Below are 230,686 nucleotides of genomic sequence, written 5' to 3'. Positions count from 1 at the left end.
TAGTTTACTAATCAATGTCATTGCCATGACAGCAACCACAGAGACGGAAGCCCAAATACCACTTAATCTCATCAATAATTTGCCAGGATCTGGAAAATACTGCCCCATCAACAATGAGACAAACATCCAGATAAATGGCAAACAAAACAGGAAGAGGACGTACGGCTTTTCTTTTCTATCCCAAAATGTCGTCACGCTAGTAGTTCCTTTTCAAATCCATCCCACTGTATAGACTCGCAACTTCTTCTTCATAGCCATTAAACATTTTAGTTTGAATGACATTTGGAAAGAGCACACCACCCGGCAATCGACGCTCTTGACCTTGAGACCAACGAGGATGATCTACATTAGGGTTCACATTAGCGTAAAAACCATATTCATTAGGAGCCAACATATTCCATGTGGTTTCAGGCATAGTTTCAACAAAGCGAATTTTCACAATAGATTTAATACTTTTAAAACCGTATTTCCAAGGCAGAACTAGCCTCACAGGCGCACCATTTTGATTGGGCAATATACTCCCGTACATACCTACAGCAAGAAATGCCAAAGGATTCATCGCTTCATCAATACGCAAGCCTTCTCGATATGGCCAATCCAGCCCGCCACCACGTTGACCTGACATTTGCTTAGGGTCATACAATGTTTCGAAGTAAACATATTTTGCTTTTGATGTTGGTTCGAACCGTTTTAAAACTGTCGCAAGAGAAATTCCAACCCAAGGGATAACCATAGACCAAGCTTCTACACAACGAAGACGATAGATACGCTCCTCTAATATTGACTCTTTAATGATATCATCAAGGTCAAAAATTCCCGTTTTCCCGGCCTCCCCCTCTATTGTTATAGTCCATGGCGTTGTTTTAAACTGAGAGGATCGATCTTTAGGGTCACTTTTACCATAACCAAACTCATAAAAATTATTGTAAGAAGTAGCTACGTCGTAAGGAGAAATTTTATCGTCTTTGCCAAACGAAGTTTCAGCTATATTCCCAAAGGATGGTTTCAGAGCAGAAGATGGCGATAGAGGATTTCCCTGTTGAAGAGCAGCAGTAACATTGCCAATACCACCGACACCAAGAGCAATGCCTCCTGTCGCCTTCATGAATTGCCGACGATTCAAGTAAACGGATTTTTCAGTCACTTCTGATTCAGAGCAATCAGACGCTTTTTTATTCAAAATGAGCATAGCATGTCCCCTTCTATTATTAGAATTATTGACAAGGGGTCACACCACTAGTTCCAAAAAACACTCACATTAAAAAAGAATGCTTTTTTATGCCACATTTTCTAGCGAAATCGCTTAAACACAATCCCGAGTGGACCCCATAAACCATAAAGGCAAAAAACACTCATCAACACCAAAGCAGGCTCTAGAGCGACTAATACCAAAACCAACACTGCAATAAGAAGCACAACAAATGGAACACGACCTTTCAAATTAAGATCTTTAAAACTGCGATATTTTACGTTGCTAACCATCAATAAACCGGCGATAGGAACCAGTAATGCCATCAGCGTTGCCATACTTTCACCAGAAACACCTTTGTCATTGGCAGCCCATATAACACCCGCCACAAGAGCTGCGGCAGCAGGACTTGGTAATCCCGTAAAATAGCGCTTCTCTTCCACACCAAGCATAGTATTAAATCGGGCTAAACGAAGTGCCGCTCCAACAGCATAGATAAATGCTGCAATCCAACCGATTTTACCAAGTGGTGCTAAAGACCAAGTAAATACAACAAGCGCAGGCGCAATACCAAAAGAGACCATATCAGCAAGGGAATCATACTCAGCGCCAAATGCACTTTGAGTATGAGTCAAACGAGCAACACGTCCATCTAGACCATCAAATATCATCGAAATAAATATCGCGACGGCAGCATGAGTGAAATTTTCATTCATCGCAGCAATAATGGAATAAAAACCCGAAAAAAGTGCCGCTGTTGTAAACAAGTTGGGCAACAAATACACCCCCTTGTGAGGCTGCTTTTTTTCATCACCGACATCGACATCTTCAATTTCATCAACCGGTGATTTTTTAATATCATCAATAGACATGTTACAAGCCTTCCTTTCTTACAAGTTTTTATACTAGCTTAGCAAAAGAACGCTTAGCTGCTTCTATTGTATAATCAATATCTTCTTTAGTATGAGCTTGAGAGATAAATCCAGCCTCAAACGCAGCCGGAGCGAAATACACTCCCTCTTCCAACATGTAGTGAAAGAACGCTTTAAATTTACCTAAGTCACACTTCTGTACATCCGCAAATGTCTTAACTGCTTCAGCTTCAGTGAAAAAGAACCCAAACATCCCACCAACACTAACCACACAAAATGGTACTCCAGCATCATCTGCCGCTTTTTTCAATCCAGTCACAAGACGATCAGCTTTAGAGCCTAAAGTCTGATGAAAACCTACTTCACTAATTTTGTTCAGAACAGCCAGACCAGCCACCATTGCAACTGGATTACCAGACAAAGTGCCCGCTTGATAAACTGGGCCTAACGGTGAAATACATTCCATGATGGCGCGTTTACCTCCAAAAGCGCCAACAGGCATACCAGCTCCAATAACCTTACCTAGTGTTGTCAGATCAGGAACGATACCAAAGTGATCCTGCGCACCACCAAGGGCAACGCGAAACCCAGTCATAACTTCATCAAAAATCAACACAGCGCCAGATTCATCACAAACTTTGCGTAAGGTTTCAAGGAACCCTTCAACTGGCAAAATGCAGTTCATGTTGCCAGCAACAGGTTCGACAATGATACAAGCGATTTGATCCCCTATTTCAGCAAAATAGCGAGTAACTTCTTCAATATCGTTATATTGCAACGTAATGGTATGTTTTGCCAAATCTGCTGGGACACCGGGAGAATTAGGAACACCAAGCGTTAACGCACCAGAGCCCGCTTTAACAAGTAAAGAGTCTGAATGACCATGGTAACAGCCTTCAAACTTGACGATTTTATCGCGTCCGGTATAACCACGAGCCAAACGAATCGCACTCATAGTGGCTTCAGTACCCGAGTTCACCATGCGTACCATATCCATAGAAGGGACAAGTTCACAGACTTTTTCAGCCATGGTGATTTCAACTTCTGTTGGCGCACCAAAGCTCAAACCAAAATCAAGCTGCTTTCTAACTGCGTCTAACACATCAGGGTGCGAATGACCTAAAATCATCGGCCCCCAAGAACCCACATAATCTATATAACGCTTTTTATCTTCATCATAAACATAAGCCCCTTCCCCACGTTGGAAAAAAATAGGCGTACCACCCACACCATTGAAAGCTCGTACTGGAGAATTAACACCTCCAGGAATACGGTGTTGGGCACGTGCGTATAGATCTTCTGAACGACTCATATTTATTCAAATCCCATAACTGATAATTTACAAAAGCAAGCAAACTTCCATACAAGAAGCATTACTACCCATAAAACTTTAATCAAGGACTAGCAGCAAAAGACATTCCTAAGGAATGTTAGCAACTAATCACTTTTTAACAAAAACTGATCGAGACGATGGCGAGAAACCAGACTAAAAGAAGAATCAGACACCGCCACTAGCACTTCTGGCATGCCTGTTTTCTGAAACCAACCCAACATAGCTTCTAATGAAGAAGGCTCATCAATCACAGGAACAAGAGTTGACTCTAAGGCCAAAGATAAATCCATTTTCACTCGATCGCCCTCTGAAACAAGCCATAATTGAGGACCTTGCTCCAAGGTTTTCAACGCATCTAATACAGCAATTCGGCGAGCCAAGCGCCACTCATTTTCAATCTCGAAAACAACATAGTCTACCATACTTGACGCTAAATCCTTCACCTGCTCAATTGGAATAACTCTAGGAAGAAGCAAAACCTCCTCGGCTACAGGTTTAACCGTATGGTGTCGCAAATAACGCTGAAAAGGGCTAATAGTCGAAGACATCCCCATAAAACTTAATCTTTCGACAAATACAGATTCCTGATGAAAAAACACTCGCATCAACAAACAAGCAAACACAATAACAAACAATGCAGGAACAATAGCCTCAGAGGAATGGGTCATTTCTATAATAGCCACCAAAGCAGTTAATGGCGCCTGAAAACAGGCCGCCATCATAGCCGCCATTCCTAACAAAGCGAATAAAGCCACATCCGCCACACTATTATCAAATACCAAAGCAACCTGAACACCCGCCAAACCGCCAATGATAAAAGTCGGCCCGATCATACCACCTGGAATTCCTAAGCCTATAGTGAAAGCAGTCAAGACTGTTTTAACTAAAATCAATAACAGCAGAGAATATAAAATCAAATCACCAGACAACAAGCGAGAGAGAGAGAGGTAACCGCTGCCTAATGATTCCGGCAAATAAATAGCCGCCAAAGACGTGGCTACTGCCACCAAGGAAAAACGCCACCAAATAGACATACCACTAAATCGCCAAAGACTCTTTTGCGTATGAAGAAACAAAGCAGACAGCAATACGATGAAAACGACTAAGACAAAACAAGCGATAAATAAGTCAGTTGAAAGCAGTACAGAAGAGATACTTTCGATACTAAATATATCTAAAGGCCCAATAACGTAATGACTTACTAAGGTGGCAATGACAGAGGAGAGCAAAACAGGCAAAACATAACGCTGTCGATATTCCAGAAAAATCACTTCAAAGGCGAATAAAACACCAGCTAAAGGTGTTTGAAATACCGCCGAAATCGCCCCGGCAACACCACAAGCCAACAAGGTCTCGACGCCATACTGAGGCAACTTGGCTTTTTCAGCCAAGTAGCCGCCAAGTGTCGCACCAAGATGCACAGCAGGACCTTCCTTACCAATTGAAAGACCACCAGCTAAACCTATTGCCGCCGAAAAAAACTGCACCACCGCGTTCCACACAGGCAAATTACCATGATGATAATTTAGACGTTCAACTACATAAGGAACACCTACTTTATGTAATCGATTAGGCAACAAGATAAAAATCAGTGCCAAAACAATACAGGCTGTAAAAGAAAGTCCAACACGCCATTCAACAGCTAAGGATTCAAAAGAATCAAAATCAGCATCAATAAGGTATCGAGTAGGTAAGTAAATGACGGCATAAAAAAACGCCATCAAAAGCCCGCTCAGTAACCCACACAAGGCGCCAAGTACAGCTAAGATCAATAAGTCATCATAAGACTTTGCCTTACTAGACCACCTTTCTCTTAAATTTAACCTTTTCAGAGCAGGACCTCACTTTTAACGCGGGCAGATTTTGTACATCATTCAATCAGTTATCAGATAAATTCGCAATTGCGCTGAAAGAGTCACGAATATGCAACTCACCAACGATCACTTACCAGCGATCCAAGCGATTTGATAAGCACATGTGTGTCACTATTTTATGAAGGTTCGGCCAGCGGTCCATCTCACTACGAATCGTATTTAAACGCGCCATGGAGCTTGCTTGAACTAATAGCAACAAGTCCAAATCGCCACTAATAGAATGGGCAAGCTTTACCTCTGGGATGGCCTCAATGAGAGGTTGCACAAGATCGCAAGACAAAGGCCTAAAAGTTAAGGCTAAATAAGCAGTAACGCCGTCTTCTTTTGAAACCGAAGTATGCGCGTGATAGCCCGTAATGGTTCGATTATCTTCCATGCGACGAATGCGCTCGGTCACCGCAGAGCGAGATAAATTAACTTGCCGACTAATGTCTGAAACAGAAAGCCGAGCATCGTCTACCAGTAAAGCTAATATTTTTTGATCGTAATGATCGGCCACCCAAACCCCCTTTTATTATTAGTCATTCAACTTGACGGTCATTCCGGCAAAATGCGCCTTAATGGGGTCAACTTGTATAGCGTATTGCTAATATAAGTATTTTATCCTTAGCGACAACAAATAACAGCTACAGAATTTAACAAGTAAAGGCAAACAAATGACCCAATATCAAAAAACTCTTGGCCCTCTACAAGGCATAGCAATGACGGTGACTACCTTTATTGGTACTGGCCTGATGATATTACCAGCCATGTCTGTTGCTCAGGCAGGGTCCTTTGCTTTTTATGCTTGGTTAATTACCGCCACAATGATTATCCCAATTGCATTTATTTTTGCGTTACTTGGCTCCAAGTACCCTTCCGCTGGCGGAGCATCACACTATATTGGACGAGCGTTCGGGTCGCGTTATGAAAAAGCGGTTGGCTGGTTGTTTTTAAGTATTTTATTGGTTGGCCCTGCTGTTGCTATAAAAGTCGCAGCGGCGTATTTGACCATTATTTTTAAAACATCTGATGAATGGATTCTTGCCTTTAGTCTATTAACCCTTGCTGGCATGCTTTTCTTTGCCATTGTAGGTATGCAAACCTCAGCTAGGTTTCAAACCGGTATTGTCATCGTGATGATTGGCGCTATTTTGTGGCTTTGCTACATTGGTGATATTTTAGACAGTCGCCAAGTCATTGAAGCACCATTAACCACAGTTGAGTGGCAACAAACACTGTACGCCACAGGCGTTATATTTTGGTGTTTCTTAGGCATTGAAGTCATGGCCCATATGGGCGCTGAGTTCAAAAATCCCACTAGGGATTTCCCAATCGCATTACTGGGTGGCATCACTATAGTTATTCTTGCTTATCTAAGTTTAGTACTACTCATTGCTTGGCATCACACTTACGGCGACGAAGTTACCAACAGCCAATCACTAGCATTGTTAGTCAGCAAATTAATGGGCGAAACCAGCAGTCGATTGTTTGCCATTGGTGCTTATATTATCGCATTTGCTAACGTGGCTATTTATATCTTAGGTTTTTCTCGCATGGTGCAATCTATGGCACAGCAAGGCGCATTACCTAAAACCTTTATCGGGCTTAATAAAAACGGCGCGCCTGAAAAAGCAGTATTACTGGTTGGTTTAATCACTCTATTTTCGATTGTATTTTCAGAGGTCTCAGGCTGGAAAATGTCATGGTTTATTGAAATGACCAACGGCAGTTTTTTGCTTATTTACACATTAACCTGTGTTGCTGCTTTCAAACTGGTCAATCGTGCTGCCCAACTATTGGCTATCGTTGCCTTAATAAGCTGTAGCTTCATGGTGTTTTTCATTGGTCAAAGCATGCTGTTTGCTATTATCGCTTTCTGCTTAGCTCTCAGTTATGAATATTTACGATCACCAAAAAGTCCGATCAAAGGTTCAAAACTTCATGTACAATAACGGCAATTGATATCACCATTTATAAAGCAACGATGATTCCGTTGAGTTCAGTAGGAGAGTTTTTATGCCATTATTAGACAGTTTTCGTGTCGACCACACTCGTATGGATGCACCAGCAGTACGTGTAGCTAAATCCATGTCCACACCTAAAGGTGATGACATCACAGTTTTTGATCTACGTTTCTGCGTGCCAAATGAAGAGATCCTTTCTGAGAAAGGAATTCACACACTAGAACATTTGTTTGCTGGTTTCATGCGTGACCATCTAAACAGTAACAACGTCGAAATCATCGACATTTCGCCAATGGGTTGCCGTACTGGTTTTTACATGAGTTTGATCGGCACACCTTCAGAAGACACTGTTGCCGCTTCTTGGAAAGCTGCAATGGAAGACGTATTGAAAGTAAAAGCCAAATCCGATATTCCAGAGCTTAACGAATACCAGTGCGGTACTTACGAAATGCATTCTCTAGAAGAAGCGCAAGAAATTGCTAAAATGATTCTAGACCGTGATGTAAAAGTGAACAGCAACGAAGAGCTTTACCTAAGCGAAGAGTTCTTAAAAGAACACAGCTAAGAAAAAGTTATTCAAGCTAGAACGCAAAAAGGTGACCTAGAGTCACCTTTTTTATTTGAGCTTAAAACTACGAACCTTTTAAGAACGTGTTGCCGTTGCTAAAAAAGCACTCGCTAAAACAAACACACTTCCCATGCCGCGATTGAGGTTTTTCATACCCTTAGGGCTTCGAATCAAACGGCGAATTTGCTTGCCACTCATTGCATAAACATAAGCCGCAATAAACTCCGTACAGCAAAAGGTTAATCCCATCCAGAAAAACTGCATAGGAACAGGCTGACTAAGATCCAATAACTGCGGAAAAATAGCAGTAAAAAGTAATACAGCTTTAGGGTTGCCGATCGCTACTAAAAACTCTTGGCGCATTCTCGCAAGGTGTCCACGTTTCGCCTTGGTTCCCACTTCGCTTTCATGCTCCTCAAGCACCATAGCCGCACTGCGCCAGGTTTTGATGCCAACATAAAACAAATAAGCGACACCGAACCATTTGATAACACTAAACCAAAAGCTAGAAGAAACAATAATAGCCCCTAAACCTAGCGCGGAAATTAACATCAAGATGCTAAAAGCTAGATTTCGACCAACCACAGCAATAACAGCTTTAGTCGCGCCAACCTGAATGCCGTTGTGCATAGAGGTAAAATTATTTGGGCCAGGCCCTAAAGACAGCAACATCAACAACGGCGCAGTTGCTAACCAAACACTAAATGTCATAGCAATGAATTCCCTTAAGATTGAGCTAAAAACGGTCTAAATTAACAGCGAAAGTTAACCCTGAAATTTGGCGCAACTCTACAGCCAAATAATCCACCTGTCAGCCTATTTTCCAACCATTTCCGCAATACGAAAGTGAATATATTAAGATGTTTGGAAATCAATTAGTTACCCGCTGCAATAATAAAGAAAAACCTTAAATTTACTTTTTTATCCAAAGCCAAGCGCTCGAATAACCTTTTATTTCATCTGTGGAAACTCATCCTAACTCAGTAAAATAGCCACTCCGTTACCAATAATTAGGGATTAGCTATGTCTATTGCACATATTTTTTTATGGGCCACCGCCGCCATTTGGGGCTTTGCCTTTGTCGCCCAAAGTGTTGGCATGGAAAGCCTTGGGCCACACAGTTTTAACGCTATGCGTTTTCTATTAGCGACATTGTCGCTGTTACCTTTATTGTTTATTTTCAAACCAAAGCAATCTCAAAATAATCGAAAGCTTTGGTTAGGCGGTATCGCGGCTGGAAGCTGTTTATTTTTGGGCTTTACATGTCAACAAATTGGTTTGCAATACACAACAGCAGGTAACGCAGGTTTTATCACTAGCATGTACATTGTGTTCGTGCCGATACTGGGACTTATGCTCGGCCATAAAACCGAAAGACATACCTGGATTGGAGTTGGTCTAGCGCTAATTGGTCTTTACAGCCTGACCGTTGGGCCAAACCTGTCCATCAACAAAGGCGATGCGATAGAACTACTAGGCACTCTTTTTTGGACAGGACATGTATTGCTAATAGGATATTTGTCTCGATATGTATCCGCCTTGCCACTTTCTATTGTTCAGTTTTTCGTAGCAACGCTATTAGCCTCTATCACCGCTTTCACATTAGAAACACCAACGCTTGAAGGCATTAAAATAGCTTGGTGGCCGCTGGTCTATGCTGGCGTCGCCTCATCTGGTATTGCGTTTACATTACAAACTTTAGGACAAAAAAATGTTTCACCTAGTATCAGTGCTCTTATTCTCTCATCTGAAGCGGTATTTGCCGTATTAGGCGGTTGGATATTTATGGAGGAAATCCTTTCAACTCGTGCTCTGGTTGGTTGTGGCTTCATTATGACAGGGATGATTATTAGCCAGTGGCCACGTAAACCTATCACGGCAAAAGTAGTGGTAAACTAATCTTCTTGAGCGATATTTAATGGCATGATGCGTTTGACTGGCGTTGTCATTATCATCATGGTGTTGGTATCGCTCAAATCAATTAATCGTTCTAATAGCACATCAAGCTTAGACATAGATTTCACTCCTACTTTGAGTACAAAAGCATAAGGCCCTGTTACGTTGTAGCATTCAATCACTTCATCTAAGCCCATAACGAGTACTTTAAATTCTCGCTCTTTGGTACGATAAACCTGACATTCTACCAAGGCAGTAATCGGTATCCCTGCTTTTTCTAAGTTGACTTGGACACTGTAGCCAGTAATCACGCCAGACTCTTCTAATTTGCGTACTCGCTCCGCGACCGCAGGTGCAGTCAGATGAACCATTTTACCCAATTCTGCGTAGGTCAAACGGCCATTCTGTTCTAGCAACTTGAGCAGTTTCCAATTCGTTTTATCCATTTAACCCTCACTTAGCACCCATCATTTACGCATAAAAAAGCCGCGGGCAAGCGCGGCTTTTTCAGTCTATCTACAAGACCACTACAAAAATAGCAGACGATTACAAAGACAGTGTCTTTTCACCACGAGCGATACCAGATACACCAGTTCGAACTACTTCAAGCAAGTGAGCACCGCCCAACGCTTGTAGGAATCCATCTAGTTTATCTGACTCGCCAACGATTTGAATCGTATAAATAGACGGCGTCATATCAACAATGTTGCCGCGGAAGATATCAACAGTACGTTTCACTTCAGCACGCTGAGCACCAGTAGCACGAACCTTAACCAGCATCAATTCACGTTCAATGTGCTGACCTTCAGTCAAGTCCACCAGCTTCACCACATCAATCAACTTATTTAGTTGTTTAGTGATTTGCTCTACCACCTGATCTGAACCAAATGTCGTCAGTGTAAGACGAGACAAGGTTGGATCATCTGTTGCCGCTACGTTCAATGATTCGATGTTAAAGTTACGCTGAGAGAACAAACCAACTACTCGCGACAAAGCACCCGGCTCGTTTTCCATCAATACAGAAATAATATGTCGCATATTAGGTACGCTCCGTCTTGCTCAAGAACATATCGCGCATAGAGCCGCGAGGCACTTGCATCGGATATACATGCTCTTCTGGATCCACGTAACAGTTAATGAAGACCAATTGATCTGTCATTGCAAACGCTTCTTCCATCTTGGCATCGAGTTCATCTTTAGTTCGAATTTCAACATACTTGTGACGGTAAGCGTCCATCAGTATTTTGAAATCAGGCAATGAATCCATGTAGGAATTTGAGTAACGACCTTCATAGTTCATGTCTTGCCACTGGCGAACCATGCCCAAATAACCGTTGTTCAAACACAAAATCTTAACCGGCAAACCGTATTGCAAGCAGGTAGAAAGCTCTTGAATATTCATCTGAATACTGCCTTCACCCGTCACACAAACTACGGTTTCTTTAGGAAAATTCATCTTCACGCCCATTGCAGCAGGAAGACCAAATCCCATCGTGCCTAAACCGCCGGAGTTAACCCAACGATTTGGCTTATCAAATTTATAATACTGAGCAGCAAACATTTGGTGCTGACCTACGTCAGACGCCACATAAGCATCGCCTTTAGTGGCGCGCCAGCAAGCTTCAATCGCGGCTTGAGGCTTAATTTTTTCGCTGCTAGTGTCATAACGACCACCATGTACCAAACGCCATTCATTGATTTGCTTCCACCAACCAACAAGCGCTTCAGTGTTTGAACTTTGACCTTCAACCAAAGACAGCATTTCTTCCAGAACCTGACTAACAGGACCAACAATAGGCACATCTGAACGAATAGTTTTAGAAATAGCAGCAGGATCAATATCAATATGGATAATTTTTGCGCCAGGGCAAAACTTATCAGGATCATTCGTCACACGATCATCGAAGCGAGCGCCAACTGCTAAAATCACATCACTGTGATGCATTGTCATATTCGCTTCGTATGCGCCATGCATACCCAACATACCAACAAATTGCTTGTCTGTTCCTGGGTATCCGCCCAAGCCCATCAAAGTATTGGTAACAGGCACGTTCAAAGACTTAGCCAATTTGACTAGCAAATCAGATGCACCGCCCATAATAACACCGCCACCTGCATAGATAACTGGACGTTTAGCAGCTAACAACAAATCAACTGCTTTTTTAATCTGACCACTGTGGCCTTTGGTTGGCGGAGTATAAGAACGAATAGAAACAGATTCAGGGTATTTGTATTCGTACTTATCACCTGGCATGGTCATATCTTTTGGCACATCAATCACAACAGGGCCTGGACGACCTGTGCTGGCAATGTGATATGCTTTTTTCATGATCATAGGAATTTCAGAAGGATGCTTAACCGTAAAGCTATGCTTCACAATTGGACGTGACACACCAATCATATCGGTTTCTTGGAACGCATCTTCGCCGATCAGGTAGCTCATAACCTGACCACAAATAATGACCATGGGAATAGAGTCCATATAAGCCGTCGCAATACCTGTAACAGTATTGGTTGCACCTGGACCCGACGTTACGAGAACCGTACCAGCTTTGCCCGTGGCGCGTGCATAGCCATCAGCCATATGCGTTGCAGCTTGTTCATGCCTAACCAGAATATGCTTTACGTCAGACTGACGATGCAAAGCATCGTAAATATGAAGTGCGGCTCCACCTGGATAACCATAGATATATTCAACTCCCTCATCTTTGAGGAAGCGGGCGATCATTTCACCACCGGATAATAACTCCACCTTGTTACCCTCTATAGTATTTATCTGTCTTTTAATTTTAGTGCAGCTATTGTAACCGCATAAGACAAGCAGATTAAAGTTGATAGAACGAAGTTTGCTAAACTAACTGAGGCAACTTTTAAAAATAAGGAACATTTATATAAAAGTAAGAAACACTCAAACGCAATAAATCGCAGTTTTTACACTGCCCGCGTCTTTTCGCGAGGAGAAGTATAGGACAACAATATTGCGTCATTCTACACTTGTGCTTATCAGAACGAATCTGACTGAGATGAGCTAGTGGCCCATAAAAAGGAGTCATCGACAGGGTGTCGTCGAATTATATAGCGTTTCATTTTGTCTTTGCGCCTAAGATTTGTCAACACAAAGCGTATAAAAACTTGCTCTAACCTACGCTTCATGGTGTCATAGCGGCATAAATTGATTAGGAGTTTTACCATGGCTAATGAGCTTAACCAACAACGAGTTATTGATGAATTTTTGCGCTGTTTTCGTAAGATGCTTATGGATCCAGAACTCGCTGGAGAATTAGTCCGTATTGCTAAAGAAAATATCAACCAGCCAAATGCTTATCAACGTATTGCAGAAGAAGTGTCAAACCAAACAACGATTAAAATCCAAGAGGAACACACGGAAGCCGATCGTAAGTTCATCAAGCTATTGATGGATGTTGTTAAAGGCGACTCTCAGCTTTATTAATTTCTTGTTCTTCACGCTAGGCTGTTTTTTAGCCTAGCGTCTAATGTTTTGGTACTCACTTGCTTCCTTCGTCTTTATCCAGTCCAGAAGAATTAAACCAACTTGCTGATGAGGTTAAATCGTGGGCAGTTGAATTGGGGTTTGCCGAAGCTCGTATCGTCAAACCTGATCTTGCGCAATACAAAGACGAATTTAACGAATGGCTTAATAACCAATACCATGCCGGTATGGATTATCTTGCCAATCATGGCGACATGCGTTTTTATCCCGAGCAGCTGCATCCAGGGACTCGCCGAGTCATCTCACTTCGTATGCATTACCTTCCCCAATCGGTCGAAACAGTCGAAAGACTAAAAACCAAAGACAAAGCCTATATTGCACGTTATGCCTTGGGGCGAGATTATCATAAATTAATTCGTAAACGCCTTACTCAATTAGCCAAGAAAATAGAGCAAAAAGTCGGTGATCATGGCTATAGAGCTTTTGTCGATAGCGCGCCAATTCTGGAAAGACAAATTGCCGAACAAGCTGGCATGGGCTGGATTGGCAAAAATACTCTTTTGCTAACACCAAAGGCAGGCAGCTGGTTTTTGCTCGGTGAAATATTTACTAACTTGCCACTTCCTGTCGACAAACCTACTGAAACAAGACATTGTGGAAGCTGTACCGCCTGCCTAACTCAGTGTCCAACCGATGCTTTTGTGGAGCCTTGGGTTCTTGATGCAGGAAAGTGCATTTCTTATCTAACGATTGAGCATAAAGGCCCCATTCCAGAAGAACTGCGCAATAAAATGGGTAACCGGATTTTCGGTTGTGACGATTGTCAGCTAGTTTGCCCTTGGACCAAGTTCGCAAAATACACCGAAGAAGATGATTTCCAGCCAAGACACAATCTGGATTCAGCGGATCTAGTTGAATTATTTGAGTGGAACGAAGAAGCCTTCTTAAAAAATACCGAAGGCTCTCCTATTCGTCGTACAGGCTTTGAAAACTGGCGTAGAAACATTGCTGTCGCGCTTGGCAATGCACCAACAAACCACGCAACAATCCAGGCATTAGAAAATGCGCTCTCTCATTCTTCTGAGCTAGTGAAAGAGCACATCGTCTGGGCATTAAAACAGCACGATCTTTGACAAAACGGTTATACACCAAAGATTAACGCGAATAGCGCAACAAACCTTCCTGAGCGGTTGAAGCTACTAACTCCCCTTTCTGATTAAAAATCTGTCCGCGAACAAATCCTCTACCCGAATCAGCCGATGGAGAATCAGCCACATAAAGTAACCATTCATCCAATCTAAATGGACGGTGAAACCAGATAGCATGATCTAAGCTGGCAGCAGTAAGATAAGGGCTACCGATTGAAATGCCATGAGGCATCAAGGCTGTTTCAATAAAACCATAATCTGTCGTGTAGGCAAGCATGGATTGATGAATTAACGCGTCATCAGGCAGAGCTGACACACTACGAATCCACATATGGCGTTTCGCAATACCTGGACGAGGGCGAAATGGATTCTGATTTTCTACAATTCGATATTCAATAGGACGATCTGCGGTAAATAAATCCCGTACTTTAGACGGAATCTCATCAGCATGTTCTCGATAGAGTGATAATTCCGACTTAAATGACTCAGGTCCTGGGACATTAGGCATAGCATCTTGATGAGCTAAACCCTCTTCCTCGATATGAAAAGATACCGTCATCGCTAAAATACTTTTACCAAATTGCGAGGCAATTACCCGTCGAACACTAAAACTTCTCCCATCACGAACGTTTTCAACCTCATACTCAATAGGGTGAGATGAATCCCCAGGGCGTAAGAAGTAACAATGTAAAGAATGAGGGAACCGCCCTTCAACCGTCTGAGTTGCTGCACTCAAACCTTGACCAATAACTTGGCCACCAAATAGCTTAGGAAAACCAATATCCTGACTACGACCAATGAATTTAGTTGCTGACACACGCTCTAACTTTAATAAACCGATGAGATGATTAACGACTTGGTTCACCGTTATCCTCCTAATTGAATATAATTATTCATATTATGCCGCTTTTTCGGCTCCAGCCTGAACAAAAAAAACTCATAAAATACAAAAACACCAAGAATATTGTCGAAATCTTTTTTAGCACTTTGCTAAATAGGCATTTTTTTGCTTTGATGGACACCTAACTGATGGGGTAATTTTTTCTTGGTAACATCTGCTTTAATCGATCCATTTGGTCGAAAAATAGACTACTTACGCATTTCCGTCACCGACCGATGTGATTTTCGCTGTACCTATTGTATGGATGAAGATGTAACTTTTATGCCTAGAGACCATATATTGTCTTTAGAAGAAATTGTTCATGTGGCAAAAACCTTTATATCTATGGGCACCAAACGCATTAGAATTACAGGTGGCGAGCCTTTGGTGCGCAAAAATATTCTTTGGGCCATTGAGCAAATAGCCAACACTAAGGGATTAGAAGAACTCACCATTACCACCAATGGTTCACAACTTTATAAAATGGCACAAAGCTTACTCAACGCTGGCGTATCACGTATTAACATCAGCCTCGATACGCTAAAAGCAGATCGATTTTACGCCTTAACTCGCAGAGATAAATTTCAGCAAGTTGTCGACGGTATAGAAGCCGCCAGTAAGCTGCCATTTAAACGCTTAAAAATTAACAGCGTTATGCTCAAGAATCATAACGATGATGAGCTATTTGATCTTGCTCAATTTGCCTTAGATCGCAAAATGGATATCAGTTTTATTGAAGAGATGCCGCTTGGCATTATTACTGACCATAATCGTGCAGCAACGTATTTATCTAGCGACAATGTCATCGATACGCTTAGCAAACAATATGAACTCACGCCGAGCTCATTAACCACCAGCGGCCCAACACGCTATTATCAGGTAGCAGGCTATGACCATAAAATCGGCGTTATTTCACCTCATAGCCACAATTTTTGCGATACCTGCAATCGTGTCAGGCTAACAGCCGAAGGTCGCTTATTACTCTGCCTAGGCAATGAACATTCAAAAGATTTAAAAACTGTGCTTCGCAATAACTCATATTGTTCCACTGAATTAGGCTCAAAAAACCATAATTCAACAGAACTAGAAAACGCGATTATTGAAGCACTAGCACTCAAACCTGAAAAACATCACTTTAATCTTGATGAAGCCCCTCAAATTCTACGCTTCATGAGCGCGACAGGAGGCTAAAAAAGGAATTCCCATGGCTAAAACACCAACACCTTTTCGTCCACTAAATATCAACGTCCTAACCGTTTCCGATACTCGATCTATTGCTGAAGACACATCAGGTGATGCACTCATTGAATTGCTGAGCAAAGCGGGTCACACGCTCAATGAAAGAAAATTAGTGAAAGACGACGTTTACCAAATGCGTGCCGTCGTATCCAACTGGATTGCTGACAAAGAAACCCACGTCGTTTTAATTACTGGCGGAACCGGCTTTTATTCACGCGACAGCACACCAGAAGCTATGACGCCCTTATTTGATAAAACCATTGAAGGCTTTGGTGAACTATTTAGACAAATCTCTTATACAGAAATTGGTACATCGACTATTCAATCACGCGCCATTGCTGGATTGGCCAACCAAACACTGGTGTTCTGTTTACCTGGTTCCACCGGCGCTTGTAAAACCGCATGGAATGGCATTTTAGAAGAACAGCTTAACGCTTCTCACAGGCCATGTAATTTTGTCAGCATGCTGATTGGCCCGAATGCAACAAACCAGCACGAGGCATAACTTACATGTCTACTTTATTTGCCTTTGAAGACGCTCTAGAAGAAATTAAGCACAATGCTAACGTTCGTGTAGAACAACAAACACTTACTCTTACAAACGCGGTAGGACGAATCCTTGCTATAGACGTTGTCGCGGGAATATCCGTTCCCGCCCATGACAACAGTGCAATGGATGGCTACGCCCTAGCCTGCGCAGATTGGTACGCTGGAAAACATTTTAATGTGAGCCAACGAATTGCGGCCGGTCGATATCCAGAGCCTTTGATTCCTGGAACCTGTGCTCGTATTTTCACCGGCGCAAATATCCCAGCTGGTGCAGATACCGTGGTCATGCAGGAAAATGCTCAACCTGTGGGTGATAAGGTCGTTTTTGATGAACAACCAAGTCTCGCCGACAATGTTCGTCCTCAAGGACAGGATATGCAGGCAGGCCAAACAGTCATCAAAGCAGGCGTAAAAATCACGCCAATACATATTGGCCTTTTGTCTAGCCTTGGTATCACTGACGTTATTGTCTACAAGCCATTAAATGTTGGCATATTAACAACAGGCGATGAACTTATTCCTGCGGGTACAAGTCTAAAAGCAGGGCAAATCTATAATTCAAACGGCCCAATGTTGAGCGCTCTTGTTACTCAAGCTGGCCATAATGTGAGTCTTTGCATTCACGCAGCAGATACCTTAGAAGACACGAAAGCCGCGCTAAAAACCTTGATGCAATCCTGCGATGTTATTCTGTCGTCAGGCGGTGTTTCTGTCGGCGAAGAAGACCATGTGAAAGAAGCATTAGAAAAATTAGGGAAAGTGCATTTATGGAAGATAGCCATAAAGCCAGGTAAACCCCTTGTTCATGCAACACTTCAGGGCATCCCTTTTCTTGGCTTGCCAGGAAATCCAAGCTCAACCTTGGTAACCTATCATTGGTTCGCACGTCTTTTGCTGTCTATTTGTTCCGGTCAAATTGCCGAGTTACCCCAATCTTATCTTGTAGACGCAGGCTTCAACCGTAACAAAACAATCCAACGAGATGAGTTTTTAAGGGTCTCGGTTGGAAAGGATGGTCTAGCCTATGCGCATCCACAACAAAGCTCTGGCGCATTGTTAGCTGCTTCTGAAAGCCAAGGCTATTTGCATGTCAAAGCAAACACTCAAGTAGAATATGGCCACTCTTATCCTTTTTATCCTTTCTCTGCCTTCTAACTTTCCTCTTTCTTCATAACTCACCTAGACTAAGAGAGTAGCGTTCTGAAAAATCGGAATGCTGTTCTCTTAATTTGAAAAAAACTAAAACCATTAGCACTAACAAAAGGCGAAGAAAATGAGAGACGTAGAATGGGAAACATCCCTATATGAACATCAGCACGCGATGATCAAGCGACTCGATGCTTTTAGAAAAGGTGCGAAAGCCATCGAATATTCGAAAGATGAAACAATGGTGATCGAACATTCCTTTCAACTACTTGTCGCCTCCATGCTGGACCTTGCTCGCTATGTTTTAAAACATCACTACAAAACCGAGATATCCTCACGCAAAGAAGTGTTAAACGCGCTTATTGTGAATAAAGATGTCACTTATGAACAAGCAGAACAAATTAGGTCGCTAATCATTTTAAGAGACAAAATTCTCCACAACTACCTTGACGAAAATTTTGCAGACTTGGAAGAAGCCATGACTCTTAGGCGCTACAGCTTAGTGGAAGTATTAACAAAAGAATGGATAACTCGCTTATCAAGCCCTTCTTGATAAGCATAAAATATTTAGATTAAACCGAGGCGTCGAGAAAAGCCTGTCGTAATAACCCACGAAACCAGACATGAGCAGCGTCATGTTGGAAACGTTCATGCCAAATCATCGAATAATCAAATTCGCGTGAAGCAAAAGGCAGCTCGTGTACGACTATTTCAGATACGGTTGCCGCCATATCTTCAGCAAAGAGTTTTGGAACCGTCAGTAATAAATCACTGTCCATCACCACTCTTGCTGCTGGTACGAAATTAGGCAAATGCACCGCAACATGACGCTTATGACCCATTTTTTCCAGCTCTCGATCAACCGCGAAATACTCTCGACGGCCTAACACAACTTGTACATGGCTTGCCTGTAAATAACTTTCTAAGGTTAATTTGTCTTGAATACCTGGATGATCTTTACGAGCCAAGCAGACCATACAGTCACTCTTCAAACGCATAGCCCGAATACCTGTTGGCGGCTCTTTAGACAATACAGCAACCGCCACATCAATATTCGTTTGATCTAATTCGGCCACCATATCCTCATTCCAAGATTTTACATCCAAGATAGCATCCGGCGCTTTTTGTCGAAATTGATCAAGAATTTTAGGCAAAACCGTTAATGTACCGAAGTCTGTAGTCGATAAAATAAACCGTCGCTTACTACTTTGAGGGGTAAATTCACGAGGCTGAATAAGACTTTCAAGCCCCTTTAACGTATCCGCTAAAAGTGACGCTAAGTCTTGAGTTTTAGCAGTGGCTGATAAACCATGGGAGGTGCGAATAAACAGAGGATCATCGAACACATCGCGTAATCGCGATAATGAGCGACTAACAGCAGGCTGAGAAACATTAAGTCGCGTTGCTGCTTTCGTGACATTAAGTTCTTCAATCAAAACTTGAAAAACATACAGTAAATTCAAATCTATATCAGACAAACGTATTTCTGACAAAACAACACCCCAACCAAGCTTGTTATCATTATAATTAGGAATCATAACAAGCTTTTAGAAGTGACAATAGCAGTCTCGATCACAAGCACAAAAAATTACGTTAATATCTAAACAAACAGAAATTTCAACGCTTGATAATAAACGACTAAGCAGACAACTCGCGAATTTGTGCAGATGTCATACCCAGCAAATACAAAATACCGTCTAAACCAAGATTATTCATCGGACATGGTGCCTGCTCCCGAACCAAAGGCTTAGCATGCAAAGCTACACCTAAAGCAGCATGATTTAGCATCAATAAATCATTGGCACCATCGCCACAAGCAATAGTCTGTTGCCAATCAACATTTTGTGTCGTAACAATATTCGTCAACAAAAGCTTCTTACGCTCACCATCAACAATATCGCCTAAATGCTTGCCAGTTAATTCATTATTTTTAATTTCTAGCACATTGGCATGCACTTCAGTCATACCATATTCAGCTTGGACTCGGTCGGCAAAATAGGTAAAGCCGCCAGATAAAATCGCCGTATGCCAGCCATAATGATGCAACACCTTCATCAAGGTTGAAATGCCATCCATATGCTGAATTCTGTTATAAACCCCATCCATAACCTCGCTACTCAAACCTTTTAGCAGAGCTAAGCGCTGTACAAAGCTTTCAACAAAATCGATTTCACCGCGCATGGCGCTCGCAGTCACAGCGGAGATTTGTTCACCGATTCCTGCTTCGACTGCCAATTCATCCATTACTTCAGCTTTGATAAGCGTGGAATCCATGTCAAATACAGCAACGCCCGGTGTTTTAATATCTAACATTGACGACTGATAAATATGATCGATACCAGTATCATTAGATAAACGTAAAAGCTCAGTACGAATAGATACGCGATCAAGTAGGCTATCATCAACCATAACTTGCGCCACAGAAATAGCATCTTGAGCATCTGACAACAGACGAATTGCTCCTTGTAAACCACGTGCCTCTAACCAAGCGTTAAATTTATCAAGATATTCAGGGTTCAAAGAACCAATAAGAGTAATACTGGCAGACATAAACGCTCCTAATTCAATAAGACGCCTACTATAGCAAATCGTTTTCTTTTCGCTAAGCACCTGTTCTACTTTAAAGAATTCAGAAAACGGCCGTTATGATGTGTATACTTTACTCATCGTTCTACGAGTTACCCCAAAGGAAGTTAATGGACACCCAACCAAAAACCAAGGCTATCGCTGCTTTCATACGTAAAAAACTCAGTGCGTCAGCCATTACCGTTGCCACCTTTATCTCGCTTATGATTCTCACTGTGTGCATTTTTTGGTACACAATGACCCATGCGCTAGGCAACTATTTATCCCAACAAACTGAAGTATTAGGCAGTAGCTTAGCAACTCAGGCCGCATTCAATGCCACTCAGTCCATCTTAAACAACGATTTATTAAGCTTAAATGTGTTACTCAATCGTCTAGTGGTTGATGACAATATTTTGAGTGCTCGAGTATTTAACAAAAAAGACGAACTACTGGCAGAAGCGGACAGTGGTAATTCTGGGATGCAATCTGAGCAAGATTTTCGGCCAAGTGATACTCGAAGAGTATATAGTTCAAGCATAAAATTCAGAGACGAGATCGTTGGTCATGTACTAATTACGCTAGATAAAACGCCAGCTCAGGCTACATTACAACACCTAAACAATTTGTTAATTGGCGTAGCTATATTTACTTGTACCATTGCGTTATTGCTGGTCATCTTAATCACAAAATGGCTTTTTGCGCCGATCAACGATGCCTCTTCTGCTCTCATTAATTATAGTAAAGGACGAAAACCAACCGAATTACCAAAACCCATATATAAAGAAGCAAAGGCGCTATTCCAAGCGATTGAAAAAATCCAATCCATAGAACGCCCTAAAGAAGAAATAGAAAAGCCCATCAAGACAGAAGAAGAAAGTGCCTCACAAGTGGCAAAGCCTCAATTTGAAATAAACTTTGATGCCATCTTTGAAGAATCCAGACAGCGTAGCTGTGTTCTCTATTTTGACATTCTTAATTTAGATGAGTGGCACAAAGATATGACACCGCTAAAAGTAGCTAATTTATTAACGCCAATCTATCGAGCGATATTTCAAGCAAGCGAAGTCTACTTAGGTCAAGTTCATCAATACGAAAATGACTCAGCGATCGTACTTTTCAGCGCACACAATTGTGAAGATAATTTATATATTAATGCAGTTAGTACAGCACAGCTATTCTTAGGATTGGTTGATAAATTACTGGAAAATGAACTCTATACCGACATCCCTAAACTAAACTTTCATTTAGGATTACATCAAGGTAATACCCAAGTTACCAACATGGTAAAAGAGAATCGCTTTGAGCCAGATCGAATCGAAACACTTTTGACGAGCATTCATCAGTTAAGTGAGTCTGAAAGTATTAACAAACTAGTAATCAGTGATGATATTTTTACCTTATCGCACATACAAAATCGCGTATTCACTGGCCTTCCAGAAGTGATTGATGATAATGGCAAAGAAATATTAGCTTATGAAGTAAAAGGCATGTCAGATAAATACAAACAACAAATCCATAAGCATATTCTTGAGATCGCTAGCCCAGAAGAGCAAGAAGACAATACTTTATAAGCTTACCAAAATCTGAACATAAAAAAACCCGCTTTCATGCGGGTCTTTTTTGTTCAAATTATGTGTTAATCATCAAACCGAATCACATCATCTAATGACAAACCTTCTTTATCCATAATTAAACGCAGTTTTCGTAATGCCTCGACTTGAATCTGACGAACACGCTCACGCGTTAAACCAATTTCAGCGCCAACATGCTCTAATGTGCTGGCTTCATGTCCTCGCAGACCAAAACGACGTGTAATGACCTCACACTGCTTTTCGCTCAACTCATCAAGCCAAAGTTCGATACTATTTAAAACATCGCCATCTTGACGATCCGCTTCTGGCCCCTGATGAAGAGTATCTGCTAAAATTTCAACCAAACTCTTATCATTATTATCCCCTCCGAATGTTGCATCAATTGAGCTAACCTTTTCATTCAGGCCAAGCATCTTTTGTACATCTTCTACAGGACAATCTAGCATTTCTGCAATTTCTTCAGCACTAGGCTCATGATCTAACTTTTGTGTCAGTTCACGAGCTGCGCGCAAATATACGTTAAGCTCTTTTACTACATGAATCGGCAAGCGAATGGTTCTTGTCTGATTCATGATCGCACGTTCGATGGTTTGCCGTATCCACCAAGTAGCATAAGTTGAAAACCGAAATCCACGCTCTGGGTCAAATTTCTCCACCGCTCTAATCAAGCCAAGATTGCCTTCTTCGATTAAATCCAACAGAGATAAACCTCGATTAAGGTAACGTCGAGATATCTTAACAACCAAACGTAAATTACTTTCTATCATGCGCTTACGCGCTTTTTGATCACCCTTTAGTGAAAGGCGAGAAAAATATACTTCTTCCTCGGCAGTAAGCAGTGGAGAAAAACCGATCTCACTTAAATACAACTGAGTAACATCAAGGTTACGACTAGAATCAGCGTCGGCATAACGAGCACTTACAGCCGACTCAAACTCTTCATCAACCAATTCCTCGTCAACAAGCACATCTCCAATGAGCTCATCATCCAGTGTATCAAGATCAAAATCTCCAATATTCGAAACCTTAGCTGCTTCTTTATCCATATTTGCAAACTTCATGTCCCCTCCTTAAAACGCTAATTTCGCTTAATTCATTTTGGGCAAAACATCTAACGGGTCAATAGGCTGACCATCTCGACGAACCTCAAAGTGAAGTAGTGGCCTATCATCTCCCTTGCCACCGATAACAGCAAGAGAATCACCTGCTCGAACATTTTGCTTTTCTTTTACCAATATTCTTTCGTTGTAAGCATAAGCACTAAGATATACATCGTTGTGCTTCACGATAACAAGATTGCCATAACCAATAAGACCGCTGCCTGCATAAACAACCGTTCCATCAGCAGCCGCTTTTACCAATGCTCCTTGCTCAGCCTTTATATCTATACCTTTACTACTAACGCCAGCGTTTGAAAACCCCCTAGTGACCTGTCCATCAACAGGCCAAGACCAACTACCCGATATTTTTTCGTCTTTCGTATCATTTTTAGACAATTTTTCAGGCACTTTGACAGAAACAATCGGATCAGATTTAGAGGGTATATTTTTCGTATTTGATACAATTAAAGGGATAGAAGATGTCGAATTATTAGCGACTGAAGGAGGCGTATTTTGGACGCCAATTAGACGGATTTTTTGCTTAGGATAAATGGTATAAGGGGAATCAATATGATTCGATTTAGCAAGTTCGCGATAGTCTAACCCATAGCGGAAAGCAATAGAGAACAAGGTTTCACCGCTCTGGACACGGTGAACACCAGAGGAAGGAATAGAAGACACACTGGCATTATTTGAGGCGTAAGTTCGATTGTTTTTTGCCGAATAATGCAACAGTTCATAAGAGCATCCTGACAATAAAAAGCACAACAAAACAAGCCGACTTATTAACCAAGCTAGCGATGAACAATCATGACTTTTAAGGACGCAACGGAAGATAATTCTTTACCCCAATATCCGATTTAAATTAATTATTACTATTTGTCGATTTTCGTAAAAATATGTAAGAAATAAGAATCACACTCAAAAACCCTATAAAAACAAACACAACTGGAAGTAAAAAATCAGTCGGCCAATAATAATTGAGGAGCTCCCAAGGCAACACAAGATGCTCTTCTAACGGCAGTTTTTTATCACCTATAACACTCCAAGTATCCGTCACTTTCCAAGGCCATACTTTAACTAGAGCTCCCAGCATAACACCTGTAAGAAATGACAAAGTCATGGACCTTACATGATTGAGCAAATAATGAAGAACTTTAGAAAAGGTTAACAATCCAATCAAAGCACCCGCTGCAAAAACCAAAATAACAGCAAGATCCATACTTTTAACTGCCGAAAGAATAAATCCGTACATTCCAAGCATCAGTAGTAAAAAACTCCCTGAAATACCTGGCAAAATCATCGCACAAATTGCAATCATGCCCGAGCAAAAAACCATGGTGTAAGACGTATTTAACTGAGTTGGAACAAGCAAGGACAAGCTAGCACCAACAGCTACACCAACCATAAGCCCACCAAAATGCCGCCAAGAAAATCCAGATATCTGACTAATTAAGAAATAAGCTGACGCTAAGATCAGCCCAAAAAAGAAACTCCACAAATAGCTCGGATAAACAACTAAAAGATGTGTAATCAAGCCTGCAAGCATAAAAATACTGGTGACAACACCCGCACCCAATGATAATAAAAAAGCACCATCAAAATGCTTCCATAAGCCTTTTAAATCACCTTTAAACAACATAACTAAACTGGCTTTATTCACACCGCTTAATGCATTAATAAGTCGATCATAAACACCTAAAATAAAAGCAATCGTCCCACCAGAAACACCTGGGACGACATCTGCGGCGCCCATTAGCACACCACTCAAATACACTCTAAGCCATTTAGGCATGTTCCATTCCTTCTAATAGGGGTACAAAATACGCAGGTTCTGTCCCTAGACATTTCCAACGATCACCTTCTTTACGCCAACAGCCTATCTGTGGGCTAGGATGATCAATCGGCATAATTAAAATACCTTGCTGTTTCAGACAATCTGTCAAGGCTAACGAAATTTTACTTGCCATTGCGGTAATAATAACGGCATCCATCTCAACTTTATTAGGCCATCCAGTCTGCCCATCACCAAATAAGTACTCAACATTCCTGACTCCCATCAACGACAAACGCCTCTTCGCTTGTAAATAAAGCGGTTCGTGACGCTCGACGGTATGAACTTTATTAAAAAAATGCGACAAAATTCGAGTCTGATAACCCGATCCGGTACCAATTTCCAACACGCGACCAAGCCGAGAATGCGCCAAAAGCCATTCGGTCATTCTAGCTACTGTAAGCGGCTGACTAATGGTTTGATTTCGACCGATAGGAAGTGGCGTTGCTGAATAAGCCAAATGCGAAAACGCAGGCTCTACAAACTCATGACGAGGAATAGAGCCCATCAGGGCCAATAGTTCTTCATGAGTAACCCCATGTTTTCTAAGCTGATCAACCATCTTAGAAGCTTTGGGCTCCGTATGTGAAACTAACCAGTTGAGATCGTGCAGGCTCATAGCGTTATTGTGTCTGTCCATTTTGTAAGAGGAGATTTTGCTTCATAACAAGTCATATCCGTATGAATTGGCGTAATAGAAACATAGCCCTTATTCACAGCACAAAAGTCTGTTCCCTCCGACACATCATGAGGCTCAGACAAAGCACCAATCCAAAAGCTTGGAATGCCTTTAGGGTGTTGAGCTGAAATAGGCGCTTGTGCCTTATGGCGATAACCAAGACGTGTCACCTGTATCCCTTTGAGCTCGCTATATGGGACATCAGGGACATTGATATTCAATAAGATACCAGCAGGCAACTCAAGAGTATGTGAATCCTTCAAAAGCAGCATAATAACTTTTGCTGCAGTATCAAAATGCAGATTCCCAACTAAGGACACTGCTAACGCGGGGCGCCCTAAATGACGAGCTTCCATGGCAGCAGCAACCGTGCCGGAATAAATAACATCGTCACCCAAATTGGCTCCGTGATTAATTCCAGAGACAACCAAGTCCACATCGCCATCAATTACTCCTGACAATGCCAGATTAACACAATCTGTCGGCGTACCATCAACACGATACTGCCCCTCCGCAACCTTAATCGGCTGTATAGGGCGAGACAAGGTCAAAGAGTTACTAGCACCACTACGATTACGATCTGGCGCCACCACTAAAATGGCGTACTCTCGCTGTAAATATTTAGCCAGCGTCTGTATACCAAGCGCATCAAGACCATCATCATTAGCGATCAATATTCTCATGGTATTTCTCTGCAGACTTATCCGTATAATCTATCATTTCACGCAACAGACTGGTCGCAAAACACCCTTTTGGTAAGGAGAATTCAACGATCAATTGCGCATTCCCTTCTTTCTCTCTTAGCAATTCCCACGCCATATTCATCGGCACAAGGCGCGCCAGTCGGCTGTCTCGAGAAAGATCAAAGGCAATCAAAGCATCAACCAAGTCCATACTTTCCGCCAAAGAGTCTTTCATCACTCGCTCACGCTGATGCCCGGTGCCAGCCTCCCAACCCTCACTAATCATAGGTAAAACTGGGCTGATACTGCCTCGCATCACGCTTAAGTGCATCAAAGCGCCTACTTCTTTTACACGGAACTGCTCATCTTTATGCTGAAACTGAGCAATATCACCATCACATAAACGCATCCACATACCATTTTCAACTTGATCGCTTAATGCTTCATTGAAACACCAAGAACGAATAGCTGATAACCAAAAGGATTCTGTCTTTGATAATTTGCGGCGACTTTGCCGCCCTTTTAGGACAAAATCTTTGCCGTAGTGCAAATTATTACCGTTTATACCAAAACGCTGAGGACCATAATAATTGGGTACACCACCTTGTTTTATCAGATTCAAACGCCCTTCTAGCTCGTCTAGATCACCATTAACGTCACGAAGTCGGATAACAAAGCGATTCGCTAAATGCGCGCCAGTGCGAAGCTTTTTCGAATGGCGTAACTGCGCAATTACTCGAACACTTTCCGGCTCTCTAAATGCTTCCTGAATGGTCGTTAAATCTGGTTCTTGATTCAATACATGCAAACAGAACCACTGACGCGTACAAGCATGACGATCTTTCACGCCACTATACGTCACTTTATTCGGAGCAATGCCGACAATTTGAGCCAAGCGTTTAGCAAGGAAATCAGTATTCACCCCTTCCTTTTCAATGAACACAAAGCAAAATTCACCTTTGCCATCAGGCTCAAAACCTAACTGCTCTTCGACGTAAAAGTCTTGCACATGGGTTTTCAAATCCCCAGTAACAGTTGGCTTAGACCAAGCGTATCGCCATTCGGTATTCATACATTACCTTGATTAAAAAGAGCTTAATTAAAATTAGCTTGTGTAAAAATAAGCGCAACAGCTTCTACAGCGATACCCTCTTTTCGACCGGTAAAGCCAAGCTTTTCCGTCGTCGTTGCTTTCACATTCACGACACTGATATCTACTGCCAAATCTTCGGCTATATTTGCTCGCATAGCATCAATATAAGGACGCATTTTGGGTGCTTCAGCAATAATGGTGATATCAATATTACCCACATTAAAACCAAGGGCCTGTATTTCCTGATAAGCACGCTTTAATAAAATTCGACTATCTGCACCAGCAAAAGCAGCATCCGTATCAGGGAAATGCTTTCCTATATCGCCCAAAGCGGCGGCACCTAACAAGGCATCGGTCAAAGCGTGCAATGCGACATCACCATCAGAATGGGCAATCAAGCCCTGAGAGTAAGGGATAGAAACGCCACCAATAACAATATGATCGCCTTCACCAAATTTATGAACATCAAAACCATGGCCAATACGAAAAGGCATCATGATAGTTACTCCTGTGCTATGAATTGCACTTACTGTTTGAACCTAAAATATAAGAAAAAAGCGCCTCAGCAATCAGCAGGTCTTCGGGTAAGGTTATTTTAATATTGCTACTTTCCCCGATAACAAGATCTGGATGCCAACCTGAAAACTCCATCGCAGAGCATTCATCTGTCACCACAACACCATGCGCTTGTGCTTGCTGCAATGCGTCTAATAACGCTTGGGCAGGAAATTTCTGTGGCGTCTGCGCCAACCAGATAGTACCTCTGTCAAGCGTAGCATCAACCAATGGCTGACCTAAAACTTGAAGCTTCACAGTATCTTTCGCTGGCATTGCCAACAACGCACCTTGATCAGAGGTATGGTGAATAATTCGATTCAGTGCAGCTTGGCTTAACAGAGGACGCGCGGCATCATGAACCAAAACATCTTGCTGCATTACATCTACTGTATCCAATAAATAACGCAGACCTTTCTGTACGGTATCACAGCGTTCTTTGCCACCAACAAACATATGAACTAAATCGTGTTGCTGCCATTTCGAGTCAGACCAATAGGCATCATTCTCCCCCACACCAACGAGCACACCAGCAATAAGCGGATGCGAAATGAAAATATCTATAGTGCGATCTAGAATGGTCTGTCCGGCAAGAGGTAAATATTGTTTTGGGCAATTCGCTTGCATACGCTGGCCAACACCTGCGGCAGGAATAATAACCCACAAAGGCTTTATCATTTTTTATTCACCATGCGATAAAACACTTCACCATCTTTTATATACTGAAGTTCGCTACGAACATGCTCCTCTACAGCCTCTTCTCCAAGGCGGAGATCATGCACTTGCGCTCTAAGGGCTTGATTACGGTGCTTCAGACGTAAGTTAATACGCTCTTGATAGGCGATCTGCTTTGCTAGTTCTTCTTGTCGCTTAACGCCCTGCTCACCAAAATACAAATGATAAGATTGATAGCCCACGGCACAGACAAAGAAGAAAATTAACAAACGTGCCATATAACACCCTCAACATCTAAAAAAACATATCCCTCATTATCAAAGGAATCGAAGCAAAAAAAAATAAAAAAAGGGAGAACCAAGTTCTCCCTTTATTAAATCAGGCAATATTAAGCCTGACCTTTGATCTCAGAACGACCTTTATAAGGTGCTTTGCCACCTAATTGCTCTTCAATACGTAGTAATTGGTTGTACTTAGCAACACGGTCAGAACGGCATAGAGAACCCGTTTTAATTTGACCAGCCGCTGTACCAACTGCAAGATCTGCAATAGTCGCGTCTTCTGTTTCACCAGAACGGTGAGAGATAACAACTGTAAAACCAGCGTCTTTTGCCATTTTAATAGCGGCCAACGTCTCAGTTAAAGAACCGATTTGGTTAAACTTGATTAATATTGAATTCGCAATACCGTTATCGATACCACGCTTCAAAATCTTGGTGTTAGTAACGAACAGATCATCACCCACTAATTGGATTTTATCACCCATTAGTTTAGTTTGGTGTGCGAAACCATCCCAGTCAGACTCGTCAAGACCATCTTCGATAGAAACAATTGGATATTGCTTAGTAAGGTCTTGTAAGAAGAAGTTGAACTCTTCTGAGGTGAATTTTTTACCTTCACCTTTAAGGTCATAGATATTTGCTTCTTTGTCGTAAAACTCAGAGGCAGCACAATCCATCGCCAAAGTGATGTCTTTACCTAGCTCGTACCCTGCTGCTGCAACCGCTTCTTTGATAACAGCCAATGCTTCAGCATTAGATGACAAATCAGGCGCAAAACCACCCTCATCACCAACCGCAGTGCTTAAGCCGCGATCGCTCAATACTTTTTTCAGTGCATGGAAGATTTCAGCACCGTAACGCAAAGCTTCACGGAAGTTTGGCGCACCAACTGGTTGAATCATGAACTCTTGAATATCAACGTTGTTATCTGCGTGCTCACCACCATTGATGATGTTCATCATAGGTACAGGCATTGAGTAAACACCTGGAGTACCATTGATGTCTGCAATGTGAGCATATAATGGTACTTTTTTAGAAATTGCCGCTGCTTTCGCCGCTGCCAAAGAAACCGCCAAAATAGCGTTAGCACCAAAAGTAGATTTGTTTTCTGTGCCATCAAGATCAATCATAATGTGATCAAGTTCAGCTTGAGCAAGGGCATCTTTGCCGATTAAAGCGTCACGGATTGGACCGTTAACCGCTGCAACCGCTTTTAATACGCCTTTGCCTAGGTAACGACTTTTGTCGCCATCACGCAATTCTAAAGCTTCACGAGAACCGGTAGAGGCACCAGAAGGTGCGCACGCTGAACCTACGGAGCCGTCTGCCAAAAAAACATCAGCTTCAACGGTAGGATTACCACGAGAATCTAAAACTTCTCTGGCTTTAATATCAACGATTTGACTCATAACAAACCTCTTAAAATAAATGAAAAATCACAAACTGCCTGTTTGCACGACTGAGTCCTTTGCACGATGTTACGAGCGAAGCCAAGACGAGGCAAAAATAGACGAAAAAGCGGAGTTTATAAATTATAAATGAGCATTTTAGTCTATTTTTAACAAAGTATTGGCAAGCACAGTAGTCGTGCGAGGGGCTCTATTTATTTTTCTTTTCCTGCGTATTTTAGTGCCGCATGTACAAAGGCACTGAACAGGCCGTGTCCATATCTAGGTGTTGAAGTAAATTCTGGATGAAACTGACAAGCAACAAACCAAGGATGATCAGCAATTTCGATCATCTCTACTAAGGAATTGTCTTCTGAACGACCTGAAATCGTCAAACCTGCTGCTTCCAACGCATCAACATAAAAGTTGTTTACTTCATAACGATGGCGATGACGCTCTTTAATGACTGCTTTACCGTAAGCATCAAAGGCTTTTGTGCCTTCAGTAAGATTACAGTTCTGCGCGCCAAGACGCATAGTGCCACCTAGATCGGATTCCTCTGACCGGATTTCTTTGGAACCCTCTGCATTAGTCCATTCTGTAATCAGACCAACAACTGGGTTCTCTGCTTTTAAATTAAACTCGGTGCTGTGTGCACCGGCTAAATTTGCCACATTACGAGCAAATTCGATTACCGCTACTTGCATACCCAAACAAATACCTAAGTAAGGTACTTTATTTTCACGAGCATACTGAGCCGTCAATATCTTACCTTCAACACCGCGCTCACCGAAACCACCAGGAACGAGAATTGCGTCCATTCCTTTTAGTACTTCCGTACCTTTTTCTTCAATACTTTCAGAGTCGATGTAGTGCAATTTCACTTTTGTACGAGCATGAATACCAGCGTGATCCATTGCTTCAATCAACGATTTATACGCATCCAACAACTCCATGTATTTACCAACCATGGCGATATTGATTTGCTTCTCAGGGTTCAATTTAGCCTGAGTTACTTTGTTCCAGATATCTAGATTTGGCATATCGCAATCTAGATTGAAATATTCAACGATCAGGCTATCTAACCCTTGGTCATTCAACATTTGTGGAATGCGGTAAATAGTGTCGGCGTCAGGAAGAGAGATAACCGCACGTTCTTCAACGCTAGTAAACAAAGCAATTTTCTTACGCTCTGGCGCTTCAATAGACACTTCAGAACGACAGATAAGAATGTCAGGTTGAATACCGATAGAGCGAAGCTCTTTTACGGAATGCTGAGTAGGCTTGGTTTTGGTTTCGCCAGCAGTACGAATATAAGGAACCAAAGTCAAATGCATGAATAATGCGCGACGTGGGCCCAATTCTACTTTTAATTGGCGAATAGCTTCTAAGAAAGGTTGTGATTCAATATCACCAACTGTACCGCCGATTTCAACCAAAGCAACATCTGCGCCTTCAGCACCAGAGATCACGCGGCGTTTGATTTCATCTGTAATATGTGGAATTACTTGAACGGTTCCACCAAGGTATTCACCACGACGCTCTTTTTTAAGAACATGTTGATAAACACGACCACTGGTAAAGTTATTGCGTTTGCCCATTTTAGTGGAGATGAAACGCTCGTAGTGACCAAGATCTAGATCAGTTTCAGCGCCGTCTTCTGTGACATATACTTCGCCGTGCTGGAAAGGACTCATGGTGCCTGGATCCACGTTGATGTATGGATCTAGCTTTAGCATGGTGACTTTTAGACCACGAGATTCAAGGATTGCGGCCAAAGATGCTGCTGCCAAACCTTTACCAAGAGATGAAACTACACCACCTGTAACGAAAATATATCGTGTCGCCATGAGTGTTTAACCCGCCTTAAAATATAAAAAAATGAGATTTGAAAGCACATAACAATATACCTTCAGGACGGGGGAAAATAATAACATCGGAAGGCATTTCACTCAATGTAAAACACAGTTGTTTTACATTGAGTGAAAGATCTATACCAAGAGAGCTTTGAACAAAGCTAAGAAAGAAGAGGCCAGTTAAAGCAGAACTATAAGTCTAACTCTAAGACTGGGGTTTTAGAGCGAGAACAGCAAGGCATAATCAACTTGCCTTGAGCATGTTCTTTATCCGTTAAAAAGACATCTCTGTGATCAGGAACGCCATCTATAACACCTGTTTGACAGGTACCACATACGCCAGATTCGCAAGACACAGCAAGAAAAATACCGTTTTCATCTAAAGCCTCAAAAATACTTTGATCGACTCCAACATCAAAGACCTCGCCAGTACTGTGGATTTTGACTTTAAATGCGGTATTTTCACTTACATTTTCATCGAGTACCGGCGCTGCAAAGAACTCTCGGTGCAAACGGTCTTCAGGCCAACCTAACATTTTTGCTTGCAATAACACGTAATCAATAAAGCTTGCAGGGCCACAAATATACAATTCAGAATCGTTCGCGTGACGAGACAAAACACTCACCACGTCCATTTGACTAGATCCTGCCACTTCACTGTAGTGAAAGTGCATTTTATCAGCAAAAGAAGCATTTTCTAATGCCGATGCAAAAGCGGCTGTTTCTGGAGATCGGGCACAATAATGAAATTCAAAGGATAAACCTTTTTTTTGCAATTGCTGCGCCATTGGCAATATCGGCGTTACACCAATACCACCAGCAATCAAGACACTGTGACGCGCTACATCCATCAAAGGAAAGTGGTTTTTAGGGGCACTAATTGATAATTCGTCGCCTATCTGCAAGCGGTGCACTTCCTCTGAACCACCTCTTGATTGAGGGTCTTTTAACACTGCTATTTCATAATACTGCCCTTCAGATTGCATACGACACAAAGAATATTGTCGAACCAAACCACTAGGCAAATGAACATCAATATGAGCTCCGGGTTCAAAACTTGGCAAATCAGAACAATCCACGGAACCTAAAACCAATCGAACCACACCTAGCGCTTCAGTCACCACATTTCTTACTACTACCTGAATCATCAAGTACTCCTAATTTATTATTCTTATTTGACAAAAGAGCAACTAGAGCAACTCTCTTGTCAGCGCCTTTGTTAGAAAGAAGCGGTTTGAAGCGGCGCATTTGACGACGAGGACGCTTTAGGCTGCTGTTTAGCCGCCTGCTCTTTCGCAATAATTCGGTCAATCACTCGTCTTGACTGAACGCCACCAGCATCAATATCAAGCTTCAATAAATCATAGTCTGGAAAAGCCAATAAGTTTTGCTGTTGACGTTCAAGCACATCCAAATCTTCAGCAAAAATTTTGCCCTGCCCTTCACGAATAGTATCGGTTAATGCCTGATCTTCTGGTTTGAAATTACGTGCCATACCCCAGAAATACCAAATAGAAGTTTCAGTTTCAGGTGTAATGAAATCCACTACAGTGCTGCTGGCTTTTTTATCCGCAGGCGCATCAAACCCACCATTTCCAGCATGAGCAACGCCAACATCAATCATCACATGAGAAGGCGGACTGAAACGACAAATCTGCCAACGATCCACTAAAACGTCGTCAGCCAAACCATTACCTCGTAGCGCCGATTGCCAAAATGGTGGCGCCATAATGTTTTCCATAAAACGGCTGGTAATGACCTTATCGCCATCCACCGTAGTAGAGACAGGAGACTCATCGATTTCTTTCTGACCAATACTGCCAGCATGCACATAAGTCTCATGGGTCAGATCCATCAGGTTATCGACCATCAAACGGTAATCACAGTTGATATGATACAAGCCACCACCATAAGCCCATTCTGGGTTTACAGCCCATTCTAAATGAGGAATCAAGGCTTTATCGGCTTGAGATTGATCGCCCGGCCACACCCAAATAAAACCATAGCGCTCTTCAACCGCATAGGACTTCATGCAAGGAAAGCCTTTTACACGCTGCAATGGCATTTCTTTAGTTTTGCCATCAGCACCCATTTTTAAACCATGGTAACCACAAACCAAAAGACCTTCTTCGACATAGCCTAAAGACAAAGCGGCTCCGCGGTGTGGACAAAAATCCAATACCGCAGCAATTTCGTTATCGTGGGAACGGTAAAAAGCGATGCTTTCACCGCAAATTTTACGACCAAGAGGTTTGCTGCCCGCAACCTCTTCAGACATAGCCGCGACATACCACGTATTTTTAGGGAAAGTTTGCTGACTCATGAAATTCTCCTGCTTTTATTTTTATTTATTGGATCCAATATAGACAAAATAAATCAAAAAACAATATAGTTATGCATTAATTGGATCCATTTAATACATAATGAATAATAGTCTCCACCCTAAGCAATTGATAAATAAAAGCTTCCCCATTGGATCCAATTATTCCTTTTTCCCCCATATTTACGTTATGATTATTTTTTACGAAAAACGCTGAGGCAAGAGCAATGAGTACTTTCCAATGAGTAAACCTGGACAACAAGTAATCAGTCGATTGCGACAAATGATTTTGTCTGGCGAACTAGAGTCAGGACAACGCCTTGCTGAAATTCCAACCGCAGAACAACTTAGCGTGTCACGCACGCCAGTGCGTATTGCCTTTCGAACCCTAGAACAAGAAGGCTTACTGACCAAATTATCAGGACGTGGCTACATTGTTCGCCAAGTGACGCAAGCAGAGATTAGCGGTTCTATTGAGGTACGAGGCGTGTTGGAGGGTTTGGCGGCAAGACAAGCGGCTGAAAATGCACTATCAAAAGCGCAGAGCAATGAATTGTTACAACTATTAAAACAAGGCGATGAATTGTTTGCTAAAGGTTGCATCAACGAACAAGACCTCGCCATATACCACGACATGAACCAGCGTTTTCATCAAATCATTATAGAAGCCAGTTTAAACCCAGCCATAGCTGAAGCCTTAAGTCGTAACGAGCATCTGCCTTTTGCATCTGTTAGTGCTCTGGCATTTGATCGTAATAATCTAGCCCAAGAATATCGGCGTTTTAACTTTGCTCACATGCAACACCATGCGGTATTTGATGCTATCAGCCACGGACAAGGAAGCCGCGCTGAAGCAATCATGCGTGAGCACGCTAATGCCACACACAGCTATGCGAAAATATTTTCCCAAATGGAAGAAAACGGAGAGAAAATGCACGTTCTGAATAATATAGGCTCGCTAGACTAAGACAAATCAGTATTACCAAGCGGCACTTCTAAGGCGTTACTAATACCAATAGGTTGCCCAACCATTTCGTCATAAGCACTTTGATGACAAAGCACCATAGCGCCAACATTCTTGCCTTTGAACAAAGCTTGCAGATCTAGCTTATTATGACTAGTAAGAAAACGCCCTTGTTCCGTTTGTATATATTCTTCTTTGTCTCCGATCACCACCGACAGCTGATACAAGTTTGACTCCAAAGAATGAAGCTTTACCTTATCGACATGAGAAATCTTTTTAAGCTCTTTTAATAGCATGACAATGCACCTTTGCTGTTTTTATTTAGATACGCATTTAGCCATTACTCAGTTCACATAAAATTGCGAATCGCCGTGATAAGTTCATGCTAAAGTACTGCGATGAATAATAAGAACAGGAAAAACCATGACACTCCTTGATATTAACAGCAGCTATAAAAATTCAGCAGATGTGCAAACTGCATTTGATAAAATCCAAGCTTATATGGACAAGCCAGGTCGCACTTTAATCGGTTTAACCGGTGGACCAGGTTCGGGTAAAAGCACCCTAGCTGACTATTTGCTCGATCATTTTACAAAGCAACAAAACTCGCAAGTTGTTTGCCTTTCAATGGATGGTTTTCACCTGTATAAAGCCCAACTCCAAGCTCTACCTAACTCGGAAGAAGCCTTCGCTAGACGAGGTGCACCTTGGACATTTGATAGCACGGCCTTTGTAGAGCAAGTTAAGAAGATTCAACAAGGTTACCAACAAGACGATATTTTATGGCCAAGCTTTGACCACGCTTTGGGTGACCCTATTGAAGATGATTTATCGATAAAAAAAGAAACAAGGGTCATACTCGTCGAAGGATTATATTTGCTACATCAGCAAGATGGTTGGCAAGAATCTAAAGACTTGTTCGATGAGCATTGGTTTTTAGACATTCCTGTCGAAATCGCAATAGAACGACTAGCAAAGCGACACATGAAAGCTTGGGGCTTCAGTCACGAACAAGCTATGGATAGAATCAATCAGAGTGACGGTTTGAACGCAGAATTAGTTGCAACATACAAAAATCAGGCCGATTGGTTATTAAGAGTCTAAAGCTTATCTAGACTCTTAATTTTTATATTTTTTTGAGACTTCATGTCGCTACGCTCTTTGGGCTGCAATAGCTTCAGCGCTTCTTTCAAATGTCAGGTTGATCCGTAAGAACATACCTTGAATGGCTTCAACCTGATTAGAATCCCCTACAAGACTAATCAACTCATCATATAAAGACTTACAGGCTTTTTCAAAGCCATCATCACACCGACCTTTACTTGCCAATAAAAAAGCATTTGCTAAGGCGGTCTGCCAATTTTCCAATGAGTACAACGGCTGTTTTCCAGCCAAGCTTTCACAGATCGAGCGCAATCGAATAGAAACATGCCCAAGATTTAAAGCGGTCAATGCTAAATCAGTAATTGCACGCGATTTAGAGCCTTGATCATAGTTTGTTAAACGTAACAACCGATCCGCCATACGGCGGTTATACCAAGCAGCTGGGCTGGTATGTTGATCAATTTCCAATAAATCTTGGTAAGTTGTTTTAAAGATACGATGAACTAATAACTGAACACTTGGCCCAGTAATCAGATGAAACACCCAAAATAAAATGCACACGCCTGCAAAAATTGCCATGGCAGAGCTTATTGTGTAATCGATAGAAAAAGCCCGACTCATGTCCCTACTTGGACTAACTAGAATGGAAAAAGGAATACAGAAGCCCAAGCCATAAGGCAGAGTTTGCCGATCCGCAAGAAGCAATAAACCGATAAAATATGGAGCAGCTAGTACAAGCAATAAAATCTCTAATTGCCCGGAACTTTGTGACAATAAATTAAGCGCGAAAAAAACCGCCACAACTACCGCAGCGACAACACCAATCAATAACCTTTTTAGAACAACTTTTAGAACCATCAAAGGCAATCGGGCCAGCATGATTGAAAAAATCACCGGCAAAATCATGATCATTAATGCTGCTGTAGAACCAGTACTTACCCAGATACAAGCACCAATCAAGAACACTACAGTGGTTCGTACCCCAATAATCAATCCAGCTAATGGATCTCGATAACTCAACATACTGGGTGCATTCAACAAGGTGCTATCACGCTCCTCTAATGCTCGATAAGCTCGTAGTAAGACAGTCAACTCTGACGTGATTTCCGCACCAACATTTAGCATGTGAGATTCAAAAGGTGAATCTGAGTTATTTTTAGCGCGATAATCAGCAAGATCACGACGTAATGTTTTAACCTGATCCAAGCAATAGTCAAAATCACTAGACTCAGCAATACGATCAAATGCCTCACGTAATTGATCAAGCAACTGATTTAAGGTAGGCGTTATTAATTCCGCATGACGGCGCTGCAAACGACCAAAAATCTGCACCAAAGCCAATAGAGACAGTACTTTCTGGGCCAATTGATTGGCTGCTCTTGTTCGCCCTGGCCCCTTTGGCCCTTCATAACTGGCGGCACTAGAATCTTCGCTCACCATACCTAGTGTCGCCATAATTCCATCTATTTGCTTATGACGAGTTTCATGGCTACCTGACCTGTCCAGCTCTGTGACTAGATACTGTAGCGTTTGATTAATGACAGATCTTGCCTGCATTTGCAGACTATCTTTCACTTTGACTGGCCAGAACATATGACTGACAACACCCGCACAAATGGACCCGATAACAATTTCGCTTACACGAGCTTGAGCAATATTAAACACTGCCTGACTGTCTGCAGTTGACGGGCTCACCATCACCATCAAAACAATGATTTCTGACGTTACCGCAGCCATGGCAAATGCATAAACGAAATTAGCTTGTCGCACCAGAGCGGATAAGGCGGAATTCAAACCCAGCCATAACGCCAAGACACCCAAAGCCAAATAGGGGTATGGCATCAATTGAGTTAATAATAAAATGCCAAATAAGCCACCTATAATAGTGCCGACAATTTGGCAAATGGCTTTCTCAACGACTAAGCCACTTTCAGGACGCATTTGCAAAAAGACAGCGGAAACTAACGCCCAATAAGGCCGATCGAGATTCAAAGAGAGAGCAATCGTTAACGCCATCGCCATTGCAATAACGCCTTTGAGCGCAAAAATAACCGCCTGCTTTTCAGGTAAAAACAGATTACGAAGCACGATTCCCAAGGCTATCTCCTTACTGCTTAGTAAGATGAATAGTGGCCGTCATACCAGCGCTCAATTGTGTTTCTTCTGCTAACGGATCTAACTTGATATCTACCGGAATGCGTTGCGATAAGCGAACCCAGTTAAAGGTTTGCTGAACCTGCGGCAAAAGCTGACCATTACTCTGAGTATTGGTATTCGCTATGGCTTTACCAATACTCACAACATGACCCGTTAATGGCTTACCACCGCTCAATAAGGTTATTTTTGCTTGTTGATTCAAATGAACCAAGGGTATTTTGGTTTCCTCAAAATAGCCAGTTACATAAAAGGAATCTGACTGAACAATGGCAAAAACCGAGGCTCCTTGGCCGACATAATTTCCCTGACGTAAATTCAAGTTAATAATATGACCTGACACAGGTGCACGCACTTGAGTTCGGTCTAAATTAAGCTGAGCTGTCGCTTGCTGGGCTACAGCCAAATCATAATTTGCTTTGGCGATTTCAGTACTGATACGAGAAGACTCTAAATCTTCAGCGCTAATGGCTTTTTGACTAAGCAATGCAGTACGTCGTTCGTACTTATGTTTTGCCAACTGCCAAGAATACAAAGCATTTTCTGTGTTGGCTTTACTTTGATTAAATGCCGCTTGATAACGCTTTTGATCAACACTGAACAGTAAATCACCTTCTTTAACGGCCTGATCATTGGTGATATTCAGATTCGTTACCCAACCAGACACATCAGGAGCAACCGTCACTATGTCTGCACGAATACGGCCATCACGAGTCCAAGGGGAATGCATATAATCATTCCACACCCAGCGTCCAGCAAAAATAGCAGCCACAACAACCAACACAGTCAAAAGAATACGTAGATATTTCGCCATTGATTTATCTTCCACCTAATAAATAAACAGTTAGTGCCAAGTAACAAACAAATAATGACACTTCAAACCAAGCCACTCGCCAAATACGATCGTGCCAGTCCAAGCGATGAAGAGCAAAACGAGTTAACGCTGCCAATAAGAAAGCAATCGGAAAATAAATGACCAAGGGACTAAATTCTAAACCACCAAAAACAACCACATGAAGCATTATGAATATCCTGTCGTTAAGACGTTAGACAGTGTTACGAATCACTCAAAAACAGATAGCGTATTAAGAATAGAATTTTATCGCGATAACACCAACTAATTGTGCAGCTAACAGCCAAATAAAAACACAATAATAACAATTAGCTACATTTTGCTCTTGGCAGTGGTAGCGCTGAACTTGGTTGCCACTTAATTTCGAGATAAGAATAATCTGGATGTAACCATAGATCACCAATAGCAACCAATGCATCACCTAAGTACAAGTAAGGAAGATGTTCACGCCACCAGTTTGGTATCGCTTCATCGTTAAGCCATTTTTTTAACTTACGAGTTTTGCCATTGGGCATCATTAAACTCTCACCCTGAGGACGAGCCTTCAACACACAAGCATCACTGCCACTTACACAAATTTCGTCAAATGGGCGTGGCAAAGTCTCACCAGAAAACAAAGCTGCCAGCTTAACGGCTTCATCAGGTGGCAGGAGGTAAACCGCATTTTGATGGCGCATTATCCGTCCATGGGAAAATTCAAATTCAGGTTGTTTATCTTCCGCACTGGAAAACATCGCCTCAATACTTTCCAACTGAGCTTGCGGTAATGACACCCCTTTATCCTGTAAAAAATGTCGCCACCAAAAAAGCCGTTCTTCAATCGATTTATCAGCAATATTAGATAAAACCAAACCGCCAAGTTCGTTGCACCAAGCAACTAACTGCCGCTGAGCAAACAGAGAAAGCATGGCATAATCCGTCGCAATTCGTTGCGCACTGGAGACGATATTTTGCTCCATTTTTGGAAAGCGTTCTTTCAGAACCGGCACAACACTTTGACGAAGAAAATTACGCGTAAAATGCTCGTCGGCATTGGATTCATCATGAATCCAAACAAGTTGTTGCTGCTGAGCGTAATCTTCAATATCGTTTTTTGAAGCAGCTAACAAAGGACGTATCAAACGAGTACTGCCATAACCAAGCAGCCTTTCGTATGGAATACCAGATAAACCCTTTCCGCCCGTTCCTCGCAATAAACGAAACAACACAGTTTCAACCTGATCACCAGCGTGATGAGCCAACAGAATCACATCCCGATCACTCATTAACTTTTGAAAGGCTTGATAACGAGCATTACGAGCCGCATCTTCTAGAGAAGCCTGAGCATCTAACTGAACTCGTTGTGCGATAAAAGACACGCCAAGGTTGTCACAAACAACCTCACAATGCTTTAGCCAATCATCGGCATTAATACTCAAACCATGATGGACATGAAGCGCTACAAGCTTTTGTTTTTGCTCCACTGATATTTGATTAACCAAAGCATGCAGCAAGACATGGGAATCTACGCCGCCACTAAAGCCAATCCAGACTTTATCTACCTCAGAAAATAAGGAATCTATCCACTCAGCATTAAATCTAAGAGGCGACAAAGAAATTAGTGATTTAGGAGTTGAGCGTTTCATCATAAAGTCTGGGAGCAAAGTGCCTTAAACGTAAGAAACAAAAAAGCCCCCAATATAGGAGGCTTTTTAAGAAAACAAAAACTTATAGACCGTAAGACATTAAACGGTTGTAACGACGAGCCAATAGCTCTTCTGTAGTCAAGGCTTCCATACGATCCAATGCTGCAAGAATATTTTTCTTTAAACTCTGTGCAATTTCTTCATGGGAAATATGCGCACCACCAAGAGGCTCTTGAATAATGTTATCAACAAAACCCAACTCTTGTAGACGCTGAGCCGTAATACCCATTGCTTTCGCCGCATCAGAAGCACGGTCTGCACTCTTCCAAAGAATAGATGCACAACCTTCCGGTGAAATAACAGAGTATGTGCCGTATTGCAGCATCATTAGCTCATCACAAACGCCTATTGCCAAAGCACCACCAGAACCACCTTCACCGATTACTGTAGAAATAATCGGAGTTTTAAGGCGAGACATAACTGCCAAGTTAAAAGCAATTGCTTCACTCTGGCCACGCTCTTCCGCGCCAATACCAGGATAGGCTCCAGGTGTGTCAATTAATGTCACGATAGGCATATTGAAACGTTCAGCCGTTTCCATAAGACGTAGCGCTTTACGGTAACCTTCTGGGCGAGGCATACCGAAGTTACGAAGTACTTTTTCTTTTACTTCACGGCCTTTTTGATGGCCAATAACCATAACTGGACGACCATCTAAACGGGCAATACCACCGACAATGGCACGGTCATCGGCATAATGACGATCACCATGCATTTCTTCAAAATCAGTAAAAGCGTGTTTAATATAATCAAGAGTATATGGGCGCTTTGGGTGACGCGCTAACTGAGAAACTTCCCATGCCCCTAAATTACTAAATAAACTCTTAGTTAACGCTATTTTTTTATCTTCGAGACGACTGATTTCATCGCCTATGTTGAGTTCATTATCGTTACCGACTAAACGTAACTCTTCAATTTTCTGTTCGAGCTCAGCAATCGGCTGCTCAAATGGGAGATAATCTAAATTCATGGTTTAATTACACTACTGTTTGGTTGCCATCAAATACAAGGACAAAAGGCGGCTAGCCGTTTGCTCTATAGCTCTATTAAGCGTATTTCTACGCTGCACTCCATTGCAAAAACTATTTAAATGAGTCTAAGTATACACTAACTGAACATTTTGTTTACCGTATTGTTTCTGAAGTTGATGAATTAATTCGTCATCCGGACGAACCTTCCAACCCGATCCTAAACGGATATCACCACATGCTTGCGGCGTATCAAAACCTATCACCACATCGCAGCCATCACCTCGATATGATTCCATATAGTTTGCCAATGTCTGTATTTCTGTTGGTGTTACTGTCTCTGACGTCCACGTAATTCGCAATGCTTCTACATAACGAACTCGAGCCTGAGCAATATCAAGAATATTTCTTGCTATAACTTTTTGTCCGCCACGAAATTCGTCAACGGTAATTTCACCCTCCACAACTACAACCTCATCTTTGACAATAACGTCTTTGAAGGTATCGTAGTTATCAGGAAATACAGTCACTTCTATTCGAGCGGAACGGTCATCTAGTGTTACAAAGGCGATGTTACCACCTTTTTTACTCTTGGTAATACGTAAGTCAACAATCAAACCCGCCATGACCTGCGTATCACCACGTTTTGGTTGTAAATCCACAATTTTTGAACGAACAAAGCGACGAATCTCTTTTTCATATTCATCTATTGGGTGACCTGTCACATACAAACCAAGCGTATCTTTTTCGCCATCAAGACGCTGACGTGGTGGCCATTCATGTTGAATCCCAATTTCCCTATAAGCATCCTCGGTATTTTCTTCTACCGCGATACCAAATAAATCCATCATGCCAGCATCTTGGTTTTTAGCATCTTGAACGGCTCGTTTCAGTGCCTCATCAATACAAGCAAATAACGTAGCTCGATTCGGGCCTATAGTATCAAACGCCCCAGAGCGAACCAAAGCCTCCATTACTCGCTTATTAACTTTACGACCAACTCGTTGGCAGAAATCAAAAATATGCTCGAAAGGACCTTCTTTGCGAGCTTCTACAATGGCCTCAATCGGACCTTCACCCACGCCTTTAATCGCTCCCAGCCCATAGACGATGGCACCTTTTGGATTAACAGTAAATTTGAAAACTGACTCATTGACGTTAGGTAACTCTAACGCTAGCTTCATTGAACGACACTCTTCAATGAAGATAACGATCTTATCCGTATTCTGCATATCAGCAGACAATACAGCTGCCATGAAAGGTGCTGGATAATGATTTTTTAGCCAAGCTGTTTGATAGGAAACCAGTGCATACGCCGCCGAGTGAGATTTGTTAAAACCATAACCAGCGAATTTCTCCATCAAATCAAAGATGTTACCTGACAAGTCCCTATCGACATTATTTTTAAGTGCGCCTTCCATGAAGATCAAACGCTGCTCAGCCATGACCTCGGCTTTTTTCTTACCCATCGCACGACGAAGTAAGTCAGCACCACCCAGAGAGAACTTAGCCAATACCTGAGCTATCTGCATTACTTGCTCTTGATACAAGATAATGCCGTAAGTCGGTTCCAATACAGGAATCAGATCTTGATGTTGATAATCTGGATGAGGGAAAGCCAGCTCAGCACGACCGTGCTTACGGTTGATAAAGTCGTCCACCATGCCCGAACCCAATGGCCCTGGACGATATAAAGCCACCAAAGCGATAATATCCTCAAAGCGCGAAGGCAAAAGCTTTTTAATCAACTCTTTCATACCGCGAGATTCCAGCTGGAATACCGCGGTAGTTTCCGCTCTTTTTAGGAGGTCATACGTGGACCTGTCTTCCAGATCGATCAAAGAGATATCGAGCGGTGGCTTACCCTCTAACGCATTAATAGTATCAATGTTTTTAACAGCCCAATCGACAACCGTCAGCGTTTTCAAGCCTAAGAAGTCGAATTTTACTAAACCAGCTTCTTCAACGTCATTTTTATCGTATTGGGTAACTAGACCAGAACCGTCTTCTTCACAATAAAGCGGGGCAAAATCAATTAGCTTAGTCGGTGCGATTACTACACCACCTGCGTGCTTACCAAAGTTACGTACCACGCCCTCTAAAGATATCGCCATTTCCATGACTTCAGCTGCGTCTTCATCGCCCGCTAAAAATTCCGGTAATGCTGGTTCTTCTTCCAAGGCTTTTTTAAGCGTCATACCGATTTCAAAAGGTATCAACTTAGATAGCTTATCTCCCAGACTATAAGGCTTACCTTGCACCCTAGCTACATCTCGAACCACGGCTTTTGCTGCCATTGCACCGAAAGTGATAATCTGAGATACAGCATCACGTCCATAGGTACGCGACACATAATCGATTACTCGGTCACGGTTATCCATACAGAAATCAATATCAAAGTCAGGCATGGATACCCGCTCTGGGTTCAAGAATCGCTCAAATAACAAATCGTATTCGAGTGGATCAAGGTCGGTAATTTTAAGAGCATAAGCGACCAAGGAACCAGCACCGGAACCACGACCTGGGCCAACTGGAATATCGTTATCTTTTGCCCACTGGATAAAGTCCATTACGATCAAGAAGTAACCAGGGAATCCCATCTGGTTAATAATAGTTAATTCAAAATCCAAACGATCCCAATATTCCTGACGGCGCTTTTCGATACGTTCGCCATATTTTTTGGTGAGAAAGTTAAAACGCTCTATCAAACCATCATATGATAGCTTGCTAAAGAACTCCTCCATCGTCATGCCTTCAGGCACTGGATAGTCAGGCAAAAAGTACTCACCCAACAGAACATCAACACTACAACGCTTAGCAATCTCTACGGTATTTTCTAAAGCTTCAGGTATATCTTGAAAAAGCTCCGCCATTTCTTCAGGCGTTTTAAAATATTGCTCTTCGGAATAACGACGCTTGCGACGCGGGTCATCTAAAGTCACACCATCATGAATACAAACTCGCGCCTCGTGGGCTTCAAAGTTCTCACGCTTTAGAAAACGTACATCATTGGTTGCCACAACAGGACAATCTAGCTCGCCAGCCAAAGGTACTACGGCATGAATATAGCTTTCTTCTCCGGGTCGGCTGGTTCGTTGCAACTCGACATAAAAGCGATTGGGGAATACTGACATCCAATGAGCTAAACGGTTTTTAGCCTGCTCGTGTCGACCTTTTTGCAGTAGGTAACCAATATCACCAAAACCTGCGCCAGATAAAGCAATGACATCCTCACTATGCGTTTCTATCCACTCTCGTTGAACGATTGGACGACCTTCTACCTGGCCTAGCTGGTACCCCTTCGAAATGATGGCAATTATGTTTTTATAGCCCTTATTCGACGTAGCCAATAAGGTAAAGCGGTAACGAGAATCCACATCATCGTCTTCGGCAACGACAACATCCGCACCACAAATAGGCTTAATACCTTTTTCCATAGCGCCTTTGTAAAAGCGTACAAAACCACATAGATTATTTTCGTCCGTAATAGCGACGGCAGGCATAGACATAAACTCGGTAGTTCCGAGCAAGCCTTTGATTTTTACCAAGCCATCCACCAAAGAAAATTCGGTATGGACTCGTAGATGTATAAATGACGTGGACAAAATATTATCCCTCTAAAATCTTCTTAACTGGACCAAAACTGCGTCTATGAATCGGCGTGATACCATGCAAACGAATCGCTTCTAGATGCTGGGCAGTAGGATAACCTTTATGTTTTTCAAAACCGTATTCTGGGTAAATCTGTGACACTTGAACAATATCTCTATCACGTGTGACTTTAGCCAAAATAGAGGCGGCAGAAATAGCCGATTGCCGAGCATCGCCTTTAACCACAGCTTCTGCAGAACAAGGTAAATTAGGCGGAATACGGTTACCGTCAACCAATACATGTTCTGGAACTATGGAAAGTAAAGCAACCGCACGAGACATAGCCAGCATACTGGCATGAAGAATATTTATCTCGTCAATTTCCTCTATCGTTGCGCTGGCAATGCCATAAGCCAAGGCTTTTTCTTGTATTTCAACAAATAAAGCTTCGCGTTTTTTTTCACTTAGTTTTTTGGAATCAGCTAAGCCAGCAATGGGTCGTGACGGATCTAAAATCACTGCTGCAGCCACAACTTCTCCCGCTAACGGCCCTCTTCCAGCCTCATCAGTCCCGGCCAATAAATTTCCAAAATATACCTGACTAACAAAAGGTTCCATTATTTATCTTTTCCTTCAAGCATACTAACAATAGCTTGAGCCGCCTGCGCACCAGCATTTTTGCGCAACATGGTATGCAAATCTAGATACTTGGCTTGAATGGCTTTATCGGTAATAAAAGACCGCCAAGTTTGTAACAATCGTGTCGCCAAATTATCTGGCGTCGCATCATCCTGAAGAAGCTCAGGCACTAACGCTTCATTAGCCAACAAATTAGGCAAAGAAACATAAGGAACTTTAACCATTCTAGACATAATAGCGAAAGTAAGCTTATTGACCCGGTAGGACACAACCATTGGTCGTTTCACTAGCATAGCTTCCAATGCTGCCGTACCAGATGCAAGTAGAATAGCATCTGATGCTGCCATCACAGTGCGTGATTGCCCATCAATCAAAATAGCTTCGGCATTGGCTTCATGCAATATTGCTTCTATTTGAGTTCGACGCTCTTTATTCGATGCAGGAATCAAAAAAGTAGCAGAAGGTTCTTTTTGCTTAATCAATTTAATGGTATCGATAAAAAGCGGCGCTAAACGAGAAACTTCACCTTCACGAGACCCAGGTAAAATACCAAAAACAGGACCATTAATAGGCCCTAGATTAAGCTTCTCTCTGGCAATAGTGACATCACTTTCAAAAGGTATATCATCAGCTAACGTATGCCCAACACAAACTACCGGAATGTCGTGCTCATGATAAATAGGTAATTCAAACGGAAAAAGTGCCAACATAAGGTCGATGGATTTTTTGATATTAAAAATCCGTTTTTGACGCCATGCCCAAACTGACGGACTAACATAATGAACTGTCGGTATACCTGCTTGTTTTAATTTTCTCGCAAGCGGCATATTAAAATCAGGTGAATCTATACCAATAAAAGCAGTAGGGGGATTGTTTAAACAAGACTGGTATAGGCGCTTACGAATACCCAAAAGCTCTCTGAGCCGTCCTAAGACTTCAACCAAGCCCATGACAGACAATCGATCCATCGGTACAACACTCTTGAAACCTTGCGCTTCCATTAGTGGACCACCAATACCTTCAAAAATTGCTTCGGGTTGTAACATCTTTAGGTGAGCGATCAAATTTGCGCCCAGAATATCACCCGAAGCTTCACCAGCTACCAACACATACCGTGTCGCAGACGTTACTTGCATTTATACAACCTCTAATAATAAAAAACCCCGAAATAGTCCGGGGTTTTCTTTTAAAACATGGTGCCTATCGGACAATTCCACGTTTTGAATGCCGAATTGACAAAATGTACTCTGCCACTTCAGGAATATGAAACATATCCCCGTGCTCAAGCTCTAGTAACGCAGATTCTAGGGTTAAACCTTTTAGGTACACCGTCTTATATGCAGTACGCAATGCTCTAATGACTTCTGCAGATACACCTCGACGGCGCATACCTTCAAAGTTCATACCATGCGCTTTAGCAGGACTACCAGAAACCATGACATACCGAGGCACATCTTTAGAAACCATTGACCCCATACCACACATGCTAAAAGAGTTAACCTGACAAAACTGATGAATACCTGTATACCCACCAAGGATGACATGATCACCAACCACCACATGCCCAGCAAGAGCGGCAAAGTTCGCTAATATATTGTGATCTCCCACAATGCAATCATGACCAACATGCGTACTTGCCATAAACAAGTTATGACTACCTACCGTTGTAATACCATTATCTTGGATGGTACCACGATGAATCGTCGCATTTTCACGAATAACATTACTGTCACCAATCACAAGCTGTGTTGGTTCACCCTTATACTTTTTGTCTTGGTTCGCTTCTCCAACAGAAGCAAACTGATAAATCTCATTATTACACCCAATTGTCGTATGACCATTAATAACAACATGAGATTTAATAATACTACCAGCACCAATTTTTACATTCGGTCCGATCACACAAAAAGGACCAATCTCCACACTGGAGTCAATCTCTGCTTTCGAATCGATCAAAGTAGTTGGATGTATCGCCACTATATTTTCCTGTCTGCACACATAATAGTTGCAGAGCAAGCTAACTGACCGTCAACTGTAGCTCTACATTCGAACTTCCAAATGCCTCGTTTTTCGGCAATAATTTTTGCTTCCAATTGCAAACGATCGCCAGGTACAACTGGTCGCTTAAAGCGCGCATTATCAACACCGACAAAATAATAGATAGAACCATCTTCAGGTTTCTTACCCATTGTCTTGAAACCCAATACACCGGCAGCCTGTGCCATAGCCTCAATAATCAAAACACCAGGCATTACTGGATGATTAGGAAAGTGGCCATTAAAAAAAGGCTCGTTAATCGTCACATTCTTATAGGCAATAATGGAATCGTTCAGATTTATCTCAACAATACGATCTACTAGTAAAAACGGATACCTATGAGGTAAATACTGACGAATTTCATTTACGTCCATCATTAAACATCAACCTTTGTCTGAAAGCTTTTTAATTTGTTGTCCCAGTGATGAGATCTGTTTTGCCATTTCATCAATTCTTCTAATTCGAGCCACTGTTCTACGCCATTTACCAGTAGGCTCCATTCCCATACCTGAAGAGTATGACCCGGCTTCATCAATAGATTTGGTAATCATAGTCATCCCTGTAATATGAGTGTGATCAACTATCGAGATATGACCAGCAAGTCCAGCTCCACCGGATATAGTGCAGGAAGCACCTATTTTCACACTCCCAGCAATCCCGACACATCCGGCAATCGCTGTATTATCGCCAATTACGACGTTGTGAGCAATTTGAACTTGGTTATCTATCTTAACACCATTACCTATTTGCGTATTCTCTATAGCCCCGCGATCAATTGTTGAATTCGCACCTATTTCAACATTATTACCAATAATTACAGAGCCTAATTGATCAATTTTCTCCCAAAAACCGTCATTCGGTGCAAAACCAAACCCATCCGCGCCAATCACAGTACCGCTATGAATAATACACGCCTCACCAACCTCTACATCATGATAAAGAGTGACATTAGAATATAGACGAGAACTTTTACCTATCTTAACACCTCGGCTAAGCACACACCCTGCGCCAATAACACAACCCTCAGCAATCAAGACATCATCATCAATAACGGCATTAGGCCCCACCACGACATTTTCTGCTATCGTTGCTTTAGGTGACACTACAGCACTTTGGTGAATGCCTGACCAGCAATGTGTTGCAGGTACAAAAAGATGTGATATCTGAGCAAATGCTAAATAAGGATTTGAAACAACAATGGCATTATCTACCAATTGAGCCAACTCATCCGTCTTTACAAGAACTGCACCAGCAGATGTCGATCCAAGTAGACTTTGATACTTAGAATTAGCCAGAAAGCTCAACTCTTTCTGGGTCGCTTTTTCAAGCGATCCTAATTTCTCTATAACTAGATCAGCATCACCTTTTACAACACCCTGAACCTTGGCTGCTAATTGCCCTAGCGTATAACTCATAGATTAATTATCCTTATTAATACGTTTTACTAGTTCATCTGTAATATCTGCATCTGCGTTCGCATATAGACTTAACTGTCTATTAAGTACCAATTCCAATTTACGCTCTTCAATCAAAGACTTCAGGGCAGCCTCACCTTTAGGAGTCAAAGATTGTATTAATTGTTGCTCTAACGCTTTAGCCTGCTGCTGCATATTGGCAGCCATTGCTCGCACTTGATTCTGATGCTCAGCTAACTGTTGACGGCGCTTGTTAAATTCATCTTCGGATAGCGTCAATTCATCGCGCTTCAGATCTTTTGCTGATGCTTCAAGTTTTTCCTGCTCTTTTTTCAAACGAGCGTCCATTTCAGCCACTTTTTGCTTTGGTTCCTTAGCAGCCTCTTGACCTATATTACTTTGTAAAAGTGCCGATCTAAAATCAACAACAGCGACTTCAGTTGCTTGTACGCTATTAATAAAGCATAGAGTGAAAATTACAATTATGAGTTTTTTCATTTTCAAATCCTATTAAATAATACTTTCTAAATTAAAAAGTGGTTCCCAATTGAAATTGGAAAAAATCTGTTTTATCGCCACTTCTTGAATTCAGAGGACGTGCAAAGTTAAATGACAACGGTGCAATTGGAGTAATCCATGTCCAACTTAAACCAACACTGTAACGTAGCTCAGCGGGGTCAATACCTTCGTTACACTCGGAATTACCTGCAAGACAAGTGTCAGTAAAGACGTTACCACCATCCAAAAATAAAGCCGTCCTGACGGACTTATGGTCTTCTACCATAGGTAGTGGAAAAATAAGCTCCGCCGTACCCGTCATCAGAATATTACCACCTAATGCCGAACTACTATTCGTTGAGCCAGCATCATAAGAGTTTTTAGGCCCCAAGGATGAAGAACCATAACCTCGGACTGAATAAGAGCCACCCGCAAAATAGTTTTCAAAGAAAGGCAAATTTTCAGTGTCACCATATCCCATACCATAGCCCAAACGACCTTTTAGTCGAAACAGCCATAAATCAGAGCCATTCAAATTCCAGTATCGTTGAGAGTTCAAGCCAAGTTTGACGTATTGCTGATCGCCAACAGGTAAAGCCACCTCTAATGTTGCTTTTGTAGAATAACCATCAGTTGGCAGTACACCACCAACTAAATCGCTATCACTCCACGTTAAGCTTGCAATGACGTCATCATAATTATCACCCTGACTATTTACGTAGTCTTTTGTTTCATTAGATGGGTCATAACCTAACTTCACAGTACTTTCTTTTATTGTCATACCGAATGATAATCGCTGAGTATCCGAAATTGGATAACCATAACTAACACCTGCACCAATTTCATCTAAATCGTAATCTTCCACATCATCATCGGCATGATCACTGGTTTTATAGAAAATCTGGAAGCCTCGACTAACACCATCTACAGTAAAATACGGATTATCATAACTAATGGAATAATCTTGTGTTTGGTTTGTTCGTGACGCATTAAAAGATAACTTATTACCTGTGCCTAAAAAGTTACGCTTAGATATCCCGAAGCCTAGTACAGTGCCATCTTCTTGCGAGTAACCGATACTCGCTTGGATACTACCTGAAGCCTGCTCCTGAACCACAACATCAAGATCAACCTGATCTGAAGTTCCCGCTACAGGTCGAGTGCGTAAATCAACATTGCCAAAAAAACCAAGTCGTTCAATACGACGTTTAGAAGATTGAATTTTAGAGTGAGTTGCCAAAGCCCCTTCAAATTGAGTCATCTCACGGCGCAATACTTCATCTTGTGTTTCGCTATTACCGCTAAAAGTAATTCGGCGAACATAGACCTTAGGACCAGGCGCAATTTGATAACTAAGGTTAACAGTATGATCATCTAGCTTCTCAGGAATCACGTTCACGTTAGTGAACAAATAACCGTCATCACCTAGCTCAGTCGAAATACCTTCGATGATTTTTGTCACTTCGCTACGAGAGAAAACATCTCCTTTTTTCTGAGAGATTTGCTTCCACACCCTATCTTCTGCAATAGGCAAACTACCACTTAAAGTAACGTTATTGATATTATAAGGCTTGCCCTCTTCGACATTTATTACAATATAAACATCACGTTTATCAGCTGACAAACTCACCTGACTAGAGACAACATTAAAATCCAAATAGCCATTATCTAAATAGAAGCTTTTGAGCGTATTGATATCACCTTCTATTTTACCTTTCGCATATTCGTCGGCAGAGCTAAAAGGATTCCAAGAGCCAGTCTCTTTGGATTCAAAATCTTTTGTCAACGTCTCTTCATCAAAGTCTTTGTTACCAACGATATTGATGTGAACGATTTTGGCTGTATCACCTTCGTCGATTTTAATGACAATCCCAGTACGATTACGAGGCATGTCCTTTACTACAATATCCACCTTGGCACTATAGCGACCCAAAGCATAATACTGACGTTGAAGCTCTTGGACTATTTGGTTTAGCGTCTCTGGTTTGTATATTTCACCAATCTCTAACCCAGATAATTTTAAGCCTCGCTCTAAATCTTCTGTTTTAATTAGTTCATTACCTTCAATAGTCAGATTACCAATCGAAGGACGCTCCGCAACCTCAAAGACCAAAATATTATTTTCTTCATAAACATCAATGTCACTAAAGTAACCCGTGTTAAAAAGAGAATTAATAGCTTGATAGACTTTATCAGAATTATAAGACTCGTTCTTATCAAAGCCTATCACATCAAATGCCCTAGATGATGGCATTTGCACTAACCCATCAATCCGGACATCCTCTACGGTTTTTGCAAAACTTTGCACGCTTATTAAAGCCAAAAATACTGCTGAAACGACTTTCACATATACCTCTCTACAAGCGGGCAATATCATTAAAAATGGCGACAGCCATTAGAGCAAATAAAAGAGAAGCACCAACTCGATACGCCATACTCTGAATTTTCTCAGAAACTGGCTTTCGACGAATAGCTTCAATGCCAAAAAATAACAAATGCCCACCATCCAACATTGGAATAGGCAACAAATTAAGCACACCCAAACTAACACTGAGGTAAGCCATAAATTTCAAAAAAGATTGCAAACCGGAATCTGCAGACGCACTCGCTACTTTTGCAATCGTTATCGGCCCAGATAGATTATCGACCGAAATCAATCCTTGTAACATTTTCCCGATAGAAGAAACGGTCAAAGATACCATCTTAGATGTTTGTGCAACACCATAAGAGAGCGCCTCAAGCGGACCATAGTAACGCTCCCTAATAAGACCCTCATCCCATTTTGGCGGAACTACTGCCAACCCAGCATACCCTATCGTTTTGCCATTTTGCTCAGTAGATTTAGGCAATAATAATAATTCCAAAAAATCTTGTGAGCGCTGAACCTCAACCGACAGCATCTTATTGGGATTCGCCTGAACCAGCCCAACAACTTGTTGCCAGTTAGATATAGGTTGATTATTTATTTCTAAAATCTTATCACCAGACTGAAAACCCGCTGCAGACGCAGCACCATCATCAACAACTTGAGCAATAATAGGAAGCACCTCAGGCTGCCATGGAGACAAACCAAAGGCTCGAATCAAATTACTTGGTTCATCACCAACTAACCACCGATTAAGCTGCACAGTATCTTCCTGCAAGGAACTTAATCCATCAGGTTGATAGCGAACGATAATGGTTCCTGTTTTACCAATCAAGCCCGCTAGCACTAAATTTACATCTTCCCATGAGGTTACAGATTCGCCAGCAAGGGAAATAAGCTCATCTCCGGCTTGAATCTGAGTTTGAGCAATCGGGGTATTTTGATCAACTTTACCGACTTTTGGCGCAATAGATTGCACACCTAATAAAGCGACAACTGCATAAATAACGATGGCCAAAATAAAATTAGCAGCAGGTCCAGCCGCCACAATAGCGATTCTCTGCCAAACATTTTTTGCATTAAAAGCTTGGTTTCTCAATTCTGCAGAAACATTTCCCTCACGCTCATCAAGCATTCGAACGTAGCCACCAAGAGGAATCATAGCTAATGTAAACTCTGTTCCTGTTTTGCCGACATAACGATAAATCGGCTTTCCAAAACCAACTGAAAAGCGCAGCACTTTGACACCACAACGGCGAGCGACAAAAAAATGCCCAAACTCATGAAAGGTGATTAATAGACCTAAAGCTACAACAATAGAAAGAATATTTAAAATCATGAAAAGCTACCGCGAGAAATCATATCGAGAGCCAAATGACGAGAGTATCGATCTGCCTCAAAAACATCATCAAGATCATTCACAACAACAATATCTGCAGCCATCAATACCTTTTCGTTTACACGAGCAATGTCAAGAAAACCAATCTGGCAATTCAAAAAAGCCGCGACCGCAATTTCATTTGCTGCATTCAAGGTTGCCATCGCTGTACCGCCCATAAACCAAGCGTCAGCAGCTAATTTCAAATTTGGAAAACGAATTAAATCAGGTGATTCGAAGTTCAAACGAGCAATATCAATCAAATTCAAAGGAGGGACATTTGTCTCAACTCGGCTGGGCCAGCTCATACCATAAGCTATTGGAATTTTCATATCTGGATTACTCATCTGCGCAATAACAGACCCATCAAGGTACGATACCATAGAATGAACAATGCTTTCTGGATGCACAACAACATCTACTTGGTTCGGCGTAATATCAAACAACCAACAAGCCTCAATCAACTCTAAGCCCTTGTTCATCAAAGAAGCAGAATCAATGGATATCTTTTGCCCCATAGACCAGTTTGGATGCTTACACGCCTGCTCAGGAGTCACTGAAGCCATTTGATCTAGGGGCCAAGTTCTAAAAGGCCCACCGGAAGCTGTCAAAATCACCTTAGATACATCTTGCTTATGCGCGCCACGAACTGTTTGAGGCAAGCTCTGATAAATAGCATTATGCTCACTATCTATTGGAAGAAGCATGACATCATGACGAGCTACTTCGTCCATAAAAAGCTTACCAGCAGTAACCAAGGACTCTTTATTTGCTAACAATGTTCGCTTACCAGCACGTATACCGGCCAAAGTAGGCTTAAGTCCAGCAAATCCCATAATGGCAGCCATAACCTGGTCAACTGAAGAGTCAGAAGCAATACTATCTAAAGCCTCTTCACCCCACTCAAAGGAAATAGCTAAACCATGACACTGCTGAGCCAATTCATCGCGAGCCTTTTGCGACCCCATCACTACACGCTGAGGCTTAAAACGACGACATATATCGGCCATTTTATCCACACTTTCATTCGCCGATGCATTAATCAAAGCAAATTTATCAGGGTGCTGAGCAATAATATCTAGCGTGCTTTGACCAATAGAACCAGTCGCACCTAACAAGCAAATACCTTGCATCAAAGCCATCCAGCTAAACTTAGCAATAAAACATAAATAGGAGCAGCAGCTGTCAAACTATCAACACGATCCATAACACCACCATGACCAGGAATAAGATGGCTAGAGTCCTTCAATTCTTCATGGCGCTTAAATAAACTTTCCGTCAAATCACCTAATACAGACACAGACGATGTTATTAACGCGATAACAGCTAACACACACCAATTAAAAAGAGTGAAATCACTTAAGAAAGCAAAAATAATCACACCCACTTGAGTTAACAGCAAACCACCAATAACGCCTTCCCATGACTTACCAGGACTAACAAAACGTGCAAGTTTTCTTTTACCAAAGGCTCGACCAGCAAAATAAGCACCTGAATCAGCGCCCCAGATCAACCCCATAAGAAGCAACACCCATACAACAAAATTGTCTGACTGTTTTAATACCACCAAGGCCGACAAAGTCGTAACCAACACAAAAACGCCAAACAACAAACGACTAAAAACGTGCTTCCAAATTAGTTGTGTTGGGTAACGCATTACCCAATACAAAGCTAAGCCCCATAACAGAGGACTCAAATAAAGTGATGTTTTCTGCAAATTATAATTCAATACAACAAAGCAAACTGCACCGATAAAAGCAGCGTATAAAATACGGCCAACTTGATTGCTTACACCAGATAAACGCGCCCACTCCCAGCCTGCTAAACAAACAACAGCAGCCATGGCAAAAATAAAGTTAGAAGCTTCTAATACAAACACGGCACAAACAAACAATACAGCCATAACAATGGCACTGAGAACTCGAGGAAGTAACATAGTTATCGACCACCGTAACGACGTTGACGCTTTTGATAAGTTTGAACAGCCTCATCAAAATGCTGTTGATCAAAGTCCGGCCATAACACCGGAAGAAAGACAAACTCAGAATAGGCTGTTTGCCAAAGCAAAAAGTTACTAATACGCTCTTCTCCTGAGGTTCGAATCAAAAGATCAGGTGGAGGCAAATCAGCTAATTGCATATGCTCTCCTAATATCACCTCATCAATATCCTCTGTAGAAAGCTCACCTAATGCAACGCGCTTAGCTACAGCTTTTGCAGCTTGAGCAATATCCCAACGACCGCCATAATTCGCAGCAATAACTAAGGTCATCTGATCATTATCTTTCGTTGCGTCTTCAACATTCTTAATTTGCTTTTGCAAACCACCGCTGAAACCTGAAAGATCTCCTACCACCCTAAGTCTGATCTTATGCTCATTTAATCGTTTAAGTTCTTTTTTCAAAGACCGCATAAACAACGTCATAAGCCCATCAACTTCTAGCTTCGGACGCTTCCAATTTTCACTAGAGAAAGCAAACAGCGTCAACACCTCAACACCGGACTTAGCTGCAGCTTCAACCACACGACGCACAGCAGCCGCACCAGCTGTATGGCCAGCAATACTCGGAAGGTGTTTTTTCTTTGCCCAGCGATTATTACCATCCATTATGATAGCAATATGAGCTGGACTGACGGCTGAATCAAAATCAGCGCCATCCAATTCAGACATAGCAGTACCCTAGTCAATAAAAAAAGCGAGCCAAGGCTCGCCTTTCTCATTAAATTTCCATCAAGTCTTTTTCTTTTGCAGCAAGACGCTCTTCTATCTGGGCGACATACTTGTCCGTAACTTTTTGAACTTGATCCTGTCCACGACGATCATCGTCTTCAGAAATTTCTTTTTCTTTCACTAGGTCTTTAAGACTACCGTTTGCATCACGACGAATATTACGTATAGCAATACGGCCATTTTCAGCTTCATTCTTTGCTTGCTTAAAGTAGTTCTTACGAGTTTCCTCTGTCAAAGCAGGCATAGGAATTCGGATCAAATTACCGTTTGTAGCAGGGTTCAAGCCAAGATCAGATTTCATAATGGCTTTTTCAATTTCAGGAACCAAGTTATTTTCCCAAGGAGAAACCCCCAAAGTACGCGCATCTTCAACCGTAATGTTAGCCACTTGACTTAACGGTGTTTCAGATCCGTAATAGTTCACTTTAACTGAATCTAAAATACTAGGGTGCGCACGACCTGTACGGATTTTTTTAAACGCAGACTCAACAGAAGCAACTGCTTTGCCCATGCGGTCTTCTGCGTCTTTAAGAATTTCGTTAATCATAACTTCCTCACTTAATCAGTGTACCTTCACTGCCACCAACCATGATATTTACCAAGGCTCCTGGCTTATTCATATTAAATACACGTATTGGCATACCGTGATCACGGGTCAAGCATATTGCTGTTAAGTCCATGACACCTAATTGTTTTTCAAGAACTTCATCGTAGCCCAATGTATCATATTTCACTGCCGCAGGATCTTTCATTGGATCTGCGGAGTAAACACCGTCTACTTTAGTTGCTTTCAATACGACATCTGCATCAATCTCAATACCGCGTAAACAAGCAGCAGAGTCAGTCGTAAAGAAAGGATTACCTGTACCTGCAGAGAAAATGAGCACATCACCTTCTTTCATTAAGCGCATGGCACGACGTCTATCATAAGGCTCTACAATACCTGTCATAGTGATAGCCGACATCACACGAGTAGCAATATTTGCACGCTCTAAAGCGTCTCGCATTGCCAACGCATTCATTACCGTTGCTAGCATCCCCATATGGTCACCAGTAACACGATCCATCCCAGCCTGACTTAATGCCTGGCCGCGAAACAAGTTACCACCACCAATAACGATACCAACTTCAACACCAATACCACGTAACTGCCCGATTTCTAGAGCAATACGATTCAACACTTTAGGATCGATACCAAAGGACTCATCACCCATCAAGGCTTCGCCGCTCAGCTTAAGCAAAATTCTTTTGTATTTTGGACTCTTTTCTTTTGGCATATCAACCTCCAGCAATGATTTCATTTCTTGAATAACTGAGGTCAATATAACCGACACTCATCGCATTCATCTCTCATAAAAAGGGGCAGTCAAGCTGCCCCTTTTTTTTGCAAGACATTACAACTAAAGATTAACCTCTAAGTTGTGCTGCTACTTCTGCTGCGAAGTCCACTTCAGCAACTTCAATACCTTCACCCACTTCAAGGCGAATGAAAGAAGTTACAGTTGCACCAGCATCTTTAACTAACTGACCAACTTTAATTTCTGGATTCTTAACAAAAGGCTGCTCAGTCAAGCTGTTTTCAGCCAAGAACTTCTTCATACGACCAACAATCATTTTATCAACGATTTCTGCTGGTTTACCAGCCATGTCTGGCTGTGCACGAATAATTTCTTCTTCTTTTGCAAGAACTTCAGCAGGCATATCTTCACCGCGAACAACGCGAGGAGATACAGCGGCAACGTGCATAGAAACATCTTTAGCAAGTTCAGCAGAACCGCCTTCCAATTGAGTCAATACAGCGATCTGACCATTACCGTGAAGGTAACCACCTACTAAGCCGCCTTCAATGATAACAGCGCGACGAGGAGAGATGTTTTCACCGATTTTCTGAACTAATGCTTCGCGTGCTTGGCCAATTTCGCCAGCAAGCAATACTTCGATGTCAGTTTCTTTCGTTGTGAAAACAACGTCAGCTACCTTGTTAGCGAAAGCAATAAAACCTTCATCACGAGAAGCGAAGTCAGTTTCAGAGTTAACCTCAACTAAAATAGCGTAAGAAGAATCGTCTGCTACACGCATAACCATCGTACCTTCCGCTGCAGTACGGCCCGCTTTTTTAGCTGCCTTCATGCCACTTGATTTACGTAGTTCTTCGATAGCCACTTCGATGTCAGCGTTAGCAGCGACAAGTGCTTTTTTACACTCCATCATGCCTAGGCCAGTACGTTCACGTAGCTCTTTTACCAATGCTGCAGATACTGCGGCCATGTTAAATCCTCTTTATACCAATTCAAATTTAAAAAAGGAGGTAAGACACCTCCCTTTAGAAACCAGAACAAACTAGAAAGTTTGCTTACGCTTCAGTAGCTTCGCTTACTTCAACGAATTCATCAGCAGTACCAGCAGTCGCATTACGACCCTCTAGAACAGCATCTGCAAATGCACCAACGTACAATTGAACTGCGCGAATCGCATCATCGTTAGCTGGAATAATGTAATCAACGCCATCTGGATTACTGTTAGTATCAACGATACCGATAACAGGAATACCTAATTTGTTTGCTTCTTTAATTGCGATACGTTCATGATCAACGTCAACTACGAACAATACATCAGGAAGGCCGCCCATATCCTTGATACCACCCATAGAAAGCTCTAATTTTTCAAGCTCACGAGTACGCATCAAAGCTTCTTTTTTAGTCAGCTTATCGAATGTACCATCGGACATTTGAACTTCAAGCTCACGTAGACGCTTGATAGATGCACGAATCGTTTTGTAGTTAGTCAACATACCACCTAACCAACGGTGGTTAACGTATGGCATACCAGAGCGAGCAGCTTGCTCTTTAATCGTTTTAGATGCAGCACGCTTAGTACCAACAAACAAAACCTTGTTCTTGTTTTCAGCCATTTTTTTAACAAGCTCAAGAGCGTTATTAAGAGCTGGAACAGTGTGTTCAAGGTTAATGATATGAATTTTGTTACGAGCACCGAAAATGAAAGGCTTCATTTTTGGGTTCCAGTAACGAGTTTGGTGACCAAAGTGTGAACCAACCAATAATAGGTCGCGCATAGAAACTGTAGGCATTTTACTATCCTTTAAATTTGGGTTATTTATGCTTGCCAGCTAAAAGCGTCAGTCAAATAAGGTTTAAGGCAACCTAAGACACCCAAGACACTTTCTTTAATAGCGGCAAGATCGTTGATTTAAGTAAATTCACTTATTTTAGGCACAAGCCCAACAAGCGGGCGTTTTATACCACATTTAACCCAAAACCAAAAGACTTGAACGTGTTTTTTACACATCACACAAGGCACGTTTTTTTCAATTAGAGAGGCGATTCTGCTGATTAAGTCATGTAGAATATACCGCAACATACTATCAACGTAGATACAAACCAATTTAAGACATGTGAATTATGAGCAACGAAATCCTACAAAAAATTGAAGAGCTGACAAAAAACGGCCGCAGTGACGTCCCAAGTTGGACACCTAAAGCTCCTGCTACTCGCTTTACTGACATCAGCGATATTGAAGGCATGCGGGTTGCGGGTAAACTCGCAGCCGATGTTCTAGTCATGCTAGAAGAATTTGTTATCCCTGGCGTGACAACGGAGCAACTAGACATCATTGCTCATAACTATATAGTTGATGTACAAGGCGCAATTCCAGCTCCACTAAACTATCACGGCTTTCCTAAATCATGCTGCACTTCTGTGAATGATGTCATTTGCCACGGCATCCCGAATGACAAAGCCCTGAAAAAAGGCGACACAGTCAATATTGACATCACCATCATCAAAGATGGCTATTACGGTGATACCAGCAAAATGTTTTTTGCAGGTCCAGCCTTACCTCATGCAGAACGCTTAGCAAGCGTCACTCAAGAATGCCTTTATCTTGCCATTGATATGGTAAAACCAGGCATACGTCTTGGCGATATCGGCGCCGCTATTTCAGCGCATGCGCACAAACATCACTACACAGTAGTAGAAGAGTACTGCGGCCACGGCGTAGGAACGACCTTCCACGGCGAACCGCAAGTCGCTCATTATGGCAAAGCAGGAACTGGCGTTATGCTAGAAGAAGGCATGACATTGACCATTGAACCAATGATCAATGCAGGCAAAAAACAGGTTAAGCACACAGGTCCAGATAATTGGATTGCCAAAACCAAAGACGGCCGTCTATCAGCTCAATACGAGCACACTCTTCTCGTCACTGCAGATGGGGTCGAAGTACTTACTCGTCGACCAGAAGAAACTCGTTTCTCATAAGAGAAGCGAGTTTTAAATAAAATTTTTCAGCAACCTTAAATTTATTACAAACACACTGTAACAATTATTCATTCTTTGAGGCTCTTGTATGGACTTCCCTGCTTTTCCAGACGCTCCGCCACTACTAACACAGGAAGAGAAACATGAGCTATCACTACCGAAGTGCTCTATTTCACGCTACAAAGCCATCATTGAAGAAAAGACAACCATATTCAACGACCTTTTCCACTCTTTATATCCAATAGAAAAGCTCGTAAAGGGTCTCTCCTCTTTTTATGACGAAGTAATGCAAGCAGCCTGGACATCAAAAGCACTGAATAGTGAACCGCATGTAAGCCTTGTTGCGGTTGGCGGATATGGTCGTGGAGAATTACACCCAAAATCTGATATTGATCTACTGATTCTAATGGAGAATGACATCTCCGCGCCCAAAGATAAAATCGAAGCTTTTATCACTTTCCTTTGGGACATTAATTTAGATGTCGGTCACAGCGTCCGCACCATTGACGAATGCTCCGAGATGGCAGCCAAAGACATTACCATCATCACTAACTTGATTGAGTCACGCACCCTTATAGGGCCAATTGATTTACTAGCCACACTCAAACTGCACGTTGATATATCCCAAATGTGGGATGGGCATTCTTTCTACCAAGCCAAGCTAGCCGAACAAAAGCAACGTCACGCAAAATACCAGAATACTGCTTACAACTTAGAGCCAAACCTAAAAGAGTGCCCTGGTGGCCTTAGAGACATGCAAGTGATTGACTGGGTTGCCAAGCGCCACCTACATACACATCGACTTAGCGCCTTAATAGATAAACACTTTCTATCTGAAGATGAATACATCCAACTTAAAGGCGCGGTTAGCCATCTATGGAGAATTCGCTGGGCTTTACACATGGTCGCAGGACGCAAGGAAGATCGACTTCTTTTCGACCACCAACGCACACTGACTAAGCTTTTCGGGTTTGACGATGACGATTTAAAACGCAACGTTGAACGTTTTATGCAGGGCTATTACCAAAGTGTCGCCGCCATCCAACAGCTCAACGACTTACTTCTTCAACACTTCGAAGAGTCTTTTTTAGCCAAAGACGCCATCAACACAGTAGAAGTCATCAACGACCATTTTCAAATTGCCAATGGCCAACTTGAAGCCCGCTCCAAGACATTATTTCACGATAATCCATCTAGCATGCTGGAGATATATGTCTTACTTGGTGCCCATGAAAACATCAAAGGCATACGCGCCAATACAATGCGACAGCTGCGCGATAGTTTAGACCTGATTGATGACGCCTTTAGAAATGACAAAATAAACACCGACCTTTTTCTCGACATCATAGCCAGCCGATATCGACTGACAAGTATATTACGCTCAATGAAACACCTAGGCTTACTTGGTCGCTACCTTCCCGAATTCGGAGCGATTATTGGGCAAATGCAGCACGACTTATTTCATATTTATACAGTTGATGCTCACACACTACAGTTGGTAGAGAACTTACGTCGCCTCTGGCTACCTGAGTTCAAACAAAAATTCCCCATTTCAGGACAAGCAATCCGCCACGTAGCAAAAGTTGAGTTACTTTATATTGCTGGCTTATATCATGACATAGCCAAAGGTCGAGGTGGCGACCATTCTGAACTAGGTTGCGTAGACGCACAGGCTTTTTGCGAACGCCATGGACTTTCAAAACAAGACACCGACCTTGTCGTTTGGTTAGTGCGTAATCATCTATTCATGTCGGTTACTGCACAACGCAAAGACATTTCCGATCCAGAAGTCATTTGGGAATTTGCCAGCTACGTCAAGGATCAAGAACACCTAGATTATTTGTTTATTCTTACTGTTGCCGACATCAACGCAACCAACCCAACCATGTGGAACAGTTGGCGAGCATCCTTAATGCGTCAGCTTTATTTAGAAACCAAACGCGCACTTCGCCGCGGATTGGATTTCCCTATTGATGCAGACATGATAAGTGACGAACACAAACAACGCGCCTTGGAAATTATCATCGAGCGCAATGTAGATATAATGGAAGCGGAAGCAATTTGGGAAACAATTGAAGAAGAGTACTTTATTCGCTCAAACGGTGACGAAATAGCTTGGAACACCGAGGCTATTTTACGCCACCGCCCTAGCGATAAGCCGCTAATCGCCATAACACCATTGGGTGGCCGCAACTTTTCAGGCGCGAGTAAAATATTCATCTACACATTAATAAGCAAGCATCTGTTCGCCGTAACCGCAGCGACATTTGAACAACTCGGCCTCACAATTCTAGACGCTAAAATAAGTCACACCACAGACAACTACAGCCTAGATAGCTTTGTTGTCATGGACAGCAACGACAGTGATACGAATCTACATCTAGACAAAGAACGCATCACCCTTATTCGCAAAACATTGATGGAGCAACTAGAAACCCCATCACTTTACGAAAGCGTTGTTCAACGTCATACACCGAGGATTTTGAAGATATTCAACTCTCCATCAACCGCTCACTTTGTCAGCCAACCAGAAGAAGTCTGGTCGGCACTTGAAATAACAGCTCCTGATAGACCAGGCTTACTGGCTTTAATAGGACAGTTTTTCATGAACAATAACATCATGCTTCATAAAGCAAAAATCGCCACTCTCGGCGAGCGCGTAGAAGATACCTTCTATATCACAGAAGAAAACGGCGACCTTATTACTGACCCAGAAAGCATGAACAATATTTGCACCCTTTTAAAAGAGAAAATAGACCGTTTTTCTCAAACGATGGACTAAAGACTAATGAACCCCCTTATACACTCTTTGCACCCATACCCTTTCCAAAAGCTTGCAGAGCTTATAGAAGGGTTGACACCAAACCCAGAAAAGCCACTGATCAAATTAACGATTGGGGAACCACAACACGATGCACCAGCCATCGTGCTTGAGACGCTAGCCAAAAGCCTAGGCGGCGTCAGCAAGTACCCAAGCACCAAAGGCGAATTACCGCTTAGAGACGCCATTAGTAAATGGGCTAAGCGTCGCTTTCATTTAGAAAAACTCGATCCTGATACGGAAATTTTACCAGTTACTGGAACCCGAGAAGCACTGTTTGCTATTACCCAAACATTGGTTGGCGAAAAGCAAAACTCTCTAGTTGTCAGCCCAAATCCTTTTTACCAAATTTATGAAGGTGCAGGCATTCTTGCTGGCGCAGAGCTGCATTTCCTACCTTGCGGAGCAGAAACAAACTACAAAGTAGATTATCAACTAGTCGACGATGCCACGTGGCAACGTTGCGAAGTATTGTTTGTTTGCTCCCCTAACAACCCTAGCGGCAGCATTACCACGCTAGAGGAATACGCCTACCTGATAGAGAAAGCCAAAACCTTCAATTTCACCATAGTGGCAGACGAATGCTATTCCGAAATTTACTTCGGCTCTCAAGCACCACTAGGTTTATTAGAAGCCTGTGAAATTTTGGGACACAAGGATTATAAACATTGCCTTATTTTCCAATCCCTATCGAAACGCTCTAATTTACCAGGCCTTCGATCTGGCTTCGTTGCTGGTGACGCGTCTATCCTTAAACCATTTTTGCTATATCGCACCTATCAGGGTTGCGCGATGCCAATTCATCACCAAGATGCCTCAGTTGCTGCTTGGAATGATGAAGAACACGTTATAAAGAATCGCGAGATTTATACCCGTAAATTCGATTCGGTTTTAGAGATTTTGTCGCCAGTTATGCCAATATCCAAGCCTGAAGCCGGTTTTTATCTTTGGCCGAAGCTCAGCATGACAGATGAAGAATTTTGCACCTCGCTGTATCAAGAAGAATCGGTTTTAGTCTTACCAGGTAGTTATTTAGGACGAGAAGTAGAAGGTACAAATCCCGGCAGCCATCATGTCCGTATGGCACTGGTTGCAGAAGAATCAGAATGCGTTGAGGCAGCCAAAAGAATTAGAGACTTCCTCAGTCGCAGATAACCCATTAGTAACCCCCTTTAGACAGATAACTCAGTTGGAGAAACACATGAGTAATACAACTTTCGCGTTCGGTCTTGGCATCGGCTCACAAAACAAAGAAGGCAATTGGTTAGAAGTATTCTACTCAGCACCAAGTCTAAACGTAGAAAAAAATACGCTAGATGCACTTCTAGAAAGCACCAATTACGAAGGTGGTAACAACACACTGATATTAGATGAAAGCGATTTAAATCGCTTACACATGAGCCTTTTAAAAGCTGGCAACATCGAACAAGCAGAATTGGCTTCTCGTCTAAAAGCTTCGACAAAGCCTGTTATTCTTTGTGTTTTAGCAACTGATGAAGCGCCAAGTAATCCTGCTGAAGTCTACTTAAAACTTCAACTGATTTCTCATCGCTTAGTTAAACCGCACAATACAGTATTGGATGGCATGTTTGGCCTATTGATCAATACAGCATGGACAAGCGAAGGCCCTATCGATGTTCGTGAACTAGCTGACCGCCAATTAAGCGCTCGCATGGAAGGACGCACTATCGAAGTATTCAGCGTCGATAAATTCCCTAAAATGCTAAACTTTATCGTCCCTACAGGCATCCGTGTTGGCGATGCTGCGCGCGTTCGTTTAGGTGCACACCTTGCTGAAGGCACTACCGTTATGCATGAAGGCTTTGTAAACTTCAATGCTGGAACGCTAGGCAACAGCATGGTTGAAGGCCGTATTTCTGCAGGTGTTGTTGTAGGTAACGGTTCTGACCTTGGTGGCGGCTGTTCTACTATGGGGACACTATCTGGCGGCGGCAATATTGTTATCGCTGTTGGCGAGAAATGCTTGATAGGCGCGAATGCCGGTATTGGTATTGGCCTTGGCGATCGTTGTATCGTTGAGTCTGGTCTTTATATTACAGCCGGCTCTAAAGTTGCTGTTCTTGATGAAAACAACCAAGTTGTTTCTACTGTAAAAGCTCGCGAACTTTCTGGTCAATCTGATCTATTGTTCCGCCGCAACTCAGCAACTGGCGCAATCGAATGCAAAACCAACAAAACCGCTATTGAATTAAACGAAGCGCTTCACGCTCATAATTAATAGCAGTAAAAAAAACAACCAAAAAGCGCCATTTTGATTACTTTCTAAATGGCGCAATTCGAGGTCAAGAATGATTAAAATATTTGGCATCAAAAACTGTGACACCATGAAAAAAGCTTTTCGCTGGCTCGATGACAACAATCTAGAATACAGTTTTCATGATTATAAAAAAGAAGGCCTAGATGAAGCCACAGCAAAAGCTTGGGTAGACGAACTAGGATGGGAAAACATCATCAATAAGCGTGGCACCACTTGGCGCAAACTGGATGAAGAAACAAAAGGCACTATGGACAATAACAACGCCGTCCATATCATGATGACTCAGCCTTCCATCATTAAGCGCCCTTTACTAGTGGTTAAAGAATCCATTTATTTAGGCTTCGATGCAGAAAATTACGCGCAAAAACTACTTTAGCGCAAAACAGGCGTGTAAATACGTGGTCTTTCTCTATTGGACTTAGGTGCCGACATAGGTGTCACTGTTGGCGTATAACCCGAAGACGAAACATCCGAACGGATCACTGGGACAAAATACGACTCCTGAATAACCGGCTGCTGAAAAAGACTACAGCCAGATGAAATCAAACCCAAAAAAACAACGACACCTAATTTCATAACTCCACCTTTATTTGAATCTCCTGTTATAGTAACAGAATCTTCCATAAGGTAGCGAAAACCAATACAAAGGTAAAGAATGTCTGACTTGTCCCCCACACTAAAACTTGCCCTAGATCTTATTTCTCGCCCGTCTGTCACTCCTGAAGACGCAGGCTGTCAGGATCTAATGATAGAGCGATTGAAAAACATTGGTTTTGAAATCGAATACATGCCCTTCGGTGAAGTAAAAAACTTCTACGCAAAGCGCGGAATATCTGGACCAAATCTTTGCTTTGCGGGGCATACAGATGTGGTGCCAACAGGGCCTGAAGAGGAATGGAAAATACCTCCATTTTCCCCAGCAATTGTCGATGGAATACTATTCGGCCGCGGCGCTGCCGATATGAAAGGTAGCCTTGCCGCTATGGTGACTGCTGCTGAAGATTTTGTAACCAAGCATCCAGATCATGATGGGCAAATTTCTTTTTTGATCACCAGCGACGAGGAAGGCCCTTTTGTAGACGGCACAACTCGTGTTGTGGATGCTCTTATGGAACGAAATGAGAAAATAGACTGGTGTATTGTTGGCGAACCCTCAAGCACCAAAACGCTTGGCGATATTATCAAGAATGGTCGCCGTGGGTCATTCAGTGGCGACTTAACGGTTTACGGTAAGCAAGGCCATGTCGCCTACCCACACTTAGCTGAAAATCCAATACACCTCGCAGCTCCAGCACTTGCTGAAATGGCGAGTGCACATTGGGATGATGGTAACGACTTTTTTCCACCAACCAGCTTCCAGGTATCAAATATTCATTCTGGGACAGGTGCAACTAACGTTGTCCCCGGCAAACTAAACGCTCAGTTCAACTTTCGCTTTTCCTCCGAATTAGACTTTGATGCTATTAAAGTTCGCGTACTTGAAATCTTAGACAGACACAAATTACGCTACGACATTGATTGGACATACAATGGCCTGCCTTTTTTAACTCGCCCAGGCGAATTAGTTGATGCGATTGTTGACGCCGTACAAACAACAGTTAATATCACCCCTGAATTATCCACCTCAGGCGGCACCTCAGACGGTCGATTTATTGCCAAAATGGGTACGCAAGTCGTGGAGCTTGGCCCCATTAATGCCACTATCCATCAAATCAATGAATGCGTTGACGCCGAGAGCTTAAACCAGCTTTCAGAGATTTACGCTCGAATACTTGAGAACCTTTTTACTAAAAAATAGCCTTACAGAGAGCATAGACCAGCATCCAAATGAGAAACGCAATACATAAATTAGCAATGAAATTGGGTAACAACCCTAGAGTTGCACTTATCAAGATGATCCAAGGCGGATTAATTTTCGTCTTTGGCGTTCTGATGCTTATGGTAGCTGATCGTGTTGTCGTTGAGTCTCTTGCTCAAGAGATTATTGCGATATTTGGACTGATACTTGCGGGTTGCGGCGTACTATGGACACTCATTGGCTATTTATCAATGAGCGTTCTCAGAATTTACCACATGATTAAAAAGAAGGATTAGAGCGATGCAAGCCGACATTGAAATATATGTATTGTCCTGCCCGACAGAGAAGATCATTTCCTGGCTAGAAAATACGTTCACTCTAGTCAGAAAAAGTAGCCCATCACCACTCTGCTCAAAAGTCATCATTGCATCTAATGATAACGAAATTGAGGTAACTATTTTAGAGCAAGCAGCAGGCAAGCGCTTTACCTCTATATGGTTCGACTCAGACAAAACCCCTTGGGACGACGACATTGCTTGTGCCAGACAAGCATTCGAATATCTAAACTGTGAAGTACGTTGCAACTTTCAGGGATGGGAAGAGGAAAGCAACCAAGATCCAGACCAATGGTGGCGTATAAATAGCCACGAAGAAGGCCCATTTATTTGGAATTAACTCAACAAATAAAAGCAGCCCCAAAAAGCAAAAATGCGACATAGCAACAATTATAGAGACTTTATACATGCAAATTACACTTCTTAAAGGCAAACTCCATATGGCAAGCGTAACCCAAGCAGAGCTTTGGTATGACGGCTCTTGCGCCATAGATAAGGACCTTGTAGAGCTCGCTGGTTTTAGAGAATTTGAGCAAATCGACATCTATAACGTCGATAACGGCGAGCGCTTTCACACTTACGTAATATTGGCCGAATCTGGCTCTGGTACTATTTCAATGAATGGTGCTGCAGCAAGAAAAGTTCAGGTTGGTGATCGTGTAATCATTGCCGCTTATGGACAAATGAACGAAGCTGAGGCTGATGAGTTCAAACCCAAATTAGTCTATTTAAACAAAGATAATAGTGTTGAACGTACTACTAACACAATTCCTGTACAAAAAGATTAACCCAAACAGTTTTATTTAAGAGCAAGATTACTTTATTGAAGTCAAAAGCTCTTTAATTTAAAGACAAAAAAGGCCGCTTCCAATCAACTTAGAAACGGCCTTTTTTTATGATTATAAATTACGCCAAGACAGCCAACGCCGCTTCGTAATTAGGCTCATCAGCCGTTTCAGCAACTTGCTCTGTATAAATTACAGAACCTTTTTCATCCAATACCACAACAGCACGAGACAAAAGACCGGCAAGAGGGCCAGTTGCAAAAGTAAGACCGTAATCGCCACCAAATGTTGAACGAAAAGTAGATCCTGTATCAACATTATCGATGCCTTCAGCCCCACAAAAACGCGCTGCAGCAAAAGGTAAGTCAGCAGACACGCAAAGCACATTAACGCCTTTCAAAGAAGCCGCAGATTCGTTGAACTTACGAACTGATGTTGCACAAGTCGGCGTATCAACTGATGGGAAGATATTCAACACCAATTTAGCACCCTGATAATCCGCCAATGTAGCGACAGACAAATCCGTTTTAACAAGCTCAAACGCTGGCGCTACAGAGCCTACAACCGGAAGAGAACCAACCGTTTCAAAAGGATTACCTTTTAATGTTACCGTTGCCATAAATACCTCTTAAATCGAATAAAAAAATTAACCGCGGATTATAGATACATTTTCAGCTTGTTTGCCTTTCTCACCTTCAGTGACATAAAAGCGAACCAACTGCCCTTCAACCAAGAAGCGGCGACCACGACCACGGATTGCACGGTAATGAACAAACACATCATCACCATTTTCCATGGTTAAAAAACCAAAACCTTTTGAAGAATTGAACCACTTAACCGTTCCTTGCTCGCGGTCATCATCCTCATCTTCTTCAGACTCAGAATCAAAACCGGTAGAACTGGCCTGGCTGACCATAGCACCGACATAAACAGACACTAGAACAAAGCCAAAATATACTAGGAAATTTGTACCCATCTCTTCTTTCAACACCCCAGCCAAAAGCAGAGGCACGATCAAAGCAATAACAAGGCTGACTATAAATGTGCGCAACGAAAACAAACCGGAACCAACAGAAGACCCTTTATTACGCGAAACATTATCCTGATGATCATTCATAAAAGTATATCTCTTATTAAATTAAATATTATTGTGAAGCAAAGCTATTTATAAAAAAATAAACTCTGTGTTAGTACAAACGTGAATATATGAATATTTTTACTAAACTCTTTCCGAAATCACCATGTGAAGCTAAAGAAGATAGTAGTAAAATACCCAACTTCTTTATGAGAGCAATTTTCACGCCACTCTTACATTCTAAATGACCAATACTTGCGTCATGTTTTTGTATAGAATTGCTCATTAAATACGAATTTAGCCTAGTAAGGTTAACACACAGAAGGTATCTATGAACACCTCACAAATCAATCAACGTATCGACGAATTAGAATTCAAACTACAATTTCAAGAAGACATGATTGATAGTTTAAATCAGGCACTTATCAGTCAGCAAAAAGACATGCTATTGATGAGAGAAAAACTGGTTCTATTAGGAAATCAGCTAGAGTCTTATCGTCAACAACAGCCTATTCATGATGGCGACCGACCACCTCACTATTAATAACTAACATACTAAGTAGAAGGCGAGTCGAGTGACTTTAAAACGTAAATATCAAATCGACCCGACTTCCCTTCCAATTGATAGGTTGGCTCGGCGCTATTTAAAAATGGAGCGCCTTTAGGGCGTTTCACAACCACTCTATATTGAGCTAATCGCATAGCGTAAGGCAATAAACTATCTGCATCTAAATCCTTACCAACCAAATCTCTAAAAAAAGCCATCTCTTTCTTGGCTGCAGCTGATGACTTATCTGTGTGTGGATACATAGGGTCCAAATACACCACATCGAACATTTCACTAGTATCTATAGCAGTTATATCAGCATCTAACAAAGGCATCTTGGCAACGATCTCGGCCACTTCATGATGAAAAGAGGCTCTATACAAACCGTCTTCCAACATAGCCCTCACAAAGCCCACACGCTCACACAGAGAAACTGAGCAACCAAGACAAGCTAACACGAAAGCATCACGCCCCAAGCCCGCTGTCGCATCAAGAACAGATAAATTTGCGCGCTTATTCAACCCAACCGCTTTAGCAATATCTTGCCCTTTTCCACCACCAAATCGTCGTCTATGGTCTACAGTCCCAGAAGTAAAATCTACATAAACTGGTTTGGGCGCCCCTTTTCCAGTTTTAGCAACTGCGATGCCATCTAATGTTTTCAATAAAAGATAATCATATTTAGAAACAAACTTGAGAGGCTCATGCAACAGCAAAAAATCAAGATTCAACGACTTAGCCAATAAGCGAGATTCCGATTCCAAAAACTTATCTGTTGTCGCAACCGCAATAGAATTAAGCAAAAATCTCTCTCCAAAAAAACATCATCAAACAATAATCAAAACACGAGTCACTACATAGTAATAACGCTAAATAAAGCGATTTTTTTATTCGGTTGCAAATAGAAAAAGCCTCTAAATATTAGAAGCTTTTCATCTTAACTAAAAAATTCGCTGCTACTTCAAAGAACAAAGCACTTAATCTAACTAAATATCCTTAAGAATCTAAAGATAAACAATTAATAGAAGGGCTATACCCAAGACTAATCTGTAGACAAAGAACGGAAAAAAACCAATCTTATTAAGCCACTTCAAAAACAGATAGATACAAAGATAGGCGCTGATTGCAGACAGAATAACACCCATAAAGATACTCGCCCAATCGACCGCAATATCTGACGATACAAGTTCAATCGACTTTAAGCCACCAGCAGCCAGTATAAGAGGGATAGACAAAAGAAATGAAAACCGAGCAGCACACTCGCGACTAAAGCCAAGAAAACGAGCCGCCGTCATCGTAATTCCAGAACGAGAAGTTCCAGGAATTAAAGCCAGCGCTTGAGCAAAGCCAATATAGAGCACACTTTTCAAACCAAAATCTTCTTCAGTTTTTTGAGATGCACCATATTTATCTGAAAACCAAAGCAACACACCAAACCCAATGGTTGTGTAAGCAATTACTTCCAAAGAACGTAAATGAGTGCTTATTAAGTCATCAAATAACAAACCTGCAACACAAGCTGGCAAAGTAGCAAGACAGATCCACCAAGCTAAGCGACTATTAGATGTCGAGCGTTTATCTCTAATGGATACACACCAAGCCACCACGATTTGTGCGATGTCTTTTCTAAAATAGCCAACAATGGCTATTAAAGTTCCTACGTGCACAGCAACATCAAATGCCAATCCTTGATCAGGCCAATGCAGTAATTGCGCAGGAAGTATTAAATGAGCAGAACTTGAAATAGGCAGAAACTCTGTTAACCCTTGAATAACTGCCAAAAAAACAATGTGGTACCACAACATATAACTAACGCTTCCCTATACGCGGAGCCTGTTTTTCCCAGCTAATTTCATCCCTTAAATAAGTTGGAATAGCATCATAAGCAGACACCATTTCACCTTTTTTAAATAACAATAGAGCCAATTCAGCAATGCAAGCGGCACGAGGAGCTAAGTCAGTTAAAATATGAGTAGGATGACTAGGAAGTAGCGGTGTTAAAACATCTTCATAGCACCAGCCAGACCCGACTCCATCAAAGCTAGTTGAAAACGCAGACAAAGCCGCAGGCTTAACAACACACTCATCAATTAATGAATCTATTTCATAACACCCTTCTATCTTATTGACACTATAACCACCCATGTAAATTTCGCCCATACGAGCATCAAGAGCGGCCAGCCAATTATTTTTACCAGTCTTTTGAAAACCTTCCAATGACAAGGCTGCAAGCGTCGAAACGGGTATAACAGGTAAATCTGCACCAAAGGCAAGACCTTGTACAACCCCTGCACTGATTCTTAGCCCCGTAAAAGACCCAGGCCCTCGCCCAAAGGCGATCGCATCTAGATCGGATAAAGCTAAACCAGCCTGACTGAGAATCTGGTCTACCATAGGCAAAATCAGATCGTTATGAAGGCGTGGAGCCATGCGGAAGTCTTCCAACACAACCCCATCAATATTCAACGCCACTGAGCAAGCTGGCGTTGATGTATCTAATGCTAAAATAACCGTCATTGAATAATTAAGCCTTTAACGATGCTAATAGGCTTTGTTTAATTTCATTCAAATCACCGATACCATTAACTTTCACAAACTTAGGCGCTGTTGCGCTGTCTGCTTTTAGCCAATCTTGGTAGTAACCAATTAATGGCGCGGTTTGATCGTGATAAACACCTAAGCGTAAACGAACAGTTTCTTCTGTATCGTCTGCACGCTGCACAAGGTCCTCCCCTGTTACATCGTCTTTGCCTTCTACTTTAGGTGGATTATAAACAAGGTGATAAGTACGACCTGATGCTTCATGAACACGACGTCCACTCATGCGTTTTACAATTTCTTCATCAGCCACATCGATTTCTACAACGTAGTCAATTTTAACACCAGCATCTTTCAAAGCATCGGCCTGAGGGATAGTACGCGGAAAGCCATCAAACAAAGCACCGTTTGCACAATCATCTTGAGTCAAACGCTCTTTTACTAAACCAATGATAATATCATCAGAAACAAGCTGACCAGCGTCCATTACCGCTTTGGCTTTTAAGCCCATTTCGCTTCCTGCTTTAACGGCCGCACGCAACATATCCCCTGTAGAGATCTGCGGAATGCCAAACTCTTCCGTAATGAATTGAGCTTGAGTACCTTTACCAGCGCCTGGCGCACCTAATAATATTACTCGCATAAAAAGTCTCCAAAAGACAGCGTTAACTGAATAGCAAGGATGACTGGCACAATGCATCGTCAACGTGCAATTAAGCACGGCAGCAAGGTGAACAGACAAACCAATTGCATACTAAAAAATTGAATGGCCGCCAAGCATACCCAAGCAGCCATCCTTTATGCAAATTTACCTGCCTTTTTTTATCATTTTCTTACTCATACTGAGCATTTATCAACCACATTTGCAATTAGCCCGTATTTTGCATACCACTCGCAATGCCTGCCATGGTAATCATTAAGGCTTTATTCACTTCTGCATTTTCTTCATCTTTTCGACTGCGATACAAAAGCTCTGCCTGCAAATAGTGCAAAGGATCTATATACGGGTTACGCACATCAATAGACTGACGGATGGTTTTATTATCTTCAATGAGTCGCTCTTGCTTCTTAAGCATTTTCACCAGCTCACTCACTTGCTTAAGCTTGCCACGCAACAAACGCCCTAAGCCTTGCAATTCTTCACCCACTAGACGCTTTTCATAATATTCAGCAATCTCAGGTTCTGCTTTTGCCAATACCATATCAAGCATGTCCAAATAAGCACCAAAGAACGGCCATTTTTTGTGCATCTCGCGTAGTTTTTCTAAATTACCAGATTCGACACCCTGCTGTAGGGCACTCTCTGCGCCCAACCATGCGGGCAACATAAGGCGAATTTGCATCCAAGCAAAGATCCAAGGAATGGCACGCAAACTCTCTACACCGCCATCAGAACGACGACGTGCAGGGCGAGAGCCTAAAGGCAACTTGGCTAATTCTTGTTCTGGCGTTGTGGCTCTAAAGTAAGGCACAAAGTCTTCATGACCACGAATAATAGAACGATATTGATTCATCCCCACTTCGGCCATTTCATCCATAATCGCACGCCATTCCTCTTTAGGAGGCTCTGCAGGAATCAAAGACGCCTCCATCACAGCAGAACAGTAAAGTTCCAAAGAACGCACTGCGATATCAGGAATACCGAACTTAAATCGAATCATTTCACCTTGCTCAGTCACTCGAATAGCGCCATTAACAGAACCTGGCGGTTGCGACAAAATTGCTACATGAGCTGGGCCGCCGCCACGACCCACGGTGCCGCCGCGACCATGAAACAAAGTCAGATGGATACCATGCTTTTTACAAAGACGAGTCAGCGCTTCTTGTGCTCGATATTGCCCCCACGTTGCGGCAATTTGTCCAGCATCTTTGGCAGAATCCGAATAGCCTATCATCACTTCTTGGCGGCCGTTGATATAAGACTTGTACCAAGGAATTGAAAATAGCTGTTCGATAATAGGCTCAGCGTTATCCAAATCCGCAAGGGTTTCGAACAAAGGAACAATACGCATAGGAAAACTGACGCCAGACTCTTTTAGCATTAATGCAACTGCCAAAACATCCGATGGCGCACTGGCCATTGAAATAACATAAGAGCCAAACGAATTCTGCTGACCTTGGGAAATCATCGCGAATGTATCGAGCACTTCTTTCACTTCAGCTGTTGGCGTCCACTCCATAGGTAAAAGCGGACGTTTAGAATTCAACTCAGTCAACAAAAAAGCTTGTCGGGACGCTTCATCCCATTCGGCGTAATCACCAAGCCCATAAAAGCGCGTAATAGCAGATAAGGCATCGATATGACGAGAAGCATCTTGGCGAACATCCAAACGAACTAAGGTCGAGCCAAAGGTTGCCGCACAACGAATAAGATCAAGCAGTGACCCATTAGCAATCACCTTCATACCGCAATCTAACAAAGACTGATAGCACAAAATAAGATCATCGGTGAGCTCTTGAATATCAAGAAAAATATCCTCACCGGAAGTTGGTTTACCATCCAAGCATGCTTTCGCCCAGTTTTTGGTCGCCAACATCTTGTTTTCTAGATGTCGTAAGACTTCCCTATAAGGCTGAGTGCTATCGCCTACACGTGCGCGTAGGGCAGCATTACACTGCGTCATAGAAAACTCTGAACGCAGCACATTTAAATCTTTTATATAAAGATCCGCCGCCATCCAGCGAGCTAATAAAGTAACTTCCTTGGTTACTTTATGAGTCACATTCGGATTGCCGTCTCGGTCACCCCCCATCCAAGTTGCAAAGCGAATAGGCGCCAAATCGAGTGGCAAACGGTCTTCTTTTGAAAATTCACTAAATTGCTCATCTAATTGGCGAAAAAAACGTGGAACAGCTTGCCATAAGGATTGCTCAATAACAGCAAAACCCCATTTTGCCTCATCCACAGGCGTAGGACGATCTTCACGAATTTCATCAGTATGCCAAGCCTGAGTGATAATTTCTTTCAGGCGACGGATATGTTTGGTTTCTTCTAATGGCAGGATATTATCTTTATCGAGAGCTTCTAACTCACTGGAAATATTATCGTATTTCCGAATCAGTGAACGACGCACCACTTCCGTAGGATGAGCAGTAAGAACAAGCTCAATCGATTGAGATTGCAATGATGAAATCATTTGCTCTGCAGTAAAGTTCTGCCTAGAAAGACGGGTTAACAAATCGCCAACAGGATTGTGATACACACCTAAACTTTCATTAGTACGGCGGCGATGCACCCGATGATATTGTTCAGCAATATTAGACAAGTTCAAAAATTGATTAAACGCTCTAGCAACTGGCACGATTTCTTTATCATCCAGTGCTTCTAAGGCTTGAATAAGAGCGGCAGAATCACCAGATTGACGTCCATCTTTCGATAGCAATCGGATATTTTCCACTTTTTCTAGGAAACCTTCTCCCAAATGATTGCTCATGCTTTCGCCAAGACAGTCTCCTAGCAACCTAACATTTTCGCGTAATGACGCCTGACTATCACTCACTTCACCCTCCTAATGTTGCCAATAACGCCTTTACAAGCGCCCTATTATCTATCCAACAGATTATTCACTCAACAGATACGCCAGCCTACAAACCTTCGCGTTTGGCCTGATCCCAATAACTATCTAATTCTTTTAAAGAACAATCTGTTAGTTTTTTATTTTGTGCCGACACAAGTGCTTCAATTCTACCAAAGCGCCGACGAAATTTTATATTCGTTTTATTTAATGCCACATCAGGCGAGACCTCAAGATGACGAGCCAAGTTACTGACCGCAAACAGAACATCTCCCACTTCCTCTTCAACATGAAGGTGATTTTGCTCTCTCATCGCCTCTTCAAGTTCATCTAACTCTTCTCTAATTTTGTCAAAAACCGGTGCGACATCTGGCCAATCAAAACCAACTTTAGCGACTTTTTGTTGAATTTTTACTGCTTGCATTAACGCTGGCATAGAGACCGGCACTTCAGCTAACAGACTTTTATCTGTTGGGCCTTTTTCTTGCGCCTTAATCTGTTGCCATTGTTGCGCTATTTGCTGTTCGGTTAGCGTCGTTGGTTCACCAAAACGCGTAATATCGCCATCAGGAAAAACATGAGGATGGCGGCGCAGCATTTTTTCAACAATCCCAGCTGCGATATCATCAAATGTAAAGCGCTGTTCTTCTTCCGCCATTTGTGCATAAAAAATAACTTGGAAAAGTAAATCTCCTAGCTCTTCTTTTAAATGCTCAAAATCTTCACGCTCAATAGCATCTAACACTTCATACGTTTCTTCTAACGTATAAGGTGCAATACTTTTATAAGTCTGTTTTTTATCCCAAGCACAACCAAACTCTTTGTCCCTGAGGCAACTCATCAAATACTGTAGCTGTTTAACCTCGTTACTCAAAAGTCTCTCTCTCTGAAAACATTCAACACGTTAGGTAGCTGATTAATACGATGCAGTAACTTACTCAGCACGCTCAATTCACCCACTTCAATAGTAAAGCGAATGCTTGCCGTGTGGTTCTCTTTGGCAGACAAGGTATTCATCGACAATAGATTTACTTTTTCATTTGCCAGTAAACTAGTGATGTCATTGAGCAAGCCAGTACGATCATAAGCTTCCACCTGTATATTTACAGGGTACTGGTTATCAAGCTCTTCACCCCAGCTAACATCAATAATACGTTCAGGCTCTTCTAAACCTAATTGAACAATATTAATACAATCCTGCCTGTGCACAGACACACCACGACCTTGGGTAATAAAACCAACGATGTCATCCCCAGGAATAGGCGTACAACATTTGGCCATCTGTGTTAATAATTTGCCTACACCTAAGATATGAATATCGTTATCTGAAGACTTATGACGGCTCTTTTTCAAACGAATTGGACGCGGTGTCGCAGTCTCACCATTCAGATTGTAAAAGTCATCAATAACACGCAACACTTTAGATAACTGAATGTCTCCCGCGCCAAGTGCTACGTATACCTCATCAGCATAAGAGAAGTTAAAGCGAGAAGAAATGGCTTGTAAATCGATACGATTATCTTCAAGACCCAGACGTTTCAATTGTTTATCGAGTAAATGCTTGCCGGCATCCAGATTTTTCTCTCGATCTTCTTTTCTAAACCAATTTTGAATCTTGGCTCTGGCGCGATTAGTTTGCACATAACCTAATGTCGGATGCAGCCAATCACGGCTAGGGCCACCCTCTTTAGTGGTGAGAATTTCAACTTTGTCGCCAGTTTTTAAGTGAGTGACTAAGGAAATAATTTTACCATTTACCTTGGCACCACGGCAGCGATGACCAATTTCAGTGTGAACTCGATACGCAAAATCAACCGCAGTCGCATTAATAGGCAAATCGACCACATGACCGTCAGGGGTAAAGACATAAATACGGTCTTGCTCGATGTCGCTGCGAACTTGTTCAGACAAAGATTCCAAATCGCCTTGCACTTCATGGAAGTCTAAAATGGTTCTTAACCACTGCAGTTTTTCTTCGTAGCTGCTGCTATTGGAACTTAAATCCGTACCTTTGTATTTCCAGTGAGCACAAACCCCAAGTTCTGCGTCTTCATGCATTTTGTGGGTACGAATCTGGATTTCAAGCGCACGGCCTTGAGGACCAATAACCGCAGTATGCAATGACTGATAACCATTCGATTTGGGGTTACTGATGTAGTCATCAAATTCCTGAGGAATTGGGCGCCATAAATTATGCACCACACCTAGAACACCATAACATTCCATCGGTTCGTCGACTAAAATACGCACAGCACGAACATCGTATACTTCATCAAAGCCAATGTTTTTGCGCTTCATTTTACGCCAAATACTATAGATGTGCTTTGCTCGCCCCATTAGATCAGCATGAATATTAATGCCTTTTAAACGGTCATCTAGCAGCTCAATAACATCATCAATGTACTGCTGGCGATCAAGACGTTTTTCGTCTAACCAAGTGGCGATACGTTTGTAATCAGTGGGATAAAGATAACGGAAAGAGAGATCTTCTAACTCCCATTTGATATGACCAATACCCAAACGATGGGCCAAAGGCGCATAAACACTTTGCACTTCAAGCGCAACAGCAACACGACGCTCTTCGTTTTGATGCTTGGCTTCTTTAATCGCGCATGCACGCTCAGCGAGTTTAATCAGCACAACTCGTACATCATCAATGATGGAAACCAGCATTTTGCGTAGTGATTCTAGTTGATTTTCACTACTGCCTAACACTTCAGCCGCGGAGTCAGCAGTCAAATTTTTCGAGACTTCACCCATTTTCATCACCCCTTCGACAATCGAAGAGACTTTACGACCAAACATTTCGGTAACACGGGAAATAGGTAATTGATCTTCTCGTACAACACGATATAAGGCGGCGGCTACCAATGAATCTTGGTCTGCTCGAAATCCAGAAAGGATTTCAACCATTTCTAGCCCAGCACGGAAAGTACTCGCTTGTGCCCCCCAATAAGAGGGTCGAGCACATTGTAATTCAGCTTGACGAGCCAACTCACAGGCCATACGCAAAGGAACTCGAGTACTGTCATCAATGAGGTGTGCAAAGTGCCCCATCCAAGCATCAATATCGACACTACCATCCTCTAACACAGGGTGATCTTTTCTTACCGTTACCATTTATCCGCCCTTAAATTTACTTCTTTTTTTGCAATAACATCATCGTTTCTACATGAGAGGTTTGCGGAAACATATCCATCAAACTAACACGTAAAACACGATATCCCTTTGCAACTAAATACTCGGCATCCCTAGCTAAAGTAGAAGCATTGCAAGAAACATACAATATTTGCGTCGGTCCAATTTTTATTATGCTGTCTAAAAACTCAAACGCCCCAGCACGAGGTGGATCCAACAATACTTTGGTAATGGTCTGCTTAAAAAGTTCATTATTCACAGGCTTAGTCAAATCCGCCGCCACAAACGACAGGTTATCCAAACCATTAACTCGCGCATTTTCTCGCGCGGCTTCAACCATAGTTTCTTGTACTTCAACACCAATGACTGATTGTGCATGCTGCGCCAACGGTAAAGAAAAATTCCCCACACCACAAAACAAATCCAATACAACATCTTGCTTACTTGGACTTAACCAGCTCATTGCTTGCGCAACCATCTTTTGATTCATAGTAGCGTTTACTTGAATAAAGTCTTGCGGGTGATATTTCAACCTTAAGTCAACAAGATCATAATAGCGCATTTTTTCAGGCACCACTTCCGCCTTGCCCGCTTTTGGTGCTTGCCAATATAAAGCGACCTGCTCTTTTTCGGCCCAGTCTTCCCATGCATTTTTAAGTTCATCGGATATTGAAGACGTTAGTCGAAACAACACCGAAACACCTTTAGTGTCTTCAAGCAATTCCACATGACCTAGAACACCCGCCAAATCATTTTCTAACAGCGCGAGCTTGAGTGAAAGGAAGATACTTTGCAAATTAGGAGCAAGCACAACACATTGATCAATCGAGATGATTTCTTTAGATGCTTTACCACGAAAACCTAATGCCATACGACCTTTTTTGAGCTCAATCGCAATACGAGCACGCCGACGATAACCCATAGGTTTATCTGATAGCTGTTCAAGTTCTTGAGTTGTAATCAGATTACGCAGTTGTCCTTGCAACCAATCGGCTTTTGCATTTAGCTGTTGCTCATCAGCTAAATGCTGAAAACTACAACCGCCGCAGACATTAAAATGCTGGCAAGAGGGCTCAACTCGATAAACGCTCGGCTCAATGATATTTACTAAAACAGCTTCATCAAAGTTGCGCCCTGCTTTATTAACTTGTGCCTCGACTGTTTCACCTGGTAAAGCACCTTCAATGAAAGTTACTTTACCTTGAAAACGAGCAACGCCTTTTGCTTCATGCGTCAAACCGTCCACTTCGAAGGTCTGTATTGGACCGATAGGCTGTGGCTTAGAGGCTGTTGTTCGACGTAGGGATGTTCTTCTTCTCAAAAGTGGCTCTCTTATTCCCGACTCTCTTTTTGGGATAAATAGGATAAATGCGCGGTTATTCTATCGCATCTGAATACAGAACAGTACGTGAAAGCGAGCCTTAAATAATTGAAAGGTACTGATACCCTGATGAGATGTCACAGACAAAAGTCACTTAGCTATCAAAAACACCTGTCGACAAATATCTATCACCACGATCACAAATAATTGCCACGATCACCGCATTATTGAGCTGTTTAGATAACTCCAATGCAATGGCAACAGAACCACCAGAAGAAACACCACAAAAAATACCTTCTTCTTTTGCTAAACGACGCATCGTCACTTCCGCAGCCTGTTGAGACACATCCATGACAGTATCCACTCGACTTTCATCAAAAATAGACGGTAAATACTCTTTTGGCCAACGACGAATACCAGGAATACTGGAACCGTCTTGTGGTTGCAGTCCAACAATCTGAATGTCTTTATTCTGCTCTTTCAGGTAATGAGAAACACCCATGATAGTCCCCGTGGTTCCCATGGAGCTTACAAAGTGCGTCACTGTGCCTTGTGTTTGCTGCCAAATCTCTGGCCCAGTTGTTAAATAGTGGGCGTTGGGGTTGTCTTGGTTCGCAAACTGATTCAAGACAATACCAACACCTTGATCTTGCATTTCTTGAGCAAGATCTCGCGCTCTTTCCATACCCTCTTCTTTTGTCACCAGATGCAATATTGCCCCATAAGCTGTCATCGCAGACTTACGTTCTTGGCTCATATTGTCAGGCATGATCAAGTGCATTTTATAGCCTTTAATAGCTGCCACCATGGCTAACGCGATACCAGTATTACCACTGGTTGCTTCGATTAAACTATCGCCCGGTTTTATATCACCGCGAAGTTCTGCCTGAAGTATCATATTTAAAGCAGGACGATCTTTTACTGAACCTGCAGGATTTTGTCCTTCAAGCTTTAATAAAACCGTGTTGCTTGGATTTGGGTTGATGCGCTGCAAGCGAACCAAAGGTGTTTGCCCGATTAAGGACTCGATACTAGGGTATTGGATCATAAAAAACTTCATTGACATTGATGACTTAGGGAATGAAACTTAACACTTTAAGCCTATTTAAGAACACTTACGCTAAACAGTACAATAAGAAAGCGTTATAAACTTAGTTTCAATATCGCATTCTAGAGTAAAAGATATGCTCATAACACGCATTTTCACCCTACTTTTGTTATTACTAATGATCAGTAGCTGTGACAAGTCCAACGAAAATCTCACTGGACTGAACAATCTAGAACTCAGAAAAAAGTGGCGTGAGTGTGCTTACATTCGCTCTCCATCTAGCAGCGAACAACATATATGCGGCAACTATGAAAGAGAATGTAATGACCGTAAAGACCAAGGCAATCTATCCTGCTATTAACCAACAGACTAGATTCTTAGTATGAAGAAATCACCTTTCTCAAACCTACCAACTCTAAGACTAAGCAGTAAACTTTTTTGGGCATTATTTGCACCTGTTTTCGTAGTCTCATTGCTAGCTGGCACTTTTCTCTTATCTACTCGCTTTAGTGATCTAAATCGTAATTTATACGAGCACACCTCACATATCACTGAACAAGTCGCTACAACCAGCGAATATGCCATTGTTTTTTCCGACCAAAACATGATGTATCGGATATTACAAAATGCACTAAACAATCAAGATATAAGTAGTGTTCAACTTTTTAATAGCGAACAAAAACTCATAGCAGAACTTGGTAAAGCGCCAGAATCAAGCGACACCAATTTTCCAGAAAATAGCTATATAAAACAATATGATAAATACATAGAATCGATTAGCGCCATTCATTACACCAACAACTCTCTTAATGGCACTTTTAACACTCAAGCAGACTTATTCAACACTGTAGACCAGCGCAGTTTAATCGGCTGGGTAAAAATTGAAGCTAACAAATCAGCAATTCAAATAGAAAAATACCAATACGCCTGCCTGATTATTTTTATTCTGCTTATCTTTAATATACTGGTTATTTTAGGTGCATTTCATCTATCAAGAACATTAACTCTGCCAATAAATAGGCTCTCTTCTGCGCTAAACAAATTGGTTAAAGGTCAATTTTCTAGTGCCAAGTTAATGAAATTACCACCAGAGTACGCAGCACTCCAAAAAGACCTGCTTGATTTAACAGAAAGATTAGAACATCACAATGAAGAACTGATTGCAGGCATTGAGCAGTCAACGGAAGATATTCGCCGTAGCATGGATAGCATGGAAGAAAAAAGTGCGCAGCTACATATAGCAAATCGCGAAGCAATGGAATCAAACCGTTTAAAATCACAATTTCTTGCCAATATTAGCCATGAAGTTCGTACTCCATTAAACGCGATTCTCGGTTATACAAAAACACTGCAGAAAGACATTACAGATACTCAGCAACGACTTTATGTGGACACCATTGAACAATCGACCAATAGCCTACTTACCATCATTGGCGATATATTGGATTTTTCAAAGATTGAGGCTGGTAAGCTCAATCTTGAAAGCAACCACTTCAATCTGAAAACATTATTAGATGATGTATATCAAATCCTCAGCATCAATTTGCTAACGAAAGAAAAACAGATCGATTTAGTACCAGAATTCAACCAGGATGTGCCAGAATGGTTTGTTGGAGACAGCACACGAGTACGCCAAATTTTAACAAATTTGATTGGCAATGCGATTAAGTTTACCCACCAAGGGTCAGTTCGCACAAGGGTATCCATCGCTTCACAAAGCCCACAAGAAATCACTTTATCTTTTCAGATTATAGATACAGGCATAGGTATTGCCGAACATAAAATCAACCGCCTTTTTAAGCCTTTTTCACAAGTAGACACCAGCACCACCAGACAATTTGGTGGAACTGGACTTGGGTTAGTTATTACCAAAAAGCTGGTTGAGCAAATGAATGGCAAAATTGAAGTTAGCAGCGATCCAAGCATAGGCTCAACATTCCGATTCACTATCAATCTAAAAACGTCGCCAAAATTAAGCAATGATAAAAGCGCCCTAAATCGTCATGCAGTGCTACTAGAACCTAGCGCGACTTATAAAAGCTATCTGACCAACTACTTACAAAGCATTGGTGTTAGCTGTACAGCCTGTTCGGACTTAGAACAAATGGTAGCTCTACTAAATAAGCAGCATGACACCATTGACGCTATTCTACTAAGTGTTATGCCTGATGAGCAAAGTGTTGCCGAAGCTCGCGAGCTTATTACCTATTCTACGCAACAATTTTCTATTCCATGTATTTTAATGATTCAGCCTCCCGGCCAAATTGCTCATTATCCTGATTTAAAAGAACTATGTAGTGACATTCTACTTAAACCTATTAGCCATGATCGTCTCTACAACGCATTGCAATACCTTAATAACAGAAACACCTCAACTACACTTCAACACCCCCAACAGCATCAAATAAATGTACTACAGGAAAAAATTAGCGGTCTCAAAATTCTTGCAGTCGATGATTCACCAATAAACTTACAATTACTAAAACACTGGCTAGTCCCTATCGGCATCGAAGTATCTTTAGCCTATAGCGGCCGACAAGCCATCGATATGGCAATGAGCGAAAGCTTTGATCAAATATTTATGGACATACAAATGCCTGAAATGGACGGCATGGAAACCACAAGACAACTCCGACAAATAGAAAACTATAAAAACACACCCATTATTGCACTAACCGCTCACGCCTTAGGGTCTGAACAACAACAAATACTCGCAAGCGGTATGAATGCGTATCTAACTAAGCCTATTAATGAAGAACTTCTTCTTAGTACCATCGAAACTTGGCGCTTAAATACAAAAAGTTTTCAAGATCAAGTAGATGACAAGCTAATTGGTATTTTCGATTTAGAAAAAGCACTTGAAATTGTCGATGGCAAAACCAACATTGCAAAAGAGATGTTTGATATGCTGGCAGACTCATTAGATGCTGAGAAAAAACTCATCCAACATCACTTAGAAAACCAAGACACAGAAAAACTCATTGAAGTAGTACACAGAATACATGGCGCCTCTAAATATACTGGCACCATCAACATTGCACGCCATGCTGGATTTTTAGAAACACACCTAAAAGAGTTAGGCTTGGAAGACGCTGACGGCGTAGCGGAAGACTTTATTGAAGCAATAGAAGAGCTACTAAGCCATAGACAGCTTATTCCTTGGCCTCAGCACTTAGATTCAACTATTTAGACTTAACTATTTAGACTTAACTATTTAGATTCAACTATTTAGACTCAAGAACGACAAAAGCCTGAGCATAAGCTTTTTCATCGGTTAAACTTAGATGCCACGATACAGGGAAGTCATAACGAGCAATGATACTTTCATCAACGGTAAGAACCGGCTGACCAGAAGGCAAGTTACTAACGCTAAAATGCTGAAAACTAACACCTGAACCAATACCTGTTCCCAACGCTTTAACTGCAGCTTCTTTTGCAGCAAAACGCTTCGCAACGTAGGCATTTGCTTTATCTAGATTATTAATTTGTAGCCAACGTTCTTTCTCTGCAGCAGTCAATATCCTATCAATAAATCGCTCACCCAAACGCTCAATTGACTGAGCAATACGAGCAATTTCAACTAAGTCAGTTCCAACTCCGATAATCAAACACTCACCTCTTTATAGAACCAATCTTCACAAAGCACGAAAAATAGGCACTCCTAAATGCCGTTCCCCTTGAAAAGGCTGCTTTGGTAGCAAACGCCTAGAAACAATAGGTTTGCCATTCAACAAACTATCCAACCAATTACGATGTAACTCTTTTGCAAGACTTAAAACTTGCTTATCCATCCACTTGCCAGCATAGTAATCGAGCGCAACTTGCCCTTCGACAAACAACATCGGCATTTGCTTAGGTATCTCACCATAATAGGGTCGTAGACCAAACTTATAATGAAATTGATACAGCTGACGCGCCTCAAGCACCTCACCTCGACCAGTTGATATCATATTAATACCAACACCTAACTCCGAAAACAAACCAACCTCAAAACGTCTTAATAAAGGTGCTATCGGAGCCCCTGCATGCAAGCTTTCAATCAGCCATTTGTAGAGTTCAAAAACATCAGGCAGTGGAAGATTAATCGGTAACAGCTTCTCAAGTAACTCATGCACATAGAGCGCCGCATATAAAGGTAAGCCCTCCAAAGAAGACGCCGACTTTACCGACTCCAAGCTTTTCACCGTTTTTAAGTCGCTGCGGCCAGAAAACTCCATTTCATAACATAAAAAAGGCCCAGGTATGACCCGAGCCTCTTTTTTTGGTAATCGCCATACTCCTCTAATCAAACCCTGCTCAAGTGTTAACATATCAAGCAGGATTTTACTGTCCTGAAAAGGGCGAGTATGAATCACATACGCAGAAACGCGCATCGAAATTATTCTTCCTGATAACCTAAACTGGCTAACGCACGCTCATCATCGGACCAACCAGAACGTATTTTGATCCAGAGATTCAACATCACTTTATGCTGAAATAAATTCTCCATATCAATACGAGCTTCTTTACCGATAAGCTTAATTTTATCGCCACGTTCGCCGATAATTATGCGTTTTTGACCATTTCGCTCAACCAAAATTAACGCACTAATATGAATAGCAGATTCTTCGTAAACAAATTCCTCAATCTGCACAGCCACTTCATAAGGCACTTCTTGGCCAAGCTGACGAGTGATTTTTTCACGCACTATTTCCGCTGCCAAAAATCGTGAGCTACGGTTGGTAATCTGATCTTCAGGGTAAAATTGTACCCCTTCTGGAATATAGCTTTCTACCAAGCGCTCCAAACGATCTAAGTTGTTATTACGCAACGCTGAAATAGGCACTATCTGTGCAAAATTCATACGATCAGATAAGTTAGCCAAACGTGGTAATAGATCTTCTTTCTGATCCAATTGATCCACTTTATTCACTACCAAGATAACAGGGCAGCGCGCATGTTTGACCTTTTGAAGAACTGATTCATCTTCCTCAGTCCAACGATCAGCATCAATAACGAACAACACCACATCAACATCTTTCAATGCCGCTGCTGCAGTTTTATTCATAATACGGTTAATGGCTTTGGTTTCACCTAAATGCAGTCCAGGTGTATCAACATAAATAGCCTGAACGTGACCTTCGGTTTTCACACCAAGAATCTGATCACGTGTTGTCTGTGGCTTACGTGAAGTAATAGATAATTTTTGACCCAAGATGTGATTAAGCAAAGTTGACTTACCCACATTTGGGCGCCCAACAATGGCAATATAACCACAGTGCGTAACTTCAACTTCAGACATCTTTCTTTTCCAGTTTTTTCAATGCTTTTGCAGCTGCATTTTGCTCTGCAATTCGACGGCTATTACCCTTACCTTCAATAAACTCTTCACAGAGTTCAATGTGACAATGAACATAGAAAGTCTGATCATGGGGATCACCTACAATATTAACCACATCATATTGAGGCAACGCATGCTTACGAGCTTGCAAAAATTCTTGTAGACGAGTTTTAGCATCTTTAGTAACAATCTTTAGCGACGTAGCATCCAAACGTTCTTTGTACCACGCTAATATATGCTGGCGACAAACATCCATGCCGGCATCTAAATACATGGCACCTATAATCCCTTCTACGGTATCGGCCAAAATAGAGTCACGTCGAAAACCACCACTCTTCAATTCCCCAGCACCTAGTTTAAGGTAGTCACCCAATTCAAACTCTCTGGCCAATTCAGCTAAAGTATCGCCTTTTACTAACGAGGCTCTCAAACGGCTTAGTTCGCCTTCTTTGGCTTTTGGAAAACGGTGAAAAAGATCTTCCGCTATCACGTAATTAAGAATCGAGTCACCCAAAAATTCAAGGCGCTCATTATTTTTTCCACCAAAACTACGGTGCGTTAGCGCCAGTTCAAGCAGTCCAAGGTCAGCAAAAAAGTAACCAATTCGCCGACTCAGCTTCTGATACAATGAACTCAAAATGTCTCCAAAAATACTTATTCAATCAAACCGTTATTTTTAAAGCTTGGGATACTAAAAAAATTGTCCCAATGCAGCCAAACATAAAAGGCACGACCTTTCATGTTTTCATCTGGGACAAAACCCCAAAATCGGCTATCAGCGCTATTATCTCTATTATCACCCATCACAAAGTAATGCCCTGCTGGTACAGTCCATTCACCTTCATGGGGAGTAAATCGGTAACTATTATAAATATCGTGTTGTACACCACCTAAGTTTTCACTAAACAAGTCTACAGGCTCTTGGTCTGGGTTCAATGACACGGGCAACTTAGCTAAAAACTCTTTACTAACTTGCTGACCATTGATCGTCAAAACCTTATTGTGATAGCTCACTTGATCACCAGGCAGACCAACTAGACGCTTAATGTAGTTTAGACTAGGATCACGAGGATATTTAAAAACAACCACATCCCCACGTTTTGGCTCTGTAGTAGGAATAATAGTTGTATTTAGAACTGGCAAACGAAGACCATAATCAAATTTATTCACCAGAATAAAGTCGCCTATTTTTAACGTTGGCAGCATAGAACCGGATGGAATCTGAAAAGGTTCAACAACAAAAGAACGCAAGCCAAATATAACCGCAATAATAATGAAGTATGACTTCACCTCTACAACGAATTTAGGTGTTTCGGCTAATCTCTGCTGAGCATCTTTACTCAAAGCACTTCGTGTTTCTATCGCCATATTTGCCAAAACGACTTTACGCTTTGGTAAATATACAATGCGGTCGTAAACCCAGAAGACACCTGTCACCAAAAACGCAATGGCCAGTATCAATTCGAAATCAAAACCCATAGTTCATTTCTCCACCAAGGTGTGCATTGGCACACCTGTTGATTATCTGGCTAGCTATCTAGTTGCAAAACCGCAAGGAAAGCAGATTGTGGCACTTCAACGTTACCAACCTGTTTCATACGTTTTTTACCGTCTTTCTGTTTCTGTAACAATTTCTTCTTACGACTCACGTCACCACCGTAACACTTGGCAATAACGTTTTTACGCAGTGCTTTAACCGTGGTACGTGAAATCACTTTCGCGCCAACTGCACCCTGAATCGCCACATCAAACATCTGACGAGGAATCAAGTCTTTCATTTTTTCGCATAGGGCACGGCCTTTAAACTGCACATTATCTTTGTGCATAATAAGCGCCAATGCGTCTACGCGCTCACCGTTGATCAGAATGTCCAAACGACATAGAGGAGCAGCACTAAAGTGAGAAAAGCTGTAATCCAAAGACGCAAAACCACGGCTACACGATTTCAATTTATCGAAGAAATCCATTACCACTTCGTTCATTGGTAATTCGTAACGTAATTGCACTTGTCGACCAACGTATAACATGTCCTTTTGAACGCCACGCTTTTCAATACACAAAGTAATAACGTTACCTAAATATTCCTGTGGCACCAATATATTGGCTTCCACAATAGGCTCACGCATTTCTTTAATGGTACCTGGATCGGGCATTTTTGACGGACTGTCTACATTGATCACGTCACCATTATTCAGTTCAATTTCATACACTACGGTTGGAGCTGTAGAGATCAAATCAAGGTCATATTCACGCTCTAAACGTTCTTGGATGATCTCCATATGCAGCATACCCAAGAAGCCACAACGGAAACCAAAGCCCAAAGCATCGGAGCTCTCTGGTTCAAAAAACAATGACGCGTCATTCAATGTCAGCTTATTCAAAGCGACACGAAAGTCTTCATAATCATCAGAGCTAACAGGGAACAAACCAGCATAAACTTGTGGTTTTACTTTCTTGAAACCCGCTAACTGAGGCACATTAGGCGTCGAAGCATGAGTAATGGTGTCCCCCACTGGTGCACCATGAATGTCTTTAATGCCCGCAACAACGAAGCCCACTTCCCCCGCTCTCAACACGCCAGTTTCTTTACGTTTTGGTGTAAAAATACCTGCCATATCAACAGGGTGAGACTGCTTAGTAGATTTAATATAAATCTTGTCTTTCTTGCGTAAAGTACCCTGTTTGATACGAACAAGAGAAACCACACCTAAGTAATTATCAAACCAAGAGTCGATAATAAGTGCTTGAAGCGGCGCATCGACATCGCCTTCTGGTGGTGGAATGGTCGCAACTAAACGTTCCAGAACATCATCAACACCCATGCCTGTTTTTGCAGAACAAGTCACGGCATTCATCGCATCGATACCAATAATCTCTTCAATCTCAGCACTAACACGTTCTGGTTCAGCCTGAGGTAAGTCGATTTTGTTCAATACTGGCATAACTTCGAGGCCTTGCTCGATTGCGGTATAACAGTTAGCAACAGATTGAGCTTCAACACCTTGCGCAGCATCAACCACTAGCAATGCACCTTCACAGGCAGCAAGTGAGCGAGAAACTTCGTAAGAGAAATCCACGTGTCCAGGCGTATCGATAAAGTTCAATTGATAAACTTGGCCATCTTTCGCATGGTAGTCAAGCGTTACACTTTGCGCCTTGATGGTAATGCCTCGTTCACGCTCGATGTCCATAGAATCGAGAACCTGAGCTGACATTTCTCGTTCGCTCAGACCTTCACAAGTCTGAATAAAGCGATCGGCTAAGGTAGATTTACCGTGGTCAATATGGGCAATTATAGAAAAATTGCGTATGTGCTTAAGATTATTGGAAGACACTATTTACTCACACTTTAAAAGCGATATTTGAATGATTACCTGTTGATAAATGAGTCACATATGCACATTTTTTAGTCTAAATAGCGCATTAGTCAGCTAACATCATCATGCCAGCCCAATGAAAAAACTTATCAACAAGTATTCAGGATAGAAATTGGCGAGCATTCTACCGAAAATCGAGCGCGGACTCCATTTATTTCAGAGATCAAACAAGATAGAGCCTCAGTAATTCAAGTGAAATTTGTCTTTAAGGTAAGACAATCCCTCGCTCTTTTAAAATACGCTCAACGGTATCGACTGTTGCCTGTGTATGCGCATCTATTTCAAGATTCACTTTATCGCCAACCGTCAAACTACTAAACGTCGTTAATCTTAGGGTTTCAGGAATCAAAGAAACCTCTAGCCAATCATTGCCAATATCACTGATCGTCAAACTTGCGCCATTTAAACCGACATAGCCTTTATTGAATAAGTAACGTCTAGCGTCTACTTCATTTTGGCGATCAGTCGTAAAACGAATATGAACGCTTTCTTCAATTTTTTCGATGCGTGATACGGTGACAGACGTCATGATGTGCCCGGACATAACATGACCGCCAATCTCGTCACCCATTTTTGCCGCGCGCTCAAAATTAACGACATCTCCAGTCTGCAACAAGCCAATATTGGTGAGTGCCAAAGTGGTATCAATAACATCAAACGTTAGTACGTCATGACCAATTTCCGCCACCGTAAGACAAACACCATTTATCGCCACACTGGCACCAAGTTGCTGGCTCAGCATAACCCCAGCAGGAAAAACTATTTCAAGACGCTTATTTCGACCGACCTGACTCTCTGCCTGAACAGTCGCTTTGCCCTGAACAATACCCGTAAACATAAAACGCCCTCATTTTCAGGTGAAAATATAAACACATTAGCCAAATAACATACGTTAAATCAAAGACTGCAGAAGAAATGAACACCCATGACCAAAGCAGCATAGTGACTGGTTTTGCGTAAGTTATCAAAGATTCACCAATAGGGTTATCCACAGGTTACGGGGATAACCGACATTCAATCCAATAACTAAAAATCTAACCCCTACTAATGCGCCCAATTTATCGTTTTTCAAGCACTAGCAGAACAATAGTTAAATAAAAAACAACCATCCACAAAATAAAATACGCTTTTATCACTTAATTTAGGTATAAAAAAACCGCTTAAAACAGCGGTTTTTCATCACATAAAACAGAACTAAATCATCAAAAAACTAGTCAGATAATGCCTCGATCATGCCTTGTGTCACCAAGGTAATACCATCTGAATTTCGATAAAAACGCGCTGCATCAGCAACCGGATCTTCACCGATAACAGTACCTTCAGGAATACAACAATCAGAATCCACGACCACTTTATTCAAGCGGCAATGTCGACCAATATCACAACGAGGCAATATCACCGACTTATTAACATGAGAATAAGAGTTCACTCGAACATTATTAAATAAGATGGATTGCTCAACCGTTGAGCCAGATACAATACAACCCGCGGACACCACAGAATTCAGCGCGGTGCCAATTCGTTCTTCGTAATTGTAATTAAACTTAGCCGCTGGACGCTGATATTGGGCAGTACGAATCGGCCACTCTTCATCGTATAAATCCAATTCAGGAACCAAACGAGTCAAGTCCATATTAGCTTCCCAATAGGCCGTCAAAGTCCCTACATCACGCCAATAAGGCTCATCTGGATAGCTCTTATTGTCAATGACACTGTTAGCAAAATGGTGGGCTTTAATTTTACTGCGACCAACAAACAAAGGGATTAAGTCTTTACCAAAGTCATGGCTCGATGCATCGTCACTCGCATCAGAACGCAAATTATCAGATAAAAATTTAGTGTTAAAAATATAAATCCCCATGCTCGCAAGCGATACATCCGGCTTACCTGGCATAGTGGGAGGATTCGAAGGTTTTTCCTCGAACGCAATAATATTGTCGTTTTCATCCACGTGCATGATGCCAAATTGATCAGCTTCTTTCAGCGGCACTTCTATGCAAGCCACAGTGACATCAGCTCCGCTTTCGATATGATCTTGTAGCATGAGACTGTAATCTTGCTTGTAAACATGGTCACCGGCAAGAATCAAAATATACTCACTTTCTAGGCCATCAATCATGGTCAAATTTTGATAAACAGCATCTGCAGTACCACGATACCAATCACTGCCAGTCTGCTGCTGAGCAGGCCATAGCTCAATGAATTCGTTGAAATCTGAACGAAGAAAGTTCCAACCCCTTTGAACATGTTGATTTAGAGTATGGGAGCGGTATTGAGTTAGGACTGCAATACGACGCATGCCTGAGTTGATACAGTTAGATAGCGGAAAGTCTATAATTTTATATTTACCTGCAATAGGTACTGCAGGTTTAGAACGATTATCTGTTAATTGTTTTAATCTTGAACCACGTCCACCGGCTAGAATAATGGACAGAGTTTTCATACGCGCCGTATTTAAATCCATGTGATGCCCTTAAAATTTTTATCAACACACTCTATTCGAAGTTTCATTTAGGTATACTCTTATCACTATTCCAAATCAATAAGATGCCTAATAATGAAAATACTATTTGCTGCCTCCGAAATTTACCCCCTAATTAAAACCGGTGGCTTAGCCGATGTAGCTGGCGCCCTACCCGTTGCTTTGAGAAAAAAAGGCCACGATGTCAAACTTATCATGCCTGCTTACCAAGGCATACTCGAAAAGGTAGCGCCAATTCAAAAGAGTATCAACCTAGGAAATCCATTTGGCGTTGGAGATTTGTTACTTCTTGAAACTCATATCCCCGAAAACGATACACCAATTTGGTTACTACAATGCCAAGCACTGTATGAACGTGAAGACGGGCCTTATGTAGATAAAAGTGGCATAGACTTTGAAGATAACCATATACGATTTGCCGCGCTATCATGGGCTGCAGCTACGTTAGCACTTCATGGACACCTTATGGATTGGCAGGCAGATATACTTCATTTAAATGATTGGCAAACGGGTTTTGCTGCTGCTTATCTTGAAAGTTGGAAAGTTGAACACATCCCAGTTGTCACGACCGTACATAATTTACGTTATAACGGTAGTTTTGATATGAATCAATTTTCCGCCATGCACTTATCACCAGAATTACTCAGTATGCACGGCATGGAGTTTTATGGCCGATTCTCTGGCCTTAAAGCTGGACTAGTCTACGCGAACGCTGTGACCACAGTCAGTCCCACTTATGCCAAAGAGATTCTCACCCCAGAGTATGGAGACGGTCTAGATGGCACACTCAGAGCGATGCAAGACAGGTTAGTTGGCATTTTAAATGGTGTCGACTACGATCAATGGTCACCAGAGAAAGACGCTCTAATCCCACATAATTACGGTATAGACACACTCAGTCAAAAACAGGCTAACAAGCTCGCTTTATTACAGGAAAATGGTCTATCAGAAGACCTCAACCAGCCAGTATTTGGTGTTGTTAGCCGACTAACAGAACAAAAGGGATTAGATCTTGTTTTGCAAGTTATGCCAACTCTGTTAGAAAAAGGCGCTCTACTTGTAGTATTAGGTTCAGGAGATAAATATTTAGAATCTCAGTATTTAGAACTTCAAAATAATTACCCAAACCAAGTCTCAGTTCGTATCGGATACTTTGAAGATTATTCTCATCGTATCCAAGCAGGTATCGATGCGCTACTAATTCCGTCACGTTTTGAACCTTGTGGCTTGACGCAACTCTATGCACTTAAATACGGAACTTTACCCATAGTAAGACAAACTGGTGGCTTAGCTGATACGGTATTCGAAGAAGGTGAGCGTGCGAATGGTTTTGTCTTTAAGGAAGCCTCAACAATGGCTTTACAAGCAGCGATGGAGCGCAGTATGGAGTGTTTCTATGATACTAATCGTTGGCGAGAAAAACAAAAAAATGCGATGAGTTATGACTACAGTTGGGATGTAGTGACAGATCAATGGATTCGCCTCTATGAATCACTGATTCATCAAAAGTAATCAATAAAAACAAAGGGATATCTCATCATATATCCCTTTTTAATTCATTTAAATTAACATTTACTTTAGAGTTATACCTGCTCGGCTACGGGCTTCCCATTCCTGTACACCATCAAGTACTGCCTGTTCAGTGAAGCCTTCTTGTTTCATTTCCTGCAAAGCAATAGCAATCTTGCGCTTAACACCGTTAACGTTGCAAGGTGACTTCTTAGACATAGTCAGATACAAACCTTCACTGCTGATATAAGGCAATACAGGAATGACGGCATCAGACAAACCCAACATAGTTGCATAAGCATGCGCTGGATTTTTTTCATACAAGACATAATCTACTCGATCCGCAGCCAACATCCTTAACGCTTGTGACAAGCTGGCTACCGCCAATATATTAAGGTTATGTTGAGCATATTGATCAAACTCTTGTCCAAAACTGTTATTAATAACAGTCACTCCCCACTTTCCAACCAGATCTTCTTTTCGACTAAATGAAAAAGGTTTGTCCTTACGCTGCCAAACCACACTTGCAGTATGTAACATCACTGGCGTGAAATAATCCATATAATCGGCTCGCTCGTTTGTATAAAAAGCACCAGCCATAAGATCAACACGACCATTCTTCACTTCACCTTGAGCTCGTGACCAAGGCCCAACATGAATAAGTCTAATAGGGATATCAATACGACGACTTAATTCATCAATGATAAGACGATTAACGCCATGTAACTCTGTTGAAGTGGACGTTTCTCGCCACAAAAAAGGAGGGTATTCTGAGTTACCAGATGCCGTAAGAGAGGCACAAGAAGACAAGTCGTCTTGTGCGAAAGCGATATCAGTATTAAAAAAAGTCACCGCTAATAAACAGCAAACCATGTGTGTGTGCAGCCGCATACAGCGCCACTCCCTTACAAATAAAATTCAAACGATAAGCGAAGCTTTTTTCTTTTGCATATATAAGGTGGTGTTATTTCTAAGAAGCATTTTAATTCACTTCTCATCTCGACAACTTTTCCCAAATCGCCTTAATATCCTAAGTCCATAAAGGCACCAATAACCTTCAACAACAATTACTTAACTTTAAAAATGAAAGTAATCTGTTTATTTTCAACAGCCTAAAAGGCTATATAAGAACTAAACAATTATCAATCTTCTTTTCTAGTTTCATATATATGAATTTAGAAAGGCCAAAAACATGAAGTACTATCTTTTGGCTCAGTACCTAAAATAAACGCTAGCGGTGTCTTGTCTTTACAGCGGTCTGCCGCGATTTCAAACTTACTATCTAAGACATTGTAGCGAGCGGCACCGTTAGGCAAAGTATCAGGTAAAGACCTCGAGTTTACATTTTTGGTGAAATCCACCCACACTTTTAATGCGCCGCTACTACCAGTAATGCTTAACGGTACGTTATTATCATCACCAAGCCATACCGTAGACGAATAATCACCAGTGATTCCGACAAACCAACTGTCTTTTTGCTGGTTTGTTGTTCCCGTTTTAGCCGCAAAATTTAGATCTGGAAAAGCAGCTTGAGCCGCCTTAGCTGTACCGATTTTTGGTGTTTTTGTCATACCATCCAAGGTCACAGCAAGTAAGGCATCAGTAAAAGGCACATCATTATGCTGATCAAATCGCTTCATGAGCTGATCCTTCTGATCCATAACAGCAAGCACGACCCCCAACTCACTACTCTTTCCTTGAGAGGCAATAGGTTGATATAGACGAGATACTTCAAAGGGAGATAATTCTAGTGCTCCCAGAGCCATCGCTGGATGCATAGTAAAAGGTCGTTTTACACCCAACTGTCGCAAGGTATCACCCACTCGATCAAAACCGATTTGCTGTGCTAATGAAACAGTCGCTAGGTTATAGGATTTCGCCATCGCCTCATAAAGATGTACGACACCATGAGTTCTTCTATCGTAGTTCTCAGGTTCCCAAACCTGACCACCTATGTTAAAGCGCAGTTTTTTATCTTCAATTTCAGTCCACCATGTATAGCGTCCAGTTGCTAACGCAGATAAATAAAGCGGTGGTTTCACCAATGAACCGATAGGCCTAACCGCCCCTAACGCTCGATTAAAACCAGTATAATGCTGTCCACTAGAACCAACCACGGCACGTACTTGCCCATTCAGCCTATCCGTAACAACCATAGCGCCTTGCAGACCATTTAATTTAGGATCACGCTTTTCCAATGCTGCCACTTGACGCTGCATCGCTAAACTTGCCGCTCGCTGTGCTCGTATGTCGACCCCAGTATAAATGCGTAAGTTTTTCGTCGCTAAAGTAGTTTCATCAAAATCTCGCGACAATTGCATAGCAACCAAATCTAAATAATCGCCAAACACTGAGCGTTCTTTTTGCTTATCAGCAAGTCGGATAGGTTGCTTTATAAGGCTATTGTAATCAACATCAGATAAACGGCCTTGGTTTTTCAATATAGCCAGTACGGTATTACGGCGATCTTTTGCACGATTTGGAGATCGCTCAGGATTGTAAAGAGATGGGCCTTTAACCATACCAACTAACAGAGCAAATTCATCGATATTTAGTTCATTCAACGGGCGACCAAAAAAATGCTGGCTAGCCGCAGCAAAACCATGCAAGGCACTGCTGCCCAACTGAGCTAAATACACTTCGTTCATGTAAGCCGTGATAATGGCCTCTTTCGAATAATGGTACTCAAGCAGTAAGCTCATCACCACTTCAGTCAGCTTTCGCGTGTAAGTTCGCTCAGAACTCAAATACATATTCTTCACAAGCTGCTGAGTTAAGGTAGAGCCACCTTGGCGTCGTGAGCCATGAGTTAAGTTAACTAGCGCAGCTCGCGCAATACCAGTCGGAGAAATTCCCCAATGCTGATAAAAATCCTGATCCTCTACCGCAATCAAAATATCAATCAGGGGCTTAGGAATATCATCATATGTTAAAATTTGACGGCTTTCTGTATTACCGCCATACAAGAAGCCAATACGCTGAGGCTCTATCCTTGCCTCGTCTATTTCATCACCATTCAATGCTTGAATAACTAAGCGACCATCTTGGAACGAAAAAATACGCCTTTCACTTTCATGAAATCCCAAATGATCAACATAGGAACGCAAATGTGCACTGACTTTCGTTTGACTACGAGCAGCCCAGCCAACGTTTTGACTATTTCGACCAAATCGGTAACCAGTTTCTTCCAATAAACTTTCGAGGTCTTGCTTTTTCCAAGGTGCTCCACTTGATAATATAACAGGTGCACTGTAGACCTCTGAAGGCACTTGCCATTTCTGCCCTTCAAAACGGCTAACAACTTGCCCATTTAGCCACCATACCCAACCAGCGAAAGGAATACTTCCTATCAAAGCAATAATTACCCCCCATTTAAAAAGGGCACAGAACAGCCTCTTCAAAAAGGAAGATTGTGATGTTTTTTTCTTTTGAGTCGGGGACTTACGTGAAGATTTTGCCGGAGTTTTTTTAGTCATAGCGGGTAAGTATAGGGAGCTTGCCGAAAGCAAGCAACGACCTAAAATCAACTAACTCAATTCTTGCATATTGACTCATCGCTCATAGCGCTTTAGAGTCTTTGCTCACGGAAAGTTTATTTAACTGACATTTTGCTGAACTTTATTCACTTAGTCAGCGGTAGAATTGAAAGAAAACACCACTAAAATGTGAGGATTTTTGTTCTCACTCTAGTTCGCATGATTATGGAAAGCGTCAATTCTACTGAAGTAAACAACATTCATTATAAAAAAGTGCGGTAATCACGTGTTTAATAAATACCTTATCCCTGATGCGCAAAACCTTCCTGAAGGCAAAGCATTAAACATAACAGTAGAAAAATATAACTTTTTAGTAACTAAGCAACAAGGTCAAATTCTTGCTTATGAAAACTTATGCCCTCATCAAAAAAAGCAACTTAATTGGTCTTCTGATCCTGCGTTAGATGAGGAAGGTGATTATTTAAAATGTCATCATCATGGCGCTCTTTTCTCTCCACTAGACGGTACATGTATTACCGGCCCATGCCAGGGAAGCCACCTCAAAAAAGCGACAGTCGGTATAGAGCAGGGCAACTGTTACTTGTTATTCGCCTAGCTAGATTCCCTACCTTATAAAGGTTAAACAAGACGCTTTTAGTAGCTAACAGCCTATGTTTACAAGCTAGGCTTAGCGTCTTGTTTTCTAGCTTTTATGGCTTTACTTAAGTAGTTTTCTGTTAATAAATTTCATTTATCTACTATTGAAAATCCCTATCAGCACAAAGCAACACCATTCCCTATCCGCAACCTAGAACTAGAAAAGGACGAAAGCTCTGTCTTAGTCCAAATCAAGCTCGCTGAAGCTCTCTCCTAAACACCAACTAACCTTAAACAAACTTATGCAGGCTTAGCCCAAAAAGCAGCTAATTTGGGTTTAATAACAAGAGACATCAGCACGGAAATAGCCAATCCAGCAGGTAAGGCTGAAACAAACGTCACAAGCCAAAAATCAATAAAATCTTTTAGCACCATAAAGCCGTGTAGATTCATGGTTGTCACAACGGCCATGATAGATTCCATCAATACCGCCATAATAAGTCCAAACACAATATTTTTCTTCACAGACGACAAACGTGGAAAAACTAAATTAACAAGGCGATTAATCATAAAGGCAATGACACCGCCAATTGGCGCAATACATAAAACACATAGAGCAAAAGAGGAAAGCCAAGCCCCCATAAAGCCATCAGTAAAACCAATATTCTTCCAAGTCATTAGTAGGGTTAAAGAACCTCCTATAGCAATAACAAAACTAACGATAATAGCAATTTTTTGAACTTTCTTTGACATAGATCTGCTCGCAGTGAATGATAAGGTTAATACGGTAAATTAAATTGACAAAGTCAACTATATTAAATTATGTTGACATAGTCAACTACATTGGAATTTTCTATGCAGCATTACGAGTCAGAACTACAAACTCTTCTCATAAATACAATCGGTGGATTAAAAGCTTCAATGAAAAACATCATGAAAGAAAAAGGATTACCACTCTCTCCTTTATATTTTATGATTCTGAAACATATCCATGAGACAGAGAACTGCACGGCAAATTATCTTGCAGATATAACCGAAAGAGACAAAGGCCAAGTCACTCGATTGGTTCAAGAAGTAGTGAACCAAGAGCTTGTTATTAAGACCCAGAATCCACATGATAAACGTAGTCAGTTTCTTCTATTAACCGAGAAAGGCTTAGGATTTTATCAACAATTAGCAAAAGCAGACAAAGCGGTTCTAAAAGAAATGAGAGCAGATGTTAGTGATGAAGAACTGAAGAAATTCTTAGAAATTGGCGCAAAAATGCTAACAAATTTGCACGCTATTAATGACAAAGTGTAGAAGAGGTTTAAATTAAACCTCTAATGCTAGATCACCTAAAAATATACGCATTACTCTTTCTCGTCTTTTGCCCTCCAACCGCGCTGAAGGCGTATTCAAGCTATCTGCAATATGAAACAACTTGTTATAAAAATGGTCTATAGAATAAAACGTATCATCAGGCTCTCGTATTTCGCAAAACGGGTCATTAAGGGAATATAAAGGACGATTTAGTGCTCCACTTACTTGCATACATCGAGCAATACCGATTGCACCCAATGCATCTAACCGATCAGCATCTTGTACTATTTTAGCTTCAGGAGTTTCTGGCGAGATATTGGCACTAAAACTATGAGCGCGAATAGCATGATGTATCGCACCATAATATTCGCTTGGATAATGAATTGAGGCCAAGAAGTTAATAGCTCTATCTCCTGCCAATGTAGAGGCTAAATGACGCTCTGGATGGTTTTTAGGCAAAGAAACGCAATCATGCAGCCAAGCAGCAGGAACCACAACAGCCAAGTCTGCTCCCTCTTCAATCGCAAGTTGTTTTGCTACTTTTACCACTCGGGAAATATGGTTCAAATCATGAGCAGAATCCGCATGCCCTTGAGCTTGCAAAAATACACTGCAACGGTGTTCAAGTTCGGATAAAAAATCTAATAACATCGTTTTTCCAAGAGAGACAAAATAGCTATGTAAAAATGAAAAGCCTACCCCAGTCCTATAAAACAACACAACGAAAAAAGGCTTTGATTCAAAAAATCAAAGCCTTTGCTTTTCTTAAATACTCGTTATTAGAAAGTATAACCAACACTTGCCATGAAGGTAATAGGATCAATATCAGCGTTAAAGGTTCCTACTGTTGTATGCACATCAGTATTAATATCCATGTACCAGAGAGACGCGTTAGCAAACCAGTTTTCAGCAAAATTGACATCAACACCTACTTGAGCAGCTAGACCAAAAGAATTATCGAGACTCACATCAGTACCAGCCAATGCACCTTTACCTTTTTCATCAAAGAAAATAGTATAATTCAAGCCAGCGCCAATATAAGGACGGATTTTGCTATTTGCCTGACCAAAATAATATTGCGCCATTAAAGAAGGCGGTAAATGCGATACTTCAGCCACTTCACCTAAACCTTTAGTCGATACCTTATGAGTAAAAGGCGAAGCAGCTAGCAACTCAACACCAAACTGATCTGTCAGCATGTAGGTAAGAGTAACGCCAACTTGAGTATCGCTATCAAGCTCCAATTCACCTTTATTCAATACATCATCACTGCTTTCGTTTGGCATCACTACTGCAAGGCCTGCACGAGCAAAAACATCCCCTGCATTATGAGCCAATGCAACTGATGAGCAAAGCGCAGAAACAAGAGCGACAGGAAGTAGAGCTTTCATAATCGATTCCTTTTTTTGATCAATAAAATGTCTGTGACAAAAAAGGTAACAGGATGAAAAATAAAATTATTAATCTAGATCAAGGTTTTGCGGTAACTCAAAGGACAATGTCGACAATACCCTAGGTAGGTCAACAAAAGATCAACTACCTAAATCAAATCACTTTTCACTCAATCTTGCAGATAAAAAGACCCGTCCGATAAAAGATCAGACTGCACACACTAGTAAACCAAAGAAAATAATAAAGTAAACTATTTTACCATTCACCTATAAATCGGTAAACTTTGCGAAAATTTTCATCTGGAATAAACCAATATGCCAATATTAATTGCAGTGACCTTACTTTGGGCTTTTTCGTTTAGCTTGATTGGGGTGTATCTTGCCGGTCAGGTCGACGCCTGGTTCTCTGTTTTAATGCGTGTAACACTTGCAACTGTGGTTTTTTTGCCCTTCTTAAAACTACGTCAGATTGAAGCAAAAATCGCTTTTAAATTAATGGTATGCGGCGCTCTACAGCTTGGCATTATGTATGGGTTTTATTATCAATCCTTCCTATATTTATCCGTTCCTGAGGTTTTACTATTTACAGTTATGACACCACTATATGTCACTCTAATTAATGACATGCTAGATCGCCGTCTTAATATAGGCTTTGCCATTAGTGCAATCTTAGCCATTCTTGGAGCTGTTGCCATTCGCTACCAAGGAGTAGACGAAGGGTTTATTAAAGGATTGTTAATCGTTCAAGGTGCTAACATTTGCTTTGCTTCAGGACAAGTTGGTTATAAACGTATTATTGCAAAGGAACGCCCAGATCTATCACAACGTACGGTATTTGGCTGGTTTTTCCTTGGAGCCTTGGCCGTTGTTATTCCTTGTTTCTTAGCATTAGGAAATCCAGATAAACTACCAACAACAACGCTTCAATGGTCAATTTTGACTTATCTTGGCATAGTTGCTTCTGGCTTAGGTTATTTTGCTTGGAATAAGGGCGCTACAATGGTGGATATTGGCACTCTTGCTGTTGCTAATAACCTTTTAATACCTGCTGGAATTGTCGTCAATGTGATTTTTTGGAACAGAGATGCCGATATTTTACGTCTAGCCATTGGTGGCGGGGTTATATTATTGGCACTTTGGGTAAACGATAAATTCAACCAAAAGTACGCCAAAGCACAAACCGACACTTAACTAAAATACGATGGATCAAAAAAACGCCCAGATTTTCATTGGGCGCTTTTTTAATTTATTAAAGTACATGTGCTATTCAACAAGCCAAACCTGTAAGGCTTTTTTCGCTTCTTTGTCTGCTTTATTGAACCAAAATTGAAACATTTCCAGCTGGATATTAGCAACTGTTGGCTTATACATATCATCTGCTATCCAGATACGCGCATCTTTACGAGTCACTTCGTCGGATTGATTATACCAAAATTGCATCATTTCTAACGCAACGTCTTCTGTCATAATAACAGGAGCAGGTACTGGACCAGAACCAGAACCAGAACCAGAACCAGAGTTAGTATTGCTCGGTGAATTTTTGGCGGTTAGTCGCTCAATTTCTGTAACAAAATCACGGGTGTTCTGAAGTCCAGATTTAGTTTTCAAGCTTTGTTGTTTGTAGTCAACATCTTGACCATTTACGTTATCATAAATCGTAAATTGTGGGTCTTTGGCATTGGCCTCGGCCTGCTTTTGAGTCGATATATAAGGTGCTTTCAGCGTAAAATAGGTATTCTTTTCAAACTGTAAATCCAAAACAATTGGTTCAGATTGATATTTTTGTGTATCACCACCGCTTCGCAACAACTTGTTAAAACGCACAACTATCTGATGCTGACCTTCATCAATATCTACTTTAAAATCATTACCAAAATGACCTGCGCTTTCAAGATCGACATACATGATCTCAAAAGACCGTGGCACTTCAAATGTGGCAGCCATAGCTGGTAAAGTAACAAAACCACACCACAAAGCACCAAACGCAATAAAACGATTTCTTACTTTCATTTAACACTCCTTACAACACATAACAACATAGAGAACAAATCTAGCATATAGTTGTCTTTTATTTGCTTGGTTTACTTTACTTAGAAATCACTTGCTAGATTTTGTCTTTTTTCATCACAAAAAAGAGACAAGACGAAGGCTAAAATTGAAAAATCGAACAAGCATATCGCTATAAAATACAACTAGCGATTGATTAGTATGAATCTTTAATACTCATTATTTGTATCTAAAAAGGACAATGGCACAAGATTATGCCAAATAACACTCAAGTAGACCTAAATCATAAGCTCACTTTAAGAATAATTGAGCTGTCTATTATTACCATTTTTTTTGCTCTGATATTTCGACCTTTAATTGTTGATCTGCCAATTCAATTTACAGTAATCATTTTACTAGACTTAGTAATAGTCACAGCGCTATATGTAATTGTTCGCTTCTATATTCTACCCAAACTAGAGATTATTCTTTCTCTATGTACCGCCGTTATCATCCTTCTTCCCACATTAGCACTCTCGGGAGGAGTCAATAGTCAGGCAGCCTGTATTTTACCCTTATGCCCTATTTTTGCAGCTCTAATTGGGGGTTACCGCGAATCATTAATTATTACGATCATACTTGCCCTAGGCGTCATATTAGCGACCATTTTTAGTCAGCACATTACCGATTTAACAGGGGAGATTCACTCTCAACAAAAATCAATCGATCGAGGTTTTTGGTTAACAATTTCCATTATTTTTAGTGGCGTCTTTGGCCGCTTCTTTTTAAAAAGGTACGCTGAACTTACACAACAGCTGAAAAATGAAAATATCCAAGACCCCTTAACAGGATTATTCAATAGAAGAGGCTTAAACCTTCATTTTAGTACAGAGTTAGACAATGCAAACACGGCTAATTTGCCTTTAAGCCTTATTCTCATTGATATTGACTACTTTAAAAAAATAAACGACATGTATGGTCATGATATTGGTGATGTATGTCTGATAGAAATAGCTAACACCCTCTCACAAGCAATAAGAAAAAACGACATTATTGCCCGATTTGGAGGAGAAGAGTTCATCATTATCTTACCAAACACAGCAAAACATGATGCAGCCGTCATAGCGGATAAATTGAAAACGACAATAGAAAAACAAAAATTCAGTAAATTTAGCCTTGCACTCACGATCACACAAGGACTAACTGAGCGCCATCAAGATAATGATAACGCTCTAAAAATGATAAAACGCGCAGACAAAGCACTCTACAGAGGTAAAGATAAAGGACGTAATTGTGTAGAACTATCTGAGTAAACTATCCCTTATAAATGTCAGGCTGCCATTTTTGCATAAAGGTTGATGGTGAACTTAATGGTGTATAGCCAAACTGTTGATACAAGCTATGCGCATCTCGGGTTGCCAACAAGATTCTTCGTAATCCCTGTAGCGATGGGTGGTCATGGACTTCTTGCATGAGCCATTTTGACAACCCTTTACCACGATGAGCTTCATCAATAAAAACATCGGCCAAGTACGCAAAAGTTGCCTGATCCGTTATCATTCGAGCAAAACCAACTTGCTTACCTTCAGACGAAAACACACCAAAGCACAACGAATTATCTAAGGCCTTTTTAAACGTTTCTTTAGGGATGCCTTCCGCCCAATAAGTGCTTGATATATAAGTATGAATGGCATCAAAATCCATTTCTTCACGATGACTACTAACTCGATAACCTGAAACCATCTCCACCTCCAATATTGTCTTAAGTATTATTTAATCTCTCTTGCGCCACCGACTGTATTTAGAATGTACCCCCCGCGTAAAAGCCGACGAATATTCTTCAAGAATATCGACACCATATAATATAGCGACTACGATAAAAGACAGCTTTATCGCCACATAAGAGCCAATAATAGCAATGCACACACCGATTGCGGCCAGAGTCCAAATCGTCGCAGCCGAGGTAACACCAATAACCGCACCATCTTTAGACAACATAACTCCAGCCCCCAGAAAGCCAATCCCCGTAATCACCTGACCTATGATTCGCGATGGATCTGTAGTCTCAGCAGCAACAAACATCGACGATGCAATAAACACATAAGTCCCCAATACGATTAACGCTGAGGTTCTGATTCCTACGGGCTTACCTCTCAGTTGTCGCTCTAAGCCAACAATAACGCCACAAAAAATAGCAGTAGCAATCGAGCTCCAATTATAGGGAGCAACGGAAAATAACGATTCTAAATTCATATAATCTTTCTTAGGACAAACGCCATAACTAGAAGAATACAAGGAACGATAGCTCTCTTATAATGTACTGAATTTTTGACGTTAATACAGTTATTAATCAGGCATCAGATTAAAAATAAATAGAAAGGAGAAATATCAAGACTGGTACAAGAAGAGAGTATAAAGATAAAAAGCCTGTCATCAATTTTTGTGGCAGGCTTAAAAAACAGCTAAATATCAAAATCTAACAAAGCTGAGCTGAGACCCTTACCATGTATATCGAGAGCCAAAGAGCGAGTAACACCACCACCTAACGCTTCATACATAACAAAATTTAATGCACCGATAGCCGGTAGTTCGTAGCGCACAACTTCACCAGAGACAATATCACCAAACCAATTTTGTACTTTCTCTGCCGTCACAGCGTCTTTAATCAGCACATAATCATTAATGTCATAAACAATAAGAGAGATGTTTGAGATATTGCCCTTATCACCTGTACGGGAATGAGCGATGTCACGTAATTTCATTGCTTAACCCTCTAAAATTGTAATCATAGCGTGAACCTGAGATCGGGGAATCAAACTAGAATCCATAGCTAGTACTTCTTTCGCAGACTTCATAACACCACCGCCACCCGCAGGTCCATTGGTGTATAAAGTTTCAACTTCATTACCTACCGATATAGCTTCTTCTAATGTTGAGCAACGAACCGCTACACGAGCACGAATTTCATAAGGTTCATTTTGAGCTGATCTTGTTTCACCATGTAATGCATTCACGCCAATTAAATCATAGCGAGCTTCAACAGGCTCAAAGCCACAAATAGCAAAACGCTCTTTTACAATATCAAGCGCTAGTTGACCTCTAGCTACCGCATTTGGTCCTGCATACGAAATTTCACCTTCGCCAATAAAACCATCGTTATACCCTACAGACACCTTTAATGTATCTGTTCGAGGCAAACCACTTGCGTCTTTTACAGCAACACGATTCTCAGCTTCTTGTTGAAAAGTGACATTTGAGAAATCTGCAACAACATCAGGAGTAAAATACTGATCAGGTCGGTGGATTTCATACAACAGCTGCTCTTTGCAAGTGGCTTCACAAACCACACCACCAGAACCTTCGACTTTTGTGATAATCGCATCACCAGACTCCTCAACCTCAGCAAGAGGAAAACCAAGACGAGCCAAATTCATCACATCCTTAACACCAGGATCAGCAAAATACCCGCCAGTTATTTGGCCTGCACACTCAAGCAAATGACCTATGCACGTACCTTTTCCCAATTTCCTCCAATCATCTCGGGACCAACCAAACTCATGCACCATAGGAGCAAGAAACAAAGAAGGGTCAGCAACTCGACCTGCAATCACCATATTGGCTCCGCTTTCCAATGCTTCAACTAAGCCTTCAATCCCCATATAAGCATTAGCCGATAAGATATCTTTGCCACTGTGAGATAAAGCAACACCCGCCTCTATCAGCTTTAAATCCAATCTCTTCAGTTCAGGCAACACATCGTCACCAGTGACCACCGCCACTTTAAATGACTTTAAGCCCAACTCCTTAGCAACACTCATTACCACATGTCCAGCTGCAATAGGATTAGCAGCGCCCATATTAGTAATAATCCGCACCTCGTTCTTATAACAGCTTGGCAGTACTGCTCTCATTCGAGCTTCTAACAATTCGTTGTAACCTTTGCTCGCGTTCTGCTTTTTTTGCTTTTGACCTATGGCGATGGTTCGCTCAGCAAGACATTCAAATACTAAATAATCTAATTGACCTTTTTGAGCCAACTCTACCGCTGGCTCTATTCGATCACCTGCGTAACCTGCACCAGAACCAATTCTGATTTTTTTCATGCTCTTATTTGATCCAATAAATTATTAGAAAAGCGCCAGTATAAGTGCACTACAGAAGGGAAATATCACCAAATAATAATGATAAATCCCCTTCGGCTTAAATACTTAATGCACCCGTAATCACAGCAACTAAAGTCATCACCATAGTCACTAAAAACGCTAATGGAATGGTCTTCTTTTGGTGATCAGCAAGATCAACACCCGCTAACCCAACTAATAAGAAAGTTGATGCAGTCAAAGGACTCACTGGAAAACCCGTTGTCATTTGACCGAGTAAAGCACCGCGAGCTACTTCAATACCACTTGCTCCTAAAGCTTCAGCCGCATGCGCTAAAACAGGCAACACTCCGAAGTAATATGAATCAGGGTCAAACAACAAACTTGCAGGCATAGATGTAATAGCAGTCAAAAGAGGAAAATGTGCACCTAGACTTTCTGGAACAATACCCACCAGTGAAGTTGCCAATGCTTTAATCATGCCTGATCCCTTGAGGATGCCAGTAAACACGCCCGCGGCAAAAATAATTGAAATCATCAAAATAGCTGCGTGACCATGGGCCGTAATACGAGCTTGTTGTAACTTTACATTCGGGTAATTCACCAACAAGGCAATAGGTAAAGCAATAACAAATACAGCCGGTAAAGGCACACTTTTCGTAACCAGTGCCGTCAAAGCACCTACTGTAAGTAATAAATTAAACAGAAATAACTTAGGACGTTTTAGGTTAGCTTTGTCCTCATCTTCGCTATCATCAATACCAACAAACGATGAACCACTCCCCAACGTGCCGGCATTTGTCAAACGCACTTTTTCTTTTTTACCCAACCAAAAAGACACAGCAAGAACAGTTAATACCCCTGCTCCAAGCGCAGGAATAATTGGGTTGAATAGCTCAGAGATATCGATACCTAATGAAGAAGAAGCTCGTAATGTTGGGCCACCCCAAGGCACAATATTCATCGTGCCAGCCCCTAATGCAGCAATACAGGCAAGCACTTTACGATCCATTCCTAATCGATCATAAATAGGTATCATGGCAGGAATACAAACTAAAAAAGTAGATGCACCAGAACCATCCAAATGCGCTAACATAGCAATCAGCGCAGTACCAACCGCGATTTTGATTGGATCTTGTCCGCCAAATTTAATGATCCCTTTAATCATTGGATCAAACATCCCAGCATCATTCATCACAGAAAAATACAAAATAGCGAATGTCAGCATAATTCCGGTAGGTGCCACGCTTTTCAGCCCGTCTAAAATATAACCACCTAATTCAGAACTTAAACCCGCCAATAATCCAAACACGATAGGAACCAAAACTAAGGCCACAACGACCGACATACGTTTGGTCATGATAAGCGTCAATAACACCGCTATGGTGCAGAAACCCCAGAATGCCAACATTGAGCAACTCCTTATTATTATATTTGAAGCAATGTGACTGCTTTCAAAGATGAAAGCGAACATAATCAGGCTTTATTTCTACCATTAAACAAGTAAAAGACTCCAATCGAAAAAACAAATGAGCTTAATGGATATTCAAATTAAAAAAACAAAAACATATTTAAAAATCAAATAGGTATATATTAAATTCAAATAAAATTAAAAAATATTACACCGTCACATCGCCATAATTTGACGCTTACAACTTAGATGGTTAGTATCGTTTTGAATAAAAATGATTTAATGAGAATCAACCTAAACGCATAAAAAAGAAAAATAATGAATTTATCTATAAAACAGTTACGTGCATTTTTAGCGCTAAGTGACCATGATAGCTTTACTCAAGCGGCCAAGCGCTTTAATCTTTCACAGCCAGCTTTTAGTACCTTAATTGCCAGTCTTGAAGATGAAATCGGTTACCGTTTATTTGATAGAGATACACGTAAGGTTGAGTTAAACGCTAATGGTATTCATTTTATCGAAATCGCACGCCGCCTCATCTTAGATTACGATGAAGCCATCAATGAAATTGAAGCTCGAGCTTCAGGAAAAGATGGCACACTAACATTGAGCGTACTACCATCGCTCGCGGTAGAATGGCTACCTGAAATACTAGCCCAATACAGCACGATGCACCCACAGACCCAAATAAAATTAAATGATACTCAATGGAATCAATGCCTCAAATCCATTGTAAATAGCCAAGCAGATTTGGCGCTCACTGCCAGCCAACCCGCTACTAATATTTTTGATTCCCGCTACCTATTCTCGGATAAATTTTATTTACTATGTCACGTCAATCACCCTCTGGCACAAAACAAAAAAGTGAAACTCAACGATCTTTACAAATATCCATTTATTGGCTTTAGTCAACGTACAAGCATCCGCCAATACACAGACAAGCTATTTGAAAGCCAAGGAAAACAAATTAAGTACTCTTTAGAAGTGCAACAACTCACGACCATGATGGGGCTTATTTCTGCTAACTATGGTATTGGCATTACCAGCGGTTTAACGTTATTTCAATTTAAGCATCAAAATATTGCTATTGTGCCTTTTGAAGATGTCGATTTAGAAAGGGAGATTTATTTAGTGAGCTTGAAAAACAGAGCCCAACCTAGTCATGTAAAACTGTTTTCAGATTTTATTATAAATGAGGCCAAAAAATTCAACTCAAAAATAAAAACCATACAAGAATAGTTGTTTACGAAATATCAATAAAAAGGAATACCTTTTGGCATTCCTTTTTTAAAAGAATATTTAAATGGGAAAAGTAGTTACTTACCCATTAAATCCGCTTTAATAATATAGAGTCGATTCGAATCAATAGTGTTTTTATCAAGGTGCTTTTGTTCTAGTTTGCCTTTGGTCGACCAAGTAGCAAAATCATCATCGTTCAGCACACCAAGATGATGTCCATCAATCACCCACAAACCTTCCATTTTATCGTGCGGATAAGCAACGGCTTTCACCATATCTACCACTAATGTTTTGTTAACTGGTTTAATTCCCTTTTCTGCTAACGCTTCCCAGCCATTTTTAATAGTGAACTGCTCTAACGTTAAGCCATCAATCATTAACCCATGGCTCTCATCACGAGTAATAGAAGAGGACAAAGCGACATTAGAAAGCGACGTTCCTGTGCTTAAGTCAATACGATAAATATGCTTTTGAGCATTCGGCTTAGCTTTCGATTCACCATCTGGACCTCCGAAAAGAAAAGCACCATCTCGCTCGATAACCAAAAACTTATTAGCTGTTAAAGTAGATATTTCAGAATTAGAGTTTTCATTTTGTTCTTGGCGATACAAATACTGTTCAGTTTTACCTGTGATTAAATTCACTGTCACAATACGAGTCAAATCCGATTTTTGTGCAGCTTTATCAGGGTTCTGCAGCGTCGATTGCATCATACCTACTAAGGTAGTTTCATCTGGTGTGATGGCTAAACCTTCCATACCTCGGTTAGCACGACGATGCTGAAATACGGCAGGCAGGTGATAAATATCACGGCTGTCATCTTTAAAGGCATTAATACGACCAATCTCAACACCATTACTGTCAAAGTGGACAATATGTGGACCATATTCATCACTCACCCAAAAAGTTCCGTCTTTCAGAGCGACTAAACCTTCACCATCTAAACCGTAATCGTCTAATTTAATTGCGTTGGTTGCTTTGTCATAAGGCTTATTATCATTCATTAAAACAGGTTGACCATTTGAATGATAAGGCGTTTCCCCTGTACCACCTAACGCCGACGTATTCGGCAAACCGGAAATCAAACTACCTTCTGGGCGTTTCAGTAAAATACTTTTTACCATCGAAACCTTGCCATCAGCAGAAACTTCAAACAAACCGATACGTGGAGTATAAGACGCCACAGGGAAGCTCTTACCTTTACCATATTCACCACTATAATCAGCATTCGGCCCACGGTCAGTTAGAGCATAAAACTGGTTAGCTTGATTAGGGTTCGCTGTCATGGCAGAACCAAAACCACCATTACGAATTTCAAATGGCTGATTCGTTTTACTATCAATCAGATCATCACGCAATACGGAATACGGTAACTCACTACCTTGCTTTGGGAAGTTATCTACAAAACTAGACGTCGGTGCCGTTACTAAATTATTCGCGCAACCCGATAAAACACCAACAGAAACCAAACTTGCCAACCAGACCTTACTTGTCATTTTTTTACCCCTTTAGTGAAATTACACATCAGTGCATTTTATGATTCTCACTTAAAGATAAAGACTTGCCATGACGGTTTGATGAATAGGCATAAAAAAGCCCGAGCATTGGCTATCAATGACTCGGGCTGAGGTTACTATTTTTGATATAGCTTAATACGGCTTATTGACTCAATGCTCCTGTCGGACCACCACCACGATGATCTCCTCCAGTGTAGATATCATCGTCTTCGTTGACTGCATTTTTACCAGCATCCCCCTTTTTAGCAGGTTCAACTTTAGCGGCACTGGCAGATCCAGTCAGTGAACCTGTAGGACCACCACCACGATGATCACCACCGTGATAACCATTATTCGAAAATAACGAGCATGCTGTTAAATTCATCAAAACTATGGCAATGACCAACAGTTTTATCCTTTGATTTACTACTTTCACACAGATACTCCGTTAAATATCACTGGCTCATGTAAAGTAACCTAGGAGCAAAAGACAAATTTGGTCCATTCTATTCAAAATCTTCAAAAGCCTAAGATTTGCTATCAAACTTTGAATTTATCGCTCACCTCTTTAATCACATGAGCCTGATCTTCTAACAAAGCCATTTGTTCCGCTGTATGAGAAGAATCCTCACCAATGTTTTTAGCAAGTTCGGCAATACCAACAACGTTTTTAGCAATATCACTAGCTACCTGAGATTGTTGGTAGGCTGCGGTAGAAACCTGAACATTCATTTGTGTCAAATTTCTAATTGATTGGCTGCTAGAATGAATAATCTCATTAATTTTTGCCATTGCCTCAACAACTGCTTCTCGTCGTTTAAGGGATTCGCTCATTTCCTCTGTCGCCTTTATAGCACTAAGTTGGAGCTTATCAAGTATGTCTTTAATCTCTATCGTACTTTGTTGACTACGTTGAGCCAGCCCTCTCACTTCATCTGCTACTACAGCAAAACCTCGCCCTTGCTCACCTGCTCTGGCAGCTTCAATGGCGGCATTCAAAGCCAAAAGATTTGTCTGTTCCGAAATGCCTTGAATAACCCCAAGCACCAAATTAATTTCATCAACGTTCGCACCCAAAACCCCAATTGATTGCTCAACCGTATTCAATACCAAGCTTAATTCTTCAAGCTGATTACTTGATAGCTGAACCTGCAGCAAAACCTGCTGAATTTCTTTCTCGGTGCTTTCAGCCGACAAACGCGTAGACTCAGCATTTCCAGCAATCTCATTAGAGTTTGCTTTCATTTCTTCAATCGCACTAGCTACTAAATTAGTTTCATTGATTTGACGATCAGATACTTTAGTCAATTTTTTCCTCTGTTCATTAGACTTAACCGAAATACCAATCAATGCACTACTTGAACGTTTTAGGTGACTGATATCAACCGACATTGTTGCTAAAAAAGTATTAAAATCAGAAGAAATTTGATTCAAAATATCAATTGAACTTGAAGGCAATTTTCTAGTTAAATCGCCCTCTCCGTTAGCTAATTGCTTAACTGCAATACTTAGGGTATCTAGCGGACCTAACACTGTTCGCGAAGACAATAAAACCATCCCGGCAAGCATAGCAAAAACACCTGCTAAAATAGCGAAAGCAACAAACAAACTGTCGCGCTGAATCATGCCCATCGAGTGATTTATTTCTGAAGTAATCTTATCTGCACTATCAATATAGAACCCAGTACCAATGACGACATCCCATTTTTTAATATAAACAGCGTAACCATATTTTTTAATAGCCTCTTTTTCACCAGGCTTCGGCCAATAAAACTCACTAAAGCCATTTCCTATAGTTGCTGTGTCAATAATATCTTTGATAATAAAATTGCCATACTGGTCTTTTAAATCAATAACATTGACCAATTGAGCACCAGCACCATGCATCAACCTCATACCTTTAGTGTCATAGGCATATAAGTAACCATCCCCACCATCAAATTTATAGGTTTTTAACAGAGCCAACGCACCTTCAAGCCCTTCCGTTCCCGGTTTATTTATTTCAGGCTGAATAAGACTGATAGAAGAATCAATGACTGTTACTAATCGTTTTTTTTCAGTTTCAATCGTAGCATCTCGTACAAGACTAGAAATACCATCATTCACGCTATCTAACGTATGAATTTGAGTGACAGCACTGATAATGGCAATTAATAAAAATGGGACAAACGCTAGAAAATAGATTCTTAGTTTAAGGGAGGAGAGCATAGAGAACGATCCTTATGTGAATGGTAAAGCCACAACCTGTAGCCATTTATTGCGAGCAATTTAAAACAATATTTCGTTTTTATCTAGCGCCTAAGAAAAAAACTATAGAATTTAATAGTAAAATAACTCACAAAAAAAATGATATGAATAAAAAGCTAAGGAAGTAGAGCTACTGACCTTTAGGATCAATTAACTAGTAAACATCATCGCGATTGTATAAATAATTCGATTTAAGCCAGTCTAAAAAATCTTTCCCATCCGTACTTTGTTAACTATGGACTCTAAGTCTTCAAACAAAAAAGGTTTACTTAAAAAAGTGTTCATTCCTGATTCAAGACATTTCCGTTTTACACTCTCCTCTACATGAGCAGTCAGAGCAATTATCGGTGTTTGATTAAAGCCTTTATCTTTCTCAATCTGTCTAATAGCAACTGTGGCTAAAAAACCATCCATTTCAGGCATATTACAATCCATAAAAATAATATCGTAACGCTGGGAGCTATTAAATTTCTCCAGCGCCATTACACCTGTTTCAGCCAAATCTACAGAACATCCCAACTTTAAGAAAAATTGCTCGCAGATCATTTGATTTACTTTATTATCTTCGGCCAACAAAATATGCAGTGGCCGTTGCACATCACTTATTTCGAATTTATCTGTAGACTCTAATAAAGGTTGATTCAACACATCTTCACTAGGAAGTATGAATGGCAGAGTTACGGTGAACACACTTCCTTTACCAACGATGCTCTCAACCGACATAGTCCCACCCATGAGGTCCACTAAACGTTTAGTAATGCTTAACCCCAACCCAGTACCTCGGATATTGGGATTAAAATGACTAACCTGATAAAACTGTTCAAAAATTTTCTGCTGGTTTTCAGGAGATATACCAATACCTGAGTCCCTAATGGCAAAAGATAAAATGATAGTGTTTTTTTCATCACTTTCCTTACAAGAAACCTCAATAGATATTTCACCTTCATCAGTAAATTTAAACGCATTCCCAACAAGGTTATAGAGGATTTGATGAAGCCGATAAGGGTCACCTCGTACTAATTCTGGAATATCATCGATAGCACAAGTTAGCTTTATTGGCTTTTTATCAAACTGAGGGGAAAGTAATAACATCACTTCATTGATGACATTGCGTGAACTAAATGGAATTTTCTCTAATTCCAACTGTTCTGCATTAATCTTGGAGTAATCTAGAATATTATTAATAATGTGCATCAATGTTCGGCCAGCATTATTGATTACTGTAACTTGCTGTTGTTGCTGCTCATTAAGGTCGCTCATAGACAGCAATTGGGCCATCCCCAATACCCCATTCATTGGTGTGCGTATTTCATGTGTCATTGCCGCTAAAAAATCGGCTTTTGCTTGCCCTGCACGCTCGGCTTCAACCTTCGCTTTTTCTAGCTCTTCCGCCTGTTCTGAAAGTTTAAAATTATCATTAAGTGCCTGCCAGTAAACATGATTTTGCTGTTTTCCAGTCATAAAAATAAACAGACCATAACCAACAATTAAAGCCGCAACAATCAAGTTACCTGGCTCGTTTAGCAGCAACCCAGCCGCTAAAGCAAAAGGAAAACAAATTAATACGAAATAACTGCGCATTATTTTATACGAAGGCGCTAATACAGTGACACCTCCTATACTAATACCAGCTGCGGCCATAACATTTACTGTCACGGCTAAATCGATAGTCGGGTTAACGTAAAAAAGCCAAGCAGAACCACTTACCCACACAATAGCGGATGAATTGTAGATAAAAGCATAACGAAAAAAGTACGAAGAGATATCAATATCATGAGCGGAAGAGACTTTAAAAAACAAAACCAGACGATATATTTGCGACAGCAAAAAGCAGCCAGAAAAAAACGCAATAATATCTAGGTGTTCACGAGCTGCCGAAGAGCTAAAAACAGAGGCCCAAAATGCTAGTAAATAAAATGCCCCGCCATATCGAGAGCGTCTAGCTAAATCCTTTAAGCTAATACCATTGAGTTGTTGATCACCCAACGTAAAACGTGAATTATTCAATAACGTTCTCAGATTAAATGCCCATTAATAGTTTAAGGTGCATCAGCTTCCATAGACTGATTTATCCATAATAGTGCATTTAAGTACTATTGAAAACCAAACAAAAAAAGGCCAGCAGGGGGAAAACTGCTGGCCTTATCAATACAAACGGATTGTTATTTAACTAATCAAACCGCGAATTGATTCATGGTGTTATCTTTACCTGACGCCTTCAGCGCCTGCTCACCTGAGAAGTACTCTTTGTGATCATCACCAATATTAGAACCAGACATGTCTTGGTGTTTCACACAGGCTAAACCTTGGCGAATTTCTTTACGCTGTACTTCTCTCACGTAGCCCAACATGCCAAGTTCACCGAAGTAGTCTTTCGCTAAATTGTCCGTAGACAAGGCAGCTGTATGGTACGTCGGCAAGGTAATCAGATGGTGAAAAATCCCAGCTTGTGCCGCTGCATCTTTTTGGAAGCAACGAATACGTTCATCCGCTTCGTCTGCCAACACACTACCATCGTAATCTTGTGACATCAGTTTCTCACGTTGGTATTGGCTCACATCTTTACCTTCAGCCAACCAAGCATCAAACACTTGCTGACGGAAGTTCAACGTCCAGTTAAAAGATGGACTGTTGTTGTAAACCAATTTCGCGTTTGGCATAACGTCACGAATACGATTCACAATGGCAGCAATTTGACCGATGTGTGGTTTTTCGGTTTCGATCCACAATAGATCCGCGCCATTTTGCAAAGACGTAATACAATCCAGCACCACACGATCTTCACCTGTATTCGGCTTAAAGCGCACCAAACCATTGGCTAAACGAGTTGGCTTAATCAAACGCTCACCCAGTTTGATCGCCATATCACCAGACTTCATTTGCTCCAGTGACGTCACTTCTTCGCCATCAATAAAGGCATTGTATTGTTCCGCCAAGTCGCCAGCCGTTTGTGATACTGGGATCTTTTGCGTTAAACCCGCACCCAAAGAATCTGTACGCGCTACGATCACACCATCATCTACACCCAATTCTAAAAAGGCGTAACGTACAGCATTAATTTTCGCTAGGAAGTCTTCATGCGGCACGGTTACCTTGCCATCTTGGTGACCACATTGCTTAGCATCAGACACTTGGTTTTCAATCTGGATACAGCAAGCGCCCGCTTCGATCATTTTCTTCGCTAGCAAATAGGTCGCTTCTTCGTTACCAAAGCCAGCATCAATATCAGCAATAATTGGCACAATATGAGTTTCAAAATTATCGATTTTTTGCTGTGTCGCTTGCTCGCGAACTTGATCGCCCGCTTCTCTCGCTTCGTCCATCTCTTTGAATAAATGCTGTAACTCACGGGCATCTGCTTGTTTCAAAAAGGTGTATAGCTCTTCGATCAAAGCTGGCACCGAAGTTTTTTCATGCATAGATTGATCTGGCAATGGACCAAATTCAGAGCGCATCGCCGCGACCATCCAGCCTGACAAGTATAAGTAACGACTACGCGTGGTGCCAAAATGCTTCTTAATAGAAATCATTTTTTGTTGGCCGATAAAACCATGCCAGCAACCTAAAGACTGAGTGTAATTTGCAGGGTCTTTGTCGTAGCTCGCCATGTCTTCACGCATGATCTTAGCTGTGTATTTCGCGATATCTAACCCCGTATTGAAACGGTTTTGCAATTGCATTCTAACCACAGATTCTGGATTCATCGCCGCCCAAGTTGGACCTTGTGAGTGAATCGTTTGGCTAGCTAGTTGCGTTTTATTCTTGTAAGTATGCATAGTATTTCTCGCTCTTTAGTTGTTTAAGATAAATTCATTAATAAAAAATCAATTCGCTGCTTTCGCTTTAACTCGGTATGCGTGTAGCAAAGGTTCGGTATAACCATTTGCCTGAATCACGCCTTTAAAAATCAAATCCTGCGCCGCTTTATAGGCGTAACTGGTTAATAAGTTTGACGACATAGGTTGGTAACCTTCTGTGGTTTTATTCTGTTCATCTACCACCAGCGCCATACGCTGCATCACGTCATCAATCTGTTCTTTATCGCAAAGTCCATGCAGTAACCAGTTAGCCAAATGCTGGCTGGAAATTCGCAAAGTGGCACGATCTTCCATCAAGCCCACATTGTTAATATCTGGCACTTTCGAACAACCAACGCCCGCTTCAACCCAGCGCACTACATAACCCAGCAAACCCTGAACATTGTTTTCGATTTCTCGCTCAATCACTTGGTCCGACAAGGTCAAATTGCTTGGAATTGTCGGGATGGTAAGTAAATCCGTTAGGCTCGCTTGCGGACGGCGTTTAATACGTTCTTGTACTTCAAACACATTCACTTGGTGATAATGCAAAGCATGCAATGTCGCCGCCGTTGGCGAAGGCACCCAAGCCGTATTTGCGCCGGCTTTTGGATGCGCAATTTTGGCTGTCATCATCGCCGCCATTTCATCCGGCATCGCCCACATTCCCTTGCCAATTTGTGCTTTGCCCTGTAAACCACATTGCAAACCTATGTCTACGTTGCGGTTTTCGTAGGCTTGAATCCAAGGCTGAGTTTTAATCTGATCTTTTGGCAAAAATGGCCCTGCTTGCATACTGGTGTGAATCTCATCGCCAGTACGATCTAGAAAGCCAGTATTGATAAAGAACACTCGTGATTTCGCCTGACGAATGCACTCTTTCAGGTTCAAGGTAGTACGACGTTCTTCGTCCATAATGCCAATCTTGATGGTGTTTTCTGGCAAACCAAGCATCTGTTCTACTCGACTAAATAACTCACAGCTAAACGCCACTTCTTCTGGTCCGTGCATCTTTGGCTTGACGATATAAATGCTGCCAGTGCGACTATTACGCATTCGGTTTCGAGTCATACCTTCTGAGCGTTGCAAATCCAGCGCGCCAATCAAGGTTGTCACTACCGCATCCATGATGCCTTCCGGTACAAAGTTACCTAGCTCGTCTTGCATCAAGTCACATTCCATCAAGTGACCCACGTTGCGTACCAACAATAAAGAACGACCATGTAGACGGTATTCCTGATTATCCAAATCCGTAAAAATACGGTCAGGGTTCATGCGACGCGTTTGCGTTTGCCCATCTTTGCTAAAGCTGGCTTCTAGCGTGCCTTGCATCAGTCCTAACCAATTGCGATACACTTCAATTTTGTCTTCCGCATCAACGGCTGCCACAGAGTCTTCGCAATCAATAATGGTGCTCAATGCCGATTCAATAAGAATGTCGTTGATATTGGCTGGGTCTTTCGCACCGTTTTTACCGTTACGATCAAATTGGATCTCTACGTGCAAGCCATTGTTTTTTAGCAAAATGGCCTCTGGTTCACTGCGCTGACCGTTTACTGCCACCAGCTGACAAGGCTGCTGTAAACCGGTTTGACTGCCATCTTGGAAAAAAGCCAATAAATGGTGGTAATAAACCACGTAGCTGATCACATCTTTATGAGAACCAGACTCCAGCGGAAACACGTCATCCAAAAATTCTTTAGCTTTGGCAATCACCGCTTCGCCACGAGCTGGGTTGTAGCCTTTATTGTGTAAAACAGCTGTTTCTAGTCCTGCTGTTTTCGCAATGACATCTGTACCGTAAAAAGCGTCGTACAAACTGCCCCAACGTGCATTGGCGGCATTCAATGCAAAGCGAGCGTTCTTTACTGGCACAACTAATTGAGGTCCAGCCAAGTGAGCGATTTCCTCATCGATATTCGTCGTGGTGATGGTGAAATCTTCGCCTTCTGTGACCAAATAACCAATCTCACGCAAGAAGGCTTCATAAGCCTTTATGTCCATGGCTTGGCCTTTTCGAGCGAGATGCCATTGATCAATCTGTTGTTGCATCGCATCGCGAGTGGCCAATAGTTGGCGATTAATCGGTGACAAGTCAGCAACTAACTGTTCAAGGTCGCGCCAAAATGTTGTCGGTTCGATAGCGTGAAGTGGCAGCACTTCTTCATTGATGAAGTTGCAAAACCCTGGATGAATCACACTGTTATTTTTAGCTTGGGGCATATTCATCTCGCTTTCCTTCTTTCTTATATCTATCTGATTCTTAGGGTTAGCAATTCGTTTGATCTCTCTTACGATTGCTTGATTTATAGTCTATGCCCTACTAAGATAAAATTTCACAATAAGAATTACACAGTGTAAATTTTACAAAAATGAAAAATAAAAATAGCCTCAATCGCAAAGCCCATTTTTTGGGTACTAAGATCCGCAACCTGCGTAAACGCAACCGTTTGACGATGGAAGACCTGTCGGCGCGATGCATAAAAGTAGACGCAGAATCTGCCCCATCAGTGTCTTATTTATCCATGATAGAAAGGGGGAAACGCATCCCCAGTGAAGACGTATTGGAAGTCATCGCCAGCGTTTTTCAAAAAGATGTCGAATGGTTTTTAGATGATATTCCGGAAGAAGAAGCCATTACTCCAACAAAAGGGTCTGGCGGTGGCATTAATGGTATGGCGTTAGAGCCAAACTTTTTGTTCTCGAAAGAAATACTACAAATCGCCATTCCTGAGATGCTTTCCCAAACTGGCACCAGCGGTCGTCAATTTGCTCATTTGTTGATTCGCGCCCACCAAGAGCATCATCAAAATCATTTCCCAGATTTAGAGCGAGCCGCCGAAGAAGTAGGACTCAAGCGCTTACCATTAAGCCTTGATGAGATTGTCGCCATCACCAAGCAAATGGGTTTGCAGATCAAGTGGTTTAGAAAAACTCCGTTAGCGGTTTTACAAGAAATGGGCATCAGTGAAAGCCATGTGGTGACTTCTTTCTTTGATCCGCCAAGTACAATCTACATCAACCAAATCATGAAGGCCCAGCCACAACGGTTGAAATACAATCTCGCGGTGCATATTGGTCACACGGTTTTACACGACAAAGACGGCATGAAAAACGTCTTGGTCACAGGACGAAATGAGATCTCGCCCTTACAAGCGCAGAACGCGAAACTGCAATCATCGGGGATGGATGCTCAGGATATTTTGTACGCATGGCGGGACTTCGAATGTAGCTTTTTTGCGGGCGCACTGCTTTGCCCAAAAGTTCCATTTCGACAAATGCTAGATCGTAATGGCTACGAAATTAATACCGCACAACTAGCGGGTGTTTCTGAATCCGTCACCATGCGCCGTATGACGGCAGCATCGCCTTATCCGCATTGGCATTATTTTGATGCCTACGCTCCGGGCAAACTTAAAGCCGTGTATCGTGGTAATGGCATTCCACTGCCTTGGGGCAATATGAGTATGGTGGAAGATCCTTGTCAGCACTGGTCTGTGTTTCGCAAAATAAGCGAACCAAGCACGGGCACTTCTGCACAAATATCGATTCTTAATGTCGGCGACGAGCCGCGGATTTACGCTTGTGAATCGATCAAAGTACAAGATCTTGCAGGCAACAATCACGTACTTTGCTCCGGCATCGATTTGAATCCTGCCATTGATGCCCAAGGCAAAGACGCCCTCTCCATCGCGGCAGATCTACGCGAAGCCTGCGTCACCAAAGGCGGTTCCTCACAGATCCCAAGAAGCATCAAAAAAGACCTAATGAGCGTAGCGAAAATACTTAACATTAATTGGATCGAACGCGGCATAGACAACGATGCTCGGTTGATTTGCTCACGCGGCGCCGTCTGCCCAAGGAAACCGAGCTGTTATCAACAATGTGAAGCGAGATAGTCGGCTTATTTGGAGAGAGTTTACCAGTGGAAGCCAAGCCGTTTAGTGTTTTACTTGCGTCACTGACGTCGTCAACGCAAAACACCACACGGCTAACTTCTACTTATATTTTTTTATCGTCTCGGTTTTTGGTGATAGTTTGAACTAAAATAAAGATAACGGATTGAAAAGTACGAATAATGACGTACAATAAAAAGGTACGATTTATTTCGTACAAAAAAAAGTAGCGATGGGTTTCAAGGATGTGAAATCACAAGTGATAACTTGCTTAGAAAATGGCTCATACGACCATGAAGTAAGAGAAAAAATTGATGTCAAAAACCTTTTCCAGTGCGGTCAGTTAAACGATGATGAGGTTATTGAACTGATACGTCATACTCGCGGCAACGAATATGAATACAGCCCTCACCATCAAGCACCTACTATTGATGTACATGTATTAAAGCCATTCAAGAATGGTAAACGATGGTATATAAAATTTTACTTTATCGAGCCCGATGCCATGTTTATCAGTGTTCACGAAAGCGGAGTGTAAAATGAAGATAGTTAAAGAAGGTGATTCAAGACAGGTCATTTGTCCAGAATGTGGTTTAACACACGCGACTTATCAGCTTCGAGATGTCAATTTTAATGATGATTCAGGCATGGTGAAAAATATCTTGGCGGCGGTGTGTAATCACTGTAATAACGTAGTTAGCATCCCAAAACAATCCACCGCAAAAGTGCGTGCCGAGTACAATAAAATCAAAACGCCAATTGATGTGCGTTTGCCTGCTCACTTTTTAGATATTCTAAATATAGCGACGCAGAAAATAGACGCCAGCTTAGGAGACAGCTTTAATAAAGCCTTGGTTTTGTACTATCTTCACGCCTTAAGTTCCAATCGATTCTCTCAAAACGACTTAGGCTTGCTGTTAACATCCGACCTTGCCAAGGCAAAAGCCTCAAAACGCTTTTCCGTTAAGCTTAATGAAAAGAGTATTAACGAAATCAAATCCTTAATGGCATCGCAAAAACTGAAAAATAATACGGAAGTCTTTAAAAGTCTGATACTTAGAATCAATGAGGACATCGTTCAGCCTAAACAACCAAAACATCTAGCAGAATTGCAAAACTTCGCCGCGGCTTTTGCATGAGTGATTAAAGTATCGTGGTTGTTTATTCATCAAGTTCAGATCCCAAGAAACATCAAAAAAACCTAATGAGCGTAGCGAAAATACTTAACATTAATTGGATCGAACGTGGCATAGACAACGATGCTCGATTGATTTGCTCCTGGGGTGCCGTTTGCCCGAGGAAACCGAGTTGCTATCAACAATGTGAGGCGAGGTAGTCAGCTTGTTTGGGGAAAAGTCCATAGGCAGAAGCCAAACCGTGTAGTATTTTACTTGCGTCACTGACGTCGTCAGCGCAAAACACCACACGGCTTGGCTTTTAAAACCGACAGGCTAGACAATCATTCACTCACAGGCCAATGATGCAATTCATGAAGCACACGTAAGATTTCTAGGCAGTTTACAGACAAATTTTCTCGATAAACGACAACAAAAGGCAAACCTGCAATAACAAGTTCTCGTGTGTTTTTCACTCTGCCATAGCGTCCAGCTCTCGGGTGTTCAGACAGAATAAGATTTACGTTATCAATGACCTTCATTACCACATCAATAGCAACAATTTGGCTATTATCTTCTGCGATGTAGGCTTCGATTTTTTCTAAATCAAGTTCTGCTAAGTCAGTCCATTTGAGCAGCACGCTTTGCATCCCATTTCGCTTTAATATCAGAATGGTCGATCCATTTACCTTTGTCCGCTGACTCAATGCCTTTTTCAACTTCATGGATAAACCAATCTTCGCGGGCAACGTATTGTTTAATAGCTTCCGCCATTAGCCATGCTCGAGGCCTATCCATTGCTTCAGCCATTTGTCCAACACGTTGCAGTGTCTCTTCGTCTAGTCTGACTGAGGTTGCTTTTAAAGACATTGACATTCTCCGAGGTTCTCTAAGAATCTAAATCATAGTCCATACATGTTTCTTTGTCTTCATCAGTCTTAAAATTTGACGGTGAATAAGACAAGATAACAACTATTTTTCTTCTGTCTCCAAACACTCTTCTACTGCTATTGCGCCAGCTTCAATACGTTTTAACAAGCCCGCTTTTTCTAAATAAATCATATCGTTGCAAATGATGTTATCCGACACATTAAATCGCTGCTTTAGTGTCTTAGAGAATACTTTTCCATCCAGTGCTAGCAAAAGCAGTATTGTTTGTTGTCGCTGAATATTTTGCATCTTCCTGTTGCTCATCAGAATACCTCACTTGCCTACTGGCGCAATGACATGTCGCTGTAACGCCTTAATCGTTCGGTCGTTAGCAATATAATGCCAGCCAGCAACAGCAATATCATGGGGAATGAAGCAAAGGTGAATACTTTTGCTGTGGCGCCAAGTATTGGCGGTACGACCATGATGCCGATATAAGCCGTCGCCATAGATAAACCAATAATGGCTTGCGATGCCGATGAGCCAAAACGTTTCGGAGTCATTTGAATGGTGTTCGGAAAGATTGGCGCACAACCTAACCCAATGAATATCAAGCCTATTTTTGCCAACTCATCTGAAAATGGTAGAGCAAGCAAGATGCAGCCGAACAAAATAATGACAACGCCTGAGCGGATAAGGGTTTCTTCTGCCACTTTTTCTGCGATCACTCCACAGGCAAAGCGCCCTGCTGTAATACCTAAATAGTACATTGCTACCCAAAAAGCGGCATCAACTGGCAAAATATTTCGCTCTGTCGTTAGGTAACTCGCAGCCCACAATCCAGTGCTCGTTTCTATGGAACAATAACTAAAGAACATGGCTAATTGCAGCGATACTCCTTTTATTTTTAGTGCAGAAGTATTTGTCACTAACGGAGTACTTGTCTCATCCCTTTTTACCGAGCGAGTAACAAACTGCCTCCACAGTGGAAGGGAAGCAAATAATAAAATGACCAGTAATAATTGCACGACCGCAATGGTCATGTAGCCATCACGCCAACCTTCTTTGAGGGCCAAATAATTCGCCATTAGAAGTGGACCAGCGGTCGCACCAACACCCCAGAATGAATGCAGATAATTCATATGCTTGGCTTTGTAATGTAATGCAACAAAGTTGTTCAATGCAGCATCCACAGCGCCCGCCCCAACACCTAATGGAATAGCCAAGAACACAAGCGCCCATGCCATGTTGGACATACTAAAGCCAAGTAGTGCCACCGCTGTCAGTAAAACACTTAGCGCAACAACTTTTCCTATTCCAAAATAATGAATCGCTTTCGTCACATAAAGGCTAGAGATCACAGTGCCAGCACTAATGATAAGAGAAATAACACCTGCAAATTCTAGTGAAGCATTTAAGTCGTTTTTCATAACCGGCCACGCTGAGCCAAGTACGGCATCAGGCAGACCTAAACTGATAAAAGCGATGTAGATAATGAAAAGCAAAAGCATGACGGTGTTCACCTGTTTTAATTTTTTAAAACAATACCGTCTGGTTAGCTTTATATATAGGTATATACTCTCTTAAAATACAACGATTCTACCAAGACGATGTAACAAAACTTTTTTTACGAACTATTTAACCGGACCACTTTACTAAGCGATGTCATGCAGATTTATAAGATTGAAACAGAAGAAAACGGCAGAGAGCTGACTATTCACGGGAGTCATGACTTTCCTTGTGGATCTTATGATGAACGTTTTTCACACTTTGTTGGTGGTGAAGTGCCGTGGCATTGGCATGATGAAATAGAAGTCGTGCTGGTTATAGAAGGCGCGACCAAGGTCGAATGTATTAACTCTAGTGACATAGTGAAAACTGGCGAAATGGTCTTTATTAATGCCAATACCTTGCACAAACTAACGAACCATGGCACTGAAGACTGTCGAATACTCAATGTGGTGTTCAGTCCAAAAATGCTTGGTGGTGTTGACTTTGGGCTAATTTATAAAAAGCATGTACTTCCTGTTATCAATAACAAAGAACTGCTGCTTTATAAATTCTCCGGCAATAAAGCTTGGCACCAGCAAGTGATCAATGAGCTGGCGACAGCCTTTAATGTATGGAAAGAGCAAGGTTCTGATCGCGAGTTTTATATGAATATTGCATTGATGAAATTTTGGCACATTTTCTGTACCAATCAGCAAGACATCACCGTTAGCCAAAACACCGTAAAGGCCAACGAAAAACGCATACAATCTTTGCTAAATTTCATTCATAGCAATTATGAAGAGCGCATTTCTATTGCCGATATTAGTCAGGCAGCAAACATCAGTGAAAGTGAATGTTATCGTATATTTCGTAACGCTCTGAGTTGCTCACCAAACAGCTACTTATTAAATTATCGGTTACGGAAATCGGTTCAACTACTGACCGAAAGCAATAAAAAAATCGCAGACATTGCTTACGAAAGTGGTTTCAACTGTTCAGCCTACTTTGCTAAAAAATTTAGACTTACCTTTAATGTAACCCCAATGCAATTCCGGAAAAATTACAGCGTAACCTTAGATCATCCTTTAGCTAACAACTTTCCCATAACACAAACCAAATCAAGCTAATTTCGCAATAGAAGGCAAGACCCAAAAGCCTGATTAACTACTTTTGGATCTTACCTAAATTAGCCATTCATGACGCTTTTAGTTGTTTTTAAGAGCCTGCCTTTAAACTTTCAAATCTCAATCCACTTGCGCTTCTATTAGGGAAACCTTTCCAGTAAGTATTGTCTGAATTATCCGTCCCGTTTTTTTCCTTGATATACTTGCCATCATTAGAAACAGGTACTAAATCAAAGTAGCTCGACATAGCAGAATCATGTTTCAAATACTTACCTAGCCATGCTGTAATAAAGTGCGTTGAAATATTGTTCATGCGTACGTTATCCCAAACTGGATCAAGATAATGCATGGTTAAATTAAAGCCTAAATCAGCGTCCACCTTGTTGGCTTCTTCTGGTGGCGCCATCGGTGCGCCTGCATTGTGATTTGCATAGTCGAATGTCAACAATGAACGATCAACACTGGATGCAGACTTCCATAAAGAACGCACTCCGTCTTCATAGCCAACAACGTCGTCCACTGAACCCGCTATAAATAACATGGGAACTCGAATTCCCTTTGTCGTTTCTGAATCCATGAAGTGTCTTTTCATACCTGCAGGAGCAAAGGTGACAGCCGTTTTTATTCGACTATCCGCTAAGGCGAGATACTCTTTGCTTCCACTCAAGTACTGATCTAGCGTGCCTTTAGGTGTCGAAAAAAGACCGTCACGTTGATCCAAGGCATATTGCGTCAAACCACCACCTACTGTCACTACTGTGCCATATCCGCCCATTGAATAACCAATAATCCCAGTATTATTCACATCCACCAGATTATACAGAAAGGAGCTTTTGTCTTTTGCAAGATGACTAATTTGATCCAAGATAAACAGTTGATCTTTGGTTCTATTGACCAAGCTTGAGCTGATCTTGGATAAAGTACTATAAGTCGAATCGGTATGATCAATAGACACCACTACGTAGCCTTTTGAAGCAATATTCTCTGCTATGGGCGCCATTAAAAACCGGTTTCCAGGATAACCGTGGGAAATAATCACCAATGGAAACGCTTTTTCAGTTTTAGCTGGTTTGGCTTCTACAATCGCCTGACCATGTAAGTCGACTTTGGTTTTGCCATCTCTGATGAAAGCTTTTATTACTCTAGAACCTTTGGCGTTGGCTAATGCTGGATACCAAACTTCAACCGTTAATGGACGATCATAATACGGAAAAGCATCTCCATCTTTTCTGTCATTATCCGTGTTTAAAACGTCGATCTGTTTTTTATGAATAAAATCAATTTGTCTGACACCTACTGTTTGCTCTCCATAAGCTGCAAGCTCAGGGGCATCGGCTCGAATGATATCAATTCTATTTTCTGCTCTTACGGCAGGAAATGGGATACAAGAAGCAACCAACAACGTTAAGGTACATCGGGTCATTAGCTTATTTATCATTACAACTTTCCTTATTATCTTTATTGTTTTTAACATTTAAAAAGCTCACCTAAAAGCGATTATTGTATCTTTAAGCAGTGTTTAGGTAATCGATTAACCAATGAAGTATAAACAGGTCAATCCATCATTCTCAAGTACTAAAACTTACTTATACTGACAAAACCTTTTCCTCGCTTGTTGCTCCCACCAAACGAAGATAAAATCTTAACTCTTCAATACCTCCTAGTAAGGAAACTGCATGCCACCAAGCCCGCGCCGAAAACAAAAGCACACCACCAACAGCAAGGTGTCTTTAGCTATGGTGGCGGCTCATGCCAAGGTATCGACAGCAACAGCTTCTCGTATCATCAATGGAATTACGAACAAGGCGTCAGAGCAAACTATTCTGCAAGTCAAAAAAGCGGTTGAGGAACTCGGCTACAGACCAGCAAGTATTGGCAGAGCATTAAGATGCCAGGAAAGTCGTATGGTTGGTGTATTAGCCGCTAGTTTGGCCAACCCTACGATGTCGGCAATTGCTTCATCAATAGAGTGGGCGTTAAGGGACGAAGGCTATATTATGTCCTTGTGTGATACTCATGAAGAGGCAAAGATACAAGACGAATACTTACGCGAGATGCAGTCTCAACTGGCTCGTGCAGTTGTCATCATTGGCGCGGTGCAAAGTGAGCTTTTAACTGATTACCGTAACAGTGATACGACATTGCTCTTTATTAATCGCCCCGCTCCAGACCAAAAGAATAGCTACTATGTTGGCATCAATAATTACCAAGCCGGTGTTGATGTCGCAAATTTACTTCTACAGCATGGAAAGAAAAACATTGGGATCATTCATGCATCACTGAGTTTTACTGCCGCGGCGGAACGACGCAGAGGTCTGCTAGATAGGTTGTCAGAAGCAGGCATTTATCCCGATGATGTCCCTCATGCTCACATAGAAGGGCTTAATCATCTTGAGGTCGGGTATAAAAGTATGCAAACCTTTTTAGACATGCCCAAAAGACCGAATGTCATTGTCTGTCTAAGTGATATGCTAGCCTATGGAGCATATCGTCTCACTCAGGAAGCGGGGTTAGATCCTCTGGAAGACATCACTTTTTTTGGCTTTGATGACAACCCGCTGAACCCTTGGATTGCTAGTTGGCTAAACTCGGTTGGCGTTCCTGCAAGCTTATATGGACCTGCCACAATGGTCACCTTGAAAGCCATTTGGAACCATTCACCACCAACCGAGCCGGTTTATCTTCCTCATCAATTTCGTTTGAATAAAGAGTTTTCTCTTCTACCACCGAAGAAATAAGCTGTTTAATGGCTAACATGATGCTTCTATACCCTCAGGTAAGCAGCAAATTTTGCTTTTACATTAGAGCAAGCCGTTTAACTTAACGTATTGCAGCAACATGATGGTTTTTCCATCTTTAATCTCACCAGAATCGACCATAGAGCAGGCTAGCTGAAAGTCTAATTCAAGCACTTCTATATTTTCTTGTTCATGCTCAAGGCCACCACCATCAGATATCTTCATGTTGTCTGAATATTCAGCCACAAAAAAGTACAGCATTTCCGTGACAGAACCTGGCGACATATAAGCTTCAAAGACTTTTGTGACGTGTTCAACTTTAAAGCCTGTTTCCTCTTCCGTTTCTCGTTTTATGCAATCTTCGGGATTATCTTGATCTAATAGACCTGCACAAGACTCAATCAGCATCCCATCATGATTACCATTTACGTAAGTGGGCATTCTGAATTGTCGAGTCAACACTACGGTCTTTTTTTCAATGTTATAGAGCAGAATCGTTGCGCCATTACCTCTATCGTACGCCTCACGCTCTTGATATTGCCACTGACCATTCTGGCCTTTCAACTCAAAAGAAAATTTATTCAAGGTATACCAGTTATCAGATAATAGCGTTTTTTCTATGTTACGAATATCCGTCGTACTCATGCTTGCTTCCTTATAAAGTTTATAGCTATTAACAAAAATGATTAAAATCAAAATATAGCAGCACTGGAGCTCCCTGATCTATTCATTCTAATAAAGGGCTTTAAGAAAACGTAGAATGGCATCGGTTTACACCTGTCACAAATATCATGTAACACCTAATCGACATAAAAATGCCATTTATCCTCAATCAGCCCTATCGAAAAAAGCCTACAAGTATTAAAATCAGCGCAAATTCCCCTACCCTTAGTTAAGGATCTCTCATGACTTTGTCGACCGGTCAGGCTACTAATGTCGTCGTTGTTAGTAACTCTTCCGATAATCCGTTTGCTATTGATGTCGCTTATGCAATGGGTCAACACGAAGACATCGCTGATTTGATCAGTATGAAACAGTTCATGAACTCCGAATTCTGCCCACGTTTTATTTCTGACGAAGCAGATTTCGATAACATTGGCCGCAAACTCAAGGGTAAGGCTGTCATCATCGTTAGTACTGGCAGTCATGTAAAAAGTCGCCAAGAACTAGCGATGTCTAACCTGATTATCGCTCGTGCTGCAAAAGAAAATGGTGCCGACCGCGTTATTCTGGTTGAGCCAGACTTATTCTACAGCGCACAAGATCGTGGCCCTCATCAGAGCTTAGGCGAAACCAGTTTTGAACGTGATATCCAAGACGTTAAAAAATTCGATGGTCAGCCTTTCACTGCTAAGCTTTATGCTCAGCTATTAAAGCTGTCTGGTGTGGATACTGTGATGACGATTCACAACCATTCCGATTCTGTGCAAAAGATGTTTACTGAAGTGTTTGAAGGCGACTTCCATAACTTAATCCCTTATGAGATTTACGCCCATTACTTGTTGAATTCAAACATCCTGAACTACGGCGAAGACGGCGAAGGGCTTGTTCTTTGCGCACCAGACAAAGGCGCACGCGATTTCGTTAAAGAAATGTTCAAAACTCTAGGTCTCAGCAAAGCTAAATTCATCATGCTTGATAAAGACCGTACCGCTGAACGCAAAGTAGAAATCACTCTGCATAAAGAAAGCGAACACACTTTTGACGGCTTAGACGGCGCAAGCATTGTGTTGTTCGATGACATGGTTCGTACCGGTTCTACCGTAGTGAAATCTTGCCAATTCTTACAACAAATCAATCCTGAACGTATGGTGTTTGCAGTATCGCATTTTTATGCCAGCGATGAAGGTCGTGAGCGTATGGCGCATCCAGCGATTGGCGAGATTTTAACACTAAATACCTTACCAACGATTTTGAATCGTGATGAACAAGGTCGTTTACGTAAGAAAATGGTCGTATTAAAAGTGGAAAAATGGCTTGCTCAAGAGCTTTGCAACATTCTGGATTTGCCACAAACTCACGAGCCAAACCCTTACAAAATCGATATGTCGTCTAAAAACCCACGTTTTAAACGCAAAATTTGGTTCAGTGAAGAACTGTCTGAATTGAAGGGCTAGAATTAAACACTGTTCAAGTAAGTATTCAAGAATACAAAAATGCCGCGATCACGCGGCATTTTTATTTCTTTTGCTCAATTTTATTGATTAAGCACGAAAAGCTAATAAAAGAATGTCTTTGATTTTACGATCTATTTCTACTTGTGCCGATTCAAAATCCGCTCGCTCTACCTTGTATAAGAAAGGCTGAACACCACGTAATTTCTTGATCGCTTGTGGGTCTTCAGCTAACAAGACCGCAACATAAGAGAACGCGTCGTAATAAGGAAAAGCTTGCTCACGCAATGCGTTCAAGTACGAGTCAACCGACTCTTCTCCGAACACTTGCTTGATAGCAGTAATCGCACAAAAAACAGCGACTCCTTCACACAATGCTGGCGTTTTAGTGCCTTCAAAACCAACAGGATATTGACCACGTACCATTTCTTGAATTACATCCGCCAATAACATGACATCGTTACTGAATACTCGAGCTGGCATCTGAATCTTATAACGATATGGTTCATCAGCGTGCTCAAATACGGCACTTGGTTTAGCAATGTCATCACTGACTTCAAAGCCATCAAATTTGGCTTCAACAACGGCTTCGCCAAAAAGAAACTCTACTGCAGGCAACCAAGCCGCACGCAACTTTTCTAATTTATTTACTTCTGTTGAGTAAGTGTCTGCCACAACCTCATCCTTATTTATTCTGAAAGAAACAGAGCATCAGACTCATAGCCAAAACACTCTTTTAGATAGGCGAAACCTTACCATAATGAAGAAGATCAAGCAGGCAAAATTCGACGATAAATACGCAGATTCAGTGAATAACAGTGGAATTTAGATCAATGAAATAGAAGAAAAGCTAACGGATCTTATCTTAGCTGGCTGTCTTTACTGCCAGCTCGATTATACAAAGCGGAACGGCCTTTCTTCTCTTGTTCAGACTGACATTGAATACACAAACGTACACCCTGAATGGCTTTGCGACGAGGCTCTGGAATCACTGCGTCGCATTCTTCACAATGGGTCAAGCTCTCGCCTTTTGGCATGCTGTTTTTCGCACGCTCTACTTCAGAGTCGACCGTCGCGTCTATTTGATCTTGCACTGCGCCATCTTGCGCCCAACCGCTAGCCATAAAGCGAGCCCTCTTCTTTATATTTGCCTTATCGATTACTCAACAATATTCCGCCGCCCATAGTGATAAACAACCCGCCAGTTATTTTGGTGATTTTGGCTTCCATGTTTTTTAGCGAGAAACGTTTTCCTAGACGAGCAATACCAAAAGCATAGCCGATATGTACGCTGGTAACGATAGCGCAGATAGTAATAAACATAACCGAAAACTGTTGATACGCAGGCGACTCTAGGGTTAAAAACTGAGGCAAGAAGGCGGACAAAAATATTAGTGTTTTAGGATTACTTGCAGAGACCAAGAAAGCTTCTCCAAACAGCGCAAGTCCCGTTTTAGTCGAATTAGTTACGGCAGTATTATCTACAGCATCAAAAGTTGATTTCTTTTTGGATTTCAAGGCTTTAATACCAAGGTAAATCAAATAGCTTCCGCCTAATATTTTCATCACCAGAAACCAAACTGGCAATGTTTGTAAGAGTGCACCAACGCCCAAGGCAACCAAACAAACAATCAAAAATTGGCAGGTCAAATTACCAAAAATCGTAATAAAGGCAGATTTCCAACCAAATTGAATACTATTTTTAAGCACTAATAATACGTTCGGCCCTGGCGACAGTGTGGTCACCAAGTAAGCTAAGAAAAACAAAGTCCATAGATGGAAAGTCATAGTTTGCCCTTAAGTTTGTTGTTAAATAATACTCTTATTCGCTTCTACTTGGTTCTGCACAACGTTGCCTTTCCCGTAAATAGAGGTACAAAGGTAATCCGCAGGACACTCCAACACTTAACGTTCCAACTATTGCTATAAATCGCCACTTAACTTGGTTCTTTTGGCCATCATGAACAATAAAACCCAATAGTGTGATCGCTGCCACAATAACATCTAGCCATGCAAAAATACTGATAGGATTAGCCATTGCTTCAATGTAGAACTGTGGTAGATCTAAACCATTTTTCAGCAGCCAAGGAACAAAAGCCGCATAAGGAATAAGTGTCCCAATAATTGCTAAACCTAAATAAAACATTAGCATTGCTATACCTCCGTGTATCTCTTATTAATTTTTAATCGCTGGCAATGGGTGTTTAAACACAGATTTAAAATAATATAACAAAGAGAAGCCCCTTTTATCTCAACTTTTCTTATGTAAACAGAATATTTCGTTACCTATTGGCAACATCATTCAATTTACCCTAACTGTGGGTATGTTAGAATTCTCGCTTCCAGCCGCAAGAGCGGTGGTTTAGAGAAGACTATTTTGTAAGGTCTTTCATACTCATATACTTTTTTGGAGACAACACCATGCGTTCATCGCTTAAAATGGGATTAGCCGCACTTGTTGCCGCAATACCAGCTCTTGCATCTGCTCACCCAGGACACGAACACTCAACCAGTTTCATGACAGGCTTCATGCACCCTATGGGTGGCTTGGATCATTTATTGGCTATGCTAGCAATTGGCCTTTGGGCTGCTAGCCTTGGCGGTCGTGCTTTGTGGGCTGTGCCTGCGGCTTTCGTTGGTACTATGTTGGTTGGTGGCGGTTTAGCTGTTGCTGGCGTTCAAGTTCCTTTCATCGAGCAAGGTATTGTCTTGTCGGTGATTCTAATGGGTGCTTTATTAATTGGCGCTGCACGCTTTCCTGTTGCGGTTTGTGCCGGCACTGCAGGATTATTTGCTCTTTTCCACGGCGCAGCGCACGGCTTAGAAATGCCACTGGATGCTAACGGTGCAGAATATGCATTGGGCTTCGCTGCTGCAACGGCGCTGTTGCATGTTGCTGGTATCGGTTTTGGTATGGCGGTTGCTCGCTTCCAAGCACCTATCGTGACTCGCGTAACAGGTAGTCTAATTGCTATCGCTGGATTATTTTTAGCGCTAGCATAAGCTTAGCGACCACTGCTTTGTCTACAAAAAAAACAGTGGTCGCTTCCTTCTACAGGAAATATTTTCCTACTAAGCCTCTCAACCAGTCATCACTCAAGCTTCAATGCTTTTACTCTAATACCGATTATTCAGGCTTACAAAAAAACTAAATACTAATAAAGAATTTATCTGTATTATTTTCGGTATATTTTTTATCAAGTGAAGGATCGTTAGTTGAAGAAAGCAGAGTTTAAGCAGCCTTCCGCCTTATTTTTTTCATTAATTGCTTTCTTCATTATTGCTTTTTGTGGCGCCTATTGGACTCAGTCAACAAACAAATCCATAGTGAATCAGCAGCAGTCTCTTTTAAGTGGCATATCTCGTACTCAGGCCTCAGTTTTAGAACGCCGCCTTTCATCATCCTTTACCTCCGCACAGATTCTAGCTTATGAAGTAGAACAAAATGGCGGTAGCGGTAAATGGTTTCCTAATTATGCAAACAAGCTAATCGAGTCAATTGGTGGCATTGAAAACCTTCAACTTGCGCCCGATGGTGTTATTTCTGATATCTATCCTCTGAAAGGAAACGAAAACGCCATAGGGTTTAACGTCATATCAACACCTGGCTTTAAAGAAGAGGCTATGCTGTCTGTTAAAAATCATCAGATGTTTGTCATAGGTCCGGTTGCCTTAGTGCAAGGTGGTGTTGCCGTTATTAGTCGAGCACCTATTTATTTACATAAAGGTACACAAAGAGAGCTATTCTGGGGCTTTGCTTCAGCAGTTATTTATTTAGACAATTTATTAGAAGCAACACAATTAAAACAACTAGAAAGTGAGGGTTATCAGTATAGCCTGTCAAGAAAGCATGCTGCGACAAAGGAAATCATCGTTTTATCAGACTCAGTTACACCACTTTCTGATATTCAAGCCTCGACCAATCTTATCCTGCCAGTGGGCACTTGGACTCTGCGAATAAGCCGAGCATTAGACACACAGTTAAAACAGCGAAAGATAACTGGCTATGCCATCAGCTTTGCGGTGGCATTTTTACTCTCTCTTGCTTTATATGCCATCCTAATCCAGCCATTAAAACTCAGAAAATTAGTCAAAGAAAAAACCGCAGAACTTCAAGAACTCGCCTATAAAGACCCGTTAACAGGCTTACCAAATCGACGTTTTTTACAAGATAGCTTGCCCAGAATTCTGTACAACAACCAGAGACGTAAACGTATATCTGCTTTTATCTATTTTGATCTAGATAACTTTAAACGTATTAATGACACCATCGGACACGATGTTGGGGACCAAGTACTTGTTATTGTTGGAGACAGATTAAACAAACTAAAAGCCATGTCTGATCTTGTTGTACGCTTGGGCGGTGATGAATTTGGGATCCTACTGGGAGACATTGGCGATGAAAAACAAGCTAGTGAACAAGCAAATCGAATACTAGAGAGCATTCGAACTCCCATTAAAATGGATTCACGAGAGTATATTTTAAGCACGTCATTGGGTATCGCGATGATTCCAGAGCATGGTTATGATCTAGTCACCATCATGCAAAATGCCGACATGGCACTGTATCAAGCTAAGCTAAAGGGTAAAAATCAGTATGCTTTTTATACTGAAAAAATGAAAATCAGTACGCACAATTTAATTAAAGCGGAAGAGGACTTAACCCGTGCGTTGCAACGAAATGAATTTGAGATGTACTATCAACCTCAGTTTGACCTTCATACCAATCATGTATTTGGTGCTGAAGCTCTAATTCGCTGGAACCACCCAGAAAAAGGTCTAATTTTCCCTAATGACTTCATCCCTCTCACTGAAAGCACAGGGCAAATTGTTAAATTAGGTTATTGGGTTCTAGAAAGTAGCATCGCTTATCTGGCACAACGAAAACAGGAAGGCAGACCTGATATTCTATTGCATATCAATCTTGCTTCGGAGCAATTATCAGATCCTCACTTTGTTATCATAGTTCAAGAGCTGCTTGAAAAATATCAAGTACCTGCTCATTTAATTGGTTTTGAAATCACTGAAACCTCTATTCTTGAAGACATCCATCTTGCTAGATATTTGTTACAAACACTAAAAGAAATGGGTATTTGTATCGCTATTGATGATTTTGGCACCGGCTATTCATCACTATCTCAACTTAAAAACCTTCCAGTAGATTTGCTAAAAATTGATCGTAGTTTTGTGATGGATTTAGAGAATGATCCGGATGATCGAAAAATCGTTGAAGCAATCATTGCCATGGCTCATAAACTCAATATCAAAGTATTAGCTGAAGGTGTAGAAACCAGAGAGCAATGGAAAATGTTGGCCGAATTTCAATGTGATTTTGGCCAAGGCTATTATGTTAGCAAAGCTTTAACAGCCGATGAGTTTAACAAAGGCTCTCCGATTGTTCATAAGGATTAGCATGTTTTCTTGCTAATGCTCGCAAAATCCCCAAACTTTAAACGACCACAAAAAAGCCCCAATTATCATCATAGATACTTGGGGCTTTAAATAACCGCTTAATTAATTAAGAAGCTAAGCAGATCGCTCGACCATGGTTATGAACCTCAACCAATTCTTTATGAAGGCTGCAGATCGCTTTTTCATAGTCTTCTTCATCAACAACAAACTGCATATCTACCTGACGCATAGATTGGTGCATAGCCAATACGTTGACGTTTTGCTCTGCAATGGCTTTTACCGCCTTCGCTAGCATACCTGTGGTTTTCATATCGCTACCAATGGCAGAAACAATTGCTACTTTACGTTGCGTAATTTCAGCATCCGCAAAGCGCTCATGCAATACTCTCATGACACGCTTCAAGGTTTTCAGGTTGATCGCCAAATAGTGTGTAATGGTGTTCGCATTAATATCTTTAGCGATAATATGAGCGTGAAATTGTCTTAATACTTTAAGAATATCCACATCAAATTTATCAATATCACCGGCCATGTCTTGATCGAATAGTTCTACGGCAAATACACCACGACAACCTGCAATGATCTCTACACATGGCGCATCACTTACGTAATCACCGGTGATAAGCGTACCTGTATGTTCTGGCTCAAAAGTATTTTTCACACGCAATGAGATACCACTTTGACGCAAACCTTTTGCTGCTTTAGGATGGATAGCTTCCATACCAAGATTAGCAAGCTGATCGGCTACATCGTAGTTGGTTCGACCAATTGGCACTGCCTTGCTTTCACCAACTAAACGAGGATCAGCACTGCTTAGGTGGAACTCTTTATGAATCACAGCTTCATGAGCTTCAGTCAAAACCGCAATTCGGCTGAACGTCATTTCACTATAGCCACGATCAAAAGTAGACATCAGACCTGTTTCGCTGTGAGCATAACCTGTAGCGATCGGAAGTTCTTTGCTCAAATCAACGTCTTTAAATGCATCTAAGATACGCTCATCAAGCGACATGTGGCTTGGGCTATTCCAACCAGTCAAGTCAACGAACACAGCATTCACGCCATCGCGTTGTAACAAGTGTGCTGTATTCCAAGCACTATGCGCTTCACCAAGACTAGCAAGCATTTCTCGTACAGTAGCAAGATGCTCGCTAATCGAAAAATGACCGTGCTGACAAAGGCGATGTAGGTCTTCAAGACACTCTTGTGCTTCTTGCAAACGGCTATTTAAAAATGCGTCTGCTTTATGGCGCAATTCACCCGCTTCGAACAAGCTATGGTTAATTTCTAACATGGCTGTACGAACATCTTGTAATGCTGGGAACCAGTTGTTTTGCTTACGCTCTTGAGCGAATAAAGCAAATACACCAGCATCACCCGTTTTCTTGTGCTCTAACAGCTTATCGGTCATACCAGCATAAGCAGAAACAACAAAAACACGTTGGTACATGTTGTTCACTAAAGTGGGTTTGAAAATTATATTATCTCTAACTGAACGGTAGTCACTCATGGACGTACCGCCAATTTTTTCAACTGTATGTTGTCCCATCATTTTTCCAATATGTTAAGGGGCTAAAAGCCAACTTATGCCGAAATCCAAAACTGCCGCTATATTGTCATAAGGTTGCGGAAAATTTAAGCATTAATCGCTTTTTTTAAGCGCTTTAATCGACTTCCTAGCCGCGATGTATTCAGGCCTTGGAGTCGTGTTACCAAATGGCAAATCCACACGATTTGACAAGGCATTGTAGACAAAAAATAAATTCGAACGAGGCGATGATGTAATATTACCGTTTGAACCATGCAAAACATTGCAATCAAACAAAATAATTCTGCCTGGTTGACCAACTGCAGCTTCAATGCCATTTTTTTCAATTAATGACCGTAAGGAAGCATCATCTGGAACGCCTACCTCTTGCGTTTTAAGAGAAGAAAGATAGTTGTTTTCCGGTGTTTCTCCGACACAAGAGATATAAGTAAGATGAGAACCAGGAATCAACAACAAAGGGCCATTGTGGTAATCGTTAGGTGTAAGCGTAATAGACATACTCAAGGCTCTCATACGTGGCATACCATCTTCTACATGCCATGTCTCAAAGTCTGAATGCCAGTAAAACTCCTTACCACGAAAACCTGGCTTGTAATTCAAACGAGTCTGATGAAGATAGACCGCATCACCTAAAAGATACTCTGCGATTCGAACTAATCTTGGATCTTCAGCCACGCCCTGAATAAAAGCGTCTAGTTTATGTACATCAAATACTGAGCGAATATCTCCACTACTGGATTCTGTAACGCTTTCTTCGCGTTGCTTGATCTCGCCATCATCACGTAAATACTGCATATGTTTCTGCATATTAATGACTTCTTCGTCACTAAAAATATCATCCAAAAACAAAAAACCTTTCTTTTCGTATTGATCTAAAAGCGCCTCTTCAAGAGGCGCTTTTTGTCGATAATTAGAGTAGATAATAGGATCTTGGCGCTTGATATGCATAGGTTCTGAATAGATTCTGGATGGATATTGATCTTGCTTAATCCCATCAGAACTCAGTGAATCTACACTATTTTTATCAGAAAATTTTGAACTGAAAAGCTTCTGGTTAGACACTTTCTGCTTAGCAACTTTCTGATTAGTAAAGTCATCATATAAATATTCAGATGCTAGAACCGATGACATGATCGCGACTCCTTATTATCTCCTTACCGTTAACGACATGATCTGATAAATAGCTTTCTAGGCTTACTCTAGAATTTCGTAAGCACCTTCTGAGTTGTGTACTTCTTTACCCGTAATTGGCGGATTAAAGACACAAGCCAGTTTCAATTCTTTAAAAGCTCGCAAGGTATGCGCATCATGTTTATCAAGCACATATACAACACCCGGTTTAATATGGTGTTTTTGACCTGTTTCACGGCTTTCTACTTCGCCTTCACCAGAAATGCAGTACACAGATTCAAGGTGATTTTGATAATGCATATCAAAATCTTTGCCTTCATAAATAGTGGTGATGTGGAAAGAAAAACCCATGTTGTCTTCTTTTAATAAGAGACGTGTGCTTTCCCAATTACCATCTGGTGACACAACACGGCGTTCGGTTTTTTCACATTCTGCTAAATCACGTGCAAACATTCTTTTCTCCTTATGATCCGAAGATCGCTTAAATGCCGATAAAGAGTTACCGGAAGAAACTTGAGGTTTTTGACTTACTATTTGCTTCACTCAAGCATGTGACAAAAGCCACCCTCAAAATAAGAAGGCGGCTTTTATAGAAGAGGAACTAGACAGCGATGTCGTAGTTCTCATCAAAGTAGCTTTTTGCTTCTGGCATATCATCTTCTTTGGCGCATACGTCACGAATGGCACGTTCTAGAATATCAATACCTTGTTTTAGATCTTCGTCACTAATAATAAGAGGACAAAGGAATTTCACTACTTGATCATCTGCACCAGAGGTTTCGATCATCAAACCATTTTGGAAACATTTTTTGGTAATCTTGCCAGCTAATTCACCGCTTACACAGTTGATGCCACGCATCATGCCTCGACCTTGAAGTGTGAAGTTACCTTCACCAAATTCATTGACGATGGCTTGTGTACGCTCATGAATATACTCACCTTTACGTTTAATCTCTTTTTCAAACGCATCATCTTTCCAGTAAGTTTCAATAGCTACTTTTGCAGTAACGAATGCAAGGTTATTACCACGGAAAGTACCGTTATGCTCGCCTGGTTTCCACTCATCCAATTCAGGACGCATTAGAACGACAGCAAATGGCAAACCGTAACCGCTCAATGATTTTGACATGGTAACAATGTCAGGTTTAATACCAGCGTCTTCAAAGCTGAAGAAAGTACCAGTACGACCACAACCTGCTTGAATATCATCGACGATCAATAGAACACCGTGTTTTTTGCAAACTGCCTCTAAGTTCTGTAACCAACCAAAGCTTGCAGCATTAATACCACCCTCACCTTGAACCGTTTCAACAATTACAGCTGCAGGTGTATCAACACCACTACTAGAGTCTGACAATACTTTGTCTAGGTATTCAGTTGTTTCAATGCCTTCACCCAAATAGCCATCAAACGGCACGGTAGAGACCCCAGCACCTAGACTAGTACCCGCTGCGCCACGATGATGTGAGTTACCCGTTACCGATAATGCACCCAAGCTACAACCATGGAAACCATTAGTAAAACTAATAATATTTTCACGACCAGTTACGTTACGAGCTAGCTTAAGCGCTGCTTCAACTGCATTCGTACCAGTAGGTCCAGTAAACTGCACCATGTACTCTAGATCACGAGGTTCAAGAATATGCTTTTTGAATACTTCAAGAAATTCGCCCTTGGCTTTGGTATGCATATCTAGACCATGTGTAATGCCGTCGTCTAGTATGTATTCCACTAATTTTTCTTTAAAGATAGGGTTATTGTGGCCATAGTTCAATGTACCTGCACCCGCCAAGAAATCTAGGTATTTGTTACCTTCTTGATCGAATAAATACGCGCCTTGTGCACGGTGAAAAACACGTGGAAAAGAGCGTGCGTAAGATTGTACTTCTGATTCGATTTCGTCAAAAATTTTCATATTGTTATCATCCTTTAAGTTCATAAATAGTAATTTCAGTACGAGGATAGAAAGCAAAAACTGAGAGTGAAAATATGATTTTCTGACTCATCGCATTCCTAACTCGCTGCATATAAATTCGTTGAGCTTGTGAATTCATATGGCTTTTTGATTTATAGGCTTCTTAATTTATGGGCTTTTTTATTTACGGGAAATGGACCAATCCTGACTAGGTACTCGGTATCATGCTGTCCTTTGAAGTGATCTTCTTTGTCAAACATCACAGATTCTTCTAAAGGAGCCTCTAGCTGGTCAGCAAGACGACGAAACAAAGCCCATGAACCTTCATTTGATGCCGTAATGCTTGTTTCTATGTAACGCACACCTGAACAGCTGGATCGTTCAAGTAATGATGAAACCATTTTTTTCGCCAAGCCTTGGCCGCGAGCTTTTTCACTAACAGCAACTTGCCAAACAAACAGGGTATCTATTTGGTTAGGAATAATATAACCAGACACAAACCCCAACATTTCACCGCCTTCAAGGCTAGCCGCGACCGACGTTTCGCTAAAATGGCTAGCTTGCAGCAAATTACAATATACCGAATTGGTGTCTAATGGCGGACAAGATGCCACCAACTGATTTACTGCCATTCCATCTATCGCACTAGGTTTAGTAAACACAATTTTTTCTGAATTCATAATCACATCCATTAGAAAACAAAGCATTATTAACCAGCTAATTTTACAAATCAGGTAACTATAAATAACTATAATGACTGATTTATATGAAGTTAATGTTACTTAACTGATTTTTAAAATCAAATTGATTTGATGTCTAATCATTCTACCTGAAAGCAATATCAAGTCCAGACTTTTATTTAGAGAACTAACCATTACAGCCATAACATTTCTCTTAAAGCTAGACAGGCTCTAGGATGAAAAGCACACACTAAATAGCGAAAAACATCATAAAAGAACATTTTTAGTTGCATATCCGCATCGAAATTCGGAAAATCCCGCCCCTATTCGGAGTTTTGCTTATCAGCATTCATTCATGCTGGTGAAGTGGGAAGCATTGGTATGGGTAAAAAAACCAGCTCCGATCGCTGTTTATATATTTTGCTTTCAATTATTTAGAGATAACTATGACAAATAAAACATCTATCCAAGGCTCGTGGGCGAGTCGATGGATATTCATTTTAGCGGCAACAGGTTCCGCTGTAGGCTTAGGCAACATCTGGAAATTCCCTTACATCACTGGAGAAAACGGTGGTGGGGCATTTGTTCTTGTTTATTTGGTTTGCATCTTGCTAGTCGGCATTCCAATCATGATGGCTGAAGTGTTTATTGGTCGTCGTGCACGCAAAAACCCTATAGACGCTTTAAGTGACGTCGCTGAAGAATCTGGAAGCTCCAAATCTTGGGGGTTAATCGGTTTAATGGGAATGCTGTCTGGCGTTCTTATCTTTTCATTTTATTCTGTTGTTGGTGGCTGGGTGCTTTATTACATTAAAGTCATGCTAACAGGTGAAATGAATGGCATTTCCTCTGATGATGCTGGTGCAGCCTTCGGCGCGCTCCTTGCTGACCCAGCAACACTTTTAGCTTGGCATACACTGTTCAGCATTATGACGGTAGTTGTGGTTGCTGCGGGTATCAATAAAGGCATTGAAACTGCGACTCGCATTATGATGCCAGCCTTGTTTGTACTGCTAATTATCTTACTTGGCTATGCGATGACCACTGGCGGTTTTGCGCAAGGTTGGAATTTCATGTTCGAGTTTGACTTCAGCAAGTTAACCTGGAACGCAGCTTTGATTGCATTAGGCCATTCGTTCTTTACCCTATCTTTGGGTATGGGCACCATCATGGCTTATGGCTCTTACATGACCAAAGATGCGTCCATCGGTAAGACTGTATTGGCTATCGGTGCACTGGATACGCTGGTCGCTTTGGTTGCTGGCTTAGCTATCTTCCCAATCATCTTCTCTAACGGTATGGATCCTGCGGCAGGTCCGGGCTTGATGTTTATTTCTTTGCCCGTTGCCTTTGGTCAAATGCCTTTCGGTCAGTTGTTTGGTGTTTTATTCTTTGTCTTAGTCGGCGTAGCTGCATGGACCTCTGCGATTTCCTTGCTAGAACCTACGGTTGCCTTCTTGGTTGAGCGCTTCAAAATGAAGCGTATCACAGCGTCTATTGGCTTAGGCATCGTGGTGTGGGGATTAGGCATTGCATGTCTAGGCTCATTCAGCTTTATGTCTGATGTAACCTTCTTCGGCAAAAATACTTTCGATTTCTTAGACTACATTACAGCAAACATCATGCTGCCATTAGGCGGAATTTTCATTGCACTGTTTGCAGGCTGGATCGTTAAGAACAAGTTTGCAAAAGACGAACTAAACTTGTCTGACACTGTATTTAAACTATGGAATTTTTCGATGAAGTTCACCGCGCCAATCGCGGTTGCTGTTGTGCTGTACTTCTTGATAAATCCTATGAAATAACACTTAAATAATTTAAGTGTTACTAATCTAGCTTTAATACAGATACCGAACCCCACTAGCGTACTGTGCCGGTGGGGTTTCTTTTTATAGAGACTGAAAACCTGTAGAGACTGAAAATCACATCGATCTTAACGCGTAATTTTCCCCTGCTGCTTGAATTGTCTTACTCAATTCAGACGCAACGTCAGCTTGTTGAACTTTATTCCAAACAATCTCATGAAAATAAAATGCTACGGTATTAATCGCAGGCTCTACGATTGCCACTAAACCACCCACTAACAAACTCCCCGTAATGAGATACGCAACAGAGAATGCTATTGAAAAATGCATAATTGCAAAAGTCATTGTTTTAGCCATGTTGAATCCCCTTCTTTCTTTAGTTTGATTAAAAGAAGAGTAAGTCAGACCAATCTATAAGAAAAATATATTATAGGTATAAATCTAATAGTTTTTTACTTTGAAATCTTCTCCATGAAATCAATCACACCTTCCAACACCTCAGAGTAGACTTTAACCTTTCCAAGATCCGTTACATCAGAGTTATGAGCAGCCAACCAAAAACTCGCACCAATCACTGCAACTGGCAACTGCCATTGCTGCATTTGATTAATCAACTCCTCCGCTTTATTGACCAATTCATTTTCACAAAAAACCAATACAGATTGGGCCTGAACACCTTCGACCAAGCTAGACCAATCGTTACTATGCTGTGTATTTGGAACGACACAACAAGACAAACCTTTGTCTAATAAAATAGCTGCTGCCATGAAGCACCAAAGGCTGCGCTGGGAAACTAATCCGGTAATCAACACCTTAGGGGCATTCTTCTGCTGTGTTTTAAAATTACTCACACGAGCGATTAAACACGACAGCACCACTGACTCACAAAATGCCAAGGCAGCACCTTTCCCCAACTGTTCGAAGCTTGGTAACAACCAATCTCGTATAGCGATTTCAGCAGGATATTGAGAAAAAATTTGCTGGTACATCTGCTCAATTTTATCTTCTTGAAAAGCCCTTGCCACTTTTACCAAGGACTCTTGCCATTCCAACCATTCGTTTGACGGAACAACGCCATCGAACGTCGCGCCTTTCTCCAGCAAAGCTCGCACCTTACTGACAGCCACACCCTGTTGAATCCAGCGTAATATAGCTTCTACGCGCTGCACATCGCCTTGATCATATAATCGATGACCCTTGTCAGTGCGCTTTGGCTTTAACAAGCCGTAACGTCGCTCCCAAGCTCTCAATGTAACGGAGTTCACCCCAGTTCTTAAGGATAACTCGCGAATGGGAAAATATTCAGAGCCGTCCAATAGCGCTAATTCATCTAAAGGCTCTTGGTTTTTTGCTTCCGCATTTTGATTTGACTGACTCATACATTTTTCCAATAAATCATCATTCATCTAAGGCAATAAACCCATTGTGACCTAAACTTCTATAACAACAAAAAACCAAACCATCAAAAAAAAACTATACAAATATTTTTTTGTACAAGTAGTTGCTTTTCTTATACGATTTTCTATATTGTATAAGAAAAGCAACATAAACACTGGGAAAAATAAGATGAACACATTAACTACCGGTCAAATTCACACTCCAACCTTTGACATCGCCATTGTTGGCGCAGGTCTGGCTGGCTGCTTGTGTGCGCATTTGCTCTCCCAGTCAGGCCAATCCGTTTGCGTAATAGACAAAAGCCGCGGCAGTGGTGGTCGAGCTAGCAGCAAAAAACTAGAAGGCGACATCAGTTGTGATCTCGGTACGCCTTATGTTGTTGCTAAGCACCCAGACATACTTAATCTGTTCAAACAACTTACCAAAGAACATGTGGCAGCCCCATGGAAACAGCTTAGTAAAGCGGGCTCACAAGCCTTTGTTGGTGTACCAAAAATGAGCGCCATCACTCGTCACTGGGTTCAAAATGCCAGCTTCATTACTAACACTCGTATTCAGCATTTGGATCAGATAACACAACAAGGCGATGATCAGCCAAACTGGTTATTAAGAGATGATAAATATCAGCCTGTCGTGATTGCAAAAAAAATAATCATCGCAGCGCCAGCACCACAAGCAGCTTCAATACTGTCTTCACACGAGAAACTAGCCGTGCTGCTACTGAGAGCAAATCAGGCTAGCGCGTCTTATCAATCACAGTGGGCTATGTGGTTAGAAACAGAATCTTGCGATTTAAATGCACTGATTGAACCTAAAAACTCCCCAATCAAACGCATGATAAAAGACAACTACAAGCCAATGCGCCACAGTGAAAAAGTCGACCGCTGGGTCATCCATACGGATTCTAACTGGACGAAGCAACACCTAGATTCAGATAAAGAATGGATCACTCAAACTTTGCTGCAAGCTTTTGCCGAAATAACCGAACACAGGATTTTAAAACATAGCGAGCCGCATCGTTGGTTTTTCAGCCGATTTGCCGAAAATAAAGGTAATAATCCCTTTGCTTGGTCGCCTGAGCACAATGTAGGACTAATCGGTGACTGGTTATGCCAAGGCGATGCAGAAGGCGCATTACTCAGCGCAATGTCTCTCATTAATCATATTAAAGATTCAAAATAGAACAATGACGTTGTCCATTGGAGGACTTATCTATGCCGCATTCTCAACCATCACCAGATCAGCTAACACATAAGATTCCTGTCGGAATTAGTGCCTGTTTATTAGGTGAAAACGTACGCTACAACGGTGGACACAGTCATTCCGATTATTGCGACAAAGTACTAAGCCATTATTTTGATTATCAAAAATTCTGCCCTGAAGTTGCTGCTGGATTTGGTACGCCTCGCCCAACACTTCGCTTAGAAGGCAATCCAGACGAACCAAGAATGGTCTTCAGCAAAAACTCTGAAGAAGATGTTTCTGACGTATTCATGGCTGCGTCTAACAAGTATCTGGAAAATCTATCGCATTTGGATGGCTACATCTTGATGAAAAAATCCCCAAGCTGCGGTATGGAACGTATCAAGGTTTATCAAGAAAATGGTCATCCTCACATGCAAAGAAGTGCAGGTCTTTTTACCAAAGCACTGCAACAGCGCTATCCATTATTGCCAGTGGAAGAAGATGGTCGTTTGAATGACCCAGCGTTAAGAGAGAATTTTTTATTACGCGTTTTTACCCATCACGATTTTCGTCACAGTATGGGCGAAGACGCTCGGATGAAAGACCTTATTGCTTTCCATAGCCGTTATAAATATATGGTCATGGCGCATTCTCAACCGATTTATCGCAAACTAGGACGTATGCTTTCAGGTAATGATCCAAGACCTTTTAACAAATTAAAAACAGCGTACTTTGAAACCTTGATGACAACACTCTCAAAACCAGCAGAGCGTAAAAATCATTGCAATGTACTCATGCATCTTGTGGGTTATTTAAAGCACGCTGTGGATGTGTCCGTTCGAAAAGATATTTTGGATGTGGTTGAGCAGTACCGCCGTGGCGAAGTTAATCTTGCCACACCTGTCACCTTGCTCCATCACTATCTAAAACATTACGGCAGTGAATACATCAACGAGCAAAGCTATTTCATTCCATATCCATCGCCTCTTGGCATCCGTAATACGGTTTAAGGTAGCGCAGTAGAATGAAGATTACACATCTGGTTTGGTTAAGAAACGACCTTCGCTGTCTAGATAATCCAGCTCTTTATTTTGCTTCTTTAGAAGCGAATTCAGCTAAAGAAAGCATTGCCGTTATTATTACTCCCACACCAGCACAGTGGGCACAACATAACGAATCAGACGCTAAAACAGGGCTTCGTGCTGGACTAATCAAAAACTTAGCAAAGACGCTGGCAACGCTTGGCATTCCACTGCATATCCTTGAGGCTAAAACCTTTGATCAGCTTCCGGATATAATCACAGAATATTGTCTCAGTAATAATATCAAACACCTTTGGTTTAACCGCGATCTGCCTATTCACGAGCAACAGCGCGATAAAGCAGTATGCGAGCAATTGCAACAACACCAAATTAGTGCTCATGTTCAGGCGACAGATATTATTGTTCCTCAAGATGTACTTAGCCAGCAAGGCACACCATTCAAGGTCTTCACGCCCTTCTTTAATCGATGGGTAGGCATGCTCGCTCAGCAAGATATAACGCCCCTACCAGCGCCTGAGCCACAGGCTAAAGCGTTGCCAGAACCCAATTTTGATCTGACATGGGAGAAACCATTTCGAGAGGATTTATGGCCTGCCGATCACGATACAGCCAAACAAAAACTTTGGCAGTTCTGTCACCACAAAGAACACCATTACCAAGAAGGCAGAGACTATCCGATTGAACCTGCTACCAGCACTTTATCACCTTATCTTGCACTTGGAGCTTTGGGCCCAAGACAATGCTTGGAAGCGATTTTCTACATATGTAATCAAGAGGAAAGACGTTGGCAAGACAGCATTTGGTTAAAGGAACTCGCATGGCGAGATTTCTACCGTCAACTGATGTCACACTTTCCTTTTCTTTGTAAAAGCCAGCCGTTTAAAGCGGAAACAACCGCGTTGATTTGGCGACAAAACGAAGAAGAGTTTCAGGCATGGTGCGAAGGTAGAACAGGTTTTCCTATTGTTGATGCCGCTATGCGTCAGCTTAACCAAACCGGTTGGATGCACAACCGCTTAAGAATGGTGGCTGCTAGCTTCTTTACCAAACTTATGTTTGCAGACTGGCGCAGAGGCGAAGCCTATTTTATGAGCAAATTGATCGATGGTGAATTCGCTGCAAACAATGGCGGCTGGCAATGGAGCGCATCAACAGGATGTGATGCTGCGCCCTACTTCCGTGTTTTCAATCCAACCAGACAATCGCAAACCTATGATAAGAACGGTGATTTCATTCGACGTTTTGTGCCTGAACTCGCCAAGCTAGATGCAAAGTCCATTCATGATCCAAAACCGGAACAAAGAAAACAATGCCATTACCCAAAGCCAATTATCGACTATAAACCTGCAAGACTAGCGGCTATCAAGGCATTTGATGAATTAAAAGGACGTTAGGCTAGGCGTGTTTTTCTAGTAACCATTTCAAGCATGTTGGCAAAACAGAAAAATACACCTATACTTTGAGCTGTAATATTTCTCAAACTAAGCTTTTACAGATCAAAACAAAATCATACAATCCGTAAAATTTTTTGGATTAATTAATTGCTATGCCTGATTCACCACAACACTTACACGATGTTCTTGTCCACTTACGACGCATTATCCGTGCTACAGATCTACAATCTAAGCGCGTTGTAAAGGCCTGTGGATTAACAATTCCTCAAATCATGGTGCTTCGCTCTATTGAAGAACTGGGCGATGTGACTGTACGAAAAATCTCTGACAGTGTGTCCCTCAGTCAAGCGACTGTGACGACCATACTTAACCGCCTAGAAGATAGGAAATACGTGGAGCGTGTTAGAGCTCAGAAAGACAAACGTATCGTTAATGCTCGCTTAACTTCCTCAGGCATGGAAATACTAAAAACCACGCCACCGCTTTTGCATGAAAAATTCATCGATGAATTTGATTCTCTAGAAGGCTGGGAGCAGACTCAAGTACTCTCTTCTTTACAACGCATCGCCATGATGATGGATGCAGAGAATCTAGATGCTGCACCTTTACTGGATATCAATTCACCTGATGCGTTAGTTTAAAAAGCGAACTCAACTAATCAAAATGGCCGCTAATTAGCGGCCTTTTTGATTTAATGTAATACCATCAAAACCATTATTTTAAATTCAGCACATCCTGCATATCATACATACCAGCTGACTTACCTTCCAACCAACCTGCTGCACGCACTGCACCTTTAGCAAAAGTCATACGGCTACTCGCCTTGTGAACAATCTCAATACGCTCACCTTCAGTTGCAAACCACACACTGTGCTCTCCAACCACATCGCCAGCGCGAATGGTTTCAAAGCCAATTTCTTTTTGAGTACGGGCACCAGTCTGACCTTCTCGGCCATAAACTGCACAATCTTTTAAATTGCGCCCTAACGCTTCAGCAACCACTTCACCCATACGCAGTGCCGTACCAGAAGGAGAATCTACTTTGTGACGATGATGAGCTTCGACAATTTCCACATCATATTCATCGCCCAAAATCCTTGCAGCAGTAGCAAGCAGCTTAAGGGTTAAATTCACACCAACACTCATATTAGGAGCAAAAACAACCGAAGACTGCTGAGCAGCCTCGTTTAACTTCGCTTTTTCAGCGTCATTTAGACCAGTTGTTCCAACCACGATGGCTTTTTTGTGTTTAGCACAGAAAGCAGCATTTTCTAAAGTTAACGAGGGAGTTGTGAAATCAATCAAAACATCAAAATCATTTACACAATCAGCTAATGAAGCAACGGCTGCAACACCCAACTTACCAACACCAGCAATCTCACCTGCATCTGCACCAATCAAGCTACTACCAGGCTTTAAAATAGCCGCGCCTAAGGATACACCTTCGGCATCATGAATGGCGGTGATTAGATTTTTTCCCATGCGCCCTGATGCGCCAATGACTGCTACTCGCATTTATCTACTTCCTCAATTTTGTCTGCGCAAACCATAACAAAAATTCACTTGAATCTCAGCATTAAAAATCAATAAGACCTACTGCAAAGTATAAAAAAGGAGCCGAGGCTCCTTTTTTATACTAATAGGCAAGTTGATTAAAATATTTCGTTTGGTTTCAGCTCATCAACCATATTTCGATCAAATTCAATAACACCATCTGACGGTATCTCGTCTACCGTATTACGCATTTTCGGGCGAGATGTATCATTTTGCTTAACAATAATCTCTACACGTCGGTTAGTCGCACGATTCGCAGGCGTATCATTGGGCACCAGAGGACGTGTATCAGCATAACCCGTTACAGCAAATCGACCTTGATCAAGTTGCCCGGTAGAAAACAGCTCCTCAGCCACAGAAATAGCTCGCGCCGATGACAATTGCCAATTCGAACGGAATCGACTACTTGCTATAGGAATATTATCAGTGTGTCCTTCTACCGAAATAGTACCTTGAATTCCAACAAGTACATCACGAATCAAGTCAATAACCGGAATGAAATCATAATTTAATTCAGCAGAACCCGACTTAAATGACCCCTGATCCTTTATCCGAATAGTAATAGTCTGTTCTTGTGTTTCAATTTCCACCGTACCTTTTGAAATCTCTTCTCGCATCACAGAGGCTATCATTTGAGCATCGCCTTCTGTTTCTTGAATTTTCTTCTCTTTTTCAAGATCAGCTTTAGATTTATCGACAAAGGTTACTGGTGCAGGTGAACCTGAATTACTTTGCTCTTTTAGTTCTGCATCACCAGGCTTACAAATAACTTCAAGCGTATTTTCAGGTGTACTGTCTGCTTTTTGTTTAACTTCATTAATTGGTGTCGGTTCAGGACGACCAGGGCTAAACTCCTGTGCAATCACAGAGGTTCCCATAGGAATAGATTCCGCTTCAACTTCACGCTGTACACCAAATGCCACTTTCAATGATCCTGCAAGTTGCTTAAATTTCAAAACATCCATTTCAGCGAATGACAGCAAAAGTACAAAGAAACACATCAACAAAGACATGAGATCCGCAAAAGTTCCCATGTAAGCAGGTAAACCCTCTACACATTCGGGGCAATCTGACTCTTCTTCATCACTCATTATCGAATCCGTTTACAACTAAAATATTATTCACGCTCAATTCGCTTACCTTCAGCTATGTAAGTTTTCAATGCGCCATCTAAAATACGAGGGTTCTGACCAGACTGAATAGCAAGCAAGGCATCCAAAATCAACTTCTGACAGGTTAATTCTTCATCGGCACGAATATTCAACTTCGCCTGTATAGGTAAACACACCATGTTGGCTAGCATGGCGCCATAAAGAGTGGTCAACAAGGCAACAGCCATTGCAGGGCCGATTGCTTTTGGGTCAGACATGTTTGCCAACATCTGTACCAATCCAACCAATGTTCCTATCATCCCCATCGCAGGACCCACATCACCAAAAGCTTTAAATACTTTCGCTCCAGCACTATGCCGATAATAAGATTGGTTCATATCTTTAGATAGTTGACTTCTCACAACATTACCGTCGTGACCATCCACCAGCATTTGAATGCCTTTTGATAAAAATGGATGACTTACTTCTTTACCTTCTAAAGAAAGCAAACCACCTTTACGCGCTTCATCAGCTAAACCGTAGATTTCATCGATCAATGTGTCTAACGGAATGCTTTTAAACATAAAGGCTTTTGCCGCAATTTTGCCTGCGCTAAGAAATTGACTTAAAGGATATTGCATCAAAACAACAAAGGTAGAACCAACTAATACAATCAGCGTTGACGCAGTGTCGATGAACATCCCTGCTGACCCACCGACAAAAATAGCGGCAATAATTACTATAAAAGATCCAACAAGTCCTATTAACGTTGCGATATCCACACACGTCTCCTAACAAAAAAGCTATAATACTACTGATACATTTTAATGATTCTATACGAAACAAAGCGGAAGAATGACATCTTCTTACATGATTTTTGTAATTTTCGTTAACACGTCCTCGAACAGTAGGTCATTTTCTGTTACAAAACGTAGGTTCAAACAAGAGTAATCATCATGTCTAGAAAAACCAATGTCCGTCATTTTGAAGAAAACCTCAGCGAATTAGATACGCTAGTCACTCAGCTTGAGTCTAATCAGCTTTCTCTTGAAGAGGCACTAAAAGCCTTTGAAAAAGGTGTTAAACTTAGTCAAGAATGTCAGTCTGTTCTCACCCAAGCTGAGCAAAAAGTTCAAATACTGTTGGAAAAACAAGATGGTGAGCACCTAGAAACTTTTGACCCGGAATTAAATTCGTGACTTTAGACGATTTTTCTCAATATGCTCGCCATAGAGTTGATGACTACCTTACACACAGTTTAGGCCAATACGAACCCGCTACTCATCTACAAAGTGCCATGGCATATAGCCTATTCAATGGTGGTAAACGCGTTCGCCCTATGTTGACCTATGCTGCCGCATCCTTATTTGGCGAAGCTAACAATCTTACTGACGCCAGTGCAGCGGCGATTGAATCAATCCATGCCTATTCCTTGATTCATGATGATCTACCTGCCATGGACGACGACGATCTACGTCGCGGCAAACCCACTTGCCACATACAGTTCGATGAAGCGACAGCCATACTTGCTGGTGATGCACTGCAGACTTTTGCCTTTGAATTATTGAGTGACTCGAAACATCAAAACACTAAAGTGCAACTACAATTGATTCAAGAACTTGTCCACGCTTCTGGTCGTCATGGTATGGTCACAGGGCAAATGATTGATTTGGCCAATGTTGGCAACAACATCAATATTGATGAACTTGAGCAAATGCACCAACATAAAACGGGCGCACTTATTCGAGCTAGTATTCGTATGGGAGCTATCAGTACTGGTGCCAAAAGCGAAGCAGATTTTGCTGCTCTAGATGCTTATGCCGTAGCAATTGGCCTAGCTTTTCAAGTTCAAGACGACATCATTGATATCACCAGTGATACAACAACGCTGGGCAAAACTCAGTTCTCGGATGAAGAGGCAAACAAACCAACTTATCCTAAGCTGCTTGGTTTAGCTGGTGCTCAAGCGCTAGCTCAAAGCCTACATAGCCAAGCCCTTACAGCGATTTCGCCATTTGGTGACGCCGCTCAGCCTTTAGTTGAGCTTGCGAACTATATTATTGGTCGTAACCACTGATATACTTACCCGCTTTTTTTAGATTAATTAAATGTGACCAAACCTGTGCCGATGTTCGAAGAGATACCTACTGCGCGACCTGACACGCCGCTACTTGATGAAGTCAACTCACCAGCTGACTTACGCGCCTTTAAAAAAGAGCAATTGCCAGCTCTTGTCCGCGAATTACGAGAGTTCATGCTTTACAGTGTTGGACAAACTGGCGGCCATTTTGGCGCAGGTCTTGGTGTCGTAGAACTTACGGTTGCCCTACATTATTTATACAACACACCAGAAGATCGCATTGTTTGGGATGTAGGTCATCAAGCCTACCCCCATAAAATTTTAACGGGTCGTCGTGAAGCTTTGCTCAACATTCGACAAGAAAACGGTATATCCGGATTCCCCAAACGCGATGAAAGTGAATACGATACTTTTGGTGTTGGTCATTCAAGTACGTCTATTGGTGCTGCACTGGGTATGTCTCTCGCTGCACGACAACTAAAAACTGGCCGCAAAGCTGTTGCTATCATTGGCGACGGCGCTATGTCTGCTGGCATGTCATTCGAGGCACTTAATCACGCAGGTGATGTTAAAGCTGATATGTTGGTCATTTTAAATGACAACGAAATGTCCATATCAAAACCAGTTGGCGCGCTATCCAGTTATTTTGCTCGCATTTGGGCTAGCAAGACCTACGACAATATTAGAGAAGGTGGTAGAAAAGTCTTTTCAGGCTTACCCTCTGCATTAGAACTCGCTCGTAAAGCCGAAGAACATATGAAAGGTATGGTATCGCCAGGGATGATGTTTGAAGAGTTAGGTTTTAACTATATAGGGCCAATTGATGGTCACGATATGGATCACTTATTAACCACTATATCTAACTTAAAAGATCGAAAAGGTCCTCAATTCCTTCATGTCATCACAAAAAAAGGTAAAGGCTTTGAGCCAGCTGAAGGTGATCCAATTGGCTATCACGCTATTAATAAAATCGAACCGGATCCAAAACCTAACGTAGAAAAAAGCAAACTGCCAAAATACTGCAATGTCTTTGGTAAATGGGTATGTGATGCGGCAGAACAAGACGATAAGCTTGTCGCAATTACTCCTGCAATGAAAGAAGGCTCAGATCTAATTGATTTTGCTGATCGCTTTCCAGAAAGATACTTTGACGTTGCTATCGCAGAACAACATGCAGTGACATTAGCTGCTGGAATGGCATGCGATGGCGTTAAACCCGTTGTTGCGATTTACTCGACCTTCCTACAACGTGCTTACGATCAGCTTATTCACGATGTGGCTCTACAAAACCTTGATGTCTTATTTGCCATTGATCGAGCAGGTTTAGTTGGCGAAGACGGCCCCACTCATGCTGGTGTTTACGATTTAAGCTATCTTCGTTGTATTCCAAACATGGTTGTTATGGCTCCGTCAGACGAAGACGAATGCCGTAAAATGCTACAAACTGGCTATGAATACAAAGGCCCAGCTGCAGTACGTTATCCGCGAGGAACAGGCCAAGGCGTCGACATTGAATCAACACTGAGCACACTTAAAATAGGTAAGTCTCGTACGCTACGAACAGGGCAATCAGGTATTGTTATATGTGGTTTTGGTCGCCCTACTTACGATGCACTAAAAGCAGCGAATACATTAGACGCAACCTTGCTCGACATGCGCTTTGTTAAACCGATCGATGAAGAAGCGTTACTTACTCATCGTGATGCAAAGCTCATCGTCACCGTTGAAGAAAATGCCATCATGGGCGGAGCTGGATCAGCAGTTAGTGAGTTCCTAATTGCGAATAACATAAACATTCCAACGCTTCACCTTGGTCTTCCAGATCAATATGAAGAACATGCTAGCCATGCTTCCATGCTAAAACGCGTAGGACTGGATGCAGATGGTATTCAGAAATCCATCGAGTTAAAACTGACCCATTTGTAATCACAAGCCATTAAAAATAAGGCCAGATTAATTCTGGCCTTATTTTTTAGTCTGTGGAGGCATTTAGTCAGCCATTTATAATCTCGACTACTTATAATCCTGACACGACATCACAATTTTTTTAGAAAGTGTCATAGCGCTATGACTTGTGTGATAAGCCGCTTCATTAATAAATAATGGATACGCGGTATAATCCCCCTGCCAAGTAATCTTTTCTCCAGCAAACGTTTCCATTACCACCTGACCAGGCTCTATTGGCTGAAAGTCTTTCTGATCAACCAGACTAGATACCAAACCTTCTCTTTGTCCATTTTCGTTAACTGGCAAATGTAGATTTTCAGAATATTGAAATGCATCATATTCATCTGGTATTTCTAAAGCTGTGCCGCTATTACAAAGCTCAACAAAGTCCAAAATATGCTTCGTCAGTTCCTCCATTAAACCCAGGGTTTCTTGTTGAAGCACTGAATTTGGTTGGGGCCCTACTTCGACAGTTACACCTTGCTGAGCCACAGTAAGTAAGAAGTTCTGCTTTTCCTCCGGCACATTATCTTGAAAATAGATATTGGCGTGTGGCATCCGATGCTTTACATAACCACCTAACAAAACAGTGAAGGCATTTTTACGTTGTAACATCAAACAAGCTCCCATATTTGATGTTGTATTATGTAAATCAATCAAAAACTCGTAGGGGGAATTACCTTTAGGACCAAACTCAATATTAATTTTTTTAGCCAATAACGCTTCGTACCCTGTCTTATCCATATCATCAAGGCCAACACCAAACTCACGATTCAGATCTGTTTCAATATAACGAACGGATTGCTCACAGGCTCTTGGATTAACAATACGAGCGGTAATATCCAATGTATCCCATTGCTTCAATGTTTGTTGAGCCAACCATTTTTTCACCAAATAAATACCGGATAATTCATTTCCATGAGTGCCACCAATTAAGGCAATACGCTGCATTTTTTTCATATTCACTTATATCTCCAAAACGCCGCACAACATCCATAGTGGCGGCGCCATTTAATTAAAACGTTATGACCAATTCGTATACTGAGCAAAAACAAGAAATATCCAACTAAGCACATAAACCATTATAATGACCGGAAAAATAGTCTTAACCCATTCAGAAAAGCCCACTCGTGCTAATGCCAGCATGGCTAAAGTGCCGCCAGACGTTGGAATGATTAAATTGGTAATACCATCACCAACCTGAAAAGCGAGAATCATTACTTGGCGACTAATACCCACCAAATCAGCAAGAGGAATGAGAATCGGCATAGTCACTAAAGCTTGACCTGAACCACTTGGGATAAATAAGTTGATTATTCCTTGAATCACACTGATGGTGACTGCAATAAGCGCATCCGGCATGAAATCGATCAGCAAATTTAAGGTGTGCACAATAGTATAAATAATTTGCCCATCTTCAAGTACGACCTTGATTGATGCTGCCAAGCCAATAACCAAAGCACCAGCAGTCACTTTCGAAGCCCCGTCAATCATATGTTTTACATATTGATTCGCCCCGATTCGACAAATAGCAGCAATGACAATAGACATAACGATAAAGACAGCAGTGATTTCTTTAATATACCAACTACGGCCTAATACGCCCGTTCCAGCGAGATAGGAACACCCAGCAATAACTACAATACCTGCTAAAAAAACCAACATAACGCAGACATCACGAGAGTTCATACGATAGTCAGAAAGCTGTTTGGACAGTTGATCCGATGTAGATTCTTCTGCTTTAGCTTTTGGCGCAACAAATTTAGTGATGTACCAAGCCAATAGACTTAGAGACAAAAAGGTCAGAATACACCGCAACAAAGCACCAGAAAAAATAGGTAAGCCCGCAATACTTTGAGATACACCGACGGTATAAGGATTAATAGGAGAGAGAGCAAAACCGATACCGATACCGCCTATCGCAATACAGGCGCCAACAAGGTTTTTATAGCCAAGCGCACTGGATACCAACAAGGCCACAGGCACCAAAGCAATGTTATTTTCAAAACCAACAGCGATACCAAACACACCATATAAATAGGTCGATAACCAAATAAGTAAATTACCGCGCTTAAGTCCTATACGCTTAACCGATGTTCCGACAAAATTTTCCAGTGCATTAGTACGATATAAAATATTAAAGAGACCGCCAGCAATAAATACAATAAACAGATACTGCGCAGATTGAATTAGCCCTTGTGGTATAGCCACAAAAATATCAAAGACATTATTCACCACTGAAGCAAGAGTGTTACTGCTAGTATCCTCAGCTAAATAATGAAACGATCCCGCAACCACGCGTTGCCGACCATCAACTTTTTCCAGGTCATAAGCTCCTTTTGGCACTATCCAAGAAAGCGCACTGGCCACCAATAAAATATAAAATATCAGCACCATTGGATCTGGCATTCTTAAATACCAAGCCCGCTTATCTTTTATCTGACTCGAATAGCTTTTATCTTCATTAATATCCGGCACAATAGTTCCCCACATTTTGTTTTTTTATATCCGCATTTTTTGCGAACTTATGAATAATGAGCTCAATTAAGAATAAATATTTCACATATAAGCTATTCGAACAATAGCCATTTATGTATAGTTATATTCGAAAAAACTATGAGCTATAGCAATGCAATACAAACAACTTCAAGCATTTTTAGCTGTTATTGAGAAAGGCTCTTTCTCTCAAGCAGCCATGACACTGCAAGTATCTCAGCCATCAATAAGTCGACTTATCAAAGACTTACAGGACAGTATTGGCTTTGAATTATTCCAAAAACAAAAAGGAAGAATGATTCCAACAGCCGAAGCCATGGCTTTTTACGAAGAAGTAAAAGGTGTTGTTCATGGCATTCATCATCTAGAAAATTTTGCAGAAAATTTAAAGCAGTCGACCCATGGAAACCTGACAATTGGCTCAACTCCTGCGCTAGCAACTCAATTAACTCCGACTTTAATACGTCATTTTGTCGACGAAAATCCAGATGTTCACATCAGTTTATTAACAGACAGTGTTGATCAACTAATGAGAGGGTTAAGGCATGCCAAATACGATCTAATTCTTACGAATCATGCAGACTATCATTCGGGTTTTATTGAAGAACCGTTAATTGATGTTGATTGGGTATGTGTTCTACCAGAAAGCCATCCTTTGGCACAAAAAGATGTGATAACGCCTACAGATTTAAATGGCGAAAACCTTCTAAAGTTGATTGATGAAGATGGTATGGAATGGCACAGCCATAAAAGCTTGTTGAAAGAACACAACATTAAAATCCGCTCACAATTTTCTACTCAACGCTCACTTTCAGGATATGGAATGGTAGCTGCTGGACTCTGCATTGCGCTCTTAGATCCCTTTAACGCTAGCATGTGGACTGGACTAAATGTTGTAACTCGGCCTTTTAGACCACAATTAAAATATCGCTACACCATGTATTATTCTGCGGACCATATTCGAAGTAAATTATCGAGAGAGTTTTCGGCTTGTGCAAAGCGCAACATTAAAAAAATGCCTCTATATAAAAGCATTAAATAAACTCACTTATGACATTAAAATCAAACATAACGCTAAAAAATCTAGCGCTATGTTTGAATAAGAAGAAGCTACTGTTAATTAAGAACTAGTCAATTTCAAGCCCACTATTCCAGCGCAGATTAAGCCAAGACTGATTAGCTTTAATGTCTGGGCTGATTCATCAAACAACAAAATACCCAGTATTGCTGTGCCAACCAAACCTATGCCAACCCATACTGCATAAGCCACACCTACAGGCAATGTTTTCATCGCCAAACCAAGTAATACAAAGCTAACAATCAATGACAAAATAGTCCCTATCGAGGGCCATAACTTGGTAAAGCCCTCGGTATATTTCAAGCCAATAGCCCAACTTACTTCCAATAACCCTGCAATGACTAGAATAAACCAGCTCATAAAAACACCTCATATTATGAGGTCGTCCTCATTATTAATTGGAGCGGTGAGGTCGTCCCCACATCATTAGTCTTTAACATTATATTTTAAGAAACGTCTTGCCTAGCTCGAACTATCGCAGAATCTACAGCAGACAAAGCCTGCGGACTATTTTTCCAACAGGTTGTTCTCAACATCGAAGCAACCATACCAGCGATATCTTTGGCTTCATAAGCAGCCAGTTTTTCGAATGAATCAATACCGATTTCTTCAAAACGCTTAATAACGGTAGGCCCAACACCTTTCAATTCAAGTAATGCTTGTTTCTCTTGCTCTGAAAATGCCATGTTTAAAATCTCTCCCTCAGTTAACATTTATCCTTTAGATCTGCCCGTTTAAAGCTGTCAATTAAACCATATTATGTAGTCCGTGGCGCAAACATAATAATAGCCATACCTAAAAGCGCCACAGCAGACCCAATCATATCCCAAGTGGTTGGACGAATACCGTCAACAATCCACAGCCATAAAACAGCCATAAAGATATAAACGCCACCATAAGCGGCATAGACTCTTCCTGATGCAGTTGGATGCAAAGTCAGCAGCCAAGTAAATACAGCTAAACTTAACGCCGCTGGCACTAGTAACCAGATCGTTTTCCCTTCACGCAACCAAAGATAAGGCAAGTAACAACCGACAATCTCTGCCAATGCCGTCAGCATAAAAAGACTTATTGTTTTTAACTCAGGCAAAAAAGAGTTCCTTCTAATGATGTGGTCAACGTGCCAGACACATAGGTACAAAGCGAATGCCATTAAAATCAGCCTCACTTCCTGTTGCCTCAAACCCATAAGATTCATAAAAGCCAACCGCATTCACCGACGAACGCAGGCTGATTTCTTTAGCTTCTGACGTATCTAATAAAGCATTAAGGAGTCGCTTTCCTATCCCCTGACCTTGCAGCGATTTAGACACAAATAAGTGAGTAAGATAATTGCCATCGCGTAACGCACCAAAACCAACGATTTCGTCAGCACAGACGACTTTAAGTGTCTGAAAGCGCGTTGTATCAAACGTTGTTACAATATCTGGCAAAACACGCGCTTTGTACTCAGCCTTACCTTGATCATTAAAATTAGGCAACACATCCACAGCAGATACTTGGCCAATAAAGTGCTTAACAAGTTCCAAATCAGCCATATCAACTTTCTGAATATCCATTTCTACTCCGTAATTACTGAATCTATAGTCGACAGTGTTTCGCCAAAAATGCCAGTTTACAAGCTAAATGCAAAATACAGAACGCAGTTCGGAGACTTTTATTGAAACAGCTAAATTGAGAAGACTTCTCGTGATGAAGGAATAAAGACAAAAATGGCCTAGCCGATCTATTGATTACAGATCGGCTAGGCCATTAAAGATGGACAGGATGAATTATTAAGCTGATTTTGCGATACGTTTGTTACTCATATAAATCATTGTGATGGCACCAATTAATAATAAAATGGCAACATATCGATTACTGTCTAATGGAATAATATTGTTATCTAACCAACCAAAATGATCGATGATCAAACTCATGATCAACTGACCAGAAATTGTACACACTGTCGCCGCTGCGATACCGATTTTGGGCACAGCAAACACCACGATCAACATGTACATTACGCCAAATAAAGCCCCACTAAGTTGCCATTTTGGCGCACTAAAAAGGGTGACCTCATGGTTCGATTCAAAGAAGAAAAACAATAAGAACGAGATAGCGAAACCAATCACAAAAGTCAGCCAAGCACTGGCTATCACGCCAACACTATTACCAAGACGTCCATTAATTGAAGATTGTACAGACAGGGCAACACCGCCCAATATCAACATAAAAACTGCGAAAAATACGGTCATACTATTTGCTCCTAACTCAAAAGCCAAAGGGCGACAACAATCATCACCACGGCCAAAATTCGATACGGATCAATCCCGCGCTTTTCACTGCCTAACAAACCATAATGATCAATCACTAGGCTCATGCCGATTTGTCCTAATAAAACACTGGTCATTGTCATACCGACACCAATAATCGGTGTCGCTATGGTGAGAAAAACCACATAAACAGGACCCAATACACCGCCGGTCAGTAACCATTTAGGCTGTTTGAATAGCTCAGGTAAATTAGGCTTAGCAAAGAAAATCATGATCAATGACAACAATATTGAACCAATCATAAAAATCGCCAACGTGGCTGAAAAATGACCTACCAACTCACCTAAAGGCCCTAAAAGTCCAGCCTCAATAGACAATCCCATGCCCGCTGCCAACACCAAGAGATAAACAATTATTTGCATACGTTTCATTCCACTCGTTTTCGTTGCGGGCATTCTTCATTAGTGCTTAAATTAAATCAATAACACAGATAACAAGTGATAATTGCATTATGAGCATCAAACCTCTTAGGGTTTTTCTTTCCGTTGCCAAAACAGGTAGCTTTGTTGCTGCAGCACGCGAGTTGGATTTACCGCCCTCTTCTATCTCTCGATACATTTCATCCTTGGAAGAAGACCTTGGCCAGCGCCTTTTTTATAGACACACCCGTGCGGTAAAACTCACCGAAGTGGGCAATTATTATTTCGCTGAAGTAAGAGAGGCATTAACAAGTTTAGATTTAGCGACAGAGCACGCCAAAGGCTCTCTTCTAACACCACAAGGTAACTTGAATATTAATGCGCCGGTTTCATTTGGCCGTTTACACTTGTCAAAATTAATCTGTCAGTTCCAACAGCGCTACCCAGACATCAACGTCGAGCTGATGCTTACCGATGCCTATGTTGATCCCGTAGCGAATGGCTCTGACATTGTTATTAGAATTGGTGGTTTTGAAGACTCTAGCCTCAATTATCAAGCCGTTGCCGACGAACAATTCGTACTGTGCGCTGCACCCAGTTATCTTGAAAACATGAAAGGAAAAATCGGTTCCCTAATTCAGCCTAAGCAACTTCTCGACTTAAACTGCTTGGTTTATAAGGGTAATAACGGACGTCGTAACTGGTTCTTCCGACAAGAAGAAAAGCCAGTATTCGAATGTATTGAAGTCGCTGGTAACTTATGCAGCAATAATGCGGATATTTTGGTACAGGCAGCTTTAGCTGGCCAAGGGGTTATCTTATTTCCACGCTGGTTGGTGTTTCAGCATTTGGCGTCTGGGGAATTGGTCGCCTTGCTAGAACACTGGGAAGGATCAGAAAAAGATACTCAACAAAGTATTTACGCTCTCTATCCAGGCAATCGAATGAAGTCATCAAAGGTTGTGTATTTTCTCGACTTTATGGCAGATTTTTTTGGCCGTTCGCATCCTTACTGGGATAAACGCCTAATTGAAAATACATAAAAATAAGGAGCAGATAAAAATCCATCTGCCCCTTATTGGATAATTTTCTATATTATTTTGCTGTAATAACGTCCATCACTAGCTTCCCGTCTACTTTGATCGGGCCATCTTCTTTCGCACCTAAGGTGTATTCAAAAATACCTGTTTTCATGCCACCAGCTTCACCATGCAACATCAGCATTAACATTTCACCAGACTTAACAGATTCAGTAAGGATCGCTGCCACATCATGGTTTTGACCTTTTTTAAGTGGTGCATAGGCCACCACAGGACCAGGCTTCATCGCTTTATCTGTACGATGTACAACCAACCAACCGTTGCTATCCGCCATTACCATGTCAGCGCTGACTGTTCCGCCCGATACATCCTGATCACTGCCTTTAACAGCAAGTTTACCGCTCATTCCATCCGCTAACGCAGCACCAGTCATTGTCAAAATACCTAAACCAAGCGCAATACGTGAAAATGTATTTTTCATAATAAACCTCTAAATTGTGTCTTATTGAGTAGTATTTTTCTTTTACATTCATAGCTACGAGCACAATTTAAAAAGGTTTCAGCAAATAAATGTTTTTTTAAATTATTTTTCTAAAACCTCAAAATGAGGGTTAAAACATAAAAAAGCCAACCTGTTGAGGTTGGCTTTGACGATCATGATTTCTAAATCATAAAGACGTTGGGTATAGCCTACCGTGAATGGCTGGCCCAGTTGGCACGCCGGTTGGAGAGCCTCCTGCTGGCTCAACACTAATACCAAACGTCGCATGACGAATCACCGCAGGATCATAATTAATTTGTTTTTGAATCGGTGTAGAAACATTCGCCAATAAACCTAAAGATCGTGGTGTTGGCCCAATTTCATCCGCCTTAATCCACAATTGATACGTTTTACCTGCCGCTTGTCCTTGTGCAGTAACAGGGCGAACCGTCAGCTGACGGGTTTCAATATCCAATGACATAATAAAAGCTGGCTGCTTATCATCAGCTTGAAACACTGCGACAAAAGGAGCGTTGGCTTGAATACTAGGCGCTATTGGTGGTTTAACAACCATAAAGATGGCAAGACAAGCCGCAATGGCCGATGCACCTAATGCACTGAATCGCCACCGTTTTAGTTTAATCCGCATTGCTTCCATTTCGACAACAACGGCAGAAGAAGCAGCAGCAGTGCTCATTAATGTATCGTGCAGTGACTTATCGTTCATTGCTTTATTATCAATGCGTTGATCAAGCTTAGCCAAAATATCATTGAATAGATCTTTTCTTGGCTCTGCATCCTGCACATAGTCATTTAATCCAGCAAGGTGTGCTTGCCAGTTTACAATGGCTTGATCGAGCACAGGGTCGTTCACACGTCGTGCTTCTACCGCGTCGCGCTCGTCTTTATCCAACGTACCGAGCACGTACTCTGCCGCCAATGTGTTAATGGATATTTCTTCGTTGTTATTCATAAATTCATACAACCTTGCAGCTGCTTAATGCTGCGATGAAGCCAAGTTTTAATAGTGCCTAGCGGCTGCTCGAAACGTTCTGCAAGCTCTTGACGAGAAAATCCGTCTAAATACGCAGCCTTAATCATCTCCGCACGAGGTGATTCAAGCTCAGCCAAGCAAGCCTCAAGTTTTAATAAATCTCGGCTCTTAGTAAAAGAGTCATCTGGCGTCATCGAATCATCTGCGATTAAATCAAAATCTACATCGACATCACTGTCTGGCAGTTTATTTTTTCGTACCTCATCAATAGTACGGTTACGTGCAATGGTAGCCATCCAAGTTATTGGTGACGCAACGCTTGCATCAAAACTCTCCGCCTTTTCCCATATCTTAAGATAAACCTCTTGCAGCACCTCTTCAGATGCTGCCTGATTCTTCAAGATACGATAAACAATGCCAAAAAGTTTCCGGTGAGTAGCCTCATATAACTCAGAGAAGGCCAGACGATCTTCTTGAGCGACTTTAAGCAGCAAATTTGCCAAAGATTCTGTCGTGTTCTGTTCCGATAATAAAGATTGATTCATAAGACTCGTATCAATTAAGTATCCACTTCGTAGAATGTTAGTAGCGTCAGCAGACTATTGGCTATTAGAAAATAAAATAGGTTTTCGCAAACAAAGCTATTGCGGCAGTATTGCACTTTTTTTAGCCAAACCCAAACTAAGGCGCTATAACTTCAATAAACCATTTAGGTTGCATGCTCTCGAAATCTGTTCGAATATTAGCAGGTAAATAACTGGCAGAATCTAGTACAAAAGCCTTCCCATCAATCCGTTTAAACACCACCCAATGCCAGAAGTTTTTGCCTTCTTCTTGATGGTGCTTAATAGCTAGCAGAGCTAGGGAGGGTAAAGCATGCCACGACTCAAAAGGGATTTCATCGATAGACGTTACAACGCCAGCGGCAGACAGCATTTGTCTTACATACTGCGTATCTGACCAAAGAGATTTATCATCAGCATAAATTCCCATCGCATTGGCAGAAGCTTTCATTTGTGAATACGTTTTACCCAAAATATTCGCCACAGAAGCGATACCACATCCTGTGGTTTCTTCTTGTATTACAGGTTCAAACACATTCAACTCCCGATAATTTAGGATAGTTATTCTCCATCAGTACCTTAAAGTCATTAAAAGTTTCTTGGCTAAACACATGAATACCGTGCTGCACCAACAATGCAGCAGCCACGCCTTGTCCTTGCTTTTTAATACCACCAAACGAGCCGTCATAAATCGTTGCACTCCCACAAGATGGGCTGGACTCGGTCAACATGGCAAAACGAATATTATGTGCTTGGCAAACTTGCAACGCCAAATGTGCGCCATTTATAAATGCTTCAGAAACATCCACGCCATCATTACCTATAACCCTAGAGCCGCCCGACAATACATCCGATCCTGCGCCAACGTCAATCTCAGCTGGCGGCCGAGGTGTAGGCAACCCACCAGCCACTTCGGGGCAAAAAGACACCAGTTCAAAATGCTCAGCCAACCAGCCAAAATCGGCCTGACTCATGGGGAGATCACTGCCGTTATAACGTACCTTACAACCCATTAGACAAGAGCTAACTAACAATTTTTCCATGAGAACTCTTTAAAAAAATAAACAAAAAAATAAAACACATAATAAGGAAAGCAGTCCTAAAAATACTCAATGAAAACATGCTACTAAATCAATAACGCATAAAGACAGACTGACTACCAAGCTTTCAACAAACAACTAACCTAACGTACAATAATCTAATAGGTCGCTATGTTTAATATACATTTCAGATAAATCACAGGCCGTGAGAAATTTTACTCAAGCTTCCCTTCATCCTATTTAAAAAACTAGACCAAGGTATTTATCAGAGGTTTCGCCAGTAGAGCACTAAAGCAAAACAAGAACTTCTTATAAAAATAATGATACTTTTGCTGGCCAGAAAGCAAAAACCGCTCATTTACGAGCGGCCTTCTAAAATATGCCTATTTAAAATATGCCTATTTAAAATAGGCCATATGTATGCAATTACAAAGTTTCCAACGCTGCAGTTAACGCGGCCATCTCTTCGTCTGTACCAATAGTAATACGTAGGTAGTTGCCGATACGCGGTTTATTGCTACCAAAGAAACGCACGAGGATGCCCTGCTCTTTTAGATTAAGGTAGATTTGCTCGGCGTCTTTATCTGGATGTGTCGCGAAAACAAAGTTTGTTGCAGATGGAATAATATTGAACCCCAATGCTTCGAGGTCTTTAAAAGATTTCTCACGAGTGGCGATGGTTTTTTCGCAAATTTCTTTTAAATAAGCTTCATCTTCCACAGCAGCAGTGGCACCAGCCAAGGCAACACGATCAATTGGATAGGAGTTGAAGGAGTTCTTTAAACGTTCCAAACCTTCGATCAAATCTGGATGCCCCAATGCGTAGCCAACACGAATCCCAGCTAAAGCACGAGATTTAGACAAGGTCTGCACAACCAATAGATTTGGGTATTGGTTAATCAAAGACACCGCGCTTTGAGCGCCGAAGTCCACATAGGCTTCGTCAACTAACACAACCACATCGGGGTTCGATTTTAGTATTGCTTCAATATCGGCCAAAGGCAAAGCCTTGCCTGTTGGCGCGTTAGGGTTGGTTATGACCACACCTGACACGTCTAGGTTTTCGTAATCCGCAGGAATGATGTCGAAATCATCGTTAAGCGGGATTAGCTTTGGTTCGATGCTGTATAAGCCAGCGTACACTTTGTAGAAGCTATAAGTGATATCGGCGAAAGCCAATGGCTTGCCACCAGCAAAATACCCCATGAAAGCCAAGGCCAACACTTCATCTGAACCGTTACCAACAAAAACTTGGTTCGCATCTAATTGGTAGTTTTTTGCCAAGGCATTTTTCAGCGTAGCGCAATTTGGATCTGGATAAAGACGCAAGCGTTCACTTACTTCAAACGCCATCGCTTCTAGAGCTTTAGGCGATGGCGAGTATGGGCTTTCGTTGGTATTTAGCTTGATGTACTTTTTGTCTTGCGGTTGTTCGCCTGGCACATAAGGGTCAAGAGAAGCAATTTTATCTGTCCAAAAACGACTCATGGAGTACTCCATTATTTTTCAGCAAAAGTAGAAGGTGCAAAAGAGTTCAAACCAAATAAGGCCTCTAATGAGGCCTTATTTTTGTATTACGTTTTTCTATATGGCCTAAGATTAATCTTGTGGGCGCATATGTGGGAACAACAATACATCACGGATCGAAGGTGCATTAGTGAACAACATCACTAAACGGTCGATACCGATACCTTCACCAGCCGTTGGTGGTAAACCGTATTCTAGAGCATTGATGTAGTCTGCATCGTAATGCATGGCCTCATCATCACCCGCGTCTTTTTCTGCAACCTGACGCATGAAACGCTCAGCTTGGTCTTCTGGGTCATTAAGCTCAGAGAAGCCGTTAGCGATTTCACGACCACCAACAAAGAATTCAAAACGGTCTGTTATGAAATCATTGTCATCATTACGACGCGCAAGTGGAGACACTTCCGCAGGGTATTCAGTAATGAAAGTCGGTTGATCCAATTTGTGCTCTGCGGTTTCTTCGAAAATTTCAGTCCAAAGTTTACCCAAGCCCCAGATTGGTTTCACGTCGATTTTTAGTTTCTTCGCTACAGCAGTCGCGCTTTCTAATGTTTCTAGATCCGCCGCCGTCAATTCTGGGTTGTAGTGCAGAATCGAATCAAGCATGCTCATACGGACAAACGGCGCACCGAAATCGTATTCAGAACCTTGGTATGTCACTTTTGTTGTACCAAGTACTTTTTCTGCAACGGTGCGCAGCATGTCTTCCGTTAGATCCATCAGATCTTTGTAGTCTGCATACGCTTGGTAGAATTCGATCATGGTGAATTCTGGGTTATGACGAGTCGACGTACCTTCGTTACGGAAGTTACGATTAATCTCGAATACACGCTCAAATCCACCCACAACCAAACGCTTCAAATAAAGCTCAGGCGCGATACGCAAATACATGCTCATGTCCATCGCATTGTGATGCGTAATAAATGGACGAGCTGATGCACCACCTGGAATAGTTTGTAGCATTGGCGTTTCAACTTCCATGAAACGACGATCTTCTAGGAAGCGACGAATCGTAGAGATGATTTTTGAACGCATTTGGAAAGTCTCGCGAGACTCTTCGTTTACGATCAAATCAACGTAACGCTGGCGGTAGCGCATTTCCATATCTGACAAACCGTGATGCTTATCTGGCAATGGACGTAGAGACTTGGTTAGCAATTGCGCTTCTTGCATATCAATGTACAAATCGCCTTTACCAGATTTATGCACAGGCCCAGAAATACCAATGATGTCGCCCAAATCCCATGTTTTTTGATCAGCTAATAGCTCAGGGCTCAAAACTTTACGGTTTACGTAAGCTTGGATTTGACCCGTCATGTCTTGTAGCAACATGAAAGCGCCACGGTTACGAATAATACGACCAGCGATGCTAACTTTATGGTCTTTCTCTTCTAGCTCGTTTTTTTCTAGTTCACCGAATTCGGCTTGTAGGTCTGCTGCATACGCATTTGGACGAAATGTATTTGGATAAGCATTTCGTTCTGCACGAATAGCAGCCAATTTACCGCGACGTTCTGCTACTAAGCGATTGTCGTCAGATTGTGCTGTGGATTCTGTGTTATTTTCGTTAGCCATGATTTGCTATCTACTCTTTTTTGAATGTTCTAAATAAGGAACGGCGCTTTATAAGCCCTGTTTTAAACTTGCAATGATAAACTGGTCTAAGTTTCCATCTAGCACAGCACCAGTATTGGAAGTTTCCACTCCTGTACGCAAATCCTTAATACGTGACGCATCCAATACGTAAGAGCGAATTTGACTGCCCCAACCGATATCAGATTTGCTATCTTCCACAGCTTGCGCCGCTTCGGTACGCTTCATCATTTCAAACTCGTACAATTTGGCACGAAGTTGTTTCATGGCAAAGTCACGGTTAGCGTGCTGAGAACGCTGGTTTTGACATTGCACCACGATGCCCGTAGGAACGTGGGTAATACGTACTGCGGAGTCGGTGGTGTTTACGTGCTGACCACCGGCACCGGATGAACGGTAAGTATCAGTACGAATATCCGCCGGATTAATTTCAATATCGACGTTATCATCGATCTCAGGCGAAACAAAGACAGACGCAAACGACGTATGACGACGGTTGCCAGAGTCAAATGGAGACTTACGAACCAGACGATGTACGCCTGTTTCAGTACGCAACCACCCAAACGCATAATCGCCTTCAAAACGAATGGTCGCGGATTTGATTCCGGCCACATCGCCTGCAGATACTTCCATCAGCTCAACTTTAAAGCCTTTGTCTTCACCCCATCGCAAATACATGCGCAATAGAATGTTGGCCCAATCTTGAGCTTCAGTACCACCGGAGCCTGACTGAATATCCAAGAAAGCACTGTTTTCGTCCATTTCTTTGGAAAACATACGACGGAACTCTAACTTGGCTAACAAAGCATCTAGCTCTTCTAGCTCAAGTTGAACCGCTTCTACTGAATCTTCGTCGTTTTCTTCTACGGCGATCTCTAGTAGCTCTTTGGAATCGTTCACGCCGGATTCCAAACTGTCAAGAGTTTCAACAACGGCTTCAAGCGCAGCACGCTCTTTACCAAGTTTTTGGGCGTATTCTGGGTCGTTCCAAATAGCTGGATCTTCCAGTTCACGGTTAACTTCCTCTAAGCGTTCTTTCTTTGACTCGTAGTCAAAGATACCCCCGAAGGGTTAAAGCACGAGCTGAAAGGTCTTTTATCTTAGAAAGTATCGGGTTTATTTCCATATTGGCGTCAATTTGCTATAAACAGTGTGGATAAATGTGATTCGGAATTGTAACGAATTTAGTCGCAGCATAAAATGCCATTCGCTACCCAATGATGGAAAAACAGACCATTTTTTGTGGGCCTTGCTATCAAATGGAGTCAATATGGATAAGCCAACCGTTTCAGTCGCCATACTGGGACAAAATTATAAGATAAATTGCCCTAAAGGGCATGAAGCAGATTTGAAAGAAGCTGCTGAGTATTTAAACAATCAAATGAATGAAATCAAAGCCAGCGGCAAAATCGTTGGACTTGAAAAAATAGCAGTACTTGCGGCATTGAATATTACTCACGATATGCTTAACAACCGAAAATACGCCCGTTCTAACGAGCAACAGTTACGAGAACTGACGTCGCAGCTTGATGCTGCTTTATCGCATGAAACAAAATTGGTTAATGAATAAACATTCGTGGCTTATTTCTTGATCTACTTTTTTGATTGCAAGCGTAGAACACGAATTTTCTTCATACAACGCAGAAAACGATTTGCGCTATTAAGTGATTTCTACAGTGAGTTACTTTATACTGAAATTCGTTTCCTGGGTTGTTCGAAGCGGCTTAACGCCCTTGAGCCTATGAGTAATACCCCGGAAAGAGCCTGTTGGTTTGGTGTGCATGTCCGTGCGTCGGAAAGCCTAAAGAGTCACAGTTCTTTCCACCTTGAACCACTGGGTTCAAGGCCAATAGCCGAAACGGCAACTTGGGAAACTCTTTTATGACCTCTCATCTCGATCCTAGACAGACACTTCGTCGTCAATTACGTCAAACCAGAAGAAGCTTATCCGAAGATGAGCAACTTAATGCATCAACAGCATTGTTATCAAACCTCAAAGAACAGCTCAATTCTCTCGACTCTCTCAAAGTAGACAGCGCCCAACACATCGCCTTGTATCTCAGCAATGATGGTGAAATATCGCCACATATATTATGCGAATTTTTCTGGTTACAAAATATCGAAACTTATCTTCCTGTTGTACAAGGCAAGCAACTAACGTTTGCACGTTATACCGCAGAGACAATCTGGCAGGAAAACATTTTCGGCATTAAAGAACCTATGACGACTGAATATCTATCAGGCAACAAGCTGGATATTGTCTTGTTACCTTTGGTTGGATTCGATTCAAAAGGCGGACGCCTTGGTATGGGTGGTGGCTTTTACGACAGAACCTTTGCCAACAAAAGAGCCGATGAAAAGCCGTTATTAATAGGTTTAGCGCATGACTGCCAAGAAGTAAAAAATCTCCCCGTTGAAGGTTGGGATGTACCCTTGCAAGCGATTATTACACCGACACAGTTCATCAAGGTGTAGCGCCATATCTGATTGAAGTAGCTTTACTGTATCTAAGTTTTTGGGCTTGTTTCTTTTAGCTCAACCTAACAAGTTAATAAACAAAGCTATAACCAACAGACACATAGGCCCCACTATTGCCATCATTATTTTCAGGCGCATAAGCAACATCGACATCTAAGCGCCGATAAAATGTTAGGCCCGCAGTGAAATAGTTTAACTCGCTACCAACCAAGTTTTTCCTGTAACCGATACGCATACCCGGTAAAACCCAGCTATCAGTAAAATAGGATAGCGATACTGTCGCCCACTGATATTCGTCACCCAATGGGTCTGCTATCGAGTTTACATCATAAGATCCTGCTAATGAAAAATGCTGATCCTTGCTTTTAATAGCGGCATCAAGCGTCATCTGCGCTTCCATCTTATAAGTTTCGTTTAATGAGAAAGCACCTTTTCCAGCAAATCTAATAGCAGCTTCACAACTGGTCTTATCGGCTCCGGTTAATCCGGTACAATCACTAACTAAACCTTTGTAATCAAACTCCGGCTCGTTCACGTTTGCTATAGAGGCACCTAATTGAAAGTTTTGGCCCGTCAAAATAAGCCCTAAATCAAGCGAAATACCAGATGAAACAGAGTCTCGACTTAAGAAAAAATCACTATAAGAAATACTAGAGTCGTCATCTTCGTTTAATACAGTTAACTTTTGATCTAAAGCAAGCCGATGAAAATTCAGTCTGCCACCGACAATCAAAGCACTCGTTTCAGATCGAGACACCATCTCGCTGTAACCCAAGCTAAAACGGAGATCCGACGCTCTTTTCATATATACAGAGGTATCTGACTCAATACCTGCACCACTTACATCAACACCATCAAGCTCAGAGGTACTGGTAACAGCGTCTAACTCATCGACACCAGTTAGAGTCAAATTATCCGCCAACACATCGGCTCGCCCAACCAATGAAGCACTGGCATCTAACATAAAAACACCACGACGTCTGGTTTTATAAATAATAGGTAAAAAAGGTCCTTGCACTGTGGTCGAAAATTTTGCATACGTAGTTCGACTAATATCTGAAATAACCACATCAGCTGAATCAAGAGAATTATTAATATCCGCTAGCACTTCGTCAATTTTCGCGACCACGAACGCATCAGCTGCGGCCTGCCCTTGATTATCAAAAATCGCTTGAGCCTCAGTTTTAATAGCATCAACATCAATACTAGAAGTAAAGTCTTCATCAAAGATAGCTTCAAGTCGATCCACTCTATCGTTGATACCATTGACTCCGCCACCTTCGACACCTATCCCTATTGGCCCTAAAAAACCGACTCGAAAACCCTGTAGATTGGCCATCAAATAAGAAGACGCAGGATTACCAGCCGCAGTTGACAACGCATGACGATTTCCATAACTTCCTAACACAGTACTTGAGCCAATAGGTTGATAAACGTACATAGAGGCCATTGCTATAGAACTAAAAACGCCCAGCCCCATTACTAAACCCAGGTTAAAAATTCCCCAACTCTTTCTCATGCGTCACTCTTTTCCATCAATACAGCAGTGCTGGCATAAACCAGACCATAAAAAAAACCGATAACTTATAAAGCTATCGGCTTTCTTTATCAATTCTTTACACTTTAAAACGCTGTATCGTAGCCAATTGACAAATAAGCACTACGCGGCAATTCATCACCATCTTCATCTTCAACTGTTTCTAATGCAACTCCAAGGTCAACATTTAAACGCTTAAGAAAAGTCAGACCAAATGTGCCATAACTAAGCTCAGTACCGACCATATTCTGACGATAGCCAACACGAATGCCTGGTAGGTAATGTGAATCACCGTAGTAAGACAAAGAGGCAGCAGCCCATTGATATTCATCACCCACAGCATCTTTTACTTCATTGGTATCGTAGGACAACCCCAAAGTTACTTGTTTGCCTTTGGTGGATACTGCCGCATCGATTGTTGTTTGCATTTCCATGACATAATCTTCTGTGGCCGTTAATTTACCTTTATTAACTAAACGCCCCGCGGCTGCACAACTTTCAGTAGCACAACTTTGATTAATAGGCGCTCCGTCAAATTCTGGCTCATTAATATTGGCAAACGTGATCCCTACCTGATAATTGTTAGAGACCCAAACTGCACCTAAATCAATACCAACACCAGTACTACTGACTGCATCATCTGAAATGGCATCGGATATAGCATCGTCAGCGTTATCATTTTTATCATTTAAAGAGACTAGTGCTCGTCCCATTGAAATATCATGTAGGCTGGCTTTTACTCCACCAATCAACATACCATGATCGTTTTTCCACATTGCTTGACTATAACCCAAGCCAATTTGCAAATCTGTTGCGGTTTTGGCTTGGAATGAGGTGTCTGTTGTTAACTCTGTTCCCGTATTTGTAATCTCATCAGATATAACGTTCGCTCTAGCAACCCCCGAAATACTAGCATCAATGATAAAAGCTCCATTTTTTTTAGTTTTATAAATCAATGGCATAAAAGGAACTTGCAGGCTTGCCGACGTCTTTACATAGGCGGTTTCGCCTATCTCGGAAAGTATTTTATCGGCACGAACTTTATTTGCAGCAGCGTTTCCAGCATTCGAGTTATCAATGAGATCCTCTAACTCTTCTGCACGATCATCAAGATCACTCACATCGCCCATTTCAACACCCACACTCAATGGACCTAGAATACCAAAACGAAAACTATCGTTATCTTCCTGATTTACCATCAAAAAAGGCGCAGCTGGATTTCCAAGTGCAGTCGATAACGCCCTGATGTTTGGCGCACTGCTTAAAGTAAAGCTGGAGCCTACCGGATGATTAACGGGCATCGCGGCAAAAATGGTAGAACTAAATAAACAACCTGAAGCAAGTACGATTTTTTTCATAGAAACGCCCTCTAAAAAGATAAAAACTATGTAAAAAAATAGCAAAAAAGAACCAAAAAATCACCATTTCCATACACTTTAATTGCACATTTATCATCTTAGAATATGTAGAAGAGCACTAATAATAAAAAAACGATAAGCCTAATTAGGGTTATCGTTTTTTATTATTTTAATTAGAGAAGAGTAACTATCTAGATTAACTTACTAAATACTATCCAAAGAAAGCTGATACCTAAGTTTTTCCAAATCTTCCGGTGTGTCAACACCATGAGTTGGCAAACCATCCGCCAGTGCCACTTGTACTTTAATGCCTTGATGCAAAAAGCGTAACTGCTCAAGCTTTTCCCAGCGCTCTAATGGCGACATAGGCAAATCTGCATATCGTGCTAATAAGCTAGCACGGTAAACATACAAACCAATGTGACGAAGTGCAGGAAAGCTAACTGGCAACAAACCTGTTCTATCAGGATTACTGGCAAAGCCGTCTCTGTCCCAAGGCATAGGCGAACGACTAAAATACAGCGCACGCTGCTTTTCATCACAAACCACTTTCACCACGTTAGGGTTAAAGAAATCTTCGACTTGATCAATAGCGCAAGCGACCGTTGCCATTTCGGCTTCTTTATCTTGGTTTAATGCAATTACACTCGAATGAATTAAGTTCACTGGCAAAAATGGCTCGTCACCTTGCACGTTGACAACAATCTCATCGCCCTGCCAGTCCATTTTTGCGGCGACTTCAGCAAGGCGCTCTGTGCCATTTTCATGGTCATCACGAGTCATCACCACTGAAGCACCAAAACCTATTGCCGCTTTTTCTATGAGCTGATGATCCGTGGCAATCGTCACCGATTGTGCGCCGGCTTTTAATGCCAACTCATAAACCCACTGCAGAACAGGTTTACCACCTAGATCAGCCATAAGTTTTTGCGGAAAACGCTGAGAAGCGTAACGAGCAGGAATCACTATGTGAAAATCAGGTAGCGTTGCAGAACCAGTCATTGTATCTAAAGAGTCAGTCATTATTTTTCAAACTCCGGCTTTTGAGCCAATTCATAAGCGTGTTCTAAGGACATTCGAGAGGCTAACACCATGTCAGCGACTTCTCTAGCGACACCTTCACCGGCAGCTTTACTGAGTATAATCGGACAATGACGTTGCAATAAAATATGCGCATCAGCGGGACATAAAGCAACGCCAACCTTAGGCATAACCTGAAGGTCAATCACATCATCACCCACATATGCGGCTTGGTCTGGTGTAATTCCTAAACGCTCGACCAACTCATCAAACGCTTCGGCTTTGTTATGACAACCGGGATAAAAATGCTCTACTTTTAGCTCTTTCATCCGCTGCCTTAATGGTGCAGAGTCTTTCGCGGTGATCACCGCAACCTGAACGCCCCACTTTGGCAGCAGCTTCATTGCCACGCCATCTTTTACATTGAAGCGTTTTATGGTTTCGCCTTGCTCGGTATAAAGCAGACGACCATCGGTTAGTACGCCATCAACATCAAAAACCACCAATTTCAAGGCTTGCAGCTTAGCAAGCAAACCTTGATCATTATCTAGCGCAGGATAAGAAGAAAGAAAAGCCGCATCCATGTATTAAACGCTCGTATCTAATACTTCAAATGTTTTAACCAATTCATCAAGCTGTTTCATTTGCTTAAGGAATGGCGCTAATTTACCCAAAGGCAAAGCACATGGACCATCACATTTTGCACTATCAGGATCTGGATGTGTTTCTAAAAATAAGCTAGATAAGCCAAGTGACATACCCGCACGAGCCAATTCGGTTACTTGCGCACGACGGCCGTCTGCAGAATCTTCACGACCACCAGGGCGCTGCAAAGAATGAGTTACGTCGAACATCACTGGGTAACCAAATTTTTTCATTTCGCCAAAGCCAAGCATGTCTACCACCAAGTTGTTATAACCCATCATGGTGCCGCGTTCACAAAGCATTAGGTTATTGTTACCCGCTTCTTCACATTTGGTAAGAATATGTTTCATTTCATGAGGTGCTAGGAACTGCGCTTTTTTAATGTTAATCACGGCGCCTGTTTTCGCCATCGCGATCACTAAATCGGTTTGACGAGATAAGAACGCAGGTAATTGAATAACGTCAGCTACTTCAGCCACTGGAGCGCATTGGTAAGCTTCATGTACGTCGGTAATCACTGGCACGTCAAAGGTGTCTTTGATCTCTTGCAGAATTTTTAGACCTTCTTCCATGCCTGGGCCACGAAAAGAATTGATAGACGAACGGTTCGCCTTATCAAAGGAGCCTTTAAATACATAAGGAATACCCAGCGCTTCCGTCACTTTTACATGTTCTTCTGCAACACGCATTGCCAAGTCGCGAGACTCTAATACGTTAACGCCACTGAACAAAACAAAAGGAAGGTGGTTAGCGACTTCAATTTTGCTACCAATTTTAATGATTTTTGATTCTTGAGATGACTGCGTCATGAGAACTCCATTTTTAATCTAGATTTGCTCACTCTAAACACGTCTAAAGCGGCGTAAAATTAGTTGAATATTTTTTATCGATCGTAAATTTCTAAAATTCCGGACAAGTTTTTCGCATCGTCCACGACTACCAGCAAGGTGATTTTATCACGCAGCATTTGCTCTTCGGCTTGCACTATCATCACATTCTCATTGATAGTTTTTGGATTCGCTGTCATCAAACTTGCCATGGTTTTATGTATCATGCCTTCACTTTCTTTAAGCATGGCACGACGCAAATCCCCATCGGTAAAGATACCCAGCAACTTACCCGCTTCTTGAATCAATACAACACCCATTCTGCCATGAGTCATGACGGAAATAGCGTCTTTTAATGTGGTTTCTGGCGTGCAAATCGGCAGATTATCTTTGTGCATTAGGTCTTTAACACGAGTTAATAGTTTACGACCTAAGCTGCCACCAGGGTGAAAACGGGCAAAATCTTGTGGTTGAAAATTGCGACACTCCATCAAAGCCACAGCTAAAGCATCGCCCATCGCTGTTGTCATGGTCGTCGATGTGGTTGGCGCTAGATTATTTGGGCAAGTTTCTTTATCGATAGAAAGATCCAGTACGCAATCGCAATGTTTCGCCAAAGTAGAATCGATGTTTCCTACCATGGCAATACTTGGATTTCCGAAACTTTTTAGAGAAGGCAGTAAACGCATCAGTTCTTCTGTTTCACCAGAAAAACTAATCAGCACTAAGACATCTTCAGGCTGGATCATACCTAAATCGCCATGAAAAGCCTCACCCGGATGGAGAAAGAAACTTGGCGTACCTGTCGAGGCTAATGTGGCGGCAATTTTCTTACCGATCAAACCAGATTTCCCCATGCCACAAATAATCGTACGACCCTTGCTTGCAAGAATCATTCGAACGGCTTTGGGGAATTCTTCAGTGACTTGATTGGCTAAATTGGCTAGAGCTTGAGCTTGTGTTGATAAAGTACGTCGAGCACTATCAATAAGGATATCTGAGTGGGTACTCGAATCGGCACTCAAATTAAATAGATCGCTCATAAAGCCTCGCTGCTCAATGTAATAATCGTAAAATGGGATCATTATACAGAGGAGGAAGCGGGTCGCCTACCAAAGAGCAAGTTTTCATCACTTACTCTTGGTAGATCTGGAGGAATTAACCTAAGCAGCTAAGGAATTGCCCGCTCAAACTGTCTAAAAATGAGAAGTAGGCATTTGTGCCCATTTTCACTTTGCTACCCAATGGATCTAAAGGTGCTGTTTTCACATCCGACCCTTCCAGCAAAGTTTTCACTATAGCGGGGCTAAATTGCGGCTCACTAAAAACACACTGTACTTTATTTTCTTGGATCTCATGACGGATTTCAGCTACTTTTTTCGCGCCAGGCTTGCGCTCTGGGCTGACAGTAATTTCACCTGCGTGGCTCAAGCCGTAATGCTGTTCGAAATAGCTATAACCATCATGGAACACAATGTAAGGCACTTTATTTACCTTATTAAGTGCGTTACGTATTTCAGCATCTTTAGCACTAAGACCTTTTTCAAAAGACGCTAAGTTTCCTTTGTAGTACTCAGCATTCAAAGAATCCAATGACACTAAACGAGCAGTCACAGCTTTTGCCAATATTCTAGCGTTATCAGGTGATAGCCAAACATGCGGATCTACACCGTCATGATGGTGACCTTCGTGCTCGTCATGATCACCATGCTCTTCGTGATCGCCGTGTTCGTGGTCGCCGTGTGCTTCATGGTCGTCATGCACTTCTTCTGCTTCATCCTCATCATGATGATGTTCTTTAGCGAAGTTATGCAATGCCATCCCATCTAAAGCAAGCCATTCAATTGACGACTCTTCTTTGCCAGCATTTTCAAGCGGTTTTTCCAAGAAGCGCTCTAGTGACTCACCAACCCAAACGACGGTGTCAGCATTGATGATTTTCTTCAGATCCGAAGGACGCATGGCAAAATCATGGGGTGATGCTGTACTAGAAACGATCTGTTGAATTTCGGCTTTATCACCTGCAATCGCCGCAACAACCATAGAAACAGGTTTAATACTGGTAACTATTACTGGTTTAGCCAACGCTAGAGGAGTCAAGGCTGAAACACCCAAGGCCAAAAGAAGTTTATTCATTATTTAGTACCGTTAAATTAATGTTATAACGTAACAATACGATATAAAAAAAAGAGATTCAAGCGCTTTAGCTTAAATCTCTTTTTTATATACATGGTAAGCACAACTTAATTTAGCTGTAAATCCTCAAGCGCTATCGGTCGAACCATCAAACCCGCACGCTGCCCAACAGGAAGGTTGGTGTTAGGAAATACAATAGCATCACCAGTTTGCTTGATGTAGTAGTCACTTTTATCAGAGCGAGCCATGCGATAATCCGCTTCAAACTGAGTAAAGTTTTTTACATCGCTCGCAATACTGAGTTCATAACTGTCATCGTCTTTCACCAAGCTGTCCAATACACGAAATACATGCAAACTAGACACGGAGGATTGTGCTAAAACGCCCTTTTCCAACAATAGAGTCAAACTGGCCTCCAGATCGGCAAAGCGTGACAAATCATTTTCGCCAAACGGATACACTTTCCCAAGTTCTACCGTAAACGCATGAGCATTGTGTACAGCATAGCTATAATAGGAAAAGGTCGTTGTTGGTTGATGTGACAATAAAACAGCGTCAATCCCACTTGCTGCCAAGAACGCCAATTGCTCTTTGTTATATATAGAATTTTCAACATAGGGATAAACGACAAATTTTTCATGAACGGAACCACGAATCGCAGTGTGTAAATCGTAATGCAGCTTTATTTGATCCGTTTTATTCTCAGTAAGCGAATAGAAGTCACAAACTGCTTGCTCTAGGCGCTGCGCCCTCTTAGCTTCAAAGCCATCGTATTCTTGCCAAGCACCACGAAATAAGCGATTTAGGTTCACATCGCAAAAACGTTTTGCCAAATTTGCTGCAACAGGATTACCAATTAATACCAACAACCGGATATTTAATGAAACCTTACCCTCTAGAATGCCGGTAACCAATTGATTTACAAGCTCAATAGGACCGGTCTCATTACCATGTACGCCAACAGACAAAACAAGACTGATCACACTAGGTTGTTTAGGCTCAAGGCGTAAAACCCCAGTGTCTTCAACAAAGCCGACTCCACTTGGAAAAGAAAATCGAAAAGGTGCGATACTATCTTGGTTTGCGCGTGTTAAGGCTAAAAAATCATTGTTCAAAATGGGCATTTTTCCTACCAACTTTCCCTATCAATTTCATTGCAAAATACGACCTAAAAATAAGCGTTAATGATACCGCTTTCCGTCAAATAATAAGGCAAATAATGCCAAGCCGTACATAATACGCAAAAATAGGTCGCTTTCTCGACACCTTACGCTCTCTAGTGGGTCTATTATCTTGAGCTATTCACTTTTCTTTAATGACCAAGAAGTCTTTTCTTTCAAGACAAATGCCGATACCCTTTTGCTTTCTACCAGATTCACTTTTAAATAGAGTATTTTATGCCCGAAAATGACGAAGTCATTATCTTAGTCGACGAAAACAACAAGATAATTGGCGATGTGCCACGACACTTAATGAATTTTGGCAGAGACTATCATCGTGTCACTTATATTTTGGTGTTCAACACGGCAGGAAATTTACTCATTCAAAAAAGAACCGATGATAAAGCTTTTTGCCCAGGTTTTTACGGTGTAACCACTGGTGGCGTGGTTGAAAAAGGCGAATCTTATATCGATTCGGCCCACAGAGAACTTCAAGAAGAGCTAGGGTTTGATGCGCCACTCGAAAGCCAAGGCGTATTTTTCACCGAAGGCGAAGGCTTTAAAATTTGGGGCAAGATTTTTACTTGTCACTATGATGCAGCGCTGCATGGTGAACTAACCTTACAGCCCAAGGAAGTCGCTTCCGTTCATGAAATGAGTATCGACAGCATACTCAATAATGCCGATAACATGCCATTTACACCCGACTCGCTTAGTGCATTACAGCACTATGCAAATAAACTTACTCAGCCTCAGCTTGATGATCCGCTTTAGTCCTTTTTGGCTACTAACTTTTTTTATTTCCTCATTCGCTTTGAGTGAGGAACGCTGGCAAAACGATGCCTACATCCAAGACAGTTTTATTAAAATTGCTTTGGAGCGTGAATACAAAGAAACCAAATACCCTAAATTAATCCGCTGGAACAAACCCATTAAACTGTTCTTTGAAAGCGACAGTGGAGACGCTAGCTTGCAAAAAGAACTACTAAGTGTCCACGCTCAGCACCTTGCTCATATAACGGGGCTGTCTATTGACTTCACCAATGATCCTAAACAAGCAAATATTTTTGTTATTTTCACCACCTACGACAATATCGAAAACAAAGTCAGGCAATATATTGGCGACCCAGAAAAAATTCGCGCAGCGCTCAACGAAGCCATTTGCCTAGGAAATTTTAGTCGTAATGGAAAATACGAAATAACCAAGGGAAGTATTATTATTCCTGTTGATTATGCACGCAGAAAAGCACGTTTTTTGGACTGTATAGTGGAAGAAATCACCCAGCTGCTGGGACTCCCTAATGATTCCAATGATGTTTTTCCATCTGTATTTAATGATGTCAGCGTAGATACCTACCTTAGCCCACTGGATTATTTACTACTTAAAGCTCTCTACTCTTCCCATCTCAAACCTGGAATGGATGTTGCACAAACAAAGGCAGCTTTTCCTAAAGTCTTAGCTGAGCTACACGCCAATAAAGACATAGAAAATGCGGCTCAGCGTGTCCAAAAATACAGTCTAAAAACCTACCTAGGTGACTAACTTTCCTCGTGAAAAATCAATCCGTAAACCCTGCCATAGATCAATATAATTAGCCTTTTCAACGACCATCTCATAAATTGTGCTTATTCACTCTGCTTTTCCTGCCCAACTTAGGTAAAATGCGCCAACTGAAAATTCATATCGGAGAGTCCTAATGTTTCCAGAGCTCAAAAATGACCGCTTCTTGCGCGCATTACTCAAACAACCTGTCGATACAACCCCTGTATGGATGATGAGACAAGCTGGACGCTACTTACCAGAATACCGCGCCAGCCGCGCCACAGCTGGTGATTTTTTGAGCCTTTGCAAAAACGATGCGTTCGCCTGCGAAGTTACACTTCAGCCACTTAAACGCTACGACTTAGACGCTGCAATCTTGTTTTCAGACATACTCACCATTCCCGACGCTATGGGATTGGGGTTGTATTTTGAAACGGGCGAAGGCCCTAAGTTTAGACATACTATTCGTAGCAAAGCCGATGTTGATGCCATCCCAGTAACGACAGCGAATGACTTAGGTTACGTAATGAAAGCCGTTACTACGATCCGTCATGCTTTAAATGGCGACGTGCCGTTGATCGGCTTTTCCGGTAGCCCATGGACACTTGCGACTTACATGGTAGAAGGTGGTTCTAGTAAGGACTTCCGTCACATCAAAGCCATGATGTATCGCTCACCTGAGACCTTACATGCGTTGTTAGACAAACTGGCTAAATCTGTTACAGCGTATCTTAACGGTCAAATATTAGCGGGCGCACAAGCGCTACAAATTTTTGATACTTGGGGTGGCGTATTAAGCGGTCCAATGTACCAACAGTTCTCTTTGCTCTACATGAAGCAAATCCTAGACGGCCTTATTCGTGTACACGAAGGCAAAAGAATCCCCGTTATTTTGTTCACTAAAAATGGCGGTCAATGGCTAGAAAACATGGCCGCAACGGGACCTGACGCACTTGGTTTAGATTGGACAACAGATATTGCAGAAGCGCGTGCTCGCGTTGGCAACAGTGTTGCGTTACAGGGCAACATTGACCCCTGCGTACTTTATGCTGGTAAAGATGTCATCGAACGTGAAGTCGAAAACGTCTTGTCTGGCTTCGGCACAGGCAGCGGTCATGTATTTAACCTAGGTCACGGCATCCACCAATTTGTGAACCCTGATCATCCAAAATACTTGATCGATGCGGTTCACGAGCTAGGACGAAAGTACCACGAACCTAAATATGATGACTTAGACGCTTTAAACGGCCTTTAAGAGCCTATTTATAAGCCATCATCAATCAACGCTAACCTTAATAGAACTAGAGGACTAAATTCTATTAAGGTTAAACCACTAAAGACTCATATTCCTGCAAGCATAATTCTTCAGCACTCTTCTTCTGTTTCTTCCAAACTCCATCTGACGCCATTACCAGAGTGTCAAACGCCTCATCCACATAACAACAAACGTGATCAACACCACGCCAGTCCAACCAAGACAAACGTCCCAATAAACGCTCATTGGCAAGCGGTATCAATACTAGCCTCAGCTGCAAATTACTACTCGTGCCTTTGGCTTGATAACAGGCAAGGCTTTGAGGCGAAGACACACTGGATAATTGCACACCGACCCGGTTAGACAATAAAGCGGCAGTATCAGCAAAAAAAGACTCCGAACCCGCTATAAAATACTCGCTTGATGTTATTTTTTTCATTCCAAGCACTCCATTCCTATGAAGATATGTTCACTAAATGTAGATCATAATCATCGAGCCTGTAGCGACTTTTACAATAGAGTGGTATTTTTAGACTAATTAATGCTTTATTCGTATGGAGAAAAGAAATGAAACTAATTACGGCCATTGTTAAGCCTTTTAAACTTGATGAGGTGCGTGAAGCACTTTCTGAAATTGGGATTAACGGCATTACCGTCACAGAAGTGAAGGGTTTTGGGCGCCAACGAGGCCATACAGAACTTTACCGTGGCGCAGAATATGTTGTCGACTTTTTACCAAAAGTAAAACTAGAACTTGCTGTCGAAACAGACATGGTTGAACGCGCAATTGAAGCTATCCAGCACAGTGCGAATACAGGCAAAATTGGTGACGGGAAAATATTCGTTACTGCACTAGAGCAAATCATCCGTATTCGTACTGGTGAAACCGGTGCCGAAGCAATCTAAGCTATTGCCATCTAATTTGGGCAGTTAATTGCTATAAAATAAAAAAGAGGCCTCGGCCTCTTTTTTATTTTTGCAAAATCGTTGGTGCTAACCTTTATCAGGAACCTTAATAGACAGGGTTCCCAAGTAACGATTTTGACGTAACTCAATCTGACGAAAGATAGCAATGATCACAATACTAATCACCAAGTAGATAGCACCTGCCGCCAAGAAAATTTCCATCGGAGTATAGGTTCTAGCAATGATGGTTCGCGCCATACCCGTTAAATCCAAAATGGTAATAGTACTGGCCAATGCACTGCCTTTTAGCATCAAGATAATCTCGTTGCCATAAGCCGGTAACACGATGCCAAATGCACGAGGCAATAAGACTCGTCGGTACATCTGAAACTTTGTCATGCCAATTACTTTACATGCTTCCACTTCACCTTGCGGAATCGCTTGAATCGCGCCACGGAAGATCTCAGCGGTATAAGCAGAGGTATTCAGTGTAAAGGCAATAATGGCACACCAAAACGGCTCTCTCAGTATTGGCCATAAGAAACTATCTCGAACTGCATCAAATTGTGATGCGCCGTAATACACCAAAAAGATCTGAACCAACAGCGGTGTTCCACGAAAGAAAAAGATATAAGCAAAAGGTACCGCTCGAATCCATGCAACCGGTGAAATCCTTGCTAAAGCAATCGGCAAGGCAAAAATACCACCCAACACAATAGAAATAAGCACTAACTGAAGGCTAACCCAAGCTCCTTCCAGCAAACGAGGAAAATATTCAACAACAACCGAAAAATCCATACATTATCCCCTATTCAAACCACGGCTCGCTCGTTTTTCCATATAGGATACGAACACCATAGAGATAATGGTTAAAGCCAAATACATAAATGCCGCGACCAAATAAAACAAAAACGCTTGCTTGGTACTGCTCACTGCAATATTGGCTTTACGCATAATATCGTCTAGCCCGACAACAGACACCAGAGCGGTATCTTTTAGCAAAACCAGAAATAAATTCCCTAGCCCAGGCAGTGCAATTCGCCATACCTGCGGCAAAATAATACGATAGAACTTTCGAATTGGCCCCATTCCTAGAGCGATTGCCGCCTCATGTTGCCCTTTCGGAATAGACTGTAAAGCACCACGAAACACTTCTGTTGCATAGGCACCAAACGTCAAACCAAGTGCCGTCACACCCGCCGCAAATGCACCAACTTCAATATATTCGTCGTAACCAAATAAACCCGCTATCGCCATCAAAACACTGGTGGCACCAAAATAAATAATAAGCACAGTTAGCAGTTCAGGAATACCACGAATAATAGTGGTATAACCATTAGCGATCCATCGGATAACTGCGATAGAGGATAATTTAGCAGAAGCGCCTAATAATCCCAGAATCAAACCAACAAACAGCGAAGACAGCGCTAGCTCCAAGGTAACAACAGCACCTTGCAGCAGCTGATCACCGAATCCATGAAGATCAATCATAGTTTTTTCTCAGAGTAAGCTTAAAGTAGGTTTCTCGGCACGTTAGTACCGAGAAACTCTAAGAAATATCTACACTTAGTAGATAGAGAACGGGAAGTATTTAGCATTGATTTTCTGATAAGTACCGTCAGCCAGAATGGCATCAAGCGCTTTATTCAACTTCGCTTTCAACTTGTCATCGCCCTTACGAATAGCAATGGCAATGTTGTCTGTTTTCATGAAGGCATCACCTTTGAATTCAAATTTAGAACCGCTTTCTGATGTTTTCAACCAGTTATAAGTTGGCAATTCATCGGATAACACGATGTCCAAACGGCCAGAAATAAGATCTAGATAAACGTTGTCTTGGTTATCATAGAATTTCAAGTTAGCTTTACCAGCGAAATTGTCTTCAAGATATTGAGCGCCTAGAGTAGCACGCTGCGCACCGATGGTTTTTCCGTCTAGCTTAGCAAGATCAAATTTTTCACCAACGCGCCCCATGAAACGCAAACCGCCTGAGTAATATTTATTAGTGAAATCGACAACTTTCAAACGATCTTCAGTGATAGACATAGACGCAATGATCGCATCAAATTTGCGTACTTTAAGTCCTGGAATCAAACCATCCCAATCCTGAGTTAGAATTTCACAATCAGCTTCCATTTTTGCACACAATGCGCGAGCAATATCAACGTCAAAACCTTGTGGCTTGCCAGCTTCGTCAATAAAGTTAAACGGTGCCCAAGCCCCTTCCGTTACGAAACGAACTTTATCTGCAGCTTGTACGGAAACAGCTGACAATGCTGCCGTTAACAACAACGCTGAACCCAAAACCATTTTTTTCAATTTCATTGTAATCCCCTTAGTGTATTTGTTTATTTAATCATTTTATATTTTAGAGTTTATTGCTTGAATAACGAAATATTAACTAAAAAACGCTGGATAAAAACGCCTTACAGCGTTCTGATTTTGGTGAACCAAACACTTGATCAGGCGTGCCTTTTTCTTCCACCACACCCTGATGCAGAAACACAACTTCACTAGATACTTCACGGGCAAAGTTCATTTCATGTGTCACAATAAGCATAGTACGCCCTTCTTCTGCCAAATTGCGCATAACAGTCAGCACTTCACCTACTAGCTCTGGATCTAGCGCTGATGTCGGCTCATCAAACAGAATCACTTGAGGATCCATAGCCAATGTTCTAGCGATAGCAACACGTTGCTGTTGACCACCAGAAAGTTGATTAGGATACATGTCCTTTTTCTCTGCGATACCGACCTTCCGCAATAAATGCTCAGCGTATTCAGCGACTTCCTGCTTAGGACGTTTTAGAACATGAAGCGGTCCTTCCATCACATTCTGTAAAATCGTCATGTGCGGCCATAAATTAAAACTTTGAAAGACAAAGCCTATTTGCTGGCGCATTTGAGTAAGTTGCTTCATGTTGTTGGCGACTAAATCCGATTCACCTTGAATCAAATCAAGTTTAGTACCATTAAAAAGAATATCGCCTCGGGTGGGGTTCTCAAGCAGGTTAACACAGCGTAAAAAAGTACTTTTACCTGAGCCACTAGAACCAAGAATTGAAATGACGTCACCATCGTAAGCTTTTAGGGAAATCCCCTTTAACACCTCAATATCACCAAACGTTTTGTGGATATCAATGAGCTCTAACGCCGGGACTTTCGACATGTTTTATACCTTCTTTTATTTTATGAACTTATTATTTTTACCGTGATAACAACGCAACTCTTTAATTGGCAACTAGCTAATCAAACAATCAGCTTACGCAATCAAGTAGAATACAAAAATCACGCCAAGAACAATGTAACCCGTATTTTAAGTTACTTTTTCCAAAGCCGCCTCTTTTTCTTGTCCATTTGGACAGGGGTAGCGCTTTTATTATGAATTTTATTACGTTCTTCTCTTGGCGTAATACCAAAAAAACCTTTGTAGGTTGTACTAAAATGAGGCGCAGATCCAAATCCACACTCCACACCAATCTCTGTAATTGCTTTATCCGTTTGAGTGATCAATTGCTTAGCATGCTGTAAACGTAATTCTAGATAATAACGCGACGGCACAATATCTAAATTACCTTTAAACAGTCGCTCTAGATGTCGCCTAGAAACACCAACATGATAAGCAATATCATCAGATGACAATGGCTCTTGAATATTTGCTTCCATTAGCTGAACTGCTTCAACGAGCTTAGGTTGACCTGTACCAATACGAGCCTGAAGAGGAATTCTTTGCGGATCTTCATGCGTACGAATTCGCTCACAAACAAATTGCTCAGAAATACTACTAGCAAGCGTCATACCGTGCTGCTTACCTATAAGAAAAAGCATCATATCCATCGCCGCTGTACCACCGCTGCAAGTATAACGGTCTCTATCGACTTCAAAAAGATGATTAGAAACGATCGTCTGTAAAAATTCATCTCGTAAGTTAGCAAGACTGCGCCAATGAATCGTGGCGCGGTAGCCATCTAATAGTCCGGCTTTCGCCAATAAATAGCTTCCTGTGCATACCCCACCAAGTCCAACCTGTTTTTTTGCTTGTTTTTTTATCCAATTTTCTAAAGTCAGACTTTCGTTTTTTATCACTGGCGATGCACCACACACAAAAATAGCATCTAAATCGCTTGGCGCATCACTTGTTAGATAGTCTGAAACGGTTGTAACCCCCGTACTTGAAGGAATTTCTCTTTCTTCATGGCTAATAGTACAAAAAGAATAAAGCTCTTTTCCTGTCACCCAGTTCGCCATATGTAATGTTTCAATAGCGGAAGAAAAACCCAACATAGAATAGTGTGGCAAGAGCAAAAAACCGTATTTTAACGGCTTTTTACTTGCCTGCATGATTTCTCTTGATGCGAATTCAGTCTTGTACAAAATATTATCCTGCGAACTATAGACAAAAAAGGAGTTTATTTCGTTTAAAATGGATAACAAAGGTTTTTTTCGTATTGAGCAAGGCTTTTTTAGTCCGATTAACCAGACATCATAACAATATGTCGCAATTAGATAAGTTAGTAGCTATCAAAGGAGTGAAATTTTCATAATAATCATATCCAGAGTCCAAACCGAATACTTTCGTAAAATTGCATTAACAACTAGTTTTATTAAGAACACCACTCACGAGGGATGAGTTCTAATGACTGATTACAAAAAAAACGAATTAATCGAACGTGTTGAAGTAGAAATAAACGAAAACTTTAGCACTGCAGAAGCGAACAACTTGATTCAACTTGCCCACCTCTACTTCCAGGACTCTTTAACGGAAGATTTGGTCAATGAGTCGATAGAAAATCTATACGGCACAATTATCTGCTTATGGGATTTCTTACAGCAACGCCCAGTAAACCAACCTAAGGTTCGTGTCTACAATCCGAACTACGAAGAGCACAGCTGGCAATCTACCCATACCGTTATCGAAATTTTAACGGATGACATGCCTTTCCTTGTCTCATCTTTCAATATGGCACTGGTTCGTCTTGGCCACACAATTCACCTAACAGCGCACCCAGTCGTACCAGTTGATCGTAATAAAAAAGGTGAACTACAAGGCATCAATTCGTCTTCAAAATCACACGAAGCCTTGATGCGCTTTGAAATCGATCGTTTGTCCGACATCAACTTGCTGGATGAAATTAAAGAAGAGCTACTTAACAGCTTAGTCGATGTAAAGAAAACTGTCGCAGACTGGCCTACAATGAAAGCCAAACTAAGCGACATTATCAGCGAATCAGAACAACTTGCGCATCTAAAAAAGAATGAAGAACATCAGGAAATTCTTGATTTCTTACGCTGGGTTGCCAATGACCACTTCACCTTTATCGGCTTCCGCGCTTACGACCTTGCGGTCGAAGGCGACGAAACACACCTTAAATTGGTTGAAGGCTCAGGTCTAGGAACCTTCCGCGACATCAACGATAAGAAAGTAAAACGCGATATCGTTTTACAAGACAACCTAGCTAAATTAGCAGTAGACCCTAGTAACATTCTTGTTTTAACCAAGTCCACGGCGGTCTCCACTGTGCACCGCCCTGTCCACCTTGATTACCTAGGTGTAAAACGCTTTGATAAAAAAGGCAATGTCATCGGCGAATGGCGCTTCTTTGGTCTGTATTCATCTGCCGCTTATATCGCTCGCCTGCAAGATGTTCCGTTATTGCGCAAAAAACTGAATATCATTGTTGAAAAAGCCAATGTGGATCCAAATAGCCACAAGGGTAAAAATCTTAAGCACATTTTAAACAGCTACCCTCGTGATGAGATGCTGCAAGCTCCAGTTGATGAGCTTTTTGGTACCATCGAAAGCATCCTTGCCATTCAAGAACGCCGTCAATTGCGCGTATTCCTTCGCAAAGACATCTATGGCCGTTTCCTGAACGCCTTGGTTTACGTACCACGTGATCGTTACAACACGGAATTGCGTATGAAGATGCAAGACATCTTGATGAACGCTTGTAACGGCACTAGCTCTGAATTCAACGTACAATTCTCACAGCTTGTTTTAGCGCGCGTTAACTTCACTATTCAAATTGCGGACCCTAAACAAAGCCCGACCATCGATGCAGAAGATATTCAGCGTAAGATGCAAGATGCAATGAGCTCATGGGAAGACAAACTGCTAATGGCGCTCCATAAGAGCCATGGCGAAGAAAATGGCAACATCCTTTTCAACGACTATGTACCTTATTTGCCAGCGGCTTATCGTGAAGATTTCTCTCCAAACGCAGCTGTTTTAGACATTGAACGTTTAGGACAACTCGCGGGTGAAGGTGATATTTCAACACATATTTACCGTCAAGTTGGACAAACAAAGAATAATTACTTTTTCAAAGTATATGGCGCGGGTACAACGCTTATCTTGTCTGATGTATTACCTATTTTGGAATGCATGGGGCTACGAGTACTAGAAGCTCGCCCATATGAGCTAGACCAAAATGGTGACGGCACAGCGAACACATGGGTAGTTGAATTTGCCATCAGTGTTGATGCTGATATCAATCTTGATAAAAACTCTCAGCGAGAAGCGTTCCAAGATGCGTTTAACCAAGTCTTCAGCCGTCGTGTTGAAAATGACCGCTTTAACGCCTTAGTACTAAGCGCTTCCTTAACATGGCGTCAAGTCACCATGTTACGTGCGTTGACCAAGTACTTGATGCAATTACAAGTGCCTTTCTCTTTGCAGTACATGCAGCAAACTCTAGAGAAAAATGCAGGCATCGCTCGTCTATTGGTTCAGCTATTCGAACAACGTTTCGACCCTAGCCAAGAAGCAAAACGTGACGAGAAAGTTCAAAAGCTGCTTGAGAAAATCGATCTAGAATTAGATCAAGTTGCCAACTTGGACGAAGACCGCATTCTGAAACACTACCTTTCCGTGATTCAGGCAATGCTGCGTACCAACTTCTACCAAGCCAGCTCTGAAGGCGAAGTCAAAGATTACGTTTCTTTCAAACTAGACCCAACACTGATTCCAGCAGTACCGCTACCAAGACCGAAATTCGAAATTTTCGTTTATGCTCCGTGGGTAGAAGGTATACACATGCGCGGCGGTAAAGTCGCTCGTGGTGGTTTACGCTGGTCTGACCGTATGGAAGATTTCCGTACTGAAGTACTCGGCCTAGTAAAAGCTCAAATGGTGAAAAACGCTGTCATCGTTCCATCTGGAGCAAAAGGTGGTTTCGTTGCTAAACAATTGAAAAAGAATGCTTCTCGTGAAGAAGTACAAGCAGAAGTTATCCACTGCTACACCACCTTCATTAGTGGCTTGCTAGACATTACTGACAACCTTGTTCAAAACGAAGTGGTACCACCACTATCTGTACTTCGTTACGACGAAGACGACCCGTACTTGGTAGTAGCGGCAGACAAAGGCACAGCAACATTCTCTGACTTGGCAAACAGTATTTCTGCGAAATATGGTTTCTGGTTAGGCGATGCTTTTGCTTCCGGTGGTTCTAATGGTTACGACCATAAGAAAATGGGCATCACGGCTCGCGGCGCTTGGGAATCCGTTAAACGTCAATTCAAAGAAATCGGCATCGATTGCCAAACAACTGACTTCACCACGGTTGGTATCGGCGACATGGCGGGCGACGTATTTGGTAACGGCATGCTGTTATCGAAACACACTTGCCTAATCGCAGCGTTTAACCACATGCATATCTTTATCGATCCAACACCCGATGCGGCGACGTCTTTTGTTGAACGTGAGCGCATGTTTAAACTGCCTCGCTCTTCTTGGGAAGATTACAACAAAGAGCTTATTTCGAAAGGCGGCGGTATTTTCAATCGCTCTGCGAAATCCATTCCAATCAATGCGGATATTCGTAAAGCTTTGGGCATTGAAGGCAATATTAAATCTATGGCACCAACAGATTTGATCAACGCCATTCTAAAAGCGCCTGTTGATCTACTGTGGAACGGTGGTATCGGCACCTACGTTAAATCTGAAGGCGAGTCTCACGCAGACGCAGGCGATAGTGCTAACAACGGACTACGTGTAAACGGTAAAGAGCTTCGCTGTAAAATCGTTGGTGAAGGCGGCAACCTAGGCTTAACACAGCTAGGCCGTATTGAATTTGCCCAGAAAGGCGGTTCAATCAGCACCGATGCAATCGATAACTCTGCGGGTGTAGACAGCTCGGATCACGAAGTAAACATCAAGATCCTACTAAACCGCGTAGTTGAAAATGGCGATTTGACCGAGAAGCAACGTAACAGCTTGCTTGCAGAAATGACCGACGAAGTAGGTAACCTAGTATTACGTCATAACCGCGGACAAAGTCATGTTTTGTCCTTGGCAAATGCGCAAGCACCAGTGCGTCTAGCGGATCATTGGCGTTTGATTCAATCTCTTGTCCGTGAAGGCCGTTTAAATCGTGAAATCGAGTACTTGCCTAGCGATGTTCAGATCAAAAAACGCTTAAACAAAGGTCAAGGCTTAACTCGTCCTGAAATTTCTGTATTACTGGCTTATTCGAAAATCAAATTGTCTGAGCAATTGGTAGAAGACGGTATTGGTGAAGATGTCGACTTGACCACTCAAATCAATGAGTACTTCCCAACTCAGTTGACCAAACACTTCGGCGGCCAAATGGCGTCTCATCCGTTGATTCAAGAAATCATTGCTGGACATGTGACGAACAACCTAGGCAATCGAATGGGGCCAACTTTCAGCACCTACATGCAAGAAGAGACCGGCGCGTCTTCTTTGAATGTTGTTCGTGCTTACATGGCTGCGGAAGACATATTTGGCATTCCAGCACTTTGGGATGCAATTAACGGTCTAGACTTCATAGTAGCTAACCCTGTATTAAACAGCTTGTTGATCCGCATTCAGGGACTTCTAGAGCGTGCAACACTTTGGCTATTACGTAATACTCGCGAAAGCTTGTCTATTCAACGCTTAAAAGACACTTATAAACCAGGCGTTGAAGTGATTAGAGCCAATATGCAGGCGATTTTGACAGAATCTAGCCAAGCGCATCTGGCCGATATTGCAGCAAGCCTTGTCGAGCAAAATATCCCAGTAGAAGTAGCGGAAAGACTATCATCTCTTCATTACCTGTTCTACGGATTAGACATCATTCGCGTCGCGGCAAATACCGAGACCGAAGTATTAGATGTCGCTCAAACTTACTTCGCGCTTGAAATGGACTTAGAGTTACATTGGTTGCGCCATAAAGTTAGTGAGTTATCAGCTGACGATATGTGGCAACGTCGTGCAAAAGCAGGCCTAGGCGACGAAGTGGATAATAGTTTAAGAACCCTCACCCAAGAGGTCATTCAGTCCAGTGTCGATATCAAGAAACTGGAACAACGTCTGACTCATTGGCGCGAATCAAATAATGACAGCATCAAGCATTACCGTGCGACTTTTAGTGAAATAAAAGCCGAAAGCGAATTAACACTTGCTATGGTAACTGTCGCTATTCGTGAGTTGAGAAATCTGATATAAACCTATAGGTGGCCGCCATTGCAGCCACCTATTTTTAAGAGGTCTTTTTTTGAGATGGATAGAAAAGTGACACAACAAGTAACGAGAGCAACCTTTGACGAAGTAATGGTTCCTAACTACGCACCTTCTGCGATTATTCCAGTGCGTGGCGAAGGCTCTCGCGTATGGGACAAAGAAGGCAAAGAATACATCGATTTTGCAGGCGGCATTGCTGTTACTGCATTGGGTCATTCCAATCCAACTCTAGTCAACGTCATGCGTGAGCAAGCTGGGCAACTTTGGCACTTATCAAATACCATGACCAATGAGCCAGCACTACGATTGGCCAAAAAGTTGACTGAAAAGACCTTCGCTGACCGCGTTTTCTTTGCAAACAGTGGCGCTGAAGCCAACGAAGCTGCTTTTAAACTCGCTCGCCGTTACGCGTTTGATAATTTTGGTCCAGAAAAAAACGAAATTATCGCCTTTTATAAGTCTTTCCACGGCCGTACATTGTTTACCGTTTCAGTAGGCGGACAAGCAAAATATAAAGAAGGCTTTGAACCTACTCCAGGTGGCATAAAGCATTGCGACTACAATGACATTGAGCAACTTAAAGCAATTATTAGCGATAAAACATGTGCCGTTGTGATGGAACCAATTCAAGGTGAAGGCGGAATTATTCCAGCCGACATTGAATTTGCCAAACAAGTACGTGAATTGTGTGATCAATACAATGCGTTATTGGTTTATGACGAAGTGCAATCCGGTGTAGGCCGTACAGGCACGCTATACGCTTACGAGCAACTTGGCGTAAAGCCTGACGTCTTAACCACTGCAAAAGCACTAGGCAATGGCTTCCCTGTAAGTGCAATGCTAGCGACAGAAAAAGCAGCAAAAAGCTTAGCATTTGGTACTCATGGTAGTACTTACGGCGGCAACCCAATGGCTTGCGCTATCGCTGAAGCGGTTATTGATATCATCGACACGCCTGAAGTATTAGGCGGTGTTGCGAAGCGTCACGATCTATTTGTTGAAGGCCTAAAAGCCATTAACGAAAAGTACCATGTCTTTAAAGACATTCGTGGCATGGGTCTTCTAATCGGTGCGGAAGTGATTGATAGCCTTGCAGGCAAAGCCGGCGAGATTGTTAAAGCATCTGCGGAAGAAGGTCTATTTGTTCTTATTGCGGGTCCAAACGTTCTACGTTTAGCGCCATCTTTGATTATCACTGAACAAGACATTGCAGATGGCCTTGCTCGACTTGATAAAGCCGTTGCAACAGTGATAGCTAACAACAAAGCTGCGTAAGCAATTAAGTACTAGGTAACATATTTAAAAATCGGACTTCGGTCCGATTTTTTATTTAATCCATACAGATAGAAATAAGTTTACTAAACGCCCCTTCTCCTCCCACTTTAACTTGCGTTAACTCTCCATTATCTACTATTAGTTGGGTCATTATACGTGATGGCATTTTCACTGCTCGCCCTTGCTCAAAAATTGCCTGCTGATAACCAAAGTGTCTATTTAAATAACAAGCAAGCGCTCCGTTCGAGCTACCTGTCGCGGATTCTTCTGGAATACCCACGGCTGGTGCGAAGTTTCGGCAACTTGCCGTATAGATAGCCTCTGGTGGGTTCATTTCAAAAACATGAAACCCAACACATTGATGCTGCTGACAGAAACGCGTTATCGCATCACTATCAACCTCAAGACAATCCAACACGCCATAGGGTACAGGAATCATCACATCAACCAACCCAGTAGATACAGCTTGAATAGGCAAACCAGATTGAGCAATAAGCTGAGGCTGAAGACCTAACATAGGGGCGATGTCTTCTGCGCTAAATTCAGCCGACCAAATTGGCAAACTTTGACTCATCAACACATCGCCATTTAATAACACCTCAACAGCTAAGATTCCCGCTTTTGTTTCCTGTTGATAACTTCCTGCCGAAATGTGCTGTAAATGGCGCAATAACCAAAATACACTTAAGGTAGCGTGACCACAAAAGTCGACTTCTACAGTTGGGGTAAAAAAAGCCAACTGGAAATCTGCTTTATCACTTTGGCTAACAAAAGCAGTTTCAGAAACACCAACTTGCTTAGCAATAGATTGCTTTTGCAGATCCGTTAGCGCATCAGCATGCAAAACCACACCGGCTAAATTTCCTCCTTGCCCTGAAATAGAAAAAGCTCGGACTAAATACACATCAACCTGTGACATATAACACTCTCATTGCTCTCATAGTGTCACTTCACCCTCAATTACCTTCAATATACAGTCACCATAATGGATTATCGTCTTTTTTGCTGATTCCTTAAGGGGTGTTTGATTGTGATTATCACTTTACTGGTTTAAGCTCCGGTAAAGCGCCATTAAACAACCCTGCGTAAATCAATGGCTTATGAATTATTCAACTAATAGAGAAACTAAACCGTGTTTCAATCCTTCTTTCCTAAACCTAAACTTTTCTTTCTGAGTTTTGCCCTGTGGGCACTTGTGTGTGTTATTAGCTGGTATGCAAAAGTCCAAGACTTAGGAGGCATCTTAAGCCTTGGCTCGCTATTTGGCGTTCATTTTCCTGTGGCGTTAGCCGAAGGTGCAGATGCCGCGGCACAAGCAGCCTTTAAGAGCGCACAAGATTCAGCACTCGATATTTGGTTATACCAATATATGGCCGTTTGTTATGCCATATTCATTGGTGGCTGGATGGCCTATGGCGGACAAAAATGGGGGAAATGGTCAGTTATAGGTTCGGGGCTGATTATTTTTATCACTTGGTTTCAGGTTCAGCTTGGCGTCATGATGAATGAGTGGTACGGCACATTTTACGACCTAATTCAAAAAGCCCTTAGCAGCCCAAATAGCATCACTATAGGCAGTTTTTACGCGCAGCTATCTACAGTATCCATCATCGTTTTTGTATCAGTAGTTGTCGCCGTTTTAAGCAATTTTTTTATCAGTCACTACGTCTTCCGATGGAGGACTTCTATGACAGATTATTACACATCAAAATGGCAACAAGTCCGTCATATCGAAGGTGCCGCACAGCGCATCCAAGAAGACACTATGCGCTTTGCATCTATATTAGAAAGCCTAGGAGTTCGCTTTCTAAATGCTGTCATGACCCTACTCGCTTTTTTACCAATATTGTGGGGGTTATCAAGCTATGTAAAAGAAATACCGTTCATAGGCGAAGTCCCACAGCCACTGGTTTTTGTCGCAATCATTTGGTCTATTTTTGGTACAGTATTACTTGCATTAGCAGGCATTAAACTTCCAGGCCTTGAGTTTAAAAACCAGCGAGTAGAAGCGGCTTACCGAAAAGAATTAGTCTATGGAGAAGATTATGAAGATCGAGCAGAACCTCTGACACTTAACGAGCTATTCGCCAACGTTCGTAAAAACTATTTTAGACTTTACGGCCATTACTTATATTTTAACGTAGTTCGCTATTCCTATATTTATATGGGCCAATTTGTACCACTAATTATACTTGCTCCATCCATCGTCGCTGGAGCCTTCACACTGGGTATTATGCAACGCATTCTTAGTGCTTTTAATCAAGTAGAAGGCTCATTCCAATTCTTAGTTAGTTCTTGGACAACCATTGTTGAACTGCTATCAATTTACAAACGTCTGAAAGCCTTTGAGGCCGTTATAAATGGTGGGGAACTACCTGAAGAAGATCTAAAGTTTGTCGAAAAAGATAACACATTCTAGCATTCACTAAATGTAGATTTTAGACATAAAAAAGCCCTGCCAGATAAAATCTAGCGGGGCTTTTTATTGTGTAACATCTTTTAAATCAATAGGATAACAACTTAAAATCAAACGTTAATATTGATATTTTGCCCTAAGTTATCCGTCGTGGTGTGTGATCCACTACTCGCAGCTGGCGTAACGTTTTTTGCGGCTTCGGCCAATAAAGCAAGATTTTGTTCCGCTTTTTGTTGCTGAGCAGCCTTGGCTAAATTAGCGCTATAGACTTCACTCGCATAATCCATCGCAGGACTGCTAACACCATTAATGCTTGGCATTCTTCCTCCTATCAATTGTGAATGGTAGATCGAAAAAAACTGATCAATGGCCAAAGTATAGCGGGTGATTGGCTAATTTACGAACACCTTTTTGTAATTTGGAAGCAAAATACAGAGTTTAGATTTTGTCATCATTAACAAAACTATCCCAATACTGACTCACCAAGTTCTGGTTATCAACTAGCATATCCTTTTGAACCACTCGACCCTGTTGCTGCAAGCTCAACCTATGAGTAAGAGACCTATAAAGAGTATAGGTATCGGTCATTTTTTCAGCCTGCTCAGCACCAATCAAGCCAACTAAAGCAGCCGCTTCTAGCTGGCGAACATTGTCGGAAAATCGCATCAGCTCAGGGTATTTACATGACCAAGCCAACACCATGTATTGCACCATGAATTCAATATCAATGATGCCACCAGCACCTTGCTTAAGATCAAAACCTTGCTCTTTGCCACCAGTATCAAGATGAGCACGCATCTTCTCACGCATCTTGATGACTTCAGCTTTAAGTTCATTGCGATCTCGCGCTGAAGCAATAATCTCTTTACGGCACTCTTCAAATTTAGCCAGTAAATTAGGTTCACCGGCCAAACCGCGTGAACGAGTCAACGCTTGATGCTCCCAAACCCAAGCTTCTTTTTGCTGATAATCTTTAAAAGCTTCTAAACTAGAAACCAACAAGCCAGAGTTACCCGAAGGACGCAAACGCATATCTACTTCGTATAAGCGACCAGCAGCAGTAAAGCTGGTAATCATGTGAATTAAACGCTGCCCGAGACGAGTATAGAAAGTGAGATTGTCGATACTTCGATCGCCGTCTGTACTTCCGTTTGCCTGTGCATCGTGAATAAATACAAGATCGAGGTCTGAATCGTAACCAAGCTCCCAACCACCTGACTTACCATAACCAATAATCGCCAGTTGTGGAGTGAAAGCAACCTCGCCTTGGCTTACTGGAAAGCCATGTTTCTTAGTCAAATATTGCCAAGATTGCTGCAACACCTGATCTAAAAGTACTTCTGCCAACCACGTTAAGTGATCACTCACTTTCATTACAGGTAGTATTTCTGTTATATCGCAGGCAGCTATACGCAAGATAATAGAACGCCTAAAGCGACGCATAGCATCCATCTGAGCTTCTTCATCGTCTTCAGGTAATCGCAGTAATATTTGCTGAAGCTCTTCCGCTAGCATGGTTTTATCTGGTGGTGAAAATAGCGTATTGGCGTCTAGCAGTTCGTCCAGCAATGCTGGCGTCGTCGAAATCGCTTCGGTAAACCACACACTTTCTCGACACAATCGAATAAGATGCGTCAGCGCTGTTTGATTTTCACACAACAATACTAAATAGGCAGTACGACGTAACACCGCTTCTAAAATAGGGAAAACACGTTCTAATACCAAATCTGGATTGGCTTCGTCTGTTAATTTAGAAATCAGAGCCGCTAAAAATACAGCAAGTCGTTCATGACCGATAGGCTGCATAAACACTACGGTGCGAGAGCTAAGCAACTGCGAAATACGTGAAATACTCGCTTCTTGATCTTGCCAAGAAATCAGCTCAATCGCGTCTTGTATGGCTTCTCGATCCTCTGGATGCTTGATCAATAAACGCCATGTTTCCTGATTTTTCACTTCTTCAGTGCTTTCGTGACCATCATCGATTAATGCCACAAAAGAACGATGTACATTTTTGCGCACTTCCCAAAGACGTTTATCCAATGCCTCCCAAGAAGGGAAACCAACAATTAATGCAATGCGCGTACGTGCCCGATCATCTTCTGGCAATAGCTGCGTTTGCTCGTCGTTCACCGCCTGCAATGCATGCTCGGTGCGACGTAAAAGTAAATACGCCTCACGCAATTGATCCATTTCTTCGACAGGCAAATAATCCTGTTGAGCAAGGTAAGGTAACACTTTTAACAAGGCTGGCGTTTGCAAGCCCTGATCTCGACCACCGTGTAATATCTGCAAAGCTTGAGCGATAAACTCAACTTCACGAATGCCACCTTCGCCCAATTTAATATTGTGCTCTATACCTTTGCGACGTACCTCTTTGGCAATCATTTGCTTAAGATCGCGCAATGCTCCTATCGCACCAAAATCGAGATATTTGCGATAAACAAAGGGCTTGCGCAAGGCTTCAAATTCTCGTACATCCAGCGCATTACCCGACATGACACGAGCCTTGATCATGGCGTAACGCTCCCAATCTCGCCCTTGATCTTGGTAATAATTTTCCAACGAATCCATGTTTAATACTAAAGCACCAGACTGACCAAACGGCCGCAAACGCATGTCGACTCTAAAAACAAAGCCATCGGCGTTGACCTGGTCTAGATGCTGAATCAGTTTTTGACCAAGCTTGGTAAAGTACTCTTGATGTGACAGACTTTTCTTTCCGCCTTGAGTATCACCATGTTCACGAAAGGCAAAAATTAAATCTATATCAGAAGACAGGTTTAGTTCGTTTCCGCCAAGTTTCCCCATACCGATCACAATCATCAACTGAGGTAAGCCCTTGCTATCCAACGCCTGACCGTACAAGGCAAGATAGTGCTGCGTTGTCCATTGAAGGCTGGCATTCACACATGCATCCGCTAACGCGCTTAAACGTGACGTCAGCTCGGTCAATGAAAGCCGCTGCTGAATGTCCAAAGCTATTAACCGTACCATCCACCACTGACGATACAAACGCAAACGTTTGATAAAACCGGCTTCATCTAATGGCTCTAGTGATTCTGTCTGGCAAGCACTCGCCTCGCATGAAAAAAATGCTTCGCCAGCCATCAAGGCTTCTTTGGACGGCTTTTCAGGTAGCTTTTTAAGCGCCAACAAATCATCTAACCAATGGGGAAAACGAGTAAATTGCTGATGTAAATAATCACTCAAGATCCACAAGGGTTCTAATATATCAATTTGCTCTTGGTTTAATGAATCAAGCCCGTGCCTTTCTCGAGCATCTTGGACATGCTCCAATAACAAGGCACGAGAAGAGGATTGTTCACAAAATATCGCGTAGTTAGGGTTCAAATGCGGAGGTGTCACAGGGCTTCCTTACAAAATCTTCTTTTTATTTTTACACAGCTTGCTGGTTTAACCATTGCCCAACTGTCAACATGGTAATGCCAATTTGAGTCATGCCTGCGAGTTTTTTCAGCAACAAGTCTTCTTCCTCTACAAGTTGTTGTTCCAATTCGCCATCTAAGCACCCTAGCGCTTGCGCTAATTCATTGGGCAAACAGGCTCTCAATTGAACCATAGAATGCCGAAGGGGCTGCATAAGTGCTTCGTCTTTCATAAAATACATTGCTTCCCAATAAACTAACCACACTTCGTACCAATATGCGGCTAATTCGAGTGGATTAGAAGTATTAACAGGCTTGTTAGGAAATTCAATCTGTCCGTATTTTAAACGCACGCCTTTTTGCGCCTTTGAAACAATACTGACCTGAACCGGGACACGCTCTGCAAGTTGCAACGCAAACTGATACAAACCCGCCTCGTCGCCCTCTTTCAGCTCCAGTTCTAACTCACAAATCGCATCCTCACCATAAGGAGAGGTTACCAAACCTTGATCGCAAACCACTTCCATTTTGGTTTCTTGAGATTTGATGTTCCAAACTTGTCTCTCAAAGTCCGTACGATAGACTTCAATCAGCTTGCTACACCAAGACATATCTTGTAATGATTCGGGCAAAGGGACGTCACTTAATAAAGACAAATCCAATTGATCGCTAGGCACAAACCACTCCCATTCACCACGAGCATGCATGCCGACGCGGTTACTGCCTCGCGTTTTTACGGTTTGAATAAACTTATTGTTAACAGCACGAATACGCAGTGCCATACCGCCTTGCATGAGATCTGCGCCTTCCGTATCAAAATACGCATTCATCAAGGCCAACGTAGGCTGACGAGATTGTTCATTAGTGTCAGAAGATGCACAAATTTCATCAAGAAAATCACTTGCGGACTTGAGATACTCTGAGTGAAGCATTAACTTTAGCTCTAGCTCGGTAGCCATAATATACGAACCTCTAAAACCTTTGCTGTTGAGCAAACAACAAAGAAAAAATAATGTGCGAGCAAGTGTACCAGATGCCTAGCTTACAGTAGTAATATTCGAAAATAACTCGGATTCAAGGAATATCCTTTATGCCCGCACTTCCCTCTCTTATCAGTATGATGTCTCAACTTATTGCCTCGCCCTCTATCAGTTGTAGTCAAGCCCATTGGGATCAGTCAAATAAAGGTGTGATTCAATTGCTTGAAAGCTGGCTTAGTTCCCAAGGCTTTCAGTGCGAAGTCATGCCATTGCCAGACCAACCTAATAAGTTCAATCTGATTGCGACACTCGGAACTGGTGATGGTGGTTTAGTGCTTTCAGGTCACACTGATACGGTTCCTTACGATAAAGGCCGTTGGAAATCAGACCCATTTAAATTGGAAGAAAGAGAGCAAAAACTTTACGGCCTTGGCAGCTGTGATATGAAAGGCTTCTTCGCCATTGTGCTCGATACCGTTCGACAAATGCAGCTATCTAACTTAAAACAGCCGCTTATCATTCTGGCGACCGCTGATGAAGAAAGCTCAATGTCTGGTGCAAGAGCCTTGGTTGAACGAGGTTCGTTAAAGGCACGATACGCTTTGATTGGTGAACCCACATCATTAACGCCCATTTATGCTCACAAAGGCATTATGATGGAACGTATCCAAGTCACTGGCCAATCAGGGCATTCTTCTAATCCCTCGCTGGGAAACAATGCACTGGATGCCATGCACGATGTAATGTCAGAATTAATGGCATTTCGTCAGCAACTTAAAGCAAACTATCGCGATGCCAGCTTTGTCATTGACTACCCAACGATGAACTTTGGCTGCATTCATGGCGGAGATAACCCAAACCGTATTTGCGGACGCTGTGAGCTGGAGTTTGATTTACGAGCACTACCAGGTATGAGCAACCAAGCATTAATGGCGGAAATTGCTCAGATATTGCCGCGTATCGAAGAAAAAACTGGCACAATAATACAACTAAATAGTTTATTTCCTGATGTTCCGTCTTTTTATACGCCAGTCGAATCGGATATCATAAAAGCCTGTGAAGCCTTAACTAATCGCCAAGCGAGTACTGTAGCATTTGCAACAGAAGGTTCTTTCCTGAATCAAATGGGTATGGAAACCTTAATTTTAGGGCCTGGCTCTATAGATCAAGCCCATCAACCAAATGAATTTATGGCGCTAGATCAAATTCAACCTATGCAAGAGGTAATTCGCGGTCTAATCGAGCGTTTTTGCCTTAAATTAAACGAGCAAAAAAATGAGGAATAGCGTGACAGAAGAATTCAATTATGTGGACTGGTTCCGCCATTCTTCCCCCTATATTAATGCCCATAGGGGAAAAACCTTTGTCATATTGATTCCAGGTGAGGCGGTAGAGTGCGCTCACTTTTCAAGCATTATTCACGACCTTGCCTTGCTGGACTCATTAGGAATTCGTCTTGTCTTAGTACAAGGCGCCCGCCCACAAATTAGTCGAGTATTAACCAATAGACATTTAACCAGCCGCGTTGAAGACGATTATCGTGTCACGCCACAAGATCAGCTACTGGATATTATCCAAGCGTCTGCGGCAGTGCGAGTCCAACTTGAAGCTCAGCTATCTATGGGACTATCGAATACCCCAATGGATGGCGCTAGATTAAAAGTATGTAGCGGGAATTATGTTATCGCCAGACCTTTAGGTGTAGTTGATGGCATAGATTATGGTCACACAGGTGAAGTTCGCCGAATCGATACCGAAGCAATTTTTCGATTACTTGAAGATGACAACATGGTGCTTTTGCCTCACCTTGGCTTTTCACCTACAGGTGAAGTATTCAACCTAAAAAGCGAAGACGTTGCCATTCAAGCAGCAATACAGCTTAAAGCCGACAAACTGGTTATTTTCTCGGAAGAAGAAGGCGTCTTCACAAGTAATGGTGAGCTCTATTCTGAGTTATTAACCAAAGACGCCGAAGCTATTCTCAAAGAGAAAACACTATCTACCATTACTCACGCGGCATTAGACGCTTGTGTCCAGGCCGTTCGTCAGGGTGTGCCGAGAGCGCATATCATTTCTTACAATGAAAATGGCGGTCTACTACAAGAACTCTTCACTCGTGAAGGTTCAGGTACCATGATAAATGAAGACAGCTATGAGCAATTGCGACCAGCCCACATTGATGATGTTGGTGGCATGATGGCATTATTAGCTCCACTGGAAGAAAAAGGTGTTTTAGTAAGACGATCTCGCGAACTTCTAGAGAACGAGATAGACCGCTTTATTGTCATAGAACGTGATGGTGCTATTGTCGCCTGCGCGGCACTTTATCCGTTTGAGCAAGAGTATTCCGGTGAATTGGCTTGTTTGGCGGTCTCGCCAGATTATAGGGGCTCTAACCGTGGTGAACGCTTACTAAAAGGCATAGAACAAGCTGCTAAGCGTCAAAACCTAACTATGCTCTTCTTATTAACCACACGAACCGCTCATTGGTTTATTGAACGAGGGTTTAGCGAAACGACATTGGCAAGTTTACCAACGCAAAAACAAGCGCTGTACAACTATCAACGTAACTCAAAAATCTTCTCAAAGCAGCTGTAATAACTATTTAGAGAGCAGCTCAAAGAACAGATAAAATTAGCGAGCCAATGATACTTTTTCATTGGCTCGCGAATCAAAAACAAGATTAATCTAACCCAGAACAATAATCATTGAACTCTACCAAGATATAAAGCTCATTATCATGCTGGATGGCTCCTTGAATACAGTCATGATCTCGATACTCCAGTCCATGGGTATCATTATTTTCAGGCAGGTCCATAACTCGTTCCACGGCTTCTACTCGAATTCCAAAATAGCCAGTAGGTAAATCCAACACAATAATATGACCTTCCTCTTCGCACTCAGCTGGATCTAAATTCAACAAATGCGTACCGTACAATACCGTTACCATATTACCGCGCACATCAATCATACCCTCAACACCTTCACGAGCACCTGGCACAGGAGCCGGAGACTGGTAACTAAGTACTTCTTTGACAGTTGAAATAGGGTGAACATAACGCTCACTTCCTAAACGAAAGCAAATCCCCTTCTCGACCACTTGCTCCACAACCCGCTCCTTAAAATAATTTGCTGTCTAAATAAAAAAATAATATAAACGTGATGTTTAAAGAAAAAAATAATTACATCTCTAATCTTTAACTTCAAGTTTAAAGCAAAAAAAAGCGACCATTCGGTCGCTTTTTCTAATTTCGTCTTTTTCAATTCCTAATGATTAATCCATTATTTTAAATGGAATAAACATTGGGTAACCCTGTCTAATGACTCGCATTGGCACAGAACGCCCACTTGGAATATCTTTGGCAATTTCACCAAACTCCGCAACACTGGTAATACGCTTGCCATTTAACATGGTGATCACATCACCTTGCTGCAAACCATTACGTGCCGCTGTACCACCAAGTACTTGCTCGATGACAACACCATTGTCAATATCAAAGTTCTTCGCCATGTCTGCAGGTACTTCTCCTACAATCATACCAAGACGGTTTTGATCCTGTTGTGATTGAGCGACTACTTTAGGATCATTTGGTCGTGCTTCTAGCATCACAGAGATGGTTTGCTCTTTACCATCTCGATACACTTTCGCATCGACTTTTTCACCGGCTTTCATTTGACCAACAATGTAAGGCAGCTCACCAGAATGTGCGATGGACTCACCATTGAATTTCAAGATGATATCACCTGATTTTAAGCCCGCCTTTTCCGCTGGAGAATCAGGTAATACACGGCTTATCAATGCACCATTTGATCTATCTAAGCCAAATGACTCAGCCAACTCATTGTTTACATCCTGAATCAACACACCCAGCCAAGCGCGAGATACTTTACCATCGCTCTTCAGTTGATCCACAACCGACATGGCAACTTTTGAAGGAATCGCAAACGACACTCCCATAAAACCACCAGAACGAGTGTAAATTTGTGAGTTAATACCAACGACTTCACCGTCTAGGTTGAACAAAGGACCACCAGAGTTACCTGGGTTGATCGCTACGTCCGTTTGGATAAATGGTACATAGTTATCAGATGGTAAGCTTCGTCCTGTTGCACTGACGATACCTGCGGTCACCGTGTAGTCAAAGCCGAATGGAGAACCTATCGCTAATACCCACTGACCCGGCTTAAGCTTATCTGAATCACCCATTTTAACGATAGGTAAGTCATCAGCTTCGATTTTAAGTAGAGCTAAATCGGTTCTAGGATCCGTGCCAACCAATTTTGCGACATACTCACGTCTATCATTAAGGCGTACATGAATAACATCCGCGCCATCAATAACGTGATTATTGGTCAATACATAACCATCATGGGAAACAATAAAACCAGATCCCAATGAACTACGCTGTCCCTGCTGTGGCGGTGCTTGTTGACCGAAAGGCTGCTGACCAAAGAAGTGTTTAAAGAACTCATTGAGTTCTTCGCTATTGGGCCCTAATTGCTGACCACCTTCGTTAGCCATTTTTGTGGTAACAGTTTGTTCCGTACTGATATTCACAACAGCGGGAGAGGCTTTTTCCACTAACTCCGTAAAGTCAGGGAGTGAAGCCGCATGAGTAAGCATCGAAGCCATCATAAAACTACTAACGACAACCATGCTAACTTGTTTAAGCAATCTGTTCATTGATTGGTCTCCTTAAGACGTACCAAATTAATTACAGTGCCAGGTGAAGAGATTTAGACGTTTACGAAGTCACAACCAAAGGAATATGATCATCGTTAAGCGATTCAATTCTTAAAATTTTCGGATAGTAATCAAGATTGTTCATTTCTTGTTTTGACTTGTTTCTTGCCAATAGCAAACCACCAGCAAAGCCCATAATAGAGAAAATAACCGCGATGCCCGATTCACCGCCCCACAAGGACGGTATAACAGCTCCGCCAACCAGACCAAGCAATGGTATCAGATACATCCAAACAGACGCCTGCAATAGCGTATCTTCAGGAATTCCGACGACAACACTCTGTCCGATTTCTACTGACAAAGGATCTATGGCTCGCATACGCATTCTATTCGAGGAAGACACTTGAGCAATAGCATGATGCCCACAACCATGACGAGCACGACAAGAAGTACAGCTGCTCGTACGTATTGTTTCTACGTCAGCAAAACCCTCTTCTATAGACAATACTCTTCCGGTCTCTTCTATCATTACTCTTGCCTTGGCATAAATACGGTCATCAGTTTTTCAATGGTAGGTTCTGGAACTTCGCCAACCATAGTCAACAAATACAATTGATCTTTTACTTTAATACTACGTTCACCAGCGATGGTCGCGCCCATATTTAAAATGGACATTGCTTTAGGCTTCATCGTCGGCTCAACAAAAATAGACACAGTCGCCATTCCATCAGATAACAGCAACATACTGGTACCGTGATTTAAAGATCTTGCTTCAGGCCAAACCAGAGAAAAACCTTCCGGTAACCAGTCGAATTGCCAAAGGTTTTTTACTCGTCTTGGCTGAGTTTCAACTACGGGTTCAGCGTAACTACCTTCTTTGGGGGCAAAATCTTTATCTTTCAAGTCTGGAGCAAAATTAACAGAGGCAAATTGAATCCGTTCCAATAACTTACCATCGGTTTTCATCATGTCATGTTTTAAAAGAAAGTGGTTTTCTTCGTCTAACCAAAATTGATGCCCATATCGATATTGATCCTTTGGAGCAAGCTTTACGGAAATAACTTTACGGCCCGCAATTCGACTCGTATGGTCACCGACGATCATATCGTAGCCTTTGATAAGTCGATCACTTTCTACATCTTTAAAGCGCTTAAAAGGCGGTACTAATGGAGCGCGCATATTCGCAACAAGTGCATTTGGATAGACAGAAATGATTTTGTCATCAATACGCAAGACTTCAATCTTATCGCCGTCTAAATCCACCAAACTTTCATATTCCACTCCGCCCATCAAATCATGACGAACACGCATACTGTTCATATTCATTGCTTCAGAGTGCACAAACACACCATCGTAACTCAGCGTAGAAAACGACTGTGTCATACTTCTTAGTAAATGCAATGCATCAGGCGTCGTGTTACTTGCTACGCTTATACCTGAAATATTAAGGCATAGTAGTGTGAAAAAAATATGTAATGGCGAAAATAATCTCATAAATTACTCTTTTACGGGATAACTAACGACTCGAGCCATAGGTATCATTCCCTGCCCAACCGTCATTGCCGCTTGCTCAGCGTGTTGTCGAAGATAATGCTGCAATCTAACGTTATCTATCTGCAAAGCATCTTTATCCAATTCAGCCAATGGAGTTACAGCCATATTGGTTGATGAAGAGCGAACCTCCGCCACTAAATTAGGAGCAGTTGCATCGGGTGTTAATAGCTCATTACCACCAAAGATCACCACAAACGCAACACTCGCAGCCACAGCAACGCTAGATAAGGCTACGCGCCACACTGGACGAGCAACCTTGTTTTCACTTGGTAAAACAAAAGGCAGTAAGTTGTTTGCGCTTTGCTCTTCTGGAAATGAAGCATCAACATCAATTCCTGCACGGATTCGTAACATCAAACTATCTTCAAGCCCAACCGCAACGAATGAATCTTTATGAAGCGCCTGTTGGATTAAATGATAAGCCTCTAGCTGACGACTTAACTCAGCACTATCTCCATCTATTAGGAGATCTAGATCTTGTTCTGTTGCTTCACCATCAAACATAGCCGACAAGCTAGAAAGCATAACTTGGGAACTGTCGTTTTCGTTGAAGCTATCGTTTTCTCGAGTACTGTCATTTTCTCGGGAGCAATCATTTTTTGGGAAACTGCCGTTTAAAGCTGTCATATTTACTCTCCTGTATCCATCAATGGACGTATGTGTTTTTCTACCGCCTCTCTAGCGCGAAAAATACGTGATCGAACTGTTCCAACAGGGCAGTCCATGATCAATGAAATATCTTCGTAACTCAGGCCATCGAATTCACGTAATGTTAATGCGCTACGCAATTCTTCCGGCAAATGTTGGATTGCATAATGAATCGCTTTTTCAAGACGATCACTGTTTAACTTTGCTTCAGGCGTGTCTATATCCGCTAAGGATTCATACACACTGAATACCTCTTCATTATCCAGCTCAACATCTGATTCTGGAGGACGACGAGAACGACTCACTAGATAATTTTTCGCTGTATTTACTGCAATACGATACAACCAAGTGTAAAAAGCACTTTCCCCACGAAAACTCCCTATCGCACGATACGCCTTAATAAAGCTATCTTGAGCTACATCCAGTACTTCACTTCTATCTTGTACATAACGTCCAATTAAACCAATGACCTTATATTGATATTTGATAACAAGCAGATCAAACGCCCGCTTGTCACCCTGCTGTACTTTCTCAACTAACGCCTGATCAGAAGACGTTTCGTGCTGCATAGGCACCTCATATAAAAACCTTATTCGTCTGCGCCCTTGCTCATTACAAGAGAAGACAACATTCAACCCAGCGAGTTCCCATCTTGCATTATCAAATCGTCTATTTAGAGGAATTACAACTCACTCTAAATAATGAAGTATGATGAATATTCAAAATGCGATCTCAGAAAGTGTTCACTATTTGTTGGCAACAATAGTAACATTAATTTTTTAGCCATAATCAGATCAATAACATGAGCCGACATTATAAACACGACATCGTCATTATTGGCGCGGGAGCCGCGGGGCTAACGCTTGCTCTTGAGCTGGCCGACAACCATCGCGTGGCAATTTTGACAAAAGCAGATATCCGTGAAGGATCCACTTTATATGCTCAGGGAGGTGTCGCTGCTGTATTATCGGATAAAGACACAGTTGATTCCCACATTAACGACACCATAGACGCAGGGGTCGAACTTGGTGATCCGGAAGCCATTCGCTTTACTGTTGAACATTCTAAAGAAAGTATTGATTGGCTAATCGATCAAGGCGTTCCTTTCACCCGTTATGGGGAAAGCGAGGAATACCATCTAACAAAAGAAGGCGGTCATAGCCACAGACGCATTATTCATAGCGCCGATGCGACAGGGTTAGCGATTTCAAAAACGCTCATTAAGAACGCAAGCAATCACCCAAATATCGAATTTTTCCCAGATCGTGTGGCCATTGATGTTGTCACCACTAAAAAACTCGGCATCGCAGGAGCAAACCGAGCGGTTGGTGTTTATGCTTTAAATCTAGACGATGATGTCATTGAAGTATTTCATGGCCGCTTTATATCATTAGCATGCGGCGGCAGCAGCAAGGTTTACCTTTATACCAGCAATCCAGATACCGCTTCTGGCGATGGTATTGCCATGGCGTGGCGGGCAGGTTGTCGAGTCGCAAATATGGAATTTAATCAATTTCACCCAACTTGTCTTTACGACGCCAAAGCCAAAACCTTTTTGATCTCAGAAGCAGTTCGTGGCGAAGGCGGTAAACTCTTATTGCCTGATGGCACTGCTTTTATGGCGAAATTTGATAAGAGAGAAGAATTAGCACCACGAGATATTGTTGCTCGTGCAATCGACCACGAGATGAAACGCCTTGGTATTCATCATGTCTTGCTGGATATTTCCCACAAAGATCCTGAGTTCATTAAAGAACACTTCCCAACGATTTATAAACGCTGTTTAGAATACGGTCATGACATGACAAAAGGCCCAATCCCTGTCGTCCCAGCCGCGCACTATACCTGTGGCGGCGTAGTTGTTAATCGCCACAGCGCAACCGATATTGATAACCTATATGCCATTGGTGAAACGGCTTATACCGGACTTCATGGGGCAAATCGTCTTGCGAGTAATTCTTTATTAGAGTGTATTGTTTTTGCTCGCTCTGCCGCTCATCACATTTCTGAAAACCACTTACAAAATAATGATGTAGCGATTCCAGATTGGGATGAAAGCAAGGTAACAAACTCTGACGAAGACGTAGTAATTACCCACAACTGGCAAGAGTTACGACGCTTTATGTGGGATTATGTCGGCATCGTAAGAACGGATAAACGTCTCCTAAGAGCCAAACATCGGGTTGATTTATTGTTGTCAGAAATCCAAGAGTTTTACGCTAACTACAAGATCTCTAATGATTTGCTCGAACTACGAAATCTAGCTGTCGTCGCCGATCTAATTATACGTTCAGCGATGTCTCGAAAAGAAAGCCGCGGTTTGCACTTCACGTTAGATTATCCAAATAAGCTAACCACCAGCACCCCGACAATACTGACACCAAAAAACACAGACTAAGCTGTGTTTTTTAATTTTTAGAACACATAAATTTTTAGAGCTAAGCTTTTGAAGAAAAACGTTTTTTAGCCTCTTCACTGCGGTGCAGCAAAATTTGCTGTGCTGCATATGAACGTAGTATTTTGTACTGATTCCCCGGCACACTATCTCGATATATCACTCGATATTTGGACCAATTTCTATCCAAAAAAGTCTGTCCTTGATCCACTTTAGCGATAAGCTGAACCCCATTGGCGCGGATGAAAAGCAGCCTTTCATAACATCCTCGATCAAATAGAAACGCGCCTTGCTCATCGATACTTATCTGTCGTGAAGGTTGGCGAAACATACGAATGAGTAGCACCAATCCACCTAAGCCAATACTCAGATAAAGCAATGCCCGCCAAAAGGCAGGCATCCAATAAATCTGCAACAGAGCAACATAAGCCACGACCACAAATAGCCAAAGCCCTATGCCGATCCATGAGCACTTAAGCTCGGTAGTTTTCAGGCTGAACACGAGACAAAATTATATTAACAATACGCATATGATCCGGATCTTCCGGCACAGAGCTTTGCATAAACCATGGAAAAAGATCTTGATCTTCACAGGTAAGCAAATTAACGAAGCGCTGTTTGTCTTCCTCTTCAAGCGTCAAATACACATCTGCTAAAAAAGGCTCTAGTAGAACATCAAGTTCCAACATGCCGCGACGACACTGCATTTTAAGGCGTTTAAAACTAATCGAATCTGTGGTTTCAGTCATGTCATTACCCTTGAAATAGAATGCCGCCATTATAGCCATTTATACAAAAAAAACGAAAACGCCTTAACATCATTAACTGATATTTATCACGTAAAACCTTATTAGACATACAGATAGCGCCAATTAAAGGACGTCAAAAGAGTATTAAATTGACTCGATTTTTATCAATAACTTAAAAATGAAACAAAATAGTACATTTATTGGCGATTTATGTATTAACAGGTCAATTATCACATGGCCTATATTAATGATCACTTGATGAGCAATTATCGAGAATTAGGTACGACTATAAAAACAAAGAAACTCCAAACTGGGGGAAACCTATGAAACGCCTTACCAAAAATACCTTAACTTATGCGGTATCTATCACAGCAGCCATGACAGCTGCTAGCGCCTTCTCTGCAACTCAAATCACAGTGGCTACTGTAAACAATGGCCACATGATCGAAATGCAAAAGCTCACACCTGAATTTGAAAAAGCCAACCCAGGCATCAAAGTTAAATGGGTAACTTTAGAAGAAGGTGTTTTACGTCAAAACGTTACACAAGACATCGCCAACAAAAGTGGTCTTTATGACGTCATGACTATTGGCATGTATGAAGCGCCTATCTGGGGTGAGCGCGGCTGGCTACAAGCAGTCGACACCAGCGGAAGCTATGATGCAAAAGACATCCTGCCATCTATTCGCGGTGGTTTGTCTTATAAAGGTACCATGTATGCAGCACCATTCTACGGTGAAAGCTCCATGGTCATGTATCGCAAAGATCTTGTGAAAGCCGCTGGCATGGAAATAAATGATCGTGACAGCTGGGAACATATTCGTGATGTAGCAGCAGCTGTAAATAATCCCGAAAAAGGCATTTATGGTATTTGCTTACGTGGCAAAGCTGGCTGGGGTGACAACATGGCATTCATGACCGCCATGGCGAACTCTTTCGGCGCTCGTTGGTTTGATGAAAACTGGAAACCTCAACTAGAAACAGCGGAATGGAAAAACGCCGTTAACTTCTATGTTGACCTGCTAAATAAATACGGACCTCCAGGCGCAAGCAGCAACAGTTTCAACGAAAACCTAGCGTTATTCAATGAAGGGAAATGCGGCATGTGGATTGACGCAACTATCGCGGCATCTTTCGTAACCGATCCTAAACAAAGTAAAGTCGCTGACAAAGTGGGCTTCGCTCAATCTCCTTATGCTGTAACAGAAAAAGGCGCGAACTGGCTTTGGTCATGGGCTCTTGGTATCCCAGCTGCGACTAAAAACGCCGACGCTGCGCAAAAATTCGTTCGTTGGGCGACGTCTAAAGAATACATCCAATTGGTTGGCGAAAAAAATGGCTGGGCTGCGGTACCAACAGGTACAAGAGCCAGCACTTATGCTAACCCAGAGTTCCAAAAAGCGGCAGTATTTGCTGATGCGGAATTAAAAGCCATCAATTCAGCTGATCCAACTGACAGTACGCTAAAACCGTCTCCTTATGTAGGTGTTCAGTTTGCTGCTATCCCTGAGTTCCAAGCAATTGGTACGACTACTGGGCAAATGATCTCAGGCGCATTGTCTGGCTCTATGACAGTCGATCAAGCTTTGAAATCTGCAAACACTTCTGCAGATCGTCAAATGCGTCAAGCGGGTTATTACTAACCATTCATTAAGCTCGACAAAGAAATAGGGCTTAGCCCTATTTCTTACTTTTGATTCGTTCTACTTAAGAACAGATTTCCCTGCTTATAATAAGAGAAACTCAACATGAAGCGCTCAATCACTCGCTTATTAATGGCACCATCAGTCATCATGCTTTTGGTTTGGATGATCATCCCGTTATCCATGACCATTTATTTTTCCACCATTCGCTACAACTTATTGTACCCAGGTCAGAATAACTTCGTTGGGTTGATGAATTTTGAATTCTTTATTACCGACCCAGGTTTTATTCCAGCGGTATCGAACACCTTAATTCTGCTACTTTCCGTCTTGATCATCACTGTGGTTTTAGGTGTGATGCTATCCGCTTTGATTGATAAGCCGTTTTTCGGCCAAGGCATTGTTCGTGTCTTATTAATTTCGCCTTTCTTTATCATGCCAACCGTCAATGCATTGATTTGGAAAAATATGATGATGAACCCTGTTTATGGCATTTTCGCATGGATATCAGAATCGCTAGGTTTTGAACCCATAGATTGGCTATCAAGTTACCCGTTAGTCTCAATCATTATCATGGTCAGTTGGCAATGGTTACCCTTCGCTATTTTAGTATTTGTTACCGCGCTGCAATCCCAAGACACAGAGCAGAAAGAAGCGGCTCAAATGGATGGTGCAACGGGCTTACACATATTCCGTTACCTAACCATTCCTCATCTTGCCCGTCCAATAGCCGTGGTTGTGATGATAGAAACCATCTTCCTATTAGCGGTTTTTGCTGAAATCTTTGTTTCCACAGGCGGTGGCCCAGGTTACGACAGTACTAACTTGGCCTATCTGATATATAACCAAGCGCTTCTGCAATATGACGTTGGTGTGGCTTCTGCTGGTGGTTTGTTTGCCGTGTTGCTTGCCAATATCGTGGCCTTTTTCTTAATTCGTGCCGTTGGCAAAAACTTAACGGTGTGAGGTGAATACGATGACTCTTAATCAACAACGCAAACTCAAAACCATTCTTACCGGACTGTTCGCATGGACGGTAGCTTTGGTGTTATTTTTCCCGATTTTTTGGATGTTTATCACCTCGTTCAAGACCGAACTACAGGCGATATCTGTACCACCGTCTCTGTTCTTTGAACCAACACTCGATAACTTCAGAATCGTTCAAGAACGCAGTGACTACATCCATCACGCATGGAACTCAGTTGTCACGTCATTTGGTTCCACCATTATCGCTCTGGTGATTGCCATTCCTGCGGCCTACTCCATGGCGTTTTTCCCTGGAAAGCGTACGAAAGACATTTTGCTCTGGATGCTCTCTACAAAAATGCTGCCAGCTGTAGGTGTATTAGTTCCTATTTATATCCTGTGCCGAGACTATGGATTGTTGGATTCTAAAACGGCTCTGGTGATCATTTTCACTCTGATGAATTTGCCTATTATCGTGTGGATGCTGTTTTCCTACTTCAAAGATTTGCCAAAAGAAATCCTCGAAGCCGCGAGAATGGACGGAGCTACCCCTTGGGATGAAGTGGTAAAAGTTGTGCTGCCACTTTCTGTTGGTGCCATTTCGTCTACGGCTCTTTTATCTATCGTACTTTGTTGGAACGAGGCTTTTTGGTCTCTCAACCTAACAGCATCTGATGCCGCGCCGTTAACCGCGATGATTGCCTCTTACTCCAGCCCTGAGGGTCTGTTTTGGGCGAAATTGTCCGCTGCATCCACACTTGCTTGCGCACCAATCGTTATTTTCGGTTGGTTCTGTCAAAAACAATTGGTCCAAGGCTTAACTTTCGGCGCCGTAAAATAATTATTAGGAAGTTTCTTTATGACTTACTTAGCGATCACAGATCTACAAAAACATTACGACAGCTACCACGCATTGCGCGGCATTAATCTAAGTATTACTGAAGGTGAATTCGTCGTATTCGTTGGGCCATCTGGCTGTGGTAAATCCACATTACTACGGACTATTGCAGGCTTAGAATCCAGCACTGGCGGAAGCATAGAACTAGACGGCAGAGACATTACCGAAGTGGCGTCGTCAAAACGCGACCTTGCTATGGTGTTCCAGTCTTATGCTTTGTATCCACACATGACGGTGGCCGATAACCTTTCCTTCGCCCTTCGTCTTGCGAAAGTATCTGATGCTGAAATCAAAGAAAAAGTACGTTCAGTTTCGGCGTCTTTACAACTTGACGCCTTATTAGAACGTAAACCAAAAGAACTGTCTGGTGGTCAACGCCAGCGTGTTGCCATTGGTCGCGCCATTGTGCGTCAACCGAAAGTCTTCTTGTTCGATGAGCCGCTATCCAACCTAGACGCCGCGCTTCGTGTACAAATGCGTTTGGAATTAGCTCGTCTTCATAAAAAGCTTGCCACGACAATGATTTATGTAACCCACGATCAGGTTGAAGCCATGACTTTGGCTGATCGCGTGGTTATTTTAAATGCAGGCCAAATAGAACAAGTTGGTACACCGCTTGAACTTTACCGCCAGCCAAATAGCCGCTTTGTTGCTGAGTTCATTGGTACGCCAAAAATGAACTTAATCGCAGCAAATAAAATAGTACGTCATGAAGACAATCTAGCGATCGAACTACTTGGACAGCAAATCCTTTTCCCTGCAAATCGTTTAAAAGGCCCGCTACCAGATTCGGTTGTTGTCGGCATTCGTCCGGAACATATGACGTTAGTCGAAGAAGGTGGAGATTTATCTGGCCGCATTGAGTTGGTCGAACACCTAGGTTCCGAAGCTTACGCACACCTGCAATTGTCTAGCGATCAAACCATTATTATCAAAGCTCCAGCTCGAACTGAGCTAAAAGATGGACAAGAAGTTAGTCTCAAAATTGATATTTCAGAAATCATTTTGTTTAATGAAAATGACCGTGTCATCTCTGTTATTCCAGAGGAGGCTTAATATGGCTAATTATTTACAAGCCGCTTCAAATGTAGAACAGCTTTCTGTTCAGAATTATTCAAAAGAAGCAGTTCAAGCAGGCATAGTACATTTGGGTGTTGGTGCATTTCATCGTGCTCACCAAGCCGTGTACATCGACCGACTATTAGCTAATGACACACAACAAAACTGGGGCATTATTGGCGTTAATATTCGCCCACAAGACAGTCAATCTTTTGCTCGCTTTATTAAGCAAGAAGGCGAGTATGTTTTAAAAACCATGGCGGCTGATGGCGAGACAAAGTACGAACATATTCGTTCTATTGTTCAGCAAATTGACGGTGCACAAGCGCCTGAAAAAGTTGACTCTGCACTTGCCGATGCTAAGACTCAGCTTGTCACATCAACGGTTACTGAAGGCGGTTACTACCTTGATGAAAATCGTCGTTTAATGCTGGAACATCCAGCGATTAAGGATGATATAGAAGGCGCTCGTAATACGCTTTATGCTTTTCTGTACGCTGGACTTAAACTGCGTAGCGAAACATCTAAGGCGAAAATCACCCTATTATGCTGCGATAACCTTCGTCATAACGGTGAATTACTCGAAACTGGCCTAATGCAGTTTTTGGATGCTAAGCAAGATTCGGCGCTGTCGGAATGGGTAGAAGAAAATGTGTCTTTCCCTTGCTCTATGGTGGATCGAATTACACCTAAGCCAAGCCAGCAGCATGTAGACGATGTTCGTTCACGCTTCGGTGTTAATGACAACATGACAGTCATGGGCGAAGACTTCATTCAGTGGGTCGTAGAAGACAAGTTTGCCGGTAAAAAACCCGCTCTTGATCTCGTTGGCGTGCAATTTGTCAAAGACGTCGTGCCTTTTGAAGAAGCTAAAATTCGTATTTTAAACGCAGGCCATACCTGTGTAACGTATCAAGCAGCATTAAAGGGCCTCACCTACTTTGATGAAGCCATGCGCGATGACGAATTGAAGCAGTATTTTTCTGACTTCATTCTGCAAGATTCGATTCCTGCAATTGGGGACTCTGTGGTCGATCTACCAGCTTATTTCGATATTATTGCGCAGCGTTTTAGCAACGCAAATATTGGCGATACAGTGGAACGTATCTGCACCGATGGCTACGCTAAATTCCCTATATTTGTTTTCCCAACGCTGGAAGGCGCTTATCGCAAAGGTCGAACTCCGGTTAAAACTATCCAAGGCATCGCCAGCTGGTTCACCTTTATTCAGCTATCGAATGAAGGCAAGCTCAGCACGCCTTATCATGAGCCAAATAAGGCTTCTCTTGTCGCTTTCAGCAATGACAAGGCAGGTATTAAGGCCTTTGTAACAGATCGCTTTTTATGGGGTAATGTGCCAACAGAGTTCCCGGACTTTGTTACGCAACTCACTGAAGCAATTCAGATAAGTATGACAAAGTATGCTTAGGTAGTTCTCACCTAATGAGAGTGTCTAATTCAAGAATCTAAGGCGAATAACGACAATTTTTTGCCTTAGATTCTTAAATGTATTTTATTAAAATAAGAAAATAAGCAGTGAATTGTCGTTAATATAGAATTAAAGTCTTACGTCTAACAATAAAGCTGCTGAGCGAGAAGATTATGTCTAATACCGCCAAACGCATCACGCCCGAATACGAAATTGTCGAAGATAACGAAACTATTCGCTATTTAGAACACGGCTATCCGTGTGACCTTATTCGCTGGCACGCCCATGATGATTACGAGCTGCATTTTATCGTTGCCACATCGGGCAAAGTCTTTGTAGGCGATTACATTGGCAATTACTCACCAGGCCAACTTATTTTAACCGGCCCTCGACTCCCTCATAACTGGATTTGCCAACACAACCAAGAAGATGTTCAACTCAGAGACATGGTAATTCGTTTCGACCATGAGTCCTTTTCAAATGGTATGAAAATAATTCCTGAGTTAGCCGAAATTCTACCTATGTTAGCCAGAGCGAAATCTGGCATTGAGTTTTTTGAACAAGATCATGAGTACCTAAAAGACGTCTTCCAAAAAGTCCGCGACTCCAGCGGCTTATCAAGGTTAATTCTCGCGCTTCCTCTCTTACAAAAACTGGCGCAGAGCCGAAGTTACCGCTTACTTTCAACCGTGCAAATCGATTTGAAATCCAGTGAAACATTGCAACGAAAAATCAACACAGTGGTTGATTATGTGTCACAGAACTACAGCAATGATATTACACTTTCCAGTGTAGCGAATTTGATTGGTATGTCAGACAGCCATTTTTCGCGTTTCTTTAAAAAGGCGACAGGCAACCGCTTTATTGAATTTGTGAATCGCGTTCGAGTCAGCCGTGCTTGTAGCTTGTTAACCGAAACAGACCAACAAATCGCCACAATTTGTTTTCAGGTTGGCTTCAACAATGTTGCTAACTTTAATCGCCGGTTTCATGAGCTGAAAGGCGTTACGCCAAGAGATTTCAGGACTCAAAGCAACATTCATATTGAAGGCATTGCGCCCGTATCATAATACGTCTCGCGTCTTGGGATCATAAAAAAGCACCACCTAGATATTATCTTCGTGGTGTTTTTTATCAAAACAACTGTCGTTATTAAGACGACAGCCGCATCAGCTTTTCATTTAGGTCTTTTGTTGATTGATAAAGTGATTGGTACAAGGCGTACTTATCTTGATAGTAAGACCCAAAAGTGGCCACTGGCTCATGAACCTCTAAAACATCCGGCATGGTGCAATATTCAGCAATCAGCGATTCGATGTTTTTGCCTTGGCTTTGTTGCTCGCCTAACAAGGCCAATCGTGCTGCGCCCAAACCAGGTCCAACATCACCGCCATCACGATAAATCAAACGCTTATTCAATACGTTGGAAATGATCTGACGCCACAGAGCAGAACGAGCCCCGCCACCAATGAGTGACAGCTCATCAACCGCACTTCCCGCACTGTCCAAGGCATTTTGACAATCCAATAAAGAGAACGCCACACCCTCCAATATCGCCAACGTCATAGCTTCAACATTAGCTGTATTCGTTAAGCCAATAAATTGTCCATTGGCTAGCGGATCATTATGTGGTGTTCGCTCACCACTCAAATAAGGCAAAAACAACACATTAGTTCGCTCGATATCACTGTCTTCAAGCGCGTCCAGTAATTCTGCAACGGACTTATCCACCAGCTTGGCGAACCAAGCTAATGAGTTCGCTGCGCTAAGAGTAACGCCCATTTGGTGCCAACGATTAGGTAAGGCATGACAAAAAGCATGCACAGTATTCTGTGGATTGGCTTTATGAGACTCGCTCACAGTGAAATACACACCAGAAGTACCCAATGAAATAAAACCTTGACCGGGATTAGTAACACCCATGCCAACCGCTCCAGCGGCATTGTCTCCGGCGCCGGCCACAACTGGTAATTGGAGAAGCCCTAACTCTTGAGCAATAGCTTCAGACAAAGTACCTACAACATCACAACCTTCATACATTTTTGGCATATTGGCTTGACTCAAGCCGGTTGCGGCCAATAAAGCATCGTCCCATTGGCGTGTTTCAGGGTTTAACCAAAGCGTACCGGCGGCATCAGAACAATCCGATGACATAACGCCCGTCAATCGATAAGCCAAATAGTCTTTCGGCAGTAATACATGAGCCAACTTAGCAAATACCTCTGGCTCGTTTTCTTGTACCCAACGTATTTTAGGTGCCGTAAAGCCCGGCATATAAAGGTTGCCAGAACGTTCAATCAAGTCAGGAAATTGCGCCATCAAGGCTTCACACTGTACTTGACTACGACCATCATTCCACAAAATACAAGGCCGTAATACATTACCCTCCGCATCAATCAAGGTAGCACCATGCATCTGCCCCGATAGCCCCAACGCCTTCAACTTGCTCAGATCCAAGCGTTGCTGCAATTGATTAATAACGTCCTTACAAGCTTGCCACCATGACAATGGGTCTTGTTCCGACCAAGTCGCATGAAGACTCTCAACGGTTAAAGGCACAGACTCCTGCGCTAAAACATTACCTTTATCGTCAATAACGACACCTTTTAAACCAGAGGTTCCAAGATCAAGACCTAAATACATTTTGTTACTCTTCTTCATCAAAAGTAGTGTTTTTTTTTATTTTTTGTATGGCATGCTACACCATTCTAACCATTACTTTTCATACTCGAAACAATAGAGAAAAGTGTCAATACAATTCTGAAAATTAGCCTTTTTAGTACAAGTAGAGAATAAAAATTGTTAGTTTTTGACGCGTGGATAGCAAAATAAACAACCTTAATGTTTTCTCACGACCCGTAACCTAATTCAGGAAAGAAGTAGAGTTAATGTATTCACTAAACAGTTTTTTTGTCACCAATATGGATAACGCTCATCTGGCAATGGGTGACTACAACTACCTACTTGTTGCTCTTTCTATATTGCTCGCCTCGGTGGCTTCTTTTTTTGCGCTGCATTTTGCGTCCATTGCGCAGCACATTGTTATTGAAAAATACAAAAATATCGCGCTTGTCTCTGGTTCTTTCATCATGGCAGGCGGTATTTGGAGTATGCATTTTGTCGGCATGCTGGCATTTAATATGGGACATGGAATTTCTTATGACCCATTGTTAACAGCCCTCTCTCTGATACCCGCTATTTTAGCGTCTTACATCACTCTGAAACGATTAATTAGAAGTGACCTAAGTATCTGGCAACTGCTCGTTAATGGTGTGCTTGTCGGTGGTGGAATTGGCGCGATGCATTATATTGGCATGGCAGCGATGGAAATGGATGTTGAACTAAAATATGACCCAGCGTGGTTCTTAGCATCACTAGTCATTGCCGTTGCTCTCGCTTTTATTGCCCTATCGACTCATTACTATGTCAGAAAAGTTTGGGCTAATTTGAGTACTAAATGGGTCAGCTGTATCAGCGCGCTTATTATGGGAGCTGCTATTTCTGGTATGCATTATGCTGGTATGGCAGGAGCAAGGTTCATTTCATCCGGCGAAGCTGGAATGCATCACATACAAGACAGTTCTAACGATGAACTTTCGTTTGTTGTGGCAATCATCACTTTATTACTATCAATTCTAGCTGCAAACATCGCTTCGCAATTACGTTATCGTCAGTTATTACTGGAAAAAACAGCCAGTGAAGTTCGCCTAAAAACAACTTTAGACACAGCTGTAGATGGCATCATCTCCATAGACAGTTCAGGCATCATTAAAGAGTTTAATAAGGCTGCCACGCAAATTTTTGGTTGGCAAGAAGAAGAAATAATAAATCAGCACTTTGGAGTCTTATTTCCTCAAAAATACACTGATGAATTCAATCGTTCTTTAGCCGTATTTCGCGATACCGGTGAAGTAACCATAGCAGGCACAGATAGAGAAATTCATGCTATCAACAAAGCTGGACACGTTTTCCCTATTAGACTAGGTGTTGGAAGAGTTGATATCCCTGACAGCGGCACATTATTTGTTGGTTTTATTACCGATATCTCAACTCGAAAATCGCTGGAAGAAACCATCAAAAAAAGCGAGAAACAATTTAGCTCTTTGATCAAAAATATTCCCGGTGCCTCTTTTCGCTGTTTAATGGACGAACATTGGACGACTATCTTCGTGAGTGATGCTATTTACGATGTGACTGGATGGAGTACATCTGAGTTTTATAGTAGAGCAATTTCCTTTGCCAAACTTGTTCATCCTGATGATGAGAAAAACGTTGCTTCCACCATAAATGAGGCAACGAATACACGTAAAAGTTATAAATTAGAATATCGCTTAAGGCACAAGGATGGTCATTATGTTTGGGTTTTAGAGAACGGTTCAGTCATTCTAAACCAAAACAGTAAACCTGAATGGATTGATGGCGTTATTTTAGATATTTCACAACGTGTTGAAATGGAAGATGAACTTCGTCAAGCAAAAGCAAAGGCCGAAGCATCAGTCGAAAGTAAGGCTTCTTTTTTAGCTAACATGAGCCATGAGATCCGCACGCCAATGAACGCTATTATTGGTTTCTCTGATATTTTATTAGAATCAGAAATCTCAGGCGAAAACAAAAAACATTTATCAATCATTAGTAAATCTGCTCGCTCTCTGTTGCACCTCCTTAACGATATACTCGACAGTGCTAAATTAGAAAAAAACAAACTTGAATTAGACATACAACCTTTTGTACTTGCCAACTCAGTAGATACAGTTATTTCAACTCTGTGGCTACAAGCCAGAAATAAAGGTCTAGAGCTCAATTTTCATGTGGAGCTAGAGGTTGCCGAGGCATATTTGGGTGCCGAAGATCGTATACGCCAAGTGCTAATGAATATTTTAGGCAATGCAATCAAGTTCACTGAAAAAGGTCACGTGACTTTAAATATATCGAAACTACAAGATAGTAAGATACGCTTTTCAGTTACAGACACAGGGATAGGTATACCAGAAGAACGTTTAACTCACATTTTTGATCCATTTACACAAGCTGATGCTTCCATGAGTCGTCGTTTTGGCGGCACAGGTTTAGGTACTAGCATATCTAAACAATTAGTAACCCTCATGGGAGGGCAAATTCATGTAACGAGCGAAATAGGTGTTGGAAGTTGTTTTTACTTTGACTTACCTCTCACTGAAACTGAAGCGCCATCCGATACAAAAACATCTCAACTGTCTATTATCACGCCAAAAAGAATACTGCTGGCCGATGATGTTGAACAAAACCTAACGCTGCTGACTATTTTGCTTAAACGACATGGCCATGCCATATTTTTTGCAAAAGACGGTATTGATGCTGTTGAACAATTTAAAATGATCAAGCCTGACATCATTCTAATGGACATTCAGATGCCAAAGATGGATGGCTTAACTGCAACTCAAATTATCCGCAGCTATGAAAAAGAAAATCAGCTAGCTCGCACTCCAATTATTGCTTTAACAGCCAATGTGCTAATCGAAGATAAATTAGATGCCCAACAAGCGGGGATGGATGGCTTTGCCAATAAACCCATTGATATTCAGGCTTTAATAACTGAAATAGCGAGAGTCTTAAATGAGACTCCTACATTGATTGATCAGGAAAATTTTGATCACGAAAAAATTAATCGTAAAAATCTACAAATCCACATGGATAAAGGTCTATCACTGTGGAACGACCTGCCTGTTTACATCACAGAGCTATCTAGGTTTGCAGAAACTAACGCAAATTTAGTCAATAGACTAACAACTCATTTAGACAATCAAGAATACCAAGAGGCTTACGCTTTAGCGCATGCGATAAAAGGCTCTTCAGGTAATCTTGCATTGTTAAATATATCTAATTGCATGGCGAATATAGAGCGTGCTGCACAAACAAAAGACCATGATCAATTCTCAAAAAACGTGCAGTGTTTAGCTTCTTTATTGGCTTACTTTTTTGAAGAGCTACATTGGTTAATAGAAAAATACAGACTTCACTCCGAGATGACAGAAACAGACACTCAGAATGAGCTTTCTACAACGCAATTAATAGCACTTCTCGAAGCGCTTATTCTGTCCGCAAACTCAGGCGAAGTAGATGACGAAAACATCGCTTTACTTATTAGCAACGTCCCTCAATACATGAAAACACAAGCCATTGCAGCGAGTAAGGCTATCTCAAACTTTGAATTCGATAGCGCTATAAACAGCCTTACCAACCTAAAAGCATTGATGATACAGGAGCCGACCAAATGAGAATCGGAAGTAAACCTGCACCTCGCATCCTATTGGTTGATGACGAGCCGTCAAACTTACGAGTTCTAAGGCAAGTATTGCAAGCCGCTCGATACCGTTTATCTTTTGCTCGATCAGGACAAGACGCATTAAAATTGGTAGAAAAAGAGCCGGTAGACCTCATATTACTCGATATCATGATGCCAAATATGACGGGCTTAGAAGTCTGCGAACGTCTAAAACAAAACCCCGCAACCGCCCACATTCCTGTGATATTTATAACAGCATTGAAAGACAGTATCGATGAAGCAAAAGGCTTTGAAATTGGTGCAGTTGATTACATCGTCAAACCCATCGTACCAGCTATTGTCTTAGCTCGTGTTAAAACACACCTGTCATTAATTAGAGCGGATGAGTTGCTAAATACGCATATCGATTTGATCCAAAGGCTTGGGCGAGCTGCCGAATACAAAGACAACGAAACAGGCATGCACGTACAACGGATGAGCCGATATGCAAAAGTCATTGCTTCGGCTTACGGCTTTTGTGAAGAATCAGCGGATGATTTAATGATGGCAGCACCTATGCACGACATAGGAAAAATAGGCATAGCGGACAACATACTGCTAAAACCTGGCAAGCTTACAGAAGAAGAGTATGAAGTCATGAAGACACATGCTCAAATCGGTGGTGAAATTCTTTCTAACCCAAGTTCCTACCTTATTAAACTAGCCCACTCTGTTGCGATGACTCACCATGAAAAATGGGACGGTACAGGCTATCCAAACGGCTTATCAGGGGACAATATCCCCATTGAAGGCCGTATTGTTGCTTTAGTTGATGTATTCGATGCATTGACTAGCGCGCGACCTTATAAAAAAGCATGGTCTACTGAAGAAGCGATAAATTACATCACTGAGCAAAGCGGAAAACACTTTGATCCAACGCTAATTCCATTACTCCAACAAGAGTTACCCAAACTACTTGAGATACAAAAACAATTTGCTGAATAACTTTTGCTGTATAAAAAATCATTATCGATCTGACCATTGAAAAGTAAAAGTTCGGCATTACTGATAGGCTATTCATGCAGAGCAACTGCAACCTATTTTATGCCCAATCTATTTTATGGAACGTTTTATGACTTCGCTTCACGATATTATTGACTCAACACTGCAAAACAAAGACGTCGTCATGAAACTGCTAGATATCGGTGTTTTGCGAGTATCAGGTTTGGATTCAAAAAAATTCCTACAAGGCCAGACAACCTGTGATATGAACAAACTGTCACAAGATAATGGTTTATACGGTGCAATCTGTAGCATTAAGGGACGCATTATCAGCAGCTTTTATATTGTTCAGAACAACGACGATGTGCTGATGGTAATGGCAAAAGACCTGGTCGAAAAAACCTTGTTACATTTAAAAAAATACGCGGTGTTTTTCAAGACTGTGCTGGTCGATGAGCAGGATAACTTTACGATTTACACAAAATTAGCAGCAAAAAATATAGAAGCAAACTCAAATGCGGCATCTAATATTTTCGCAACCACTCAAGACAGAGAAACTATCACATTGACAGTTAGCAATGAGCCATTAGAAGTCCAGTGGCTTATTACTCCAGCACACCAAACTGCAATTGAAGAAAAGAACCAAGAATTAGCAGCCTTGGCAGTACTTGCTGCTCGCCCACTTATCAACTTAGAACAGAGTGAAACGATTTTACCTCAATGGCTTAACATGCAAAGCACAGGCGGCATCAGCTTCACAAAAGGCTGCTACACAGGACAAGAAATCGTTGCTCGTATGCAATATAAAGGTAAGTCGAAGAAGCAACTTGCATTGGTGACTTGGGAAGGCAATTTAGATACAACAAAAGACATTGTCGATGGGCCAAGAAAGAGCATAGGTCAAATCTTTGCTGCCACTCATTTTCAAGAAACAAATTATGCGCAGGTTATTTTAAATATTGATCCAAGTGACGCAGAAAAACTTCTTTTGGATAACCAAGAAATCACCTTACTTCCACTTCCCTACTCGCTAGATAGCAAGAAATAGAGGCTATATTTGAGGTATTTTATAGCGCCAGATAGGCGCTATAAAATTAATTTAGAATGGCAAACCAATCTGCGTATTACAATCTACTTTGTTCGTACTTTCTATTGGTTCTAATGCCCATTTTATCGGCTCTTTTCCAAGACCAACTAAGTAATTATTCGCTTTAGAAAAATGCTGACAACCTAAAAAACCACGATAAGCCGATAAAGGCGATGGATGAACACTTTCCAGCACACAGTGTTTATCACGATCAATATGACGGCCTTTTTTCTGTGCATAGGATCCCCACAGCATAAAAACAACACCTTGATGCTTATTGTTAATAAGCTCGATGATTTTATCAGTAAATATTTCCCAACCTTTATTCTGATGAGAACCTGCCTTGCTCGCTTCGACGGTCAACACACTATTTAGCAATAAGACGCCTTGTTCCGCCCATTGCTCTAAAAAACCATGTTGCGCAGGTGCAATCTCTAAATCCATTTCAAGCTCTTTATAGATATTCATCAATGAAGGAGGAACCTTAATTCCAGGCTTTACCGAAAAAGATAAACCATGGGCTTGACCCTCTCCATGATATGGGTCCTGCCCAAGAATCACTACTTTCACTTTACTAAAAGGCGTCACATTTAATGCCGTAAAATACTCAGGTTCTGCAGGATATAGCGTGTTATTTTGTTTCTCTGCTTGTAAGAATTTTTGCAAAACCAACATATAGTCTTTCTCAAACTCATCAGCTAAATATTCTTGCCAATCACCTGTTAATTTCATCATTTAACTCACTTCATTCATTGCGTTGCTTTCTGTTTCATGAAAAGGATTTAGCGCTGGCGTCGCTTTAAATTCATAATAATATTGCAGTGACAGCTCATCTTGAGGTGTAACTAAGTGCTTCAGTAACAACCAAGCCATTTCCCTTAACCCGTATGCTTTTACATACTCTTGGATAACATCTAAAGACTTCTCTTCTGGAAGGTCTGATCGGTAAGAGCTCAGCAATAAAGCTGTTTGTCTTGCATCTAAATTGTGAGATTTAACTACAACAGCAAGATCAAATAATGGATCACCAACTCCTGAGTACTCCCAGTCAATCAACCAAAGTTGCTCACTGTCCATTAATATATTCTTAGGATTTAAATCGTTATGGCAGAGTACAGGCGGTAAAATCATTTCTGGCGGCGTTAACTGCTTCAAAAGAGAAGCAAGATAATCATATTCAGCCATCAAACTAGGTGTTTCACAGCCATAACGTTGAACCCCCTTCAAATAATGCTCTATCACATCAAATACACCATAGTAGTGGTGACTCATTGGTAAACTATGTGTCTGCACTAAAGCTTGAGCAATTCGCGGTATATCTTTATCCTGATGACGCACAGCCCAATCAAGAGAAGGCTGAGAGACAAATTGACAAGCAAAACTACCTTCATCATCGTGCCAAGCCACGACTGGAGAAAGACCAATAGATGCAGCATGTTTTAAGGTATTAATTTCTTCCATGCGATTAATATAAAAAGCACTACTATCTATATAGGGAATACGTAATACAAAACGAGAAACTTTCCCCCAATGAATCAAATACACCTTGTTTGAAAAGCCTTCCTCAAATAAAGTAGTTTCAACCTCCATTGTGGCTGGTAGTATGTCAGCCATTTTTACGAAATACTCAGATAGTACAGTCATTTTTAATCATTTTATTGCCAGAATTGTAAGTGGCTGTCAGAATGAACAACTGAACCATCCGAGTCAATAGTCAACTTTGAAGCAGATCAATGATTAAACACGAAGACATTATTCGTAAGATACAAGAACGACTGAGCACGTTAAGCAAATCCGAGCGAAAAGTAGCGGAAGCCATTCTTGCCGATCCTAAAACAACCATCCACTCCAGTATTGCGAAACTTGCAGCAAGAGCGGAAGTGAGCGAACCTACGGTTAACCGTTTTTGTCGCAGCCTTATAGGCAGTGGCTTTCCTGATTTTAAAGTATCACTTGCCCAAAGCCTTGCGACAGGTACGCCTTACGTTAACCTAAACGTAGAGCCTGACGATGCTCCTGGCGCCGTCACTGCGAAGATTTTTGAAGCCGCTAAAAACAATCTTACCCGTGCTCAGGATATTTTACCCGAGTCATTGATAAGCCGAGCGGTTGATGTATTAGCACAAGCTCGTCGAATCGAGTTTTATGGTTTAGGTGCATCTGGCCCTGTTGCCAAAGATGCACACCATAAATTTTTCCGTTTGAACATGCCGGTTGTTGCCTATACGGACATTCTGGTACAGCGAATGGCTGCTGCTGGATCGCATTCAGGCGATGCTATCGTCATAATTTCATACACTGGGCGCACCTTACCGTTAATCGAGACTGCTCGAGTCGCTCGTGAAGCTGGCGCTACCGTTATTGGCATCACTAATCCAGATTCTCCTCTCACAGAGCATTGCTCTATCGTATTACCGATTGAAGAAACTGAAGATACCGATATCTATACGCCAATGAGCTCACGTATTGTCTATCTCACTTTGATCGACGCTCTCGCGACTGGCGTACTTTTGAAGCGTGGTCCTGAGTTCAACGCACACCTGAAAAAGCTCAAACAAAGCGTACAAGATACTCGATTACCGAAAGTTGAAAAGAAATAACATCACAATATAAGGCACATAATATGTGCCTTAATTCTTTACTACATCTTTAATAAACTAGCCTAAACAAAAGATATTTGTCCAAACGAGCCAATTTGTTTAATGCATCAGATTTTTTCGTAATTTTGTCAGAGAAATTTGAAAGATTATCCCATCACAGCCACTTAAAATCGGCTCAGGTCTTGAAATATGTCGTAATGCGTTTCATTCTCTTTACAAGAGTTTGATGATTTTCACATATAAAATCAATGGCTATCACAACAACGATTTAACAATTATAACTCTTTCGGGTGTGATTTGGACGCAGCTTTTTTTAAGCGCCATCTTTCGATCAGTAGGTATTGCTAAACAGTGCAATACAAGGATAAATATTATCCAACACTGATAAATAACCTTATCTATCCAAGGTTATTTCACCCGTAATAATTTCATTAGGGGACAACAATAATGATAGAAAGCAGCTATGCGATCAGCTTTACATTCCTAGCCTATCTAGTAGTTATGCTAGGAATTGGGCTGTACGCTTACAAACGTACCTCCAGCTCGGAAGACTACTTTCTTGGTGGACGCTCTTTAGGACCTTGGCCTACCGCATTGTCCGCAGGCGCTTCAGATATGAGTGGCTGGTTACTACTTGGTTTACCTGGTTACGCTTTCGCCGCGGGTTTAGAGTCTTTCTGGATTGCTGGTGGCCTTTTTGTTGGAACATGGCTTAACTGGCTAATTTGCGCAAAACGCCTAAGAACGTACAGCATCAAAGCGAACAACGCACTCACACTTCCAGATTTCCTATCTACTCGATTCAATGACAAATCAAAGCTCATTCAAACCATTTCAGCTCTGTTCATTTTGCTGTTCTTCTTGTTCTATACAAGTTCCGGTTTGGTTGCTGGCGGTAAATTGTTTGAAACAGTATTTGGCTTAGATTATACCTATGCAGTAATTATCGGCACAGTATGTGTTGTTTCCTACACGCTATTTGGTGGTTTCCTTGCCGTGGCTTGGACAGACCTTGTTCAGGGCTTGATGATGAGTGCGGCATTAGTGATTGTACCTCTCGTTGCTATTGATGGCGGCTGGTCTGAGCTGTCTAGTACTTTAATGGCAAAAAATCCAAACTTACTAGATATCTGGACTAACGTAAGTGGTGAACCTCTAACTGCAATTGGGATTATTTCTCTCGTTGCTTGGGGACTAGGCTACTTCGGTCAACCGCACATCCTAGCGCGCTTTAAAGCCTCTCGCTCTAATAAAGACATTAAAACAGCACGTCGTATTGCGGTTATTTGGACATTTATCTCCATGGCAGGGGCATTGCTTATTGGCTTAGTAGGTATCACATTTGTTGATAGCAACCTAACAGGCAACCTAGCTGACCCTGAAAAAATCTTCATGATTCTTGTTAATGCCGTTTTCCACCCTGTTGTTGCCGGTATTCTTCTTGCAGCAATCTTAGCGGCGATAATGAGCACAGCGGACTCTCAACTTTTGGTATCATCCTCTGCACTCGCTGAAGATTTTTACAAGCAACTATTCAATAAAGAAGCAACTCAAAAACAAATCGTCAACGTTGGACGCTTTGCGGTTGTTGCTATTTCTATTATTGCGTTATTGCTTGCATTGAACCCAGAAAGCTCAGTACTCGGCCTAGTGTCTTATGCTTGGGCTGGTTTTGGCGCTGCATTTGGCCCAGCTATCCTTCTTAGCTTGTTCTGGCGCAACATGAACCGTAACGGCGCTCTAGCGGGTATTGTTATTGGTGGCGTTACCGTTGTGGTCTGGAAACAATTAACGGGTGGCATTTTCGATCTTTATGAAATCGTTCCAGGCTTCTTGTTCTCGACTATCGCTATCTTTGCGGTAAGCCTAGCAACAGGCGCTCCAGAAGAGTCTGTAACAGAATCTTTTGATGAATACGAAAAAGCACTAGATACAATGAACTAAGTAACCAGCTCTTCGAGCTCATTACTTCAGAAGGCCCGAACCTTGAACTGACCCCCAATAGTTGGACATTCCA

At 41.8% G+C, this 230,686-nt stretch carries 221 protein-coding genes and 1 other RNA gene (1 of these 222 cut by a window edge); 72 read left to right on the top strand and 150 right to left on the bottom strand.

Annotated elements, in window-relative coordinates; all coding sequences use genetic code 11:
- The 6 genes from TY87_RS03895 to TY87_RS03870 all read right to left on the bottom strand — a co-directional run.
- Nucleotides 1-195, bottom strand: partial view of a protein-methionine-sulfoxide reductase heme-binding subunit MsrQ gene (locus TY87_RS03895; protein WP_232617060.1) — the 5' end (the start) only. Its footprint begins 411 nt before the window's first position; the window shows 195 of its 606 coding nt (coding positions 1-195); it begins with the start codon at nucleotides 193-195; the stop codon falls past the left edge of the window.
- A gap of 1 nt (nucleotide 196) precedes the next feature.
- Complete coding sequence (gene msrP / locus TY87_RS03890) at nucleotides 197-1,189, bottom strand: protein-methionine-sulfoxide reductase catalytic subunit MsrP (RefSeq protein ID WP_100186039.1); 993 nt, start codon at nucleotides 1,187-1,189, stop codon at nucleotides 197-199.
- Between the two features lie 101 nt (nucleotides 1,190-1,290).
- Complete coding sequence (gene pssA, locus TY87_RS03885; protein ID WP_072839685.1) at nucleotides 1,291-2,061, bottom strand: CDP-diacylglycerol--serine O-phosphatidyltransferase; 771 nt, start codon at nucleotides 2,059-2,061, stop codon at nucleotides 1,291-1,293.
- A gap of 28 nt (nucleotides 2,062-2,089) precedes the next feature.
- Entirely contained in the window at nucleotides 2,090-3,373 is a 1,284-nt protein-coding gene (gene hemL / locus TY87_RS03880) for a glutamate-1-semialdehyde 2,1-aminomutase (RefSeq protein WP_100186038.1), read from the bottom strand.
- A 125-nt stretch (nucleotides 3,374-3,498) separates the two neighbouring features.
- Nucleotides 3,499-5,166, bottom strand: coding sequence for a chloride channel protein (locus TY87_RS03875; protein ID WP_232617059.1), 1,668 nt, complete (start codon nucleotides 5,164-5,166; stop codon nucleotides 3,499-3,501).
- 172 nt (nucleotides 5,167-5,338) lie between these two features.
- Nucleotides 5,339-5,767, bottom strand: a complete 429-nt coding sequence (locus TY87_RS03870) for an Lrp/AsnC family transcriptional regulator (protein ID WP_100186036.1) — start codon at nucleotides 5,765-5,767, stop codon at nucleotides 5,339-5,341.
- Nucleotides 5,768-5,924: 157 nt separating this feature from the next.
- Between TY87_RS03870 and yjeH the strand changes: the two genes are divergently transcribed.
- On the top strand, nucleotides 5,925-7,202 hold the full coding sequence (yjeH, locus tag TY87_RS03865; RefSeq protein WP_100186035.1) for an L-methionine/branched-chain amino acid transporter: 1,278 nt from the start codon (nucleotides 5,925-5,927) through the stop codon (nucleotides 7,200-7,202).
- A gap of 64 nt (nucleotides 7,203-7,266) precedes the next feature.
- Complete coding sequence (gene luxS, locus TY87_RS03860; RefSeq protein ID WP_100186034.1) at nucleotides 7,267-7,779, top strand: S-ribosylhomocysteine lyase; 513 nt, start codon at nucleotides 7,267-7,269, stop codon at nucleotides 7,777-7,779.
- A gap of 78 nt (nucleotides 7,780-7,857) precedes the next feature.
- Here luxS and TY87_RS03855 read toward each other — a convergent pair whose 3' ends face one another.
- Nucleotides 7,858-8,493 (bottom strand): LysE family translocator, encoded by a 636-nt coding sequence (locus TY87_RS03855; protein WP_072839679.1) that lies wholly within the window; start codon nucleotides 8,491-8,493, stop codon nucleotides 7,858-7,860.
- A 312-nt stretch (nucleotides 8,494-8,805) separates the two neighbouring features.
- Between TY87_RS03855 and TY87_RS03850 the strand changes: the two genes are divergently transcribed.
- Nucleotides 8,806-9,681 carry a DMT family transporter gene (locus TY87_RS03850; protein WP_100186033.1) on the top strand — a complete coding sequence of 292 codons (876 nt, stop codon included), beginning with the start codon at nucleotides 8,806-8,808 and terminating at the stop codon, nucleotides 9,679-9,681.
- On the opposite strand, the gene TY87_RS03845 is transcribed toward TY87_RS03850, so the two are convergent.
- The 3 genes from TY87_RS03845 to TY87_RS03835 form a co-directional block, all read right to left on the bottom strand.
- Nucleotides 9,678-10,124, bottom strand: coding sequence for an Lrp/AsnC family transcriptional regulator (locus TY87_RS03845; protein WP_100186032.1), 447 nt, complete (start codon nucleotides 10,122-10,124; stop codon nucleotides 9,678-9,680). The genes TY87_RS03850 and TY87_RS03845 overlap by 4 nt on opposite strands.
- A gap of 100 nt (nucleotides 10,125-10,224) precedes the next feature.
- Entirely contained in the window at nucleotides 10,225-10,716 is a 492-nt protein-coding gene (ilvN, locus tag TY87_RS03840; protein WP_012069034.1) for an acetolactate synthase small subunit, read from the bottom strand.
- Between the two features lies 1 nt (nucleotide 10,717).
- Nucleotides 10,718-12,430, bottom strand: a complete 1,713-nt coding sequence (locus TY87_RS03835; RefSeq protein ID WP_072839676.1) for an acetolactate synthase 3 large subunit — start codon at nucleotides 12,428-12,430, stop codon at nucleotides 10,718-10,720.
- A 438-nt stretch (nucleotides 12,431-12,868) separates the two neighbouring features.
- On the opposite strand from TY87_RS03835, the gene TY87_RS03830 reads away from it, so the two are divergent.
- Nucleotides 12,869-13,129: a hypothetical protein gene (locus TY87_RS03830; RefSeq protein WP_012069032.1), complete on the top strand. Its 261-nt coding sequence runs from the start codon at nucleotides 12,869-12,871 to the stop codon at nucleotides 13,127-13,129.
- A gap of 59 nt (nucleotides 13,130-13,188) precedes the next feature.
- A complete protein-coding gene (gene queG, locus TY87_RS03825; protein ID WP_100186031.1) occupies nucleotides 13,189-14,262 on the top strand; it encodes a tRNA epoxyqueuosine(34) reductase QueG in 1,074 nt (357 codons plus the stop codon).
- Nucleotides 14,263-14,284: 22 nt separating this feature from the next.
- On the opposite strand, the gene TY87_RS03820 is transcribed toward queG, so the two are convergent.
- Nucleotides 14,285-15,142, bottom strand: a complete 858-nt coding sequence (locus TY87_RS03820; RefSeq protein ID WP_100186030.1) for an acyl-CoA thioesterase — start codon at nucleotides 15,140-15,142, stop codon at nucleotides 14,285-14,287.
- 180 nt (nucleotides 15,143-15,322) lie between these two features.
- Here TY87_RS03820 and moaA point away from each other — a divergent pair, with 180 nt between their 5' ends.
- The 4 genes from moaA (at nucleotide 15,323) to TY87_RS03800 (ending at nucleotide 18,644) form a co-directional block, all read left to right on the top strand.
- Nucleotides 15,323-16,348 carry a GTP 3',8-cyclase MoaA gene (gene moaA, locus TY87_RS03815; protein ID WP_072839673.1) on the top strand — a complete coding sequence of 342 codons (1,026 nt, stop codon included), beginning with the start codon at nucleotides 15,323-15,325 and terminating at the stop codon, nucleotides 16,346-16,348.
- 13 nt (nucleotides 16,349-16,361) lie between these two features.
- Nucleotides 16,362-16,901: a molybdenum cofactor biosynthesis protein B gene (gene moaB / locus TY87_RS03810; RefSeq protein WP_072839672.1), complete on the top strand. Its 540-nt coding sequence runs from the start codon at nucleotides 16,362-16,364 to the stop codon at nucleotides 16,899-16,901.
- 5 nt (nucleotides 16,902-16,906) lie between these two features.
- Complete coding sequence (locus TY87_RS03805; RefSeq protein ID WP_100186029.1) at nucleotides 16,907-18,100, top strand: molybdopterin molybdotransferase MoeA; 1,194 nt, start codon at nucleotides 16,907-16,909, stop codon at nucleotides 18,098-18,100.
- Nucleotides 18,101-18,218: 118 nt separating this feature from the next.
- Nucleotides 18,219-18,644 carry a HepT-like ribonuclease domain-containing protein gene (locus TY87_RS03800; RefSeq protein ID WP_072839670.1) on the top strand — a complete coding sequence of 142 codons (426 nt, stop codon included), beginning with the start codon at nucleotides 18,219-18,221 and terminating at the stop codon, nucleotides 18,642-18,644.
- 19 nt (nucleotides 18,645-18,663) lie between these two features.
- Here TY87_RS03800 and TY87_RS03795 read toward each other — a convergent pair whose 3' ends face one another.
- Together TY87_RS03795 and serB are read right to left on the bottom strand one after the other, a co-directional pair.
- Nucleotides 18,664-19,629 carry a LysR family transcriptional regulator gene (locus tag TY87_RS03795; protein WP_100186028.1) on the bottom strand — a complete coding sequence of 322 codons (966 nt, stop codon included), beginning with the start codon at nucleotides 19,627-19,629 and terminating at the stop codon, nucleotides 18,664-18,666.
- A gap of 100 nt (nucleotides 19,630-19,729) precedes the next feature.
- Nucleotides 19,730-20,641, bottom strand: a complete 912-nt coding sequence (gene serB / locus TY87_RS03790; RefSeq protein ID WP_072839669.1) for a phosphoserine phosphatase SerB — start codon at nucleotides 20,639-20,641, stop codon at nucleotides 19,730-19,732.
- A gap of 146 nt (nucleotides 20,642-20,787) precedes the next feature.
- Between serB and TY87_RS03785 the strand changes: the two genes are divergently transcribed.
- A complete protein-coding gene (locus TY87_RS03785) occupies nucleotides 20,788-22,230 on the top strand; it encodes an AhpA/YtjB family protein (protein ID WP_100186027.1) in 1,443 nt (480 codons plus the stop codon).
- A 65-nt stretch (nucleotides 22,231-22,295) separates the two neighbouring features.
- Here the strand turns inward: TY87_RS03785 and rpoS are convergent, their stop codons facing one another.
- From rpoS to TY87_RS03720, 13 genes are all read right to left on the bottom strand, one after another.
- On the bottom strand, nucleotides 22,296-23,312 hold the full coding sequence (rpoS, locus tag TY87_RS03780) for an RNA polymerase sigma factor RpoS (RefSeq protein WP_072839667.1): 1,017 nt from the start codon (nucleotides 23,310-23,312) through the stop codon (nucleotides 22,296-22,298).
- Between the two features lie 27 nt (nucleotides 23,313-23,339).
- Nucleotides 23,340-24,107 (bottom strand): peptidoglycan DD-metalloendopeptidase family protein, encoded by a 768-nt coding sequence (locus TY87_RS03775; protein ID WP_232617058.1) that lies wholly within the window; start codon nucleotides 24,105-24,107, stop codon nucleotides 23,340-23,342.
- Between the two features lie 109 nt (nucleotides 24,108-24,216).
- Nucleotides 24,217-25,146, bottom strand: a complete 930-nt coding sequence (locus tag TY87_RS03770) for a DUF368 domain-containing protein (RefSeq protein ID WP_100186025.1) — start codon at nucleotides 25,144-25,146, stop codon at nucleotides 24,217-24,219.
- Entirely contained in the window at nucleotides 25,139-25,804 is a 666-nt protein-coding gene (locus tag TY87_RS03765; RefSeq protein WP_269777500.1) for a protein-L-isoaspartate(D-aspartate) O-methyltransferase, read from the bottom strand. Before TY87_RS03765 ends, TY87_RS03770 begins: the two co-directional genes overlap by 8 nt.
- Nucleotides 25,801-26,547, bottom strand: a complete 747-nt coding sequence (gene surE / locus TY87_RS03760) for a 5'/3'-nucleotidase SurE (protein ID WP_100186023.1) — start codon at nucleotides 26,545-26,547, stop codon at nucleotides 25,801-25,803. Before surE ends, TY87_RS03765 begins: the two co-directional genes overlap by 4 nt.
- Nucleotides 26,528-27,619, bottom strand: coding sequence for a tRNA pseudouridine(13) synthase TruD (gene truD, locus TY87_RS03755; RefSeq protein WP_100186022.1), 1,092 nt, complete (start codon nucleotides 27,617-27,619; stop codon nucleotides 26,528-26,530). The genes surE and truD overlap by 20 nt, the downstream gene beginning before the upstream one ends.
- Nucleotides 27,620-27,642: 23 nt before the next feature.
- Entirely contained in the window at nucleotides 27,643-28,137 is a 495-nt protein-coding gene (ispF, locus tag TY87_RS03750; protein ID WP_072839661.1) for a 2-C-methyl-D-erythritol 2,4-cyclodiphosphate synthase, read from the bottom strand.
- A gap of 16 nt (nucleotides 28,138-28,153) precedes the next feature.
- Nucleotides 28,154-28,873 carry a 2-C-methyl-D-erythritol 4-phosphate cytidylyltransferase gene (gene ispD / locus TY87_RS03745; protein ID WP_100186021.1) on the bottom strand — a complete coding sequence of 240 codons (720 nt, stop codon included), beginning with the start codon at nucleotides 28,871-28,873 and terminating at the stop codon, nucleotides 28,154-28,156.
- Complete coding sequence (locus TY87_RS03740) at nucleotides 28,870-29,148, bottom strand: septum formation initiator family protein (protein ID WP_012069014.1); 279 nt, start codon at nucleotides 29,146-29,148, stop codon at nucleotides 28,870-28,872. Before TY87_RS03740 ends, ispD begins: the two co-directional genes overlap by 4 nt.
- Before the next feature lie 110 nt (nucleotides 29,149-29,258).
- The gene (gene eno, locus TY87_RS03735) at nucleotides 29,259-30,560 is read right to left on the bottom strand and encodes a phosphopyruvate hydratase (protein WP_100186020.1); all 1,302 of its coding nucleotides are present in this window, start codon (nucleotides 30,558-30,560) and stop codon (nucleotides 29,259-29,261) included.
- Between the two features lie 194 nt (nucleotides 30,561-30,754).
- On the bottom strand, nucleotides 30,755-32,389 hold the full coding sequence (locus TY87_RS03730) for a CTP synthase (RefSeq protein ID WP_072839658.1): 1,635 nt from the start codon (nucleotides 32,387-32,389) through the stop codon (nucleotides 30,755-30,757).
- Between the two features lie 197 nt (nucleotides 32,390-32,586).
- A complete protein-coding gene (locus TY87_RS03725) occupies nucleotides 32,587-33,543 on the bottom strand; it encodes a PDR/VanB family oxidoreductase (RefSeq protein ID WP_100186019.1) in 957 nt (318 codons plus the stop codon).
- Between the two features lie 71 nt (nucleotides 33,544-33,614).
- The gene (locus tag TY87_RS03720; protein WP_100186018.1) at nucleotides 33,615-34,718 is read right to left on the bottom strand and encodes an aromatic ring-hydroxylating dioxygenase subunit alpha; all 1,104 of its coding nucleotides are present in this window, start codon (nucleotides 34,716-34,718) and stop codon (nucleotides 33,615-33,617) included.
- Between the two features lie 238 nt (nucleotides 34,719-34,956).
- On the opposite strand from TY87_RS03720, the gene TY87_RS03715 reads away from it, so the two are divergent.
- Nucleotides 34,957-35,682: a GntR family transcriptional regulator gene (locus TY87_RS03715; RefSeq protein WP_100186017.1), complete on the top strand. Its 726-nt coding sequence runs from the start codon at nucleotides 34,957-34,959 to the stop codon at nucleotides 35,680-35,682.
- Here the strand turns inward: TY87_RS03715 and TY87_RS03710 are convergent.
- Nucleotides 35,679-35,975, bottom strand: a complete 297-nt coding sequence (locus tag TY87_RS03710; RefSeq protein WP_072839654.1) for a DUF6482 family protein — start codon at nucleotides 35,973-35,975, stop codon at nucleotides 35,679-35,681. The genes TY87_RS03715 and TY87_RS03710 overlap by 4 nt on opposite strands.
- A gap of 127 nt (nucleotides 35,976-36,102) precedes the next feature.
- On the opposite strand from TY87_RS03710, the gene TY87_RS03705 reads away from it, so the two are divergent.
- Entirely contained in the window at nucleotides 36,103-36,783 is a 681-nt protein-coding gene (locus TY87_RS03705) for a nucleoside/nucleotide kinase family protein (RefSeq protein ID WP_100186016.1), read from the top strand.
- A 48-nt stretch (nucleotides 36,784-36,831) separates the two neighbouring features.
- Here the strand turns inward: TY87_RS03705 and TY87_RS03700 are convergent, their stop codons facing one another.
- The 21 genes from TY87_RS03700 to rpsB form a co-directional block, all read right to left on the bottom strand.
- A complete protein-coding gene (locus TY87_RS03700; protein ID WP_232617062.1) occupies nucleotides 36,832-38,871 on the bottom strand; it encodes an FUSC family protein in 2,040 nt (679 codons plus the stop codon).
- Between the two features lie 19 nt (nucleotides 38,872-38,890).
- The gene (locus tag TY87_RS03695; protein WP_100186014.1) at nucleotides 38,891-39,751 is read right to left on the bottom strand and encodes an efflux RND transporter periplasmic adaptor subunit; all 861 of its coding nucleotides are present in this window, start codon (nucleotides 39,749-39,751) and stop codon (nucleotides 38,891-38,893) included.
- A gap of 4 nt (nucleotides 39,752-39,755) precedes the next feature.
- Complete coding sequence (locus TY87_RS03690) at nucleotides 39,756-39,959, bottom strand: DUF1656 domain-containing protein (RefSeq protein ID WP_072839650.1); 204 nt, start codon at nucleotides 39,957-39,959, stop codon at nucleotides 39,756-39,758.
- 139 nt (nucleotides 39,960-40,098) lie between these two features.
- Entirely contained in the window at nucleotides 40,099-41,415 is a 1,317-nt protein-coding gene (tilS, locus tag TY87_RS03685) for a tRNA lysidine(34) synthetase TilS (RefSeq protein WP_198432025.1), read from the bottom strand.
- 82 nt (nucleotides 41,416-41,497) lie between these two features.
- Nucleotides 41,498-42,445 (bottom strand): acetyl-CoA carboxylase carboxyl transferase subunit alpha, encoded by a 948-nt coding sequence (gene accA / locus TY87_RS03680; protein WP_100186012.1) that lies wholly within the window; start codon nucleotides 42,443-42,445, stop codon nucleotides 41,498-41,500.
- A gap of 126 nt (nucleotides 42,446-42,571) precedes the next feature.
- Entirely contained in the window at nucleotides 42,572-46,048 is a 3,477-nt protein-coding gene (gene dnaE, locus TY87_RS03675; protein ID WP_072839647.1) for a DNA polymerase III subunit alpha, read from the bottom strand.
- A 4-nt stretch (nucleotides 46,049-46,052) separates the two neighbouring features.
- Complete coding sequence (rnhB, locus tag TY87_RS03670; protein WP_072839646.1) at nucleotides 46,053-46,652, bottom strand: ribonuclease HII; 600 nt, start codon at nucleotides 46,650-46,652, stop codon at nucleotides 46,053-46,055.
- Entirely contained in the window at nucleotides 46,652-47,809 is a 1,158-nt protein-coding gene (gene lpxB / locus TY87_RS03665; protein WP_072839645.1) for a lipid-A-disaccharide synthase, read from the bottom strand. Before lpxB ends, rnhB begins: the two co-directional genes overlap by 1 nt.
- Before the next feature lie 64 nt (nucleotides 47,810-47,873).
- Nucleotides 47,874-48,650 (bottom strand): acyl-ACP--UDP-N-acetylglucosamine O-acyltransferase, encoded by a 777-nt coding sequence (gene lpxA / locus TY87_RS03660; protein WP_084122336.1) that lies wholly within the window; start codon nucleotides 48,648-48,650, stop codon nucleotides 47,874-47,876.
- Entirely contained in the window at nucleotides 48,650-49,087 is a 438-nt protein-coding gene (gene fabZ / locus TY87_RS03655; RefSeq protein ID WP_072839643.1) for a 3-hydroxyacyl-ACP dehydratase FabZ, read from the bottom strand. The genes lpxA and fabZ overlap by 1 nt, the downstream gene beginning before the upstream one ends.
- A gap of 6 nt (nucleotides 49,088-49,093) precedes the next feature.
- Nucleotides 49,094-50,125, bottom strand: a complete 1,032-nt coding sequence (gene lpxD / locus TY87_RS03650; protein WP_100186011.1) for a UDP-3-O-(3-hydroxymyristoyl)glucosamine N-acyltransferase — start codon at nucleotides 50,123-50,125, stop codon at nucleotides 49,094-49,096.
- 3 nt (nucleotides 50,126-50,128) lie between these two features.
- On the bottom strand, nucleotides 50,129-50,623 hold the full coding sequence (locus tag TY87_RS03645; RefSeq protein WP_072839641.1) for an OmpH/Skp family outer membrane protein: 495 nt from the start codon (nucleotides 50,621-50,623) through the stop codon (nucleotides 50,129-50,131).
- 31 nt (nucleotides 50,624-50,654) lie between these two features.
- On the bottom strand, nucleotides 50,655-53,000 hold the full coding sequence (gene bamA, locus TY87_RS03640) for an outer membrane protein assembly factor BamA (RefSeq protein ID WP_100186010.1): 2,346 nt from the start codon (nucleotides 52,998-53,000) through the stop codon (nucleotides 50,655-50,657).
- Nucleotides 52,981-54,327 (bottom strand): RIP metalloprotease RseP, encoded by a 1,347-nt coding sequence (gene rseP / locus TY87_RS03635; RefSeq protein WP_100186009.1) that lies wholly within the window; start codon nucleotides 54,325-54,327, stop codon nucleotides 52,981-52,983. The genes bamA and rseP overlap by 20 nt, the downstream gene beginning before the upstream one ends.
- Nucleotides 54,324-55,499, bottom strand: coding sequence for a 1-deoxy-D-xylulose-5-phosphate reductoisomerase (gene ispC / locus TY87_RS03630; RefSeq protein WP_198432027.1), 1,176 nt, complete (start codon nucleotides 55,497-55,499; stop codon nucleotides 54,324-54,326). The genes rseP and ispC overlap by 4 nt, the downstream gene beginning before the upstream one ends.
- Nucleotides 55,499-56,302: a phosphatidate cytidylyltransferase gene (locus tag TY87_RS03625; protein ID WP_072839638.1), complete on the bottom strand. Its 804-nt coding sequence runs from the start codon at nucleotides 56,300-56,302 to the stop codon at nucleotides 55,499-55,501. The genes ispC and TY87_RS03625 overlap by 1 nt, the downstream gene beginning before the upstream one ends.
- A 2-nt stretch (nucleotides 56,303-56,304) precedes the next feature.
- Nucleotides 56,305-57,036, bottom strand: coding sequence for a polyprenyl diphosphate synthase (gene uppS / locus TY87_RS03620; protein ID WP_072839637.1), 732 nt, complete (start codon nucleotides 57,034-57,036; stop codon nucleotides 56,305-56,307).
- A 49-nt stretch (nucleotides 57,037-57,085) separates the two neighbouring features.
- On the bottom strand, nucleotides 57,086-57,643 hold the full coding sequence (gene frr, locus TY87_RS03615) for a ribosome recycling factor (RefSeq protein ID WP_072839636.1): 558 nt from the start codon (nucleotides 57,641-57,643) through the stop codon (nucleotides 57,086-57,088).
- 7 nt (nucleotides 57,644-57,650) lie between these two features.
- Nucleotides 57,651-58,373 (bottom strand): UMP kinase, encoded by a 723-nt coding sequence (gene pyrH, locus TY87_RS03610; RefSeq protein ID WP_072839635.1) that lies wholly within the window; start codon nucleotides 58,371-58,373, stop codon nucleotides 57,651-57,653.
- A gap of 130 nt (nucleotides 58,374-58,503) precedes the next feature.
- A complete protein-coding gene (gene tsf, locus TY87_RS03605) occupies nucleotides 58,504-59,364 on the bottom strand; it encodes a translation elongation factor Ts (protein WP_072839634.1) in 861 nt (286 codons plus the stop codon).
- An 85-nt stretch (nucleotides 59,365-59,449) separates the two neighbouring features.
- Nucleotides 59,450-60,184 carry a 30S ribosomal protein S2 gene (gene rpsB / locus TY87_RS03600; protein WP_072839633.1) on the bottom strand — a complete coding sequence of 245 codons (735 nt, stop codon included), beginning with the start codon at nucleotides 60,182-60,184 and terminating at the stop codon, nucleotides 59,450-59,452.
- Between the two features lie 331 nt (nucleotides 60,185-60,515).
- Here rpsB and map point away from each other — a divergent pair, with 331 nt between their 5' ends.
- The 5 genes from map to TY87_RS03575 all read left to right on the top strand — a co-directional run bounded on the left by map (nucleotide 60,516) and on the right by TY87_RS03575 (nucleotide 66,848).
- Nucleotides 60,516-61,373 (top strand): type I methionyl aminopeptidase, encoded by an 858-nt coding sequence (gene map, locus TY87_RS03595; RefSeq protein ID WP_100186007.1) that lies wholly within the window; start codon nucleotides 60,516-60,518, stop codon nucleotides 61,371-61,373.
- 88 nt (nucleotides 61,374-61,461) lie between these two features.
- Nucleotides 61,462-64,155 carry a [protein-PII] uridylyltransferase gene (gene glnD / locus TY87_RS03590; protein WP_072839631.1) on the top strand — a complete coding sequence of 898 codons (2,694 nt, stop codon included), beginning with the start codon at nucleotides 61,462-61,464 and terminating at the stop codon, nucleotides 64,153-64,155.
- A gap of 6 nt (nucleotides 64,156-64,161) precedes the next feature.
- Nucleotides 64,162-65,349, top strand: a complete 1,188-nt coding sequence (dapC, locus tag TY87_RS03585) for a succinyldiaminopimelate transaminase (protein ID WP_072839630.1) — start codon at nucleotides 64,162-64,164, stop codon at nucleotides 65,347-65,349.
- A gap of 46 nt (nucleotides 65,350-65,395) precedes the next feature.
- Nucleotides 65,396-66,433, top strand: a complete 1,038-nt coding sequence (gene dapD, locus TY87_RS03580) for a 2,3,4,5-tetrahydropyridine-2,6-dicarboxylate N-succinyltransferase (RefSeq protein WP_100186006.1) — start codon at nucleotides 65,396-65,398, stop codon at nucleotides 66,431-66,433.
- A gap of 70 nt (nucleotides 66,434-66,503) precedes the next feature.
- The gene (locus tag TY87_RS03575; RefSeq protein WP_072839628.1) at nucleotides 66,504-66,848 is read left to right on the top strand and encodes an ArsC family reductase; all 345 of its coding nucleotides are present in this window, start codon (nucleotides 66,504-66,506) and stop codon (nucleotides 66,846-66,848) included.
- On the opposite strand, the gene TY87_RS03570 is transcribed toward TY87_RS03575, so the two are convergent.
- On the bottom strand, nucleotides 66,845-67,048 hold the full coding sequence (locus TY87_RS03570; protein WP_048813947.1) for a hypothetical protein: 204 nt from the start codon (nucleotides 67,046-67,048) through the stop codon (nucleotides 66,845-66,847). The genes TY87_RS03575 and TY87_RS03570 overlap by 4 nt on opposite strands.
- A gap of 79 nt (nucleotides 67,049-67,127) precedes the next feature.
- Here TY87_RS03570 and dapE point away from each other — a divergent pair, with 79 nt between their 5' ends.
- The 4 genes from dapE (at nucleotide 67,128) to panD (ending at nucleotide 69,393) form a co-directional block, all read left to right on the top strand.
- Complete coding sequence (gene dapE, locus TY87_RS03565; protein ID WP_100186005.1) at nucleotides 67,128-68,270, top strand: succinyl-diaminopimelate desuccinylase; 1,143 nt, start codon at nucleotides 67,128-67,130, stop codon at nucleotides 68,268-68,270.
- Nucleotides 68,271-68,299: 29 nt separating this feature from the next.
- Nucleotides 68,300-68,566 (top strand): hypothetical protein, encoded by a 267-nt coding sequence (locus TY87_RS03560; protein WP_012068979.1) that lies wholly within the window; start codon nucleotides 68,300-68,302, stop codon nucleotides 68,564-68,566.
- Nucleotides 68,567-68,570: 4 nt separating this feature from the next.
- Nucleotides 68,571-68,945 (top strand): hypothetical protein, encoded by a 375-nt coding sequence (locus TY87_RS03555; protein ID WP_072839626.1) that lies wholly within the window; start codon nucleotides 68,571-68,573, stop codon nucleotides 68,943-68,945.
- 67 nt (nucleotides 68,946-69,012) lie between these two features.
- Entirely contained in the window at nucleotides 69,013-69,393 is a 381-nt protein-coding gene (gene panD, locus TY87_RS03550) for an aspartate 1-decarboxylase (RefSeq protein ID WP_012068977.1), read from the top strand.
- 118 nt (nucleotides 69,394-69,511) lie between these two features.
- Here the strand turns inward: panD and tpx are convergent, their stop codons facing one another.
- Nucleotides 69,512-70,009: a thiol peroxidase gene (gene tpx, locus TY87_RS03545; protein ID WP_072839625.1), complete on the bottom strand. Its 498-nt coding sequence runs from the start codon at nucleotides 70,007-70,009 to the stop codon at nucleotides 69,512-69,514.
- A gap of 27 nt (nucleotides 70,010-70,036) precedes the next feature.
- The gene (locus tag TY87_RS22885; protein WP_100186004.1) at nucleotides 70,037-70,507 is read right to left on the bottom strand and encodes a cold-shock protein; all 471 of its coding nucleotides are present in this window, start codon (nucleotides 70,505-70,507) and stop codon (nucleotides 70,037-70,039) included.
- 289 nt (nucleotides 70,508-70,796) lie between these two features.
- On the opposite strand from TY87_RS22885, the gene TY87_RS03535 reads away from it, so the two are divergent.
- Nucleotides 70,797-71,009 (top strand): SlyX family protein, encoded by a 213-nt coding sequence (locus TY87_RS03535; protein ID WP_100186003.1) that lies wholly within the window; start codon nucleotides 70,797-70,799, stop codon nucleotides 71,007-71,009.
- A gap of 11 nt (nucleotides 71,010-71,020) precedes the next feature.
- On the opposite strand, the gene TY87_RS03530 is transcribed toward TY87_RS03535, so the two are convergent.
- The 9 genes from TY87_RS03530 to cysM form a co-directional block, all read right to left on the bottom strand.
- A complete protein-coding gene (locus TY87_RS03530; protein ID WP_100186002.1) occupies nucleotides 71,021-71,815 on the bottom strand; it encodes a class I SAM-dependent methyltransferase in 795 nt (264 codons plus the stop codon).
- 201 nt (nucleotides 71,816-72,016) lie between these two features.
- The gene (locus TY87_RS03525; protein ID WP_072839621.1) at nucleotides 72,017-72,817 is read right to left on the bottom strand and encodes an undecaprenyl-diphosphate phosphatase; all 801 of its coding nucleotides are present in this window, start codon (nucleotides 72,815-72,817) and stop codon (nucleotides 72,017-72,019) included.
- Nucleotides 72,818-72,821: 4 nt separating this feature from the next.
- Nucleotides 72,822-73,529, bottom strand: a complete 708-nt coding sequence (tsaB, locus tag TY87_RS03520; protein ID WP_072839620.1) for a tRNA (adenosine(37)-N6)-threonylcarbamoyltransferase complex dimerization subunit type 1 TsaB — start codon at nucleotides 73,527-73,529, stop codon at nucleotides 72,822-72,824.
- A gap of 7 nt (nucleotides 73,530-73,536) precedes the next feature.
- On the bottom strand, nucleotides 73,537-74,193 hold the full coding sequence (gene adk / locus TY87_RS03515) for an adenylate kinase (RefSeq protein WP_100186001.1): 657 nt from the start codon (nucleotides 74,191-74,193) through the stop codon (nucleotides 73,537-73,539).
- Between the two features lie 226 nt (nucleotides 74,194-74,419).
- Nucleotides 74,420-77,050 (bottom strand): phosphoenolpyruvate carboxylase, encoded by a 2,631-nt coding sequence (gene ppc / locus TY87_RS03510; protein WP_100186000.1) that lies wholly within the window; start codon nucleotides 77,048-77,050, stop codon nucleotides 74,420-74,422.
- An 85-nt stretch (nucleotides 77,051-77,135) separates the two neighbouring features.
- The gene (gene mazG, locus TY87_RS03505; RefSeq protein WP_100185999.1) at nucleotides 77,136-77,939 is read right to left on the bottom strand and encodes a nucleoside triphosphate pyrophosphohydrolase; all 804 of its coding nucleotides are present in this window, start codon (nucleotides 77,937-77,939) and stop codon (nucleotides 77,136-77,138) included.
- Complete coding sequence (relA, locus tag TY87_RS03500) at nucleotides 77,936-80,185, bottom strand: GTP diphosphokinase (protein ID WP_072839617.1); 2,250 nt, start codon at nucleotides 80,183-80,185, stop codon at nucleotides 77,936-77,938. Before relA ends, mazG begins: the two co-directional genes overlap by 4 nt.
- A gap of 16 nt (nucleotides 80,186-80,201) precedes the next feature.
- Nucleotides 80,202-81,524: a 23S rRNA (uracil(1939)-C(5))-methyltransferase RlmD gene (gene rlmD, locus TY87_RS03495; RefSeq protein ID WP_100185998.1), complete on the bottom strand. Its 1,323-nt coding sequence runs from the start codon at nucleotides 81,522-81,524 to the stop codon at nucleotides 80,202-80,204.
- A 154-nt stretch (nucleotides 81,525-81,678) separates the two neighbouring features.
- A complete protein-coding gene (cysM, locus tag TY87_RS03490; RefSeq protein WP_072839616.1) occupies nucleotides 81,679-82,572 on the bottom strand; it encodes a cysteine synthase CysM in 894 nt (297 codons plus the stop codon).
- A 382-nt stretch (nucleotides 82,573-82,954) separates the two neighbouring features.
- Here cysM and TY87_RS03485 point away from each other — a divergent pair, with 382 nt between their 5' ends.
- Entirely contained in the window at nucleotides 82,955-85,762 is a 2,808-nt protein-coding gene (locus TY87_RS03485; protein ID WP_100185997.1) for a response regulator, read from the top strand.
- A gap of 34 nt (nucleotides 85,763-85,796) precedes the next feature.
- On the opposite strand, the gene acpS is transcribed toward TY87_RS03485, so the two are convergent.
- From acpS to glgC, 8 genes are all read right to left on the bottom strand, one after another.
- Nucleotides 85,797-86,180: a holo-ACP synthase gene (acpS, locus tag TY87_RS03480; protein ID WP_100185996.1), complete on the bottom strand. Its 384-nt coding sequence runs from the start codon at nucleotides 86,178-86,180 to the stop codon at nucleotides 85,797-85,799.
- 27 nt (nucleotides 86,181-86,207) lie between these two features.
- Nucleotides 86,208-86,945: a DNA repair protein RecO gene (gene recO / locus TY87_RS03475; protein ID WP_072839613.1), complete on the bottom strand. Its 738-nt coding sequence runs from the start codon at nucleotides 86,943-86,945 to the stop codon at nucleotides 86,208-86,210.
- Nucleotides 86,946-86,950: 5 nt separating this feature from the next.
- Nucleotides 86,951-87,853, bottom strand: coding sequence for a GTPase Era (era, locus tag TY87_RS03470; RefSeq protein ID WP_072839612.1), 903 nt, complete (start codon nucleotides 87,851-87,853; stop codon nucleotides 86,951-86,953).
- Nucleotides 87,846-88,529: a ribonuclease III gene (rnc, locus tag TY87_RS03465; protein ID WP_072839611.1), complete on the bottom strand. Its 684-nt coding sequence runs from the start codon at nucleotides 88,527-88,529 to the stop codon at nucleotides 87,846-87,848. Before rnc ends, era begins: the two co-directional genes overlap by 8 nt.
- Nucleotides 88,530-88,546: 17 nt before the next feature.
- Entirely contained in the window at nucleotides 88,547-89,371 is an 825-nt protein-coding gene (gene lepB / locus TY87_RS03460) for a signal peptidase I (protein WP_072839610.1), read from the bottom strand.
- Nucleotides 89,372-89,421: 50 nt separating this feature from the next.
- The gene (gene lepA / locus TY87_RS03455) at nucleotides 89,422-91,227 is read right to left on the bottom strand and encodes a translation elongation factor 4 (protein ID WP_072839609.1); all 1,806 of its coding nucleotides are present in this window, start codon (nucleotides 91,225-91,227) and stop codon (nucleotides 89,422-89,424) included.
- Between the two features lie 247 nt (nucleotides 91,228-91,474).
- The gene (locus TY87_RS03450; RefSeq protein WP_072839608.1) at nucleotides 91,475-92,107 is read right to left on the bottom strand and encodes a riboflavin synthase subunit alpha; all 633 of its coding nucleotides are present in this window, start codon (nucleotides 92,105-92,107) and stop codon (nucleotides 91,475-91,477) included.
- 372 nt (nucleotides 92,108-92,479) lie between these two features.
- Nucleotides 92,480-93,733, bottom strand: a complete 1,254-nt coding sequence (gene glgC / locus TY87_RS03445; protein ID WP_100185995.1) for a glucose-1-phosphate adenylyltransferase — start codon at nucleotides 93,731-93,733, stop codon at nucleotides 92,480-92,482.
- A gap of 93 nt (nucleotides 93,734-93,826) precedes the next feature.
- Here glgC and glgA point away from each other — a divergent pair, with 93 nt between their 5' ends.
- On the top strand, nucleotides 93,827-95,263 hold the full coding sequence (glgA, locus tag TY87_RS03440; protein ID WP_100185994.1) for a glycogen synthase GlgA: 1,437 nt from the start codon (nucleotides 93,827-93,829) through the stop codon (nucleotides 95,261-95,263).
- Nucleotides 95,264-95,323: 60 nt separating this feature from the next.
- Here the strand turns inward: glgA and TY87_RS03435 are convergent, their stop codons facing one another.
- Nucleotides 95,324-96,151: a substrate-binding periplasmic protein gene (locus TY87_RS03435; protein WP_100185993.1), complete on the bottom strand. Its 828-nt coding sequence runs from the start codon at nucleotides 96,149-96,151 to the stop codon at nucleotides 95,324-95,326.
- Between the two features lie 284 nt (nucleotides 96,152-96,435).
- The gene (locus TY87_RS03430; protein WP_232617055.1) at nucleotides 96,436-98,613 is read right to left on the bottom strand and encodes a transglycosylase domain-containing protein; all 2,178 of its coding nucleotides are present in this window, start codon (nucleotides 98,611-98,613) and stop codon (nucleotides 96,436-96,438) included.
- A gap of 409 nt (nucleotides 98,614-99,022) precedes the next feature.
- Here TY87_RS03430 and TY87_RS03425 point away from each other — a divergent pair, with 409 nt between their 5' ends.
- A complete protein-coding gene (locus TY87_RS03425; RefSeq protein WP_072839604.1) occupies nucleotides 99,023-99,352 on the top strand; it encodes a Rieske (2Fe-2S) protein in 330 nt (109 codons plus the stop codon).
- A 281-nt stretch (nucleotides 99,353-99,633) separates the two neighbouring features.
- On the opposite strand, the gene TY87_RS03420 is transcribed toward TY87_RS03425, so the two are convergent.
- The gene (locus tag TY87_RS03420) at nucleotides 99,634-100,086 is read right to left on the bottom strand and encodes a DUF2798 domain-containing protein (protein ID WP_100185992.1); all 453 of its coding nucleotides are present in this window, start codon (nucleotides 100,084-100,086) and stop codon (nucleotides 99,634-99,636) included.
- 102 nt (nucleotides 100,087-100,188) lie between these two features.
- On the opposite strand from TY87_RS03420, the gene TY87_RS03415 reads away from it, so the two are divergent.
- Nucleotides 100,189-100,635, top strand: a complete 447-nt coding sequence (locus TY87_RS03415; protein ID WP_072839602.1) for a MarR family winged helix-turn-helix transcriptional regulator — start codon at nucleotides 100,189-100,191, stop codon at nucleotides 100,633-100,635.
- Nucleotides 100,636-100,647: 12 nt separating this feature from the next.
- Here the strand turns inward: TY87_RS03415 and TY87_RS03410 are convergent, their stop codons facing one another.
- Nucleotides 100,648-101,286: an HD domain-containing protein gene (locus TY87_RS03410; protein ID WP_100185991.1), complete on the bottom strand. Its 639-nt coding sequence runs from the start codon at nucleotides 101,284-101,286 to the stop codon at nucleotides 100,648-100,650.
- 128 nt (nucleotides 101,287-101,414) lie between these two features.
- Entirely contained in the window at nucleotides 101,415-102,026 is a 612-nt protein-coding gene (locus TY87_RS03405) for an OmpW family outer membrane protein (RefSeq protein WP_100185990.1), read from the bottom strand.
- Between the two features lie 315 nt (nucleotides 102,027-102,341).
- On the opposite strand from TY87_RS03405, the gene TY87_RS03400 reads away from it, so the two are divergent.
- Complete coding sequence (locus TY87_RS03400) at nucleotides 102,342-103,217, top strand: carboxylate/amino acid/amine transporter (RefSeq protein ID WP_100185989.1); 876 nt, start codon at nucleotides 102,342-102,344, stop codon at nucleotides 103,215-103,217.
- Nucleotides 103,218-103,289: 72 nt separating this feature from the next.
- Here the strand turns inward: TY87_RS03400 and TY87_RS03395 are convergent, their stop codons facing one another.
- The gene (locus TY87_RS03395) at nucleotides 103,290-104,036 is read right to left on the bottom strand and encodes a YccT family protein (protein ID WP_100185988.1); all 747 of its coding nucleotides are present in this window, start codon (nucleotides 104,034-104,036) and stop codon (nucleotides 103,290-103,292) included.
- A 251-nt stretch (nucleotides 104,037-104,287) separates the two neighbouring features.
- Here TY87_RS03395 and TY87_RS03390 point away from each other — a divergent pair, with 251 nt between their 5' ends.
- Nucleotides 104,288-105,325 carry a GGDEF domain-containing protein gene (locus TY87_RS03390; protein WP_100185987.1) on the top strand — a complete coding sequence of 346 codons (1,038 nt, stop codon included), beginning with the start codon at nucleotides 104,288-104,290 and terminating at the stop codon, nucleotides 105,323-105,325.
- A 1-nt stretch (nucleotide 105,326) separates the two neighbouring features.
- On the opposite strand, the gene TY87_RS03385 is transcribed toward TY87_RS03390, so the two are convergent.
- The 5 genes from TY87_RS03385 to TY87_RS03365 all read right to left on the bottom strand — a co-directional run bounded on the left by TY87_RS03385 (nucleotide 105,327) and on the right by TY87_RS03365 (nucleotide 109,523).
- Nucleotides 105,327-105,755 carry a GNAT family N-acetyltransferase gene (locus TY87_RS03385; RefSeq protein ID WP_072839596.1) on the bottom strand — a complete coding sequence of 143 codons (429 nt, stop codon included), beginning with the start codon at nucleotides 105,753-105,755 and terminating at the stop codon, nucleotides 105,327-105,329.
- Nucleotides 105,756-105,785: 30 nt separating this feature from the next.
- Nucleotides 105,786-106,265 (bottom strand): MgtC/SapB family protein, encoded by a 480-nt coding sequence (locus TY87_RS03380; protein WP_072839595.1) that lies wholly within the window; start codon nucleotides 106,263-106,265, stop codon nucleotides 105,786-105,788.
- A 209-nt stretch (nucleotides 106,266-106,474) separates the two neighbouring features.
- Nucleotides 106,475-106,774: an AtuA-related protein gene (locus TY87_RS03375; RefSeq protein ID WP_072839594.1), complete on the bottom strand. Its 300-nt coding sequence runs from the start codon at nucleotides 106,772-106,774 to the stop codon at nucleotides 106,475-106,477.
- A 3-nt stretch (nucleotides 106,775-106,777) separates the two neighbouring features.
- Nucleotides 106,778-108,115, bottom strand: coding sequence for an acyclic terpene utilization AtuA family protein (locus tag TY87_RS03370; RefSeq protein WP_100185986.1), 1,338 nt, complete (start codon nucleotides 108,113-108,115; stop codon nucleotides 106,778-106,780).
- A gap of 97 nt (nucleotides 108,116-108,212) precedes the next feature.
- Nucleotides 108,213-109,523, bottom strand: a complete 1,311-nt coding sequence (locus TY87_RS03365) for a CitMHS family transporter (protein ID WP_072839592.1) — start codon at nucleotides 109,521-109,523, stop codon at nucleotides 108,213-108,215.
- A 318-nt stretch (nucleotides 109,524-109,841) separates the two neighbouring features.
- On the opposite strand from TY87_RS03365, the gene TY87_RS03360 reads away from it, so the two are divergent.
- Nucleotides 109,842-110,762 carry a LysR family transcriptional regulator gene (locus TY87_RS03360; RefSeq protein WP_100185984.1) on the top strand — a complete coding sequence of 307 codons (921 nt, stop codon included), beginning with the start codon at nucleotides 109,842-109,844 and terminating at the stop codon, nucleotides 110,760-110,762.
- Nucleotides 110,763-110,839: 77 nt separating this feature from the next.
- On the opposite strand, the gene TY87_RS03355 is transcribed toward TY87_RS03360, so the two are convergent.
- The 6 genes from TY87_RS03355 to TY87_RS03330 form a co-directional block, all read right to left on the bottom strand.
- Nucleotides 110,840-112,258 carry an esterase-like activity of phytase family protein gene (locus TY87_RS03355; RefSeq protein WP_100185983.1) on the bottom strand — a complete coding sequence of 473 codons (1,419 nt, stop codon included), beginning with the start codon at nucleotides 112,256-112,258 and terminating at the stop codon, nucleotides 110,840-110,842.
- Nucleotides 112,259-112,421: 163 nt separating this feature from the next.
- Complete coding sequence (locus TY87_RS03350; RefSeq protein WP_100185982.1) at nucleotides 112,422-112,694, bottom strand: hypothetical protein; 273 nt, start codon at nucleotides 112,692-112,694, stop codon at nucleotides 112,422-112,424.
- 104 nt (nucleotides 112,695-112,798) lie between these two features.
- Nucleotides 112,799-114,466, bottom strand: a complete 1,668-nt coding sequence (locus TY87_RS03345) for a methyl-accepting chemotaxis protein (RefSeq protein WP_072839588.1) — start codon at nucleotides 114,464-114,466, stop codon at nucleotides 112,799-112,801.
- A 240-nt stretch (nucleotides 114,467-114,706) separates the two neighbouring features.
- Nucleotides 114,707-116,512 (bottom strand): ATP-binding protein, encoded by a 1,806-nt coding sequence (locus tag TY87_RS03340; RefSeq protein ID WP_100185981.1) that lies wholly within the window; start codon nucleotides 116,510-116,512, stop codon nucleotides 114,707-114,709.
- Between the two features lie 167 nt (nucleotides 116,513-116,679).
- Entirely contained in the window at nucleotides 116,680-118,281 is a 1,602-nt protein-coding gene (locus TY87_RS03335) for an isocitrate lyase (protein ID WP_100185980.1), read from the bottom strand.
- A gap of 48 nt (nucleotides 118,282-118,329) precedes the next feature.
- A complete protein-coding gene (locus TY87_RS03330; RefSeq protein ID WP_100185979.1) occupies nucleotides 118,330-120,531 on the bottom strand; it encodes a malate synthase G in 2,202 nt (733 codons plus the stop codon).
- A gap of 143 nt (nucleotides 120,532-120,674) precedes the next feature.
- Between TY87_RS03330 and TY87_RS03325 the strand changes: the two genes are divergently transcribed.
- From TY87_RS03325 to TY87_RS03310, 4 genes are all read left to right on the top strand, one after another.
- Entirely contained in the window at nucleotides 120,675-122,201 is a 1,527-nt protein-coding gene (locus TY87_RS03325) for a DUF3612 domain-containing protein (RefSeq protein WP_100185978.1), read from the top strand.
- 256 nt (nucleotides 122,202-122,457) lie between these two features.
- The gene (locus TY87_RS03320; RefSeq protein ID WP_232617054.1) at nucleotides 122,458-122,736 is read left to right on the top strand and encodes a hypothetical protein; all 279 of its coding nucleotides are present in this window, start codon (nucleotides 122,458-122,460) and stop codon (nucleotides 122,734-122,736) included.
- 1 nt (nucleotide 122,737) lies between these two features.
- Nucleotides 122,738-123,337, top strand: a complete 600-nt coding sequence (locus TY87_RS03315) for a hypothetical protein (RefSeq protein ID WP_100185976.1) — start codon at nucleotides 122,738-122,740, stop codon at nucleotides 123,335-123,337.
- Between the two features lie 14 nt (nucleotides 123,338-123,351).
- Entirely contained in the window at nucleotides 123,352-123,534 is a 183-nt protein-coding gene (locus TY87_RS03310; protein ID WP_269777499.1) for a DUF3612 domain-containing protein, read from the top strand.
- Between the two features lie 123 nt (nucleotides 123,535-123,657).
- Here TY87_RS03310 and TY87_RS03305 read toward each other — a convergent pair whose 3' ends face one another.
- The 4 genes from TY87_RS03305 to TY87_RS03290 all read right to left on the bottom strand — a co-directional run bounded on the left by TY87_RS03305 (nucleotide 123,658) and on the right by TY87_RS03290 (nucleotide 125,694).
- On the bottom strand, nucleotides 123,658-123,954 hold the full coding sequence (locus tag TY87_RS03305) for a type II toxin-antitoxin system RelE/ParE family toxin (RefSeq protein ID WP_100186044.1): 297 nt from the start codon (nucleotides 123,952-123,954) through the stop codon (nucleotides 123,658-123,660).
- Nucleotides 123,935-124,183 carry a CopG family ribbon-helix-helix protein gene (locus TY87_RS03300; RefSeq protein ID WP_100185975.1) on the bottom strand — a complete coding sequence of 83 codons (249 nt, stop codon included), beginning with the start codon at nucleotides 124,181-124,183 and terminating at the stop codon, nucleotides 123,935-123,937. The genes TY87_RS03305 and TY87_RS03300 overlap by 20 nt, the downstream gene beginning before the upstream one ends.
- Nucleotides 124,184-124,285: 102 nt before the next feature.
- Nucleotides 124,286-124,507 (bottom strand): DeoR family transcriptional regulator, encoded by a 222-nt coding sequence (locus tag TY87_RS03295; protein ID WP_100185974.1) that lies wholly within the window; start codon nucleotides 124,505-124,507, stop codon nucleotides 124,286-124,288.
- A 17-nt stretch (nucleotides 124,508-124,524) separates the two neighbouring features.
- Complete coding sequence (locus tag TY87_RS03290; protein WP_100185973.1) at nucleotides 124,525-125,694, bottom strand: MFS transporter; 1,170 nt, start codon at nucleotides 125,692-125,694, stop codon at nucleotides 124,525-124,527.
- 156 nt (nucleotides 125,695-125,850) lie between these two features.
- On the opposite strand from TY87_RS03290, the gene TY87_RS03285 reads away from it, so the two are divergent.
- Complete coding sequence (locus TY87_RS03285; RefSeq protein ID WP_100185972.1) at nucleotides 125,851-126,801, top strand: AraC family transcriptional regulator; 951 nt, start codon at nucleotides 125,851-125,853, stop codon at nucleotides 126,799-126,801.
- 88 nt (nucleotides 126,802-126,889) lie between these two features.
- On the opposite strand, the gene TY87_RS03280 is transcribed toward TY87_RS03285, so the two are convergent.
- On the bottom strand, nucleotides 126,890-128,236 hold the full coding sequence (locus tag TY87_RS03280) for an alpha/beta hydrolase family protein (protein ID WP_157789865.1): 1,347 nt from the start codon (nucleotides 128,234-128,236) through the stop codon (nucleotides 126,890-126,892).
- A gap of 238 nt (nucleotides 128,237-128,474) precedes the next feature.
- Here TY87_RS03280 and TY87_RS03275 point away from each other — a divergent pair, with 238 nt between their 5' ends.
- Nucleotides 128,475-129,536, top strand: a complete 1,062-nt coding sequence (locus TY87_RS03275) for a LacI family DNA-binding transcriptional regulator (protein WP_100185971.1) — start codon at nucleotides 128,475-128,477, stop codon at nucleotides 129,534-129,536.
- 63 nt (nucleotides 129,537-129,599) lie between these two features.
- On the opposite strand, the gene nudK is transcribed toward TY87_RS03275, so the two are convergent.
- Nucleotides 129,600-130,181, bottom strand: a complete 582-nt coding sequence (nudK, locus tag TY87_RS03270; RefSeq protein WP_100185970.1) for a GDP-mannose pyrophosphatase NudK — start codon at nucleotides 130,179-130,181, stop codon at nucleotides 129,600-129,602.
- Nucleotides 130,182-130,441: 260 nt separating this feature from the next.
- Between nudK and TY87_RS03265 the strand changes: the two genes are divergently transcribed.
- The gene (locus TY87_RS03265) at nucleotides 130,442-131,653 is read left to right on the top strand and encodes a phosphoribosyltransferase family protein (RefSeq protein ID WP_072839572.1); all 1,212 of its coding nucleotides are present in this window, start codon (nucleotides 130,442-130,444) and stop codon (nucleotides 131,651-131,653) included.
- Nucleotides 131,654-131,740: 87 nt separating this feature from the next.
- Here the strand turns inward: TY87_RS03265 and TY87_RS03260 are convergent, their stop codons facing one another.
- The 4 genes from TY87_RS03260 to TY87_RS03245 all read right to left on the bottom strand — a co-directional run bounded on the left by TY87_RS03260 (nucleotide 131,741) and on the right by TY87_RS03245 (nucleotide 133,802).
- Nucleotides 131,741-132,325, bottom strand: coding sequence for a hypothetical protein (locus tag TY87_RS03260; RefSeq protein WP_100185969.1), 585 nt, complete (start codon nucleotides 132,323-132,325; stop codon nucleotides 131,741-131,743).
- Between the two features lie 185 nt (nucleotides 132,326-132,510).
- Complete coding sequence (locus TY87_RS03255) at nucleotides 132,511-132,774, bottom strand: DksA/TraR family C4-type zinc finger protein (RefSeq protein WP_100185968.1); 264 nt, start codon at nucleotides 132,772-132,774, stop codon at nucleotides 132,511-132,513.
- A gap of 28 nt (nucleotides 132,775-132,802) precedes the next feature.
- The gene (locus tag TY87_RS03250) at nucleotides 132,803-133,438 is read right to left on the bottom strand and encodes a LysE family translocator (protein ID WP_100185967.1); all 636 of its coding nucleotides are present in this window, start codon (nucleotides 133,436-133,438) and stop codon (nucleotides 132,803-132,805) included.
- 34 nt (nucleotides 133,439-133,472) lie between these two features.
- Nucleotides 133,473-133,802 carry a DUF2834 domain-containing protein gene (locus tag TY87_RS03245; protein WP_100185966.1) on the bottom strand — a complete coding sequence of 110 codons (330 nt, stop codon included), beginning with the start codon at nucleotides 133,800-133,802 and terminating at the stop codon, nucleotides 133,473-133,475.
- 269 nt (nucleotides 133,803-134,071) lie between these two features.
- Here TY87_RS03245 and TY87_RS03240 point away from each other — a divergent pair, with 269 nt between their 5' ends.
- Together TY87_RS03240 and TY87_RS03235 are read left to right on the top strand one after the other, a co-directional pair.
- Entirely contained in the window at nucleotides 134,072-134,653 is a 582-nt protein-coding gene (locus tag TY87_RS03240) for a HupE/UreJ family protein (protein WP_100185965.1), read from the top strand.
- A 213-nt stretch (nucleotides 134,654-134,866) separates the two neighbouring features.
- Nucleotides 134,867-137,062, top strand: coding sequence for a bifunctional diguanylate cyclase/phosphodiesterase (locus TY87_RS03235; protein WP_100185964.1), 2,196 nt, complete (start codon nucleotides 134,867-134,869; stop codon nucleotides 137,060-137,062).
- Nucleotides 137,063-137,168: 106 nt separating this feature from the next.
- Here the strand turns inward: TY87_RS03235 and TY87_RS03230 are convergent, their stop codons facing one another.
- The 5 genes from TY87_RS03230 to ectA all read right to left on the bottom strand — a co-directional run bounded on the left by TY87_RS03230 (nucleotide 137,169) and on the right by ectA (nucleotide 142,337).
- On the bottom strand, nucleotides 137,169-138,611 hold the full coding sequence (locus TY87_RS03230) for an aspartate kinase (RefSeq protein ID WP_072839565.1): 1,443 nt from the start codon (nucleotides 138,609-138,611) through the stop codon (nucleotides 137,169-137,171).
- Between the two features lie 93 nt (nucleotides 138,612-138,704).
- Nucleotides 138,705-139,742, bottom strand: coding sequence for an ectoine hydroxylase (gene thpD, locus TY87_RS03225; RefSeq protein WP_269777498.1), 1,038 nt, complete (start codon nucleotides 139,740-139,742; stop codon nucleotides 138,705-138,707).
- 63 nt (nucleotides 139,743-139,805) lie between these two features.
- Nucleotides 139,806-140,195 carry an ectoine synthase gene (locus TY87_RS03220; protein WP_012068875.1) on the bottom strand — a complete coding sequence of 130 codons (390 nt, stop codon included), beginning with the start codon at nucleotides 140,193-140,195 and terminating at the stop codon, nucleotides 139,806-139,808.
- 148 nt (nucleotides 140,196-140,343) lie between these two features.
- Entirely contained in the window at nucleotides 140,344-141,657 is a 1,314-nt protein-coding gene (gene ectB / locus TY87_RS03215) for a diaminobutyrate--2-oxoglutarate transaminase (RefSeq protein ID WP_100185963.1), read from the bottom strand.
- Nucleotides 141,658-141,809: 152 nt separating this feature from the next.
- Nucleotides 141,810-142,337, bottom strand: a complete 528-nt coding sequence (gene ectA / locus TY87_RS03210; RefSeq protein ID WP_232617052.1) for a diaminobutyrate acetyltransferase — start codon at nucleotides 142,335-142,337, stop codon at nucleotides 141,810-141,812.
- A 446-nt stretch (nucleotides 142,338-142,783) separates the two neighbouring features.
- On the opposite strand from ectA, the gene TY87_RS03205 reads away from it, so the two are divergent.
- On the top strand, nucleotides 142,784-144,142 hold the full coding sequence (locus TY87_RS03205; protein ID WP_072839562.1) for a sodium-dependent transporter: 1,359 nt from the start codon (nucleotides 142,784-142,786) through the stop codon (nucleotides 144,140-144,142).
- A gap of 117 nt (nucleotides 144,143-144,259) precedes the next feature.
- Here TY87_RS03205 and TY87_RS03200 read toward each other — a convergent pair whose 3' ends face one another.
- Nucleotides 144,260-144,499: a DUF2061 domain-containing protein gene (locus TY87_RS03200; protein ID WP_072839561.1), complete on the bottom strand. Its 240-nt coding sequence runs from the start codon at nucleotides 144,497-144,499 to the stop codon at nucleotides 144,260-144,262.
- 95 nt (nucleotides 144,500-144,594) lie between these two features.
- Nucleotides 144,595-145,521, bottom strand: a complete 927-nt coding sequence (locus tag TY87_RS03195; RefSeq protein ID WP_232617051.1) for a MerR family transcriptional regulator — start codon at nucleotides 145,519-145,521, stop codon at nucleotides 144,595-144,597.
- Nucleotides 145,522-145,708: 187 nt separating this feature from the next.
- Between TY87_RS03195 and TY87_RS03190 the strand changes: the two genes are divergently transcribed.
- From TY87_RS03190 to TY87_RS03175, 4 genes are all read left to right on the top strand, one after another.
- Nucleotides 145,709-146,722, top strand: coding sequence for an NAD(P)/FAD-dependent oxidoreductase (locus TY87_RS03190; RefSeq protein ID WP_100185960.1), 1,014 nt, complete (start codon nucleotides 145,709-145,711; stop codon nucleotides 146,720-146,722).
- Between the two features lie 32 nt (nucleotides 146,723-146,754).
- On the top strand, nucleotides 146,755-147,735 hold the full coding sequence (locus TY87_RS03185; RefSeq protein ID WP_100185959.1) for a YbgA family protein: 981 nt from the start codon (nucleotides 146,755-146,757) through the stop codon (nucleotides 147,733-147,735).
- Between the two features lie 14 nt (nucleotides 147,736-147,749).
- The gene (gene phrB, locus TY87_RS03180; RefSeq protein ID WP_100185958.1) at nucleotides 147,750-149,162 is read left to right on the top strand and encodes a deoxyribodipyrimidine photo-lyase; all 1,413 of its coding nucleotides are present in this window, start codon (nucleotides 147,750-147,752) and stop codon (nucleotides 149,160-149,162) included.
- 152 nt (nucleotides 149,163-149,314) lie between these two features.
- A complete protein-coding gene (locus TY87_RS03175) occupies nucleotides 149,315-149,803 on the top strand; it encodes a MarR family winged helix-turn-helix transcriptional regulator (protein WP_072839556.1) in 489 nt (162 codons plus the stop codon).
- A 73-nt stretch (nucleotides 149,804-149,876) separates the two neighbouring features.
- Here TY87_RS03175 and dapB read toward each other — a convergent pair whose 3' ends face one another.
- The 3 genes from dapB to pomA form a co-directional block, all read right to left on the bottom strand.
- The gene (gene dapB, locus TY87_RS03170; protein WP_100185957.1) at nucleotides 149,877-150,677 is read right to left on the bottom strand and encodes a 4-hydroxy-tetrahydrodipicolinate reductase; all 801 of its coding nucleotides are present in this window, start codon (nucleotides 150,675-150,677) and stop codon (nucleotides 149,877-149,879) included.
- A gap of 137 nt (nucleotides 150,678-150,814) precedes the next feature.
- A complete protein-coding gene (locus TY87_RS03165) occupies nucleotides 150,815-151,807 on the bottom strand; it encodes a flagellar motor protein MotB (protein WP_100185956.1) in 993 nt (330 codons plus the stop codon).
- 26 nt (nucleotides 151,808-151,833) lie between these two features.
- The gene (gene pomA / locus TY87_RS03160; protein WP_072839553.1) at nucleotides 151,834-152,589 is read right to left on the bottom strand and encodes a flagellar motor protein PomA; all 756 of its coding nucleotides are present in this window, start codon (nucleotides 152,587-152,589) and stop codon (nucleotides 151,834-151,836) included.
- Nucleotides 152,590-152,763: 174 nt separating this feature from the next.
- Between pomA and TY87_RS03155 the strand changes: the two genes are divergently transcribed.
- Genes TY87_RS03155 through dxs form a run of 3 tightly spaced genes read left to right on the top strand, consistent with a single transcriptional unit; the run spans nucleotide 152,764 to nucleotide 155,813 of the window.
- Nucleotides 152,764-153,006, top strand: coding sequence for an exodeoxyribonuclease VII small subunit (locus TY87_RS03155; protein WP_072839552.1), 243 nt, complete (start codon nucleotides 152,764-152,766; stop codon nucleotides 153,004-153,006).
- On the top strand, nucleotides 153,003-153,884 hold the full coding sequence (gene ispA, locus TY87_RS03150; protein WP_100185955.1) for a (2E,6E)-farnesyl diphosphate synthase: 882 nt from the start codon (nucleotides 153,003-153,005) through the stop codon (nucleotides 153,882-153,884). The genes TY87_RS03155 and ispA overlap by 4 nt, the downstream gene beginning before the upstream one ends.
- 51 nt (nucleotides 153,885-153,935) lie before the next feature.
- On the top strand, nucleotides 153,936-155,813 hold the full coding sequence (gene dxs / locus TY87_RS03145; RefSeq protein WP_072839694.1) for a 1-deoxy-D-xylulose-5-phosphate synthase: 1,878 nt from the start codon (nucleotides 153,936-153,938) through the stop codon (nucleotides 155,811-155,813).
- Nucleotides 155,814-155,900: 87 nt separating this feature from the next.
- On the opposite strand, the gene TY87_RS03140 is transcribed toward dxs, so the two are convergent.
- Both TY87_RS03140 and TY87_RS03135 read right to left on the bottom strand, forming a co-directional pair.
- Entirely contained in the window at nucleotides 155,901-156,794 is an 894-nt protein-coding gene (locus TY87_RS03140; protein ID WP_100185954.1) for an aspartoacylase, read from the bottom strand.
- Nucleotides 156,795-156,857: 63 nt separating this feature from the next.
- Nucleotides 156,858-158,312 carry a YfcC family protein gene (locus TY87_RS03135; protein ID WP_198432022.1) on the bottom strand — a complete coding sequence of 485 codons (1,455 nt, stop codon included), beginning with the start codon at nucleotides 158,310-158,312 and terminating at the stop codon, nucleotides 156,858-156,860.
- Nucleotides 158,313-158,463: 151 nt separating this feature from the next.
- Between TY87_RS03135 and TY87_RS03130 the strand changes: the two genes are divergently transcribed.
- Nucleotides 158,464-159,372, top strand: coding sequence for a LysR family transcriptional regulator (locus tag TY87_RS03130; RefSeq protein WP_100185953.1), 909 nt, complete (start codon nucleotides 158,464-158,466; stop codon nucleotides 159,370-159,372).
- Nucleotides 159,373-159,450: 78 nt separating this feature from the next.
- Here the strand turns inward: TY87_RS03130 and sugE are convergent, their stop codons facing one another.
- From sugE to TY87_RS03100, 6 genes are all read right to left on the bottom strand, one after another.
- Nucleotides 159,451-159,768, bottom strand: a complete 318-nt coding sequence (gene sugE / locus TY87_RS03125) for a quaternary ammonium compound efflux SMR transporter SugE (protein ID WP_100185952.1) — start codon at nucleotides 159,766-159,768, stop codon at nucleotides 159,451-159,453.
- 86 nt (nucleotides 159,769-159,854) lie between these two features.
- A complete protein-coding gene (locus TY87_RS03120; RefSeq protein WP_012068855.1) occupies nucleotides 159,855-160,094 on the bottom strand; it encodes a hypothetical protein in 240 nt (79 codons plus the stop codon).
- 71 nt (nucleotides 160,095-160,165) lie between these two features.
- Nucleotides 160,166-160,498, bottom strand: a complete 333-nt coding sequence (locus TY87_RS03115; RefSeq protein WP_072839548.1) for a YnfA family protein — start codon at nucleotides 160,496-160,498, stop codon at nucleotides 160,166-160,168.
- A gap of 25 nt (nucleotides 160,499-160,523) precedes the next feature.
- Nucleotides 160,524-160,967 (bottom strand): GNAT family N-acetyltransferase, encoded by a 444-nt coding sequence (locus tag TY87_RS03110; protein ID WP_100185951.1) that lies wholly within the window; start codon nucleotides 160,965-160,967, stop codon nucleotides 160,524-160,526.
- Nucleotides 160,968-161,183: 216 nt separating this feature from the next.
- Entirely contained in the window at nucleotides 161,184-161,645 is a 462-nt protein-coding gene (locus TY87_RS03105) for a DMT family transporter (protein WP_100185950.1), read from the bottom strand.
- Nucleotides 161,646-161,656: 11 nt separating this feature from the next.
- Entirely contained in the window at nucleotides 161,657-162,085 is a 429-nt protein-coding gene (locus tag TY87_RS03100; RefSeq protein ID WP_072839545.1) for a DMT family transporter, read from the bottom strand.
- 89 nt (nucleotides 162,086-162,174) lie between these two features.
- On the opposite strand from TY87_RS03100, the gene TY87_RS03095 reads away from it, so the two are divergent.
- Nucleotides 162,175-163,125 carry a LysR family transcriptional regulator gene (locus TY87_RS03095; protein ID WP_100185949.1) on the top strand — a complete coding sequence of 317 codons (951 nt, stop codon included), beginning with the start codon at nucleotides 162,175-162,177 and terminating at the stop codon, nucleotides 163,123-163,125.
- A gap of 52 nt (nucleotides 163,126-163,177) precedes the next feature.
- Here TY87_RS03095 and TY87_RS03090 read toward each other — a convergent pair whose 3' ends face one another.
- From TY87_RS03090 to prfB, 8 genes are all read right to left on the bottom strand, one after another.
- On the bottom strand, nucleotides 163,178-163,603 hold the full coding sequence (locus TY87_RS03090) for a DUF7282 domain-containing protein (RefSeq protein ID WP_100185948.1): 426 nt from the start codon (nucleotides 163,601-163,603) through the stop codon (nucleotides 163,178-163,180).
- A gap of 187 nt (nucleotides 163,604-163,790) precedes the next feature.
- Nucleotides 163,791-164,576, bottom strand: a complete 786-nt coding sequence (locus TY87_RS03085; RefSeq protein WP_100185947.1) for an anti-sigma factor — start codon at nucleotides 164,574-164,576, stop codon at nucleotides 163,791-163,793.
- Entirely contained in the window at nucleotides 164,573-165,142 is a 570-nt protein-coding gene (locus tag TY87_RS03080) for a sigma-70 family RNA polymerase sigma factor (protein ID WP_072839541.1), read from the bottom strand. The genes TY87_RS03085 and TY87_RS03080 overlap by 4 nt, the downstream gene beginning before the upstream one ends.
- Before the next feature lie 136 nt (nucleotides 165,143-165,278).
- A complete protein-coding gene (locus tag TY87_RS03075; RefSeq protein ID WP_100185946.1) occupies nucleotides 165,279-165,695 on the bottom strand; it encodes a hypothetical protein in 417 nt (138 codons plus the stop codon).
- The gene (locus TY87_RS03070; RefSeq protein WP_072839539.1) at nucleotides 165,688-166,203 is read right to left on the bottom strand and encodes a 2-thiouracil desulfurase family protein; all 516 of its coding nucleotides are present in this window, start codon (nucleotides 166,201-166,203) and stop codon (nucleotides 165,688-165,690) included. Before TY87_RS03070 ends, TY87_RS03075 begins: the two co-directional genes overlap by 8 nt.
- A gap of 423 nt (nucleotides 166,204-166,626) precedes the next feature.
- Nucleotides 166,627-167,688 carry a histidinol-phosphate transaminase gene (hisC, locus tag TY87_RS03065; RefSeq protein ID WP_100185945.1) on the bottom strand — a complete coding sequence of 354 codons (1,062 nt, stop codon included), beginning with the start codon at nucleotides 167,686-167,688 and terminating at the stop codon, nucleotides 166,627-166,629.
- A gap of 111 nt (nucleotides 167,689-167,799) precedes the next feature.
- Nucleotides 167,800-169,302 carry a lysine--tRNA ligase gene (gene lysS / locus TY87_RS03060; RefSeq protein WP_100185944.1) on the bottom strand — a complete coding sequence of 501 codons (1,503 nt, stop codon included), beginning with the start codon at nucleotides 169,300-169,302 and terminating at the stop codon, nucleotides 167,800-167,802.
- Between the two features lie 48 nt (nucleotides 169,303-169,350).
- Nucleotides 169,351-170,446 (bottom strand): peptide chain release factor 2 gene (prfB, locus tag TY87_RS03055; protein ID WP_100185943.1). Its coding sequence is split into 2 segments (ribosomal slippage): nucleotides 169,351-170,373 and nucleotides 170,375-170,446, totalling 1,095 coding nucleotides; the frame shifts between segments, so codons are not numbered across the junction.
- A 144-nt stretch (nucleotides 170,447-170,590) separates the two neighbouring features.
- Between prfB and TY87_RS03050 the strand changes: the two genes are divergently transcribed.
- The 3 genes from TY87_RS03050 to TY87_RS03040 all read left to right on the top strand — a co-directional run bounded on the left by TY87_RS03050 (nucleotide 170,591) and on the right by TY87_RS03040 (nucleotide 171,795).
- A complete protein-coding gene (locus TY87_RS03050; protein ID WP_072839535.1) occupies nucleotides 170,591-170,890 on the top strand; it encodes a cell division protein ZapA in 300 nt (99 codons plus the stop codon).
- Between the two features lie 129 nt (nucleotides 170,891-171,019).
- A non-coding RNA gene (gene ssrS, locus TY87_RS03045) (6S RNA) lies at nucleotides 171,020-171,197 on the top strand.
- Nucleotides 171,198-171,201: 4 nt separating this feature from the next.
- On the top strand, nucleotides 171,202-171,795 hold the full coding sequence (locus tag TY87_RS03040; RefSeq protein ID WP_100185942.1) for a 5-formyltetrahydrofolate cyclo-ligase: 594 nt from the start codon (nucleotides 171,202-171,204) through the stop codon (nucleotides 171,793-171,795).
- Nucleotides 171,796-171,868: 73 nt separating this feature from the next.
- Here TY87_RS03040 and traF (TY87_RS03035) read toward each other — a convergent pair whose 3' ends face one another.
- The 8 genes from traF (TY87_RS03035) to astE form a co-directional block, all read right to left on the bottom strand.
- Nucleotides 171,869-173,317 carry a conjugal transfer protein TraF gene (gene traF / locus TY87_RS03035; RefSeq protein WP_100185941.1) on the bottom strand — a complete coding sequence of 483 codons (1,449 nt, stop codon included), beginning with the start codon at nucleotides 173,315-173,317 and terminating at the stop codon, nucleotides 171,869-171,871.
- Nucleotides 173,318-173,421: 104 nt separating this feature from the next.
- Nucleotides 173,422-174,693 carry a conjugal transfer protein TraF gene (gene traF / locus TY87_RS03030; RefSeq protein WP_100185940.1) on the bottom strand — a complete coding sequence of 424 codons (1,272 nt, stop codon included), beginning with the start codon at nucleotides 174,691-174,693 and terminating at the stop codon, nucleotides 173,422-173,424.
- A gap of 204 nt (nucleotides 174,694-174,897) precedes the next feature.
- Entirely contained in the window at nucleotides 174,898-175,716 is an 819-nt protein-coding gene (gene kdsB, locus TY87_RS03025) for a 3-deoxy-manno-octulosonate cytidylyltransferase (RefSeq protein WP_442919204.1), read from the bottom strand.
- A complete protein-coding gene (locus TY87_RS03020; RefSeq protein WP_012068842.1) occupies nucleotides 175,716-176,297 on the bottom strand; it encodes a KdsC family phosphatase in 582 nt (193 codons plus the stop codon). Before TY87_RS03020 ends, kdsB begins: the two co-directional genes overlap by 1 nt.
- 3 nt (nucleotides 176,298-176,300) lie before the next feature.
- The gene (gene kdsA, locus TY87_RS03015) at nucleotides 176,301-177,167 is read right to left on the bottom strand and encodes a 3-deoxy-8-phosphooctulonate synthase (RefSeq protein ID WP_100185939.1); all 867 of its coding nucleotides are present in this window, start codon (nucleotides 177,165-177,167) and stop codon (nucleotides 176,301-176,303) included.
- Between the two features lie 74 nt (nucleotides 177,168-177,241).
- Entirely contained in the window at nucleotides 177,242-178,228 is a 987-nt protein-coding gene (locus TY87_RS03010) for a KpsF/GutQ family sugar-phosphate isomerase (RefSeq protein WP_198432021.1), read from the bottom strand.
- Between the two features lie 115 nt (nucleotides 178,229-178,343).
- Nucleotides 178,344-179,321: a zinc ABC transporter substrate-binding protein ZnuA gene (gene znuA, locus TY87_RS03005; protein WP_100185938.1), complete on the bottom strand. Its 978-nt coding sequence runs from the start codon at nucleotides 179,319-179,321 to the stop codon at nucleotides 178,344-178,346.
- Between the two features lie 107 nt (nucleotides 179,322-179,428).
- Complete coding sequence (gene astE, locus TY87_RS03000; RefSeq protein WP_100185937.1) at nucleotides 179,429-180,445, bottom strand: succinylglutamate desuccinylase; 1,017 nt, start codon at nucleotides 180,443-180,445, stop codon at nucleotides 179,429-179,431.
- Nucleotides 180,446-180,718: 273 nt separating this feature from the next.
- Here astE and TY87_RS02995 point away from each other — a divergent pair, with 273 nt between their 5' ends.
- The 3 genes from TY87_RS02995 to hemE all read left to right on the top strand — a co-directional run bounded on the left by TY87_RS02995 (nucleotide 180,719) and on the right by hemE (nucleotide 183,279).
- The gene (locus TY87_RS02995; protein WP_100185936.1) at nucleotides 180,719-181,255 is read left to right on the top strand and encodes an NUDIX hydrolase; all 537 of its coding nucleotides are present in this window, start codon (nucleotides 180,719-180,721) and stop codon (nucleotides 181,253-181,255) included.
- The gene (locus tag TY87_RS02990; RefSeq protein ID WP_232617050.1) at nucleotides 181,212-182,024 is read left to right on the top strand and encodes a DUF2927 domain-containing protein; all 813 of its coding nucleotides are present in this window, start codon (nucleotides 181,212-181,214) and stop codon (nucleotides 182,022-182,024) included. The genes TY87_RS02995 and TY87_RS02990 overlap by 44 nt, the downstream gene beginning before the upstream one ends.
- Before the next feature lie 154 nt (nucleotides 182,025-182,178).
- Entirely contained in the window at nucleotides 182,179-183,279 is a 1,101-nt protein-coding gene (gene hemE, locus TY87_RS02985) for a uroporphyrinogen decarboxylase (RefSeq protein ID WP_100185935.1), read from the top strand.
- 70 nt (nucleotides 183,280-183,349) lie between these two features.
- On the opposite strand, the gene TY87_RS02980 is transcribed toward hemE, so the two are convergent.
- A complete protein-coding gene (locus TY87_RS02980) occupies nucleotides 183,350-183,718 on the bottom strand; it encodes a hydroxyacylglutathione hydrolase (RefSeq protein WP_100185934.1) in 369 nt (122 codons plus the stop codon).
- Between the two features lie 128 nt (nucleotides 183,719-183,846).
- Between TY87_RS02980 and TY87_RS02975 the strand changes: the two genes are divergently transcribed.
- Nucleotides 183,847-184,185, top strand: a complete 339-nt coding sequence (locus TY87_RS02975; RefSeq protein WP_012068833.1) for a P-II family nitrogen regulator — start codon at nucleotides 183,847-183,849, stop codon at nucleotides 184,183-184,185.
- 87 nt (nucleotides 184,186-184,272) lie between these two features.
- On the opposite strand, the gene TY87_RS02970 is transcribed toward TY87_RS02975, so the two are convergent.
- The 5 genes from TY87_RS02970 to TY87_RS02950 form a co-directional block, all read right to left on the bottom strand.
- Entirely contained in the window at nucleotides 184,273-184,983 is a 711-nt protein-coding gene (locus tag TY87_RS02970; protein ID WP_100185933.1) for an ABC transporter permease, read from the bottom strand.
- A 3-nt stretch (nucleotides 184,984-184,986) separates the two neighbouring features.
- On the bottom strand, nucleotides 184,987-185,676 hold the full coding sequence (locus tag TY87_RS02965) for an ABC transporter permease (protein WP_012068831.1): 690 nt from the start codon (nucleotides 185,674-185,676) through the stop codon (nucleotides 184,987-184,989).
- Nucleotides 185,677-185,751: 75 nt separating this feature from the next.
- Nucleotides 185,752-186,510: a transporter substrate-binding domain-containing protein gene (locus tag TY87_RS02960; protein ID WP_072839525.1), complete on the bottom strand. Its 759-nt coding sequence runs from the start codon at nucleotides 186,508-186,510 to the stop codon at nucleotides 185,752-185,754.
- A gap of 76 nt (nucleotides 186,511-186,586) precedes the next feature.
- Nucleotides 186,587-187,354, bottom strand: a complete 768-nt coding sequence (locus TY87_RS02955) for an ABC transporter ATP-binding protein (protein WP_072839524.1) — start codon at nucleotides 187,352-187,354, stop codon at nucleotides 186,587-186,589.
- 152 nt (nucleotides 187,355-187,506) lie between these two features.
- On the bottom strand, nucleotides 187,507-188,526 hold the full coding sequence (locus TY87_RS02950; protein ID WP_072839523.1) for a GlxA family transcriptional regulator: 1,020 nt from the start codon (nucleotides 188,524-188,526) through the stop codon (nucleotides 187,507-187,509).
- A gap of 295 nt (nucleotides 188,527-188,821) precedes the next feature.
- On the opposite strand from TY87_RS02950, the gene TY87_RS02945 reads away from it, so the two are divergent.
- Both TY87_RS02945 and TY87_RS02940 read left to right on the top strand, forming a co-directional pair.
- Nucleotides 188,822-193,639 (top strand): NAD-glutamate dehydrogenase, encoded by a 4,818-nt coding sequence (locus tag TY87_RS02945; RefSeq protein ID WP_100185932.1) that lies wholly within the window; start codon nucleotides 188,822-188,824, stop codon nucleotides 193,637-193,639.
- A 54-nt stretch (nucleotides 193,640-193,693) separates the two neighbouring features.
- Nucleotides 193,694-194,929: an aspartate aminotransferase family protein gene (locus TY87_RS02940; RefSeq protein ID WP_100185931.1), complete on the top strand. Its 1,236-nt coding sequence runs from the start codon at nucleotides 193,694-193,696 to the stop codon at nucleotides 194,927-194,929.
- A 55-nt stretch (nucleotides 194,930-194,984) separates the two neighbouring features.
- Here TY87_RS02940 and TY87_RS02935 read toward each other — a convergent pair whose 3' ends face one another.
- Nucleotides 194,985-195,848, bottom strand: a complete 864-nt coding sequence (locus tag TY87_RS02935) for a PhzF family phenazine biosynthesis protein (protein WP_100185930.1) — start codon at nucleotides 195,846-195,848, stop codon at nucleotides 194,985-194,987.
- 213 nt (nucleotides 195,849-196,061) lie between these two features.
- Here TY87_RS02935 and sbmA point away from each other — a divergent pair, with 213 nt between their 5' ends.
- Nucleotides 196,062-197,348 (top strand): peptide antibiotic transporter SbmA, encoded by a 1,287-nt coding sequence (sbmA, locus tag TY87_RS02930; protein ID WP_100185929.1) that lies wholly within the window; start codon nucleotides 196,062-196,064, stop codon nucleotides 197,346-197,348.
- 107 nt (nucleotides 197,349-197,455) lie between these two features.
- On the opposite strand, the gene TY87_RS02925 is transcribed toward sbmA, so the two are convergent.
- The 3 genes from TY87_RS02925 to TY87_RS02915 form a co-directional block, all read right to left on the bottom strand.
- The gene (locus tag TY87_RS02925) at nucleotides 197,456-197,665 is read right to left on the bottom strand and encodes a hypothetical protein (protein ID WP_072839518.1); all 210 of its coding nucleotides are present in this window, start codon (nucleotides 197,663-197,665) and stop codon (nucleotides 197,456-197,458) included.
- A gap of 118 nt (nucleotides 197,666-197,783) precedes the next feature.
- The gene (gene glnE / locus TY87_RS02920; protein ID WP_100185928.1) at nucleotides 197,784-200,714 is read right to left on the bottom strand and encodes a bifunctional [glutamate--ammonia ligase]-adenylyl-L-tyrosine phosphorylase/[glutamate--ammonia-ligase] adenylyltransferase; all 2,931 of its coding nucleotides are present in this window, start codon (nucleotides 200,712-200,714) and stop codon (nucleotides 197,784-197,786) included.
- Between the two features lie 31 nt (nucleotides 200,715-200,745).
- The gene (locus TY87_RS02915; RefSeq protein WP_100185927.1) at nucleotides 200,746-201,693 is read right to left on the bottom strand and encodes a CYTH domain-containing protein; all 948 of its coding nucleotides are present in this window, start codon (nucleotides 201,691-201,693) and stop codon (nucleotides 200,746-200,748) included.
- 131 nt (nucleotides 201,694-201,824) lie between these two features.
- On the opposite strand from TY87_RS02915, the gene argE reads away from it, so the two are divergent.
- Nucleotides 201,825-203,000: an acetylornithine deacetylase gene (gene argE / locus TY87_RS02910; protein ID WP_100185926.1), complete on the top strand. Its 1,176-nt coding sequence runs from the start codon at nucleotides 201,825-201,827 to the stop codon at nucleotides 202,998-203,000.
- A complete protein-coding gene (gene argA / locus TY87_RS02905) occupies nucleotides 202,990-204,312 on the top strand; it encodes an amino-acid N-acetyltransferase (protein ID WP_072839514.1) in 1,323 nt (440 codons plus the stop codon). The genes argE and argA overlap by 11 nt, the downstream gene beginning before the upstream one ends.
- 85 nt (nucleotides 204,313-204,397) lie before the next feature.
- Here argA and TY87_RS02900 read toward each other — a convergent pair whose 3' ends face one another.
- The 6 genes from TY87_RS02900 to rpoE all read right to left on the bottom strand — a co-directional run bounded on the left by TY87_RS02900 (nucleotide 204,398) and on the right by rpoE (nucleotide 209,169).
- Nucleotides 204,398-204,823, bottom strand: coding sequence for a chemotaxis protein CheW (locus tag TY87_RS02900; RefSeq protein WP_100185925.1), 426 nt, complete (start codon nucleotides 204,821-204,823; stop codon nucleotides 204,398-204,400).
- A 165-nt stretch (nucleotides 204,824-204,988) separates the two neighbouring features.
- The gene (locus TY87_RS02895; protein ID WP_100185924.1) at nucleotides 204,989-206,398 is read right to left on the bottom strand and encodes a DegQ family serine endoprotease; all 1,410 of its coding nucleotides are present in this window, start codon (nucleotides 206,396-206,398) and stop codon (nucleotides 204,989-204,991) included.
- Nucleotides 206,399-206,459: 61 nt separating this feature from the next.
- Nucleotides 206,460-206,927, bottom strand: coding sequence for a SoxR reducing system RseC family protein (locus tag TY87_RS02890; RefSeq protein WP_100185923.1), 468 nt, complete (start codon nucleotides 206,925-206,927; stop codon nucleotides 206,460-206,462).
- Nucleotides 206,927-207,892, bottom strand: coding sequence for a MucB/RseB C-terminal domain-containing protein (locus tag TY87_RS02885; protein WP_100185922.1), 966 nt, complete (start codon nucleotides 207,890-207,892; stop codon nucleotides 206,927-206,929). The genes TY87_RS02890 and TY87_RS02885 overlap by 1 nt, the downstream gene beginning before the upstream one ends.
- 3 nt (nucleotides 207,893-207,895) lie before the next feature.
- Nucleotides 207,896-208,579, bottom strand: a complete 684-nt coding sequence (locus tag TY87_RS02880) for a sigma-E factor negative regulatory protein (protein WP_100185921.1) — start codon at nucleotides 208,577-208,579, stop codon at nucleotides 207,896-207,898.
- Between the two features lie 2 nt (nucleotides 208,580-208,581).
- The gene (gene rpoE / locus TY87_RS02875) at nucleotides 208,582-209,169 is read right to left on the bottom strand and encodes an RNA polymerase sigma factor RpoE (RefSeq protein WP_048813931.1); all 588 of its coding nucleotides are present in this window, start codon (nucleotides 209,167-209,169) and stop codon (nucleotides 208,582-208,584) included.
- 233 nt (nucleotides 209,170-209,402) lie between these two features.
- On the opposite strand from rpoE, the gene nadB reads away from it, so the two are divergent.
- Nucleotides 209,403-210,998, top strand: coding sequence for an L-aspartate oxidase (nadB, locus tag TY87_RS02870; RefSeq protein ID WP_100185920.1), 1,596 nt, complete (start codon nucleotides 209,403-209,405; stop codon nucleotides 210,996-210,998).
- A 40-nt stretch (nucleotides 210,999-211,038) separates the two neighbouring features.
- On the opposite strand, the gene TY87_RS02865 is transcribed toward nadB, so the two are convergent.
- Together TY87_RS02865 and TY87_RS02860 are read right to left on the bottom strand one after the other, a co-directional pair.
- Nucleotides 211,039-211,497, bottom strand: a complete 459-nt coding sequence (locus TY87_RS02865; protein WP_157789864.1) for a hypothetical protein — start codon at nucleotides 211,495-211,497, stop codon at nucleotides 211,039-211,041.
- A complete protein-coding gene (locus TY87_RS02860) occupies nucleotides 211,469-211,744 on the bottom strand; it encodes an FAD assembly factor SdhE (RefSeq protein WP_072839689.1) in 276 nt (91 codons plus the stop codon). The genes TY87_RS02865 and TY87_RS02860 overlap by 29 nt, the downstream gene beginning before the upstream one ends.
- A 323-nt stretch (nucleotides 211,745-212,067) precedes the next feature.
- On the opposite strand from TY87_RS02860, the gene TY87_RS02855 reads away from it, so the two are divergent.
- The 6 genes from TY87_RS02855 (at nucleotide 212,068) to TY87_RS02830 (ending at nucleotide 218,809) form a co-directional block, all read left to right on the top strand.
- Nucleotides 212,068-213,387, top strand: coding sequence for an ABC transporter substrate-binding protein (locus TY87_RS02855; protein WP_072839506.1), 1,320 nt, complete (start codon nucleotides 212,068-212,070; stop codon nucleotides 213,385-213,387).
- 105 nt (nucleotides 213,388-213,492) lie between these two features.
- Nucleotides 213,493-214,353, top strand: coding sequence for a carbohydrate ABC transporter permease (locus TY87_RS02850; RefSeq protein WP_072839505.1), 861 nt, complete (start codon nucleotides 213,493-213,495; stop codon nucleotides 214,351-214,353).
- A 10-nt stretch (nucleotides 214,354-214,363) separates the two neighbouring features.
- A complete protein-coding gene (locus TY87_RS02845) occupies nucleotides 214,364-215,194 on the top strand; it encodes a carbohydrate ABC transporter permease (RefSeq protein ID WP_012068809.1) in 831 nt (276 codons plus the stop codon).
- Between the two features lie 18 nt (nucleotides 215,195-215,212).
- Entirely contained in the window at nucleotides 215,213-216,307 is a 1,095-nt protein-coding gene (locus TY87_RS02840; RefSeq protein ID WP_100185919.1) for an ABC transporter ATP-binding protein, read from the top strand.
- Nucleotide 216,308: 1 nt separating this feature from the next.
- Nucleotides 216,309-217,739, top strand: a complete 1,431-nt coding sequence (locus TY87_RS02835) for a mannitol dehydrogenase family protein (RefSeq protein WP_100185918.1) — start codon at nucleotides 216,309-216,311, stop codon at nucleotides 217,737-217,739.
- Nucleotides 217,740-217,912: 173 nt separating this feature from the next.
- Nucleotides 217,913-218,809, top strand: coding sequence for an AraC family transcriptional regulator (locus TY87_RS02830; RefSeq protein ID WP_100185917.1), 897 nt, complete (start codon nucleotides 217,913-217,915; stop codon nucleotides 218,807-218,809).
- An 82-nt stretch (nucleotides 218,810-218,891) separates the two neighbouring features.
- Here the strand turns inward: TY87_RS02830 and xylB are convergent, their stop codons facing one another.
- Nucleotides 218,892-220,382, bottom strand: coding sequence for a xylulokinase (gene xylB, locus TY87_RS02825; RefSeq protein WP_100185916.1), 1,491 nt, complete (start codon nucleotides 220,380-220,382; stop codon nucleotides 218,892-218,894).
- Between the two features lie 245 nt (nucleotides 220,383-220,627).
- On the opposite strand from xylB, the gene TY87_RS02820 reads away from it, so the two are divergent.
- The 3 genes from TY87_RS02820 to ygfZ all read left to right on the top strand — a co-directional run bounded on the left by TY87_RS02820 (nucleotide 220,628) and on the right by ygfZ (nucleotide 226,030).
- Nucleotides 220,628-223,993 (top strand): MHYT domain-containing protein, encoded by a 3,366-nt coding sequence (locus TY87_RS02820; protein ID WP_100185915.1) that lies wholly within the window; start codon nucleotides 220,628-220,630, stop codon nucleotides 223,991-223,993.
- Entirely contained in the window at nucleotides 223,990-224,985 is a 996-nt protein-coding gene (locus tag TY87_RS02815) for a response regulator (RefSeq protein ID WP_100185914.1), read from the top strand. Before TY87_RS02820 ends, TY87_RS02815 begins: the two co-directional genes overlap by 4 nt.
- A 127-nt stretch (nucleotides 224,986-225,112) precedes the next feature.
- Nucleotides 225,113-226,030 (top strand): CAF17-like 4Fe-4S cluster assembly/insertion protein YgfZ, encoded by a 918-nt coding sequence (gene ygfZ / locus TY87_RS02810; RefSeq protein WP_198432020.1) that lies wholly within the window; start codon nucleotides 225,113-225,115, stop codon nucleotides 226,028-226,030.
- 51 nt (nucleotides 226,031-226,081) lie between these two features.
- Here the strand turns inward: ygfZ and ung are convergent, their stop codons facing one another.
- Both ung and TY87_RS02800 read right to left on the bottom strand, forming a co-directional pair.
- Nucleotides 226,082-226,804 carry a uracil-DNA glycosylase gene (ung, locus tag TY87_RS02805; protein ID WP_100185912.1) on the bottom strand — a complete coding sequence of 241 codons (723 nt, stop codon included), beginning with the start codon at nucleotides 226,802-226,804 and terminating at the stop codon, nucleotides 226,082-226,084.
- A complete protein-coding gene (locus TY87_RS02800; protein WP_100185911.1) occupies nucleotides 226,805-227,713 on the bottom strand; it encodes a phosphotransferase in 909 nt (302 codons plus the stop codon).
- 89 nt (nucleotides 227,714-227,802) lie between these two features.
- Between TY87_RS02800 and TY87_RS02795 the strand changes: the two genes are divergently transcribed.
- Both TY87_RS02795 and putP read left to right on the top strand, forming a co-directional pair.
- Nucleotides 227,803-228,669, top strand: a complete 867-nt coding sequence (locus TY87_RS02795) for a MurR/RpiR family transcriptional regulator (protein ID WP_072839495.1) — start codon at nucleotides 227,803-227,805, stop codon at nucleotides 228,667-228,669.
- 447 nt (nucleotides 228,670-229,116) lie between these two features.
- Nucleotides 229,117-230,613 (top strand): sodium/proline symporter PutP, encoded by a 1,497-nt coding sequence (gene putP / locus TY87_RS02790; protein ID WP_072839494.1) that lies wholly within the window; start codon nucleotides 229,117-229,119, stop codon nucleotides 230,611-230,613.
- Nucleotides 230,614-230,686 lie beyond the last annotated feature (73 nt).

The sequence above is a fragment of the Marinomonas sp. BSi20584 genome, from assembly GCF_002792415.1.
Classification (GTDB): Bacteria; Pseudomonadota; Gammaproteobacteria; order Pseudomonadales; family Marinomonadaceae; genus Marinomonas; species Marinomonas polaris.
Note: the sequence above shows the minus strand (reverse complement) of the source record. Positions and strands in the feature narration are given on the sequence as shown.

Excerpts from the sequence above, each read along its gene's own strand:
- msrP (WP_100186039.1), bottom strand. The coding sequence starts at position 1,189 with ATGCTCATTTTGAATAAAAAAGCGTCTGATTGCTCTGAATCAGAAGTG.
- pssA (WP_072839685.1), bottom strand. The coding sequence starts at position 2,061 with ATGTCTATTGATGATATTAAAAAATCACCGGTTGATGAAATTGAAGAT.
- hemL (WP_100186038.1), bottom strand. The coding sequence starts at position 3,373 with ATGAGTCGTTCAGAAGATCTATACGCACGTGCCCAACACCGTATTCCT.
- yjeH (WP_100186035.1), top strand. The coding sequence starts at position 5,925 with ATGACCCAATATCAAAAAACTCTTGGCCCTCTACAAGGCATAGCAATG.
- luxS (WP_100186034.1), top strand. The coding sequence starts at position 7,267 with ATGCCATTATTAGACAGTTTTCGTGTCGACCACACTCGTATGGATGCA.
- TY87_RS03855 (WP_072839679.1), bottom strand. The coding sequence starts at position 8,493 with ATGACATTTAGTGTTTGGTTAGCAACTGCGCCGTTGTTGATGTTGCTG.
- TY87_RS03850 (WP_100186033.1), top strand. The coding sequence starts at position 8,806 with ATGTCTATTGCACATATTTTTTTATGGGCCACCGCCGCCATTTGGGGC.
- TY87_RS03845 (WP_100186032.1), bottom strand. The coding sequence starts at position 10,124 with ATGGATAAAACGAATTGGAAACTGCTCAAGTTGCTAGAACAGAATGGC.
- ilvN (WP_012069034.1), bottom strand. The coding sequence starts at position 10,716 with ATGCGACATATTATTTCTGTATTGATGGAAAACGAGCCGGGTGCTTTG.
- TY87_RS03830 (WP_012069032.1), top strand. The coding sequence starts at position 12,869 with ATGGCTAATGAGCTTAACCAACAACGAGTTATTGATGAATTTTTGCGC.
- moaB (WP_072839672.1), top strand. The coding sequence starts at position 16,362 with ATGGCTAAAACACCAACACCTTTTCGTCCACTAAATATCAACGTCCTA.
- TY87_RS03805 (WP_100186029.1), top strand. The coding sequence starts at position 16,907 with ATGTCTACTTTATTTGCCTTTGAAGACGCTCTAGAAGAAATTAAGCAC.
- TY87_RS03800 (WP_072839670.1), top strand. The coding sequence starts at position 18,219 with ATGAGAGACGTAGAATGGGAAACATCCCTATATGAACATCAGCACGCG.
- TY87_RS03795 (WP_100186028.1), bottom strand. The coding sequence starts at position 19,629 with ATGATTCCTAATTATAATGATAACAAGCTTGGTTGGGGTGTTGTTTTG.
- serB (WP_072839669.1), bottom strand. The coding sequence starts at position 20,641 with ATGTCTGCCAGTATTACTCTTATTGGTTCTTTGAACCCTGAATATCTT.
- TY87_RS03785 (WP_100186027.1), top strand. The coding sequence starts at position 20,788 with ATGGACACCCAACCAAAAACCAAGGCTATCGCTGCTTTCATACGTAAA.
- rpoS (WP_072839667.1), bottom strand. The coding sequence starts at position 23,312 with ATGAAGTTTGCAAATATGGATAAAGAAGCAGCTAAGGTTTCGAATATT.
- TY87_RS03770 (WP_100186025.1), bottom strand. The coding sequence starts at position 25,146 with ATGCCTAAATGGCTTAGAGTGTATTTGAGTGGTGTGCTAATGGGCGCC.
- TY87_RS03765 (WP_269777500.1), bottom strand. The coding sequence starts at position 25,804 with ATGAGCCTGCACGATCTCAACTGGTTAGTTTCACATACGGAGCCCAAA.
- surE (WP_100186023.1), bottom strand. The coding sequence starts at position 26,547 with ATGAGAATATTGATCGCTAATGATGATGGTCTTGATGCGCTTGGTATA.
- truD (WP_100186022.1), bottom strand. The coding sequence starts at position 27,619 with ATGAATACCGAATGGCGATACGCTTGGTCTAAGCCAACTGTTACTGGG.
- ispF (WP_072839661.1), bottom strand. The coding sequence starts at position 28,137 with ATGATGCCTTTTCGTATTGGCCATGGTTTTGATGTTCATAAATTTGGT.
- ispD (WP_100186021.1), bottom strand. The coding sequence starts at position 28,873 with ATGATAAAGCCTTTGTGGGTTATTATTCCTGCCGCAGGTGTTGGCCAG.
- TY87_RS03740 (WP_012069014.1), bottom strand. The coding sequence starts at position 29,148 with ATGGCACGTTTGTTAATTTTCTTCTTTGTCTGTGCCGTGGGCTATCAA.
- eno (WP_100186020.1), bottom strand. The coding sequence starts at position 30,560 with ATGAGTCAAATCGTTGATATTAAAGCCAGAGAAGTTTTAGATTCTCGT.
- TY87_RS03730 (WP_072839658.1), bottom strand. The coding sequence starts at position 32,389 with ATGGCGACACGATATATTTTCGTTACAGGTGGTGTAGTTTCATCTCTT.
- TY87_RS03725 (WP_100186019.1), bottom strand. The coding sequence starts at position 33,543 with ATGATTCAGGTAGTAGTAAGAAATGTGGTGACTGAAGCGCTAGGTGTG.
- TY87_RS03720 (WP_100186018.1), bottom strand. The coding sequence starts at position 34,718 with ATGAGTCAGCAAACTTTCCCTAAAAATACGTGGTATGTCGCGGCTATG.
- TY87_RS03715 (WP_100186017.1), top strand. The coding sequence starts at position 34,957 with ATGAGTAAACCTGGACAACAAGTAATCAGTCGATTGCGACAAATGATT.
- TY87_RS03710 (WP_072839654.1), bottom strand. The coding sequence starts at position 35,975 with ATGCTATTAAAAGAGCTTAAAAAGATTTCTCATGTCGATAAGGTAAAG.
- TY87_RS03705 (WP_100186016.1), top strand. The coding sequence starts at position 36,103 with ATGACACTCCTTGATATTAACAGCAGCTATAAAAATTCAGCAGATGTG.
- TY87_RS03695 (WP_100186014.1), bottom strand. The coding sequence starts at position 39,751 with ATGGCGAAATATCTACGTATTCTTTTGACTGTGTTGGTTGTTGTGGCT.
- TY87_RS03690 (WP_072839650.1), bottom strand. The coding sequence starts at position 39,959 with ATGCTTCATGTGGTTGTTTTTGGTGGTTTAGAATTTAGTCCCTTGGTC.
- tilS (WP_198432025.1), bottom strand. The coding sequence starts at position 41,415 with ATGAAACGCTCAACTCCTAAATCACTAATTTCTTTGTCGCCTCTTAGA.
- accA (WP_100186012.1), bottom strand. The coding sequence starts at position 42,445 with ATGAATTTAGATTATCTCCCATTTGAGCAGCCGATTGCTGAGCTCGAA.
- rnhB (WP_072839646.1), bottom strand. The coding sequence starts at position 46,652 with ATGGAACCTTTTGTTAGTCAGGTATATTTTGGAAATTTATTGGCCGGG.
- lpxB (WP_072839645.1), bottom strand. The coding sequence starts at position 47,809 with ATGCAAGTAACGTCTGCGACACGGTATGTGTTGGTAGCTGGTGAAGCT.
- fabZ (WP_072839643.1), bottom strand. The coding sequence starts at position 49,087 with ATGATGGACGTAAATGAAATTCGTCAGTATTTACCTCATAGGTATCCG.
- lpxD (WP_100186011.1), bottom strand. The coding sequence starts at position 50,125 with ATGAGTTATACGCTAGGGCAATTAGCAGCCAAGGTTCAGGGTGTTGTA.
- TY87_RS03645 (WP_072839641.1), bottom strand. The coding sequence starts at position 50,623 with ATGAAAAAACTCATAATTGTAATTTTCACTCTATGCTTTATTAATAGC.
- bamA (WP_100186010.1), bottom strand. The coding sequence starts at position 53,000 with ATGATATTGCCCGCTTGTAGAGAGGTATATGTGAAAGTCGTTTCAGCA.
- rseP (WP_100186009.1), bottom strand. The coding sequence starts at position 54,327 with ATGATTTTAAATATTCTTTCTATTGTTGTAGCTTTAGGTCTATTAATC.
- ispC (WP_198432027.1), bottom strand. The coding sequence starts at position 55,499 with ATGCAAGGTATTTGCTTGTTAGGTGCGACTGGTTCTATTGGTCAAAGC.
- TY87_RS03625 (WP_072839638.1), bottom strand. The coding sequence starts at position 56,302 with ATGTTACTTCCTCGAGTTCTCAGTGCCATTGTTATGGCTGTATTGTTT.
- uppS (WP_072839637.1), bottom strand. The coding sequence starts at position 57,036 with ATGTCTGAATTGGATGGCGCTGATTTTGATTCAGCCGTCAGTCCAGCT.
- frr (WP_072839636.1), bottom strand. The coding sequence starts at position 57,643 with ATGATTAACGAAATTCTTAAAGACGCAGAAGACCGCATGGGCAAAGCA.
- pyrH (WP_072839635.1), bottom strand. The coding sequence starts at position 58,373 with ATGCCAAAAGAAAAGAGTCCAAAATACAAAAGAATTTTGCTTAAGCTG.
- tsf (WP_072839634.1), bottom strand. The coding sequence starts at position 59,364 with ATGGCCGCAGTATCTGCAGCATTGGTAAAAGAGCTACGTGAACGTACT.
- rpsB (WP_072839633.1), bottom strand. The coding sequence starts at position 60,184 with ATGCCTACAGTTTCTATGCGCGACCTATTATTGGTTGGTTCACACTTT.
- map (WP_100186007.1), top strand. The coding sequence starts at position 60,516 with ATGAGCAACGAAATCCTACAAAAAATTGAAGAGCTGACAAAAAACGGC.
- glnD (WP_072839631.1), top strand. The coding sequence starts at position 61,462 with ATGGACTTCCCTGCTTTTCCAGACGCTCCGCCACTACTAACACAGGAA.
- dapC (WP_072839630.1), top strand. The coding sequence starts at position 64,162 with ATGAACCCCCTTATACACTCTTTGCACCCATACCCTTTCCAAAAGCTT.
- dapD (WP_100186006.1), top strand. The coding sequence starts at position 65,396 with ATGAGTAATACAACTTTCGCGTTCGGTCTTGGCATCGGCTCACAAAAC.
- TY87_RS03575 (WP_072839628.1), top strand. The coding sequence starts at position 66,504 with ATGATTAAAATATTTGGCATCAAAAACTGTGACACCATGAAAAAAGCT.
- TY87_RS03570 (WP_048813947.1), bottom strand. The coding sequence starts at position 67,048 with ATGAAATTAGGTGTCGTTGTTTTTTTGGGTTTGATTTCATCTGGCTGT.
- dapE (WP_100186005.1), top strand. The coding sequence starts at position 67,128 with ATGTCTGACTTGTCCCCCACACTAAAACTTGCCCTAGATCTTATTTCT.
- TY87_RS03560 (WP_012068979.1), top strand. The coding sequence starts at position 68,300 with ATGAGAAACGCAATACATAAATTAGCAATGAAATTGGGTAACAACCCT.
- TY87_RS03555 (WP_072839626.1), top strand. The coding sequence starts at position 68,571 with ATGCAAGCCGACATTGAAATATATGTATTGTCCTGCCCGACAGAGAAG.
- panD (WP_012068977.1), top strand. The coding sequence starts at position 69,013 with ATGCAAATTACACTTCTTAAAGGCAAACTCCATATGGCAAGCGTAACC.
- tpx (WP_072839625.1), bottom strand. The coding sequence starts at position 70,009 with ATGGCAACGGTAACATTAAAAGGTAATCCTTTTGAAACGGTTGGTTCT.
- TY87_RS22885 (WP_100186004.1), bottom strand. The coding sequence starts at position 70,507 with ATGAATGATCATCAGGATAATGTTTCGCGTAATAAAGGGTCTTCTGTT.
- TY87_RS03535 (WP_100186003.1), top strand. The coding sequence starts at position 70,797 with ATGAACACCTCACAAATCAATCAACGTATCGACGAATTAGAATTCAAA.
- TY87_RS03525 (WP_072839621.1), bottom strand. The coding sequence starts at position 72,817 with ATGTTGTGGTACCACATTGTTTTTTTGGCAGTTATTCAAGGGTTAACA.
- tsaB (WP_072839620.1), bottom strand. The coding sequence starts at position 73,529 with ATGACGGTTATTTTAGCATTAGATACATCAACGCCAGCTTGCTCAGTG.
- adk (WP_100186001.1), bottom strand. The coding sequence starts at position 74,193 with ATGCGAGTAATATTATTAGGTGCGCCAGGCGCTGGTAAAGGTACTCAA.
- relA (WP_072839617.1), bottom strand. The coding sequence starts at position 80,185 with ATGGTAACGGTAAGAAAAGATCACCCTGTGTTAGAGGATGGTAGTGTC.
- cysM (WP_072839616.1), bottom strand. The coding sequence starts at position 82,572 with ATGATCCAATACCCTAGTATCGAGTCCTTAATCGGGCAAACACCTTTG.
- TY87_RS03485 (WP_100185997.1), top strand. The coding sequence starts at position 82,955 with ATGAAGAAATCACCTTTCTCAAACCTACCAACTCTAAGACTAAGCAGT.
- recO (WP_072839613.1), bottom strand. The coding sequence starts at position 86,945 with ATGCGCGTTTCTGCGTATGTGATTCATACTCGCCCTTTTCAGGACAGT.
- era (WP_072839612.1), bottom strand. The coding sequence starts at position 87,853 with ATGTCTGAAGTTGAAGTTACGCACTGTGGTTATATTGCCATTGTTGGG.
- lepB (WP_072839610.1), bottom strand. The coding sequence starts at position 89,371 with ATGGGTTTTGATTTCGAATTGATACTGGCCATTGCGTTTTTGGTGACA.
- TY87_RS03450 (WP_072839608.1), bottom strand. The coding sequence starts at position 92,107 with ATGTTTACGGGTATTGTTCAGGGCAAAGCGACTGTTCAGGCAGAGAGT.
- glgC (WP_100185995.1), bottom strand. The coding sequence starts at position 93,733 with ATGGATTTAAATACGGCGCGTATGAAAACTCTGTCCATTATTCTAGCC.
- glgA (WP_100185994.1), top strand. The coding sequence starts at position 93,827 with ATGAAAATACTATTTGCTGCCTCCGAAATTTACCCCCTAATTAAAACC.
- TY87_RS03435 (WP_100185993.1), bottom strand. The coding sequence starts at position 96,151 with ATGCGGCTGCACACACACATGGTTTGCTGTTTATTAGCGGTGACTTTT.
- TY87_RS03420 (WP_100185992.1), bottom strand. The coding sequence starts at position 100,086 with ATGTCAAAGAAAGTTCAAAAAATTGCTATTATCGTTAGTTTTGTTATT.
- TY87_RS03415 (WP_072839602.1), top strand. The coding sequence starts at position 100,189 with ATGCAGCATTACGAGTCAGAACTACAAACTCTTCTCATAAATACAATC.
- TY87_RS03410 (WP_100185991.1), bottom strand. The coding sequence starts at position 101,286 with ATGTTATTAGATTTTTTATCCGAACTTGAACACCGTTGCAGTGTATTT.
- TY87_RS03405 (WP_100185990.1), bottom strand. The coding sequence starts at position 102,026 with ATGAAAGCTCTACTTCCTGTCGCTCTTGTTTCTGCGCTTTGCTCATCA.
- TY87_RS03400 (WP_100185989.1), top strand. The coding sequence starts at position 102,342 with ATGCCAATATTAATTGCAGTGACCTTACTTTGGGCTTTTTCGTTTAGC.
- TY87_RS03395 (WP_100185988.1), bottom strand. The coding sequence starts at position 104,036 with ATGAAAGTAAGAAATCGTTTTATTGCGTTTGGTGCTTTGTGGTGTGGT.
- TY87_RS03390 (WP_100185987.1), top strand. The coding sequence starts at position 104,288 with ATGCCAAATAACACTCAAGTAGACCTAAATCATAAGCTCACTTTAAGA.
- TY87_RS03385 (WP_072839596.1), bottom strand. The coding sequence starts at position 105,755 with ATGGTTTCAGGTTATCGAGTTAGTAGTCATCGTGAAGAAATGGATTTT.
- TY87_RS03380 (WP_072839595.1), bottom strand. The coding sequence starts at position 106,265 with ATGAATTTAGAATCGTTATTTTCCGTTGCTCCCTATAATTGGAGCTCG.
- TY87_RS03375 (WP_072839594.1), bottom strand. The coding sequence starts at position 106,774 with ATGAAATTACGTGACATCGCTCATTCCCGTACAGGTGATAAGGGCAAT.
- TY87_RS03370 (WP_100185986.1), bottom strand. The coding sequence starts at position 108,115 with ATGAAAAAAATCAGAATTGGTTCTGGTGCAGGTTACGCAGGTGATCGA.
- TY87_RS03365 (WP_072839592.1), bottom strand. The coding sequence starts at position 109,523 with ATGTTGGCATTCTGGGGTTTCTGCACCATAGCGGTGTTATTGACGCTT.
- TY87_RS03360 (WP_100185984.1), top strand. The coding sequence starts at position 109,842 with ATGAATTTATCTATAAAACAGTTACGTGCATTTTTAGCGCTAAGTGAC.
- TY87_RS03355 (WP_100185983.1), bottom strand. The coding sequence starts at position 112,258 with ATGACAAGTAAGGTCTGGTTGGCAAGTTTGGTTTCTGTTGGTGTTTTA.
- TY87_RS03345 (WP_072839588.1), bottom strand. The coding sequence starts at position 114,466 with ATGCTCTCCTCCCTTAAACTAAGAATCTATTTTCTAGCGTTTGTCCCA.
- TY87_RS03335 (WP_100185980.1), bottom strand. The coding sequence starts at position 118,281 with ATGCATACTTACAAGAATAAAACGCAACTAGCTAGCCAAACGATTCAC.
- TY87_RS03330 (WP_100185979.1), bottom strand. The coding sequence starts at position 120,531 with ATGAATATGCCCCAAGCTAAAAATAACAGTGTGATTCATCCAGGGTTT.
- TY87_RS03325 (WP_100185978.1), top strand. The coding sequence starts at position 120,675 with ATGAAAAATAAAAATAGCCTCAATCGCAAAGCCCATTTTTTGGGTACT.
- TY87_RS03315 (WP_100185976.1), top strand. The coding sequence starts at position 122,738 with ATGAAGATAGTTAAAGAAGGTGATTCAAGACAGGTCATTTGTCCAGAA.
- TY87_RS03300 (WP_100185975.1), bottom strand. The coding sequence starts at position 124,183 with ATGTCTTTAAAAGCAACCTCAGTCAGACTAGACGAAGAGACACTGCAA.
- TY87_RS03295 (WP_100185974.1), bottom strand. The coding sequence starts at position 124,507 with ATGAGCAACAGGAAGATGCAAAATATTCAGCGACAACAAACAATACTG.
- TY87_RS03290 (WP_100185973.1), bottom strand. The coding sequence starts at position 125,694 with ATGCTTTTGCTTTTCATTATCTACATCGCTTTTATCAGTTTAGGTCTG.
- TY87_RS03285 (WP_100185972.1), top strand. The coding sequence starts at position 125,851 with ATGCAGATTTATAAGATTGAAACAGAAGAAAACGGCAGAGAGCTGACT.
- TY87_RS03280 (WP_157789865.1), bottom strand. The coding sequence starts at position 128,236 with ATGATAAATAAGCTAATGACCCGATGTACCTTAACGTTGTTGGTTGCT.
- TY87_RS03275 (WP_100185971.1), top strand. The coding sequence starts at position 128,475 with ATGCCACCAAGCCCGCGCCGAAAACAAAAGCACACCACCAACAGCAAG.
- nudK (WP_100185970.1), bottom strand. The coding sequence starts at position 130,181 with ATGAGTACGACGGATATTCGTAACATAGAAAAAACGCTATTATCTGAT.
- TY87_RS03265 (WP_072839572.1), top strand. The coding sequence starts at position 130,442 with ATGACTTTGTCGACCGGTCAGGCTACTAATGTCGTCGTTGTTAGTAAC.
- TY87_RS03255 (WP_100185968.1), bottom strand. The coding sequence starts at position 132,774 with ATGGCTAGCGGTTGGGCGCAAGATGGCGCAGTGCAAGATCAAATAGAC.
- TY87_RS03250 (WP_100185967.1), bottom strand. The coding sequence starts at position 133,438 with ATGACTTTCCATCTATGGACTTTGTTTTTCTTAGCTTACTTGGTGACC.
- TY87_RS03245 (WP_100185966.1), bottom strand. The coding sequence starts at position 133,802 with ATGCTAATGTTTTATTTAGGTTTAGCAATTATTGGGACACTTATTCCT.
- TY87_RS03240 (WP_100185965.1), top strand. The coding sequence starts at position 134,072 with ATGCGTTCATCGCTTAAAATGGGATTAGCCGCACTTGTTGCCGCAATA.
- TY87_RS03230 (WP_072839565.1), bottom strand. The coding sequence starts at position 138,611 with ATGGGACAACATACAGTTGAAAAAATTGGCGGTACGTCCATGAGTGAC.
- thpD (WP_269777498.1), bottom strand. The coding sequence starts at position 139,742 with ATGTCATCGGTTCTAGCATCTGAATATTTATATGATGACTTTACTAAT.
- TY87_RS03220 (WP_012068875.1), bottom strand. The coding sequence starts at position 140,195 with ATGTTTGCACGTGATTTAGCAGAATGTGAAAAAACCGAACGCCGTGTT.
- ectB (WP_100185963.1), bottom strand. The coding sequence starts at position 141,657 with ATGAAAATTTTTGACGAAATCGAATCAGAAGTACAATCTTACGCACGC.
- ectA (WP_232617052.1), bottom strand. The coding sequence starts at position 142,337 with ATGAATTCAGAAAAAATTGTGTTTACTAAACCTAGTGCGATAGATGGA.
- TY87_RS03205 (WP_072839562.1), top strand. The coding sequence starts at position 142,784 with ATGACAAATAAAACATCTATCCAAGGCTCGTGGGCGAGTCGATGGATA.
- TY87_RS03200 (WP_072839561.1), bottom strand. The coding sequence starts at position 144,499 with ATGGCTAAAACAATGACTTTTGCAATTATGCATTTTTCAATAGCATTC.
- TY87_RS03195 (WP_232617051.1), bottom strand. The coding sequence starts at position 145,521 with ATGAGTCAGTCAAATCAAAATGCGGAAGCAAAAAACCAAGAGCCTTTA.
- TY87_RS03190 (WP_100185960.1), top strand. The coding sequence starts at position 145,709 with ATGAACACATTAACTACCGGTCAAATTCACACTCCAACCTTTGACATC.
- TY87_RS03185 (WP_100185959.1), top strand. The coding sequence starts at position 146,755 with ATGCCGCATTCTCAACCATCACCAGATCAGCTAACACATAAGATTCCT.
- phrB (WP_100185958.1), top strand. The coding sequence starts at position 147,750 with ATGAAGATTACACATCTGGTTTGGTTAAGAAACGACCTTCGCTGTCTA.
- TY87_RS03175 (WP_072839556.1), top strand. The coding sequence starts at position 149,315 with ATGCCTGATTCACCACAACACTTACACGATGTTCTTGTCCACTTACGA.
- dapB (WP_100185957.1), bottom strand. The coding sequence starts at position 150,677 with ATGCGAGTAGCAGTCATTGGCGCATCAGGGCGCATGGGAAAAAATCTA.
- TY87_RS03165 (WP_100185956.1), bottom strand. The coding sequence starts at position 151,807 with ATGAGTGATGAAGAAGAGTCAGATTGCCCCGAATGTGTAGAGGGTTTA.
- TY87_RS03155 (WP_072839552.1), top strand. The coding sequence starts at position 152,764 with ATGTCTAGAAAAACCAATGTCCGTCATTTTGAAGAAAACCTCAGCGAA.
- dxs (WP_072839694.1), top strand. The coding sequence starts at position 153,936 with ATGTTCGAAGAGATACCTACTGCGCGACCTGACACGCCGCTACTTGAT.
- TY87_RS03140 (WP_100185954.1), bottom strand. The coding sequence starts at position 156,794 with ATGAAAAAAATGCAGCGTATTGCCTTAATTGGTGGCACTCATGGAAAT.
- TY87_RS03130 (WP_100185953.1), top strand. The coding sequence starts at position 158,464 with ATGCAATACAAACAACTTCAAGCATTTTTAGCTGTTATTGAGAAAGGC.
- sugE (WP_100185952.1), bottom strand. The coding sequence starts at position 159,768 with ATGAGCTGGTTTATTCTAGTCATTGCAGGGTTATTGGAAGTAAGTTGG.
- TY87_RS03120 (WP_012068855.1), bottom strand. The coding sequence starts at position 160,094 with ATGGCATTTTCAGAGCAAGAGAAACAAGCATTACTTGAATTGAAAGGT.
- TY87_RS03110 (WP_100185951.1), bottom strand. The coding sequence starts at position 160,967 with ATGGATATTCAGAAAGTTGATATGGCTGATTTGGAACTTGTTAAGCAC.
- TY87_RS03105 (WP_100185950.1), bottom strand. The coding sequence starts at position 161,645 with ATGACCGTATTTTTCGCAGTTTTTATGTTGATATTGGGCGGTGTTGCC.
- TY87_RS03100 (WP_072839545.1), bottom strand. The coding sequence starts at position 162,085 with ATGCAAATAATTGTTTATCTCTTGGTGTTGGCAGCGGGCATGGGATTG.
- TY87_RS03095 (WP_100185949.1), top strand. The coding sequence starts at position 162,175 with ATGAGCATCAAACCTCTTAGGGTTTTTCTTTCCGTTGCCAAAACAGGT.
- TY87_RS03090 (WP_100185948.1), bottom strand. The coding sequence starts at position 163,603 with ATGAAAAATACATTTTCACGTATTGCGCTTGGTTTAGGTATTTTGACA.
- TY87_RS03085 (WP_100185947.1), bottom strand. The coding sequence starts at position 164,576 with ATGAATAACAACGAAGAAATATCCATTAACACATTGGCGGCAGAGTAC.
- TY87_RS03080 (WP_072839541.1), bottom strand. The coding sequence starts at position 165,142 with ATGAATCAATCTTTATTATCGGAACAGAACACGACAGAATCTTTGGCA.
- TY87_RS03070 (WP_072839539.1), bottom strand. The coding sequence starts at position 166,203 with ATGGAAAAATTGTTAGTTAGCTCTTGTCTAATGGGTTGTAAGGTACGT.
- hisC (WP_100185945.1), bottom strand. The coding sequence starts at position 167,688 with ATGAGTCGTTTTTGGACAGATAAAATTGCTTCTCTTGACCCTTATGTG.
- lysS (WP_100185944.1), bottom strand. The coding sequence starts at position 169,302 with ATGGCTAACGAAAATAACACAGAATCCACAGCACAATCTGACGACAAT.
- TY87_RS03050 (WP_072839535.1), top strand. The coding sequence starts at position 170,591 with ATGGATAAGCCAACCGTTTCAGTCGCCATACTGGGACAAAATTATAAG.
- TY87_RS03040 (WP_100185942.1), top strand. The coding sequence starts at position 171,202 with ATGACCTCTCATCTCGATCCTAGACAGACACTTCGTCGTCAATTACGT.
- traF (WP_100185941.1), bottom strand. The coding sequence starts at position 173,317 with ATGAGAAAGAGTTGGGGAATTTTTAACCTGGGTTTAGTAATGGGGCTG.
- traF (WP_100185940.1), bottom strand. The coding sequence starts at position 174,693 with ATGAAAAAAATCGTACTTGCTTCAGGTTGTTTATTTAGTTCTACCATT.
- kdsB (WP_442919204.1), bottom strand. The coding sequence starts at position 175,716 with ATGACTGACTCTTTAGATACAATGACTGGTTCTGCAACGCTACCTGAT.
- TY87_RS03020 (WP_012068842.1), bottom strand. The coding sequence starts at position 176,297 with ATGGATGCGGCTTTTCTTTCTTCTTATCCTGCGCTAGATAATGATCAA.
- kdsA (WP_100185939.1), bottom strand. The coding sequence starts at position 177,167 with ATGACGCAGTCATCTCAAGAATCAAAAATCATTAAAATTGGTAGCAAA.
- TY87_RS03010 (WP_198432021.1), bottom strand. The coding sequence starts at position 178,228 with ATGAGCGATCTATTTAATTTGAGTGCCGATTCGAGTACCCACTCAGAT.
- znuA (WP_100185938.1), bottom strand. The coding sequence starts at position 179,321 with ATGAATAAACTTCTTTTGGCCTTGGGTGTTTCAGCCTTGACTCCTCTA.
- astE (WP_100185937.1), bottom strand. The coding sequence starts at position 180,445 with ATGCCCATTTTGAACAATGATTTTTTAGCCTTAACACGCGCAAACCAA.
- TY87_RS02995 (WP_100185936.1), top strand. The coding sequence starts at position 180,719 with ATGCCCGAAAATGACGAAGTCATTATCTTAGTCGACGAAAACAACAAG.
- TY87_RS02990 (WP_232617050.1), top strand. The coding sequence starts at position 181,212 with ATGCAAATAAACTTACTCAGCCTCAGCTTGATGATCCGCTTTAGTCCT.
- hemE (WP_100185935.1), top strand. The coding sequence starts at position 182,179 with ATGTTTCCAGAGCTCAAAAATGACCGCTTCTTGCGCGCATTACTCAAA.
- TY87_RS02980 (WP_100185934.1), bottom strand. The coding sequence starts at position 183,718 with ATGAAAAAAATAACATCAAGCGAGTATTTTATAGCGGGTTCGGAGTCT.
- TY87_RS02975 (WP_012068833.1), top strand. The coding sequence starts at position 183,847 with ATGAAACTAATTACGGCCATTGTTAAGCCTTTTAAACTTGATGAGGTG.
- TY87_RS02970 (WP_100185933.1), bottom strand. The coding sequence starts at position 184,983 with ATGGATTTTTCGGTTGTTGTTGAATATTTTCCTCGTTTGCTGGAAGGA.
- TY87_RS02965 (WP_012068831.1), bottom strand. The coding sequence starts at position 185,676 with ATGATTGATCTTCATGGATTCGGTGATCAGCTGCTGCAAGGTGCTGTT.
- TY87_RS02960 (WP_072839525.1), bottom strand. The coding sequence starts at position 186,510 with ATGAAATTGAAAAAAATGGTTTTGGGTTCAGCGTTGTTGTTAACGGCA.
- TY87_RS02955 (WP_072839524.1), bottom strand. The coding sequence starts at position 187,354 with ATGTCGAAAGTCCCGGCGTTAGAGCTCATTGATATCCACAAAACGTTT.
- TY87_RS02950 (WP_072839523.1), bottom strand. The coding sequence starts at position 188,526 with ATGCAGGCAAGTAAAAAGCCGTTAAAATACGGTTTTTTGCTCTTGCCA.
- TY87_RS02945 (WP_100185932.1), top strand. The coding sequence starts at position 188,822 with ATGACTGATTACAAAAAAAACGAATTAATCGAACGTGTTGAAGTAGAA.
- TY87_RS02940 (WP_100185931.1), top strand. The coding sequence starts at position 193,694 with ATGGATAGAAAAGTGACACAACAAGTAACGAGAGCAACCTTTGACGAA.
- TY87_RS02935 (WP_100185930.1), bottom strand. The coding sequence starts at position 195,848 with ATGTCACAGGTTGATGTGTATTTAGTCCGAGCTTTTTCTATTTCAGGG.
- TY87_RS02925 (WP_072839518.1), bottom strand. The coding sequence starts at position 197,665 with ATGCCAAGCATTAATGGTGTTAGCAGTCCTGCGATGGATTATGCGAGT.
- TY87_RS02915 (WP_100185927.1), bottom strand. The coding sequence starts at position 201,693 with ATGGCTACCGAGCTAGAGCTAAAGTTAATGCTTCACTCAGAGTATCTC.
- argE (WP_100185926.1), top strand. The coding sequence starts at position 201,825 with ATGCCCGCACTTCCCTCTCTTATCAGTATGATGTCTCAACTTATTGCC.
- argA (WP_072839514.1), top strand. The coding sequence starts at position 202,990 with ATGAGGAATAGCGTGACAGAAGAATTCAATTATGTGGACTGGTTCCGC.
- TY87_RS02895 (WP_100185924.1), bottom strand. The coding sequence starts at position 206,398 with ATGAACAGATTGCTTAAACAAGTTAGCATGGTTGTCGTTAGTAGTTTT.
- TY87_RS02890 (WP_100185923.1), bottom strand. The coding sequence starts at position 206,927 with ATGATAGAAGAGACCGGAAGAGTATTGTCTATAGAAGAGGGTTTTGCT.
- TY87_RS02885 (WP_100185922.1), bottom strand. The coding sequence starts at position 207,892 with ATGAGATTATTTTCGCCATTACATATTTTTTTCACACTACTATGCCTT.
- TY87_RS02880 (WP_100185921.1), bottom strand. The coding sequence starts at position 208,579 with ATGACAGCTTTAAACGGCAGTTTCCCAAAAAATGATTGCTCCCGAGAA.
- rpoE (WP_048813931.1), bottom strand. The coding sequence starts at position 209,169 with ATGCAGCACGAAACGTCTTCTGATCAGGCGTTAGTTGAGAAAGTACAG.
- nadB (WP_100185920.1), top strand. The coding sequence starts at position 209,403 with ATGAGCCGACATTATAAACACGACATCGTCATTATTGGCGCGGGAGCC.
- TY87_RS02860 (WP_072839689.1), bottom strand. The coding sequence starts at position 211,744 with ATGACTGAAACCACAGATTCGATTAGTTTTAAACGCCTTAAAATGCAG.
- TY87_RS02855 (WP_072839506.1), top strand. The coding sequence starts at position 212,068 with ATGAAACGCCTTACCAAAAATACCTTAACTTATGCGGTATCTATCACA.
- TY87_RS02850 (WP_072839505.1), top strand. The coding sequence starts at position 213,493 with ATGAAGCGCTCAATCACTCGCTTATTAATGGCACCATCAGTCATCATG.
- TY87_RS02845 (WP_012068809.1), top strand. The coding sequence starts at position 214,364 with ATGACTCTTAATCAACAACGCAAACTCAAAACCATTCTTACCGGACTG.
- TY87_RS02840 (WP_100185919.1), top strand. The coding sequence starts at position 215,213 with ATGACTTACTTAGCGATCACAGATCTACAAAAACATTACGACAGCTAC.
- TY87_RS02835 (WP_100185918.1), top strand. The coding sequence starts at position 216,309 with ATGGCTAATTATTTACAAGCCGCTTCAAATGTAGAACAGCTTTCTGTT.
- TY87_RS02830 (WP_100185917.1), top strand. The coding sequence starts at position 217,913 with ATGTCTAATACCGCCAAACGCATCACGCCCGAATACGAAATTGTCGAA.
- xylB (WP_100185916.1), bottom strand. The coding sequence starts at position 220,382 with ATGTATTTAGGTCTTGATCTTGGAACCTCTGGTTTAAAAGGTGTCGTT.
- TY87_RS02820 (WP_100185915.1), top strand. The coding sequence starts at position 220,628 with ATGTATTCACTAAACAGTTTTTTTGTCACCAATATGGATAACGCTCAT.
- TY87_RS02815 (WP_100185914.1), top strand. The coding sequence starts at position 223,990 with ATGAGAATCGGAAGTAAACCTGCACCTCGCATCCTATTGGTTGATGAC.
- ygfZ (WP_198432020.1), top strand. The coding sequence starts at position 225,113 with ATGACTTCGCTTCACGATATTATTGACTCAACACTGCAAAACAAAGAC.
- ung (WP_100185912.1), bottom strand. The coding sequence starts at position 226,804 with ATGATGAAATTAACAGGTGATTGGCAAGAATATTTAGCTGATGAGTTT.
- TY87_RS02800 (WP_100185911.1), bottom strand. The coding sequence starts at position 227,713 with ATGACTGTACTATCTGAGTATTTCGTAAAAATGGCTGACATACTACCA.
- TY87_RS02795 (WP_072839495.1), top strand. The coding sequence starts at position 227,803 with ATGATTAAACACGAAGACATTATTCGTAAGATACAAGAACGACTGAGC.
- putP (WP_072839494.1), top strand. The coding sequence starts at position 229,117 with ATGATAGAAAGCAGCTATGCGATCAGCTTTACATTCCTAGCCTATCTA.